This is a genomic window from Natrinema salsiterrestre (assembly GCF_029502005.1).
GTDB lineage: Archaea > Halobacteriota > Halobacteria > Halobacteriales > Natrialbaceae > Natrinema > Natrinema salsiterrestre.
Window position 1 is genome coordinate 1 of record NZ_JAMQOT010000002.1, and the last position, 225,235, is coordinate 225,235.

Consider the following 225,235-nt stretch of genomic DNA (forward strand, 5'->3'; position numbering starts at 1 on the left):
CGTGGGTGGGCAGTCGGGTGAGCGTCAGAGAATGGCTTGAACAGTTCATACACTACTACAACACACAACGACCGCACCAATCACTTAACGAACAGACGCCAGCGGAGGTGCTAAACTAGACAGTGCCTACTTGAGCATACCCACAACACAACTGAAGATGGATTAATCGAAGTAGTCGACCAGGTTGACGGAGAGACCTGGGAATTGGAACCCGGATTGCTCAAACCATTCTTGAAAGGAAACGACGTACACCGATATGATCCATTAGAACCCCGGTACTGGGTCATTTTCCCCTATCATATTGATGGTGAAGATGCTGAATTCGTTGAAGAAGAAGAACTTGAGCAACGGTATCCACGCACCTATGAATATCTTCGACAGCATGAGGATGACCTGAGAAATCGGGAAGGTGGTAAGATGGACCATGAGCGTTGGTACGACTACGTCTATCCAAAAAACCTCACAGATTTCCAAAAAGAGAAAATTATAACTCCAGAAATTAGTTATGGACCTAATTTCACGTATGATTCTGATGGGACATACCACACCACGAAGGTATATGGTCTATTAGTCAATGACTCAGTAGACTTCTCACCTGAGTATTTGCTTTCCGTTCTGAATAGCCCCACTTTGTGGTTCTTCCTGAGCAATACCGGATATACTCTTCGAGGTGGCTATTTCACTTTTAAGACAAACTATCTCAATCCGTTCTCTGTTCCACAGATTCCTACAGACTCAGATGCTGATTCTGTTGAAGAATGTCAAGAGTGGTACGAGAAATTTATCTCACAGTCAACTACTGAAGAGTGCCCCATCTTTACCGAGCAGTTCGACCTCCGTAGTGGGACGACTCATGACTTCCTCGGATTCTTAGCTGAAGAGATTATCCAACTCAAAGCGCAACATGATCAGTTGAATCTGAACATATTGGACTACTTGGGCACATACTCGAACGGTCAACAATTAGGTGAGCTAGCAGAGTATCAGCCACCTCAAGGTGCAGCTGAGTCTATCATCGCTGAAACTTCAGAAACGAGAGATAGCCTCCGAGTTGGAAGCATAGATATTGTTGATTCAGGATCTAAGTTAGAAGTCAAGCTTACTGCTCGGTATAAACCAGATGACCCAGAGGATTTTGAAACCGACCAATGGGGGTATACTGAAACACAGTCCTACTCAGCAATGGAATTCATTGGCCTCTCCGAGGAGATGAAAGCGATTATCAAGGAATTTGTTCCTGTCGCAGTTGAGGAGGCAGGCGGTTTTGCTAACTTCCGAGAAACAGCAACCAAGACGAACTCACTGATTGACCGCCTAAAGAAAACCACACTTCCGGCTCAGGACGACGTTTCTGATGGTATTCAGCGGTACCTCTCGACGAAAAACCGAGCAGAGAACATTCAATACCAGATTGAGAAAACCGATGACCTCATCAATCGGATTGTATACGCTCTCTACGGCTTCGAGGATGACGAGGTGGAGCGTATCGAATCAACACTAGAAGAATGACCGACTTTGAGGTCGGCGAATATGTCAAGTTCGCTGGTGGCCAAGGCGAAATCACGAAAATCGAAGAGAGACCGAATGGAGGCCAACTCCTCCACGTCTACACCACAGAGGGACAGCTTCGAAAACTTCCGAGTGGCCTACCTCATATCGAGAGGATTGACTCCATCGTTGACCGGCTCGCAGCGCGGCAGATTGATTCGCCTATCCACTACGACCTTCGGAAGCGTGCGACTCGCCTTGACCTCGCATACCGGTACGATCGGTTCCTGTCGCTGACGAACAACCGCATCGAGATCGAACCGTATCAGGTTCAGGCTGCTTACGAAATCCTGAACTCCTACGACCACCGCTACCTCATCGGCGACGAGGTCGGTCTCGGGAAGACCATAGAGGCCGGTATCGTCATCGAGGAACTCATCGCTCGCGAACGCGCCGAGCGTGTACTCATCGTCGCACCGGCACCGCTGACCGTCCAGTGGCAAGAGGAGATGCGAGAGAAGTTTGACCGGAACTTCGTCATCTACGACCGCGAGACGGTCGAAACTCATCGACAGTCCCACCCGAACCAGAACGTCTGGAAGCAGGAAGACCTCATCATAACCTCGATCGACTTCGCGAAACAGACGACCGACGATCCTGATTCGGACAAAGTCTCTGTTCTCGATGCGCTCGATAACCTCGACGAGGAGTGGGACGTCGCCGTTTTCGACGAAGCTCACCACCTGACAGCTCGCCGCTCGAGTGACGACTCTATCGAGCGGACGCAACGCTACCTAGTGGGCGAGGCGGTCGCTGAGAACTCTGACTCCCTGTTGCTCCTCACAGGAACGCCACACAAGGGCAAGTCCGACCAGTTCTATTTCCTCGTCAGCCTGCTCGACCCGTACCGCTTCAGCCACGAGTCACAAATTAACCCCGACGCGCTGGAGGACTTGATGATACGGCGGTTGAAAGACGACATGTACGACACCGATGGGACGCGCATGTTCCCCGAGAAGAACATCGAGGCATTGGGTGTCGACATGTCCGAGGCTGAGCGAAAGCTCTACGAGGACGTCACTGAGTACATCCGCGAATACTACAACCTTGCACAGCAAGAGGAGAACCAGGCTGCCGGCTTTACGATGGTCATCTACCAGAAGCGGCTGGTCTCTAGCGTCCATGCCATCAGAAAATCGCTGGAAAACCGCATGCGGGCGATCCAGAACGATGGCATCGCCGAAGAACTTCCCGACGACGTACAGGAGCTTATCCCGCGCTACAGTACGGAACCCGAGACGCTAACCGAGGCCGAACGGTCACGTGTCGAAGAGGCCCTTGAGACGGTCACGATCACCCTGAATCGGTCGCAGATGCAGGAGGAACTGGACCGTGTTAAACAGCTCTGGCAGCAAGCCAAGAACATCGAGACCGACTCGAAGGCACAACTGCTTCGCCAGTTCGTCGACCGCATTCTGCGGGAAGACCCCGATGAGAAGATCCTCATCTTCACTGAGTACACGGACACTCTCGAGTATCTGCGCGATCAGGTGTTCCCCGAACACGACATCGCGCAGGTGTACGGTGACCTCGATCAGGAGCGCCGTCGGCGAGAGATGGAGAAGTTCGAGGAAGAAGCGAATCTGATGCTGGCGACCGACGCGGCACAGGAGGGGCTCAACCTCCAGTTCGCCCACATCATGGTGAACTACGACCTGCCGTGGAACCCGATTCGTATCGACCAGCGCATGGGTCGACTCCATCGCTACGGACAGGAACACACCGTCGAGATTCGCAATCTGTTCTTCAAAGATACCCGCGAGAGCGAGATTCTCAACCTTCTCGTCGAGAAAACCAACCAGATCGAGTCTGACCTCGGAATGCGGTCGGACGTGATGGGTCGTGTTCTGGAGGATGTCGACCTCGACGAGACGATCATGTCTGCTATCGCTGAAGGTCGGCCAACAGACAAGGTGGTGGCAGACATTGAGTCGACCATCGAGGAACGCAAAGACGCCTTACAGACCGTTGAGAACGAGTTCCTCATTCGGGACCGGTTTGACCTCTCCAACGAGGACGAAGAGGTTCTCGATGTTATTGAACGTAGCCAGCACGGGGAGGTGAGCGAAGACGACATCGAAGTTCTCGTTCGCGAGTTCTTCGATGAGTTCAGCGGTACAGTCAAGGGCGTTCGCCCCGGCCCCTCGCGTTCTGGTGGAGACGTCTACCAATTGGACGTTCCGGACGTACTCTCGGGTGACCGAGTTTCTGGGCAGTACGAACGTGCGACCTTTACCAAAGAGGTCGCGATGGACCAGGATGACGTCGACTTCATCGCGCTCGATCACCCGTTAGTCCAGTCGCTTATCGAGTTCTGTCTCAGCTCTGACCGCATCCAAGGCCAGCTCGCCGTCAAAGTCACTGGTGGAAGTGAGCCAGCACCGGGAATACTCTTTACTTACCGACTGGGTTACGTCTCAGGGGCTGGCGATGTCGTCACCGAGAAACTCGTTCCACTGTACGTTACCACGGACGGCGAGGTCTCCACCAGTGCTCCCGAGATAATCGATACGCTCCCTCCCGAAGAGACCTCCTCTAACCAAACTCTCGACCGTTTGGCATCGATGGCTGAAGAACTCCACCAGGAGACACAGATGGAGGCCTGGACGCAGGTCGAGTCGTTCGCCGATGAAGCACGTGAGGAGCGCGAACGCGAGATCGAGATCAAGCGCCAGCACGCAGAGCGGTACTTCGAGGAGGAAATCAATGAGTGGGAAGAGCGCCTCGAAACGTACCAGCAACGAGACGAAGAGGGAAAGGACATGTCCGCTCCGATCGGAAATGCGAAACGGAAGCTCGAATCGCTGCGACGTGAGCGGGACGAAGAGCTGGCTCGTCTTGAGGAAGAGAAACACGTCACGCCAGAAGAGCCAGACTTAGTGTCGGCCGCGTTCGTCATTCCAGATGAAGAGGCTGAGTGATGGTCAGTATCGCCAATGTTGTCGGTTCGGGAAGTCTGAACGTTGAGTTAGACGTTGAGCAACTGGGTGCTGATTTGGATGTGCCGTATACTGAATACGACCCAGAGAACTATCATGGCCTCTACGTCCGTCTGGTGGAGGGCGGGCCATTGATCACGGTCTATCGCAGCGGGAAATACATCATCAGCGGATGTTCGACGTTCGAGGAACTGGAGGATACGAACGAAAAGTTCCTCGAGCACTTGATTGAGTTCGGTATCATCGATTCTGACCTTGATCCAGGATTCACCGTACAGAACGTCGTCTGTACGGCCGATCTGGGGCACAGTGTGAACCTCAACGCGCTCGCAATTGGTCTAGGGCTCGAGGCGGTCGAATATGAGCCAGAACAGTTTCCTGGGTTAGTTTACCGACCTCCCGAATTCCCTACCGTGCTGTTACTCTTTGCAAATGGGAAAGTCGTAGTCACAGGGTCTCCAGACATACAAACAGCAGAAGATGCGTTTTCTAATCTGGAGTCTCAAATAGACGATCTACTCGAGTAAGTGCGGGAGGCTTATTAGATTAGATGGTCCACTCTGGCCGATCTTTGACGAGAGCTAAGAACTTATCAAGTGTGTTCTCGCTGGTTGATTCCTCCGTATCATCTCGAAGGTCTTCTAAGCGCTCGTGGACGTCACCGACTGCCGAGTTGACTGCGAGACCTTGGTGATAGCTGAGCTGAGTTTGTCCTGTCGCGACTGCGACAGAGCTGTAGTTGAGGCCTGCTGCGATCGCAGCTGCATAGAGGACGGGTATAGAGAGCCCTTCGTTCGTCCCGAGATAGTATGGCCACGATGCGAGACCGATGTAGTATTTTGCTTCGACAAAGAGGGTCCCTGAAGGTTTGTATGTGACTCTGATGGTCGTGGCTGGCTCCGATGGATCGGGATACGCTGCTCTTAGATACAGCGGTTCATTCGACTGAGGATCATATTCGTGGTTCGCAGCTGAGAGCCCCGAGAAATGCTCTCTAACTGTCTCTGAAACTGTGAACCAAGTCTCTCCTACAGGTGTTTCCGTTTCGCGTACGTCAGTTGGTGATTCAGTCGTAGTGATTTCCGTCGGTTCTGGAACGTCTTGAGGTAACTCGACCAGGGTCGAGTCAAGCGCCTCCAGTCCTGAATAGAACTCGTCGACCGGTGGAAGATCCGGTGCAGAGTTCTCGACATCTGCTTCCTGTGTCATCAAACGACGATATGGCCTATCAGTAGTTGGCTATTAGTTGGCTTAGATCAGGAGGTCTAGAAATGGGATAGAAGACCGTCTGCTCCTGTATTGAGTTTCGGACTAAGGAACCGACTTAGATTGTCTAAGACCTCTGATCAATACATCCTCAGATCAACGTTGTTGGTTGATTATCGGTTTGTGCATCCGAGCTTGCGCCTAATGTTCTTCAGTCCAAGGTGAGAATGGCAGAATATGACAGGAAAAGAGCGGGGACCAACCGATAGAGAGATTTGGGCGGCATTTGATCGCGTTGATGGATGCGTTCCAAAGACTGCGGAAGCGAAGACAGAAGCAGTAGTTCGTCAAATACTGGCCTTGTGTATCGAGCGAACGAGCCCCGCTGATCCCCGGAAAATCACGACGGCTCAGGAGATCATGTGCAACTGTTCAGGAGTCTCCAATCCCGACACCGGACGAAAGTACATGCATCGGCTCACCGGACGAGTCGACGGCTGGGAGTGCATCCCAGGGTTCAATCTACGCAGGAATCAGAAAGCGTACGACTGGCCCCACGGACGACTCGAACTCCTGTTCAACCGTGAAGCGTACTGTGAGGGACGTACGTTACCTGGTGGCTATACGATTCGATACAAACACCTCAAGGACGTGTAGACCTAGCATCAACTAATTAAACTCACTTGCCATCAAAGAGAGAATTCTCGCTCTTGCAGTTCTGAGACTGGAGTTTAGCTACTGAATGTTGGAACCAGGTAACAAGATCGCGAAAGCGTAGAACGTCCGTAGATTTGCTCCTGGATAGACGACATTGCGGTCGTGGTCGAATCGGACAACATCTTGTCGGTGGAGAGGGTCAAGATGGCTTTGGATGAGCGAGACGTAGACTCGATGCTTCTCTTCTCCGGTGACCTGGCGCGGTTCTTTGCTGACCTCGATTGCTGCAACTCCCTCGGCCAGATCACCGACATCTACTGGTGGTTCGGGAGATTCCTCGAGCAGATAGCGGGCGACATTGACGCGTCGTTGACTACTGAGGATCATACCGAACGGCAGCTCGTAGTCGGTGCTCCCAGCGTCAGTCATCGCTTCCTCCTTCAGGTAGTCTACTTGGAAGACTGTGCATCTGGAACCGAGCGAGACGTTTTTGTCTGATAGCTCGTAATTGCATACGCGGTTGCTCCAACACCGCACCTGGCCCGCGCCCAAACGCGGGCCGTTACTCATACCGGTACGGTGTATGAGATGTTGCGGACCGGACTAGGATAAGTAGTTGCATCTTGCCGTACTGGGATTTGCTTATCGTTGGTCTGACTTGACGATCGGAGTCTAACGAGTCATATGTACTCATCCCGGTTGCTATTACATCTATAGACACGATCCCTCTCTAGATTGGATCTCACGACTGGTCTAGGGATGCATCGGATACACTATCGGCTGACGACAGCGTTACTCTACATGACATTCAATCATCGACGAGATGAGTTTTCGACGACAGCAGGGAGACTATCAATCAGACAGACGGTGAGTTCCCGCTCGAAGAGATCCACTACAAGATGCGAGGAAGAGGGAAAATTGTTGGATTCAACGAAGATGTTCTAGATACGTTTCTCGAAGAGACAACGTCCCGGTCACAGAAGTCGATCCTACTACTGTTGCTTCTCCACTTTGGTGAGACTGTTCGTCCCAGGTCGAAAGACCTAGGTCTGGCTCAAGCTTCGACACACACACCCCGTGTTTCATCTGCAAGTCCTCTTGAGAGGGGGGGAACCCCCTCCGAATCAGCGGTCTTGAAATCATCAACTTAGTGGATCGATGTTTCTTTCGATCCACTGCACTCGCTGAGAAGGTGATGCGCTTGGAGACACACACACCGTACTTCATCTGCAAGTCCACGTGAGAAGGGAGGCCCCCTTCGAAATCAGTGACTTTGGAATCATCCAATTAGCGTAGGACAGAGAATCATCTACCCTGATTCTATCGCAAGTTTCCAAGAGCAGGATTGCCTCGAGATATGATCTTTTACTCATCTCTTGCTGAGAGATCGCCCTATTAACTATAATAAAACTCTTTTGGTATAGGTTATTATTACTGCCATCAAAGAATCTACTCAGCAGATCGTATACCCTCCTCCATCTATGAGAAACGAGCAATATAGGCGCTCTACAGGCAATTCTCTTTTTCAGGGACCGGCGAAAAGCTACCTGACGGGCCTTCTCAGATACATTTGCAGATGAAACACGGGGTGTGTGTGTCTGGAATCTCAGTCTGAGTCTTCGAGAGTTGTGTGTGGTGTGTAAACTCTCCACTCGGTCGTCTTGTTAGTTCTCTCACGTCTACTCACAGAAGCACCCATCCCATCGATTATTCCGAAGGCAAAGTCTCACTGTAGAGTACGCCCAATACTGTGACCGGGCTCTATTTCTGGGGCCCTCCCTCTCTCAGAGGCATTTGCAGATGAAGCACGGTGTGTGTGTCCAACTCTGTATATTGACATTTTCCGCTTCTTAGTAGAGCTCACGTCAAAACAGTACCCTCAGGCCACTGCGATCACCCCATTTTTGGTTTGAAAGTTGGCTGGAAGTTTGTCAGGGAGTGCAGTCGACGACGATCGTCTTGACTGCTTTCCGAATCCCGTTGTACAGTCAAGGGGGCAATCTGCTCGTTAGCTGCTGGATTTGTTAATTATAGACCGGTTTTGAGTTCCTCAGTTCTTTGCTGCAACAACGGCTTTCCGAGCTACGTTGCCCCTCTATTGGGTGATCTTCCCATATTCCTCCTTCAAAGTCGAGTATCTGGAGGGTGCTCAGGCTTATAATGAACCATCCTTGACTGCGTCACGGAACGAATGAGCAACCAAGAGCAGTTAGACAAGCAGGCGCTGACCGAGCTTCGAGACATCGCTAAAAAGGTAGCAATGGGCAACGCTCCACCAAGCGACTTTCTTTCGCCAGCTTTCCACTACCTTGCACGGGCACCCATTCCGTCGGGTCACCTAGCCGTGAGATCGTTAGGCCGAATTTCGTTTGGTCGAGACAACGCCCACAGACCGGGGATCATCCTGTTCGTTCCAGAACAGGACTTGAACAACAGCGACCGACTGCGTGAAGTCAACCGACAGGCTGCGTTAGGGGTCCCAACTCAGAAAGATTATCGCAGTATGACCGACGGGTCGTGGGATTCGCCCGACGCTGCTGCTACGTTCATCTCGAATAATGTCTCTCTCGAGCTCGATGCCGCAGAGCAGGCTGATGTCGAGTACGAGGGGACGATCTATAACCAGCTACTCCCAGCGGTGATCTGTGCGCTCGAGTCTATAGACGATGCATATGTTCGATGGCGTGGTCCTGGATCGGAGGGTCGAGTGCAGATCGACGAGGCCCTCGAAGGCCAAAGTGGATTCGCAGTCTGGGTCCACCCGGACTGTCTGGGCCCAGACCTTCAACCAGAGGACATTGCGAGATTCTGCGACGCAGATGAGGGTCAACCATCCATAATGGAGGGAATCGATCTGTGAGTGCTGATCAACACGACTTACTCGAGTGGTTCCCGACCGCTGATAAGGACCGAACGAGCGTCAGCAATGTCGTAGGTGCGACTCCACTAGGGATGAGCGTCAGGAGGGAAGTCCGCTTCCGCGACTGGGTTGATCCTGTGCTGGTCCGCTGTGAACTCGAAATTCGTCCTACCCATGCTGGAGGACGTATCGGGGTCGTTGAGTGGACGGTGATAGTCCTCGGTGAGGTCTCGACCGTTGCTCTCGAGAGAGCTGAGCGTCTCTACGAAGAGATCGACTACGATCCCACTGTCGATGATTTACGTGACCTCACGGCTGAGTTGATGTCGAAGCAAGCCCATCCGTTTGCAAAGGAAGGTTGGAGCAAAGTTCAGGACTAACTCACCACAGCTTTTGCTTTGCTCAGAACCGACTCTGTGAGTTGCGTCTGAGATGTAGTCAGAAAGGGAAGGCGTCCCACTACCCTGGGGTTCCGGGACATCGGTAATTAGCACTAAGTGTAGTGCTACTCTTAGCACTAACTGCTAATGCCCAAAACAACCGTCACAAAGACCTCCAGCACTATCACGAATTCCGACGGCGAAGAGAGAACCGTCGAACAGTATCGCACAACCGTTCCGAAAGGAATTGCTGAAGCAATGGGACTCGAAGGGGAGCGAGTTGAGTGGGAAGTCAAAAGCGGAAACAAACTCGAAATCACGATCCTTGATGACTGACGATAGCACACACGCGCTCGCGTTCATCCGGCGGTCACAGGGCGACGAGGACGGTGCGAGCCTTCGCCTTCAGCGCGACCAGGTGCCTGAGCTTGCCGACGAACTCGCCGACAGCATCGATACTGTCGACCTCGGCGTTCACACCGGGTTCAGTATCCTCTCGCGCGACGAGGGTGACCCGCGCATCGACGCCAATGACGAGGTCCTCAAGGCGGTTGAACGCGTCCGCAACGGCGAGTACGAGTACGTCGTCTCGTGGGACGACAGCCGACTCGCCCGTGACGACTATTTCGCCGAGTGGCGTCGCGCCGCCGCCGAGGGTGGCGCCGAATTCGCTTTCGTCGCCGATGTCGAGGACGTCGACAGCATGGCCCACGGCGTCCGCCGAACAGTCGAGACTGCGATCAAACGCGAGGAGATTCAGAAGGCGATCGCGGCTGTGCGCGACCGAGAGCAGCGGGAAATGTGGAATACCCGTCCACCGGTCGGCGTTGAGTTCGACAGCGAGCGCGAATACTTAGTTCCGGGTGAGCAATTCGGCGACGTGATCGACGCACTCGAGATGCGCGCCGATGGCGTCCCGTATCGAACGGTCGCCGACGAGACCGGACTCTCCCGCGGAGCGATCGGTCGATGGGTCGACAACGTTGAGATGCGTGCACGGTCATGTCGCGACGACGAGACCGCGCGACAGCTCATTGAGGCGGCGAGCACTAACGACGAACCCGACGGACTCAATGCTTCCACCACCGGAGGTGAGGCAGCGTGACCTACGACGAGACGCTTCCGAAGCTCATGTCAGTGATTGACCGGACCGAACTCGTTAGTGAGGATTCTCGACCGACGCTGTCGCAGGCACGGATAATCGCACCTGCCGGGAGTTCATCAACAGATGTTGCGGTAGTCCTTAATGCAGCTCGCGATGGTGAGAACCGGCAGCTGACCGTGCGGACTGACGCTGACGGGATGCGTGCGCTCGGAGAGTCGCTCATTGAGGCGGCTGACTCAGTCTCTCCCAATGACGGTCGTAGTGACGAGTAGCGTCGCTCATCTCTTGACACAGCACACGAATCTGGCCTATCGAAACCCTCGAGCTGTGATGTGTTTTAACGGCCGTACGAATACTAAGAAAGGACGCAACTTGCTCATTAGCCATTCGTTAGACTGTGTCTCTAGAGGATTTTCGAACGATTGTGATTCCGTATCCACCCATGTTTTGGATGGCATCAAGGAATTCATCTGGATTGAGCGGCTTCTGGATATAAGAGTCCACGTTGATACCAGACGACTTCGCAATATCAACTTCCGAACCGGACCCAGTCATTCCAATCACTGGAATCGACGCTAATTCAGACCGGTTACTGAGGGTATCGAGAACGTCCTCGCTTTTTCTCCCAGGAAGTTTGGGATCCAGAAGAATGATGTCTGGTAGCGGAGCGTCCGTGTACCCCCCGTGTTGATGGATGAAATCGAGGGCTTCGTCGTCGTCGTAGACGACATGAATTTCGTTCGTAATGCCTGCGTCAGCGAACAATTCTTTCATGAGTCTCACGTCACCGTGATTTGCCTCAATTAACAGGATCTCTACGGCACGCCTCTCGGAAGGTTCTGGTGAAGTCATACCCGTTTGATTCGGCCCCCAGAGATTCGAGAACCGCCGATCTGTACACACTATAAAACACGAACGATCAGTAATCCTCAATGACCGTGGCGAAGTCGATAACGGATTGATCATCAGTGATGTCAGTGAATTCGACCATTTTACTGGTTGGTTCGTATCTGATGAGTCCTGCCTCGTCGAGCCTTGGAAGATGCTGATGGTGAAGCGTAAGAGCGATCTCGTCAGTTGTCTCGGAAGTTGCCTTCTCGCGTGCGGCAAGCCGAGAACTCAGGGTGTCGACGAAGACTCGGTCAGTCCGATCGTACCCTCTGAGAACTGCAATTAGATGGCGACGACGGGGATCGGCAAGAATCTCGAACAGCATATCTGGCTCGCAGGATGTGGGTAGGGCGTATTCCATTCTGACTCTCGCCCTTATTAGGTATCCACCGGATATAGCTTAGTAGGGGAGATAGACAGGGTGCTTAAATACTTAGCTTAGAATCATCCTGTCAAGAGGGCGTTTTCGATGAGTTTGGAAGTCCCGCGGTGCAATCGCTCTGAAAACGCCTGCTGGGAGAGGCCAAAGCCATCAGCCAGTTCGGTCGCAGTCGCTTCTCGGGGTGCCTCGTAGTAGCCGCCTTCGTAGGCTGCAACGAGAGCATCACGTTGCTTCGTCGTCAGGTTGAACGCGCCACTGTGTGGCTCAGTTGGTGAAAACAATTGTTCCAAAACGACATCTCCATTAGTTCTGAAATGAGAGTGGAACTCCGCTAACCGCTCACGATCGGCAAACCGAACTTTCAATTGCCACTTCTCTCCTTGTCCAGTCGCCTCCAGAATCACTCCCTCGTGGTCGAGAACCGTGTCTACAGTGCGAGCGACCTCGAGGTTCCATGTCATTTTGTACAACCGCGAGTCAGGGAACCGATCAGTTACGTCGAACCGCTGGACTGATGGATCACTGGCTACCGCTGCGTCGAACTGATCAAACTCGGACTCTGGTCCCGAGACCCAGAGAAATGGCATAATCCACTTGCGGCTGTGAGCTACGAGTCGATCAAGTTCGACAGTCAGTGAGGGCGCTGCTTCGAGGGATTCGGCAAGGCCAAAAGTAGGGGCAGAAACCGTGAAGTCACCTACGACACTCATTGCGGTCAGTAGAGGCGATGAGCGGATGAATCTTCCGCTCACCTTTCTTTCCGTAGAGTACCGCTTGACGCATATCAGTATACCCTATCCGTGGGCAACTCACTAAGAGAGCTAAAGGGGTTCTTCAACAGATGTTAGTTCATCGGCGAGCCTGACTGTTCCATCGCTGTTGACGACGACTGTGTGACCGGCGTACTCGAAGGTTATCTTCCCGTCTGAGCGAGGTGATCTATTTGTCTCTGTGAACAGCGAATCCAACGCATCAGGGTTGATCACTTCATAGAGAGGATCGAGAGCGAGAGGATCAACGTCCTCATTTTCAGCTATGGTTTCCACGATGGCTTGACTGAGTGGCTGGTGTGTTGCTGTTGAACTCATTACCGAACCCAGGTCTCTGACGTTAATAAATGTGTCTGCTCGCTGTTATTTCGAAGAGTGTACTTGAATTAGAGTTCCAAAACCTCTATCGTCGGGTTATATACGGAGAAATTGGAACTAAAAGTAGTTAGTCCTCTGCGACCTCCTTACCGAAGTTATCAGCAGGCTTGTGGAGTTCGCGCTTGAGTAGTTCATTACGAACAATCTCAAGGCCCAACTCAGCCAACTCATTAAGCGTCTCTTCGATTTCCTTCCGTGTGGAGGTCGCAATTTCGAGCTCGATATTCTGATGATGGGTCAGCAGTTCCCGAACCGTGACAACCCCATGAATGTCGAGTGCCTGTTCTGCGAGCTGGCTACGTTTGTCCATCGGAGCTGTCGCGGTGAGGAGGAGGTGATGATCGAGCCCGGCTTTCTCGTAGTCGATCGTCGGCTGGTAGCCGGTGACGATGCCTTTTTCTTCGAGTTTGCTAATGCGGTTGCCGACAGTAGTTGAGGAGACGCCAACCTGCTCGCCAATGCCCGAGGTCGTATTGTTGCGGGCATCTTGCTGGAGTAGATACAGGATACCTTGATCGGTAGGATCGAGGTCAACCATAGGTCTGTGAGCGTACGCGCTCCATCATCAACAAGACTGGGGCTCGCAACTTCGTCTCGCGTTAGCACCCCAAGATGCACTAATTGCATATACCCTCTGGCCATACCAACGTATAATGGGAGACTCTGGGCCTGGGGACGGAATCACCCAAGACGGCGTTATGAAACTTCTCCGGCAACAGGCGTCACCGCTATCGACTGAGGAAGTTTGTAAGTCGTTTGGATGTTCGTGTCAGGCCGCTCAACGGCACTTAGAAACACTTGCCGAGCGTGAACAAATCCAGCGCAAGCAAGTGAGTGAGTCGAACGCCGTCTGGTGGGTGACGGACAGGAATCTCCAGGGCGACAACCAGAATGTGGATGAGAAGTTTAGTGCCTTCGTGAGTGCTGTCGAGGACTACGCTATCTTCGTGCTCCGCCCCGATGGCACGGTCGCAACGTGGAACGAAGGGGCCAAACGGATCAAGGGGTACGAAGAGGATGAGATCGTCGGCGACCACTTCTCGACATTCTACACTGACGAGGACGTTGTTGAGGGCGTACCCGAGCGAAACCTCGAAATTGCTGCAACCGAAGGGCGGGTAGATGACGACGGTTGGCGCGTTCGAAAGGACGGTTCGCGCTTCTGGGCAAACGTGACGATTACCGCTATCCGAGACGAAGACGGCGAACTCCAGGGGTTCACGAAGGTCACCCGTGACATGACTGAGCGCCGCGAGTACGAGCAACAACTCGAGACGCAAAACGAGCAACTCGAACGCCAGCGCGACGAACTCGAAGAAGAACTTGAGGACGTTTTCGAGCGGGTTGACGATGCGTTCTATGCCCTCGACGAGAAGTTTCGGTTCGAGTACGTCAACGAACGCGCAGAAGAGATCCTCGGCAAGTCTGCGGGCGAACTTCTCGGACAGGCTCCCTGGGAAGCGCTCGACGCTGATGAAGACGACCCGCTCTTTGCGAAGTACGAGACGGCACTGGAGTCCCAAGAGTCACGATCCTTCGAACGGTGCTCGGAGCCGCTGGGAATTTGGGAGGAGGTCCGGGTCTACCCCTCTGAGTCCGGCCTCTCGGTGTACTTCCGAGACATTACCGACCAGAAGGAACGCGAACGCGCGCTGCGCGAGAGCGAAGAACGATACCGATCACTCACAGATGATGTCCTCGATACCTCCGAGGTAGGGACGTTCATCCTTGATTCAGAGTTCGAGATCGTATGGGTCAATGAAGCGGTCGAGGAGTATTTTGATCTCGATCGTGAGGCGATTCTCGGACGGGACAAGCGGGAGGTCATCGAGGACCACATCGCCGAACTATTCGAAAAACCGCAGGAGTTCGCCAACCGCGTGACTGCGACATACGATGACAACACCTACACCGAACAGTTCGAGTGCCACATCGTAAAAAATGAAACCCGCGACGAACGGTGGTTGGAACACTGGAGCCAGCCGATCCAGTCCGGGCTTTACGCCGGTGGTCGGATTGAGCACTATACTAACATTACTCAACAAAAACAGAGAGAACGAGAACTTTCGTGGTTTAAGCGAGCGGTCGAAGCATCGGGTCACGCGATCTACATGACCGACGCCAATGGTGAGATTACGTATGTCAATTCAGCGTTCGAGGAAATAACCGGATATTCTGCTGAGGTGGCTATTGGCAAAACCCCCGAGATTCTCCAGTCTGGTGAACACGACGACACATATTACCAGACGCTTTGGGAGACGGTTCAGGATGGAGATGTCTGGGAAGAAGAGATTACTGATCGTCGGAAGAACGGCGAACGTTACTATGCCGAACAAACTATTGCCCCAGTCACCGGCGAGAACGGTGAAATTGATCGATTTGTTGCCGTCCAGAACGACATCACTGAGCGTAAACGACACGAACAACGGCTTGAAGAACTCATCGAACGGCTAGATGCGTCCAATGAGCGCTTAGAACAGTTCGCGTACGCTGTCTCTCACGACCTCCAGGAACCACTGCGGATGGTTTCCTCGTATCTTCAGCTCATCGAGCGCCGGTTTGAAGACGACCTCGACGAGGAGGCGTTGGAGTACCTCGATTTCGCAGTCGATGGGGCCGAGCGAATGACCGAGATGATCGATGATCTCCTGGCGTATTCCCGAATTGAAACCCAGGGGAGTCCAACTGAACTTGTGGATCTGGATGCTGTCCTCGAAGATGCCCGAGCCGATCTTCAGTTTCGGATAGAAGAACACGACGCTGAAATTATGATCGAGGAGCTCCCAGAGGTCAAGGGTGACGAAAGCCAACTTCGCCAGCTCTTCCAGAACCTTCTGGATAACGCGATCGAGTACAGCGGCGAGGAACCGCCGCGAGTCCATATCTCAGCGGCGCAAGAGGGGTCGACGTGGCAAATTTCTGTTCGAGATGAGGGTATCGGTATTGATCCAGGGGATCAAGAACGTATCTTCGAGATTTTCCAGCGACTCCATACACGAGAAGAGCATGAAGGCACAGGAGTCGGCCTCGCACTGTGTGAACGTATCGTTGACCATCATGGCGGCGAAATACAGGTGGAGTCGGAGGCGGGTGCAGGAACCACGTTCACAATTTCGCTACCGGCCGTCGATAGTACCTAAGTAGTCGGTATCTTTCACTATGAACTACTTCTGGATAACGTTATTTTGTGGACGATATGACTCCTGTAATTAGTACGATATAATGGTTCCTATAATTAGGGCGATATATTTTCACACGGAACAGGGCAATAGACGTGCTGAAAAGCAGAGTTACATCGGAACCGCTGGGGTGTGGGTGGGTTTGATAGCGAACGTTGCAAACGTCCCGTTTCCAGACTAACACGAGCAGGAGTATTCTTGAAGACCTCTGCGCTTGCCCACCATCATTACCCTAAATCGTCAGCGATCGCCTCCAGTATCGTTTGCTCTTCCTCGATTGATCTCTTGACGAGCCTGAGACACGGCTCGCAGAACATCAGCTTCCCCTCCCAATTTTTATATTTCAGCGTCGGACCCTAGACGGGTACGTCGCCGCAAATAGACACTGTACTGACTCTCTGCTATCTGTTTGACATGGCGTTGAATGGGTATTACTAGAAGGTCGCTGAGCCATAGGCGTATCCAAGTACCGCCACTCTGGTCGATGTTTGAGTCGCATCGCTACCTCTCTTGCTGGGTCGATCTGTTCGCACACTGTAGGCCGAGGCTATAACAGCACGGAAGCCAACAACCCCCCGTACAAGGATGCTCACAGAGGACCGCGGTGTTGGGATTACCGAGGCGCTTCATGGGTCAGCGCAGGACCCCATTCTCGTGCTTTTCGCACTGCTGACGCAACTCGGTGACGTGTGGTTCCTCTTTCTGGTGGGCGGTGTACTTTACGTTGCTGGGGATGAATTTCCACGGTGGGGGATCGACCGGCGGCGTGCTTTGTTCGTCCTTGGACTCCTGCTCACGTATGTTGCCCTCATCGGGGTACTCAAACAGTTCTTCTTGCTCCCTCGTCCGGTAGGAGCGGGTGAACCGCCCGTCGTTGAGTGGATACCATCGCTCTTCCAGCCAGCGTTCGCAAGTATTTCGACAGGGGACGGGCCGGGATTTCCGAGTGGTCACGCCTTCGGGACGACGATGGTATGGGGTGGATTCGCGCTTGTCGTCGTCGAGGACAAACTATCGCCTCTGTGGCTCGGAGTCGCGGGCGCTGTCGCCGGTATCGTCTCGCTCTCGCGGCTTGTTCTGGGAGTTCATTACCTCGTAGATGTTGTGGTCGGAGCTGTCCTTGGACTGGTAGTATTGGGAGTTCTCTACGTGATTACCGACCGTGGCACCGCTCCCGGTCGGGTGCTGCTTGTTGCCGCCGCCATCGCGGCACTGGGGTTATTACAAGCGGTTTCTTTCGAGAGCGTGGCCGCACTCGGAAGCGCCGTTGGCGCATGGCTCGTCTGGCGTGGCATCGCTGATTCAACGCCAGCCCACCCGTCGAACCGTTGGGAGGTCGGTGCTGGGTTCGCCGTCCTTGGACTCGCGGGCGGTCTCTTTGCACTCCTGTATGCTCTCGAACCGCCACTGCTGGTCACGTTTTCCGGTTCCGCTATCGCGGTCGGTGGTGCTGTTGTCGCCCCACTGGCCGGTGAGAAACTCCTTGATCGGTAAGGCTCTTGATTACCTGACTGGGTGCCAATTAGGGAGGTTGAATCTGCGGATGGGCAATACGCACTTCTCTTTAGTGGATGGAGTAGCGCGTTTTCTCTGAAAATATCGCAACGCCAGTCCGTATATCTAGAAGCAGTGGTTCACAGATACTCGGCAGCTATGCCAGGATCTCTGAGTCTTCGAGGTACTGTTGTTCCCAGTCGCGGCGAGCTTCGAGTTCTCGATGGCCGCGCTGGGTTTCAGCATAGTAGTTGGTCCGCCGATCGAGTTCGCCCTTTTCGACGAGGCCCTTGTTTACCAGATCATCGAGATTCGGGTACAGTCTGCCATGGTGAATCTCCTGGTCGTAGTAATCCTCAAGTTCGGCTTTGATTGCAAGGCCGTGTGGCTGGTCCTGGCCGACGATCACATACAACAGGTCGCGCTGGAATCCGGTCAAGTCGTGCATGCCCTGGCTCACCTGTGTCGAGGTGGCAATACGATCACACTTAATAGCCGAGGGTAATTTGGTCGATTAGTGGAGAACTCGCTGGTGGTGCCGATGTGTACGGCAGTCTGACGGGCCACGGCCAGCAGATATGTATCGGTAGTGGGCCTGCCGCCGGGTAATGCACCCCGAAGCGATCGAGCAATGCGCCTACTGCCACGCGCCAAACCCAGTTACATACTACGAAATCAATGATGGACCGGATGCAGTGCTCACTGCACGAATTCCAATCTGCCAGGGGTGCCTCCACCAGACTGGTCGCTGAGCAGTCACAGAACTGGCTCCGTTGGTCTCTCTGTGGACGATGGATGGGGTCCTCGCCACGTTCGAGATAGTGATACAGTCTTGCCTCCGTTCTAACCCATGGTATTGAACAACAAGGATTTATTCGTGTCTGGAACCACATACTCAGTACGGAACCAGAGCTGCACACTATGTGTCTGCACCCCGTCGTGAAGGGGCGTTTGAACTGGGATCTCCGGGCGAGCAGGCAGTCTCCTTGTTCTCCTCGCGTGGGCGTCACGCGGGACGCATCACAAAGCATCACGCGTTCCGCAACAGCGATCAGCCTCTCATGTCTACGCCACACACCGACGGCCCCAACCGAGATGACCGTCCACCAAGCGACGAGCAACACACTACTGACGACGAGCCGATGGTAGTCTTCGAGTTTGCCGTCCCGACCGAAGAACTCGCCCTGGAGCAAGCCCTGACGGAGTACCCGGACGTGATCGTTGAGTACGAGCGGTTGGTCCCTACGAACGATACCCCCTTGCCGTATCTCTGGACGACCGACGGGCAAACACCGCAGTTCAAGCAGACTGTCGCCGCCGATCCAAAAGTCGATCACCTCAAGAAAGCCGCAACGTTCAACGAGGGGGCGCTGTACCAGATTGAGTGGACGAATGATGGAGAGCAGTTACTCCAGTGGATCTCCAGCACCCACGAGGACGTAGCGCTCCTTCAAGCAGAGGGGCATGACGACGAGTGGGTATTGAAACTGCGCTTTCCGTCGCGATCGGTCCTTTCTGAGTTCCGCGAGTTCGCTGACGAACAAGCGATTGACCTGCGCGTTATCCGCCTCTACGATCTTACCGACCCGAAGCTGGGCCAGTACAACATCACGAAAAAGCAACGCGAGGCGCTCATTCAGGCTCTGGAGATGGGGCATTTCGAGATTCCGCGCGAAGCCACCCTCGAAGAAGTCGCCGCGTCCATCGACATCTCCCAAAAAGCACTGTCAGAGCGCCTCCGCCGGGGCCAGACGAACCTCATCAGTAACTCGTTGACTGTCGGCCAACCAACAGGGGTCGGTGTTGGCGAACAATAACGGACGTCCATACCGAGAGAGTATATAAATCCCTCAAGTTATGGAGGTCGTGGGTTTTCCCTGTCACTCGATTAATCCTCACTAATGACCCCCGACAACCAGCAAGACCTTGACGACGTGTATCAGAGTGTGGCTAATCAGCGCCGTCGAACCGTCCTGACCTATCTCGAAGAAGCGTCGGATGACGCAGCCTCACTCGACCAGCTTGTTGATCACGTGGTGGACCAAGAAACGCACTCACCAGGGCCGGATCGGGAATCAGTCCTCATTGATCTCTATCACTGCCAATTGCCCATGCTCGACGAGGCGGGAGTAATCGATTTTGATAGCCAGACGGAAACGGTCCAGTATAGAGGACACAGAGAAGTCGAGCGGTTATTTTCCCCTCAAAAACCAGATATTCATCAAAGATAGAACAAGATTCAGTAAAAATGCGAAAAAACCACTCCGGATCACCCTGTAAGATGTTCTCCTAGCTGGTTCCCATGCCCATACTATCAGGTTTGGTAAGTTCGCAGACGCGGTCGTCCAGCTGATTCAGTCTTATAACGCTGGAACCATCCCACCGCTGATTCCGTCGATATATCTCGTTCAAAGAAGCGGCTATACTACTTCTGTCCTACTTTTTTAGGCAAAAAATGCACTTTCGAGTGTCCTGTTACCACTGTACGGAGCACCCGAGGACAGGACCTGCATTCGGTTCTCAGGTGGAGGGCCGCTTGGATTGGGACCCGGCAGTCTCCAAATGGAAAGGAACAGGCTACTACTCTGCGTCTAAACAAGACTAACATAGTAGAATAGCACGGGTTAGCCCTGATCCTCGTCATGCGCTCGTTTAAGCCACCGCTCAAGTCGGGCGACGGTGCGTCGGGCCATCCCGGTGCGGCGGACTGAGGCATCGTCCCTACGGTTCGTCTTCCGGCAGGAGTGCGACGTGGAGCTCCCCACGCAAGTACCGCACCCCGCGCCGCGTCAACCGGTACTTTCCCCGCTCAACCTTCTCGACGAGTCCGTGAGTGGCCAACCGACTCAGCCGGCGGTTCACCTCTTCACGGCTGCGATCGATGTTCAGCGCGACGACCGCGGGCGTGAGAATGAGGCCCGAGGAGTGGAACACCTCTAGGATCGCGTCGTCCATCGGCGTCATCCAGCCCGCCGGCCGCCTGATCTGCGCCGGCTCGGAGAGCAACAACCGGGCCCACTCTTCGGTTCGGAGGTCGTTTCGAACCGGGTCGTAGAGGCCGAAGATGACAAGGAGTGCGGCCGCCCCGTGGACCCAGTGGACGAACGACGGGAACAGAAGCTCCGCGAGCGGACCACCGACGACGAACAGGACCAGTCCGCAGACGGTGATGAGCAGCAGCCGCCGGTATCCGGTCAACGACGAATCGAGGTGCAGAAAGTACAGCAGTTCGACACCCACGACGAGACTAATCGCAAGATCGTACGCGAGAAATGGCGTCAACGAGACCATGTCACTCTGGGGGATGTTCCTGCTGTACCGTCTGATGGCTGCGGATCGCCGTCAGAACGAGCACCGCGACGAGAGTGTACGCGCCGCTCCGGAGCACTTCGAGAAGTAGCCGATCAGGGCCGACCGCGAGCAGCACGACGTGATAGATCGTGATCGTCGCCATGAGCAGCGACACTAGGGCGATCACTCGCCCGAACGGTGACGCACTAAGGATCTCCCACAAGAGGACGGCGAGTAGCCCCGCTCCCGTCCCGGTGACGATTGCGAAGGGGACGCTGAGCGCGTGGAGTAGTGAATCCGTCACGAGATCACGTTCGACCCACGCGATAGTTAACCCGGTGGGCAAGCAGGCCTGATCGCGGTTACCCGCAGAGCGGTCCGTTCGCCGGCGATCCTCCGCCCATCATCTCCGGGGTCTGATCGCTTTAACGTGGCCCAAACGTTCCGGGAGGCCGGGTTCTCAGCGGTCGCGTCCCGTTCGCGGCTCTCTCACTAATTGTCCGCGTTCGCTTGCCGGCGTATAACAAACCGAGCGCAAGCCGTCGGCTCACGCGATGGCGCTGACTGAAATCGACCACGTGAGCGAGAACGAAGAGATGGAAGAGTGCATCGACAGCTGCTTCGAGTGCGTCCAAGCCTGCGAATGGTGCGCCGATGAGTGCGCCGACGAGGGCGAGGAGATGGCCAAGTGCGTTCGGCTCTGTCGGGACGTCGCGGACATTGCGAGTCTACACGCCCGCTTCATGGTTCGTAACTCTAGTTACCACGAGGAGCTCGCTGAGATGAACGCCGACCTCTGCGAGGAGTGCGCCGACGAGTGCGAACGACACGACGCGAAGCACTGCCAGGTCTGTGTGGACGTGCTCCGCAAGTGCGCAGAGACCTGCCGGAACATGGCGTCGAGCTGATTCAGACCGTACCCGACACGGGGCGACGACTTGTGGTGCGGTCGGCGCCGGCCGGCCGCTCGCGCGCCGCGATCCGACTCTGCGAAATCTAGTTTGAACGCAGGACGATCCCGACATCCCCTAGCTTGAACACCGGATTCGTGATATGCCACACGTGACGCCGCTCCCCGGCCGCTGGTCTCGTCGTCGACGAGACGACGCCGACGCTATGGCGACCGACCCAATCATGCCCTCACCGAACGTGCAGGACGCCGGTACCGAACAAGAAGAGCGCTCTGGGTACAGACCGATTGACGAGTACGGCGTCGTCGGCAACTTCGAAACCGTCGCACTGATTGGGCGCGATGGCTCGATCGACTGGTGTTGCTTCCCGCATATCGAGTCGACGAGTCTGTTCGCCTGCTTGCTCGACGCCGAGCGTGGCGGCCGCTTCGCCATCAGTCCGACTGGCTCGTTCGAGACGAACCAGCGGTACCTCGATCGGACGAACGTCCTGCGGACACGCTTCGAGACGGCCTCTGGCAGGGCGACCGTGACCGACTTCATGCCCGTACCAGGGGCGATAGACGGCGCCGAGAACGCCCACCGGGCGCTGTACCGAAAGGTCGACTGCGAGGCCGGTCCGGTTGAACTGGATATCCTGTTCGAGCCGCGATTCGACTACGCGCAGACCGAGCCGGATGTCGAGAGATCGAGCCACGGCGTCGTCGCCCGGGGGGACGGCGAGGCGGCGTTTCTCACGAGTCCGGTCGGGTTCGGCGTCGACAAGGGTTGCGCTGGCACCTCGCTGACGCTTGAGGCGGACGAGACGCGCTGGCTCGTTCTTGGATACGACCGCGAAATCCCGGTGCAACCAGACGAAAACCAGCGGATACTCGACGATGTCGTCGCGTACTGGCGAGACTGGGCCCACGAGTGTCCAGACAGGGAGGCGTGTCCTGTCGCTGGGCTGCACCACGATCTGGCGGTCCGGTCGGCGCTAGCGCTCAAGCTATTGATCCACGACGACACGGGGGCGATCTGCGCCGCGCCGACGACCTCGCTGCCCGAGGACATCGGCGGCGTCAGGAACTGGGACTACCGGTACAACTGGATCCGCGACTCGGCCTTTACCGTCCAGGCGCTCGCAGAACTGGGCCACGTCGAGGAGGCGAAGGAATACTTTGAGCTGTGTCTCTCGCACTGCTCGCGTGGCCCGCCGACTGACATCCAGCCTGTCTACGGGCTCCACGGCGACGACGACCTGCCCGAGCGGACGCTCGATCACCTCTCGGGCTATCAGGACTCGGCGCCGGTCCGGGTCGGCAACGCCGCCCACGAGCAGCGACAGCTCGACGTGTACGGCGAGCTGATCGTCGGCGTCCACGAGACGACGCGCTACGGCGCCGAGATCACCGACCGGGCCTGGGCGGCGATCCGCGACATCGTCGACTACGTTTGCGGGGCGTGGGAGGTACCTGACGTCGGGATCTGGGAGGTCCGCGACGATCCGCAGAACTTCGTCTACTCGAAGGTGATGTGCTGGGCAGCGATCGACCGGGCGCTTCGGATCGTCAACCAGACCGACTACGAGGGGCCGGTCGAGCGCTGGCACGACGCTCGGGCGGAGATTGAGGAGACCGTCCTCGAGAAGGGGTACAGCGACGATCTGGGGAGCTTCGTCCGCTCGTTCGAAGCCGACGATCAGCTCGACGCCGCGACGCTGCGCATCCCGATGGTCGACTTTCTCCCGCCCGACGACGAGCGGGTGCGGGGGACGATCGACGCCGTCCGCGACCGGCTGACGACCGACGAGGGGCTGGTCGACCGCTTCGAGGGCGACGACGGGCTCCCGGGCGAGGAGGGGGCGTTCGTCGTCTGCTCGTTCTGGCTGGTCAACGCGCTCGCGCTGGCCGGACGCGACGACGAGGCCCGCGACCTGTTCGAGGACGTTTGCGAGTTCGTCAGCCCGCTCGGCCTGCTCTCGGAGGAGATCGACCGCGAGACGGGCGAGCTGCTGGGGAACTACCCGCAGGCGTTCAGCCAGATTGGGCTGATCAACGGCGCGCTCGCGCTGGGGGATTCGGCAGCGCACGGCGCTTCACGATCGGGGGATAACGATGGCTGACAGCACTCAGGATCAGGAAAGCGACGGACGGGAAGACGGCGGACAGGACGACGGGGGAGACATGCAAGAACCCGGCGAGATGATGCTGAACCACCCGCTGAAGGAGCTGTGGATCCAGTACGGCATCATCTCGCTGGGCATCTGGCTCGTGTTCGCCCCGACGGCCCACGGGTACGAGAGCGCGCTGATGACGTGGAGCGACGTCGTAACGGGGCTGGTGCTCGTCGCGCTGGGCGTCGTGACCGTCTGGCAGAAAAACCCGTGGGCGTCGTACGCCAGCGGCGGCGTCGGCGTCTGGCTGCTGCTGGCGCCGCTGGTGTTCCACGCGCCGACGGCGGCCGCCTACCTCAACGACACGCTCGTGGGCATCCTGGTGATCATGTTCTCGATCATCATCATGATGCGCATGCGGATGGACGGGGCCGCGGTGCCGGATGGCTGGTCGTACAACCCTTCGACGGCGGCCCAGCGGTTCCCGCTGATCGCGCTGGGCATGTTCGGCTTCTTCGCCTCGCAGTACATGGCGGCCTACCAGCTGGGCTACATCGACGCCGTGTGGGACCCCTTCTTCGGTGACGGCACCGAGCAGATTCTCGACTCGCAGGTGTCGGCGGCGTTCCCCGTCTCCGACGCCGGGCTGGGCGCCGTCGCGTACGCGATCGAGGCGCTGATGGGCTTTATGGGCGGCCGGAGCCGCTGGCGGACGATGCCGTGGATGGTGACGTTTTTCGGCATCGTCGTGATCCCGCTGGGGTTCGTCCAGGTGCTGCTGGTAATCTTCCAGCCGGTGCTCGTCGGGACGTGGTGCACCCTCTGTCTGCTGTCGGCCTTTGGAATGTTGTGGATGATCTCGCTCACCTTCGACGAGGTCGTCGCGATGGTCCAGTTGCTCGACCGGCGCACCGACGAGGGCGCGTCGCTGTGGCACGCCTTCTGGATGGGCGGGCACCTCTCCGAGGAAGACGCCGGGCTGGACGGGGACACCAGATCGGAGCGGAACCGGCCCGCGGGGATGTTCTGGGGCATCTCGATCCCGTGGTACCTGCTCGCCTCGATGGCGGTCGGCTTCTGGCTGATGCTCTCGCCGACGGTGTTCGGCACCGGCGGGCTGCTCGCCGACAGCAGTCACCTCGCGGGCGCGCTGATCGTCTCGACCGCCGTGATCGCGACGGCCGAGCCGGCGCGGGCGCTGCGGTTCGTCAACGTCCCGCTCGGCGCGTGGGCGGCGGTGGCGCCGTGGCTGTTCGGCGCGCCGACGCTGGCGACGTGGAGCGGCGTCGTCGCCGGCGTGCTGTTGGTCCTCCTGAGCGTTCCGAGAGGGCAGGTCAGGGATCAGTACGGGTTCTGGCAGGAGTACATCGTGTGAGACACCATGTCTGATACATCGGAAACGGACGATTCGGAGGTCGTCGTGGTCACGGGCGCGTCGGCTGGCGTCGGCCGGGCGACGGCGCGCGCGTTCGCCGAGCAGGGTGCGCAGGTCGGCCTCCTCGCGCGCGGGGAGGCCGGACTCGACGGCGCGTGCGAGGACGTCAAGGACGCCGGCGGCGAGGCGCTGGCGGTGCCGACCGACGTCGCCGACGCCGAGCAGGTCGAGGCCGCCGCCGACGCCGTCGAAGAGGAGTTCGGGCGGATCGACGTCTGGGTGAACGCCGCCATGACGTCGGTGTTCTCGCCCGCGACCGAGATGGACCACGAGGAGTACCGGCGCGTGACCGAAGTGAGTTACCTCGGGTTCGTGTACGGCACCGAGGTCGCGCTCGATCGGATGGACGAAGGTGCGATCGTACAGGTCGGCTCGGCGCTCGCCTACCGCGGCATCCCGCTGCAGTCGGCGTACTGCGGCGCCAAACACGCGATCCAGGGATTTACGGAGTCGGTCCGCAGCGAGCTGATTCACCAGGACAGCGACGTCCAGCTCACGATGGTCCAGATGCCGGCGCTCAACACGCCCCAGTTCGACTGGGTGAAAAGTCGCCTGCCGAAGGCGCCCCAGCCCGTGCCGCCGATCTACCAGCCCGAGGTCGCCGCCGAGGCGATCGTCTGGGCGGTCCGGAACGACCGCAGCGAGCTGTGGGTCGGCCGTTCGACGGTCAAGGCGATCCTCGGAAATCGCGTGATACCGCGCCGACTCGACCGGAAGCTGGCGTCCTCGGGGTGGAGTTCCCAGATGACCGACGAGCCGAGCGACCCCGACCGGGCGCATAACCTCCGAGAGCCGGTCGACGACGAGACGGACTACGGCGCCCACGGCCGGTTCGACGACCGAGCGCGCGAGCGTAGCCTCCAGCTCTGGGCGTTCACCCATCCGGTGGAACTCGCGGCGGCGCTGATCACCGCCGGGATCGCGCTGTTCGCGGCCCTGACGTTCCGGGACCGCGACGAGGGGTGAACACCTCCGGGAGTCGATCCTAGAAACATCCTCTGAAATGGATTCATCCGATTGGGAGTCACGGTCTAGATAAGAGAGACCGCAGGCCGGTAAACCAACCACAGTCACGGTGAAATTAGCGCGATTTTGATTAGACAAAAGCCAGATAGGCCATGAGCAACTGGTCTTCACCGATCTCACTACCACTCTCAGACGAACCGCAGAAAGATGTGCCGATCAGGAACGGCTAGAGAATGTCTGTACTACCAGTCTGATCAAGAATCACTTAACTAGACAGTGCTCTGGATACACTATTTGAGCCACCTAGAAACTCATTAGTCAATTTGCATCTGAAAGAGGATCTCGGTAGAGTCTTCTCTGTGAAGTTCCGTCCACGCAGAGCTACGATTCACCAGCTTGGACGTCAAATGACGTAGTGATCAACTCTCCATCGGGTTTTGCCTGTAGGAAGAGACGGTACCGATCAGCGGTCGGGAACCGAACAGCGAATCGAATAACACCGTCCTTTGGGTCCGTCTCTTCTGGGTGGACGTGGAGATAAGCAAGGTCCCCATCACGGAGCGCTACAAGGTGGCCGAGTGCGCCGAGGTACGGTTCAAGACGGACAATATCTCCGTCTTGGCGTACTTTGAACTCAAGACTGATGGACTCGCCAGCAGGTATCTGTTCTGGAGTGAGTTCGACGCTGTACTCTTCGAACGTGGCCTCACGCGTGGTTTGAGGCGGATCTTCGTACTGGGCTGATCCCGAGGACAATAAGTCCACACCGAGTGTCGTCGGCTGGCCGTCCACGAGGACGTCAACAAATGCCCGGTAAACACCGGGATCTGGAAGAACGACCTCTGCTGACCAAGTACCATCGTCGGCCAGTGTCGGGTGGAGATGCTGGAAGCGGGTGAGGTCTCGACGGACGAGAATCAGGTGAGCCAGCTGATCGTGCGTCTCTTCGAACTCGGTGACTGTGTCCCTGTTTTCAGTACGTATTTTATACGTAAACTCGTGGGCCTCTTCCGGCTCAATCCGTGTATCAGACGGCTCTACTTGGAGACCGTTGGTAGTGACAGTCAGTCCACCTAAATGGGCGTGGCTGCCCGCATCGGTGTACCCCAGTGGAGCTTTGTGGCCGTGGTCATTCATCTCTGGATCCGAATCGTGGTGGTCTTCAGCCATATGCACCGTACGCTCGCCACAGAATACTATCTTACCAGTGTTGGATGGAGATGCTTCCTACAAATTTATGCCGGTAAATATTCTCGGCCGATCCAGAGGGCATAGTGCCATCTCGAAACCAGACTACATGTATGAAGAATCACACTCCTTCGGAACCATCTTAAGTCGGGGATTGACTCGGGGATGAGAGTCACGTCCTCGATGCCCCAGCCTCAGGATGTTCGAGTGGTACGTCTAGAACTTCAGCCCCGAAAGCAACTCGTTCGTCGATTCCAGTTGCCTATGACGATACTAAATAGAAAGGGATTCAATTCGGTTTTTAGTCCGCTGGTTCGGGTCGTCCCGACGGTGAGAGCCCCGTAAGACTCGGTACGGAGAGATCGACCCGGCGGAGTAACTGCGCGTTGATCGCCACGATGACCGTACTGAGTGACATTAGCAAGGCACCGACAGCCGGCGAGAGGAGGATCCCGATAGGCGCAAGCACGCCCGCGGCCAGTGGGATGGCAAAGACGTTGTAGCCCGCGGCCCAGACGATATTCTCCTGCATTTTCCGATAGCTGGCCTTGCTCAGTTTTACGAGTCGGACGACGTCCATCGGGTTGCTCTGCACGAGAATGACGTCCGCCGACTGGACGGCGACGTCCGTCCCGCTTCCGATGGCGATGCCGACATCCGCGCGGGTGAGCGCAGGGGCGTCGTTTACACCGTCACCGACCATTCCGACGAGTTTGCCCTGGTCTTGCAGTTCCTGAACTTTCTTGTCCTTGTCCTCGGGGAGTACCTCGGCAAACACCGTGTCGATCCCCAGTTCGTCTGCGACGGCGTTTGCAACATCGCTCGAATCGCCGGTGAGCATCGCGACCTCGATGTCAAGGTCATGGAGCGCATCGACGGCGGCGTAGCTCTCTTCGCGGATCACGTCCGCCATGGCGAAGGCTGCGGTCAACTCCCCCTCGCGGACGAGATAGACGACCGTCTGTGCATTTTCGCCAGCTTCCTCGGCGAACGTCGCAAGCGCAGACGGAACGCCGGCATCGAGGTGGTCGAGAAGATTCGGCCCTCCGACGTAGACCTCTTCCCCTTCGACAGTGGCCCGGACGCCACGACCTTTCATCGCCTCGAAGTTAGACGCGTCCGGAGCGTCAATGCTACGCTTGTCAGCTGCTTCCCGGATAGCACGAGCGATCATGTGTTCGGAGTCGGACTCGACAGCAGCCGCTAGTTTGAGCGCCTCGTCCTCGTCAACAGCGCCGACGGTTTCAATCCCAACGACCCCGTGTTCCCCTTTGGTGAGCGTCCCCGTCTTGTCGAAGATGATTGAGTCCAGTTCACGGGCCTGCTCCATTGCAATGCGGTCGCGAACGAGCATCCCGTTTTGGGCCGCCAGGGAGGTGTTGATCGCAACGACGAGTGGAATTGCGAGCCCAAGAGCGTGTGGGCAAGCGATGACGAGAACGGTTACAACCCGTTCGATGACGGTCGCATTGAACGTCGTGGCGACAGTCCAAGCGACCGCAGTCACAGCGGCGGCTCCGACGGCGACGTAGAACAACCAGCCGGCCGCCCGATCGGCGAGGGCCTGCGTCCGGGATTTGCTTTGCTGTGCCTCCTCGACGAGCCGCATGATACCCGCGAGGGTCGTCTCCTCACCCGTCGCACCGACTTGAACGCGGAGACTTCCATCACCGTTGACCGTGCCACCAATGACTTCGTCGCCGGGTTCTTTCGAGACGGGTTTTGATTCGCCGGTGATCATCGCCTCGTTTACGTCGGAATCACCTTCCTCGACAACGCCGTCGGCCGGGACGCTCGCCCCAGGCCGTACTAGAACCAGGTCACCCTCCTCGAGCTCGCTCACGGGAACGTTCTCGGTCTCACCGTCGTCGGTGATTCGTTCCGCAGTGTCCGGCATCAGTTTCGCCAGTTCGTCGAGGGCACTGGAGGCCCGGCGGACCGACCGCATCTCGATCCAGTGGCCCAGTAGCATGATGTCGATCAGCGTCACGAGCTCCCAGAAGAATGCTGACTGGGTGGGGAAGACCACGCTCGCCAGGCTGTAGACGAACGCGACTGAGATGGCCATCGAAATGAGCGTCATCATCCCTGGTGAGCGGTCTCGCACTTCGGGGATGGCCATCTGGAGGAACGGGATGCCACCGTACGCGAAGACGATGACCGCAAAGACGGGGTTAATCCATTCGCTGCCAGGGAACGCTGGCACGAAGAATCCCAACCACTCCTGAAGCGTCGGGCTGTAGAGCAGGACGGGAATCGAAAGTAGCGTCGAGACAAAAAACCGACGGCGAAACATCTGTTCGTGCCCCTCGTGCATACCACCGTGGCCATCATGGCCCCCGCCATGCTCGTGGTCCCCCTCTCCGTGGTCCATGTGGTGTTCGTGCTTCTCCGCGATCGCCTGTTCGGCGTTACCGGCGTCTTCGGCCTCGTCCTCAAGCATCGACTGCTCTACTCGGGGGTCATCCGCCTCACCGGCGCTCTTGTCGTCAACTGTCTTTCGGTGTTCGTGGTGAGAATGTTCGTCAGATGCCCCCGCCTCATCGGACGAATGGTCGTGGTTATCCATCGGTAGCTAGTGGGCGAGAGTACGGGACCGAGGATGATGGATGTGTGGGCTTGCGGGGACTTCTTACTGGCTGTCGGTACTTGGCCAGTGTCGCGCGTCTGACTCGACGAGGCCTAACAGATGACGTCGTCGGTCAGTTATCTCCTCAAGCGAGGTAGTAAAGTCTTCATCTGTGACGGTAGGAATCCCATCGTCGCGTACGTGTTTGAGATCCGGGGCAGGTGGTGACTGTGAGGCTGGTTCTACGAATGCACTGCCGAGCGTATCAAGGTAATTCTGAACACTCGACCGAGCTTGTCTGATCGATGGCTCACTTGGACGGTGGTCTGCGGCGACACCAAACCTGAGAAGCGTAAGCGCTTCGTCTAACACCGTAATGTTCGTCGTCGGTGCCTGCGATGTCTGCGGCGTAAAGAAGTAGTGGAGGATTGGATACGCTTTGTGGTTCGATGTGAGCGTGTCGAGCTGGCTTGCAATTGTGTTTAACGGCACCTCCAGTCCCTGAAATGCATCTCCGTCCCAGCTCGTTTCGAGGATTTCAGCACTCTGTGCCCCGAGTCCATTGATGCTACTTGCGAGCGAGCGTTTCTGGGTGACGGCACTGAGAATATTGAGGATGTACGTGACGCTGAGTGTGACGAAGAGCATGCCACTGGCCGTCGTGAGCGCAGTCACGACCTGCCAGATACCGCCGTTCGGTGTGAAATCTCCGTTCCCCATCGTGAACACCGTGTATCCGACAAAGTAGAACCGCTCTGTCCAGGAAATCGGGCCAGTGTTCCGCGTGTCGATTAGACTGCCCTCGCCGCCTGCAAATAGGAATGTCCACCCGGCCCAGAGGAGTGCGATCCACATAGTGAGGCCAAGGATAAGAATCAGTGGCCCAGAAAATGAGAGCACGCGGGGGCGCTCTCCGGACACTATCTTGAGGGTTTTCCAGGTCCTAGACGCCAATCGGGAAGTAAGGGGACCGGCGCCACCCTCAACCCATAGCGTCGTCCAAAGGAGATCGACGACAGTTAACAGGAGTAAGAGTGCGCCGACAGCGAGGTATATCGGATCCATTCTACTGTCCCTGGGCGCAGCAGCCAGTGTACTGGTGTATACTATCAACGGTGGAATTACCGGAGAAACTGGTTCGATTGGGTGGGCGTGAATTTTGGCTACTCACGCCTTTGGGTTAGTCTTCGAGACGGAAAGCCGTCTGTGGTACCTGTTTTAGATACGCTTCTTTGGGGTTAGCTATAGTATCGAAGGGATCCTCCTTTCATAGCCATCTTTCAGTTTGTTCGACTCGACACCGTGCTAAGCAGCGAATTCAAAGGTGAACTGGCTGGCAGAAAGGAGAATAGAAGACACAACCGCATTGAATAGCGAATGCGTACTATTACTCGAGAGCCGAACTCACGGAGGGACTACAATATGCACACAGATACAGACGATACACGAATTGTCACCATCCTCCTCGTTATCATCGGTGTGTTCGTCATCTTTCCGCTATTCTTCATGGGCTTTGGGATGATGGGATCCGGTCCGATGATGGGCGGGATGTGGGGTGGTGGAATGTGGGGCGAAGGGACGGTACGGAGCTGGATGTTCGTCGTCGGCATCGTTATGCAACTCCTGTTCCTAGCAGCCCTCGTCGCCGGTGGCTACCTCATCTACCGAGCAATCACAGGGAGTTCAAGTGACTCGGACCAAGCGCTTGAGGAACTTCGACTCGCCTACGCTCGCGGTGAGCTAACCGACGAGGAATACGAACAGCGACGTGAGGCACTCGAACGAGATACCTAATTACGTTCCGATACAGCTGAGAATGACCGGATACTCCGACCATCACCAACAGACGGCGCGTCCGGTATTCCCCTCGTGGCTTGACCGATACACGACGCTGGGGCTGTATGGACTCTTCGTCGGGACGGGACTCTGTCTGGTGGCGCTACTCACGAATCCAGTTCCTGACCCCTCGTTTCCGTGGGCAACGCTTCCCGAATCATTACGGCTGCCGGTTGCACAGCCCCGAATTGAGCACTGGCCGGTGACTTACACTATCGGCATCTGGCTGTGGGTCTTCTGTTTTCCCGCCCTCTTCCTTGCTGGATACCGGCGATACAACGACGTGAATCGTGGGGCAGCGGTGTGGCTCGTTGGATTGCCGACAGTCGCGATGCTAGGCTGGACAACATATTGCCGGTACTTCTGGCCGAAGCTCCATTCACCGACCTGGAACGCCCCAGCCTACACGTTCGTTTGCTGGCTGTACTGTTCGACCTACGACGTCTTTTGGAGCAACGTAGCGTACCTGATTGCGCTTCTCGGCATCGTAGCCACGATTCTGATATTCCAGCGAGCACGCGGAACCAAGCCTACACTCCTCGGGTTCGGCATACTAGCCCTCCCTCTGGGCCTTCCAGCCTTCTACGAGGGGTGCCGTCAAGCAAGAAGCGAGAGCTGATTTCGGTCGTTCAGCCCTGGGATCGTGGTTCGATTCCCTCAAGGGATTCTGTCAGTACATCTCTGAGTTCACCGGCTTCGATATGCGAGTACCGCTCCCGGCCAATCTCCTCCGAATTGTCGAGATACATGAGGATAGAGTCCCTATGGTCTACTGCGCCGCCCAGACGCACTAGTCGGCTCAGTCGCTCGAAACGGGGCGCCGCTGCGAGGGGTGTCGCTGCTCGCCCCTTAGATACGCCGAGAGCGTTGTCAGGTTCGACTCGTCGTAGCCGAACGCGTCGACGTCGTTGTGGTCGGCGACGTTCGTCATCTTCAGGGCGCGCGCCTGATCGACGCCGAGGGGAATCGAAGGAATCGGATCGACTGCGTGCAGCGCGATCGTCGCCACTCGCATCGGTACCGGAAGGATCTCCACCGATTTCCCGTCGGCCTCGTAGAGCATCCGGGTGACCTCGCCGAACGAGAGCACCTCGGGACCGCCCAGTTCGTACACCTCGCCGTCGTAGGCGTCGTCCTCAATGCCGTCCGCGAAAATGTCGACGCAGTCGCCGATCCAGATCGGCTGAAACTGTGGCCGGTCTCCGCCGTTCGGCAGCACCGTCACGTACGGCGTGGTGTGGCGCCTGACGAACGTGAACGTCTCGCTGTCCTCGCCGAAGATGAACGACGGCCGGAAGACGATCCAGTCGAGCTCCGAGGAGCGGACGACTTTCTCGCCGAGTCCCTGGGTCCGCCAATAGGCGGTGTCGCCGTTCGGATCCGCCCCCAGAGAGCTCATCTCGACGAACTTCGAAACGCCGTGTTGTTCGGCGGCCTCGACGGCGTTGATCGACCCACCGATACAGACGCTGTCGTGGCTGGTCTCTCTGGGCGGTTGGTGCAACGGCGGTAGTGCCGCGAGGTTTACCGCGACATCTTGTCCCTTGAACGCGTCCTCGATCGAGTCGTAGTCGGTTACGTCGCCCTGCCGCAGATCCACTTCGTCCGGTAACACCGACGGGTCGGGCGTCCGCGAGAGCGAGGTGACATCGTGGCCGCGATCAAGGAGTTCAGAACAGAGGTGTCGGCCGACGAAGCCATCGCCGCCCGTTACGAGCACATTCATGTGTAGCAGCTACACCGACCATGGGCGTAAAACACCGGTACGCCCATTGATGAGTCACCGGGACGCGCAGTAGATATTGCACGAGTGGGAACTACCGAGAGATGAGAACCGGAACGCGACATTGCTTGGTGTGATCAGTATAGAGGGTCCGTGTATCACGGCGTAGTTTTTTTGCTCACATGCTGGTACGGATGGATAGAGTGTTCATGTCGATGTCGATGCCACCAGAAGAAGGCGACGTTCACACCTACGAGCGGACGTTTACCACAGAGGACGTGCGCCAGTTCGGTGAGGTCTCGGGCGACCAACAGACGATTCACACTGAACCAGATGAAGATGGTCGCCTCGTCGTGCAGGGGTTGCTGACTGCGACGCTCCCGACGAAAATCGGTGGTGACTTGAGCTATATCGCCCGAACGATGGAATTCAATTTCCACCAACCAGTCTACACGGAAAACGCGATTAGGTGTGAGTGGACGAATGAATCCGTTGAGGAACGCGACGACCGCTACACGGTGACGAGTTCAGTTGTTTGTACCAACGAGGACGACGAGACAGTGATGGAGGCCTCCATCAATGGCCTCATCTGGAAGGAGTAGCCACGAACCGGGCAGCAGTGTTACCGAGGCCTCGCCATCCTACCTGATACACTCGCACGAGCTATCTAACAGCAAATTCGCTGAAGTCCGGTTGAAAACCATTCCTTGAGGACGATCCTATGACAGGGTCATGTTCTTGTAACTATCCCAATTCGAACTCAGCAATCGCTAACAGACGATCAGTTTAGAGACGCCAGTCGGCTATTGTGTCGGGGTCAGTGGAGGAAGGAAGAGGTATCCCAATCCCAGGTGGACCAATTCATCCCTAGTAGTTAACCTCTTCTTCGTCCTGCATGATGCGCTCTATGAGCTCTTTACGAGCTTGCATCTTTTCTTCGTCGTCGTTCTTGTTGTAATACTTTTTTACTGTGCCCGGTTCGGCGTCGACGCGATCGCTCAGGACTCGCGGTGGGACTCCCTCACTACTGACGTGAGTAATGTACCCACGTCGGATGTCGTGTGGCGAGCGAGTCGATGGACAATCCGATGGCTTGTCCCGGTTCTCCGCTGTTTCACAGGAGCTGGGCTGCTTACCGTGAGGGCACGTTTCCCCGAGCTCACAGGGCCGTGTCCATTTGTAGACCATCCCGCGGATGGTCGAAGGATTTGCTCGACCATGGGACGTCCCTATGAGCGGCATGCGACCGTAGTCGTCGGTGACCTTGGGATGATTGTACTGGAGATACTGTTCGATGGCTTCAGCGGTTTCCTCCGTAATGAAGACGCGCCGTTCAGAGTCGTCGCGGTTTTTCAAGTTCGTTCCTTCTTCAGGTCGGTTTCGAAGCTCGATGTGGGGCACCTCTGCATCGAGATGAACGTCAGGTACGTCGATCGAGTGAACGCTGCCGAGTCTCAGACCGCTATCCACGAACAGTCGCCAGACGACCTCCTCTGCTTTTCCACCTTCAGCTTTCGCGATGTGGCTCAGGATCTCCTCTGCACGATCATACTCGAGGATCTCATCACTCGTCTCATCTTCGTCTTCGATTTCCGGCACGTACACGCGATCGGCCATTCCTGGCGTTACGTACTCCATCGACTCCATCGCGCGCATGAATACACGAATCGTCTTCATGTGCTCTTGGAGCGTCTTCGGAGCCAACACATCGACCTTTTCGGTAGCCTCGGTCCGTCGCCATTCGCGGTACTGTTCGATGTCGTGCCCGCGGAGATCGCTGACGTACTCGATTTCCTCGAGTTCGCAGTATTCTACGAGATGGTTCAGGCGCTTTCGATGAGTATCGACGGTTCCTTGCGTCGTATTACTCTCGGTTTTGCGCCGGGTGAGATACGCTTCGACGGCCTCGTCGACGGCGATCTGGATTGGCTCCTGAGGACTTGATGGCTGTCGCTTGTCCAACTTACTCATCTTCCGCCTCCACGTAGTCGACGAACTTGTCGACCGTTTTCATGTGCTCGATGATGGTCGATTCAGCAAGCTCCTCGACTTTCAGAGGCGCTTCAGATCGACGCCAGGTACGATACTTGTCGAGGTCGTGGGATAGCAGCTCACGCGGCGTCTCGATACCCTGCTGTTCGCAATAATCGACAAGGTACCCGAGTCGTCGCTTCTCGACTTCCACCGTGCTTTCCATGAGCTCGGACTCGTTCTTCTGGTGATCGAGGTAGCTATCTACAGCTTCTTCAATCGTCGAGTGGTCGCGGCTACCTCGTTCAAAGGCGTCGAGCCGCTCTTGTTCACTCATCGCCACTCACCTCTTCGTCCTGCCAAAGAGTCGAGGCTTGACGATCAGCAACGGCGTTCAACCTACTGTACGATCCCGAGCTGTGGTTAGTCTCGGTTCGGCTGTGGCGCCGGCCGCTCAACGCGATCTTTGGTTCCCGGGGAAACCGGGCATAGATCGCGCGTATTGAGGCCGTTCCTTTCTGATCTACCATTGCACCTGATCCTCGTTAGTCACATTGACTTAAGGGTCAGCCTAAGAAACTTGATAAGAAATGTCCGGAATAGCTACATAGATGGATCTCACCAGTCTCTACTCTCTGAATTTTGGTCGGATGGTGAAACGCACCAATATTTGTTCGTGATGTGGTATTTCTCACGCACAGTGAGCGTGACTCACTGAGCGTTAGACGAACACGGGGTTTGTCGCACGCTCAGTGAGAACGGCGCACGCTGCGTGCGACAGCGAACCAGTTAGAGTTGGCGCGCGCACCACCACTAGCTCGCGCGCAGGCCTGAGCCGATTCACGAACATTTAACACGGTTCTACACGTTTGAGATCCTGCGAACCGCATGACGGCGTCGACCCGCATCACGGAGCATGATGGAATCTACCTCGGTCGACGGGGGGTTCTTTATAAGCAACCCTCCGCCGTCTGTGGAATCCTAACCATCACGAAAACGGATGGGCGCTGCAGGATTTGAACCCGCGGCAGCTTGGTCCGAAGCCAAGTACTCTGTCCAGGCTGAGCTAAGCGCCCGCGTCGCTACATTTCGGATGGCTCCGTATAAGTCACTCGATTCGAGCCGGTTTCGGTAGACACCGACACCCACCAGGAGTTCTCACCCGGTGACAATCACCTGCGGGGGTCTTTGTTATATAGTTCCATCATCTAGACGTGTCATGACTGACCCCGAGACCTCCACTCCGGACGAGGCCCGATCCAGCACGACGCCCCTCGAGTTACTCTCCGAGGACGATCGGAGCTGGACCGCCGTGCCGGTGGATGCGAGCGGTGACGACCGGGTGAGCAAGTGGCTCGAGATCGAGGACGACGTCCTCTGTGATCTCGAGGAGTGGCGCTGAAACCGCGGCCGATGTGACAGTGATGGCCTCGGTCCGTGCCTCGAGGCCCTGCGATTCTCAGTGATCCCCGCCCGATCGGCGGTGGATCGTACCGTTTAACCAGCCCGCATGAGCACTCCCGCGTATGACAGCCGGGGAGACGGGTCGGGGGTTGCTCGAGTTGACGCGGCCGGTGAACGTGGTCGCGGCGAGCGTGCTGACGTTTATCGGTGCGTTCGTCGCGGGTGGCGTAACCGAGGAACCCGTCGCGGTCGCCGCAGCGGTCGGGGCCACGGCGCTGGCGGTCGGTGCGGGGAACGCGATCAACGACTACTTCGATCGGGAGATCGACCGGATCAACCGGCCCGAGCGGGCGATCCCCCGCGGGGCGGTGAGTCCGCGCGGTGCGCTGGCGTTCAGTATCGTCCTCTTCGCCGGTGCGGTCGTCCTGGCGCTCACGCTGCCCCCGCTGGCGATTGCCATCGCGACCGTCAATCTGCTGGCGCTGATCGCCTACACGGAGTTCTTCAAGGGACTCCCCGGGCTCGGCAACGCGCTCGTCGCCTATCTCGTCGGCAGCACGTTCCTCTTCGGGGCCGCGGCGGTCGAGGAGATCGGCCCTGCGGTCGTGCTCTTCGTCCTCGCGGCGGTCGCGACCCTGACGCGGGAGATCATCAAGGACGTCGAGGACATCGAGGGCGATCGCGAGGAGGGACTGAACACGCTCCCGATCGCGATCGGCGAACGCCGGGCGCTTGTCGTCGCCGCCGTCCTGCTCGTGGTAGCCGTCCTCGCGAGCCCCGTTCCGTTCCTCCGGGGCTACTTCGGCGTCCCGTATCTGCTGGTCGTCGCCCCCGCCGACGCCGTCATGCTTTTCGCCGCCTACGAGAGCTTCGACGATCCGACCGCCAGTCAGTCGCGTCTCAAGTACGGGATGTTTCTCGCCGCGCTGGCGTTCATCGTCGGGCGCGGCGCGCTCGAGGTTCCGGGGCTCTGAGACCTCGTTCGTCCGCCCCAGTTCGAGCACGACCGCCTATGCGTCGTCCTCCCGGTCGATCTCACTGTCCCGAGCGATCTCGCCGGGAATATATGCAGCCGGGTCACGCGGTCAAAGAAGTTAATCTATTCGACGGATAAAATTTGATGAAAACGTTCAACATTTATAATAAAACGCGTCTGGCAGGTCCGGTCGGATGCAACGACGAAAGTTCATGACGGGACTCACCGCCGCCGGCGGGCTGTCGCTCACCGGCGTTACGGAGGGTGCTCTCACGGCAGCGGAGTCGTCGTACTGGCCGCACGGACGAAGAAAGGGATTCGTCACGGCATACGACCACGACGTCGCGATGGCGGACCTCCCGCGGGTCTGGTACACGATCACGGCGGGGGCGATCACCGAGGTCAGGTTCCCGCGGCTCGATCTGGTCAACACGACCGCGATAGAGTTCGTCGTCACCGACGGCGACGGATACGCGGTTCGGACGTACGACGTCGACGGAACGGACGGCGGAACCGACGCGGACCCGGTCGACCGGCGGGCGACGATGGTCGAGGACGACGCGCTCGTGTTCGAGCAGACGATCACGGACGACGTCACCCCCGACCGCGACTGGACGCTCACCGTCGAATACATCGCCGATCGATCCGGTGACGCCCTCCTCGCGGACGTCGCGTTCGACGCCGCGAGCGAGTACGACCTCTACGTGGCGGCGGACCTGGCCCTCGGTCACGGGACGAACGCCGATCGAGCGAACGTCGCGGGATCGGGCGAGTCGAAGCGCATTGTCGCTACCGGCTCGAGCGACGGGTGGATCGCGAAACCGGACGGGAGCGCCTACGACGTCGCGACGGCGCTGACCGCAGCCGGCGGGTTCGACTGGGCGACCGCCGACACCGCCGGCGGCGAGATAGCGTCCCTGCTGTCGGGAACCGTCCCACGGACGAGTTCCAGCGCGAGCGGGAACGTTCAGGTCGCGGGCCGGCTGCTCTCGGGCGGCGGGGAGACGACGCTGGCGATGGGCTTCGCCCAGGACGGGGACACGGAGGCCGCGACCGCGGCGGCCCGGGACGCCCTCTCTCGAGGCTACGAGTCGGTACGGGAGGCGTACGTCTCCGGGTGGCAGTCCTATCTGGACGCCACCGAGACGCCGGCGTCGGTCGCGAGCGATGCGGCCCTCCGCGCCCAGTACAACGCGAGTCTCATGTCGCTGAAGGCCGGCGAGAGCAAACACGAGCAGTTCCGCGGGGCGTCGGTCGCCGCGCCGACGATCCCGTGGGGGCAGATCGAGGCGGCGGACTCTGCCGCGCGGACGGGCTACGGTCACTGCTGGCCGCGAGACCTCTACCACGTGTTCACGGCACTCGAGGCCGCCGGCGACGTGGAGGCCGCGACGCACGCGACGGAGTACCTCTTCGAGTACCAGCAGAAACCCGACGGCTCGGTCAAACAGAACACGACGTTCGACGGGACGGAGCGATGGGGAACCGTCCAGATGGACCAGGTCGCCTCCCCGCTCATCATGGCCTACCAGCTCCTCGAGCGCCACGATATTGCCCCGAGCGACGGCGACGTCTCGTACGACTACCGAAACGTCAGGCTCGGTGCTGACTACGTGGCCGACAACGGACCGCGGACGCCACAGGAACGGTGGGAGGAAAACGGCGGCTTTTCCCCGCAGAGCATAGCCGCCCAGATCGCCGGGCTGGTCTGTGCGGCCGAACTCGCCGACCACGAGGGCCGCGCCGCGGACGCTGACCGCTGGCGACGCGCGGCCGACGACTTCTCGAGCCGGCTCGAGTCGGTGACCGTCTCGGACGACGGCCCGTTCGGGGACCGGTACTTCGTCCGGGTGAGCCCGGACGACGACCCGGACGGCTCGAGCGTCACCCTCGCGAACGGCGGCGGGACCCATCCCGTAAACGAGGTCGTGGATCCGAGCTTCCTCGAGCTGGTTCGGTTCGGCGTCCGATCGGCGGACGATCCGGTCGTTCTGGAGAGTCTGCGCGTGGTCGACGATCGCATCCGGGTCGACACGCCGAACGGGCCGGGCTGGTACAGGTACAGTCACGACGGCTACGGACAGGAAGCCGACGGCAGTCCCTGGGACGGGACCGGTGTCGGTCGGCTGTGGCCGTTCCTCACCGGCGAGCGGGCGGAGTACGAACTCCTCGCGGACGGAACCGGCGACCTCTCGCCGACGGCACTCCTCGAGACGATGGCGAACTTCGCGAACGAGGGCCGAATGGTCTCCGAACAGGTCTGGGACCGGTCGGAGGCGACCGACTACGACTGGGCGTTCGGCGAGGGAACCGGCGCTGCGACGCCGCTCCTGTGGTGCTCGGCGCAGTTCGTCCGCCTCGCCCACTGCATCGACGCCGGTCGACCCGTGGAGACGCCGTCCGCGGTCACCGATCACTTCGACACGTCTCCGGGGGGCTGTCCGTCGCTCTCCGTGGACGCACCGGACGCCGTCGACGCCGACAGCGCGACGATCACCGGCACGACCGAGGCGGATTCGGTCCGGATCGAGACGTCCGCCGGCGACGTCCTCGAGCCGACCGTCGGGGCCGACGGCTCCTTCTCCGCCGACGTCGCGCTTTCGATCGGTGACAACACCGTCACCGTCTCCGTCCCGGACGCGGACGGCGACGGCCGCTGCGAGGAATCGGTCACCGTCGAACGGCGCGAGCGCCTCCTCCACTGGAGTGACCCGGTGGGCGACGACGTCGGCCCCGGCGATTACACCTATCCGACCGGGTCGGTCTTCGAGGACGGCGATTTCGACATCGTCGAGCTCGCGGTTCGGGATCGGGGCTCGAGCTACCGGTTCGCGGTCACGATGGCCACCGAGCCGACGAATCCGTGGGAGTTCGACGCCGGGTTCGCCAAGCAGTACCTGCAGTTCTACGTCCGCGACCCGTCGGCCGCCGGCGGCTCGACCGATGCCGCACCCGGCGTCAACGCGACGCTTGCGAGCCCGTATCACGTCCGGATTCTCGCAGACGGCGAGAACGGCGTCCGCGTGCAGGACGCGACGGGCGACCGACTCGCGACGGGACGGGCGACGGTCGAGGGCTCGGAGATCGGCATCGAGGTCCCGAAAGACGCGATCGGCGACCTCGCGTCGGCGTCGATCGCCGCGCTCGTGGTCGGCTACGACGGGACGAACTCCGATTACACCCGCGCAGTTCGACCCGAGCGGAGCGAGTGGGCCTTCGGCGGCGCGGCCAACGACAACGCGCCGCAGGTGCTCGACGTCATCACCCCACCGGACGTTTCGCAGTCGGCCGCACTGGCGTACACGAGCGAGTCTCGAGCGTCGATTCCGCTCCGACCAGTGTCAGACGGGAGCGGCGACCCGGCGGCCTTCGACGTCTCGAGCCTCGAGCACCCCTCGTCGGCGACGATCGGTGACGAGATTACGGTCACTGCGACCGTGACGAATACCGGCGACGCCGGAGGGACCGCGACGATCGAGTTCGGCGTGGACGGAACGATCGCGGAGTCGACGGACGTGACGCTGTCGCCGTCCTCGAGTTCGTCCGTCTCGTTCGAGTACGACACGAGCGGGCTGAGCGCCGGGTCTCACACGATCACCGTCGGATCCGGCACCGACACCGCGTCCGGATCGATCGAGGTCTCCACCGGGAACGGGTCGGCGAACGCGTTCGAGGTTCGGAACGTCGATAGCCCGTCGTCGGCCGCGGTGGGTGACCGGATCTACGCGAGTGCCGATATCGTGAACACCGGCGACGAACTGACGACGAAGACCGTGGAGTTCCTCGTCGACGGCACCCACCGGGACGAGATGGCAGTGGACCTGCACGAAAACTCCCAGCGGTGGATCCAGTTCGATCTCGACACCGCGGGGATGGCGACGGGCGAGCACGCGGTGACGATCGCAACGCCGGACGATCGCGCGTCGAGAACCGTCACTCTCACCGATAGTCCGTGACACTCCCTGCCGGCAGAGTGGGGAGATTTGTGTCCTCATCGTACATCTACCGAGAGTGTACCGATTCGTCCGTTCGAGAACCGACGCTGAACGCGGTACCGACGATACGAGACTGTCGTACTCGCTCCTGCTGGAATGCCGAGTCGTGCACTACTGATAACCGACAGCAGTTCGTTTTGATCACGTCCGTAACCGAGTTTTGTAATCAAAAGTACTATAAACCGCTTCGCGTATTCTCATACAACACGCCGGACGCCGGAGTGGCCTGTGATACGACCAATAGAGTCGCCACGGCGATGGATGTGAGTATCCCGTATGTATGACCTCGCAGACGTCCTTCCGGACGCCGAACTCGATCCGGGGACGAACGTACTCGTCTCGGGTCCGCCCCTGACGGGAAAGCGACGGATCGCTTTCGATATTCTCGCCAGCGGTGCGAATCGCGGGGACGGTTCGATCGTCGTCACCACGAAAGACAGCGCGGACAAGGTCCTCGAGAGCTTCGACGAGCACGTCGCCGAGGGCGTCGAGCCGAACGTGGGCGTCGTCGACTGCGTGACCAAACAGCGCGGCATCGGGACGATCGACGACGATCCGCGGATCAAGTACGCCTCGTCGCCGGTCGACATGACCGGGATCGGGATCAAGCTCTCGGAGTTCCTTCAGGAGTTCTACGAGACTCGCGGGCTCAGCGAGAACCGCGTCCTCCTGCACTCGGTCTCGACGCTCCTGATGTACTCCGACCTCCAGACCGTCTTCCGGTTCCTCCACGTCTTCACCGGCCGAATCCAGAGCGCCGACGCCCTGGGCGTCTACGTCATCGACTCGACGGCCCACGACGACCAGACGATGAACACGCTCAAACAGCTCTTTGACGCCGTCATCGAACTTGAGGAGTCCGTCGACGGCGAGGACCCCGAAATCCGAACGGCCGGGCTCTCGCCCTGATCCGGCGCTGGTAGTCGCCGCTCTCGAGGCGACTACACGACCGACCGCGCCCCGACCCCGAGACGTTTACTTTTCGAGCACGTACGCTCGCACATGCCAGTCGAAACTACGGCAGAGCTCGAGGCGATCCTCGGCTACGAGACGATCGCGGTCGTCGGCTGTTCGAGCACGCCCGGCAAGGCGGCCCACGACGTGCCGAAGTACCTGCTCGAGCACGGCTACGACGTGATTCCGGTCAACCCCTTCGCGGATGAGATCTTCGGCCGCGAGGTCTACGACTCCCTCGCCGACGTCGAGCTCCGCCTCGACGTCGTCTGTATCTTCCGCCCCAGCGACGAGGTGAGCGAGATCGTCGACGCGGCCCTCGAGCGCGACGACGTGAGAGTCATCTGGACCCAGCAGGGGATCCGCGACGACGAGGCGGCGGCCCGCGCGGAAGACGCGGGCCGAGACGTCGTTCAGGATAAGTGTATGAAGGTCCAACATCGACAGCTCGTCGCCTGAAAACGGGCTGCGACGACGGCTCCGAGGGAGAGTCGAGACGCCGGCGGAGACTACGACGCCCACTCCTCGAACGACCGGTAGATCCCCTTCGAGAGGTAGCGCTCGCTCGAGTCGGGGAAGATCGTCACGACCGTCTCGTGGGGGACGTCGAGCTCCCCGGCGGCGATTTCCCGGGCGACTCGTTTCGCGGCCACGCTCGCAGCGCCCGCGCTCGAGGCGACCAGATGGCCCTCCTCGCGAGCGAGGCGTTCGAGTTCCGCGTGGGCGTCGCGATCCGCGATGGCGTCGACGGCGTCGACCAGTTCCGGTTCGAACAGTTCGTTCGTCGCGGTGTCGTGGGTGCCGATCCCCTCGATCTTGTACTCGCCTTCGTCGCGATCCTCGCCGACGAGATCGCCGTAGACCGATCCCTCCGGTTCGACGGCGACGATGTGCGTGTCGGGGTCCCGCTCGAGGGCGTAGCGGGCGATTCCCATGAGCGTGCCGGCGGTTCCGCAGCCGGCGACGACCGCGCCGACGCGCCCGTCGAGCGCGTCGAAAATCTCGGGTGCGGTCGTCTCGTAGTGGGCCTCGGTGTTGAGCGGGTTCGAGAACTGCTGGGGGACGGCGGCGTCGTCGAGTTCCGCGGCGAGCTCGTGCGCGCGGTCGATCGCTCGCTCCATGCCCTCGTCCGTCGGCGTGTTGATGACCTCGCCGCCCAGCGCCGCCATCAACTGCTGTTTCTCCACGCTGAACCGCTCGGGGACGACGAAGACGGCGTCGAGGCCGAGCTGTTCGGCTGCGATCGCCAACCCGATTCCGGTGTTGCCCGCCGTCGGTTCGATAATCGTCCCGCCCGGCGGCAGGTCGCCGCGCTCGAGCATCCGCTCGAGCATGTAGCGGCCGATCCGATCCTTGATGCTCGCGCCGGGATTGAACGACTCGAGTTTGGCGTAGACGGGGACCGCGTCGGGGCCGTCCTGGAGCCGAACGAGCGGCGTTCGACCGATCGTCTCCAGTACCGAATCCACCGGCTCCTCGTGCGTCGTCATCGTGCTGGCAAATGTTGCCTCCGTTGTTAGCCTTTGCCCTCCCGATCCCGTCCGAGCGGTGATACCAGTAGGCAAAGGCGTGTTTTCGGGTCGCTGCACTCACCGAGAGTGTGAGGTGGGGGGGTTGTAATACGCACTCGCGCTGATACTGACGGGGGAGATCGAGTGTTCCGCTCGGAGCACCAGCAGCCGTCGTGATCCACGGTACGAACGCTCGCGGTGTGCTGCCCGAACGATCGTGGCTATCTGTAGAACCGATCCGTCACTCGGCGGTCGTCTCGCTCGCCTCGGCCGCCGGTTCGGATTCCGCCGTCGTCGTGTCTGCGTTCTCGGCGTCCGTCTCGTCCTCGAGTTCGGCCTCGTCGATCGCCGCCTCCGCCAGGATCTCTTCGCCGTCGATCCCCTGCTCGTCGGCGATCGCGAGCAGGAGCGCCCGCTGCTCGGTGAGCTGATGGTCCAGTCGCGTGACGGTCTCGTGGGTTTCGTCGGCCTTCTCTTCTAACCCCGTAACCCGCTGCTGGAGTTTCTTGACCTGCTTGTACATCGCCTCGGCCCGATCCGAGAGGGTCTGAATCTTCTTTGCAGTGCTGCCGAGTCCCATACGCGAACGATGTGTTGGCGTACTAATGGGCCTTTTCCTCCGCTGTGGTCGGTGGGGCCGGAAATAGTATGCCATGTCTTAACAAGATTCGACAAATTTATTACGAACCGTGGACAATCATCTACTGAACTCGAGGTGAACAGCCATGGTGCGAGCGAGTCCACCGAGCACATGGATGCAAGGCCTCGACCTGCCCTCCCAACTCTTCGGTGACGCTGGTGGCAGCGACTACGAGCTGTACGAAGAGGACGACGAGTTCGTCCTCACGATCGACATGCCGGGCTTCGAGACGGACGAGATCGACCTGGCGTGGGACGACGGCATTCTGAACGTCGCCGCCGAACACGCCGACGAGAGTCGCGGCCGGAAGAAAACCTACCACCGTCGGTTCCGCTTCCCGAAGCTGATCGACGACGAAGAGATCGCCGCCGAGTACACGAACGGCGTCCTCGAAGTCCGGCTGCCGACGTCCGACTCGACCACGCAAGGAAAGGAGATCCCGCTCGAGGGCTGACCCTTCCTGACGCGGGGCTCCCGAATCCCAGCATCGACACCGGAGACGAACCGGTCCCCGGCGCTGCCGGGTGAACTACCTCCCCGTCGACCGTTCGACTCGCGCGCGTCGACCGGTCGGCTCCTGTCCTGAGTTCGTCGTTCGTGCGTTCGAACGCGTCGACGAACGGCATCGATCACGTCCACACGACGCACTACACAGTAGCCATGCGACTCCGAGTGAAACCGCTCAAACGGAAGGACGCAGGCAGCGGCCTGGCCGCGATCGACCGCGAGACGATGGCCGAGCTCGGGGTCTCGAGCGGCGAGTTCGTCGCGATCGAGGGCCCCGAGGGTCGCGTCGTCGCGCGCGTCTGGCCGGGACGGAGCGAGGATACGGGTCGGGGTATCGTCCGCATCGACGGCCAGCTCCGGCAGGCAGCCGGCGTTCGGATCGACGATCCAGTTAGCGTCGAAGCGGCCGACGTCGACCCGGCCGAGCGAGTCACGCTCGTGCTGCCCGAGAACGTTCGCATTCAGGGCGACGTCGGCTCGTACCTCACGGAGAAACTCTCCGAGCGAGCCGTCAGTTCGGGCGACACGTTCTCGCTGTCGCTCGGCTTCGGGCTTCTCTCGACACGCTCCGGTCGGCGGCTGCCGGTCACCGTCGTCGACACCGAACCGAGCGGCTCCGTCGTCGTCAGCGGCGAGACCGAGGTCGAAGTGACCGAACGCGGCGGCGACGAACTCTCGGTCGAAGCGACCGGCCCGCTCGAAGGCGAGGGCGAACCCGACGGCCAGCCGCCGGACGTCACCTACGAGGACGTCGGCGGCTTAGACGACGAGCTCGAGCGGGTCCGCGAGATGATCGAGCTGCCGATGCGCCACCCCGAACTCTTCAGAGCGCTCGGTATCGAGCCGCCGAAGGGCGTCCTGCTGCACGGGCCGCCCGGAACCGGCAAGACGCTGATCGCGCGGGCAGTCGCGAACGAGATCGACGCTCACTTCCAGACGATCTCCGGGCCGGAGATCATGTCGAAGTACTACGGCGAGAGCGAGGAGCAGCTCCGCGACGTCTTCGAGGACGCCGCCGAGCACGAGCCGGCGATCGTCTTCATCGACGAACTCGACTCCATCGCGCCCAAGCGCGAGGACGTCCAGGGCGACGTCGAACGGCGCGTCGTCGCCCAGCTCCTCAGCCTGATGGACGGCCTCGAGCAGCGCGGCGAGATCACCGTCATCGGCACGACCAACCGGGTCGACGCGATCGACCCCGCGCTGCGCCGTCCCGGCCGGTTCGACCGCGAGATCGAGATCGGCGTCCCCGACGCCGCGGGCCGCGAGGAGATCCTGCAGATCCACACCCGCGGCATGCCCCTGGCCGAGGACATCGATCTCGAGCGTTACGCCGAGAACACGCACGGCTTCGTCGGCGCCGACCTCGAGAACCTCGCGAAGGAGGCCGCGATGACCGCGATGCGCCGAGTCCGACCCGAACTCGATCTCGAGGAAGACGAGATCGACGCCGAGGCGCTCGAGGCAATCGAGATCACGGAGGGCGACTTCAAGAGCGCCCTCCGCGGGATCGAACCCTCCGCGATGCGCGAGGTCTTCGTCGAAGTCCCTGACGTGAACTGGGGCGACGTCGGCGGCCTCGAGTCGGCCAAGGAGCGCCTGCGCGAGACCGTCCAGTGGCCCATGGAGCACGCCGACGCCTACCGACGAGTGGCGCTCGAGCCCGCCAAGGGCGTCCTGCTGTACGGGCCGCCGGGCACCGGGAAGACGCTCCTCGCCAAGGCGGTGGCCAACGAGTCCCGGTCGAACTTCATCTCGGTCAAGGGGCCCGAACTCTTCGACAAGTACGTCGGCGAGTCCGAGAAGGGGGTCCGCGAAATCTTCAGCAAGGCCCGCGAGAACGCCCCGACGATCGTCTTCTTCGACGAGATCGACGCCATCGCGAGCGAGCGGGGCAGCGGCGTCGGGGACTCCAACGTCGGGGAGCGCGTCGTGTCCCAGCTCCTGACCGAACTCGACGGCCTCGAGGAACTCGAGGACGTGGTCGTCATCGCAGCCTCAAATCGCCCCGAACTGATCGACGAGGCGCTCCTCCGACCGGGCCGGCTCGACCGCCACGTCGCGGTCGGCGAGCCCGACGAGGACGCCCGTCGCGAGATCTTCGCGATCCATACCGCCGACCGGCCGCTGGCCGACGAGGTCGATCTCGACGAACTCGCGGCCCGAACGGACGGGTACACCGGCGCGGACGTCGAGGCGATCTGCCGCGAGGCCGCGACGATCGCCGTCCGCGAACACGTCCACGCCGAGGCGACCGGTGAGGAACGCGACGTCGAAGCGATCGAACTGACGAGCGAGCACTTCGAACGACCGCTCGAGGAGGTCTCGTCCGACGTCGGCAGCGACTTCGCGGCTGATGAGGTCGGTGATGTGCTCGAGGGTGCCGGCGGCGAAGCGTAGCGACCCGCCGGCGGCGGTCGTCCAGTGACCGCGGCGTTCGACCCCGTGAGGCCGCCGGCTCCATCGTCAGTCCGTCTCGAGGGAGCCAGCTCTCAGGTGTCCGTCGCCGGCGTCACGGGGTAGCGACGCTTGTGCCGGGTTCGATCGCACCACTCGGCGAGTCGCTCGACGGTCGATGGATCGACGCCGGTCCGTTCGGCCGCGGTCGCCGTGTCGACGCCGCGGTCCACGCAGGCGCCGAGGATCCGATCGACGATTTCCGGTGGAACGCCGACCGCCGCCGCCGGCGATTCGCCCGGGTGAAGCGGCGACCCTGACGTCTCGACGGTCAACTCCTCGGGGAGACCGACGGCTCGAGCGAGCGCCTCGACTTCGGTTCGAAAGAGGCTGACGAAGGGGAGACAGTCGGCGCCCGTTTCACCGTGTTTCGTGAACGAGCCGAGGAGGAACTGCGTCCGATTGACCGTTCCCACGACGAGCGCGTTCGTCGTGTTCGCGACGTAGTACGTACACGCCATCCGAAGCCGCGACAGCGCGTTGTTCGTCGCGACCAGATCGTCCGCCGGCCCGTCGGACCCACCGACCGTCTCCTGAAACGCGGCCAGGACCGGCTGGAGTTGCAGGCGTCTGTGTTCGATACCCAGCGACGTCGCGATCGCCTCCGCGTTTCGGGAGATCGCTTCGTGACTCAGGAACGCCGGCATCACGAGCCCCGTCACGCGGTCCCGCCCGACGGCCTCGACGGCGAACGTCGCCGCCAGCGCCGTCTCGACGCCGCCGTCGAGCCCGACGACGAGCCGGTCCGCACCGGCGTTGGCGACCCGTTCCTCGAGGAATCGGGGAAGCCGCTCCCGGAGCCGTGCCAGCGCGTCGTCGGTGGTCGCGAGTCCCTCCGGACCACGAGGGAGCTCCGCGAGGGACCCGTCGAAATCCGCCATCGTCATCGGACTGGCGGGGCGCCGACCGCTCGATCGACGGTCCGCTGTCGGATACCGGAACGGTCACAACGGTCTCTCGACCGGGAGTCGAGAAATGGGCGGTCGACGGCCGTATCGCGGAGTCGGTGTCTCATCGTTCACTCTACGGAGTCCGGTCGAACGATATAATAGTTTTCGCTCGAATGATTACCCAATTGCAAAGGATTAGTGGACTACACTACGATATATATTCGAAAAAAGATTGCAATTCCCAAAATTCACCATCCCGAAGAAAGACGGTGGGGCCCGACGCCGGCCGAGTCGGTTCCGAGACGAAACCGTCTCGCGATGGCGAACGATCCTCGGCCCGATCGGTAGCCGGTGGGACTCGAGGTGACGAGATTCCATCCGGTCGAGCGATGCCCCGCCCTCGAGCGATTCGGCAGACGAAAGGTCCTTAAGCATAACCCGCGTAGGACGGGATGGACTAGGTCGGGCAGTTAGGCCCTGCTCACTACCCGCGCTATGGTCTTTAGCGGGGACCGAACGCCGCGGGCGTCCGGTCAGACCGGCCGGGGCCTCGGGAGCCAACAGAGAAGCCTCGTCCGTCGGGGACAGCGGTCCACGATGGCCGTCCGCAGGGACGACCCATCGTGGTTAGTCGGCGACAGCCCATCAGGCGCGGAAGCGAGCAGTGGACCGCCGAACACCTGTCGCTCGACGGGTCGCGGGGTGGAGAAGGCAACCGAGATTCCCCCGTCCGGAACGCCGGGCAACTGCGGCCGTCCGCATTCATACATAACGAAATTTTGTTCTGCGCGAGCGGCGGCGCTACGCGCCTTGCTCGCTCGACAAAATTTCGATTAAAAGCACCGGAAGACGCGAAGCGTCTTCCGAGCCCTCGTTCATTCCGTTCACGAGGACACTCCTCCTTCCGTTCCGTGACGCTCCGCGTCACTCCACATCAGTCGTCGGCCCGCTCGCTCACCCGGTCTCACGGCCTTCGGCCGTTCGACTTCTCGCGTCGCTACGCGCCGCGCACGGCTTCGCTCGCGGTCGTGACGGGTAATCGCCTACCCTTCCCCGGGTCACACGGCTCTCACTGTCGTTCGAGCCGTGCTCCCGGCCAGAGGTTGCGTGCCGGGTGGCTTCGGATCCATCCACAAAAGTCAGAAGAGAAACTATTACTGTCGGCGCCCGGAATTGGTTCTTCAATGACATCTCGAGGGTCCGCTGCCGTTCTCACCGCACTCGTCGTCTGCGTCCTTCTGAGCGGCTGTGCAGTGTTCGAGCCGTCCGTAACCGATCCCGACCCGGATCGGTCCACCCCCGATCCGGAGGCGGTGTTCGAGGGGGCGTTCGTCCACGCCGAGGATCTCGAGGACGTGCAGGGCGAGCGAACGACCGAGGTAACGAACGGAAGCGAGACGATTACCGAAGTGGATCGGGTCCTCGAGCGACCTTACGTCGACTACCGGAGCGAGGTGCTCGAGTCTTCCGAGCCCGACCGGGTGGGGGATATCTACGGCTCGAACGCCTCGGGGTCGTGGTGGTACGACGCGGCGTCGGGGACGGCGAGCTACTACGAGGCCGAAGAGCGGTTCGACAGCGACGACGTCCGCTCCGCGCGGGCCGACGAGGCCGAGCGACAACTCGAGCTGTACGACCTCGAGTATCGCGGCACCGAACGGATCGCGGACCGCGAGGCCCACGTCCTCGCGGTCGAGGCGAAAAACGAGACCGTCGAGCGGGGGGTTTCGGCGATCGTCGGCGATACCGAGTACGTCTACGCGATCGAGACGAGCGATCCGAGCGACGACCTCGAGGCCGTCGAGCAGACGCTGTGGGTCGATACGGAGTACGAGTACCCGCTCAAGGAGCGGGTCGTCTTCGAGGAGCCCGACGGCGAGCGCATCGTCATGACCGAGCGCTTCGAGTCGGTTCGATTTAATACTGGAGTCGACGACGAGCGGTTCGCGTTCGATCCGCCGGCAAACGCGACGATCGAAAATTCGACTCCCAACGACTAACTGTCCCGGTCGCTCCTGCGAGCCCCCGTTACTCGGCCGGCTGCACGACGCTTTGCCCGCTCTCGAGGTTGAGTCCGCCCTCGAGCGTGCGGACGGGGTAGGGGATGTCGATCCCCTCCTCGTCGAAGCGACGTTTGACCGCGGTGACGTACTCCCCGCGGGTTCGAACGAAGTCGGCGCGGGAGGGGTTTGAGATCCAGAACCGCGACTGGAGGCCGACGTCGGAGTCGCCGAGCTCCGTGAGTCGGACGGAGGGCGCGGGATCGTCCATGATGTCGGTGTGGCGCTCGGCCTCGTCGACGATGATCTCGGTCGCTCGTTCGATGTCGTCGTCGTAGCCGATCCCGAAGACGAACTTCAGCCGGAGCTTGTTCGCGTCGACGGGGTTCTTGAGAACGCCGTCGGTGAGCGACGAGTTCGGCACGGTGAGCAGTTCGTTATCGAACGTTCGGACGCGGGTCACGCGGAGGCTGATGTCCTCGACGGTGCCCGAGTACGTGCCGTCGTCCCACTCGATCCAGTCGCCGATGCGGAACGGCTTGTCGGTGTAGATGAACACGCCCGCGACGAAGTTGGCGATCACGTCCTGCATCGCGAATCCGATCGCGAGCGCGCCCGCCGCTGCGATGCCCGCCATCGACACGAGAAAGTTCCCGTAGCCGGCGAAGCCGAACGCGATGGCGAAGCCGATAAACGCGATGCCGAACCTCGAGAGCATCAACAGCGGGTTCTGTGCGTGTTTGTCCAGCTCGCGCCTGTTCATCGCCCGCGTGAGCAGTGGTAACACGAGGAGCCGGCCGAGCAGCCAGATCGCGACGAGCGCGACGGCGAATTTGATCGCCCCCTCGGCCGTTCCGGCCTGGGTCGCCGTGAGCCCGGCGTCGTCGAGCGCGTTGCCGATCGGTCCGAGTCCGGTGGCCTGTAACGGCGACGAACCAGCCCCGATCGTCATCGGTGGACCACTGCCGTGTGGCCCCGCGTCTCGATCAGTTCCGCGTTGACGCGATCCGCGAGGTCGGCCGCCTTTTCCTCGGTCGAACTCCCCGCCCGCGACGCGCGGAGGAGCTTCACTTTCACGAGGTCCCGATCCGAGAGCTGGTCGTCGAGCTCGTCGACGACCGAGTCGATGCCGCTCTTGCCGACCCAGACCGTGACGTCGAGATCGTGGGCTCGTCGCTTGAGTTCCTGTGTATCCATGGCCCCGATTAACGAATCGAGCGGCTTCAATCTTCGCGATTCGGACGGGAACGACCGACACGGGTGTGCGACGGTGAACTGGGGGCGAAGCTGCGATCACGACTCGTAGGGATACCTGGCGTGGGCACCGCAGTCACAGGTGATTACGACGTGACCGTCCCGTAATCTGACGCGTGCGTTCTTCCCCGGTCGAAGGTACGCGTCACACCGATCGCAACTGAATCGGCGAAACTCGCGCGGGAGCGTCAGTCGGTTTCGCTCCGCGACTCGCCGCGCGAGGCGGACGTAGTAGCGAGCCCGATCGTCAGCACCGTCGGCTGCCGCCGCTCGAGCGAGCTCGTGCAGGCGCTCGATCCGTTCGGCGGCGACGTCCATACGCCTCGTTTCGGCGGTCGACCTATTGATGTTGCGTTCCGGCGACGGGGTCGCCGTCCCCGCGTTCGTCGGTCCCCGGTACGCTCGGGGGATTGGTGATCGAGACGGGTTTACTACCGTTTGAAAACACTTTTCACTCCGCTTGTGACTCGATCGTAGTACGCAATACTGTTATATATCAAATGAGTATTGGGTGTTAGGTAACCGGAATGAATTGGACCCCCTCCCCCGCTGACGATGGCGTCAGCAGACGCTCCTTCCTCGCTGCGACTGCGACCGGCGGTGCGGTCGCGACGAGCGGTTGCATCGACCGCGTCCAGAGCGTCGTCAACACGGTGGACGACGAACAGGTTTCGCTGTCGATCATGGCAATGCCTGCCGACTCGGATCGGCAGAACATCCGGATCGCCCGCCGGCTCGAAGCGAACCTCGAGCGAGTCGGCATCGACGTCTCGCTCGACGTGCGGGCGCGAGCGGAGCTGCTAGAGGCCGTGCTGATCGAGCACGATTTCGATTGCTACGTCGGCCTTCACCCCGCCGACTACGATCCCGACTTCCTCTATGAAGCCCTCCACTCCACGTTCGCCGGCGAAGCCGGATGGCAGAACCCCTTCGGGTTCGCCAACATTTACTTCGACACCCTCCTGGAGAAACAGCGGCGAGCAGACGGCGAGAAACGCAAAGAACGGATCGGAACGGTTCTGAAGGGACTGGCACGCGAGAAACCCTTCGAGCCGATCTGCGTTCCCGACGAGTATCACGTCGCCGGACCCGATCGGTTCACCGGATGGGAAGACGGCCACCTCGCGACGCGCCACGGCTATCTCGGCCTCGAACCGGCCGAGGGAGTAGACGAACTCCGGGCGCTGGTAACCGGCAGCCGGATGACGGAGAACCTGAATCCGCTCTCGGCGACGCTTCGGAAGCGCGGGACGACGATCGATCTCCTGTACGACTCGCTCGGAACGGAACACGACGGCGAGATCCGGCCGTGGCTCGCGCAGTCGTGGGAGTGGACCGACGAGCCGGCGGATTCCGACGCCGGCACGCAGGGCGAGGAGGCGACGCTGACCGCGAGGATCTCCCTGCGCGAGGACTGCGAATTCCACGACGGCGAACCGGTGACCGCCGACGACGTCGCCTTCACGTACCGGTTTCTCGAGGACACGTCGCTGGGACGAGCCGCCGTCAAATCGCCGGCACCGCGGTATCAGGGACACGTCGACCTGATCGATGACGTGGCGATCGAGAACGAGTATCAGCTGACGATCACCGTCGTGGGCGGGCGAGAGACGGGCGAACGAGCGCTTACCGTTCCGATCTTGCCCGAGCACGTGTGGCGCGAGCAGGTCGGCCAGCGGGCCTCAGACGGCGACTTCACCGCATCACAGGGCCGATGGGACGTCGTCGAGACGAACGAGGTGTCGCCTATCGGGAGCGGGCCGTTCCGGGTCGATAGTCGGACGGAAGACGAGTCGCTCGTCCTGGCGCGCTACCGGAACCACTTCACCCGCCGGGACGACGTCGAACTCCCCGAAGCGACGGTCGACGAGTTGCGGTTCACCGTCGCCCCCGGAAGCGTCTCCTCGATCCGGCGGGTCGAGGAGGGCGATGCGGACGTGACGGCGTCGATGCTGAGCGCCCATTCGCTGCCGGCCATTCCCGATTCCTCGGATATTCGACGCCTGCAGTACCCTTCGCGGATGTTCTACCACCTCGGATTCAACGTCCGGAACGCACCCTGTAGCAACCCACACTTCCGGAGAGCGGTCGCACAGTTACTGGACAAGGAAGCGATCGTGGCGGACGTGTTCCACGAGAACGCATCGCCCGTCGCGACACCGGTGACCGGCGAGTGGGTTCCGCAGGCCCTCGAGTGGGACGGGGAGGATCCGGAGACGCCGTTCGTCGGTTCCGACGGCACGCTCAACGTCGACGCTGCGAAAGCGGCGTTCGAACGAGCCGGGTTCCGATACGATGATAACGGGCGACTGCTTGGGGGGTACTAGGACCGATGCTCGTTGAGGTGTTGATACAACTCGTCGTCGTAATCGGGATTCTCCTCCCGCTTTCGATAGCCGTCTTCGTCGGCCGCGAGCGCCTCGCACGAACGCGCTCGGAGTGGCGAACCCGGCTCAGAGCCGCCGGGCCGACCGTCGGGGTCTTGCTCTTGATCTTGCTGATCAATCGACTCGCCAGACAACGAGCACCGCGGCTCTCCCGGGAGATCGGGATCCATCTCACCTCCTGGTTTTACAATATCGAGGGGGAGTTTATCCTGATCTTCCAGTCGATCGCAACGCCCGAGCTGAACACGTACTTCTCGTTGACATACATCTACGGCTATACGTTTCTCCTGATCTTTCCGGTGATCGCCTACTTCACGCTCTCCGACACGCGGATCTTTCGTCGACTGCTGACGGCATACGCGCTCAACTACGCGATCGGGCTCGTACTGTACGTCTTCATAATCGCGTACGGTCCCCGGAACCTGATGCCGGCCGAAGTCACGGAAACCATGCTGTTCGACATCAACCCGCAATACCGGTATATCACCCGCGAGGTCAACAGCAACACCAACGTCTTCCCGTCGCTTCACACGTCGCTTTCGGCGACCGTCGCGGCGTTCGCAGCGATAACCCGCTCGGAGTTTCCGCGGTGGTTCCCCGTCGCGGTCGTACTGGCAGCCAGCGTCGCGATCTCGACGATGTACCTCGGGATCCACTGGGGGATCGACGTCGCGGCGGGATTACTGCTCGCAGCGCTTTGCGTCGAACTCTCGGATCGGCTCGTCGATCGCTGGTCACTCTCCGAGCTCTTCGAAGACCAGTTGCGACAGTACGAGGAGCGCTTACCGTGGGAACGGAGCGATTGAGCGCGGACACGTGCCGGTCGTAGTCGCTGGCGGATCATCGCCGGTCACGTCCCGGCTACGAACCGCTGCAGTGTCCGACGATTGACCCCCCGAAATCGGGATATCGGAGAGCACAATACTGTTATAGCGTGGGTCTTCAACTGTGATAAACGAACGAAATGAACAGGAGACGAACCGCCCAGAATCAGGACGGCCGCGACGGTGGCGGCGGGACCCGCAGTCGTCGGGCGATGCTGGCAGCAACGGCCGGACTGACGGTCTCGAGTAGCGGTTGTCTTCGCGGAGTCCGGAACATCGTCACGCCGGACAACATCGGACAGCTCTCCGTCTCGATTACCACGGTTCCGGCGGATTCCGCCAGACAGAACGTCCGGATCGCTCGTCATCTCGAGGAGCACTTCGAAGCCGTCGGCATCGACGTGTCGCTCGATATCAGGTCCGACATCGACTTCCTGCGAACGGTCCTGTACGATCACGACTTCGACGTCTGCATCGGTCGTCACCCGGGCGGAACCGACCCGGATTTCCTCTACGAAGCGTTGTACTCGCGATACGCCGACGAATCGGGATGGCAAAACCCGTTCGGATACGCCGATCAGGACCTGGATCAACTCCTCGAGAAGCAACGCCGCCTCAGTAGTGACGACCGCAGTACCGTCATCACGGAGATACTCGAGTCGATCGCGACCGAACAGCCGTTCGTGCCGATCTGTGCCCCCGAGGAACACCGCGTCGTCAGGACCGATCGGTTCGACGGCTGGGAGAACGGCCACCTCGCGACGCGACACGGCTATCTCGGTCTCGAGCCCGCCACGGGCGTCGAGGCGCTTCGGGTCAGTCACGCCGACGCCAGACCGACGGAGAATCTCAATCCGCTGGCAGCAGACTACCGCCGCGGGGGGACGATCACGAATCTGTTGTACGATTCGCTCGCGACGCAGAACGGCACCGACGAGATCCGGCCGTGGCTCGCCGAGTCGTGGGACTGGGACGGTCAAACCGTCGCTGTGTCCCTCCGGGAGGGATGTGAATTTCACGACGGCGAGCCGGTGACCGCCGAGGACGTCGCGTTTTCGTATCGACTGTTCAAGGATATCTCGCTCGGAGCCCTCGAAGCGCCCTCGCCCGCCCCCCGGTTTCGGGGACAGGTCGATGCCGTCGAATCGATCGAGATCCGTGACGACCACCACCTCGAGTTCACGGTCGAGACGAACGAGACGGTCGGCGAACGTGCACTGCTCGTGCCGATACTCCCGGCCCACCGCTGGCGCGAACGGGCGGCCGAAGTCCTGGGAACGGGCGATGCGAGCATCGCGCAGGGGACGACGGAAACAGTCGTCACGAACAACGTCCCGGCGATCGGAAGCGGCCCGTTCCAGTTCGTCAGTCGAACCGAGGGCGATCAGGTCGTCCTCGAGCGGTTCGAGGACCACTTCACGAGCCGGACGGCAGTCGATCTCCCGGAACCGACGGTCGACGACTGTACGTTCTTCATCGATCCGGGTAGCGTTTCAGCGTCTCGGGCGGTCGCGGACGACGCTCGAGACGTGACGAGTCTCCCCCTCGATGCCAACGCGATCGGCGGTGTCGAGGAATCCGGCAGCGTCGAACGGATCGAATCGGCGTCGTGGTCGTTTTATTTCCTCGGATTCAACGCGCGTCGCGCACCGTTCAACAATTATCGGTTCCGGCGCGTTATCGCCGGTCTGATCGACAAACAGTGGGTCTGCAACGAGATATTCCACGGGTATGCACGACCCGTCGCGAGTCCCGTTATCGAAGAGTGGATCCCGGAGAGCCTGGAGTGGACCGGAAACGACCCCGAGGTGCCGTTTCTCGGCACGGACGGTGAACTCGACGTCGACGCGGCACGGGCCGCGTTCGAAAACGCCGGGTTCAGATACGACGACCGGGGACGACTTCGAGTGAGGCACTGAGCGCTGTCGAGCAGCGGCGACGTCGCTGTCGGCGTCCCCGATCCAGTCGGGGTGGGTCGTAGTCATCGGAATCGCCCTGTCGGGACCGAAATGTCTCTCACGCTCGACGAGTCGACGGCCGCAAAAACGAGAGGAAGACCGTTACTGGTCCTCGAGCGCGTCGGCGATGCGCTTCAGCGCACGGGTCTGGTCGCGCAGTTCGTCGCGCATCTGTCGGACTTCGCGGACGAGTTCCTCGTTGCTTTCGTCCTGTCCGCCAGCGCCCGGGCCGCCGGGACCGGGACCGCCGGGGCCGCCGGGGCCGCCACCGCCGCCCATCATGCCGCCCATCATCTGAGCGAACGGGTTGCCGCCCATGCCGCCGGGACCGCCGGGGCCGCCACCGCCACCGCCGAACGGGCTCTCGGGCGGTTCGCCCTCACCCTCGCCTTCTTCGGCTCGCTTCTCGCGGATTTCCTCGACTCGTTCGCGGAAGGATTTCTCCTCGGCTTCGTCGCCTGCGTCTCCATCGGGAGATTCGTTTTCGTCCGTCATACCATCGGATTCTGTTCCGTCGGGGAAAAGGGTTGCCATGTTTCAGGTGGTCGCGTGGACTCCCCGTATCCGCCGGCCGCCGCACTGGCGAAAGCGACCAGTCTCGATCGACGGATTCGTCGCTTCGTTTCGGGACGCTGACACCCGACTATGTAGGCCGAACGATTGTTATCGCTGTCCCCGAAGGGAGAGTGATCGAGCCAGTATGGACGAGGGGAAACGACGGCGGCCTCGAACGGGATCGATTCGGGACCTCGAGGACGGATGAGCCGGCTTCCGAGACGAGACGCGATCGCTCGAAGTGGGGTGACGCCGTCGATACCGGACGGAATCGGGGCCGTGACTGAAACGACGAATTCGGCGACCGCTCCGGACGGAGGCCGAGAGTATGACTTCCCGAGCTGTGTCTATCAGCCGGATGGGGAGGGACGGTGGACGGTCACGATGCCGATCAATATGCACGTCACCGTTCCGGGCGATCGGGACGCAGTCGCTGCGATCGAAGCCGAGTTCGCCGGCCTCGAGAGCCTCCGCTGGACGCAGGTGTTCCCGGACACGGCGGTCAGGGCGTGGGACAGCGACAGCCGGGCCCTCGTCGCCCCGGAGTACTCGGTTCGACGCCCGCGGTTCGGTGACGAGTGGACGCACGTCCACGCCTGGCGCGTCGATGCGGACCGCGTCGCAGTTCACGCGCATCTCGACGTCCTCGACCGCGAGTTCGAGTATTACCACCGCGGTGATCACTACGACGCTGCCACGCGACGGGTTCGATCCCATTTCTCCGCGAGCGAGTGGCGGCGAAAAAGGCCGTACAGCATCGACTATCGTACCGGTGCCGAAACCCGAGCGGCGTGGGGTGAGACGGGCGATACGAAACTCGAGTACGTCGGGGACTGATCGACGACGGTTTCGATAGCAGATCCAGTCGAGACGCCCCTACTCGGGAATATCCGCGAGATCGATCGCCGCGAACGGGACGAGCATCTCCTCGGGGTGGAGTCCGCCGTGCATTCCGATTAGTTCGAGCTTCGCGGAATCGCTCCCGTACCAGACCCCCTGGTCGCGGTGACAGACGACGAGATCGCCGAGCCGGCGGCGGAAGGTGTCGCTCTCCTCGCGGTCCCCGAAGAGATCACGTTCCCTGGCCTCCCGGGCGGTGAAGACGCGGGCCTCGAGATCGTCGATCAGTTCGGCTCGCACCGCATCGCGGACATCTGCACCGTCCTGCAGGTGGAGGTGGACGTTGCGCGGACTGCCGGCGTACCGGACCGGGTCACCGTTCGCGTGGCGCTGCAGGTTCTCCATCACGGGGGCCGACGACTCGAGGTCGACGGTTCGGTCGGTGTCGACGTGGCCGTGATCCGCGGTCACGAGGACGAGCGTCTCACCGGGACCGGCCGTCCCCCCATCGTCCGTCGGAAGTCCCGAAAGCGCCCGCTGAACCGTCTCGAGCGTCTCGTCGACGGTCGCGTGATACCGGTCGCTGTCGGTCCCGGCGGCGTGGGCGGCGGCGTCCACGTGCGGGAGATACGCGTACAGGTAGGACGGATCGTCGGCGGCGGCGACGGCTTCTCGGAGCGCGCCCCGAAAGCCCTCGAGCTCGTATCCCGGTGACTCCGTCTCATCCCCGCCGTAGGAGTGGACGGCCGCGCCGTCGTAGGTCTCCGGGAAGGGAACGACGTGGCGGCAGTCGATCCCCGCCGCGGTGAGCGCCGGATAGATCGGGTCGCCCTCGAAGACGTCCTGCAGGTCGCGATCGACCGACTCGTCGCCGGCTTTGATTTCGCCGGTGAACGCCTCGTAGGAGGCGTCGTCGACCGGATCGTAGACGTCCCAGCCCAGGACGCCGTGAGACGCGGGTAGTCGGCCGGTGTGGAAGGTCGTGAGCGCCGCCGCCGTCTCCGAGGGGTAGGTCGCCGTCAGCGGCGAGACGCGTCCGTCGACCTCGAGACGGTCGAGCAACGGATGATCGTGGCGCTGCCAGCCGGCGAGTCCGAAACCGTCGATCAACACGACGATGACCCGGTCGTATTCGTCCTCGATGCCATCGAGGACGTCGTCCGGAAGGGGCCGACCGACGGCCGGCGGTGACGGTCCGTCGACGTCGAGAACGGAGACGGCCGTATCGGGAACGCTGGCGAAACAGTAGCCGCCGTAATCCGGGAAGACGTAGCCGTCTTCGGACAGTCGGCTTCGGAGGCGCGACTCGAGGTCGGAACGCATATCTCGGCCCACGGACGCGGTGGAAAAGTATCTCGGGGGCGGTCGATGCGTTACGAACCGGCGGTGCCGACGACCGTCGCCCACAGCGACACGACGGTGACGACGAAGGTCAGCAGAATGGCTACGGTGTAGCCTCCCGTGTACGAGATGCTCGCAGTTCCGAGCAGCGGCATGATCAACGCGCTGGTCCCGATCGCGATATTGAAAACGCCGACGACAGCGGTGTCCCTCTCGGGGTCGTACACGTTCATGAGCAGTGGGACGTACAGCGTCGCACACCCGCCCAGACCGATGCCGATCAGGAAGATCGAGACCGCGAGCACCGACACCTGGGGCGCGAACAGCAGGCCGATTCCGGCGGCCGAACACGTGAGTGACGCGAGAAACGCCCGTCTCGAGCCGACGATATCCGTGGCGTAGCCGCTTCCGACCCGCGAAATGATACTGACGCCGCCGATCAGTCCGAAGGCGGCGGACGCGTTCGCTTCGGTCAAGCCTCGGTGGGTGAACAGATCGATCGCGTACGCCGCGAGGAGCTGATACCAGGCGAACGCGAGGCCGATACCGACGAACAGCAGCTGGAACGTTCGGGTTCCGGCCAGCTGGCCGACCCAGTCGATGACGGCTCTGGCCGACGCCGCCGACGTATCCGCCCATCGCGGTCGTCGACACGTGACGCCGGCGAGCGCGAACGCGAACGCGGTCACCGACATGACGACGAGAAAGCCTCGACGGACGCCGAACCGAGCGATGACGGACTGCCAGATCGGTGGCAGCAAAAACAGTCCCAGTCCGTTGCCGACGAAAATGAGCCCGGTTGCAGCGCCGCGGCGCTCCTCGAACCAGCGCGGGACGATCGACGCGAGCAGGACGAACACCGTTCCGAGCGCGAGACCCAGAACCGCGAACACGAGCGTCAGTCCGAGATAGGACTCCGTCACGTACAGCGACGGAGCGATCACTCCGGTGGCCCCCGCACACGCCAGAAGGACGGCTCGAGCGGGCAGGCGCGCGGCGAACACGCCGACCGCTCCGGACCCGATAAAGAAGGTAAACAGCATGACCGCGAAGACGGTCGACAGCGTCACTTGCGGAATCCCGAAGGCCTCGCTGAACGGGCGTCCGAAGACGCCGTACGAGAACGGCGTTCCGAAGGTGAACACCATCGCGATAGCGCCGACGAACGCAACGACCCAACTGCGGCGGCTGTCGGCCGTCTCTCCGTGACCAGTACTCACGTAACCGCGTCGACCCCACGGCGTCGAAAACATTCTGATTCGCCACGGTCGGCCGTGGCGTCGGACGCTCGGTCGCACGGTGGTCGCTCGACCGAGTGAATATATCTCCATAACTTACCGATAGCCATGACATAGAGTGTCTAAATATATTTATATACTATGTCGTCGTTCTAGGAAGTAGGAAGGTAGCTTCCCATATCATGACTCCATCCACGATCTCCCGAGACGCGCGCAACACGTTCGAAAGCACCATCGGCGGCTACACGGTCGGCGGCCGCGCCCACAGCCTCTCCGCCTGGTTCGTCCTCTCGCTCCGGCTCATGATGGGCTGGGCGTTCGCCTACTCCGGATTCACGAAGATCGCCGCGGCCGAACCGTTCAGCGCTGGCGGCTACCTCGGCAACGTCGCAGCGACCAACGGAAACCCACTCGCCGACCTCTTCGGCTGGATGGCGACGACGCCGTGGTTCGTCGAGTTCGCGAACGTCGCCGTCCCGTGGGGCGAACTCCTGATCGGCCTCGGGCTCCTCGCGGGCGCGCTGGTCCGCCTCGCGGCGTTCTTCGGCGCGCTCATGATGCTCATGTTCTACTTCGGGAACTGGGACATGGCCCACGGGTTCATCAACGGCGACTTCGCGTACATGCTCGTGTTCCTCGCCGTCGCCGCCTTCGGTGCCGGCCGAATCCTCGGCCTCGACGCCTACATCGAGACCTACGACCTCGGCGGTCAGACGCTCCTCGAGCGCTACCCCCGCCTCGAGTACGTTCTCGGGTAGACGATCTTTTCTCACCTCCTGCCGTCGCTGTACTCGTTTTCACCCAGTGTTCGAGACTGACTTCCGTTCCCTCGCGAGCGAAATAGCCGTCACATCTCTCGCCGGGTCACCGAAAATAGCTGAATCGACCGTCTCAGGGCAGCTCGAACTCGATCGCCGCACCCTGACGCGACCACCTTTTGTCTCGGCCGCTTCGCTCACGTCGTTCGCGAGCGGCCTCGCAAAATCTGGACCAAAAGGGCTAGATTGACCGTCTCAGGGCAGCTCGAACTCGATCGCCGCACCCTGACGCGACCACCTTTTGTCTCGGCCGCTTCGCTCACGTCGTTCGCGAGCGGCCTCGCAAAATCTGGACCAAAAGGGTTAGATTGACCGTCTCAGGGCAGCTCGAACTCGATCGCCGCACCCTGACCGAAGCCGACGCACTCCGTCGCGATGCCGCGGTCGACGCCCTGACGATTCATCTCGTGGACCAGCGTCACCGGCAGTCGCGCGCCGGAACAGCCCAGCGGATGCCCGATCGCGATCGCGCCGCCGTTGACGTTGAGCTGATCGTCCGGAATGCCGAGTTCGCGCTGGGAGTACAGCGTCTGGCTGGCGAAGGCCTCGTTGATCTCGACGAGCCCGTAGTCGTCGATCTCGCGACCAGCGCGCTCGAGTAAGCCTTCGGTCGCCGGGACCGGGCCGACGCCCATGATCGTCGGGTCGACGCCGGCGACGTAGCTGGTGCCGACCTCCGCGAGGACCTCGAGGTCGTTCTGGGAGGCGAAATCCCGACTCGTAAGCAGGACGCCGGCAGCGCCGTCGGCAATCTGCGAGGCGTTACCGGGCGTGACCGTGCCGTCCTCCTTGAACACGGTGGGAAGTTCCGCGAGTGATTCGGGAGTCGTGCCGGGACGCAGTCCCTCGTCCTCGTCGTGGACGCCGTCCTCGGTCTCGATCGGCACGATCTCGTCGTCGAACTTGCCTTCTTCGGTCGCCTCGACCGCGCGCTGCTGGCTCCGAGCGCCGTATTCGTCCTGCTCCTCCCGACTGATGTCGAACTCCTCGGCGACCTTCTCGGCGGTCATCCCCATCTGGAGGTTCCGCATCCCGTACTCCTCGTCGAGCTTGGGGTACATGTCGCCGGCGTCACCGCCGCCCATCTTGACGCGGCTCATGCTCTCGACGCCGCCGGCGATGACCGCGTCGTGCCGGCCCGCGGCGATCGAGTCCGCGGCGCTGATGATCGCCTGCGCGGAGGAGGCACACTGGCGGTCGATCGTCGTCGCGGGCACCGACTCGCCCAGTTCCGAGAAGAGCGCGATCTGGCGCGCGATGTTCGTTCGCTGCTCCGAGCGCTGCTGTGCACAGCCCCACATCAGGTCGTCGACGTCGTCGCCCTCGACGCCCGTCTCGGCGAGCATCTCGTCGACCAGCGGAATCGAGAGATCCTCGCTGCGGATGTCCGCGAGGGCACCGTCTTCTCTCCCCTGTGCAGTTCTAACAGCGCTAACGATTACCGGCGTATTGTCTGCCATTGTATATCATAATTTTTCGAGGGCGTAAAAATCTACTTGCTCCGGAAGGTAACAGGGGAGATCGGCATCGATTGGAAACCGGCGGATACCAGCCACCGGGGCCGGCAGCTATCGGGGCCACTGAACGTCTCAGTACACCGAATCGAACGACGGCGTTGCGATCAGTGTGCGAATCGGTTCAGTGACTGCTCTATTCCCGCCGCTCGAGGTCCGCACCCAGTTCCTCGAGCAGGCCGAAGAAGCCGGGGAAAGAGACGTCGACGTGGTCGGCACCCTCGATAGTCGTCTCGCCGTCGGCGACCAGCCCCGCGAGCGCGAGCGCCATGATGATCCGGTGGTCCGCTCGCCCCCGTACGGTCGCGCCCTCGAGCTCGGACGAACCGCCGTGGACCGTCAGCGAATCCCGTTCTTCGGTCGTCTCGACGCCCATTTTGCCGAGTTCCTCGGCCATCGCGCTCACCCGGTCGGTTTCCTTGTAGCGAACGTGCTCGGCGTTCGTGATGTGAGTATCGCCGTCCGCGACCGCACCGAGGGTCGCGATCGTCGGGAGGAGGTCGGGCGTGTCCTCCACGTCGACCTCGATCCCGGAAAGGAAGGCCCGAGAGACGTCGATCGTCCCCGCCTCTCGATCCCAGTCGACATCGGCACCCATGCGTTCGACGATATCGACGATGGCGCTATCGCCCTGCGCGCTGGGCTGTGCGCCCTCGATGCGGACGCCACCCTCGCCGGCGATCGCACCGGCCGCCAGCGGGTACGAGATCGATGAGAAGTCGCCGGGCACGGCGTACTCGCCGCCGGCGGGAGCGTAGGACTGCCCGCCGTCGACTGCGAACCCGGCGTCCGTCGTCCGCGCTTCGACGCCGAAATCCGCGAGCACCTCGAGCGTGATGTCGACGTACGGGGCGGACTTGAGTTCGGTCTCAAGCTCGATTTCGAGGCCGTCCTCGGTAACCGCACCGGCCATCAGCAGGGCAGTGATGTACTGGGAAGAGACATCGCCGGGGATCGACACATCGCCGCCCGCGAGGGGACCGGTGACCACCAGCGGGGCCTGCCCGTTCCCGCGGGTGCTGTACGCAGTCGCACTGAGGTCGCCGAGCGCCTCGAGCAGCGGCCCCTGTGGCCGCGACCGCAGCGACTCGTCGCCGGTGAGTACCGAGGTACCGTCGGCCAGGGCCGCCGCCGCGGTGACGAGCCGCATCGTCGTGCCGCTGTTCGCGCAGTCGATGACGTCCGCCGGGACCTCGGGGCGGCCGTCGAAGCCCTCGATCTCGAGGGTCCCGTTCTCGCGTCGATCGACGTCGCCGCCGAACAGGTCCACTGCGCGAGCGGTCGCCCGCGTGTCCGCGCTCCAGAGCGCGTCGCGGACGATCGCCTCGTCGGCGTAGCCGGCCGCGAGGATCGCTCGGTGCGTGTAACTCTTCGATGGCGGTGCCCGCGCCGTCCCCGCGACGCTCGAGGGCGCGATCGTGACGTTCATGCTCGACGTGTCGCACGGTCCGCCTATGACGGTACCGATTGTGGACGTTTTCGAGCGCCGGTGTCCGCTCGAGCGTCCGGTGGCGACGGGTCTCAGGGACAGCCGATCGACGACGCGATCTCGAGCAGCGGTTCCCCGTCGATGAGACTCGAGACCTCGTAGTTCAGGTCGTCGCAGGCCCAGAAGACGCTCTGTATGCGCCCGTCGCGGCGGTAGGCCGTGTGGCCGTCGAACTCGATCTCCTCGAGCGCGTCGGGTCTGAACCGCTGGACCTCCCGAACGGCGACAAAGAGCTCTTTCGCGATCACGTTCGGATCGTTGTACCACAGCGTCGCGGTCGTCCCGAATCGTTCGGCCTTCTCGACGACTGTGACCCGATCGAGCACGTAGGGTTCGGGCACGTCCGGCTGGGGGAGCGGATACGGGACGGCGTCTTCGGCGGCCGGCAGCGAGTCGAAGACTCCCTCGGGTTCGGGACCGTCGGTGACGACGGTCGCGTCCGACGGCGGCTCGTACGTAAAGGTTCCCGACTCGAGCGGCTCGTTGATCGAGAGGTTCTCGTACGTGACGGTCAGCTCGTGACGCGTCTCGCCGTCGTCGCTGATCGCGTTCCGCTCTTTGACCGGATACCCGTACGCGTCGTCGATCCAGACGGTTCGGGACACGTCCAGCTCCTCGAGGTCGCCCGTCGCTCGCAGCGGAACGACGTACGTCGTATCCCCGACGACGAGATCGATCGTCGGCCCGATATCGTCGACCGGCGGCCGCGTCTCGATGACGTGTGCCTCCCGGCCGTCGATGCGTTCCGTGCCGTCGTGACTGAGACGGGAGTCCTCGAGGAGCGTCTCGAGGACGAGCCGCGTGCTGTCCGTATCGACCTTGTTCGGATGATACTGCTTGTCGACCGTCTCGGCCGACGGGTTGTACTCCCACGTCGTCGCCCGGTTCGTGACGGTAACGGAGCCAGCCGGAACGTCCGGATCCGTCGACTCGAGGACCTCGATGCGCTGTTTCGCGGGCGGCCGACGAGCGACGCGTTCGACCCGTTCGACGGTTTCGTCCGGGGTTTCGACCGTCATGACCCGACGGGCCTCGAGGGAGGACATGTGACGACGCGTCTCGATCGCATCCTCGACGAGGTCCTCGCTCGAGGGCGGTTCGTCGTTCCGGTCGGTATACCCGACGCACCCCGCGAGCGCGACTGCGGCCCCCGCTGCCAGCATCCCACGACGTTTCATACGGGACTGATAGTTATATCAATTGATAAGAGTGTGGGTTCGCGTCGATCCGCGACGGGCCGGATCCCCGGTATTATGTTCGCTGCTCTCACACATCCGTTCATGAACGTGGACGTCGACCTCTCCCCGCTACGGGACTACCTCGAGGCCGAGGAACTGGACGGCTATCTGATCGATGACGACGCGTCGGACTCGGACCAGCGGTACGTCTCCGGCTTCACCGCGCCGGATCCCTACCAGACGCTCGTCACCCAGGCGGGCGTTCACCTGCTCGTCTCCGGCCTCGAGTACGGTCGCGCGAGTACCGACGCGAGCGCGGACTCGGTCACCCGGCGAGCCGCGTACGATTACCAGCGACTGGTCGCCGAACACGGCCAGTACGAGGGGAAGATCCGGATGCTGGCGGCCTTTCTCGAGGACCACGGCGTCGGGTCCGTCGCCGTCCCGCGAAACTTCCCCACGGGAACCGCGGACGGACTCCGCGAGCACGGCCTCGCGGTGACGGTCGAACGCGAGGGGATCGTGACGGACATCCGCGCGGTGAAGACCGAGTGGGAGGTCGACCAGATTCGAGCGAGCCAGCGGGCCAACGAGGCCGCGATGGCGACCGCGGAGGAGCTGATCGCGACTGCAGACGTGGAAGACGGTATCCTCGTCCGCGACGGCGAGCCGCTCACCAGCGAAGACGTCACAGAGGAGATCGAGATCACCCTGCTCCGTCACGGTTGCGCGCTCGACGAGACTATCGTCGCCTGCGGGGCCGACGGCGCGGATCCCCACGACCGCGGCAGCGGGCCCCTCGAGCCGGACGAGCTAATCGTGGTCGACATCTTCCCGCGGGACAAGGAGACGGGCTACTTCGCGGACATGACCCGGACGTTCGCCCGCGGCGATCCCGGCGACGAGGCCCGACGTCGGTACGATGTCACCCGGAAGGCGTACGAGGCCGCACTCGAGACCGTCGCGGCCGGCGTCACCGGTGCCGAGGTTCACGACGTGGCCTGCGACGTGATCGAAGATGCGGGCTACGCGACGCTCCGGAGCGACCCCGACACCGAGACGGGATTCATCCACAGCACCGGCCACGGCGTCGGCCTCGACATTCACGAGGAACCCAGCGTCTCACCGGCCGGCGGCGAACTCGAGCCGGGTCACGTCATCTCGATCGAACCGGGGATCTACGATCCCGCGGTCGGCGGCGTCCGCATCGAGGATCTGGTCGTCGTTACCGGAGACGGCTACGAGAACCTGACCGACTATCGGATCGGGCTCGAGCCGACGGCCGGCGACAGACAGTAGAGGGAAAGTGGGTTGGCGCGCGCTGTCCCGTGGTGAGCCGACAGCGAACCACGGGACGAAGACGTGCGAGGGATGAGCGAGTGGAACGAGCGAATCGGTTGGGGAGGGCGTGGCCATTCCCTGTTGCCACGATAGCAGGACGGTTGCTGTCGTCTATTCTCCGCTGCAGAACGGAATCCGGATCCCAACGATCAGTTGCCTCAGCGATACCCGCTCTCGTCCGCACCGCGAGCGTCGTCGATGCGCTCGAACTGCTCGTCGCTGAGGTCGACCTCGACCGCGCCGACGTTCTCCTCGAGCTGGTCGGGCGTCCGCGCGCCGACGATCGGGACACACGTAAACCGATCCTGGTCCATCAGCCAGCGCAGCGAGACCTGCGCGGGCGTCGCACCGACTTCCTCGGCGACCGATTCGACGGCCTCGAGGACCTCCCACGCCGTCTCGCTGGTGTAGCGATCTTCGAACAGATCCGTCAGGCTGCCGCGAGCGCCGTCGGGCGCGATCACGGTGCCGTCCTCGGCGCGCTCGTACTTTCCGGTCAAAAATCCGCCGGCCAGCGGCGAGTACGGACAGACGGCGACGTCCTGATCCGCACAGACGTCGAGATAGTCGCCCACGTCGTCGGTATTCGCGGCGTTGAACATCGGCTGGGTGACGTCGAACCGCTCGAGGTCCCCGACGTCGCTGGTCCACAGCGCCTTCGTGAGCTTCCAGGCGGCCATACTCGAGGCACCAAGATAGTGGACCTTCCCCTCGCGGACGAGTTCGGTGAGCGTCCGCATCGTCTCCCGGATCGGCGTGTCGTCGTCCCAGCGGTGGATATAGTAGAGATCGAGGTAGTCGGTGCCGAGTCGCTCGAGGGTGCCCTCGATCTGGGCGCGGACGTGCTTGCGCCCGAGTCCGGAGTCGTTCGGGCCGGGTTCGCCCCGGCCGTCGTAGGGGAAGTAGACCTTCGAGGCGAGGACGACGTCTTCGCGGTGGTGGCCCCGATCCGCGAGCCACTCGCCGATCCAGCGTTCGCTCTTGCCGTTGGGGTCGCCGTAGACGTTCGCGGTATCGATGAAGTTGACCCCGTGCTCCCAGCAGGCGTCGAGGAGGTCGTGGGCCTCCTCGCGGTTCGTCTCGACGGTTCCGTCGCTCTCCTTTCCGAAGCGCCACGTGCCGAAACAGAGCTTCGATACCGTCGTGCCCGTCTCGCCGAGCGTCGTGTACTCCATGGGCAGCGGTTCGCCCGCGGGATGGAAAACGAATGTGGAAGCGGCGAACCGGTATCGGTCAGTCGAATCCGGCTTCGATCCGCGTAACCCGTTCGTGACGGGCCATCGCGCGCCACCGGCGGCGATCGGAAACGATGCGTTCGAGTTCGGCTGCTGTCGCCTCGCTCAATGCGCCGTGGTAGTCCTCGAGATCGGTTGTCGCGTATTCGTGTTCGTATCTCCGTCGGATATGGTTTCGTTGACAAGAACTCACTCGAACGACGGCAGCACCTCTTGCTCGTAGAACTCGATCGCCTTCCGCTGTTCGTCCCCGATCTGGTGGAAATAGACGTGGTCGTAGCCGGCGTCGATCGCCTGTTCGATGCTGTCGATGTGGGCCTGCGGATCGGGTTCGGTAGTCGTACCTGCCTCGGCGATGTCCTCTTTCTCGACCATCGCCGCCGCCTGCTCGAAGTGGGCCGGCGTCGGGAGTTCCTGCCCGAGCTCGCCCGGAATCGAACCGTTGGGCCACTGTTCGTGCACGGTCTCGATCGCTTCGTCCTCGCTGTCGGCGTAGCAGCCGTGTAGCTGGGTGTATTTCGGGCCGTCACCGCCGGCGTCCTCGTAGGCCTCGACCGGTTCGGATTTGGGGCCCGAACACCACAGCCCGTCGGCCGCCTCCGCGACCCACTCTGCCGTCTGCGGGCCGAAGGCGCTCCCGATCGTCGTCGGCCGCTCGTCCGGCACGGTGTAGAGACGCGCGTTCTCCACCGTGTAGTACTCGCCGTGGTGACTCACCGTCTCGCCGGTCCAGAGGGAGCGCATGACGGCCATCGCCTCGTCGAGCATCTCGAGGCGGACGCCGTGCTCGGGCCAGTGCTCGCCGGTGACGTGTTCGTTCAGGTTCTCTCCCGTCCCGACGCCGAACGTGAACCGATCGCCGAGCATCTCGTCGACGGTGGCGACCGCGTGAGCGACGTTGACCGGGTGGATCCGGATCGTCGGACAGGTGACGCCGACGCCCACTTCGATGTCGTCGGTCACCGTCGCGATGCCGCCGAGCGTCGACCAGACGAACGGGGACTCTCCCTGTCGGGAGACCCACGGGTGAAAGTGATCCGAGATCGAGAGGAAGTCGAAGCCGGCGTCCTCGGCGCGGCGGGCGATATCGACGAGCTCGTTCGGGCCGTGTTCCTCGCTCGAGAGGGTGTATCCGAGCTGGGTCATTCCCGACTCCCTACCACGAATCGGGGGGTAACGGTTGAGCCTGCGAGGGCAGGATCCGATACCGGGCCGCCGGTCGCTGCGTCGCGAATACCGTGAGCGCGATCCGTCCCTCGGTGACGGCCGCCGTCTTTATGCCCGCTTGGGAGAGACGTAGGAAGAACGATCTCCGCGCACGCTATGACGTGGCAACTGACGCCGTACACCGTCCCGCTGGTACTCGCGACACTCCTCGGGATCGCCGGCGCGGTCGTCACGTGGCGACACCGATCGGGGCCGGTCGAAACCTGGGGAGCTATCGTTCAGGTCTCGGTCGGGCTGTGGGCGTTGCTGACGGTATGTACCGTCTCGAGCGTCCCGCTGGAGCTGAAGCTGTTCTGGTTTCGGTCCTTCCTGGTGGTGCCACCGTTGCTGACCGTTTCGACACTGTGCTTCGTCATTCACTTTACCGGTCGCGGTGACTGGCTCACCCGCCCTCGTCTCGTCGCTCTCTTCCTCTTTCCCGTCGCAACGCTGGTTCTCGTCGCGACGAACCACGTTCACGGGTACATGTTCGTCGATCCGCGGGTCGCGCACGGCTCGATCTCTCTCCTCGAGTACGATTTGCAGTGGGGGACGTACGCGGTCTTCGGACTGTCGTACGCGCTCGTGGTCGTCCATAGCACCATGCTCTCGCTGAAGATCTTGCGCTCGCGAAACGTCTATCGGCGGATCTCCTTCGTTATCATCGTGGCCACCGTCGGCTCCACGTCGATGACGCTCTTTTCGCTCGCAGAGGTGAGTCCGGCCCCGCCTCACTTCATGCTGTTGCCGCTCGCCTATCTCGCGTTCGGCACGCTGCTCATCGTCGGGACCTCGAGCATCACGGTCGCCAGGAAGGTCCCCGTCGATCGGGTGCTCGCAGTTCTGAGCCTGCAACGCGGAACCGTGGTGCCGCTGGCCAGGGACTTCGTGGTCGAAGCGGTCGACAACGGAATTATCGTTTTCGACCGGAACGATCGCGTCGTCGACGTCAACTCGACTGCAAAGCGGCTGGCCGGGGGCGGCCGGCCGGTCGGCAAACACGTGACGGCGCTCGTTCCGTCCGAGATCGTCCTCCGAGCCGGCGACCTCGAGGCCGTCCTCGACGGCACGGAGCCGGTCCGCGAACTCCGGGAGGAACTGTGGATCCGGCTCGACGACCGAGAGCGGTGTTACGACGTTCGGGTTTCGGCACTCGGCGACGACGACGACGACCCCGTCGGACACGTCGCCCTGATTCACGACATCACGGAACAGAAACGCCGCGAGGACCAACTCCGAGCGCGGGAACAGGAACTCGAACTCCAGACGGAGCAACTCGAGTATCAGAACGAACGGCTCGACCGGTTCGCGGGAATCGTCTCCCACGACCTCCGAAATCCGCTCAACGTCGCTCAGGGCTATCTCGAGACGATGGTCAGTGAGATCGAGGACACCGACGCTGACGACGGGCCGGCGGACGTGACGGTCAGCGTCGAGCACCTCGAGCAAATAGACCGCTCGCACGACCGGATGGGCGATATCATCGAGGACGCCCTCGCGCTCGCCCGGCAGGGCAAGGCGATCACGGAGACCGAAGCCGTCGATCTCTCGGCCGTCGCCGAGGACGCGTGGGCGAACGTCGAGACGCGGAACGCGACGCTGGAACTCGGCGACGACTGGTCGGTCGTGGCCGACCGGGACCGACTGCTGAACGTCTTCGAGAACCTGTTCCGGAACAGTCTGGAACACGGAACGCCCGGCGAGACGGAGGACGGCCGTGCGAGTCCGACCGTTCGCGTCGGTCGACTGGCCGACGGAACCGGGTTCTACGTCGAGGACGACGGCCCCGGGATTCCGGACGACCGGAAGGAGTCGGTGCTGGAAGAGGGATATACGACGGCTACCGACGGGACCGGGTTCGGTCTCGCGATCGTCCGGGACGTCACCAGGGCCCACGGCTGGTCGATCGCGGTGACCGACGCCGCCGACGGCGGTGCGCGATTCGAAATCTCGGGCGTCGATGGGTCCGACGTCGACGACCCCGCCCTGCCGCCGCTCGGCCGGCGGAGCGCCGAGTGAACCCGATCGGTTCGGGGCCGCGAGCCGGGGGCGACCTCGACCGCGGCACGCTGCGAGACGCGGACGGCAACAGCTTTCGCCGTGGAGCCACAGGCTGGGAACGATGGCCACCGAGACGGACGACGATGATCGTGTCTACTACGTGATCAGCGATCTCCACATCGGCGGCGACGAACAGCTCGAGGACGTCGAGTTCCTCGGCGAGTTGCGCGCCTTCCTCGAGCGACTGGCGCGGACCGACGAGAACGCGGAGTTGATAATCAACGGCGACGCGTTCGGGCTCTGGGAGTTCACGACGGTCGACGGGCTCGAGAAGTTCGAGGTCCTGGAAGAGACGTACCCGGAGCTGTTCGAGCAACTTCGAGCGACGGGGGAGAATATCCCCGTCACGCTGTTGCCGGGGAATCACGACCACGAGCTCGCGGCGTACGACGAGTACGTCGATCGGTTCGCGGCGTACAACGTGGACCTGGTCCAGGACCAGTCGATCGTTCGACCGGTCGGCGATCAGGCGATTCACTTCGAGCACGGCCACCAGCAGGACGCCAACAACCGGATCGAGGACTGGGGGAACCCCTACGCGACGCCGCTGGGCTACTACTACAACACGCTCGTGACGAGCCGGGCGGGTCAGCTCTCCGACCGCGGCCGGTACAACTGGCTGAAGGACGTGCAGGCGGTCACCCCGACCGAGCGGATGCCGATCTGGCTCCTCTCGAAGTACTTCTACCGGGAGATGAACCCGCTGATACGCTACTCGCTGGTGCCGTTCCTGTTGCTGTTCAATATCAGCGCCCTCCTCGCGGTGCTGGCGGGACTGCATCTGACGGGGATCTGGTCGCTCCCGGTCACCTGGACGGAGGCGTTCCTCGAGCAGTTCGGCAGGGCCGGCACCGCGGCCTGGTTCCTCCTCACGCTCAACGTCGCCGTTGCCGGGCTGCTCCTGCTCATCGGGATTCCGCTGTACTTCATCCGTCGAGACATCAGGAAGACGATCGATCGCTTCGGCGTGTTCGAGACGGAGCTCACCGTCGATCCGGTCGAATCGTACGAGGAGCGCGCTCGCGAGGTCTTCGCGGCGGAGCCGGAGACGACGATCTTCTGCTTCGGGCACACTCACCGCCCGATGCTGACGGAAGTCGACGGCGGCGTGCTGGTCAACACGGGCACGTGGCTCAAGCGCCTCCACCGTCGCGACGGGATCATCGGCGTCCTCCCGCCGGTGTTCTACCCGTCGTACCAGCTGGCCGCCGTTCGCATCGCGCCCGAGTCGGAGAGCGAGACCGCGTCCGATGCGACGGGCGTCGCCGTCGAGTTCGAACGGTTCACGAAACCGAGCCCCGCGACGGAGGAACTGACGCGCACCGAGCGGTTCTTCACGGTCGGCCGCGAGCCCGTCCCCGACCTGCCGGATCGCCACGTCGTCGAGAATCCGGATCCGGAGACGGTCGACGCGCCGGAAGCGACCGACTGATCGGCTCGAGTCCGCCACCGAGATCTTGCGCTCGTGGAGTCGTGGGCGATGCTCGGTACTCGGGCGCTCGCGCTGTGACTGAATAACCGCCGCGCAAGCGACCCGGATCGGTATCGGCGGAATCGAACCGCTTACCCGCCGCCCGCAGCTACCGACCCGTATGACAGCCGTAGTCGATGCGACGGACCTCGAGAAGCGCTACGGCGAGACGGTGGCGCTGTCGGGGGCGTCGCTGTCCGTCGAGAGCGGCGAGGTGTTCGGACTGATCGGGCCGAACGGGGCCGGCAAGACGACGCTCGTTCGCGCACTGACGGGGACGACCGAGCCCGACACGGGAACGGCGCGGATCCTCGGCGAGTCGCCGGCGGCCGTCGATCGCGACCGGCTGGGCGTCCTGCCACAGGAGTTCTCGCCGCCGGCCCGCCTCAGCGCCCGCGAACTCCTGTCTTACTACGCGGGACTCTACGACGACCCGCGCGATCCCGACGACGTCCTCGCCGACGTCGGTCTCGTCGACGCCGGCGAGACCTGGTACGAGGATCTCTCAGGGGGACAGCAACGGCGGGTCTGCGTCGGCTCCGCGCTGGTCAACGATCCCGACCTCCTCTTTCTCGACGAGCCGACGACCGGCATCGACCCCGCCGGTCGTCGCACCGTCTGGGGACTGATCGAGGACCTCGCCGCCGATGGGACCACTGTCGTCCTCACGACGCACGACATGGCCGAAGCCGAACGCCTCGCCGACCGCGTCGGCCTGCTCGCCGACGGGAGCCTCGTCGCGCAGGGCACGCCCGAAGCCCTCGTCCGCGACCACGGCGGCTCGAGCCGGCTCACGATCGAGACGGCGGCCGATCCGGCCGCCTTCGCCGACCTCGAGTACCCGGTCGAACGCCCGAATCAGGGACGGGGCCGGAGCCCCGACAGCGCGGTCGTCGTTCGGGACGTCGATCCCGCCGCGATCGGAACGGTGGTCGACTACCTCGAGGCGCGCGATATCGAGTACACCGAGCTCTCGTGGGCCGAACCGGACCTCGAGGACGTCTATCTCGAGCTGGCCGACACGACCGAGCGGGAGCGAACGGATCGACTGGGCGGCGGGGACGGCGGAACCGGCGAATCGGATCTCGCACAGGCGGGTGAGACGGCGTGAGTCGGATGGGGCGCGTTCGCGCCGAGACCAGCGCCGGCTGGCGGTCGTTCGTCCGCCGCCGGACGGCGGTCTTCTTCACCTTCTTCTTCCCGGTGATCCTGATCGTCATCTTCGGCGCGCTGATCCGCACCGATCCCGCGGGCGGCGGCCTGTTCACCGAGCCCGCGGCGTTCTACGTGCCGGGCTACCTCGCCGTCGTCGTCCTCTTCACGCCGCTGTCGCGGATGGGCAGCGAGGTCGCGCGCCACCGCGAGGGGAGCCGCTTCGAGAAGCTCGCGACGACGCCGCTGACCCGCGGCGAGTGGTTGCTCGCCCAGACGGTCGTCAACGCGGCGATCATCGGGCTCGCCAGCCTGCTCATCCTCGGACTCGTCATACTGCTGACCGGCGCCGAGATCGTCTTCTCGCCGCTGCTCGTGCCGTACGTCCTCGTCGGCGTCGTCTGCTTTTGCGGCGTCGGCGCGATGCTCGGCAGCTACACCGACTCGCAGGACGGCGCGGTCGCCGCCAGCAACGGGATCGGGCTCCCCTTGCTCTTCCTCTCGGAGACCTTCGTCTCCCTCGAGCAGCTTCCCGGCTGGTTCGAGCCGCTCGTGAACCTCTCGCCGCTGACGTACTTCGCGCGCGGCGTGCGGGCCGCGACCTACTCGGGGTCGGAGACGCCTGCGGTGGCCGGCGTCGACCCCGCGCTCGCGAACCTCGCGATTCTCGCCGTCCTCGCGGTCGTCGCGTTCGCGCTGGGCGCGCGGTCGATCCCGCAGACGGACTGACGGGATCGATCGGAGAGCGCTCGCCCGCGAGAACGAACCGATTTACGCCCGGCACTCGAATCGTCGCCAATCAGTATGCGCTCGGGCCACCCCACGGAGCAGGCTGTCGGTATGGAGTACTACGTCAGCGACGCCGACGGCGTCGGCGGCCGCCTTCGCGAGGACGACGCGGACTTTCGGGTGCGCGAACTCGAGCGCTTCGACACCGAGCCGGTCGACGCGCCGACGGACGCCTACCCGCACCTCGTCTTCCGAGCCACGCTGCAGGGGTGGGACACCAACGACTTCGCCTCGCGGCTGTCGGACGCGCTCGGGACCTCCCGCGAGCAGGTCAACTGGGCGGGGACGAAGGACAAGTACGCGATAACGACGCAGCTGTTCTCGGTCTACGGGGCCGATCCCGTGGATCTCCCCGAGATCGACGGGGTCGAGATCGAGGTCCTGGGGCGAGCCGGCCGAAACCTCGAGTTCGGCGATCTCGCGGGCAACGAGTTCGAACTCGTGGTCACCGATCCCGAGCGCCCGGACAACGCCGCTGCGATCACCGAGGAGTTGAGCGAGTTCGGCGGCCTCGAGGCCGACGACGGCGACGTCGATTCGGACGCCGAAACCGACGCGTCGATCGGCGTCCCCAACTTCTTCGGCCAGCAGCGCTTCGGGAGCCGCCGGCCGGTTACCCACAAAGTGGGCCTCGCGATCGCTCGCGACGACTGGGAGGGGGCAGTGATGGCCTATCTCGGCAACCCGACCGAGGCCGAACCGGAGGGGACGCAGGAAGCCAGAGCGTTCGTCGAAGAGAGTCGCAACTGGCAGGAGGCGCTCGAGCGGGTGCCACACCGCCTCCGCTACGAGCGCTCGATGATCCACGCGCTGGCCGAGTACGACGGCGAGCCCGGTCCCGAACAGTTCCGGGAGGCCCTCGAGCGGGTCCCCTCGAACCTCCAGCGGCTGTTCGTCCACGCGGCACAGTCATACGCGTTCAACCTGATGCTGAGCGAGCGCCTCGAGCGCGGTCTGCCCTTCGATCGCCCGGTCGCGGGCGACGTCGTCTGCTTCGCCGATACCGACGCACCGGACGGACTCGAACTCCCCGACACGGACCGGCTCCAGCGCGTCGACGAGCGCCGCGTCGACTCGGTGACCCGCCACTGCGAGCGCGGCCGGGCGTTCGTCACCGCGCCGCTGGTCGGCACCGAGACGGAACTGGCCGACGGCGAGCAGGGCGAGATCGAACGCGCCGTGCTCGACGAACTGGGCCTCGAGCCGGCGGATTTCGACTTGCCCGGGGAGTTCGACTCGAGCGGAACGCGCCGCGCGATGCTCCTCCGGACGGACCTGCGCCTCGAGACCGAGCCGCTGACCCTCGAGTTCGCGCTCCCGAAGGGATCGTACGCGACGGTCGTCTCGCGGGAGTACCTGAAGGTCGATCCGGTCGATCTCGGGTGACGGGTTCGGCTCGGTACCGTCGCTCCCGACGCGACAGCCGGCGGGTTTTAGGGAGGTATAGCGAGTACCCAACGAGCGTGATTGTCACCGCGACTCAGTGTCCGACGACGAGGGTCGCTCGAGCATGATCGGGACGAGCGAGACCCGCGAAATCGTCGACTGGCGGAAGACGACCGAGGACGGGGAGACGGTGTACGAAATCGAGTACAGCGAACCCGTACCGGAACCGACGGGCAGATCGAAGACGCTGTTCGGCGCGAGCAGCGGCGGGACGGTTCCGGCCGGCGAGCAGTACTTCGAGCTGCCGGACGGCGAGCGGATCCCCGCGTCGGAAGCGGTGTTCGACGCCGAGGGAACGACGCTGCGAGTGCGCCGCCGGTCGTCGCTGGCGGCTCGGCTCCGGCGATACCTGCCGTGGTGACGTGGCTACTGTTCACCCACTCACTCGAGAACGTCCCGGAGAACTGCGCCGAAGCCAGCCGCGCCGATACAGATCGCGAGGATGCCGCCGACGCCGGTCAGTGCGAGCGCGCCGCTCAAGGCGGCGGCGACCAGCAGACGTTTGAACCACTCGTCGTCGTTGCGCCCGACGAGTCGGTCGGCGATCGCGAGGTACGCGATCGCAGCACCGACCGCCCAGATCAGATACGCGGCCAGGGCGAGCGGAATTGCGACGATGGCCCCGATGATGGTGACGAACAGGAGCACGGTCACCAGCACGATCGCTATCAGCGAGACGATCCCGTAGGCGAAGGTCCCCACGGGATCCTCGAGCACGTTCCCCATCATCCGGTCGGTGTACTCGGGACGGATCGCGATCAGGATCGCGCCGACGACCAGCGTGGTCAGAAAAGCACTGATCGCGCCGCCGAGGAGCCCGCCGGTCGCTCCGATATCGACCTCGACGCCGGGATCCGCCTGAGCGATTACCGCGACTGCGAGACTCGCGTCCGTGAACCCGATCATATTCCCTGTATTTCAGTCGCAGATATAAACTGCAGTGGTGGCGATTCCCCGCCTTCGCTGGTAGCCTTTTGTCGGCTCGAGCCCTACCATCCCCATGCGCAGCAAACGCGTACAGCGGGAGGTGGACGAACTCGTCGCGCAGGGGTGGACGATCGAGGAGGAGACGCCGGATCGGGTCGTGATGGTCGATCGGGAGTTCGGCTCGATCCTCTCTCACGTCCTGGTCGCGCTCCTCACGTTCTGGTTCACGATGGGAGTCGGGAACCTCGTCTGGGGCGCGTACAATTACGTCAGCAAGTCCCGACGCCGGGTTCTCTGGGACGACGGTACCAGCTGTCCGTCCTGTGGTGTGGACGTTCCGCCCTCGGCAGACTACTGCCCGGCCTGCGGCGACGACCTCGAGTCGGTCACCGACCCGAACGGCGGGATCGCCTGTCCGGAGTGTGACGCGGTCGCCGCCGAGGGATCGCGGTTCTGCCCGGCCTGCGGGACGAAACTCGCCGCCACGTTCGGTGGATCCGCCGGGAACCGAACTGATACGTAGCTCGCTCGCTACGCAACGACCAGGCAATGGTACTGGACTCGGACCCCCACATTCTGCTGACGAACGACGACGGGATCGACGCGCCCGGCATCCGCGGACTGTACGACGCGCTGTCGACGGTCGGCACGGTCACCGTCGTCGCGCCCGACCGAAATCGGAGCGCGGTCGGCCGATCGCTCTCCTACGGGCGGACGAAATCCTCGGACGACGACGACCTCTCCGTGGATCTGGCCGACAGCGCCTTCACCGTCCCGGTCCCCCACACCGACCACGAACTTGGCTACGCCGTCGACGGCACCCCCTGCGACTGCGCCATCGTCGGCACGAAGGGCCTCGAGCCGTCGCCCGACATCGTGGTCTCGGGCTGTAACTCCGGGGCGAACCTCGGCGCGTACGTCTTCTCCCGGTCCGGGACCGTCAGCGCCGCGATGGAGGCGGCGTTCCTCGGGACGCCGTCGATCGCCGTCTCGCTGGACACGCTGGGCTACGACGAGGAGCTCGAGCCGGCGGACTTCGAGCGAGCGGGCGAGATCACGGCAGCCCTCGTCGACGGGGTCCCCGGAACCGGGCTGTTCGATCGCGTCGATTATCTGAACGTCAACGTCCCCCGTCCCGATCGCGAACCCAACGGCGTCGCACTGACGCGACCGACCGAAATCTACGAGATGGACGCGACGTTCGAGGACGGCGCGTTTCAGCTGACCAACCGACTCTGGCAGCAGATGGCCAACCGAGACATTCCCGACGGGGAGGACACCGACCGTCACGCCGTCCTCGAGGAAGAAGTGTCGATCTCTCCGCTCCGGGTGCCCTACGAGATCGTCGACACGGAACCGGTTCGGCACATCCTCGACGATATCGTGTAACACAACCTATTAATTTCCCGTCACCTCAGAAGCCAGTAACATTTAGACGGTCGGCTCACAACGAGTATCCGACCTATCGATGTCGGACGGCAACCTTCCGGGCGAGAACGACGACAATCGGGGCGAAGTTCCCTCGAGTCCACCGAACGGAGTCGGTCCGGGGGTGGACTCCGAGGGCGACGCCGATCAGGTCGTCGCTCGGACTGCCGACGGGACGACGGAGCCAACCGATACCGAACCGGAGCCGACGTCGGCCATCGCTCCGTCGGACTCGCAATCGACGGACGCGATCAGAAACGCCGTCCTCGCGGACGTGAAGGCCTCCTTCGACGACCAGTCGGACGACGCGTTTCCCGGGCGTCCGTCCGACGCGTTCATCGAGGAGGAGTTCTTCGATTTCGGCTATCTCGACGAGTACGAGGAGGTCGAGCGGTACTGGGTGAATCGGCCGTACGCGTACGTGACGGTGCTGTACGACGAGGCGACCAACACCAACCGGTATCACGTCGTCGAGCCCGACCTCGACGAGTTCGAGGAGTACGTCCGCGAGGACCTGATCCGGTCGCTCCGGAGCGATCTGATGTACAAGGAGTTCGACGGCGAGATCGACAGGGGGGCCGCCTTCGACGAGGAAGTCCCGCGCGTCATGCGCGAGCACGCCGCGACCGTCGGTGACGGCTCCCTGCAGCAGCTCCTCTACTATCTCCGGCGGGACTTCGTGAGCTACGGGAAGATCGACCCCATCATGCGCGACCGCGCCGTCGAGGACATCTCGTGCGACGGCGCCGCCAGACCCGTCTTCGTCTACCACCACGGCTACCGCGACCTCCGGACGAACCTCTCCTTCAGCGACGAGCGACTGAGCGCGTACGTCGTCCGACTCGCCCAGCGAGCCGGCAAACACCTCTCCGTCGCCGATCCGCTGGTGGACGCCTCGTTGCCCGACGGCTCCCGGGTCCAGCTCACTCTCGGCGGCGAGGTGACGACCGGCGGCGCGAACTTCACCGTCCGGAAGTTCGCCGAGGTGCCGTTCACCCCGGTCGACCTCATCAACTGGGGCACGTTCTCGCTCGAGCAGATGGCCTATCTCTGGCTGGCCGTCGAGAACAACGCCTCGCTCATGTTCGCCGGCGGCACCGGCTCGGGGAAGACGACCAGTCTCAACGCGGTATCGATGTTCGTCCCGCCGGAGAGCAAGGTGGTGTCGATCGAGGACACGCCCGAGCTCACGCTCCCCCACGACAACTGGATCCAGAGCGTCACTCGGCGGGGCGTCACCGCCGGCGGGCGCGGCTCGGTCGGGATGTTCGATCTGCTCCAGGCCGCCCTTCGCCAGCGCCCGGAGTACCTCGTCATCGGGGAGATCCGCACCGAAAGCGACGTCGCGCTCACGTTCTTCCAGTCGATCGCGACCGGCCATACGGCGTACACGACGTTCCACGCCGACTCCGTTCGCGGGCTGTTGAGCCGGCTGCAAAACGAGCCGCTGAACGTTCCGGCGGGAATGATCGGCAACCTCGACATCGTCTCGATCCAGCAACAGACCACCCAGAACGGCAAGCGCGTCCGGCGGAACAAACGGCTGGTGGAGTTCGGTCACGACGACGGCAACGGCGACGAGATCGACCCCCACGAGGTGTTCCGGTACGAACCCACCGCCGATCGGTTCGAACAGACGACGGGGTCGCGAGTCCTCGGGAACATCGCCGACGAACGGGGCTGGACGCCCGGCCGCATCGAGCGCGAACTCGAGGACCGCGAAGCCGTCCTCGAGTACCTGCTCGAGGAGGGAATCACCGAATACGAGCGGGTCGCACGCGTCGTCCAGGGGTTCATCCGCGATCCGGACTACGTCCTCGAGGAGGTCCGCGCGGGGGAACTCGATCCCGATCAGATCGCAGTGACGGAGGCTGACGACTGAGCCGTGCCCGACCGCGACCAGTCCAGTACCGACGGTGAATCCGATTCTGTCAGCGGCGATGTCGACCGTCGCCCCCGCGCTGACGCCGATTCGTCGCCGCCCGACGATGCCACACAGCGGTCGGGGGGGATCCCCAACTCTCGAACGACCTCACTCGACGCGGAGACCGCCGCGGCCGTCCTCGAGGACGCGTTCGAGAGCGATCCGGCGGACTCGCTCGAGCGGTCCGACGCGCCGGTCGACGGGAAACGGACTGAGCGACGAGACGTCGACCCGGAGCCGGAGCCCGAGGAGGCGTTGAGCCAGCCGCTCGTCGACGAACGGGAGCTCGACGCGGCGGAACAACGCGAGCTGCGCGAGGCGTACGGTCGGACGCGCACGTTCTTCAAGAGCCGCCCCGAGCGGTACCGCGGGCTCCAGCGGCGGCTCAAGCAGGCGCGGATCCGAGACACGTACGACACCTACCTGACGGACAGCGCCAAAATCGCCGGGGTCGCTGCCGTCGTCGCGGGGATCGTCGGCAACCTCGTCCTCCTCGCGCTGGCGCTCACCGGGACCGTCGGAGCGCTGGAACCGATGTTCGGCCTCTCCGGGCGAGTGCGGGAGGCGTTTCTGACGAGTCCCGTCGTCGTGGCAGCGCTGCTGGTTCCACTGGGGTGTTCGCTCGCCGCGGGCGGCGGCGTCTGGATCGGGCGGAACTACTACTATCCCCGGAGTCTCGTGGCGGCCCGGCGGCGGAGCATCGCGCTCAACTTGCCGTACGCGATCACGTTCATGTACGCGCTGTCGAGCGGCGGGATGAACTTCGTGGAGGTGTGTCGCCGCCTCGGGGACAGCGAGGACGTCTACGGCGAGGTCGCGAACGAGTTCGATCTCATCGTCCGCGAGATCGACCTGTTCGGAAACGACCTGCTGCAGGCGATCGACAACGTCCGACTTCTCACCCCGAGCGACGATCTCCGGCGATTCCTCGACGACCTGCTCGGCGTCCTCGACTCCGGCGGCGACCTCGAGACGTTCTTCGAGGAGGAGTCCGAGGAGGCCCTCGACGACGCGCTCGAGGAGCAGTCGTCGTTCCTCGAGACGCTCGGGATCCTCAGTGAGGTATTCGTCGTCGCGTTCGTCGCGGCACCGCTCTTTCTGATCGTCGTGTTGATGGTGGTGAGTTTCCTCGGGTCGGAGACGGTCGGGCTGATCGCCGTCCTCGTTTACGTCGTGTTTCCCCTGTCGATGGTCGGATTCTTGCTCGCCATCGATCTGCTCTCCCGGCCGTTCGAGGAACCGACGGCCAGCCTCGCCGTCGAAGACGGACGCGAGATCGAGACCGAACGGGTCGCCGACGACCCGCGGTTTCCGGCATATCAGCAATCCAGACGCGAGACCGGCCTCGCGGCGTTTCTCTCCGATCCGTTTCGTGCGATCCGACGCCGCCCCGTCCTCTCGCTGGGAGTGACGGTGCCGGCCGGTATCGTCGTCGTCGGCGTCGGAATCTGGAGCGGAGTCGTCGAGCCGTCCGTTTCGGCGTTTCTCGCGACCCCGCTCCGGACGACCGTCGGGCTCGTCGTCGCCCCGCTCGTGACGGCGAGCGCGCCGCTGATGGTCCTCCACGAGCGCGAACGTCGCCGGACGCAACTCATCACCGAGCGGTTCCCGGACGTGTTGAGCATCCTCGCCAGCGCGAACCAGATGGGCGTCGACATCGTGGACGCCTTCGATCTGGTCACCCGATGGGCGAGCGGAACGCTCGCTGAGGAGCTCTCCCGCGTCCGAAACGACGTCGCCTGGAACCACGACCTGACCGGCGCACTGCTCGGCTTCGCCGATCGGCTGAACGTCCCCCAGTTGACCCGGACGATGACGCTGGTCGCGGAGGGCAGTCGCTCGAGCGGCGATCTCCACGGCCTGCTCGAGATCGCGGCGCAGAACACGCGCGCACAGGCGAAACTCGCCCGTCAGCGCCGACGCGAAATCGGCTCCTACGTCGCCATCGTCGTCGTCGGCTTCCTCGTCTATCTGCTGGTCATCGTCATGGTCAGCGCGAGCTACCTCGCGCCGATCGCCGACCTGGCGGCCGAAACCGAGGCCACGGCGGTCGACGGGCCGGTCTCGCTGGGGTCGATCCCCGTCGAGACCTACGAGCTCCTCTTCCTCCACTCGGCGCTCGTCCAGGGGTTCGGTAGCGGACTGATCGCCGGCAAACTCGCCGAGAACGACGCCCTCAGCGGTCTCAAATACGGACTGGGGCTCGTCGTCCTCACCGTCGTCGCGTTCTACTTCCTGGTGTAATCATGTCCGGACAGACACCCGACGATCCGCGCGAGACCGACGCACGATCGACGACCCGCTCCGACGGCGACGCGACACACTCCGACCGTTTCGGACGGCTCGCGGCGCTCGAGGACAGCGACCGAGCCGTGTCACCGGTCATCGGCGCGATCCTCATGTTCGCGCTGGCGCTCGCACTCCTCGCGATCCTCCAGACGGCGGCGATTCCGGCGCTGAACGAGGGACTCGAGTTCCAGCACAGCGAGCGGGTGCAGACGGACGTGCGCGACGTCGGCGGGGCCGTCGACCGGGTCGCGACGACCGGAGCGACGGAGTCGGTCTCGATCGAAGGCGGACTACGCTACCCGCCCCGGATGTTCTTCATCAATCCGCCACCGGTCGCCGGGACGGTTCGGACGACGGATCCCGCGACGGTCGAAATCGGCAACGCGACCGCGACCGGCGAGACCGGCGACTACTGGACCGGTGGGCCGCGGACCTTCGAGACGCGCTCGCTCGAGTACGTCCCGAGGTACAACGAGTACGGGGGCGCGCCGGTGACGGTGGCCGAGCCGTGGGTCGTCTACGACCGCTTCGACGAGACGGACGTGACGAGGTCCGACCAGGACCTCGTCGACGATCGCCGGATCGACCTGATCGCGCTCGAGGGCGACCGATCGGTCTCACGGGCCGGGGACGTGACGATCGGCGTCGAACCGACCAGCGCGCCGGCCCGGACGGTAACGGTCCGGGACGACGGCGAGCCGGTCACGCTGACGATCCCGACGCGACTCTCCGAGGACACCTGGCGGGAGCTCCTCGCGGACGAACTCGACCCGACGGGCGATACGGAGGACGACCGGTACGTGCAGGAAATCGACTGTGAGGGGGCGCCCCCCGACCCCTGCGGGCAGCTAACGCTGACGCTCGAGCAGGGGGCCACCTACGAACTGCGACTCGGTGCCGTCGGTCTCGGCAGCGGGGTCGAGGAGGAGAACGCGACGTACCTCACCGATATCGAGGGCGACGCGACGGCGATCCCCGAGAGCGGCCGGCAGCGACTCGTGGTCGAGGCTCGCGACCGGTTCGACAACCCCGTCAGCGGCGTTTCCGTGACCGGGATCGTCACCGGCGACGGTACCGTTCGGGCCGTCGATCCCGTCACCGACGCCGAGGGCCGGGCGACGTTCGTCTACGACGCCCCCGACGACGTCGACGGGACGCGAGACGTCGCGGTGACGCTGCGCTTCGGCGAGACGCCGGCCGAACAGGCCACGTTCGATATCCGCGTGATGGACCGCGACGGCGGGGGCTCGAGTCCGACCTCGGAAACCGATCCGAGCGCGACGATCACCGGCGTTGACGCCAACACCGCCGGCAGCCAGGATCGCTACGACGTGACCCTCGAGGCGACCGACCCCGACGGGAACCTCGACCGGGCGGAGTTCGAACTCCGAAACCCCGAGACGGGCGCCGTGATCGACACGGCGACGGCGACCCTGACCGGTGGCAGCGACACCGCGACCGGAAACCTGCGTGCGCAAAGCGGTGACCGGCTCGCGGAGTATCGGATCGTCGCCACCGCTATCGACGCCGACGGAAACGCCGGGAGCGACGAGACGATCGCGAGCGGCGGTGCCTGATTCCGACTGCCGCCGATGCCGCCGTCCGGGGAACGGGCGCGTCTCGAAACGGTCGAGCCTCGAGCCACCGCCGAACGACCGAATCGGGGCGAAAACAGGCCTGTTTTACATCCGCCTCCCCATCCACCGATATGGAGTGTCGTCACTGTGCATCGCCGCTCGAGAAACCCGGCGACTTCTGTCTGGTCTGTCGGGAGGAAAACACCGAGGCGATCGTTCTCGAGGCGGCGCGCGACAGGGCGACCATCACGATGCTGGCCGGCGAGCCGGACGAGTCGGACGCTCGAGGCAGCCATACCGATCCCGAGGAGCAGATACTCGGCGAGACGACGATCACGACGACGCCGGAGGACGGCGAGAACGAGCCCATCGAACTCCGGAACTTCGCGGGACTGATCGGCGACGAGATCCGCCGGAAGCGTCCCGAAGAGGTCTACGCCGGCGGCGCGCGAACGGTGATCCGCGCCGTTCGCGAGGACGTTCACCACCCCTTCTACCGCGTCGACGACGACGATCCCGTCGTTTCGGTGCTCGAGCGACGCGGAAACCGCGCGCTCGACGTGGTCGAGACCCCGCCGTCCGAGAAGATCGGCGGCAGCCACTCGACGCTCATCGGGGGTCGAACCGGGATGCAGGCCATCCAGGCCGTCGCGGGCCATCCCCACGTCAAGAAGGTGATTCCGGGGCCCATCGACGCCGGCGGGAAGGGGTCACAGTCCGGCATGCGCGCGAAAGTGACCCGGGCCGACGACGGCGGCAACGTTCGCATGCTCCTCCGGAACGGCTCGAGCGTGCAGGAAAACCGCGTCGTGACGACCGCCCGCGACCGGGAGATGGGCGAGCGGATCCGCGAGGACCTCAACGACGTGCTCACGGACGCGGAATTCCAGTAGCCGACTCCACACTGGTCGCCTCCACGGACTGCCAGCCGTTGATGTCGGTTTCGGCGGCGAGAGCGTCTCGCGGCAATTATTGTGTCGGCCCGATGGAAGTGTCAGTTCCTGCTGGTTGTCCGACGCTTAATCCGCGGGCTGTAATTAGATATAATTAGCCATGCTCGAGCGACCGGACGCCGTCCTCACCCTGATCCCGCTGTTGGCCGTCAGCGGCCTCCTGATCCGTACGGTGATCGCGACGACGGGTGTCGGGACCGGGTTACTCGCCGCACCGCTCGCGGTAGTCGGATACCTCGCAGCGCTCGCAGTCGTCGTCCTGGAACTGCTCGCGTGGCCGGTCGCCGAGCGGATCGGTGGCCGGTGAACGGGGTCGTCCCGCGGAACGCCGTCTCCGCAGAACCCGTCCGGACTCAACAGGTTTAAGAATCCGCTGGCGATAGAGATGACCACTATGGCCAAGAAAGGACAGGTCGGTAGCGCTGGCCGCTTCGGTGCCCGCTACGGCCGCGTCGCACGACGTCGCGTCAGCGAGATCGAAGACGACATGGAAAACGCCGAAGTCGACGGCGACGACGTCACTCGCGTCGGCACCGGCATCTGGAAGAACGAGGAGACCGGCGAGGTCTTCACCGGCGGCGCGTACCGCCCGGAGACCCCCGCCGGCCGCACCGTCACGCGCTCCATCCGCGCGGCTCTCGCGGAAGACGACGACGAATAACGCTCTCTACCCAGTATGAGTTACAAATGCTCCCGCTGTAAACGCGACGTCCAGCTCGACGAGTACGGCGGCGTCCGCTGTCCCTACTGCGGCCACCGCGTGCTCCTGAAGGAACGCAGCCGCGACGTCAAGGAAGTCGACGTCCAGTAACCGCCGTGTCTTCTCACGACGCGACTCTCGAGTTCGACTACGAGACGCGCTCGCGTGCCGAACTCGTCGCCGAAGCCGTCGCTCGCGAAATCGGCGAGATCGACGACGAACGCTCGCGCACGACTATCGAACGAGAGGAATCGCGTGTGCTCATCGAGATCGACGCCGACGACGTCGTCGCCCTGCGAGCGGCGCTGAACACCTGGTTCTCCCTGATCGACGTCGCGGAGCGAACCGCCGACATCGGTGTCGACGTTCTCGAAGCCCGATAGAGCGCGGGCCACATAGCTAAGCGGCCCTGTACCGGCAGGTACCGCTAACTTCGTCGTCCTCGAGCAATTCCGTCAATGGCCGATCGGACCGAAACGTGGCTCGGACTGCGACGGGACGCGAAGCCGCTGGTGATCGCCGGCCTCGGGCTCGGGCTGGGCGGCTTCTTCGACGGCATCGTCTTCCATCAGACCCGCCAGATTCACCACATGCTGTCGTCCTATCCGGACTCGAGTATCGCCACCCATCTCGAGCTCAACGTGATGGTCGACGGTATCTTTCACCTCGCGACGTACGTGTTCACCATCATCGGCGTCGTGGTTGCTCTCGCGCGCGTGGCGATTCCACTCGGTCCCCGACTCCGGACGGACGCTGCTGGGGGCGGTGATCATGGACTGGGGCGCGTTCAACCTCGTCGGGGGACTCGTCGATCACCGGCTGCTCGGGATTCACCACGTCTGGCCCGCCGGGCCTGATCCGCTCCTCCTCTGGGACGCGCTCATCCCGCTCTGGGGGCGCTCTTCCTCGGTGGGGGTTACCTCGTGATTCGGACCGACAGCGCCGCGACGCCGGAAACCAGCGACGACACGGTCGCGGCGGACGGACGCGGCCGGGACTGAGCCCGGCGGTCGATTCGCCGTCTCCGCTCGAGCGCCCGGCGTGGAAGACAAAGCTGGTCTTTATCAGTGCGGAGGGCGACGGTCGAGACATGCAAGGAAACCTGCCGCCCGAGGCACAGGAGAAAATCGAGCAGCTACAGGACCTTCAGGAGACGGCACAGGAAGTCGCCGTCCAGAAGCAGGAAGCCGAATCGAGCCTCACCGAGGCCCAGAACGCCCTCGAGGAACTCGACAACATCGACGAGGGAACGACGATGTACCGGAACGTCGGCGAACTCCTCGTCGAGACCGACTACGACCAGGCCGAGGAGGACCTCGAGGACAAAGTCGACTCGCTCGAGATCCGCCTCGAGACCCTCGAGAAGCAGGAAGAGCGCGTTCAGGACCAGTTCGAGAGCCTTCAGGAGGAGCTCGAGGACATGCTCGGCGGTGGCGGCATGGGCGGCGGCCCGGCCGGCCCCGGCGGCCCGGGCGCTGGCGGCGCGTAAATGCCGACTGAGGAACCGTCGGACGAGACCGTCGTCCAGACGGCTTCCGACGCCGCGGAAGGCGTCATCTTCTCACACTACAAACAGTCCGACGTGCGCGATTACGACGTGACCGCGATCTTCGAGGACGGCGTCCTCGAGGTCGACGTCTACCTCAACGCGCCGGAAGACGAGGACGAGGCCGACCCCGAACGGGTCGCCGACGACGCCGCGCTCGCCGCGCGACAGGCCGTCGACGAACTGTTCGGCGAATAGCGGACTGAGTGCGTCTCGACCCCTTGTTCCGCTTTCGACACCGAACCGGTCAGCCGCCGGCTCGGGTCCCGACCGCCGTCGCTGGTCGAGAGCGACGCGGCCGTAACGAACTCGCACGTCACCGAACGGAGACTCTCTCACAGGCGACCGCTCCCGACGAGCGCGAGTCCGACACCTCCGGTGACGAGCGACAGGGTCAGCGCGACCTCCGGAAGCGGGACGACGCCCTCGCCGGCGAACCCGATTAGGAGGAGCGCTCCCGCGACAGCAGCCGGGAGCGGCCGTGCGGCCAGTTGCTGTCCGAAGGCTCTGAGCTGCCAGTATAGCATCTCGAGGCTCGCGGTCAGCGTCGCCCCGAGCGGCCGGTTCCCGTCGGGGTTTTCCGCTGGTTCAAAGGCCTCGAATTCTCGGTCGCGGACCGTGACGATCTCGCCGGTGTTGACTCGCCGGCCGTCGGCGTCGCCGACCCGAAGCAGGGTCACGGTGTCGTCGCCCGTGCCGACGACGCGGTAGATTCCGTCGGGATAGTCGCCGGCGATCGGTCGGCAGTGGTCGCGCATGGCGAGCGAATCCATGTGCCGATGTGGAGTCACCGGTCCGACATAAGCGTAGAGGCTCGCGGTCGTCGATCGGTGCTACTTCGCGGTTCCGCACCAGTCGACCGCCGTCAGCGCGAGCGTCTGTGCCGTCTCGACCAGCGACGCCATCTCCACGTACTCGTCGGCACCGTGGATGTTGTCGCCGCGCGGGCCGACCGACGGACAGGGGATGTCGTAGTAGCGGTTGTAAAACCGCTCGTCGTTGCCGGCGCTTCCCCCGCCGAAGGTCGTTTCCCTCCCGGTGACCGTCTCCGCGTTCTCCCGCGCGAGCTGGACGATTTCCGCGTCGGTGTCGAGTTCGTGCGGCGCGGCGTTCCAGCCGAACCACTCGACCTCGGGCGCGTGTTCGGACAGCCACTCGTCGTCCTCGGCGACGTCCCGCACGGCGGCTTCGACCTCGGAACGGACCTCCTCGCGCGTCTCGCCGGGGGGCCAGCCGATCCGCCCCTCCAGTACCGCCGCTGACGGCACCGTCGAGGGCCAGTCGCCGCCGTCGATCGTGCCCACGTTCAGATTGGTCTCGTGCCCGTCGAGTTTCGGGTTCTGCCGAACGGCCGGTTCGTAGGAGATGCGCGCCTTCCGTTCCCGGTCCAGTTCGTCGAGCGCCCGATAAAGTTTCGTCGCCTTTCCGATGGCGTTCACGCCGGCGTAGCCCTGTGCGGCGTGCGCCGACTTCCCCGGCACGCGAACGCGGAAGTACATCACCCCGGCGCTCGCCATCCCGATGTTCGGCAGGCCGGAGGGTTCGGTGATGATCGCCGCGTCCGGCCGATAGCCGCGCTCGAGCGCCGAGAGAACGCCGCCGGGACCGCCGTCTTCCTCTTCGATGGTCGTCTGCAGCGTGAGGTCGCCGGCCAGTTCGACGCCGAGGTCGTCGAGCGCCTCGACCGCGACGAGCATGGACGCGACGCCGCCGAGCATGTCGTTGCTGCCGCGTCCGTAGAGGCGGCCGTCGTCGATAGTGGCGTCCCAGGGATCGTACCGCCACTCGCCTTCGTCGACCGGAACGACGTCGACGTGCCCGCTCAGGGTCAGCGACCGCCCGTCGCCGTCGCCGGTCCGCGTCGCTGCGACGTTCGGGCGGTCCTCGTATCCGTGTGCCGCGTAGGACGACGTCTCGAAGAACCCGGGGTGGTCCCGCAGTTCGTCGGCGTCGGGCTCCCACGAGTCGACCTCGAGCCCGCGGGATTCCAATCGCGACGCGACGACCTCCTGTGCGGGTTTCTCGTTGCCGGTCACGGACTGCTGGGCGATGAGTTCCGCGAGGAGATCGACGATGTCCTCGCGCCGGTCCTCGATCCGGTCACGGAGAGCGGCTCTGTCTATGGAAGCCATGGCTATGGCATGCCACGGCATGACATATACGTTCTCCGGCCGGTCGCCGCTCGCGGCTACCGACGATCGCTGGGACCGGAGCCGCGGCCGGTCATCGGGCCCGAGCGACCGCTACGTTCGATACCCACCGGGTGCGAGCAGCTCGATCGGGTGGGGAACGTCCCGCTCGAGCAGCGTCTCGAGCTGATCGCCACAGGAGGTCCCGGAGGCGACGACGGTCTCCGCGTCCTCGACCTGTCCGGCCAGCCGCTCGCCGACGTCGATACTGAGTTCGTAGTACTCCTGCTTGTAGCCGAACGAGCCCGCCATGCCACAACACTCCGCGTTCGAGGTCTCGGGCGCGTAGCCACAGGACTCGAGGACGGCCACGGTCGGCGCTTCGAGATCGAGCGTCCGCTGCTGACAGTGAGAGTGGTAGGCGACCGGTTGACTCCCGTCACCGGTCGACAGGGCGTCGGGGTCGGCTCCGTTCTCGAGGAGCCCGTAGACGTACTCGCAGATCTCGTAGCTGCCGTCCCGGAGCCGCTCGTAGGACCCCTCGGGCAGCAGGCGCTCGTACTCGCGGTGCATGGCCGCCAGATCGGAGGGTTCGATGACGACCACGTCCCGGCCGGCGTCGAGGTCCTCGGCCAGCGCGGCGTAGAGTCGGCTCGCCTGTCGGTCCGCCGTGGCGATCATTCCCTGGGAGAGCGCCGCGCGCCCGCTCTCGGGCAGGTCGGGGACTCGCACCGGAACGCCGAGCGCCTCGAGCGTGCGGACGGCGGCCTTCCCGCGGTCGACGTCGACGTAGTTCGTGTAGACGTCGGGGTAGAGGACGGCCTCGCGGTCGACGTCGGCCCCGTCATCTCGGGCATCGGCTTGCGCTGCCCGCTCGCTCGAGGCCGCCGCTCGCTTTCTCGAGGCGGCTTCGCCGCCTCGCGTCTCGAACCAGTCGACCAGCGATTCCCGCTGGAACGACGGCAGATCGCGCCGCCGATCGATCCCGAGGGTTCGCTCGAGGACCGCGCGGACGGGGCCGGCGTCGGCCAGCCAGTTCGAAACGGGGGCGGTCGCGCTGGCGGCCTGCGCAACGGTTCCGATGTTGCCGAAGAAGCGCTTTCCGAGGTCCATACCGCCCTCCTCGACGTCCGGGGTCAGCCCGTCGACGAGGAAGTCGTGGGGTTCGGACTCGGCGCTGCGGTTCACTCGATCCCTGACGACGGTGTTGATCCACGGGATGTCGATCTTCACCGGACAGGCGTCGACGCAGTTCGTACAGCCGGTACAGAGGTCGTTGAACTCGGCCGCGGACTCCTGGCCGTGGACGCCGGCCTCCCAGCCGGTGGCGATACCTCCCGAATAGGTCTCGCCGCCGAAGCCGTGGCCGCCGACCGACTGGAAGTTCGCACAGGAGTTCGAACACGCGCCACAGCGGATGCAGTACAGGGTCTCCCGGAGCTGGTCGTCCTCGCGCATGTCCGTTCGGCCGTTGTCCAGCAGGACGAGGTGGAAGTCGCGATCCGGGTCCCCGGTTCCGCTGGCTCCCGTCTCGTCGGCCGCCCCTCCCTCGCCGGCCGTGATCGGCTCGTCCGGCGCGTCGAAGTCCAGCGTCGGCGAGTCGGTCGGCGGGGACAGCATCGTCACGTACTGAGAGATCGGCTGGCCCGTCGCGCTCTTGGCGATGATATCGACGAACGGCTCGAGGTCCGACAGCGTCGGGATCAGCTTCTCTATGCCCGCGACCGCGACGTGGGTATCGGGCGTGACCGCGCACTTGCGGGCGTTGCCCTCGTTCGTGACGAGCGCGATCGTCCCGCTGTCTGCGACGACGAAGTTCGCTCCGGTGATCCCGACGTCGGCACCCGTGATGATTTCGCCGAGGTGATCCCGGGCGAACCGCGTTAGTTCCTCCGCCGTTTCGAAGCGATCGTCGGGATCGAACCGCTCGTTGAACAGGTCGGCGATCTCCGGGCGGGAGATGTGCATCGCCGGCCCGACGATGTGCGAGGGCGTGTCATCTGCAACTTGCAGGACCCACTCGCCGAGATCGGTTTCGGTGACGTCGATTCCCTCGCCCTCGAGCGCGTCGTTCAGATCGATCTCCTCGGTCGTCATCGACTTGGATTTGACGACCGAGGGCTCGGCCGTCTCGTCCGCCGGCCCGTTTTGCTCGACCACGTCGGCCACGTACGCGTTCGCGTCCGCGGCGTCGTCGGCGACGTAGACGGTGCCGCCGTTGGCTTCGACTGCCTCGCGGACCGTCTCGATCAGCTCGGGGAGCCGATCGATGGCGTCCTCCTTGATCGCTCGCGCGTCGGTCCGGAGAGACTCGAGGTCGTCGGTCCCGCCGTAGGTCTCCTTTCGACGGGCGTTCGAGGCGCTCGCGTGGGCATGGATCGCCGGTCCTTCGGTCTCGAGCAAGTGTCGAATTCGGTCGGCCTGCTCGGATCGGGTGCGTTGAGCCATTCTACCTGTCCTCCAGAACGATCACGTCGACGTCGCCGGGGCCGTGCACGCCGTGGACGAGGTCGCCCATGTCCGCCGTCGCGCTCCGGCCCGTTGCGAAGACGACGCTGTCTCGGCCCGCGTCGAAGCCCTCGGCGAGACGGGTGAATCCGGCACTGAGGTCCGGAACGACGTCGCTCTCGGCGACGACCGCGACGTGTCGGTCCGGGTAGAGGCTGATCGGTTCCGCGCCGTCGGCGGTCGACTCGACGGCGACCGTTCCGTACTCCGCGATCGCGAAGGACACCGGCGTGACGCCCGTCCGAGCCGCCTCGAGCTCGGCCGTCGTCGGCTCGGTCGTCACGTCGTCGGGAAGCGACACTCCCTCGAAGGGAAGCGACGCGCCGACGGTTGGTTCCTCGACGATCGTTTCGATCCGCTCGCTCGCCTCGGCGGCCGCGACGCGCTCGAACCCCACCTCGAGTCCCTCGAGCGCGCGTTCGAACCGGCAGAGAGTGTCGACTGTCATCGTTTCTCACATCCGGGCGGACGGTCAAGACACTGATGGTCGGTTCGGTGTCACTTCGAGCGATTAAATCGACCCGGCGGATCGCCGTCGTTGTATTCGACCCGAAGCTATCGGATTCCATTGTGTGAGCTACTTCCAGTCGTTCGGAAAACGTGCGGTGTGGTTTCAATGCCCGAAACAGAACTCGGCACCCACGAGTGGTGGGAGTCGTACAAAGAAACGGTAAACGATGATCCGGAAATGGACGTCAGAGGTCACGACGAGTTCTCCGAGAACTTCTACGTCGAGATCGGAGACGAGCGCGTCCTCCTCGAGATGGACGGCGGCGAGATCGAGGCCCTCGTCCCGAACCCGACGATGAACCACCAGTGGTCGTTCGGCGTGGAGGGCGACCGCGAGACCTGGGAGGAGTTCGTTCGGGAGACGCCGCCCGCGTTCAACCACGAGATCATCGCGTCACATTATCGGAGCGCGGTCCGCAACGAGGACGGCCACCTGCAGTTGACCGGCGACAACAAGCGGATCTTCCAGCACCTGCGCGCGTTCCAGCGAACGCTCGATCTGATGCGGGTCGCCCACAACGACGGAGGGAGCTGAGATGGCCGAATCCTACCAGCCGGGCGACATCGAACCGATCAGCGGGTCGTACGTCCACGTCGAAGTAGAGGGGGTCGACCACCGAATCTATTTCGAGGAGAACGGCCCCGAAGACGGGATCCCCCTGCTCTGCCAGCACACCGCCGGCAACAACTGTCAGGAGTGGCGTCACCTCCTGACCGACGAGGAGATCACCGAGGAGTTCCGCGTCATCGCCCACGATCTGCCCTATCACGGGAAGTCGGTCCCCCCGACCACGCAGGAGTGGTGGACCGAGGATTACACGATGACGGCCGAGAAGTTCACCGAGACGCTCGTCAACCTCGCCGACGCCCTCGAGCTCGAGGACCCGATCTACATGGGCTCGAGCATGGGCGGGAACATCGCGCTCGAGCTGGCCGACTGGTATCCCGAGCGATTTCGGGCGCTGATCGGCCTCGAGTGCGGCGCGTACAGCCCCGGGTTCTACATCGACTGGCTCGACCACCCCGAAGTGAACACGACGGAGGTCAACGCGTACGCCTGTTGGGGGCTGATGGCACCGCAGAGTCCCGAACAGACGCGTCGCGAGACGATGTACCTCTACGAGCAGGGCGCGACGGGCGTCTTCAAGGGCGACCTCTACTACTACTCCGTCGACCACGACTACCGCGACAAACTGGATCAGGTCAACGCCGACGAGTGTCCCCTCTACATCGCTAACGGCGAGTACGACTACTTGACCACGCCCGAAGACGGCCGCCAAACCGCCGAGGGGATCGGCGAGGGTGCGACCGCGATCGAGTTCGCGGAGATCGGCCACTTCCCGATGAGCGAACACCCCGAGCTGTTCAACGCCTACATTCGGGAGGTCCTCGCGGCCGTGACCGGTGATCGGGAGGACGCGCTCCCGGACGTCCTCGAGCCCGACGACGTCGGTATCGAACTGCACCAGCGGGGGCCGGCGCGCGAGAAGACCGCCGAGTAACTGCCGCTCACGGGAATCCCCCGGTCCGATCGAATCGAGTCCCACGTCCGTTCCGTTCTGCCGCCGACTGCACCCCGGTGACCGCTGGGGACGACGTGTCGGTCGCACCGTCACCGTTGCACCAGACACAAAGCTTATATCATGTGTATCTAGTTCTCATCCAACACGCTCCATGTCAGAAACGACATCCGGACCCGACCGATACGTCGAGCAAGAGACGGACGACGGAACCGTTCGGATCTTCGATCCCGAGAACGACGCCGCCTGGATCGAATCCGATACGACGCTTTCGATCGTCTGGCAGACCTGACCGGAACGAGGCCGGATCCCGGCGATTCGTATTCGATCGTCGTCTCGGTCACTGACTCACCGCGAACGGAGTCTCGCGGGCGTCGAGGGTGGCCCTTTCCCGGACGTCGTCTCACCGCTACTCGCGAGCGGCGGCTACCGGTAACCGCGCACTCGGCGAGTCAGTTGCGCCACTGCGAAAAATAGGGTCGATTCGACCGGCAGTTCGACACCGATCGCGTCGGTGTGAACGATACGCGTTGTTCCGATGCGGTCCGCCGAAACGACCGTGACAGAGGGTGTGATCCCCCTCGAGCGTCAGCGTCGTTCGGTCCCGATCAGGACGAGGCGGGCACGGGCCCCTGATCGTCTATCGGAGTCGCGTCGGTCTCGAGTCCGGCCATGTCGCTGAAGCCGGTCAGCCCGTCCCAGACGATGGGGAACTCGTCGGAGTACTCGGGCGCGTCCGACGGCGGCTCCTCGACCTCGCCGTCTTCGGACGCCTCGATGCCGACGGTCGCGCCGTCGTATTCCGCGTCGAGCGGCTGGGTCTTCCACAGGAACACGCGTTCCTCGACGCCGGACGCTCTCGCATCGAACTCGAACGCTGCGTCCTCACCGGCACCGTCGACGGCCCGGAACTCGGCGCTGAAGGCGTCGACGGGCGTGTCGGTCTGTCCCGGCGGGACCCACGCTCGATCGACGACCAGAATGCCCGCGCTCTCGATGTCGACGACCTGCCAGCCGGGGCGGTCGATGCCCGTGAACTCGAGGGCGTCGGAATCGTAGCGCATGACGAGCGTGTACTGGCCGACCTCGATCTCCTCGTCCGTCGCGGACTCGATGTCCGTGTCGACGGTGACCGTCTCGCCGACTGCAACGTTCTCCTCGTCGACGTCCGCGTCGACGATGACGTCGGCGTCGGGTTCGGGTGCCGTTTCGGTGAGCGTCACGTCGACAGTCGTCGTCTCGTCGGCCTCGATCGCGACGTCCTCGCTGGCGTCCTCGTAGCCCTCGGCCGAGACGGTGAGCGTGTACTCGCCGGCCTCGAGCTCGAGGCTATAAGAGCCGTTCTCGTCGGTCGTCGTCTGCTGGTCACCGACGCTAACCGTCGCGTCGGCGATCGGCTCGCCGTCGGCGTCAGTGACGGTCCCGTCGAGCGTTCCGTCGGACGGCTCGGCGTCCAGCGTCACGTCGGCGGTCGTGGTTGCAGCGGCCTCGACCGTGACGGTCTCGCTGGCGTCCTCGTAGCCGTCAGCACTGACCGCGAGCGTGTACTCGCCGGGCTCGAGCTCGAGGCTGTAGGTGCCGTTCTCGTCGGTCGTCGTCTGCCGGTCACCGACGGTAACCGTCGCGTCAGCGATCGGTTCGCCGTCAGCGTCCGTAACGGTACCCTCGACCGTGCCTTGCGACACGTCGTCGAGCTGGTCGGCCGCGCCGTTCAGGTTCGGCTGGACGGTGAACTCGACGAGGTCGGCCGCGTTGTGCAGCGACTCGTTGGCGAGTGCGGCGTCGTCGGAGACGTCGCCGTACTCCTCTTCGATGCGTTCGCCCTCTTCCCGAGCCTCGTCGGGCGTGGTGACGTCGTCGGAGTCGACGATCGGGGAGACGATGTCCGGGGCTCGCGCGTTGATCACCGCGACGACCGTCTCGAAGACGGTCGTCTGCCGGTCGTCGGCGTCGGCGCGCAGGCGGTCGGCTTCGGCGGACGCCTCCTCGGCGTCGCTGGCTTCGACCTCCTCGACCGATTCGACGTCGTCGAACTCCTCGTCGATCTCCGACGTCTGATTGTCGACCTTCTCGTTGAAGTCCTCGAGTTCGTCGTTCGTCTCGGCGATCTCGTTTTCGTTGACGCGCTCGACGGCCTCCGAGATCGGATCGGATTCCTCGCTCTGGAGGGCGACGTCGAGCGTCGTGGTCGCGTCGACGTCGATCGTAACGTTCTGGCTGGCGTCCTCGTAGCCCTCGGCCGAGACGGTGACCGCGTAGTCACCGGCCTCGAGGTCGAGCTCGTAGGTGCCGTTGTCGTCGGTCGTGGTCTGCCGGTCACCGGCGGCGACGGTCGCGTTGGCGATCGCGTCGCCGTCCTCGTCAGTAACGGTGCCCTCGAGCGTACCCTCGGTGGGTTCGACGTCCAGCGTCACGTCGGCGGTCGTGGTCGCGTCGGCCTCGACCGTGACGTTCTGGCTGGCGTCCTCGTAGCCCTCGGCCGAGACGGCGAGCGTGTACTCACCGGGCTCGAGCTCGAGGGCGTAGGTACCGTTCTCGCCGGTCGTCACCGTCTCGTCACCGGCCGTGACGGTCGCGTCGGCGACCGGTTCACCGTCGGCGTCAGTGACGGTTCCTTCGACGGCTCCGGTTGCCTCTTCGAGGGTGACGTCAGCGGTCGTGGTCGTTTCGACCTCGATCGAGACGTTCTGACTGGCGTCCTCGTACCCCTCGGCGCTAACCGCGAGCGCGTACTCGCCGGCCTCGAGCTCGAGGCTGTAGGTGCCGTTGTCGTCGGTCGTCGTCTGCTGGTCACTGACAGCGACGGTCGCGTCGGCGATCGGCTCGCCTTCGGTATCACTGACCGTGCCTTCGAGCGTTCCGTCAGTCGGCACGGGCTCCAGCGTCACGTCGGCGGTCCTGGTCGCGTCGGCTTCGACCGAGACGGTCCGGCTGGCGTCTTCGTAGCCCTCGGCCGAGACGGCGAGCGTGTACTCACCGGGCTCGAGATCGAGGCTATAAGAGCCGTTCTCGTCGGTCGTCGTCTCCTGATCACCGACGGTGACGGTCGCATCGGCGATCGCGTCACCGTCCGTGTCGGTGACAGTACCTTCGAGAGTGCCATCGACCGCTTCCAGCGTCACGTCGGCGGTCGTGGTCGCGTCGGCATCGACCGTCACGTCTTCGCTGACAGTCTCGTAGCCATCGGCACTGACATCGAGCGTGTACTCACCTGGCTCGAGTTCGAGCGTGTAGGTACCGTTCTCGTCGGTCGTCACCGTTTCGTCACCGGCGGTGACGGTCGCGTCGGCGATCGGCTCGTCGTCGGCATCGGTAACGGTCCCTTCGACGGATCCGGTACGTTCCTCGAGAGTGACGTCGGCAGTCGTGGTCGATTCGACCTCGACCGTCACGTCTTCGCTGGCGTCTTCGTAGCCCTCAGCGCTGACCGCGAGGGTGTACTCGCCGGCCTCGAGCTCGAGGCTGTAGGTGCCGTTGTCATCGGTCGTCGTCTGCTGGTCACCGACGGTAACGGTCGCGCCGGCGATCGGCTCGCCGTCCGTGTCAGTAACGGTGCCCTCGAGGGTCCCGTCAGTCGGCACGGGCTCCAGCGTGACGTCGGCGGTCGCGGTTGCACCGGCCTCGACCGTTACGGTTTCACTCGCATCCACGTAGCCCTCGGCCGAGACGGCGAGCGTGTACTCGCCGGGCTCGAGCTCGAGGCTATAGGTGCCGTTCTCGTCGGTCGTCGTCTCCTGATCACCGACGGTGACGCTCGCGCCGGCGATCGGCTCGTCGTCGGCGTCGGTGACGGTCCCTTCGACGGATCCGGCACGTTCCTCGACCGTCACGTCAGCGGTCGTGGTCGTTTCGACCTCGACCGTGACGGTCCGGCTGGCGTCCTCGTAGCCATCGGCCGAGACGGCGAGCGAGTACTCGCCGGCCTCGAGTTCGAGGCTGTAGGTACCGTTCTCGTCGGTCGTCGTCTGCTGGTCGCCGACGGTTACCGTCGCGTCGGCGATCGGTTCGCCGTCCGTGTCGGTGACCGTTCCTTCGAGGGTGCCGTCAGTCGGCACGGGCTCCAGTGTCACGTCGGCGGTCGTGGTTGCACCGGCCTCGACCGCGACCTCTTCGCTCGCGTCCTGATAGCCCTCGGCGCTGATTTCGAGCGTGTATTCACCCGCCTCGAGATCGACGGCGTAGGTGCCGTCCTCGGCGGTCGTCACTGTTTCGTTGCCGACGGTGACGGTGGCTCCGGAGATCGGGTCACCGTCAGCATCGGTGACGGTCCCCTCGACCGTGCCGGTAGCCGGCTCCTCACTTCCGAGTGCATCGAGCTTGTCGGCACCGCCGTTCAGCGGCGGCCTGAGATCGTTTTCGATCAAGTCGGCCGCGTCTCGCAGCGATTCGGCCGCCTGCGTCGCGAGGCCGCCCTCCTCCTCGAGGCGGTCGGCGACTTCGCGTGCGTCAGCGGGCGACTGGATCTCCGAGCGGTTGACGTCGGCGACCCCGCCTTCGTTGATCACGGTCACGATCTTGTCGAAGATCGCCGTCTCTCGGGTATCGAGGTCGGTTCGGAGGCGATCGGCTTCGTCCTGAGCCTCCGGGACGCTCTGGGCTTCGACCGCGTCGACGGAACTGACGTTCTCGACGTCGACGCTGAGGAGAGACGCTTTCTCCTGCAGCTGACTGTTGAACGACGTGAGCGCATCGTTCGCGGCCGGGATTTCGTTGTTGTTGACGCTCTCGACGACTTCACCGACCTCGTCCGAGCCGCCGTCGTCCTCCTGCTGGAGGGTAACGTCGACTGTCGTCGTTGCGTCCGCCTCGACCGAGACGTTCTGACTGGCGTCCTGGTACCCCTCGGCCGAGACGGCGAGCGTGTATTCGCCGGGCTCGAACTCGAGCGTGTAGGTACCGCTCTCGTCAGTGGTCGTCTGCTGATCGCCGGCAGTAACGGTCGCACCGGCAACTGCAGCACCGCTTTCGTCAGTGACAGTGCCCTCGACCGTTCCGGTGGTCGGCTCTTCGCCCTCGAGTGCGTCGAGCTCGTCGGCACCGCCGTTCAGCGGCGGCCTGAGATCGTTTTCGATCAGGTCGGCCGCGTCACGAAGCGACTCGGCCGCCTGCGTCGCGAGGCCGCCTTCCTCCTCGAGACGGTCGGCGACTTCGCGTGCGTCAGCGGGCGACTGGATCTCCGAGCGGTTGACGTCGGCGACCCCGCCTTCGTTGATCACGGTCACGATCTTGTCGAAGATCGCCGTCTCTCGGGCGTCGAGATCGGTCCGGAGACGGTCAGCCTCGTCCTGAGCCTCCGGAACCGTCGTCGCTTCGACCGCGTCGACGGAGCTAACGTTCTCGACGTCGACGCTGAGGAGAGACGCTTTCTCCTGCAGCTGGCTGTTGAACGACGTGAGCCCATCGTTCGCGGCCGGGATCTCGTTGGTATTGACCTCGTCGACGACCTGACCGACCTCGTCCGAGCCGCCGTCATCCGCTTGCTGAAGGGTGACGTCGGTAGTCGCGGTTGCGTCGGCTTCGACCGAAACGTTCTGGCTGGCGTCCTGGTAGCCATCGGCCGAGACGGCGAGCGTGTACTCGCCCGGCTCGAGCTCGAGACCGTAGGAGCCGTTCTCGTCGGTCGTCGTCTCCTGATCGCCGGCGGTAACGGTCGCATTGGCGATCGGTTCGCCGTCAGCATCCGTGACGGTCCCCTCGACCGCACCGGTGGCCGGTTGGACCGAATCCAGCCGGTCGGCAGCGCCATTGAGGGGCGGCCTGAGATCGTTTTCGATCAAGTCGGCCGCGTCTCGCAGCGATTCGGCCGCCTGCGTCGCGAGGCCGCCTTCCTCCTCGAGGCGGTCGGCGATCTCGCGTGCGTCAGCGGGCGACTGGATTTCCGAGCGGTTGACGTCGGCGACCCCGCCTTCGTTGATCACGGTCACGATCTTGTCGAAGATCGCCGTCTCTCGGGTATCGAGGTCGGTTCGGAGGCGATCGGCCTCGCTCTGGGCCTCCGGAACCGTCGTGGCCTCGACCGCGTCGACGGAACTGACGTTCTCGACGTCGACGCTGAGGAGAGACGCTTTCTCCTGCAGCTGGCTGTTGAACGACGTGATCGCGTCGTTCGCGGTCGGAATCTCGTCGTTGTTGACGGTCTCGACGACCTGATTCAGATCGTCGTTCTGTGCGTCGATACGTTCCGTGGTCGGTTCCCCATCACTCATTCCTGCGACTCCGAACGGTGCAGCAACGAGTGACAGAACGACCAGGGCAGCGAGTGTCGTTGCCCGTATCTGTCTCGTTCTCATGACTCTCACAGCGTCTGGCATGTCAACAACAGCCCGAGAGTATTTTTTCCCGGATATGACTGTAACTTTTAAACATGTATATAACTGGGAGCCGCGTTGCTTCCGGGAAACACAGGTTCCGACGTCGTGGCTCTTCGCACGGGATGCAGCGAGACCGCGTCTCGTACGACCGATCCGACGCGTTCGCACTCGTCGCCAGCACGGGTCACGGATGTGGCTCGATGCCCCGATTTACGATCGATCGCGCGAAAATAGGGCCGAAAACAGTCGCCTAACGATCGGTGTTGCGTGCCAGTTGTCGTCTGAACTGCGCGTCACCGGCCGAGTGACGACCTGTCGACGCCGATAACGAGATCAGCATCCTCGGAGACCGACGATCGCCGCTACCTCTCGACGGACTACTGCATCGCCTTGACCCAGCCGGGCGTCGACGCCATTCCCTCCTTGTCTTCCCAGCCGTTTTCGCGGAGGTACTCGGGAAGCCGCGTGAACTCGAATCCGAATCGGTCCTCGAGTCCGCCGATGTCGGCGTCGTAGCCGACCTCGTTGAACCACTCGCACATGACGGTGAACTCCTCGCCGAAGGAGTCGTAGGCGTCCTCGATGGGGACGTGAACCGGGTCGACCTCTCGGCCAGTGACCGTCGAGAGCACCTCGGCGGTTTCAGTGAGAGTCAGTTCGTCCCCCGCGAGTTCGACGCGCTCGCCGACGAACTCGTCGGGGCGTTCGAACGCGACCGCCGCAGCGCGACCGACGTCGTCGACGTCGATCATCTGGAGGGAGACGCCTTCCTCGAGTGGCAGCGCGATCTGTCCGTCCTCGACGACGTCCTCGGCGAACGCCTCGAGGTTCTGGAAGAAGAACACGGGCTGGAGGACGGTCAGCGGCAGGTCGAGGTCCTGCGCGTGCCGGTCGATCTCCCAGGCCGAATCGAAATGAGGGATACCCGTGTCGCGCTCGTGGCTGCCGACGCCGCTCAGCACGAACTGATCGACGCCTTCGTCGGCGGCGACCTCGGCGACGTTCTTCCCCTGCTGAACCTGCGCGTCGTACCCCTGCGTCCAGAAGTTCGTGACGGCGAAGACCGCGTCGACGTCCGCGACGTGGGGTGCGAGCGACTCCTTGTCGTTCATATCGCCCTCGACCATCGTCACGCCCTGCTCGGTCAACTCCCGGGCGCGGTCGCCGGAGGCGTCACGGGTCAGTCCGTATACGTCGAAATCGGCGTCGGACTCGAGCAAGTGAGCGACGACCGCCCCGCCCTGGTTGCCGGTCGCACCGGTGACGAGCACGCTCGTCATATCAGTACACCTCCTCAGTACGCGGGTTGTCGGCGGTATGCGATACGATTGCTGTCGGAGCGACGGTGTCGATCGGGTTCATCACGTATCGGGAGACGAGCCGAACGCAAATATAGTATCTTGGACAGGAAGGATACCAGCTAACGTCGATGTCACCGTCAGGATTTGCGATACGATCGGAGGGCAGGACACTCGCACTGTCCACTCCCAGATAGGATGGCGAGAGCAGCGACGCGTTCGTACCCGGTGTGTGGAACTTTCCGGATAGCCCTCGAACGATCCCGTATGCGCTACTACGACGATATAGCGATCGGTGCGGAGGCGACCTTCGGGGAGCGAACGCTGACGGAGGACGAAATCGTGTCCTTCGCCGAAAAGTGGGATCCACAGCGGTTCCACGTCGATCCCGAGGCCGCAGCGGAGTCGGTCCACGGCGGTCTCATCGCCAGCGGCTTCCACACGGTCGCGGTCGCGATGCGCGTCTGGGTCGACGAATACCTGCGCGACGTCGCCAACATGGGCGCGCGGTACCTCTCCGAACTCGCCTGGCGCGAACCGGTTCGTCCCGGCGACACTCTCGTCATCAGCGGCGAAGTACTGGACAAAACGGCCCCCGAACACACCGACGGCCACGGCTACCTCGACTACGAACTCTCGGCCAGCGTCGACGGCGAGCCGGTGATGACGATGGTAACCGATCTCGTCGTCGAGCGCCGCAGCGACTGATCGCTCGAGGAACGACGAGCGCCGATTCGAGTAACGTCCGGACAGTACAGCGGCTAGCCACTGACAGACACGGTCTCGAAAAAACGGTAGCTGATCGTCGAGTCACTCCGATACTTCCAATTCGCCGTAATCGAACTGCTCGCCCATCTCCGAGAGGGCCTCGAGTTCGTCCTGTTCCTCCCGCAACGTCTCCTCGAGCGTGTCCGCGGCGTCGTCCATCCCGAGCTGGTCCGCCATCGGGATGAGGTTCCCGTAGACGGCGATCTCGTAGTGCTCGGACTTCTGTCCGGCGGCGATGTTGAACCGATCGAGGGCCTCGTCGCTCGGGTCCTTGTCCACGAACTCCTCGTGGGCCTCGATCATCCCCTCGACCACCGGGTCTTCCTCACCCTCCGGAGAGGCGTCGACGTGTTCGAACACCGTCTCGAGGCGGTCGATCTGATTCTTGGTTTCCTCGCGGTGCTCGGCGAACCCCGATTTGAGTTCCTCGCTCGTGGAGGTCCCCTCGAGTTCCTCGAGCGCGTCGACGAGGCGCTGTTCGGTGTAGTACGCGTGCTTCAGCCCGTCTACGAAGAGGTCTTCGGTCGAATCGATGGTCATAAGCGTTCGTCCGAGTGGACAGCACTGATTTGGATAAGGAGACGGCTTGCAGTTGAGATTACCGCGTTCGACCCCCACAGACCGGGAAATAGTCCTTGTATCGGAGCTAGTCGGATTCGCAAATCGTCAAGAAGTTCTCGAAGATCTCGTCGCCCTCCTCGGTGTGGGCGACCTCGGGGTGCCACTGGACGCCGTAGAGGTCCCGATCGGTGTCGCTCATCGCCTCGACGTCGCAGACGTCGCTTTTCGCGGTCAGTTCGAATCCGTCGGGTAGTTCTTTCACCTCGTCGGCGTGGCTCGCCCAGACGCGGGTGTCGGGATGGAGCGACCCGGTGAGGGGATCGTCGTCGTCGACGATGTCGACGGTGACATCGGCGTAGCCGCCGTACTCGCCGCCGCCGACGCGGCCGCCCAGTTCGTCGGCGATCAGTTGCATGCCGAGACAGATCCCCAGCACCGGCACGTCCGCCTGGAGATAGTCGGCCGAACGCCCGATCCGGTCCATGTCCGGGCCGCCCGAGAGGACGACGCCGTCGGCGTCGACCTCTTCCGGCGGTGTGTCGTTGTCGATCAGCTCCGTATCGACGCCGAGGTCGCGAAGCGCCCGGCGCTCGAGGTGGGTGAACTGTCCGTGATTGTCCACCACGACGATCTTCGTCATTGAGTGCTCGTAGCGGGTCACCCGGTAAAAGCGGTCCGAAAACCGATTTCGATTTCGGTGTCGACGACGGTCGGACCTGACGGCCGCGTATAACTACTGCACGGCTTCAGGTCCGAGCTTTTCACCCTCCGCTCCAAGCCGACCGTAGAACCAGTATGGGTCGCCCGAACGTGGACGCAGGCGATATGCGGTGGGGATGGACCTGCCCGCTGTGCGAGACGGACGTCTCGGTCTCGAGAGATCCCGGCTCCGGGACCTTCCGGTGGGAGTGCGACAACGGTGCGTGCGACGCGATCGGATTCGGCTTCAGCTCGCGGCGCAGGGCCCGACTCGCCCTCCGAGAGTATCGCGAACGGTATCGAAACATCTACCGCTAAGTGGGGCTCGAATCGGAGAAACAGCTATTCCAGAGACCGGGTTCCGGTACGTTTATGCGTTCGTCACCGGATGGCAAACACATGCCAGTCGATCTCAGCGAATTCGACCATCCCTCGTGGCTCACTGCGGCGGGAACGGGCATCGGGTACGCACTGATCCTCGCAGTGTTGACGCTGGCCATGTTCATCGTCCCGTGGCTCGTCTTCTCTGCACTGTAACGGACCGTACCGGTTTGAGAGTCGGTCGAGTCCGCGGTCTCGAGTAGCGAACCGTCGCCCGAGAGCGCGTTCGAATCGGACGGTCGCTGCCACAACCTATCTATCGCTGTCAGAACGGAAACCGAAGAGAAGGATCGACGTCGACCTCGAGCGACCGATTCAGGCGAAGGTCTTCGAGACCTCTTCGTCCTCGTCGGATTCGGCCTGGACTTTGTCCCAGGCGCTACGGAAGTCCTCCATCCGGATCTCGGTGCGGTCGTCGCGGATGGCGAACATGCCGGCCTCGGTACAGACGGCCTTGATGTCGGCACCCGACGCCTCCTCGGCGTCGACCGCCAGTTCGGCGAAGTCGACGTCGTCGGCGACGTTCATCCCGCGGGTGTGGATCTCGAAGATGATCTCGCGGCCCTCCGCGTTCGGCTTGGGCACCTCGATGAGGCGGTCGAACCGGCCGGGGCGGAGGATGGCGCGGTCGAGCATGTCGAAGCGGTTGGTGGCGGCGATGATGCGGATCTCGCCGCGCTCCTCGAAGCCGTCCATCTCCGAGAGGAGCTGCATCATGGTCCGCTGGACCTCGGCGTCGCCGGAGGTCTTGGACTCCGTTCGCTTGGCGGCGATGGCGTCGATCTCGTCGATGAAGATGACGGCGGGCTCGTGCTCGCGGGCGACGTCGAAGAGGTCGCGAACGAGCTTGGCACCCTCACCGATGAACTTGTGGACCAGCTCCGAGCCGGCCATCTTGATGAAGGTGGCGTCGGTCTGGTTGGCGACGGCCTTGGCGAGCATCGTCTTCCCGGTCCCCGGCGGCCCGTAGAGCAGGACGCCGCTCGGCGGGTCGATCCCGACGTCGTCGAACATCTCGGGCTTCTCGAGGGGCATCTCGACGGTCTCGCGGACCTCCTGCATCTGCTCTTCGAGTCCGCCGATGTCTTCGTAGCTGACGTCGGGACTCTCGGTGACTTCCATCACGCGAGCCCGGACGTCGGTCTCGTTCGAGAGGGGCTTGACGATGGACAGCGAGTTGTTGACCGCGACCCGGGCGTCGGGCTCGATGTCCTCGCGCATCTCGTCGGTGACTTCGGTCAGCGCCTCCTGATTGTTCCCGTGCTGTTTGATGATGACGCCCTCGTCCGTGACTTCCTGGACGGTGGCGACGAACAGCGGGGACTGCTTGAGCTTCTTGTTCTCGTGTGTGAGTCGCTCGAGTTTCTGCTGGTACTTGTTGTTCTCGGCGTTGGCGTCGAGGAGCTTGTCGCGCATCTCCTCGTTTTGCGCCTCGAGGATCTCCAGCCGTTCCTCGAGCGACTGGATCTTCTCCTGTTGGGACGCCTCGTCCTCGTCGTATGGGAGGTCGACGTCGTCCACGGTGTCGCTCATCACCCGTCCCTTGGGTGTTGGTTCTTAAGAGACTTCGGGTAGGTGCATCACTGTGACGTCCCGCGAATTCCCGACGAACACGACCGAGAGCCGGTTTCGAGGGCGTTCGGACGAGTCGCCGAACGGTGCTCGCTCGGCGCTGCAGTCTGCGACTGACTGCCGATCGATTCCGTCGGTCCCACGGAACGTCGTCGCCCGTCCCCTCACCTGTCGTCTCGAGTGAATGCTGACTCGAGGGGGGTACCGCTGGTTCTCCGGTCGGAAATATAACCAATAAGCATTAAACGGAATAGAAAATATTATCACGCTGTATTCGGAATGGTGGGGTAAGATGAGTGCTTCAGAGTCGATTCGACAGGAGACCGGCGACCGTGGATCGTGGGACGACGTTCGGGACCTGCCCCCGAGCGCGAAACTCGTCGCGAAGGTGCTCGAGTACAACGACACGATGACCCAGCAACAGATCGCCGACGAGACGCTCCTGCCCTCCCGAACGGTCCGGTACGCGCTGAACCGGCTCGACGAGCAGAACGTCATCGATTCCCGGTTCTCCTTCTCCGACGCCCGCAAGCGCCTGTACAGTCTCGATATCCAAACGTAACGAAGGCGACCGTTTTCGGCTACTCGATTCTCAGCGCGTCGATTTCGGTTCGAGAGACGCGAGCCAACGGCTGACCGGAGTACGCATACGAATTCTCGCGCGATGGAGACAGGGAAGTTCCGTCCCATCCCCATCGTGATCGACCCGTTCGGTCGCCGGCCGCCAGTACCGAGGAGTCCTCGTTTGCGGGGATCGTCACGACCAGTATACTTTCACCGTGGTCACGGAACCCCTTTAGGGCCGGCCGGTCTACGAGGGGCCAATGACGCGGGTGATTCATACGGGCGATACCCACATCGGGTACCAGCAGTACAACTCGCCCGACCGACGGCAGGACTTCCTCGAGGCGTTTCGTGCCGTCGTCGAGGACGCGGTCGCCGACGACGTCGACGCGGTGATCCACGCCGGCGACCTCTTCCACGACCGCCGGCCGGGACTGGTCGACCTGCAAGGGACCGTCGACATCCTCCGGACGCTTTCCGACGCCGACATACCCTTTCTCGCCGTCGTCGGCAATCACGAGTCGAAACGGGACGCCCAGTGGCTCGATCTCTTCGCGGATCTCGGGCTGGCGACGCGACTCGGTGCCGAGCCGATCCTCGTCGACGACACCGCGTTCTACGGACTCGACTTCGTTCCCCGCTCGCGCCGGGACGATCTCACCTACGACTTCGACGCGCTGCCGGACCGCGCTGACCACGCCACACTGGTCAGTCACGGCCTCTTCGAACCGTTCGCGCACGCCGACTGGGACACCGAAACCGTCCTCGAGGAGTCGACCGTCGACTTCGACGCCGTTCTGCTGGGCGACAACCACAAACCCGATACCGCGGAGGTACTCGAGACGTGGGTCACCTACTGCGGGTCGACCGAGCGTGCGAGCGCGAGCGAACGCGAGGACCGCGGATACAATCTCGTCGACTTCGAGGACGACGGAACGGTCGGCATCAGCCGCCGCGGCCTCTCCTCGACCCGCGAGTTCGTCTTCGTCGACGTCGAACTCACCGACGACGAGGGAATCGATCGGGTTCAAGAGCGAGTCCGTCAGCACGACCTCGAAGACGCGGTCGTCATCGTCACCATCGAGGGGGAGGGTCGGCCCATCGCCCCGGCGGCCATCGAGGAACTCGCGATCGACCGCGGTGCGCTCGTCGCCCGCGTCAACGACCGCCGAGACCTCCCGGATGCGGACGACGACGTCTCGGTGAGCTTCGCCAACCCGGACGACGCCGTCCGCGAACGGATACGCGAGATGGGGCTCAGCGACGCCGCGCTCGAGATCGACGAGACCGTTCGGAGCGACGAGACCGTCGACTCGAACGTCCGCGAATCCGTCGAACGGCGGGTCCGCGACCTCCTCGAGGACGACGAGTCGGCGTTCGAGCCCGCACCGGAGCGCGAACCCGGTGACGACGACGTGACGACGGTCGCCGACCACCTCGCCGACGAGTCCGCCGCCGCGACCGATACGGCCGATTCGGCCGACGCCGAATCAGCTGACGCCGAGCCGGAGGGTACGGAGGGAGACGCGGAAACGCCGGTCGCGGACCAGCAGGGAGCGACCGAGGCCGACGCCGCCGCGTCGACAACCGATGACGACGGGGTCGAAGACGCCGGCGAAGCCGATGAAACAGCCGACGCCGACACCGCCTCCCTGGGTGATTTCGCGTGAGAGTCGACCGCGTTCGCCTGCTGAACTTCAAGTGTTACGGCGACGCCGACCTCACGCTCGAGCGCGGCGTCACCGTCGTCCACGGCGTCAACGGCAGCGGGAAGTCGACGCTGCTCGAGGCGGTCTTCTTCGCGCTCTACGGTTCGAAAGCACTGGACGACCGCACGCTCGACGACGTCATCACGACCGGCGAGGAGGAGTGCGAGGTCGAACTGTGGTTCACCCACGACGGCCGCGAGTACCGCGCCGAGCGCCATCTCAAACTGCGCGGCGACCGCGCGACGACGACGACCTGCGTCCTCGAGACGCCGACGGCGACGATCGAGGGTGCCCGCGACGTTCGCCGCGAGGTGACCGAACTCCTGCGGATGGACGCCGAAGCGTTCGTCAACTGCGCGTACGTCCGGCAGGGCGAGGTCAACAAGCTCATCCATGCCTCGCCGAGCGATCGCCAGGACATGATCGACGACCTCCTCCAGCTCGGCGCGCTCGAGGAGTACCGGGAACGAGCCAGCGAAGCGCGCCTCGGCGTCAAGAACGTCCTCGACGGCCAGCGGGAGGTCCTCGAAAACGTCCGACGGAAGGTGCAAGAGAAAGAGGAGAAGGACCTCCACGAGCGGCTGAACGGTCTCGAGTCCCGCCGGAGCGATGTCACGGAGGAGATCGACCACTACGAGGCACAGCGCGAGCAGGCCCGGGAGACCCTGGAGGCCGCCGTGGACGTCCTCGAACGTCACGAGGAGACCCGCGAGGAGATCGCGGCGCTCGACGAGGAGATCGAGGATCTCCGCTCGAAGATCAGCGACACCGAGCGCAAGCGCGACGAGGCCGGCGACGAGATCAGCGAGATTCGAGACCGGCGCGAGGAACTCGCTGACGAGCGCGCCGATCTCCTCGAGACCGTCGATCTCGAGAGCGACGATCCCGACGAAGAAGCGGTTCGGGACCGTATCGCCGACCTCGAGGCCCGCGACGAGGAACTCCGGGACGAACTCGAGGACGTTCGCGTGACGATCACCGAGGGGACCAACGAGGTCGAGCGGCTCCGCGAGGAGGCCAACGACCTCGAGGGGGACGCCGAGGAGGCCCGTGCGGACGCCAACTCACTCGAGGAGCAGGTCGAGGCCGACGAGGAAGCGATCGCGGATCGCGAGGCGAAGCTCGACGACCTCGCGGACGACATCGAATCCGCGCGGGCGGCGTTCGACGACGCGCCGGTCGAGTTCGGCGCGGCCGACTCGCACCTCGAGGACCTCGAGACCGAGCGCGAGGAACTGGTGGCGGAGATAAACGACGTCACCGCCGACATCCGGACCGCCGAGAACGCGATCGACGAGGCCGAACGACTGCTCGAGGAGGGGAAGTGTCCCGAGTGCGGCCAGCCGGTCGAGGACTCACCGCACGTGGACGTCCTGAGCGACCGGCGGGAGGAATTCGCCGACCTCGAGACCGAGCGCGAGGAACTCGAGGACCAGCGCGACGAGATCGACGAACGGATCGATCGTGCCGAAGACCTGCGCGAAGCCGAGCGGCGGGTCGACCGCCTCGAGGAGAACCGGAACAACATCGAGCAGCTGCTCACCGAAAAGCGCGAGAGCCTCGCGGATCGGCGCGACCAGCGCGATCGGCTTCGCGACGACGCCGAGGAGTACGAGGCCGAGGCCGAAGCGAAACGGGCGGCAGCCGCGGACCGGGAAGACGAGGTCGCCGACGCGCGGGCGGATCTCGGTGAGATCAACGCCGAGCGAGGGGAGATCACGGAGACGCTCGAGACGCTCGAGCGCATCTCGGAGATCACCGACGAGCGGGCCGCCCTCGAGACCGAGATCGAAAACCTGCGCGAGCGGCGAGCTGACTGGGAGACGATGAACGACGAGCGCCGCGAGACGCTGTCCGAAAAGCGCGACCGCAAGCGCGACCTCGAGTCGGAGTTCGACGAGGACCGCGTCGAAACCGCCCGCGAGGACAGGGACAACGCCGAGCAGTACATCGAGAAGGTCGACGGGAAGCTCGATGAACTCGAGGACCGGCGCGACGAGATACAGAACGCGATCGGTGCCGCCGAGAACGAACTCGAGGAACTCGAGGAGCGACGCGAGGAACTCGAATCCGTCGAAGATCGCTGTGCCCAGCTCGAATCGCTCTACGAGGAAGCCGAGACGTTGCAGACGACGTACGGAGAGCTGCGGACCGAACTGCGCCAGCGCAACGTCGAGACCCTCGAACGGCTCCTCAACGAGACGTTCGATCTGGTCTACCAGAACGACTCCTACGCGGCGATCGACCTCGACGGCGACTACCGGCTGACCGTCTACCAGAAGGACGGCGAGGCCCTCGAGCCCGAGCAGCTGTCCGGCGGCGAGCGGGCGCTGTTCAACCTCAGCCTGCGGTGTGCGATCTACCGACTGCTCGCCGAGGGCGTCGAGGGGACCGCCCCGATGCCGCCGCTGATCCTCGACGAGCCGACGGTCTTCCTCGATTCGGGCCACGTCACGCAACTCGTCTCGCTGGTCGAATCGATGCGCGATCTGGGCGTCGAACAGATCATTGTCGTCAGCCACGACGAGGAACTCGTCGGCGCGGCCGACTCGCTCGTCCGCGTCGAGAAGGACGCGACGTCGAACCGCTCGCGACTCGAGCGCGGCGAGCCGCCGGAGACGGAGTTGCTCGCGTCGGATTAGCGCCGCTCGCCGCCGGACACTGTAGAGAGCAGTCGAACGCGGCCGGGCCGTATTAGCGGCGAAGTGGAACCGATCGATTTCGGTCTCTGCCCCTCTCGGTCAATCGCTTCGAACCGTCTCGAGGGCGTCCTCACACTCTTCGGTGATTCCATAGCCGCGTTCGCCCGCGACCTCGGTTTCCTCGAGCAGTCCGGCGGCCGAGAGGACCGTCAGCCGGCCGTGCAGGTCGCTCTCGCAGAAGTCGTAGCCGTCGAGCAAGCGGCGCACGCCGAGCGGACCCCGCTCGGAAAGTTCGACTAATAGCCCCAGCGTCTCCTCGTCGTGGACGTTCGTCAGCAGCGTCACGACCGGTTGACTGACGGTTCGTGCGGCAGTTTCGAGGGCGGATTCCTCCCCGATAGCCTCGAGGCGGTCGTTCTGGATGTAACACTCGTTACCGTTGTCGGGGTCGCGAACGAGACTCGCGCTGTCCGATCGTTTGAGAAGCAGGTATCGTTTGCCGGTGTCGTCCTCGACTGTTTTCATTGGTTGTCGTTCCGGGTCGGTGCCTGATCTTGGACGGCATCCCCCGAAGAAGTTGTGGCTGCGTCGTCCGGTGAAGCATCGGCCGATTCCGCGTTGGGTGCGTCGCCGTCCCCGTCGCCACTCTCGGTGTCGGTCCGGTCGTCCCGCTGAAACCGCCGATATCGGCGGGTGGCCAGACCGAACAGCAGGACGCCGGTGGCGACGAGAACGCCACCGCGAGCGATGCTGCCCTCGAAGACGACCAGTAGCAGACCGAGCGAGACGAGGAGGACGGCCGCATTGAGGACCAACACGAGCGCCCAGAACGTCTGAAGAACGTCGCCCGGAACGTCCGTCTCGGCAGTGGGAACGGTCGGCGGCTCGATCGCGTTCGCGAGATTCTGCAGGTCGTCGTCCTGCTCGTCGTTCTCGCCCCCTACCTGGGGAATGGTCAACCCGTCGCTCTCGGGATCGTAGAACTCCGCTTCCGGGTCCCACTCTTCGGGCTCGTTCTCGGTCCGGTCGAATACCACGTACGGGGAGATTGACGAGCGGGAGGAAAAACGTTCGCTTCGCGGGTTCAGGCGAGCTCCTCGAGGGACAGCGTTTGCGAGGTCTCCACCCAGGCGAGGGGATTCTCCGCGTCGTAAAAGACGACGCCGTCCTCGGTCTCGTAGGACTCGACCGTCGCGGTCCCCGCAGGTTCGCTACTCGGTTCGCTCCGATCCGTCGCGTCGTCGTTCACATGGGTAGACACATCGATCACCTGATCCTGTGCTATGTGTTACCACGTTATAGGTCTTGTTGCTCCCGCAAACGTCTGCTATCGGAGTGATACTCGTCGAACGGGATGTCCGTCCGACCGACGAACCAGGACGATCGATGGGGCCGCGCTCTCCAGCTGAGACGACGGTCCTCGCGGGCGGGGATTGCAGGGGTTTTTATCCGGCGACTGCGAATCTCGGATCCATGACTGAGGCGGGCCAGACCGGACTCGCGGAGTTCGGCGGCGATTCCGAGGAACGCGACGACCGGCCGGCGGAAGAGGCGGTCGCGATCGCCGGCAACGGCGGGGCCGAGGCCGCAGAGGTGATCGACGTCGTCGAGGAAACCCTCCCCCAACCCGAGGGCGAACTCGAGCTTGCCGTGATGCAGGTCGACTACACCATCGCAGGCTACGGTGACGAGGAACGGCCGATCATGCACGTCTTCGGGCGCACGACCGACGGCACGCTCGAGCACGTCCAGGTCGTCGGCTTCCAGCCGTACTTCTACGCCCCGACGGACACCCTCGAGCGTCCGCCCGAGGAGCAGTACGACCGGCTGACGGGCAGTCGGGAGTACGGCGAGGACGGCGAGCCCTACGAGAGCATTCGGGGCGAGAAGCTGACGAAGATCTTCGGCCAGACGCCGCGCGACGTCGGGCAGGTGCGCGACGACTTCGAGCACTACGAGGCCGACATCCTGTTCCCGAATCGGTTCCTGATCGACAAGGACATCCGCAGCGGTATCCGGGTCCCGGAGCGACGGGCCGACGACGATTCTCTGGTCGTCCCCCACACCGAAGTCGAGGCGACTGACGTCGACGCCGACCCGCGCGTCAACACCTTCGACATCGAGGTCGACGACCGTCAGGGGTTCCCGGAGGACGGCGAGGAACCGATCGTCTGTCTCACCAGCCACGATTCCTACCGCGACGAGTACATCATGTGGCTCTACGAGGCCCCCATCGGTGACGGCGATATCCCCACCGAAATCGACGACTACGACCCGATCGAGGGCGAGATCGAGCACGAAGTACGGAGCTTCGAGGAAGAGGAAGCGATGCTCGAGGCGTTCATCGAGTACATTGACGAGACCGACCCCGACATCCTCACGGGCTGGAACTTCGAGGACTTCGACGCGCCGTACTTCCTCGACCGCCTCGAGGAACTCGCCGGCCCGGACCACGAGTACGACCTCTCGATCGATCAGCTCTCTCGGGTCGACGAGGTCTGGCGCAGCAACTGGGGCGGCCCCGACATCAAGGGCCGGATCGTCTTCGACCTGCTCTACGCCTACCAGCGGACGGTGTTCTCCGAACTCGACTCCTACCGGCTCGACGCCGTCGGCGAGGCCGAACTGGGCGTCGGCAAGGAGCGCTACGCCGGCGACATCGGCGACCTCTGGGAGGGCGATCCGACCAGACTGCTCGAGTACAACCTCCGGGACGTCGAACTCTGCGTCGAGCTCGACCGCCAGCAGGAGATCATCGCGTTCTGGGACGAGGTGCGCTCGTTCGTCGGCTGCAAACTCGAGGACGCGCCGACGCCGGGCGACGCGGTCGACATGTACGTCCTCCACGAGGCCTACGGGCGGTTCGCGCTGCCGTCGAAGGGCCAGCAGGAGGCCGGCGAGGAGTACGAGGGCGGAGCGGTGTTCGAGCCGATCACGGGCGTCAAGGAGAACGTGACCGTGCTCGACCTGAAGTCGCTGTACCCGATGTGTATGGTGACGGTCAACGCCTCACCCGAGACGCGGGTCGATCCGGACGAATACGATGGCGAGACGTTCGTCGCGCCGACGCAACCCGAGCCGACCCACTTCCGAAAGGAACCGGACGGCGTCATGCGGGAGATGATCAACGAACTGCTCGCCGAGCGCGAGGAGAAGAAATCCCAGCGCAACGAGTACGAACCCGGCACCAGGGAATACGAGCAGTACGACCGCCAACAGGGCGCGGTGAAGGTCATCATGAACTCGCTGTACGGCGTCTCGGGGTGGGAGCAGTTCCGACTCTACGACAAGGACGCCGCCTCCGCGATTACCGCCACCGGCCGCGAAGTGATCGAGTTCACGGATACTGCCGCGGGCGAGCTGGATTACACCGTCGCATACGGAGACACGGACAGCGTCATGCTCGAGCTCGGCCCCGACGTGTCGAAGGAGGAAGCGATCGAGCAGTCATTCGAGATTGAGGAGTACATCAACGGCCGCTACGACGACTTCGCGCGCGACGATCTGAACGCCGAGGACCACCGGTTCCAGATCGAGTTCGAGAAGCTCTATCGACGGTTCTTCCAGGCCGGGAAGAAGAAACGCTACGCGGGCCACATCACGTGGAAGGAGGGCAAGGACGTCAACAACGTCGACATCGTCGGCTTCGAATACCAGCGCTCTGACATCGCGCCGATCACCAAGGAGGTCCAACACCGCGTCATCGAGATGATCGTCCGCGAGGGCGACGTCGAAGGCGCGAAGGAGTACGTCAACGGCGTCATCGAGGACGTGCTGGCGGGCGAGATCTCCCTCGAGGACATCGCGATTCCGGGCGGGATCGGCAAGCGACTGGACAACTACGACACCGACACGGCACAGGTCAGGGGCGCGAAGTACGCCAACCTGCTGCTCGGAACCAACTTCCAGCGCGGGAGCAAACCCAAGCGACTCTACCTCGACCGCGTCGACCCGTCGTTCTTCGAACGCCTCGAGGACGAAGAGGGGTTCGACGCCCGAACAGACCCCCTCTACGGCGCGTTCAAGCGCGACCCCGACGTCATCTGCTTCGAGTACGAGGATCAGATTCCCGAGGAGTTCGAGGTCGACTACGACAAGATGCTCGAGAAGACGCTGCAGGGCCCGATCGAGCGGATTCTCGAGGCACTGGACATCTCGTGGGACGAAGTAAAAAGCGGTCAGGAGCAGACTGGGCTGGACAGTTACATGTGAGTCGGTCGCGAGCGCACGCAGGTCTCGATTGATGTCCCCTCGTGTCGTCTCAGACACCGTTTCGAGATAGATATGTCGTACCGACCGTTTCTTCGCACCTTCGTATCGAACTCTAACGGCCGAAAACGACCGCTATACAGGATTCAATAGACCGTCACCGCCCGTCGCAGCGCAGCGAGTATATCGGGCTATCCAAACAGTGGTTTCCAAATACGAAAGTTATTTTTCTAATGCGAGACTGGATCCAATTGGATACGAAACCGTTATCAGTCATACGACCCACCGTTTAGACGACAGAATACTATGGCACGTCTCGAACTACGCAACCTGCATGCGGAAGTCGCGGAGGGCGACGAGAAGATTCTCGAGGGCGTCGATCTCGAAGTCCAGTCGGGCGAGATCCACGCCCTGATGGGGCCCAACGGCTCCGGGAAGTCGACGACGGCGAAGGTCATCGCCGGTCACCCCGCCTACGAAGTCACCGAGGGCGAGGTCCTGCTCCACCTCGAGGACGAGGAGTTCGGCGAGGACATCGAGATCGACGAGGACCAGCGCACCTGGAACCTCCTCGACCTCGAGCCCAACGAGCGCGCCGCGCTCGGCATCTTCCTGGGCTTCCAGTACCCGGCGGAGATCGAGGGCGTCACGATGACGAACTTCCTCCGAACGGCGCTCAACGCCAAGATCGAGGAGCGCGAGGAGCTCTTCGAGGACGAGGAAGGCGAAGAGGCCGAGGAGGAAGACGAAGGCTTCGAGAACTCGCCGATGGAAGGCCCCGCCGACGACGGCGAGGTCGGCGTCGCCGAGTTCCAGGGGATCCTCCAGGAGAAGATGGAACAGCTGGAGATGGACGAGAAGTTCGCCCAGCGCTACCTCAACGCCGGCTTCTCCGGCGGGGAGAAGAAACAGAACGAAGTGCTGCAGGCCGCCATCCTCGAGCCCTCGATCGCCGTCCTCGACGAGATCGACTCGGGGCTCGACATCGACCGACTGCAGGACGTCTCGAACGGGATCAACGCGCTGCGCGACGAGCAGGGCACCGGGATCCTCCAGATCACCCACTACCAGCGCATCCTCGATTACGTCGAGCCCGATCACGTCCACGTGATGCTCGACGGCCAGATCGCCAAGAGCGGCGGTCCGGAGCTCGCCGAGAAGCTCGAGGACAAGGGGTACGACTGGGTCCGCGACGAAGTCTACGGCACCGCGTAACCGAATCCGACTAGAACAACCGTAATAACGCTACAGCCGTAAACACAACTACATCAATATGAGTTCCGATCAAGATCACCTGAAAGAGACAGACACCGAGGCCCGGTTCGAGTTCAAGAAGGAAGAGAACGCCGCGGTCCGATCCGGCAAAGGCCTGACCGAGGAGGTCATCCGCATGATCTCCGAGGACAAGGACGAGCCCGACTGGATGCTCGAGCGACGCCTCCGCGCGCTCGAGCAGTACCACAACATGCCGATGCCGTCCGACTGGCCCGGCATGCCCGATCTCTCCGAGCTCGACGTCGAAGAGATCATTCCCTACATCCGACCGGACGTCGACAAGCGCGAAGGCGTCGACGACTGGACGGAGCTGCCCGACGAGATCAAGGACACGTTCGACAAGCTGGGCATTCCGGAAGCCGAGAAGAACGCCCTCTCGGGCGTCGGCGCCCAGTACGAGTCCGAGGTCGTCTACCAGAACATGCAAGAGCAGTGGGAGGAGAAGGGCGTCATCTTCTGTAACATGGATGAGGCCGTCCGCGAGCATCCCGAGCTCGTCAAAGAGCACTTCATGACGACCTGCGTGCCGCCGAGCGACAACAAGTTCGCCGCGCTGCACGGGGCCGTCTGGTCCGGCGGGTCGTTCGTCTACGTCCCGGAGGACGTCACCGTCGAGATGCCGGTCCAGGCGTACTTCCGAATGAACTCGGAGGGGATGGGCCAGTTCGAGCACACGCTCATCATCGCCGAGGAAGGCTCCGAGGTTCACTACATCGAGGGCTGTTCCGCACCCAAGTACGGGACCCACAACCTCCACTCGGGCGGCGTCGAGGTCTTCGTCGGCGAAGACGCTCACGTTCAGTACTCGACCGTCCAGAACTGGTCGAAGAACACGTTCAACCTGAACACCAAGCGCGCCATCTGCGAGGAGAACGGCACGATGGAGTGGGTCTCGGGCAGCATGGGCTCGAAAGTGACCATGCTCTACCCGTGTACGATCCTCAAGGGTCGCGGCTCGACCGACACCCACATCACCATCGCCCTGGCGGGCGAAGGCCAGGACATCGACACCGGCGCGAAGGTCTACCACAACGCGCCCGAGACGAGTTCGACCATCGAATCCAAGTCGATCTCCAAGGACGGCGGCCGCACCAACTACCGCGGCCTCGTCCACATCGCCGACGGTGCGGAAAACGCGAGCACCGCCGTCGAGTGTGACGCCCTGATGTTCGACAACGAGTCCACCTCGGACACCATGCCGTACATGGAGATCGAGGAGTCGAAGGTCGACGTCGCTCACGAGGCGACCGTCGGCAAGATCGGCGACGAGGACATCTTCTACCTCCAGTCGCGCGGACTGGACGACGACGACGCCAAGAAGATGATCGTCGCCGGCTTCATCGAGCCCATCACGGAGGAACTGCCGATCGAGTACGCGGTCGAACTCAACCGTCTCATCGAACTCGAGATGGAGGGGAGCCTCGGATAATATGAGCGCAGGAACACAGGTACACGCCAATCTGACGGAAGAACAGGTACGCGAGATCAGCGGGGACCTCGAGGAACCCGAGTGGCTCCTCGAGACCCGTCTCGAGGCCCTCGCGGCCCTCGAGGAGCTCGACATGCCCGACGTCATCCGGACGCCGGGTCGGGACTGGACGAACCTCCACGATCTGGACTTCGAGTCCCTCGTCGATCCGCTGAACGCGGCCGAGAACAAGGATCAGGTCGGCCCCGAAGAGGCCGAGGTCCTGTCCTGGAGCGACGCCGTGCAAGAGCACGAGGAGCTCCTGAAGGAGCACTTCGGCAGCATCGTCGATCCCCAGGAGAACTACCTGACGGCGCTCTCGACGGCGCTCTTTAGCACCGGGACGGTCATCTACGTCCCCGAAGGCGTCGACGCCGAGGACGTCGCCATCAGGACCGAGCAGAACTCCCGCTCGCTGTTCAACTACACGCTCGTCGTCACCGAGGAGTCGTCCTCGGTCACGATCCTCGAGCGCCAGTCCACCGGCGAGGAAGCCGAGGAGCAGTACTACAGCGGCGTCGTCGAAATCGCCGCCGGCGAGAACAGCTACGTCCAGTACGGCAGCCTCCAGAACCTCTCGGAGGAGGCCTACAACTTCACCGTCAAGCGCGGCGTCGCCGACACCTACGCCACGATCGACTGGATCGAGGGCAACCTCGGCACCCAGCTGACCAAGACCGAAGTGTCGACGACTCTCAGCGGCGACAGCTCCGAGACGCAGATCGTCGGTGCCTTCTACGGCCACAACGATCAGCACTTCGACCTCGACGCCAAGGTCTGGCACCGCGCCGAGCACACGACCGCCGACCTCGTCACCCGCGGCGTCACCGACGACGTCGCCCGCTCGGTGTACGAGGGCGTCCAGGACGTCGGGTCCGACGCCTGGGACACCAGCTCCTACCAGCGCGAGAACACGCTGATGCTCTCCGACGAGAGCGAGGCCGACGCCTCCCCGAAGCTGATCATCAACAACCACGACACCGAGGCCAGCCACTCCGCGACGGTCGGCCAGATCGACGCGGAGGACCTGTTCTACATGACCTCCCGCGGTGTCGACCCGCGCTCCGCTCGCAACATGCTCGTCGAGGGCTTCTTCGTCCCCGTCCTCGAGGAGATCGACGTCGACGAGCTCCGTGACGACCTCGAGGGGCTGATCGGCGCTCGACTGCGCCAGCGCGACTAGCGAGGGCTCGACTCGCGTTCGGTCCGTTTCGACCAGTTTTCGCCGCCCGTTCTCCGAGACGACTAAGTAACAGCGGCTCTCTTGTCACGATATGAGTCTGGGACAGCGTGTCTCGAGCGACCACCAGCTGACCCGATTGCTCCAGATCGGGGTCGTGCTGGAGGAACTCGTCGAGTCACGCGCCGCCCACCACATCGACTCGCTCCCGCCGGAAGAGCGAGCGGAATTCGACGAAGAGGTGGAAGAGTTGCTCGCCGAAGCCGCCGCGGAGTCGGCCGAACACCGCGAGCGACTCGAGGCGCTGATCGACGATCTCGAGGCTGAGACGGTCGGATACGAAGAGATCAACGCACTGGTCGACGCACAGTACGGCCCGCCGGAGGACACGGACGGCGTGCTCTACGATCAACTGGCGAACGAGGAGACGGCCTACAAGTTCTACGACGACCTGATCGACGCGATCGAGGCCTCCGAGTCAGAGTTCGCGGTGGATCGCGACCGACTCCTCGAGACGCTGTACAGTATCCGCGAGGAAGAAAAAGAAGGGGTCGAGGAAGTGACCGAGATCATGGAGCACAGAGCATGATCGGGGCGAGAGCTACGTCGATCACGGCGGCCGCGATCGGTGGTCGGTCACCGTTCGAGACGCGCATCGACACCCGAATCCGGAACCGCCAGCGAGCGATCGACGCGACGCGCAGTCGCACTGACGGAGGGACGCTATGAACACTGCCGATCAATATCTCAAGGCGATCTACCTGGCACAGCGAATCGAGGACGGCCCCGCATCCACCGGCACGCTCGCGGACTTGCTCGAGGTGAGTCCGGCCAGCGTCAACGAGATGATCGGGAAACTCGAGGAGCGAGAGCTCGTCGACCACGAGAAGTACAAGGGGGCGAGTCTGACCGACGAGGGACTCGAGCGCGCCCACAACGCCCTCCAGACGTACTGCATCATCGAGCGGTTCCTCGCGAACGTCCTCGAGGTCGACGAGTTTCGCGACGAAGCCCGCGCACTGGAGAGCGTCATCGACGATACCGTCGCGGAGCGACTCGACACGATCATCGATCGGCCCGACCAGTGTCCCGACTGTTTCGACGCCGAGCAGGACTGCTGTGAGCTACTCGAACTCGAGGCCGGCGGTCACGCGGACTGAGTTCTCGGCTCGTTTTCACGTGTGATCGGACGGTGACCGATCACCGAACCGAACGTATCGCCGTCCAACGACCGCAGCGGCCGCGAGGGCGACGACGACCGCGACGCTGAGACCGACCGGGAACGACCACGAGTCGCCCGACCAGTCCGACTCGAACACGTCGGCGTAGTAGGTCCCGACCGCTTCGCCGTGGAGCGCGAGGAGCACCTCGCGGTTGTTGTGTAACGAGTTCGAGTTCCAGTTCGCGCTCCCGACGATCGCCGTCTCTCGATCGATCACGACGCCCTTGGCGTGTATCTTCTCGAACCGGTCGGTGTCTTCGACGAGTCGAACCTCGAGCGGGAGGTCCTCGCGCTCGGCCGCCCGCTCGAGGCCGGTCGCGAGATTCTCGTTCTCCTCGGCGTTGTACTCCGCCGATCCGAGCAGGATCCGAACGTCGACGCCGCGGCGGGCCGCCTCGACGGTCGCTTCGAGCAGCGACACGTCGGCCGCGATACTGGGTTGGATCACGAGGAGTTCGTCCTCCGCGCTCGCGATCAACTCCATCAGTCGTCCCTCGGCGTTGTCCGGTGCGAGCAGGAGTTCGGCCGACTCGACGGGAACCGTCGACGGCTCGTGGGTCGTCGGGAACTCGGTTTCGGAGTCCGACGACAGGAATTCCGGTTCGCCGTCGACGAACGAGGTGTTTCGTCGATACGCTGGGCCGGAGGTCGTGTCCCGCCCCTCGAAGTCCGCACGGAAGACGGCCGCGAGATCGCTCGCGAGGGTTTCGTCCTCGAGTCGGACGCCCCACCCGCGGCTGCTCTCGCCGCCGACGCCCGCCGGCTTCCAGTTTTCGCTCGTGACCAGAACGCGATCGTCGGCGACGGCGTATTTAGGGTGGTGAAACCGGTAGCGTGCGTCTTCGCCGCCGATCACTCGGACATCGACGCCGCCGTCCGCGAGCGTCTCGAGGACGTCCGCGGTCGGTGCCGGCGTGCCGCCGACCGGGCTCGCCTCGAGGAGTACCGAGACGTCGACGCCGCGTTCGGCCGCGTCGACGAGATCGGCGGCGATGGGCTCGGAAGTGACGGTGTAGCCGGCAAGTAGGAGCCGGTTATCGGCGGTTCGAATCGTCTCTCTGGGGACGCGGGGGGAATCGGGGAGGACGAACGCCGTCGCCTCGTCGACCGCGGCGCTCGAGACGGGGAAGCAGGTCGCGTCGGCGGGCCACCACTGGCCGTTGACGGTGTCGTCGTTCCGACTGGTGGTTGCCCCCGTCAGTTCCGTCCGATACCACCGCTCCGCGGTCGGCGCGCGGTCGTAGGAGACCGAATCGATCGCGGCCGTCGCGTTTCGGAGTCGAAGCTCGTCACCGCCGTTCGCGAGTTGCAGATGGCCCTCGAGCCCGAGAACCGGCGTGTCGGTGAGCCGTGTCGTGGCGTTCGGAGACGTACTCAGCGCGGTACGACCGGAGACCGTCTCGTTCGGGAGTCGCGCCGTCGTGTGGCCGTCCGTGAGGGTCCAATTCTCGAGTCGGGTGTCGGGCGGCGTCTCGAGGACGGCGAACTCGCCGGCGTTTTCCTCGGTCGGCGGGTTCGGCGCGAGTTCGACGATGCGCGGCCGCGTCGGCGTGTCCGTCGCGGTCGGCCTCGTCGTGTCGCTCGCCCGTTGCGGACAGGCACGGGCGGACGCGTCGGGTTCGCTATCAGGGGTGGCTCGAGCCGTGGGCTGCCCGGTCGTCACTGTGCCGGTGGCAACTGCGAACCCAGCGAGTATCGTGGTACTGGTGACGAGACAACAGGCGAAGACGGCAACGAGGGCGGCTCGCCGGATATCCATCGCTCCGTCTGGTCGTCCTTTCGGATTTAAAATGTCGGATCCAATCCGGTCGGGTAGGGAGACGGTTAGTCGACTCTTTCGAGAAGGGTACGGATAGTCAATCGAGGGAACGAGTCCGCTCGTGCTGGCAACACTGAACGGCCACGCCCTCCCCAGCCGACTCACTCGCTCACTTCGTTCGCTCGTTCGTCCCTCGCACGGCTTCGTGCCGCGGTGAACCGCGGCACAGCGTGCGCCACCGTATATCGTACCATCGTGGAACAATAGAGCGTTCGACGCCGTTCGTCACGTCAGTTTCTCATCGATCGGTTGAATCGAGTTCACTGAGCGGTTCGCTGCGGCCCGAGCGTCAGGCTGCGGGCTCGAGGTCCGCGTTCTCGGCTTCGGCCTGCACGAGGTAGGCGCGGTCGTCGTCGTAGTCGGCGACGATCTCGAGGGCGTCTTCGGTGCCGATGCGGTTGAGCGCCCACGCGGCGCTGGCTCGGACGCGGTCGGACTCGTCGTCTTCGAGGACGTCCGCGAGCGGGTCGATGGCGCGGGTGTCGCCGATCAGCCCGAGGGCGCGGGCGGCCCAGCTGCGGACGTCGGCCTCGTCTGCGACGAGTTGCTGAGCGATCGGTTCGACCGCGTCTTCGGCACCGATCTCGCCGAGTGCGCGGAACGCGGGCCGCTGGAGGTTCGGGTTGGAATCGACGTAGTCGACGAGCGTGTCGACGACCTCCTCGTCGGCGACGCCGATCTTGCCGAGGATGGACATCGCGGCCTGATCGCGGCGGTTGGCCTTCTGGAGCATCGGGTCGATGGCCTCCTCGGGCCCCATCCGCTCTAAGGCCTCCATGCAGTGGTCCTCCATGAAGTCGGAGTCGAACGTCTCCAGCGCGAGGAGGATCATGTCGACGTTGCCCTGCTTCTCGTGGACCTTGAGCGCGTGCCACTCCGGCGGGAAGTCCTTGACGTGATCGAGGACGTCGTAGTACCCCTCCCGACGGAGCTGTTCGCGGATCTCGAGGTCGGTCCACTCCGTCGCGTCGTCGATATCGCTTTGCAGATCGTCGGTCGCCTCGAGCAGACCGGCGATCGTCTCGGCGTCGTCGTCCGCGTCGAGGTCGGCGGTTTCGACGGCTTCGACCGCGTCGTCGAGGGTCGCATCGAGCTGGTCGGGGACGGTTTCGCCCTGGTTTACCAGCGTGACCGACGTGTCCAGCAGATCGTTGAACTCGTCGAGGAAGTCGTCGACCGCCTCGATCAGTTCCGCGTTGCCTTCCTCGGTCCAGCGGGTGTCCGTGATCGTCCCGCTTGCGTCGGTTATCTCGCTTACGACGTCCTCGCCGTAGGGACCGCGCTGGTCCTCTAGATCCGACTCGAGGTCCGAGAGGTCGCTCTCGATCTCGTCGTACCGCTCCTGTAGCTCTTCTTCCGGCGCGGGTTCCGCGTCTTCGTCTTCCTCGTCCTCGTCGGTCTCGGGCGGCTCCGGCACCTCGACGCTCTCGAGTTCCGTTCGGAACGACTCGAGGTCGGCCTCGACGACGTCGAGGTCGTCCTCGGTCTCGGCGGCCTCGAGGTTCGAGTCGAGTCCCTCGAGGTCGGCCGCGAGTGCGTCGAGGCGCTCTCGAACGGCCGCGAGATCGGCAGCCCCCTCGTTCTCGCCCGCTTCCTCCTCCTCGGCGGCCCCGTCGTCACCGTTCGCCTCGTCCTCGCTCATCGTACCACCCGGGGACGACGCCGACGCGTGACACTGTACATACTTGACGGTCGTGTCAGCACGGCCCTAAGCGTTTCCATGCACGTCGACCGACGGCGACCGTTCCCGCTCGCCCCAGTACAACCAGGGGCTGAGCGTCATGTACGCCAGCCCGAGCGTCAGGAGGGCGTACGGAAACGTCCGGCCGGCGAAATTCGGAACGAGGATCGCGAGGGCGTGGACGATACCCATGATCGCGGCGTCTCGAGCCAGGAGGTCGGGGTACTGGATCCGCGAGACCATCAGGTAACAGAACGCGCCGGTGACGGCGAGCACGAGCCACGGCCGCGTCTCGCCGGCGAGGATCGCCGCGCCGAGTATCGTGGCGGCGAGGGTCGTCTGGACGCCCTCGGTGTAACTGCCGGAGATGTCGTAGGCGGTGTACATTCCCAGCCGGGTGACGGCCATCGCGACGAACAGCGCACAGACGCCCGTCACGAGCAGGAGGTCGGCGGTGATCGCGCCGAAATCGATTCCGAGCCCCTCAGTGACGACGACGAACGACAGGACGGCGGGAGCGACGGCGAAGGAGGCGACGTCGGCGAGCGAGTCGAGGTAGGGACCGGCGTCGGTACCGCCGTAGCGGCGCGCGAGGATGCCGTCGAGTCCGTCCGCGATCGCCGCGAGGAGGATGAGCCGGGCGGCGAGGTCGATGTCGACGGTCGCCACGACGACCGCGACGAACCCCAGGGCGGCGTTCGCGATCGTCACCGCGTCGGCGACACCCAGCCGACCGACGAACCGGGGGAGCATATGCCCGGATTCGACGGGGAGCTACCTTACGTGTTTTCGTTTCCGGAGACCGCCGTTTTCGAGAACCGAACCGGGGCGGTTATACCGCAACTCTCCCAAGGATCGCGTATGCAACGGCGTGGCTATCTCGCCGCCGTCGGAACTGCGACAGCTGCGACGCTGGCCGGGTGTTCGTCGCTCCTCAGTTCGTTCGACGATAATCCCTGCGCCGGCGAGGACTGTCACATCGGAATGAGTCGCACCGAGTTCCACCCCGAGGTCTACGAGGTTTCGGTCGGTGACACTGTCGTCTGGCAGAACACGAGCGAGGCCGATCACACCGTCACGGCCTACGAGGACCTGATCCCCGAAGACGCCGAGTACTTCGCGTCCGGGGGCTACGAAAGCCAGACGGCGGCGTACGAGGCCTGGGACGACCGCGGCGGTCGACTCGGAACGCGCGACACGTACGAACACACCTTCGAAGTGCCGGGTTCCTACGAGTACTTCTGCATTCCCCACGAGGGTGCCGAAATGATCGGCGAGATCGTCGTCACCGAGTAACGCCTCGACCGGTACGGCTCGTGACCTGACGGCCCACCGCGGCCTCGGCGTCGGTCTCCGGTGGGACCAGCTTTATTTCCCGACGGACGAATCATCTTCCCGTAATGATCGTCATACACGCGAGTTTTCCGATCGACTCCGACAGCCGCGACGAAGCCCTCGACCTGATCGAGGATCTGGTGTCCGAATCGCAACAGGAAGACGGCATCATCGACTATCGGGCGGCGACGGACGTCACTGACCCGAACGTCGTGCGCTTCTTCGAACAGTACGAGGACGAGGAGGCCTTCGTCGCACACACGCAGACCGATCACTTTCAGGAACTCGAGGCCGCGCTCCCGGAACTCCTCGCCGGCGAGCCCGAGGTCACCAAGTTCGACGTCGACTCGGCCGAAGAACTCGAACTCTGAGCGGTTTCCGCACCGATCTGCACCCCACTGTACCACTGACAATCAATACATACGACCGCATGCCGGCGGTATGATCCGTTTGTGAATCCGTTCTGTGGCTATTGTAGGCCCCGACAGCGTCCGCACAGAAGCGGTCACCGAGACTCGTCTTCACGGTCGTCTCCCGCGTCTTCCAGTGACGCTTCTACCGAGTTCCGCCACAGGGTCATATCGGCCGCGTGCGTCTCGAGCGCACCGACGTCGTCCTCCAGGGATTCGATCGACGACCGGAGTTCGTCGTCGAGGTCGTCGAGGTCCGACTGAACCGCCGACAGCTCCGATTTCGTTCGCTCCTGGAGGATCGCGACCGCCTCCTCGATCGTGGCGTCGGTGTCATCGATCTGCCCCTCGAGGGTCGCCGCTCGCTCGTCGAGTCGGTCCTCGAGGTCGTCGATCCGATCCTCCACCTGTTCGATATCCCGTATCCGGGAGGCCAGCGCGGTCGTTCGCGTGTTGAGGTTCTTCTCGACGTGTCGAATCCGTCTGGCGACGTCGTCCTCGACTCGGTCCGTCGAGACGTCGGACGCCTCCCCGCTCCCGGAAACGTCGTCGAGGTCGAGCGTATCGCGTTTCGCGGCGGAGTCCGAACCGTCCTCGGGCGTCGATTCCTCGAGGCTCGCGAAGCGATCGGCCAGTTCGGTAACTGCCGTTTCGAGGTCGTCGAGCCGGCTCTCGAAGGCACTGTCAATCGACTCGAGGGATTCGATCGCCGTTCGGAGCGTCGTCAGTTCGTCGATGACCGCGTCGAGGTCGGATCGAACGGCTCCGAGGGCGTCCCCGTCGCACTCCCCGGAATCCGTGTCGATATCGTCCGACAATTGCGCCACCGTCGATTCGAGCTCCGCGATCCGCTGGGGGTCCACACCGGCGGAGCGAGGCTCGTCGTCGAGTGCCCGCTTGAGGGCCTCCGTTCGGGCACCGCCCTGATCCGACCTGAGGGCCTCGAGCAGTGCGTCGAGGACGTTCGCTACCGACTGGTCGCCGGAATCCCCGGAGGACGAAGCCGATCGTTTGCCACTGTCATGTTTATTCATACCACTTTCAGCGACGGGACGTGCCCCCGAACGTTCGATCGGTATCGCTTCGGAAGGGCGGTGGGGCCTCGTACAGCGAGTCGAGATCGCACAACCCACCGCCTCTCGCTCGAGTACCGCCCTCGTCGGTTTTTATCGCAAGCACACCCCGATACTCCGATCCGCCGTTTGCGCTGTCGATATCGGTTAGCACGATTAATTCTACACGGTGAGATTTATTTAAATAAGTTACGGCCGTTCATCACTGTTCAATTCCCGTTCAGTCCCGAGAGCCGCGAACAGGCCGTCTCAGGCCATTATATCTGGTATTCATACGACCGGAAAAATGTACTTATAACAATCATCTAGTTTTAAATAAAAGGTGGCGAAATCGCCATCGATGTCCGAATCAGACAGCGATCAGGACATGGAGGACAGCGCGACGACCGACGGACTGCTCGACCGAATCAAGCGACTGGTCACTCGAAGCTAACTGCGGCGACGCGGCGCACAGTTTTCGGATTCCAGTGAGATAGCCGACCCTGCCCGCTCGCGGCAGGGGTCGTTCGCGAGTTGGGCAGCGAACCGGCTTACCGATCGCGTGGCTCCTGCGGATGGTCTAGGCGCAAACAGACGGGTCTCTGGCGACTTGTCCGGTAAAATAACGGCGTTAGCGAATCGACTGCGCCCGCCGATCGGAATCAGTCCGCGGAGACGTCTTCTTCGTCGACGTCGACCGCCGTCGCTTCCTCTTCGGCGACTTCCTCGGGGTGGGCCTCGAGGGTCGTCTTCTGGATCTCGACGCGGCGCAGCGGGTAGATCGTCTTGGCCTCGCCGTAGATGGCGGAGGAGAGACGACCTTCGACGACGCTGTCGGTGAGCTCCTCGAAGGAGCGCTCCTCGGCGGCCTCCTCGATCATCCGGACCATCTGCTCGCGGATGGCCTTCTCCTGGCTCGCGTCGGCCTTCTTGGTCGTGAAGGCGACGGGCTGGATCTGGACGCGGTAGTCGTCCGTCGTGAGGACGGTGACGTAGGCCTCGATCTTCGAGGCACCGCGGCGGACCAGCGAGCGCAGGTAGTCCCGCGTCAGGGAGTGTTCGACGAACTCCGTGTACGCGCTGTCGCTGCCCACGTCGTTGATCTTGAAGGTGAGCTTCGTGTTGTTCTCGCTCGCGTTGTTGTTGAGTTCGCCGAGCGTCGTCTCGAGCGTTCGGCCGTAGACTTTCTCCGGTTCGTCAGCGGGGGTTTCGCCGAGTTCCTGGCGGTCGAACTGCTCGGGTGCCAGGACGGTGTACCACCGCTTTTCCTGTTTCGCACGTGAAACTGATCGTTCACTCATTGTGTGTTGTGTTGGTATCGTGATCGGACACAGGTCCCGTGTCCGTCGGTTGATCGCACTGTGCGGTTCGCGTCTGCGACGCGACGTCGATCGCGACCTCGAGGTTGACGACGTAGTCGTCGACCGTCGACTGCAGGCCGCTCGTCGTCTCGCGGTCGATCCGCGTGACGATCGTCCCGGCGCGCTCGTCGCCCGCCGCGTCTGCAGCGTCGTCGCGTTCGACGGTCGTCGTCATCTCGTCGGTATTGTCCGGGCTGAGTGCCCGCGCGATGAGGGCCGCGTCGTCGTGTGCCGTCCGAATCGTCGCTCGCCGACTCATCGGAACTCCCTCACTGCCGCGATGATCGTCGAATTGTCCAAATCCGGGTCGTATCGCAGATAGCTACGCCGGTGGCCGACGTCGTACTCGACGCCGATCTCGGAGCCGTCTTCGAAAGCCGGTTCCGTCTCAGGCTCCGCACCAGCGAGTTCGCGAGCGACACCATCGACGGTCGCGCCGAGGGAGTCGGCCTCGCGCGTCGCGAGCGCCGCCTCGGCGTGTCCGATAGCGAGGACGACTGGCTCCGGTGACCGGGAGGCCGCCACGATCGTCGCGATCGTTTCGACGGGACCGTCGTCGACGTCGACGACGAACAGTCCGTCGTAGCGACCGGTCGACGCGCTCGAGAGCGCAGCGTGAGCGCGGCGGCCGTGTTCGCGCCAGGCCTCGAGTGCGGTCTCGCGGACGTCGTGTCCCATCGCGAGCGCCGTGCCGGTGCCGGGTTCGGTCCGTGCCAGCGCCTCGAGCACGTCCGCGAAGCCGCCGAGCGTCGCGAACGCGTGGTCGGGCGTGGCGTACGGGCGAAGGAGCCGGCCGATCGACTCCGCCGTGGCGTCGGTCGCCTCGTCGGCACCGACGGCGTCGAGCGCGACGAGCGAACCGATCGCCCGATGGTCGTCCGCGTCGAGCGCGTCGGAATCGCCGTCGACGGCGTCCGAGAGCGCCTCGCGGGTCGCGTCGAGGTCTCCAGACCACGGCGCGCGCAGGCGCGTCGAGTGCGCGACGCCGTCGATCGGATCCGAAGTCGGTACCGCGACGCCGGGTCGCTGCTCGAGCAGTCCGCGTTCGATCGCGGTCTCGAGGAGCCACTCGCTCTCGCCCGCACCGGGTTCGCTGCCGCCGGCGACGACGCCGGCCAGTGCGAGCACCGGATCCGGCGTCCCGCCGATCTCGCGGACGAGATCGACGGCCTCGAGCGTGGCGGGTCGGTCGGTCGCTGGGAGTCGAATCACGTCGTCGGTATCGGCGGCCGCGTCGGCGGCCCCGACGACGATCGTCCGATCGTCCTCGTTCGTCGGTGGGTCGACGCGTGCGGATCGCTCCGCGATCGTCCGACCGACGGTCACCTGAAACGGCGTCTCCAGCTCTGCGAGGGCGCTCGCGATGAGGCCGCTCGCGGCGAGCCCGTCGCCGTCGGCGCGGGCGACGAGGCGGACGAAGCCGGCGCTCTCGAGCGCGCTCGTGGCGGACACCGGCTCGGCGGATCGACCCTCGGTGGACATGTGACGTTACTCGGCGTCTTCGATGAGTTCCGTCGCGAACTCGGGCGTGTACGTGAAGTCCGGCTCGAGTTCGTCGCCGCGGTAGTACTTGACCAGGCGGCGAACCTTCGCTTCGGTGTTCTGCAGGGCGCGCTTGTTCTGGTAGTCCTGCTGGTTCCGCTGGACGTGCTCGCGCAGGCGCACGGCGCGCTCCATCAGGTTCCAGAGATCCTCGGGGATGTCCGCTCGCGCGTCGTTCTCCTCGAGGATTTCGGTGATCTTCTTCCCGGTCGCCAGCTTGACGTCGGGAACGGGCGTGCCGGTGACGCCTTCGTCACGCAGCTTCATCCCGATCTGGCTGGGGTCGTGGCCCTGCTCGGCTAGTTCGACGACCCGGTCTTCGATGTCTGCTGGGTCGACGTCGCTCCACTCCGGCGGTTCGTCTGCCGACGGCTTGTCCGAACCGGACGAGCCGCGACGGCGTGTGTGCATTCGTGCCATTGTTGAGGATAGGAATCGCACTGACCGCGCGTGTCCACTGTCAGACGACAGTGGCGGCTCTCGCCGTGCACTTCCGCAATCCCAAGTCACCCGAAAGAGTGAGTGACACAGTCGGATTTGCGGCCGTGCGCTTCCCACCGGTGATTCTCCCGTTGCGGTCAAAAGGGTTTCTACATCGGAGCGGGGCGAATCCGTTGCACGTGCGGTCCCCGTTCACACGAGGAGCGCGAAGAGGAGCACCGAGAGTCCGATCATGACGGCCGCGTGTTTCGCGCCCGCTCTGATGTCGCCCGTGCTTAGCTGGCCGGCGATCAGTCCCGAGAGCGAGCCCTGCACGAGCGCCGCGTGATAGAACAGCGTCGCGTAGGCGTCGGCGTCCGCGTCGGAGAGTCCGCCGAGTTCGTCGACGCCGGAGCCGGCTGCCAGTTCCGCCCCGCCGGTCGGAAGGTTCGGAAGCAGGTAGCCCGCGAGCACCCCGATAATGAAGAGGAAGACCAGAAACGAGACGTAGACGACGACCATGTACTCGAGCATCGCCTGTCTGCGCTCGCGCTCGAGCCGGCGATCGGCCGCCGCCTGTCGCGCGGCGATCCGGAGCGTGGTCGCGAGGTTGCCGCTGGCGTTCATCGACTCGGTGAGCAGCGTGACCACGCGGGCGATCGATCGTGTCCCCACGCGCGCCTCGAACCGCCGGAGCGCCGTCTGGAGATCCGCACCCCACTGGACGTCGGCCCAGACCCGGTCGAGCTCGGCGCTGAGCGGCCCCAGATCCGAGTCGCGGACGCGATCGACCGCCGAGACGATCGACAGGCCGGCCTCGTTGACGCTGGCGAGGCGATCGAGCAGGTCCGGCACCGCGGCCTCGATCGCCTCGAGCCGCCGCCGATGGAGTTCGTACGCGATCGCGAAAACGGAGAGCGCTCCGAACGCACCGACGGCGACGGTGTCGTCGAGGGCAGTGACGTCGAATCCCCCCTCGAGCGCGGCGGGAACTCGGCCCGCGATCGCCGCGAGGACGATCGGGAGGGTTACGACGAGCGTGAGCGACGGGTGCTCGACGAGCGTCCGAATCGGGTGGCCGAATCGCTCGCGGACGCCCTGCAGCCGGCGGTAGTACCGGACTCGTTCGACGTTCGGATGCGGCCGCGGTCCCGGTCCGTTGCTGGCGGCGGCCGCGGTTCGGTCCGGTCGATCCGCGGCGGGCGGGTCGATCGCGTCCGGTTCCCCGTCGACCCCGTTACTGGGATCGAGCTTGTCCGTCACCATGCTCAGGTACACCATGAACCCGACGTTCGCGACTGGCAAGAGCACGTAGACGATGACCTGTAACTGCCCGAACGTGTCGCCCGCGGCGATGCCGATCACGACGAGGATGGTGATGAGAAAGAGCGGGCCCGCGACCAGCACCGTGACGTAGGCTTCGGCCAGCGTCGCGAGCAGGTCGAGGATGCTCTGCTGTTGGGACTCGGCTTCCTCGCGGTAATCCTGGTACTGGCGCTCGAGGAACTCGGAGAGCCCCTGTCCGCTCTGGAGGACGCTGACCAGGTTCTCGGTGAACTCGCGGAACTGCGGGCTCGGCGAGCGACGCCCCATCGTCTGGAGGGCAGTGATGACGTCGGTCCCGAAGGTGTCCATCTGACGGACCGCGACGGAGAACTCCGCGGCGGCCTCGCCGTAGGTGTCTTCCTGCGCGGCGACGATCCTGACGACCGTCGGGAACGCCATGCCGCTCTTCGAGAGCGCGTAGACGAACGCGACCGTCGCGGGCAACCCAGCTTCGATTCGGCGGGCTCGGCCGTCGGCGACGTAGCTCGGGTACCACCATCGAAGCCAGTAGGTCCCACCGCCGGCCACGGCCCCCACCGTGAGCGAGGACCCGAGCAACAGGACGACGAGTTCGCCGAGCGACAGCGTCGGCACGCCTCCGAGACCGGCGAGGAACGCGAGGAACCCCGGCAGCGCCTCGCGCATCGTCTCGGGGTCGACCGAGAGCAGTTCCAGGAGCCCCCAGATCGCGTAGAGTCCGAACACTGCCCCGACGAGGACGGCGACGACGGTGTAGAGCAACGTCACCGATCCGTACTCGCGAACCGTCGTCGGCGCGTGTGCGGCCCGCAACGCCGCCTTCTTTCCGGACCACTCGCCTCGGAGCGCATCGACGTAGCTTCCGAAGGTCCGGATCGATATTCGGCACAGGACCCGCTCGAGCCGAGCCGAGTATCTCGCGAGGAGGAGGGGGAGACAGAGCAGCGCCGCACCGAGCAGCGGAACGACGGTAACGAGCCTCATCGCTCCCGAGGTGCGTCGTCTCCGGTCTCGAGTTCGGTCGTCGCGCCGTTCCTCCGTTCGACCGCCCCTTCGTGCTCGCGTTCGACCGTCTCTCCGCGTTCGCGTTCGACTCGCGTCCCGGTCTCGTCGTCCGCGATCGTCTCGAGGACGCGGTCCGGATCGCTGTAGTACTCGTTGACCATCGCGGTGAACCGCTGGTAGTCGTCGATCCCGTTCGCGCGGAGGTACTCGAGGAACCGTTCGCGGTTCTCGACTTCGGTCAGCAACTCCTTCTGGCTCCAGCCGCGTTCGTCGCGGATCTCCGTGAGGACCTGACTACCCGAACTCCGGAAGCTGTCGGTCTCGCCGTCCCAGGTGTAGGCGGTCGAGTAATCGAGTTCGCCGGTCCGCTGGTCGACGCCCTCGATTTCGGCGAGAACCTTGTTCCGGCGCACGCGCTGATCGCCCGACCGCGTCAGCGTCTGGACCGAGAGGATGTCGAGGCTCTGGACCATCGACCGGGGCACGTTGATCGGCTCGTTCTCGAGCCGGTTGATCGCCGTCTGCACCGAATCGGCGTGCATCGTCGAATAGGTGGTGTGACCGGTGTTCATCGCCTGAAAGAGGGTCATCGCCTCCTCGCCGCGGACCTCCCCGACGACGATGTACTCCGGTCGATGGCGAAGCGCGGAGCGAAGCAGGTCGTACATCGTCACGTCCGTGCCCTCGTGGAGGCGCTCGCGCGTGATCGAGGAGAGCCAGTTGTCGTGGGAGAGCTGGAGCTCGCGAGTGTCCTCGATCGTGACCACCTTCGACCGCGGCGGGATGAACATCGAGATGGCGTTCATGCTCGTGGTCTTCCCCGACGCGGTCCCGCCCGCGAAGAGCAGGCTCTTGTTGTGCTCGATCGCGAGCCAGAGGTAGGCCAGCTGCTCGACGCTGAACGTGCCGTACTCGAGCAGGTCGATCGGCGTGAACGGGTCCTCGGCGTACTTCCGGATCGTGAAGGCCGATCCCCGGGGCGTCACCTCTTCGCCCAGCGCGAGTTCGGCGCGCGAGCCGTCGGGGAGGGTCGTCTCGACCATCGGGTCGCCGATGGAGATGTGCCGACCGGAGTGTTGCGCGAGGCGGACGACGAACCGGTCGAGATCGGTCTTCCCGAAGGACACCGACGTCTCGATGTCGGTGTACTCGTCGTGGTAGACGAAGATCGGCAGGTCGTAGCCGTCACAGGAGACGTCCTCGACGTGCGGGTCGCGCATGATCGGATCGAGCGGTCCGTATCCCCGGAAATCCCGGTAGATGTAATAGAAGAGGCGGTAGAACGTCGACGTCTCGATCTCGGCCCCGTATCGCTCGAGCGCATCGCGGATCGTCTCCCGCAGAAGGGTCTCGATGTCGGTCCCCTCGTCCTCGCGGTACAGCAGGGGATCCCGGACGTCTTCGAACAGCGTCTCGAGCAGGATCGCTTCGTCCTCGCTGAGGGTCGGTTCGACGGTGTGATACCGGTGTTCGTTGGCGTCGTGATCGTAGCCGATCGAGACGAACGAAAACGGGGCGTCGACCCAGTAGCGATCGACTTCCTCGAGACCGTCCGGGCCGTCGAACGCGACTAGCGGCCCGTGAGCGTCCGGATCGTAGTCGTCGATATCGACGGTCGAGCCGCGGACCGTCTCGACGAGGCGACGAACGGCGCGTCGAACGGCGGCGATCGTCGACTCGCCGCGCGGACCACCGGACGCGGCCGAGTTCGACTCGACGTCGGCGGGTGCCGTCGGATCGCCGTCGGAGACCGGTTCCGACTCGGCATCGGCTGCGGGGCCCGACTCGTCTCGAGCGGGCCCGTCGGCTCCGCTACCGCGTCCGAGGGCACCGTCCCGATCCGCGTCCGACTCGGTGGATGTTGGTGGTTCCATTGCGGACAGGTTTCGTGACACGTCCGGACGCAATCGGCATAAATGGGATGGCCGACCGGCGACCGGGCGCGGTCGTCTGGTTCGATGACGTCCCTCTCGGGCGGTATCCGTCGTGCGTTACGTTCATACTGCGGGAGTCCGAAGGGCGACGTACGGAATGAGGCGCGAGCACTTCACGTTAGACGTTACCAATATCGACTGGGTCGAAACCGGCGGCGAACCCCAGAAACCCGCTGTATCGATCGATTTCACCGGCCCAGCAACGCTGCTCCGCGAGCGCCTGACTGGTCCCGACGGGAACGTTCTCGACGCGAGCGAAACGGACGTCGCCCTTCGTCTCCAGGGGCCGCTCGGGAACGAGACCACGGGAGTAGTGAGCGTGACCAACCGCGTCACCGGCGAGTTCATCCTCGAACTCAACGAGGACGCCGAGGACGTCCTCCAGTTCATCCGAGCGGCTCGGGGCTACGGTGAGGACGCCGGCGAGGACGACGGCCGGTACGAGGTGGCACTCACGCTCGACGGCGACTCGTTCGTCACTTACGACAAAGGGACCTTTCTCGTCTACGACGAGGAGGGGAGTCTCCTCCGACAGCACAGTCTGATTCCGAGCGGCGTCGAACTGTAACCCCCGACGAGTCCTCGTTTCCTCCCGGCCGCTGGGACCGGACCGGCAATTATAAGTGTTTTAGGCACGCCTAAAGGGAATAGACGGCGGCAGACGCCGGAGTCGATTCATGTCGAACGAACAACTACTCACGACGACGGCCGAAGGAAGGGATCGAGAACCGGCGACCGCAGATCCCGTTCTCGAACTCGACGGAATCGCGAAAGGCTTCGGCAGTGAAGACGTCATCGGGGACCTGTCACTGTCCGTCCGCGACGGCGAGATCCTCACGCTACTCGGTCCGTCGGGCTGTGGCAAGACCACGACGCTCCGGCTGATCGCCGGGCTGGAGAAACCCGATACCGGACGAGTCCGGCTCCAGGACGAGACCGTCGCCGGTGAGGGGCGCTTCGTGCCGCCAGAGAAACGCGGCGTCGGCGTCGTTTTTCAGGATTTCGCGCTCTTTCCCCACCTGACTGCCCGCGAGAACATCGCCTTCGGGCTGCAAGACTGGAACGAGGCCGACCGGGACGAGCGCGTCGACGACCTCCTCGAGCTCGTCGGCCTCGCGGATCACGGCGAGGACTACCCCGACGAACTCTCGGGCGGGCAACAACAGCGGATCGCCCTCGCGCGGTCGCTGGCACCCGAACCGGAGATGCTGTTGCTCGACGAGCCGTTCTCGAACCTGGACGTCGATCTGCGGGTCGAAATGCGCGAGGAGGTCCGGCGGATCATCAAGGAGACCGGCGTCACCGCCGTCTCCGTCACGCACGATCAGGAGGAAGCGCTGTCGATCTCCGATCGAGTCGCCGTAATGAGCGACGGCGACATCGAACAGATCGATACCCCACAGCAGGTGTTCCAGCAACCGGAATCCCGGTTCGTCGCCGGCTTCCTCGGCCATGCCAGTTTCCTCTCCGGCGACGTCCGCGGCGACCACGTCGACACCGCGCTCGGGCGCGTGCTCCGCGACGACGTCAACGGGCTCGCCCACCAGTACGACGGCACCGCCGTCGACCTGCTCGTGCGCCCGGACGACGTGACGGCCTCCCCCGCCGAGGGATCGGAAGCCGACGGGCGGGTCGTCTACCGACGATACCTCGGTCCGACCGTCCTCTACCGCGTCGAGCTCGACGGCGGCGAAACCATCGAGTGCATGCACAACCACTCCGACCGGATCGACCTCGACGAGCGCGTCGGCGTGCGCGTCACCGCCGACCACGACCTCGCGTGGTTCCCCGCGGATCACCGCGAGGAGATCGACGAGGGCGCCGACGCGACCGCTGCCGGAGCTGACTGAGCGGCCCCGTTCCCCCTCGAGAGCTGGCTTTTGCCCTCGTAACGCGCCGATCAGGTCAGTACGCAAAACAGTCACTTTGATACACAAGCACACTCGAACCAGTGACATGGCTAATCAGAAACGGATTGCGACGTACCGGGGAACCGCTACTCGGAAGCGGATCGCGACGTACTGTGGAATCGCCGCGGCGCTCGTCTCGCTGGGAGCGATCCTCCTCGCGACGCTCGTCGCACCACCCGAGACGTTCACCTGGCAGGGGAAGGCGCTCTCGGACATGGGTCGATACGGCGCCCCGACGTTCCCGATATTCAACGGCGGACTGATTCTCAGCGGACTCCTCGGAGCCCCCTTCATCTGGCTGGTCTGGATCACGAGCCGAAACGCCCTCGAGCGCCTCGGCGTCGCCTTGCTCGCACTGGCGGTCGTCGGGATGATCGGTGTCGGGGTTTTCTTCCTCGATCACACGGCGGTTTACCTCGAGTCGAGCCTGCACGGGCTCGCCGCGCTGGCCGTATTCGGGATCGCACCGTTCGCGAGCTGGGTCTACGGAACCGGCGCCGCACTGGCCGGTGACGGTCGCCTCGCGATCGCATCGTTCTGGTTCGGAAACGTCCACCCACTCGCCTGGCTGGGATGGCTCTTCTCGGTCGGCGGCGCGTCCTCAAGCAGCGCGTGGTTCGCCGTCCCCGAGTTCGTCGTCTCCGTCGCCTTCTCCGGGTGGATCCTCTCGCTGGCGTTCACCATCCGCCGACGGGATGACGGGGAACTGGACGTACCGAACCGCTGAGCGCTTCAGGTCGGTTTTGCGACCCGTGGCCACACAACGCTTAAATCGAAACCGTTCGTAACGATGCGTATGCATAAAGACGAACTCCTCGAGCTCCACGAAGAACTCGTCGTCATTATGGAGTACTTCTCGGATCGCGAGGAGGTCGACGAAACGCTGTTCGACCACTACCGCCAGCTCGACGTCGATCCCTCCCACGTCCACAAGTCCAAGAGCGAACACAAACACGCCGTCTTCGTCCTCGGCAACGCCCTCGCGAGCGCGATGAGCGAAGACGAGTTCTCGAGCGCCGGTCGGATCGGCAAGCGCATGAAGGAACTCGCCGAGGACGCCGAATCGAAGATATAGAAAATATAGATCGTTTCTAGGCGAAACGTATTTGGTGTGGTTCCCGCTTGTTGACGTATGGACTCGCGCACGCAAGAGCGCGTCGAGGAGTGGGACTCTCGCCCCTTCGACGGCGGTTTCGACGGACTCTCCGATCTCGCTGCGGCCGATTTCTCGGGTGCCGTCACCGCAGTCGGCACGTGGCTCTTTATGCTCAACGGCCGGATAATCGGCGTCGTAGACGGCGACATCGAGGATTTCGAAACAGCTTCTGGCACGCAGTACCAGGCGCCCCATCCGTCGCTTCCCTTGCTCTGTGCGATGGAGGAACGCGGCGGCGAGACGCGGGCGAACTACTACACCAACGAAACGCCGCTTCGCGAAGTCGACACCACCCTCCAGAGCGGCTCGTTTACGGGCTACATCGAACTGAGCGAGAACGTGCTCAGCGGCGACTACTACGCCGTCTACTACGGCGGTCGCCGGATGGCCGCGGCCTACATCGGCAACGCCGAACGCCTGCTCACCGGCGACGAAGCCTTCGAGCGAGCGGCCGACGAGGTCGGCATCTACGAAGTTATCGACGTCGACATCACCGTCACCGACGTTCCGGGAACGGCGGGGGGCGCACCCGGTACCGATACCGATTCCGGGGTCGACTCGAGCCCGGACTCGGGGTCCTCGGTGGGAACCGGACCCGGCGGGTCCGAGCCCGCCGTGTCCGGTCGGGACGCCGCGGGGACCGAACCGACCGCCGATCCGACGGACGCCGCGATCGATCCGATCGACGTCTCGAGTACCGATCCGGCCGACAGCGACCCGGTCGAGGACGTTACCGTGGACGACGAGTCGGCGCTCACGTCGGACATCGACCTCACGGGCGAGCATTCGGGCATCACCGCGCCGGACGACGACGACGGGCCCGAACCGGAGCCGGCCTCGACCGGAATCACCGAGTCGGAGTCCGCCGCCGATCCCGATCCGACCCTCGATGCCGATCCCGGATCGATCGCGTCGGGCGAGGAGGCCGAATCGACGGTCGAAAGCCCGACCGAACCGGCGGACGACGGGGCGGGCGCGTCCGGTGTCGACGATTCGTCGGCTCTGATCGACGAGCCCGCAGTCGGCGACTCGCCGGCAGACGAGTCTGCCGACTTCGACGTCGAATCAGCGACCGACGGTGCAAACGACCCGGCGTCCGCGACGACCTCGAGCGACGAAGCCGGAGCCGAAGCGGACACCGACACCGCTGGCTCGGACGAGACGACCGCCGGAACCGACACCGAACTCGTTTCGGGTTCGAACCCCGATTTCGAGGAAGTCAAGGCGGCGGCCGAGGAACTGGAGCGAAACGACATCTCCTGGGTCGACGACGAAGACGAGGACGACGTCACCGACGAACCGGCTGACGACGCCGCTCCGTCGTCCGACGACGCAGCACCGGAGGACGAAGAGGGAGATCTCGAAGAGCAGTTCGAACGCGAGGAAGCGTGGCGAGAGACGCGACGCATTCCGTCGATCGATCCCGACAACAGTGACTCGTCGGACGCGGCGGACGCCAGCGCGAGCGGCCCTGACGAACGATCGAGTCAGTCGTCGCCGTCGACGGCGAGCGCGGAGTCCGTCGACTCCCCTCCATCGGGCGGCGCGGGGACCGACTCGAACGCCGCAGGGCGAACCGAATCGACCGCGTCGTCGGGTACACGGGAGACTCGATCCCGGACCCAGTCGAGCCAACGGAACGCGGAACGAACCCAGAGCGGAGAACCGGCCGCCGAACAGGGTCACGGCCAGGATCAAAAGCGCGTCGCGGCTCTCTCGGAAAAAGTCGAAACCCTTCAGGAGCAACGCGACGCCCTCGTGGCAAAAGCCGAGGAGCTCGAGGCCGAACGCGATCGGCTGCGGTCGGAGAACGACGAGTTATCGTCGACGGTCGAGCGACTCCGGTCTCGAATCGACGAACTCGAAACGGAGCTAGAGCGCGCCCGCACGGGAGATACCGACGCGACGGGGACCGGCACGACCGCCGGAACCCAGCTCTCGCCCGAACAGGCGCTTTCGGGGACGAACCTCTTCGTCCGGTACGCCTCGAAGAGTCGGCCGACCCTCGAGACCGCCCACGACGGCGACGCCGATCGCAGCGAGGTCGCATCGAACATCCAGCTCGAACACCACACGCAGTTCGACGCGGCCGACGCTGCGGTCGACGGAACGCCGTACGAGGACTTTCTCCCGTCGTCGATGGAACACCGGTTCGTCGACTGGCTCACCGAGATGCTCCTCTATGAAATCCGCGACACCGGCAACGCGGACGGTCTGGGGGACCTCTACGACGCCATTCCGCGGATCGACCGGGCCGAGATCGGCGCGACCATCTCGCTCGAGGACGACGACACCGAGGACGTCCCCGATCAGGTGACGTTCGACATCGTCGCGTACGACAAGATGGGGAACCCGTTAGTCCTCGTCACGCTCAACGACTCGCGAGAGCCGGCGACGGAGGGGATGCTCGAGCAACTGGAGGAAGCCGCCTCCGCGGTGAAGGCGAACTATCCGGACCTCGCGGCGGCGATCGCCGTCACGTCGAGTTACTTCGAACCCGGCGCGCTCGAGGTGGCCGAGCAGGCGACGAGCGGCGGTCTCCTCAGTCGCGGCTCGAAGCTGAGTTACGTCAACCTCTCGCGCAAGGAGGGGTACCACCTCTGTCTGGTCGAGTCACGCTCCGAAGGGTTCCACATGAACGTGCCCGAGTTGTAAGCCGTCGAACGGCCGTCTCCGATTTTTCGGACACCAGTCAACGGGAACAGCCCACTGCCCTCATCTACCGAGCGCTCGGCTCGCGCGAATCGACCCGCTCGTCGAGAGACACTTCTCGGAGTCGGAGCGGGACGCTCGAGCGCGCAAAAACGGCAAGAAGACACCTAACAGTCCGCCAGACATCGGCCGCTGGTCGCGGGGACGGGCGATAGCGTCCGAACCGGACGAGAGACTATCCTTCGATCTCCGCGACGTCTTCGATCTTCATGCCGTCGAGCTTGTCGACGATGTCGTCGATCTTGCCGTCGAGTTCGTCGACGAACTCGGCGGTGCGCTCGGTCTTGATTGCGCCCTGGCTCGAGGGCTCGATCAGGTTCTCTTCCTCGAGGACCCGAAGCGAGTAGCGAACCTTGTGGTGTGGGTAGCCGGTCTCGTTAGACATTTTGACGATCCCGATCGGTTCGTTCTCGATGACCATCTTCAGGACCTGGAGATGACGTTCCAGCATATCGACTTCCTTCTCAAGTCTATCTATCATGGCATTTGTTAACTTGTCGTTGGACCCTTTAAAAGTTACCCTCGGCGATTGAATGGTCCACTCTCAACTAGATGTTCGTTCCTGTCAGTAGTTAACGTTTCCGATCTCGGCGATCGACGGGGCAGCAGAGGCGTCGGGTTCGGACGGTAACGCGAACCTGGCGTCGACCCGAGAGAGGAGGGTCGTCGATCGGCTCCCGGTCCGGACTCGGAAGCGGGGCGTCGGAGCCGTCTTCGTTGACCGTTCTCCCTGCTCGTATAAATATTGGTAGCCATGCCCCCCGCCGTTCCGCGGTGAATCGATTCCCCGCGTTCGACGCCGAGCCCCGGAGCCGGAGAAGCGGTAGCCCGTCGAGAGGGAACATTCGATCGCTGTCCGCCGACCCTGTCGGTGGTGGCGTCCACCCGTATACCGAAATCTGTTTATCGGCCCGGCAAGAATCCGCCGCTGTTATGACCGTCACCATCGTCGGGTCGCAACTCGGCGACGAAGGCAAGGGTGGTGTCGTCGACCTCTACGGCGACGCCGCCGACGTCGTCGCCCGGTATCAGGGCGGGGACAACGCCGGACATACCGTCGTCCACGACGGTACGAAGTACAAACTGTCGCTCGTCCCGTCGGGTGCCGTCCGAGGAAAAGTCGGCGTGCTCGGGAACGGCTGCGTCGTCAACCCCGAGACGCTGTTCGACGAGATCGACCAGCTCCGCGAACGCGGCCTCGAGCCCGACGTCCGCGTCGCCGAGCGCGCCCACGTCATTCTCCCCTATCACCGCGCGCTCGACGGCATCGAAGAGGAAAAGAAGGAGGATCTCGCCGCCGGCACGACCAAGCGCGGCATCGGACCGACGTACGAGGACAAGGCCGGCCGACGCGGCGTTCGGGTCGGCGACCTGCTCGACCCCGACGTGCTCCGCGAGCGCCTCGAGTACGTCGTTCCCCAGAAGCGAGTCCTCGCCGAGGAGGTTTTCGACAAGGAAACCGGCGAGGAGTTCGATATCGATCACCTCTACGACACCTACCGCGAGTACGGCGAGCGGCTCGCGGAAGAGGACATGACCGTCGACTGCGGGACCTTCCTCCAGGAGCGGATCGACGCCGGCGACAACGTCATGCTCGAGGGCGCGCAGGGAACGTCCCTCGACATCGACCACGGCGTCTACCCCTATGTCACGTCCTCGAACCCGACCGCGGGCGGCGCGACCGTCGGCACCGGCCTCGGTCCGACCGTTATCGGCGACGGCGAGGTCATCGGTATCGTCAAGGCCTACCTCTCCCGAGTCGGAACCGGCCCGCTGCCGACCGAACTGGGCGGTGTCGAGGATCAGACGCCCGGCTACGACGCCGACCGGCCCGAAAGCGACGACGAGGAGGAACTCGCCACGTACATCCGCGACGAGGGCGGGGAGTACGGCACCGTCACCGGCCGCCCGCGACGGGTCGGCTGGCTCGACATGCCCATGTTGCGCCACGCGGCCCGCGCGAACGGCTTTACGGGCCTCGCAGTCAATCACATCGACGTGCTGGCCGGCCTCGAGACGGTCGAGGTCGGACACAGCTACGAGTTCGATGGTGAGGAGATCCACACCATGCCCCCGACGACCGAACAGTGGGGCCGGTGCGAAGCGACGTTCAAATCGTTCGACGGCTGGCCCGAGGTCGACTGGGCCGCAGTCGCCGAGGACGGCTACGAGGCGATCCCCGAGAACGCCCGGACCTACCTCGAGTACGTCAGCGACGAACTCGACGCGCCGATCTACGCCGTCGGCGTCGGTCCCGGCCGCGAGGAAACCGTCGTCGTCGAGAACCCCTACGAATAGCCGCCGCGCGCGATCGCGGGCGATCCGCTCGCGACGTTCCCGAAACCTTTTGCTGCAGGCGGCAAGCCTACGTAGTATGAAGGAGTCGTTGCTGGACATTCTCTGCTGCCCGCTCGACAAACACGATCTGGAACTCGAGGACGCCGAGTACGACGACGAGGAAGTCGTCGGCGGCGAACTCGTCTGTACCGAGTGCGGGGAAGCGTACCCGATCGAGGACGGGATTCCGAACCTGCTGCCGCCGGATATGCGCGAGGAGACACCGGCCTAATCGGCCTGACAGACCGTGCCCGGGACAGAGGTTACCGTCCACGTCAATCGCGGGACAGCCACGCCACTCGAGGCGACGAGCGACGCCCTCGAGACGAGCGACTCGTTCGCACTCCTCCTGGAGGGTCACGAAACGCCCGCGCACGTTCACTGTCGCCTCGCCGGCGATCTCGAGGGGGTCGCATCGATCGGGGAGACCAACTACTACGTCGAACCGGACAGCGTCACCGCCGTTCCGGTCACCGTCACGACCGACGGTCTCGACCGCCCCGTCGACGGCGACCTCGAGGTCGTCACCGGCTACGGGTCCGAATCGATCTCGATCGCCGTCACTGCCGTCCCCGGGCCGCCGAACGTCGACGTCGACGAGTCGCTCGCCGAACCGGCTCGGTCGGAGCCCGACCCGACGACGCTCGAACGACTGATCGGCCCGGTGGCCACAGCGGGCGGGTTCGATCCGGGGACGCTCGTGGTCCTCGCGCTCGGACTGGTGGCGATCGGTATCGCGACGGTGACGACGGCGACGATCGGCGGCCCGATCGCCACGGCCGGGTTAGGAGTCGTCGCCGGCGGCGTTCTCGTCGCGCTGGTTCTGCTGCTCCGGTAGCGCACCGTCGCCGGCGGCGTTCTCGTCGGAAATTGGACGACGTCGCCCGCACTCAGGCGACGTCGACGACCGCCCGATAACGGCGGCCGTCGTACCGGCTCGGCGTTTCGAACGACGTTTCGCTGTCGACCTGCGGATCGCGATCGACGTGGCGGGCGATCAGCTGGATGACCATTCGGAACGCCATCGTGATTCCCTGTTGCCCCGGAAGGGAGTCCCAGGTGACGTTCTCTTCGCTGTAGGATCCGGTTCGAGCCGCTTCTGCGACGATGTCTTCCTGAGTGGGTGCCAGTCCCAGCCTGTCGAAATCGAGTCGGTCAGCCACCGGTTCGTCGCGCCCATCGGAGAAGGTGAGCGTGTAGGTGTCGCCCCTCGTCTCGTCTTCGTCGCTCGAGCACCCGGCGATCGCCGGGAGAGACGTCGTCGCCGTCGCGGTCGTGAGAAATGCGCGACGCTTCACGAACCGAACACGCGTCTACCGGACTACCAAGGTTGTGGCCGGCGGGCGAATCCTCGTGTGGTCGGCCTGTCGACGGAGACCGACGTGACGACCGCTACTCGTCGACCTGCCTCGCTCCGAGATTCCCGTCGTCGTCGAACCGCTTGGCTCGGAGGTAGCGCGCGCGATAGCGGTTCGCGCCGTCGTACACGTCGGCCTCGCGGATCTCGTCGGTGCGACCGTCCGCGACCGCGTCGATCAGCTCCTCGAGCTGATTCAGCTCGCTGGTGGTCAACTCGAGTTCGTACGTGTGTTCCGTCTCGGACTCGAGGGTCGTCCACTTGCGAGCGGCGGCGACCACGAGCGAGCACGGCTCGCGACAGGGGAAGGGACCGTCACCGCCGTCGGCGTCGAGCTCGTCGCCCTCCTCGTACTGCCACTCCCGGCGGCGGAGACACTGCGAGTCGACGCAGCAGGCTTCGGCCATCCACTCGACCGCCTCCCGCGGGAGTTCGTCGATCACGTCGTAGATCCCCGTCTGTCGCTCGGCCGTCTCGAGCCAGTGGTCGACGTCGAGGTTCCCCCGCAGCTCGCGGTGCCAGTTGGCGACCGTCGCGGGATAGAAGAACTCGACCGTCTCGACGAGGTCGGCTCCCGACAGTCCCGTAAACGCCCAGCCGGCGGGGAGCGTCGGCGCAGTCTTCAGCGGCCGATACCGGCCGTCGTCGTCGTAGGTCGCGAGCTCGCGCGCATCGCGGGGGTCGTCGTAGACCTCCAACTCCGCGATGTCGCTGTCGGCGTCGTCGACGTGCCACAGGTCGTAGACGCGTTCGCCGTCCGGATCCTCGACGTCGACGAAGCGGGCCGTGACGGACAACTGCCCCCACTCGCGGTCGATGCCGTCGCGGAGCGCGTCGTAGCGCTCGGGCACGGCGAGGGAGTCTTGGCCGGCGTTCGCATCGCCCTCCCCGCTCTCGCTCCATGGCCCGGTCGTCGCGTCGTCGGACTCGGCGTCCGCGAGCGGCGCTCGCTCGCACCAGCGGAGGAACGCGCGGCGAGCCGTCCCCTCCCCGCCGACTCGCTCCTGCCAGTAGCGCCAGTTCGTCACGTACTCGTCGGCCGCGTCGAGCGCGCGCCGCAGTTCGTCCTCGTCGAGACCGGTCCATTCGTTCGCGGGCGTCTCGAGGCTGTAGCCGTCGTCCGATTCCTCGATACACAGGCCGTCGAACGCGATACCCGAGGCTGCGCGGTCGAGCAGCGTCTCGAGATCGTCCGTCGCCACCGTCACGCGTTAGTCCCCCGCACCCGCTCCCGCGCTCGGTTCCGGATCGGCGACCGAGGCGGCCAGTTCGCGAACCGCCTCGCGGGCGTCGCCGATGTCGGCCCCGGCGTCGGCCGCCCGCTCGAGGACGACGTCCGCCATCAGGTCCTCGGTGCCGACCGCGCCGGTGTACCAGACCCGGTGGCCGTCGACGTCGGCCGGCACGTCCCACCCGAGCCGGTAGTCCTCGGTCAGGCCCATGTCTTCGGGGATGTCCTCCTGCGTGTGGTAGCCGTCGGCGATGAAGAGCGGAACGACGACGATGTCCTCGCTCTCGAAGTAGTCCGTCACGTCGTCGACTTCCGGCTCCTCGTCCATGAACAGCGCCTTCACCTCGTCGAAGCGGTCTCGCTCGGCGATTCGGTCGCTGTGGTACTCGATGGCCTTCGCGGAGTTCTCGTTTCGGTCGGTGCCGTGGCCGACGACGGACAGGCCAAAGCCCTCGCCGACGTCCGGATCCTCCGTCGCGGTCTCGGCGCGCTGGACGATCACGTCGGTCATCGCGTCGTGGGTCCCGACCGGCCCGCAGTAGTGGATCGTCTTCCCCACGTCCTCGGCCTCGACGGTGGCCTGTGACGCGCTGGTGCCGTCGGACTCCCACTTGTCGGGATCCCAGTCCTCGAAGCGGAGTTCCCGGGGAATGACCTCCTCGGTGAAGTAGCCCTCGCTGATGAAGAGCGGGACGACGAACACTTCGTCGGACTCGAGGGTGCGGATCACCTCGCGGAAGTGCGGTTCTTCCTTCCAGAACGCCTCGCGGACCTCGTCGAACGCGCCCGTCTCGCGGATCGTATCCGCGTGGGCGTAGGTCGGATCCGAGGCGTCCGGATTCAGGTGCGATCCGTGTGCCGCGATGACCAGCGCTTGCATGGACGCCGCTTAGGATGGAGACGGTATATGGACTTCGCTGCCGGTTCGCGTCGCCGGGTCCGGTGAGCGCGGGGCGAGCTGATCGAGGCCGATCAGGGGGGGACCGACACGTCGGTTCGGGCGTCGCAGGTCGCGTCCTGCGCCCGCAACTCCGCGATCGCGGTGTACTCGCCGGGGTCCGGATCGGACCACTCGGCTTCGTACGTCGCCGCTTCTCCGGAACCGAGCGTCTCCGAACTGAGCACCTGGGCGAACATGCGGCCCTCGGTAAATCGCCAGACCTCCTCCGCGTCGTCTTCGACCACGAACTCCGCCTTGCACGAGTCCGAAAACTGGAGGTCGACCGGCTCGTCGCTCGTATTGGTGACGGTGAACACGAACATCACCGCGTCTCTGCCGCCGTCCGCCGCCGTCTCGAGTGCTCCCTCGAGGCTCATGGGCCCGTGGTTCGACCCGCTCGCTGATAGGTCTTTTCCGTCCGCTGGCGACGAAAGAATCGGTTCGGTACTCGCACCCGATTCGGACTGAGAGACGCGTCGGGGGCGAGCGACCGGTCGCTCGCTCGGAATCCGAGAGCGCTACGCCTATTTGCGCCCGACTCGAAGCCCGAGTCGTGCAACTGGTCGGCTACCACCCGAGCGGACGGGGGTCGGCGCTGCTCGTGAGCGACGGCGGCGACGTCGAGGCGCGCCCGCTCGAGTCCGGCGACGAGCTCGCCTACTCGCTGGGCGACCGCCACTGTGCCGGCACCGTCGACGACGGCGAGCACGTCCCCTGCGACCGGGAGTCGACGCCGTACTGCGATTTCCACACCAGTACGTGGGTGTGCGCGCGCTGTACCGGCACCTGCCTGAAAGACGAGATGGACTGCCACGAGGAGCACGCCGTCTACGTCGCCGCCTTCGCCCCCGATACGTTCAAAGTCGGCGTCACGAAGCGCCGGCGACTCGAGACCCGACTGCGCGAGCAGGGAGCCGACCGCGGCGCGCACGTCCACACCGTCTCGAACGGCAGGATCGCCCGCGAACTCGAGGCCGAGATCGCGACCCGACTGGTCGACCGCGTTCGAACCGGCCCCAAGGTCGCGTCCCTCGCGGCCGCGGTCGACGGCGACGCCTGGGAGTCCGCCCTCGCGGAGTTCGACGTCATCGACCGCTACGAGTTCGACTACGGGATCGATCTCGAGGCCCGACCGGTCCGAGAGACGATGGCATCGGGAACCGTCGTCGGCGTGAAGGGGAGACTCCTCGTCCTCGCGAACGGCGGGACGATCTACGCCGTCGACATGCGCGACCTGGTCGGCTACGATCTCGAGACGGGAGCGACGAGCCGAACCCTCCAGTCGTCGCTCGGGTCGTTCGGATAGCGCTCTTCTCGTCGGTACCGTCGGCCGATGCTAGGTAGGGCGGGATCGCTCGAGCGACGGGCGGCCCGGCGCTCGCGGGTCTCCCGCGAATCCTGCACCGCTAAGTGTCCGCGTCCCAGAGGACGTGGTAATGAACGGCAACCGCTTCGGTCGCCTCTTTCAGGTGACCACGTTCGGCGAGAGCCACGGGGAGGCGATGGGCTGTACGGTCTCGGGCTGTCCCGCCGGCCTCGAGCTCACCGAGGAGGACATTCAGGCGGATCTCGACCGGCGAAAGCCGGGCCAGTCGATGATCACGACCAGCCGCGGCGAACCCGACGCCGTCTCGATCAAGTCGGGGATTCAGGACGGCTACACGACGGGAACGCCGATCGGGCTGGTCATCCAGAACAAGGACGCGCGCTCGGGCAAGTACGAGCCCTTCATCACCGCGCCCCGGCCCAGCCACGGCGACTTCACCTACTCCGCCAAGTTCGGCACGCGTAACTGGGGCGGCGGCGGCCGCTCCTCGGCCCGCGAGACGGTCAACTGGGTCGCGGCCGGCGCGATCGCGAAGAAGATCCTCGCTCGAGAGGGAGTCGAACTCAAGGCCCACGTCAACCAGATCGGCGACATCGAAGCGCCGGACGTGAGCTTCGAGGAGATCAAGGAACACAGCGAGGAAAACGACGTCCGCTGTGCGCATCCCGAGACCGCCGAGCGGATGCAAGACCGGATCGCGGAGTACCAGGAGGAAGGCGACTCGATCGGCGGCAGCATCTACTTCGAGGCGCAGGGCGTCCCCGTCGGCCTCGGCGCGCCTCGGTTCGATTCGCTGTCGTCCCGGCTGGGACAGGCGATGATGTCGGTGCCGGCGACGACGGCCTTCGAGTTCGGCCTCGGGACCGACGCCGCCGAGTGGACCGGCAAGGAGCGAAACGACGACTGGGAGTTCGACGACGATGGCAACCCGGTTCCCGTCGAGAACGACCACGGCGGCATCCAGGGCGGGATCAGCTCCGGCGAGCCGATCTACGGCGAAGTGACGCTCCACGCGCCGACGTCGATCCCCAAGTCCCAGCAGACCGCCGACTGGGAGACCGGCGAACTCAAAGAGGAACAGGTCATCGGTCGCCACGACCCCGTCCTCCCGCCCCGCGGCGTCCCCGTCGTCGAGGCGATGCTCGCGCTGACGCTGGTCGACTTCATGCTCCTGTCGGGCCGGATCAACCCCGACCGCGTCGACGACCGGCCCGGCGAGTACGACACGGACTACCACCCGAGCAGCCCGCGAAACGAGTAGCTCGCCGGTCAGGACGCTCTCTCGTCCGTTCGGTTCTCGGACATCTGCGGTAGGCGGTACTAGAAGTGTTGAAACGGACCGAATCGTCTCGAGTGCCGTCCCTGTACTGCAGAGACCCGCGTCCCGAGCGCGACCGAGTTAGTATCCCAGCTGCTCGCGGATCAGAACGACGGTCGTGCGACCCTCTTCGAGTTCCCGTCGGAAGATGAGTTGCTTGGCGATCGCGGAATCGACGCCGTAGGCCTCCTGCGCTCGTTCGTTCTCGAGGGGATAGGCGACCGACTCGAGGCGCTCGAGCGCGTCGTCGAGCGTCGGTACGATCTTGTTGACGCCGCTGACGATGACGAGGTTGCCCGCGGCGAAGGGATACGCGCCGATTCGACTGCCGGAGCGATCGGCCGCGACGAGTTCGCCGGTCTGAGCGATCGCGTTGATGCCGCCGAGGAAGTAGTCGGCGGTCTGTGACTCGCGGCGAGCGGTCTGGCGCTCTGCATCGTCGTCGATACTCCAGATCTCGTCCGCCAGGCTCTCCCACTCGTGGTCGCCCTCGGAGAGGTAGTCGGCGAAGCCGATCTCCTCGAGCGTCGTGGAGTGGCCGTTCATCACCGACGCGCCGGCGGGGATGTGCGACTGAACCGTTTCGAGGGCCTCCTCGGCGGAGTCGGCGACGACGACCTCGAAACCGTTGGCCTCGAGGTTTTCGACGGTCTCCTCGATGGCCGCATCGGTCGGGAGGTCGTCGAGCTGTGCGTCGATTTCCGTATCGGCGACGTAATCTGATTTCTGTTGTGACATTTCGGATGTGTCTGTACGTTCGTCTCGGGGAGAGACCGACTTAAGCGCTCGCGGATACCGGGGTTAGCTGATTACTACGGTGTTACTCCGTCCGTTCAGCGAGCTATCCGCATCGTCTGACGGGAACCGAAAACGCCGTCTCACCGCCCGCGGATCTCAGGATTCGGACGCGTTCCGCGAGCAAAACGACTAACACGCCGCCCGTGGTCGAGAGCGTATGCGGGATTTTCACGTCCACTCGAACTACTCGGACGGGGACTTTCTCAGATCGATGGTTCGGGCCGCGGAATCGGCCGGTCTCGAGGGGGTCGGCTTCGCGGACCACTGCAACGTCGCCCGACGCGAGCGCCCGGAATCGATGCGGAGCGTCTACGGGTTCAACCTCGACCTCACCTACGAACGGCGCCGACGGGGAATCGAACGGCTGCGGGACGACTCCGAGATCGAGATCTACGACGCCGTCGAGATGGACTACGATCCCCGCGACGAACCGGCCATCGACGGCTTTCTCTCGGAAGCGGATTTCGACTACGCGATCGGGAGCGTGCACGACGTCGACGGACACAACGTACAGATCGCCTCGCACTTCGAAGACATGTCCGACGCCGAACGCGATGCGGTCGTCGACGGGTACTTCGACCGACTCGTCGCGCTCGTCGAGTCGGAACTGTTCGATATCGCGGCTCACGTGGACTTGCTCGAGCGGACGCCGCCGTTACGGGGGCGGGCGACCGAGGACCACTACCGGCGAGTGGCACAGGCAGTTGCCGACTCGCGGACGGTTCCGGAGGTCAACGCCGGACGAGCGCTGGCCGACGCCGCCGTCGTCCATCCGTCCGAGTCGTTCCTGACCGTCCTCCGCGAACACGACGTCGCCGTGACCGTCGGCACGGACTCACACCACCCGGCCGAAATCCCCGACCGCGTCGACTTTCTCACCGACTTCTTCGACGAAACCGGCCTCGAGCCGGCCGTGCCGGACGGTCTCGAGTGATACTATGACACGGCGTCGCGCGCGTCACGTTCAACCGGCGGAAACGCGACAGCAGTTCCCCACAGTTGTAGACAATTATGAACGCGTTTCCCTCCAATAGTAATGATCTTTCATACATATTCTTCAATGGATGTCCATTCTTCACGAAAGATCCTTGGTAATCTATAGCAAAGGCTTTAGGCACGGTAGTGCGAAATTCCGGGTACGGTTGGCCCATCGGCCACTGATCCATCTATGAGCGACGAACTCATCTGGCGAATCGCGGGCGGTTCCGGCGACGGAATCGACTCGACGAGCCAGAACTTCGCCAAGGCGCTGATGCGCTCGGGGCTGGACGTATTCACACACCGCCACTATCCGTCGCGGATCCGCGGTGGCCACACGTACGTCGAGATCCGAGCCGCAGACCGCGAGGTACAGTCACGCGGTGACGGCTACAACTTCCTGCTCTCGCTGGGCGACTCGTTCGCCCGCAATCCCCAGGAAGAGGCCTACTACGGGAACGAAGAGATCAAACCCCTGTCGGAGAACCTCGACGACCTCCGAGAGGGCGGGATCATCGTCTACGACGAGGGTCTCGTCAGCGAGGAGGACGTCGAAGCGATCGATCTCGAGGCCCGCGCCGAGGAGAACGACTGGCACGTCTTCCCGATGGACCTCCGCGGGCTCGCCCGGGAACACGGCCGCGAGGTCATGCGCAACACCGCCGGCGTCGGCGTGACGGCGGCGCTGCTCGACATGGACCTCGAGCACATCGAGGACCTGATGTCGGACGCCATGGGCGGCGACGTCCTCGAGGCGAACCTCGAGATCCTCCACGAGGCCTACGAGACGACCAGGGAGGAGTACGAGTTCGAACACGAACTGCGCGCCCCCGAAGGCTCTCACGAGACCGAACAGGCGCTCCTGTCGGGCTCGAACGCGATCGCCTACGGCGCGATCGACGCCGGCTGCCGGTTCATCGCCGGCTACCCGATGACGCCGTGGACGGACGTGTTCACCATCCTCGCCCAGAACTTCCCCGACATGGGCGGCGTCTCCGAGCAGGTCGAAGACGAGATCGCCGCTGCCGCGCTCGCACTCGGCGCGAGCCACGCTGGTGCGAAAGCCATGTCCGGTTCCTCCGGCGGTGGCTTCGCGCTCATGTCCGAACCGCTCGGACTCGCGGAGATGACCGAGACCCCGCTCGTCCTCGTCGAATCGATGCGGGCCGGCCCCTCGACCGGGATGCCGACGAAACCCGAACAGGGCGACCTCGAGTTCGTCCTCTACACGAGTCAGGGCGACTCGTCTCGAGTCGTCTTCGCTCCCAGCAGCATCGAGGAGGCCTACGAGCAGACCAGACTCGCCTTCGAGATCGCGTGGGACTACCAGCTGCCGGCGATCGTCATCTACGACCAGAAGCTCTCCGGCGAGAACAAGAACGTCGACGTCGAGTTCTTCGACCGCGAACCCGAGCCGGATCTGGGCGCGACGCTGACCGAAGACGAACTCGCGGAGGCCGCCCACGACGCGAGCGGCAAGTTCAAGCGGTTCAATTACGAGGACGCCGAGAACAACGTCGCGCCGCGGTCGCTGCCCGGCCAGAAGGGCGGGCGCTACCTCGCGACCGGGAACGAGCACTCGCCCGTCGGCCACATCAGCGAGGACCCCGACAACCGCGTCGCACAGATGACGCGGCGCATCGAGAAGCTCGACTCCATCCGGGCGGAGCTCGACGAGGAACACGACTCCAACCAGACGTACTTCGGCGACGAGACGGCCGATTACGGCATCATCACGTGGGGCTCGTCCCATGGTGCCGTCAACGAAGCCGTCGAGCGGCTCAACGAGAACGGCCACTCCGTCAAGGGAGTCAGCGTCTCCGACATGATGCCGTTCCCCGAGGCCGAGATGACCGAGTTCCTCGAGAGCGTCGACGAGGCGATGGTCGTCGAGATGAACGCCACCGCGCAGTTCCGCGGCCTGATCCAGAAGGAACTGGGCCGGTACGGCGAGAAGATGACCAGCCTGCTGAAGTACAACGGCAACCCCTTCGAGCCCGCCGAGATCGTCGAGGGCTACGAGGTCAACGTCGCCGACGAGGACCGCCAGCCGACCGCACAGGTACGAATCGAACCCGCTGCAGGTGACTGAACTATGAGTGCATTCAACGCCATCGGAGAGGAACGCGAGATCGACCGGGACGAGTTCACCCCCGGCGTCGAACCGCAGCCGACCTGGTGTCCGGGCTGTGGCGACTTCGGCGTCCTGAAGTCGCTCAAACAGGCCCTGCCGGAAGTCGGCAAGACGCCCGAAGAAGTGCTGACCGTCACCGGGATCGGCTGTTCCGGCAAGCTGAACAGCTATCTCGACACGTACGGCTTCCACACGATCCACGGCCGCTCGCTGCCCGTGGCCCGCGCCGCCAAACTGGCGAACACGGACCTCGAGGTCATCGCCGCCGGCGGTGACGGCGACGGCTACGGGATCGGTGGAAACCACTTCATCCACACGGCCCGGGAGAACCACGACATGACCTACATCGTGTTCAACAACGAGATCTTCGGCCTGACGAAGGGCCAGACCTCGCCCACGAGCCCGAAGGGTCACAAGTCCAAGACCCAGCCCTCGGGCAGCGCGAAGACGCCGCTGCGGCCGCTCTCGCTGTCGCTGAACGCCGGCGCGAGCTACATCGCCCGCACCGCCGCCGTCAATCCGAACCAGGCCAAGGAGATCATCGCCGAGGCAATCGAACACGACGGCTTCGCCCACGTCGACTTCCTGACCCAGTGTCCGACCTGGAACAAGGACGCGCGGCAGTACGTCCCCTACATCGACGTTCAGGAGTCCGACGACTACGACTTCGACGTGACGGACCGGCGCGAGGCCGCCGAGATGATGTACGAGACCGAGGACGTGCTCAACGAGGGCACCGTCCTGACCGGCCGCTACTACGTCGACGAGGACCGCCCGTCCTATCAGGAAGAGAAGGCCGCCGTCGGCGAGCTGCCGGAACAGCCACTCGCCGAGCGCTACTTCGACGAGGACGCCGAGTGGGAGCGCAGTTACGACCTGCTCGAGCGTCACACCTGAGCGCGCCGACTCGCGACCCGTCCGTCCCATAGCCGACGGTCGGCGGCCCGGCCCCGACCGTCATCTGCAGTTCGGATTTCGTTTTCGATACACCGTTTCGTCGGTCTGAGCGGTGAATTCGGCCCCGTGAGCGCGTCGCTCCGTCAGCGTCCCGCGAGGAGCGAACTGGCCCGATCACTCACCGGCACCCAATCCGCCGGCGAACAGCTTCGAGAGATAACTCAGAACGAGCAAGGCGACGATCAACCCGGCGAGCAGACGGGGCTGGAACCCGTAAATCGTCTCGCGGACGCCGTAGGCGACGACGAGCAGTCCCATGAGGAGGGCCGTGCCGCCGGCCCACCGCGAAACGTGTGCCGGGTCGACCGACTCGTCGTAGTTCGCGTGCAGGTCCGCCCGCCCGCGAAACGCGATCAGGTAGCCCAGACCCAGAATCGCGAGCCCACAGACGATCCAGACGGTACCGCTGACGAGGTTCGGATCGACCATTTCGATGCCGAACGTCGGCCCAGCGGGAGAATAAGTCCGGCGGTCGCGCGATCCGAGTTACGGATTCTCGAACCCGGCAGTCGGCCGTCTTCCGTTCGGATATCCGTCGTTTTCGTATACAAAAGATATTTTTCCGCCCGAGCAAAACATACTCTCATGAGTACCCAGGCGACGGAAGATCGCATTCTCGATGTTCTCGAAGAGGACGCACAGGCGTCCTATGCGGAGATCGCGGAGCGGGCGAACGTGTCGAAACCGACCGTCCGAAAGTACATCAATCAGCTCGAGGAGGAGGGCGTCATCGTCGGCTATTCGGCCGACGTCGACCCCAAGAAGCTCTCGAGCCAGACGATCGCGCTGGTCGGGATCGACGTGGCGAGCGAGCGCTACGTCAAGGCGACGAAGGCGCTGAAGGATCTCGAGGAGGTCGAGGCGCTGTACAGCTCCAGCGGCGACCACATGCTGATGGCAGAAGTACGCGCCGAGGACGGCGACGCCCTCGGCGAAACGATCTCCGAGGCGATCCTCGAGATCGAGGGCGTCACCGCCGCCCATCCCTCTTTCCTGCAAGAGCGGCTGAAGTAACCCCGCGGAATCGACCCGTCGTCACCCATCGTTGGGATTCACGTTTTCCGGCTGGCCCTCGTACGGAGAGCTACAGATGCAGACGTACGAACGCGAAACGACCGTCGACTCCCCGTTCGAGGAGGTCTGGGCGTTCAACTCGCGAATTTCCGGACTCGAGGCGGTGACCCCCGACTGGATGAACCTGCGCGTCGAACGCGTGATCGGGCCGGACGGCGCGCCGGACCCGGACGTGCTCGAGCCCGGATCGGAGATCGCGCTGTCGATGCGGCCGTTCGGCGTGGGACCGCGCCAGCACTGGACCTCGGTGATCACGGCTCGCGAGCGCGAGGACGGCTCGGCGTACTTCCGCGACGAGATGGTCCACGGCCCGTTCGATCACTGGGAGCACACCCACACCTTCCACGCCGACGGCGATCGGACGAGGCTCCGGGACCGCGTCGAGTACGAACTCCCGCTGGGTGAGCTCGGCGATGCGGTCGCACCCGTTTCGAAGATCGGGTTCGAAGCCATGTTCCGAGCGCGCCACCGGCTGGCGAAAGCGAAGTTAGAGTGACCGAACAGTCACACTGCCGAACCGAACGGCGGCCGTCGGATTCGAGAGGCGTACCACGATCGTTTTGATAGCTGGGCCGCTAACGGAGAGTATGACCGAACGCGAGGGACTCGAGCGGCGGGGGCTGCTGGGCACGCTGGGCGCGGGGATCGCCACCGGTATCGCGGGCTGTCTCGGCGGTACCCAGCCCGAACGCGACGAGGACGACACTGACGACGAACCCCCGGCACAGGTGTACGAACCCTCGCTCGAGGACGTCACTGAGGGCCCCTTCGAGATCCCCGACGGACATCGCTGTGCGGTCTGTGGCATGACTGCGAACGATTACTTCGGGAAGGGCCAGCTCGTCCACGAGAACGGGCTGGCAGCGGTCTTCGACTCGCCGGGGTGTCTGTTCGCGTACACGGTCTCGTCGACGCCCGATTCGCCGGTCGCCGGTGCCTGGATAACCGACTATGGAACGGGCGACCTCATCGACGCCACCGGTGCTCACTTCGTTCTCATCACCGACGAGGAGGCCGCCGAGGACCCCATGGGAATCGATCCGCGCCCGTACGCCGACCGCGAGGCTGCGGTCTCGTTTCTCGAGGAGTGGGCGGCCGAGGACCTCTCCCCGGAGGAGGACATCATCATCGGACTCGACGAGGTCGACCTCGAGCTCGCCTCGATCTACCGGGGAACGCGCCTGCCGGACGAATAGGGAGCGATTCGAACCGCTATTGCGGCCGGCGGGCTCGACCACGGCGAAGTCAGCCACTGCGGACCCCTCTTGCGCCGGTTTCGGAACCCGTTTGACCGCGCAGACGAGTGCGATAGCACGTGAACGTCGACCTCGAGGTCACGCCGGCGCTCGCGCTCGCGTTCGCGGTCTTCGCGGCGAGCACCAGCGCGATCCTCGTGCGCTGGAGCGCGGCGCCGAGTTCGGTGGCGGCCTTCTACCGCGTGCTCTTCACGACGGTACTGGTCGCTCCGATCGCCCTGACTCGTCATCGCGCGGCCTTCGCGCGGCTGTCGCGACGCGACCTCGCCGGTGCCGTCGTCGCCGGCGTCGCGCTGGCGATCCACTTCGCCGCCTGGTTCGAGAGCCTCTCGCACACCAGCGTCGCCGCGAGCGTCACGATCGTTCAGGTCCAGCCGGTTTTCGTGGCCCTCGGTGCGGGCCTCTTCCTGGGCGAACGGATCAACCGCGCGACGGTGGTCGGCATCGTCGTCTCGATCGCCGGGGCCGCCGCGATGTCGCTGGGCGGTGCGGACCACGCGGCCCTCTCCGGTGCGACGGTGTACGGCAATTCGCTCGCGTTGCTGGGCGCGGTGACCGTCGCCTGCTACACCCTCGCCGGCCGCTCGATCCGCCAGCGCGTTCCGGTGTTTCCCTACGTGACCGTCGTCTACGGCGCCTGCGTGCTCACCCTGTTCCTCCTCGTGGGCGTGCAAGGTCACTCCTACGTCGGCTACCCCCCTCGAGAGTGGCTCCTCTTCCTCGGGCTGGCCGTCGGTCCGGGGGTCCTCGGCCACACGGTGAGCAACTGGGCGCTGGAGCACCTCGAGTCGGTCGTCGTCAGCGTCGCCTGGCTCGGCGAACCGGTGGGCGCGACCCTGCTCGCGCTCCTCTTGCTCGCGGAGGTCCCCGACGCGATCACGGTCGGCGGCGGCGTCGTCGTGATCGCGGGGGTCGCCGTGACGACGCTCGAGCGCGAGAGCCGCGGCGAGCCGGCGGACTGACGCAGTCGGTCCGAAATCGTTCGATCCGTTCGTGACGGGGGGCGGTAGTCGTTCGTCCCACTTTCATTACCGTGGGACTCAAACACGTGGGTGGTGGAACTAATGTCCAACCGGGAGTTGACCGACTTCCTGATACTGCGATCGCTCGACGAACCGATCACTGAGGACGAACTCGAGGCCGCGGGCGAACAGTCCGGACGGGCGCTGGAAGAACTCCGGGACGAGGGGACGGAGATCCGCTGGGTCGAATCAGAGGTGATGACGAACGAGGACGGACGGGTCACCGGCACGTTCTGCCACTACCAAGCCGAGGGTGAGGATGCGATCCGCGAACACGCCGATCGAGCCGGCCTCCCCGCGACGCGAATCGATCGGCGAGGGGAGCCCCTCGAGGGTGAATAAACGGAAAAGCGATCCCCGGAGCGGTCGCGACCGCCCGTTTCGGTTTCGCTTCGACTACCCTGTCTCGTTACCGCTCGTCTCGTTGCCGTCCGCCGCGATCGTCTCGTTGCCACCGATTCCATCCGTCTCGTTGCCACTGACTCCGTCCGTCTCGTTGCCACCGATTCCATCCGTCTCGTTGCCACCGATTCCGTCCGTCTCGTTGCCACTGACTCCGTCCGTCTCGTTGCCACTGACTCCGTCCGTCTCGTTGCCGTCCGTAGCGTCCGTTTCGACCGTCACGTCGCCCGCGTCGGTCGTCGACTCCCCGCTGACGGAGAGGTCGCCAACGGCGTCGAGTTGCGACTGATCCAGATAGACGCCCATTTCCTCTTTCGCGACGAATTTGACCGTCTGTGTCTCGCCCACGGCGTCGGTGAAGTCCGATCGGACGTACGTGTTCCACTCGTTGGTGTCGCCGTCGCTGGCGATCACGAAGTTGTGACCGGGGAGCGGTTCGTAGAACCTGTTTTCTCCCTCCGGATCGAGGCGACCGATCGCGTTCTCCCACTCGACGGTGTAGGATTCGCCCGCCTCGAGTTCGAGCGTCGGATTCGTCTCGTCGGCGATCGCGTCGGGGTGCTGACCGACCCACTGGCCCTCCTCGAGGCGCATCGAGTAGGTGGCGGCCGGTTCGCTCGGATCGGTGGTCGGCACCGTGACGGTGACTTCCTGATCGCCGCCGTCGATCGTTACCGTGTCCGTAACCCGTTCGTGGCCGTACGTCCAGACTTCGAGTTCGTACTCGCCGTCCTCGAGCATGTCGAAGCGGGCGACCGCCATCTCGTCTTCCGCCTGCTCCGTCGGGTCCGGTCGAGCGGCGATGTTCGAGAACGAGTGCGTCCCATCGATGAACACTTCCGCCCCGAGGGGCTCGCCCGCTTCGTTCTCGACGTGGACCACCAGTTCGTGGACGTCGCCGGGCTGAATCAGTTCGACCGGGCCGCGCATCTGGGCCGGATGAGGCGCACAGAAGTACTCCTCCATCTCCTCGCTCGCGGTGAACTCGAGCGACGTCGTCTCGCCCTGTTCGGTCAGCGACTCGGTGGCCTCGAGTACCTCGGCGTCGTCGTCGAGCGCGCTGCCGGCGGTGATGTTGAAGTTGTGCGTCGAGCCGTCGCCGTTCGTCCAGACGACCTCGTGTCGTTCGCCCTCGATCAGCCGGAGCGTCGGGTTGGACTTGGCGTCGATCTCGTGGGGTGCGACGCCGACCCAGCCGCCGACGATGCCGAGTATCTGGAACGTCCGCCCCTCGCCGTCGTTCTGCGTCGCCGGGAGCAGGAAGTCGATCTCGTCGCGGTACGCGCTCGCCGACCCGACGGCAGCCGTTCCGGCGAGCGCCGCCGTCCCTTGCAATAGCCTGCGGCGCGAGACGTCGTCGCGTGAACGTTGTTCGTTCGTCATGGTTGTGTCGTATATTCGCTTGGTCGTCAGTCAGTTCCCCATCGAGAACACGGCGAGGGTGTCGCCGCGCGGTCCCTGTCGGAGCCAGCCGCTGCCGCCGACCTGAACGGCGACGTACTGCTTCTCCTCGCCGGGGTCGTACCAGCTCATCGGCGAGGCGCTGATCGGCACGTCGAACCCGTGCTCCCAGAGGCGCTCGCCGCTCTCGCCGTCGTAGGCGACGAGGTTGCCGTTCTGGGTGCCGTTGAACACGAGTCCCGTCGCGGTCGACAGCGATCCGCCCCACATGTAAAGGTCGTCCTCGCTCTCGATCCAGTCGCGCCAGACGCGTTCGCCCGTCGCCGGATCGACCGCTGCGAAGGCGGTGATCGCGCCGTTCCACTCGTCCGGGAACTCGCTGGCCGGATCGTCCAGCCCGCCGCCCCAGTAGGGATTCCCCTGATCGAACTCCTCGTAGCGCCAGTAGAGGTCCTGCGGGTAGTTCTGGTGGACGACGTACACGAGCCCCGTCGCCGGGTTGTACGACGGCGGCTGCCAGTCGTTGCCCCCCGGCGCGCCGGGAACGAACGGCGTCCGTTCGTCCTGGCTAATGTGGGGAATCATCTCCCACATATTGATGTGCTGGCAGATCTCCTGACTGCGCTCGTGGAGCTGACCCGACTCGGCGTCCATCATGTAGACCCATCCGGTCTTGTCGGAGCCGGCGACGATGTCCATCGAGTCGCCCTCGACCTCCACGTCGCGAACTAGCACGCGCGGCGCGACCGAGTCGTAGTCCCAGACGTCGTGAGGACTGCTCTGGAAGCCCCACTGGAACTCCCCGCTCTCGAGGTCCAGCGAGATCGTGCCGCACGTGGGGAAGTTCGGTCCCGGACGGACCGTGCCGTCGAAGTCCGGCCCGGGATTCGCGACCGCCGTGTAGAGGACCTCCCGGTCCTCGTCGATCGTCGGCGTCATCCAGGTCGTGCCGCAGCCGTGCTCCCGGCTCGCGCCGACCCACTCGTCCTCCGGCAGCGTATCGGTCTGCCACTGTATCTCGCCGCTCTCGGCGTCGAGGGCGGCGACGAACCCGAGCACGCCGTACTCACCGCCGGCGCTGCCCGTGTACAGCGTCCCGTCGCGGATCACCGGTGCCCACGTCGCGGAGTACCCTTCCGTGTGATCTGCGGTGCTCGTGTGCCAGACTTCCTCACCGGTGTAGCGGTCCAGCGCGACGACCCCCGAATCGAGCGTCGTCATGTACACCGTGTCGCCGAGAACGGCCGCCCCGCGGTTGTTGTCGTCACAACAGAGTTCGACGCCGATCGGGGGCGCGTACGTGTAACTCCAGAGGACCTCCCCCTCGCGGGGATCGATCGCCTTCATGTGGTTCGGCCCGTTCGTCTGGTACATGACCGGCGGGTCGCCCGGAACGACGATGGGCGTCCCCTCCATGCTCGAGCCCGTCCCGACCGACAGCTCGTACTCGAGCTCGAGGTCACCGACGTTCTCGGGCGTGATGGTGTCGGCGGTCGTCGCGCGGTGTTGTTCGTAGTTCCCGCCGTACATGAGCCACGACTCGGGATCGTCGCCCGTGTCGCTCAGCATCTCCTGATCGACGTCGACCTCCGGAATGCGGTCGGTGTCGTGTTGTTGGGTAACCGATTCCTCTGGCCCCCCAACCAGCGTGTAGCCGTCGTCGATCTCTCTCAGTTCGATGTCGCGTGCGGCCTGAACGGCCCTGTCGTTGCGTAGTGCCATGGAGGATCACCTCAGTTCGCTCGGCGCGCGCATGTCGTCGGTGATGTAGAAGACGTCGTGCAGCAGGTCTTCCTGACTGACGATCTGAACGGCCGCGCCAGCGGTGAACGCGGCGGTCAACTGTTCGTCCGTGAACCGGCCGTCCCCGGCGAGATCGCACGCGGCTGTCGCCGAGACGAACAGTCCGCCCAGCATCGCCTTCACGTAGCCGACCGCGTCATCGAGGATCTCGTCGGTAATCATCACCTCGTTCTGCCAGAGGTGTCTGTCGAGTCCGCGGATCCACAGCAGCGTCCCGCCCATCGCGCGCTGATGGAGCGGCGGGACGGTTTCGGTCTCGAACTCGACCCCCTCTGGAATCTGGTTCGACGGCACCCAACGGGCGAGTCGCTCGTCGTTGTTCGCGACCGCCGTCAGCAGCGCCGTCTTCTCCGCTTCGTCGAACCCGACGTCGTCGAGCGCCGACGACAGGGGGTCCGCGAGGATCAGTTCGCGCGTCGTGGTCTCGATCTGGTCCGCCGCGAACCGCGGCAGGTTCTCGTCGAGACTCTCGAAGAACCCGACCTCGAGCAGGTGGTCGTAGAGACGCCACCCCGGTTCGGCAACCGTCGTATACGGCCCGTCCGGTCCGTCGGGCACGCCGACATCGCGAACGGCCGGCAAGCGACCGATTTCGTTCGCGATGGTCTCTCGTTCCCGCTCGAGTACGTCGCGATCGAGTCGGCCGGCCAGATCGGTCCGAATCGCCTCGCCCCGCGAGCCGAACGCCGAATCGCCCCGCGGTTGGACCTGCCCCGCGAGCAGGTCCCACGTTACGTCCCCGCTTTCGGGCGCATCGACGCCGAGCGTCGTCGCCAGATCACGGTGGTCCGCGCTCGTCGCGTCTGGTATGGTGTATTCTACCATGGTATAGGACCACGTGCTACTCCAGTGGCAGATTTGATAATACTTACCAATGATACCCGCATTTAGGCACGATATCTAAACCGATATGCTTGAAACAGAAATGAATCTCAGTGAAGATGTGCTATAGACACTATATTTCAAATTTATCTGTAGATGCGATCCGTCGAACGACGGTTGCGTCAGCCGGCCGCTCCGACGCGAACCCGCCGCCGCGGAGTCAGTCGTCGCCCGATGCAGTCACACCACCCTCACTGCTGACGCCGGTTCCGGGTCCGACCTCGATCCCGAGCTCGTCGAGTTTCTCGTCGGGAACGACGCCGTCGACCCAGCCGCGGTAGTCGTAGTACTCCTCTTTCATCTCCGCGAGTTCGCAGTACTCGCCCTCGCTTGCACCCTGGCCGCGGATGCCGTCCTCGAGGAAGCGCTCTGGCAGCGAGTCGTCGCTGCCGTCGAAGCCGACGAGGTTGTTGTAGTAGCGCTCGAGGTTGTAGACGCGTTCGCCGGCCTCGAGGAGTTCGTCCTCGGAGACGTCCCGGCCGGTCATCCCGTTGTACTGGGTGACGTACTCCTCGATGCCCTCCGCGAAGGCGTTGAACTTGCAGATGTCGAAGGAGTCGCTGATGGCGTGGAGGTCCTGGAACTGGGCGGTGAGCTCGCCCTTGCCCTCCCACTCGTACGGGTCGACCTTCTCCGGAATGCCGAGGATCTCCGCGGCGGGGGTGTATCCTCGCAGGTGGCAGGCCCCGCGGTTCGAGGTCGCGTAACCGATGCCCATGCCCTTCATACAGCGGGGATCGTAGGCAGCGATGGTCTCGCCTTTGACGTCCAGTCGGGAGTCGTGCGCGTCGAACGCCTCGCCGATCCGTTCTGCACCCTCACCCAGCGTGTGCGCGAGGTCGTCCTCGCGGTGGGCGATCCGCTCGATCATGTCGATCATCTGCTCGGGGTCGCCCCAGTCGATGTCCTCGTCGATGTATCCCTTCTCGCTCATCTCCATGGCCATCGCGAGGATGTTGCCCGTATCGATGGTGTCCATCCCGAAGTCGTTACACCGGTCGATCATGACGGCGATCTTGTCTCGGTCGTCGTTCGCCGAGTTGGTCCCGAGCGCCCACGCGGACTCGTACTCGTAGGACTCCATCCGGACGTTCATCTCCTCGCCCTTGTGCATCACGTCGACCTCGACCTCCTTCTTGCAGGCGACGGGACAGGAGTGACAGGTCGGCTCGTCCACGAGGATGTTCTCGCGGACGTTCTCGCCGCTGATGCGCTCCGCGTCGAGGTCGTGCGGTCGGTCCGCTTCGCCCTCGTTGTAAGAATCGCCGGAGGTGTAGACGCCGTTCTTCGTCGGATGCCCGTCCATCTCCTCGGTGATGTTCATGAGGACGTTCGTCCCGTACATCGAGAGGCCGCCCTCGTTGGGCGCGGTGACCTCCGACTCCTGAATGGCCTGCATCGCCTGCATGTGCCCCTCCTTGAACGTCTCCTGATCCGCCGGTTTGGGCATTCTCGTGCCCGATTTGACGACGACCGCTTTGAGCTTCTTCGACCCGGCGACACAGCCCGTGCCGCCGCGTCCCGAAGCGCGGTCGTCCTCGTTCATGATGTTGCCGTATCGGACCAGGTTCTCGCCCGCGGTCCCGATCCCCATGATGCTCAGGTTCTTGCCGTATGAGCCCTCTACCTCCTCTTCGATCGCATCGCGGGTCTCGTGGAACCCCTTCCCCCAGAGGTGGGAGGCGTCTCGCAGTTCCACTTCGCCGTCCTCGACGTAGGCGTAGACCGGCTCGTCGGCCTGCCCTTCGAACAACAATCCGTCGAAGCCGGCCCACTTGAGCCGGGCACCGGACCAGCCGCCGTGGTGGCTGTCGGTGACCGTGCCGGTCAGCGGCGACTTCGTACAGATGGCGATCCGACCGCTCATCGTCACCTGCGTCCCCGACAACGGCCCGTTCATGAAGGCGAGCAGGTTGTCCGGCCCGAGCGGATCGACGTCCGGTCCCTGATCGAAGACGTACTTCACCCCGAGTCCCCGTGCCCCGATATACTTCTTCGCGTCCTCGTCCGGGATCGACTCGTAGGCGACGTCCCCGTCCGAGAGATCGATTCGTGCGACGCGGTCCTGGAAACCGCCGAGTTCAGTCATGGTTCCTCTGACTCGGACACTTGATTCCGTACTATGTTAATTGTTACCACAAACCAATAATAACCTACCGTTTCGTTCACTAATACTACACTGTTTGAGACATTCGTGTGGCCATATCGCGTTATAAAGTAACGACGAGGTTCGGAATCCCGTCGTGAGCGGCGCGGGACTCGAGTCAGCGGGAGCATACCGGGCGTTCGGACCCGGTTCTGCGGGCGCACTCGGGCGAAGGCGTTTTTTGGTCCATCTCCACGTACCGTACTGCAGTGATCGCCGGTGATCGACATCCCGGATACGCTCGCGCATCTCGAGCAACCCGAGTACACCGGTGAAAATCGGTGTTTGCCGTGTACGGCGGTTAACGTCGTCCTCGGGCTCGCCCTGGCGGTCGGCCTCGGCGTTGCGGTCTCCGTCCCCGTCGGCGCTCTCGCGTTCGCAGCGGCGCTCCTCCTCATCCGCGTTCGGGGCTATCTGGTCCCGGGGACGCCGACGCTCACCCGGCGCTATCTTCCCGAGCGCGCGCTCGAGTTATTCGACAAGTCGCCGCGGACGGGTCCGACGATCGAGACGGTGTCGCCCGACGAACTGGCAGCGGTTCTCACCGCCGCCGACGTCGCGACCGCTCGAGGCGAATCCATCCGGCTGAGCGCCGGCTTCGAGACCCGATGGGACGAACGACTCTCGAGCGGAGGCGCAGCGGAACCGGGTTCCGATGAGTTGCAATCGATGCTCGGTGCGGAGGAGGTCGACCGCCTCGACGACGTAGCCTTCGTTCTCGACGGCATCAGGCGGATCCGGTGGGAATCGACGGCAGCGCTCGCGGCGGACACGGCCGCAGCGCCCGAGCTCCGTTCTCGAATCGACGGCTGGGACGACCTCGGGGTCGACGAGCGCCGCGACCTCCTGACGGGGCTGCGACTGCTCCGCGAGCGCTGCCCGGGCTGTGGGAGCGAGGTGAGGACGACGGCGGAGCGCCTCGAGCACTGCTGTCGACGGCCCCGGATCGGGATCAGCTCGGTCTGTGCGGGGTGTAACGAACCGGTTGTCGAACTCGTCGCGTCCGAATCGAGCGCCGACCCGTGGCTCGAGCTGGCCGGTGTATCGGACGGCCCGTGAAACGGAGGCGCGACGAGGCGTCAGTCGTCCTCGGCCGCGGGATCGGCGGTCTCGTCGAGCGGTTCGATATCGACGTCGATCTCCGCGGCGGCGGCCTTGTACTCGGGGATCTTCGCCCGGTCGTCGAGCACGTGGTTCGTGAGCTTGTTCGCCGACGCGGCGGCGAAGTGCGGCGTCGTCCAGACGACGCCCTCCTTGGTGTCCTCGGTGACCTGTGCCTCGAGCGTGATCTCCCCCCGCCGCGAGCGGAGCCGGATGTACTCGCCGTCCTCGATGCCGTAGCGCTCGGCGTCGGCAGGGTGGACGTCGACGAAGTTCTCCGGCGTCTGCTTGTTGAGCGTCGGCGAGCGCGTGCTCATCGTGCCGGTGTTGTAGTGTTCCTCGAGCCGGGCCGTCGTGAGGATCAGCGGGTACTCGTCGTCCGGCGTCTCGGCGGGCGGCTGGTGATCGACGCCCTCGATATGGCCGCGGCCGCTCTCCGTGTCGAACTCGTGTTCGTAGAGGAACGGATCGCCCTCGTCGCCGGGTTCGTAGCAGGGCCAGTGCAGCCCCTCCTCGCCCAGCAGCTCGTAGGTCATTCCGTGGTAGCTCGGGCAGACCTGCCGGAGCTCCTCGAAGATCTCCTCCGGATCCTCGAAGTCGAATTTCCCGCCGGACTCCGTCCGGCTCTCCGAGGAGCTTCGCTCCTCGCTGCCGAACAGACGCGTCCCGATCTCGCTCAGGATCTCGCGGTCGTGCTTCGTGTTCTCGTGGACTTTCCCCACGCCGCGCATCCGCTGGACCCGGCGGTCGGTGTTGGTGACGGTGCCGCCGCGTTCGGCCCAGGTCGTCGCGGGCAGAATGACGTCCGCGTACTCCGCCGTCTCGGTCATGAAGATGTCCTGGACGACCGTGAACTCGAGTTCTTTCAGGCGTTCGGCGACGGCGTTGGCGTCGGGCTCGCTCATCACGGGGTTCTCGCCCATGACGTAGAGTCCCTTGATCGAGTCGCCGGCCTCGTAGGAGATCTCGACGTTCGTCAGGCCGGGCTCGTCCGGAATGTCGAAGCCCCAGACCTCCTCGACCGACTCGCGGGCCTCGTCGTCGTCGACCAGCTGATAGCCCGGCAGCACGTTCGGCATCGCACCGACGTCGCAGGTCCCCTGAACGTTGTTCTGGCCCCGCAGCGGGTTCACGCCCGTTCCGGGTCGCCCGAGGTTGCCCGTGATCAGCGCGAGGTTGATCTCGTTTTGGACGTTGTCGACGCCGCAGGCGTGCTGGCTCATTCCCATCCCGGTGAAGATGGCCGCGTTGTCCGCCGTCGCGTACTTCTCTGCCGCCAGTTCGATCTCCTCGAGCGGGACGCCACACTCCTCGGCCGCCGCTCGCTTGTCGAAGTCCTCGAGCGTCTCTTTCAGGTGATCGAACCCCTCCGTCCGTTCCTCGATGAACTCCTCGTCGATCCAGCCGTCCTCGGGGTTCTCCTCGTGGTGCTCGAGGATCGTTTTGAGGACGATATTGAGCAGCGGGATGTCCGTTCCCGGGTTCAACTGCAGGTGCTGGTGGCGGTCGGTGTCGTCGATCTGGAACGACCGCGTCGTCTTGTTCGCGTGGGGATCGACCTGAATGACGGTCGCGCCCTCCAGCACCGCCTGCCGGAAGTACTGGCTGTTGGCGATGGGGTGTTGCTCGCCGGGATTCGCCCCCTGAATCCAGAACACGTCGGCCTCCTCGCGGAGGTCCCGCATGCTGTTCGTCATCGCCCCCGCGCCGAGGCTCGTGCGCAGCGCCCAGACCGTCGAGGCGTGGCACATCCGCGTGCAGTTGTCGACGTTGTTCGTGCCGTAGCGACGGGCCAGCTTCTGGAGGAGGTAGTTCTCCTCGTTCATCACCTTCGAGGAACCGAAAAAGCCCATCGCGTCCGGGCCGTACTCGTCGCGAATCCGCTCGAGTTCGCCCACGATGTACTCGTAGACCTCCTCCCAGGACGCCTCGCGGAACTCGCCGTCTTCCTCGATCAGCGGGTCGGTCAGTCGATCCTCGTGGTCGACCACCTCCGTCGCCGCCCCGCCTTTGATACAGATCCGTCCCTCGTTGACCGGGGCGTCGCCCCAGGGCATGAACTGGACGTCGCCTGGTTCGTCACCGGGCTGTACTTTGATTCCGCACCCGACACCGCAGTACGGACAGATCGTCTTGACCGGCTCTCGTTGATCGCTGGACATGGTGTGGTACCTCTAGGTGCCGCACCCGTTAGGCTAACCCCACGACCTGTGCGTGCATGAGGTTTTCTACCATACAAACGGTAAGTAGTATCGAGCGAGGGATCGAGCGCCGGCGCGTGTCCGCGGGCCGACCCCCGTGAACCCATGCGGGTCGTCCCCTATCGACAGGGAAACGCTGACGAGCTCGCGTGTGAAACACCCACACGATGGAGCTCACGCGTTCGCTCGTGGACTCTCGGGCCCGCGAGTATCGGGAGGAAGAACCCCTGTACGCGGTCGAAGAGGAGCAACTCGAGACCCTTCCGGCCGCGTTCACGTCGGGCGAGTACGGCCGACGGGACGCGGCCTGGGTCGTCAGGTGGTACTACCGCCGGTTCCTGGGTGATTATCCGGACAGGGACCGACGGGACGCGGAGGACCGCTTCTGGGGCAACGACTTCGAAGCTGTCCGGGACGCCATCGCCGGGGCCGTCGACGCGACCGACGCCGCCGACGGAATCGACTCGCTGACCGCCCTCGAGGCGGTCGACGTTCCCGTCGCATCGGCGTTTCTCATGTTCGTCGACCCCGAGGAGTACGTCGTCGTCGGCCCCCGCGAGTGGGCGGCGCTCCGGGAGGCCGGGGAACTCTCCCGGCGGTATCCCGATCCGCTGTCGGTCTCGGAGTACGAGACCTACCTCGAGCGCTGCCGGTCGCTCGCCGGCCGTCTCGAGTGCGACCTGTGGACGCTCTACCGAGCGCTCTGGCGGCTGTCGAAATAGGCAGCCGCCGTCGATCCCGCCGGGAACTCGCCCGGGTACTTTTCCCGCCGGTCGACGAACGATCGATCATGTCCCAGGAGAGCGGCGGAGACGAGCGCGCGGGCGTAGTCCTCGCGGGCGGCCACTCGACCCGCTTCGGCGCAGAGGACAAGGCCGTCGTCGACCTCGCCGGGACGCCCATGATCCGTCGCGTCGTCGACCGGATCGAGTCAGTCGTCGACGAGCTCGTCGTCAACTGCCGGGAAGAGCAGGTGCCGGCGATCCGCAACGCGCTCGAGGGCGGGCCGACCGCGTCCTTCGCAGTCGATCCGGTTCCCGACCGCGGGCCGATGGCGGGGATCATGACCGGACTCCGAGCGGGCGACGGTGAGTACGCGTTCGTCGTCGCCTGCGACATGCCGTTCGTCGATCCCGCCCTCGTCGATCACCTCTTCGACCGAGCGGCGGGCCACGAGGCCGCGGTCCCGCGGCTGGACGATCAGTGGTTCCAGACGACTCAGGCGGTCTATCGAGCCGGACCGATGATCGAGGCCTGCGAACGCGCCCTCGAGCGGGACGAGCGGCGAGTCGTCGAACCGCTGTTCGACCTCGACTACGTCGTCGTCGACGAGGACGAAATCCGCGACCACGCCGCGCTCGAGACCTTCGAGAACGTCAACACCCGCGAGGAGTTCGAGGACGCGACCGAGCGGCTCGAAGGGGAGCGATCCGGCTATAGTAGTCGTTGAAAGTCATTGCACTCCCGCTCGCACTCGAGCGGTGAGTAAATCGTTTCAACGACTACCAGAGGGTTCGAGCACGTCGACGATCGGTTCGTCGGCGACCATCCGCGCTAACACGACTCGCTTCACGGCGGGCGCGCGCTCGAGGAGGCCCGTCGCGATCTCCTCGGCGACGGCCCGCCGACCGGCGTCGTCGACCTTGTTGAGCAGCGGGACGACGGTCGCGCCGTCGGGAACGCCTTTCAACCCGCCTCGCTCGCTCGCGAGCACGCGAGCCACGTCCTCGGGCCGGATCGTCTCGCCGCGTTCGCGGCCGGTGATCGCCCCCACTCGCTCCGGTCGGTGGACGTGCTCGGCCGAGAGCGGTTTTCCGACGGCTCGGACGCTCGCGATCGGAACCACTGTATCGGCAGTTCGGGGCAGCTGCGGTTCGTGATCCCCCGGCGCTTTGAATTCGCGCGTCCGCGCACCGTCGGCCTTTACCAGCACGAGGTCGGCGACGTCGGCCGCCGCGATGTCGTCGATCACCGCCGGTTCGTATCCCGCGTATCGATCCTCGCCCTCACGCGCCGGGACGACGCCGAGCGGCCACTCCGCCGCTCGCTCGAGCGTCGTCACCGGGTCGTCGGTCACGACGACCTCGCTCACGCGCCGATCGAAGACGGGAATCCGGACCGTCGCCGTCACGACCGCTCGACGGCCCGCATCGGAGGCGGCGCGCTCGGCGAGGGTATAGAGCGTCGTCTTTTTCCCACCGGCACCGACCACTGCGACGACGCCCGAATCCGCACGAAGCGCCTCGAAAAGGTCCATACCGGCGCTACCACGGGAACGCGCTAATCGTTTGGGTACGACACCGTCCCTCGGCCGAGCGACCGTGTACTCTCGACCCCCCGAAACGCTGCTCGTCTCGATTTCGGGGTCATCCCCCGTTTCGGTCGCCGCCGTTGCACACCTCGAGCCGGGACCGTCGTGGCCTCGATCCGCTCGGCGGGACGGTGGTAACCCGCGCGTCTCCCGGTGACGCGAACGCGAGCAAACGATTCAAGGGGTGGCTCCCTAGAACGGCCATGTCACTGCACACGCCCGGACTCCATCACGTCACCGCGATCGCCGGCGACCCGCAGGCGAACGCCGACTTCTACGTCGGCACGCTCGGACTCCGATTCGTGAAGAAAACGGTCAACCACGACGACACGGGCACCTATCACTTCTACTTCGGCGACGGGGAGGGCGCTCCCGGGACGAACATCACCTTCTTCCCGTGGACGGATCAGGGCCGGGAGGGCCGATTCGGTGCCGGCCAGACGCAGACGACCGCCTACGCGATTCCGCCCGAATCGGTCGAGTACTGGTGCGACCGCCTCGAGTCCGAGGGAGTCGACGTCGAGTCGGAAACGCGATTCGACGAGACCGTCCTCCGATTCGCGGATCCGGACGGGATCGAACTCGAGCTGGTCGCGGCCGACGATGCCGAACTCGACGCCACGCCATGGGAGGACGGGCCGGTTCCGACCGACCACCAGCTGCGCGGGTTCTACAACGTCACGCTGGCCGTCGACGAGGTCGGTCCCACCGAGACGATCCTGACCGACGTGCTCGGGTACGACCTCGAGGGGGAGACCGACGGCCGGCGTCGCTACCGGAGCGCGACCGGCGGTCCCGGCTCGATCGTCGATCTGGTCGAAACCGACGCCGGACGCGGGCGAATGGGCGTCGGAACGGTCCACCACGTCGCGTTCGTCGCCGAGAGCGTCGAGGAACAGGAACAGTGGCGCGAGGCCTACGCCGATGCGGGACTGTCCCCCTCGGAGGTCATCGACCGGACGTACTTCCAGTCGATCTACACCCGCGAACCCGGCGGGATCCTCTTCGAGATGGCGACGACCGGTCCCGGCTTTACCGAAGACGAGGCCCTCGACGAACTGGGCGAGCGGCTCGCGCTTCCGGAGTGGCTCGAGGACGAGCGCGAACAGATCGAAGCGAAACTACCGGCGTTCGACGGCCCGCGGATCGACTCGAGCGCCGACTGACCCGTCCCGCCGGAAATCGGCCCCACAACCTCTTTGAGCGCCCTATCCGTACGACGCGTATGAAATTCGCTGTCTTCGGTGCCGGCGGCGTCGGCGGCTATCTCGGTGCGCGACTCGCCGACGCGGGCCACGAGGTCCACCTCGTGGCGAGGGGCGACCACCTCGCCGCGCTCGAGGCCGACGGGATGCGCGTCGAGAGCGTCCACGGGGATACGGCGGTCGATCTGCCCGCGACCGACGACCCGGCCGACATCGGTCCCTGTGACTACGTCCTGTTCTGCGTGAAGGCTCACGATACGAGAGACGCAGCGGCGGATCTCGAGCCCCTGCTCGGCGACGACACGGCCGTCGTCTCGTTCCAGAACGGCGTGGACAACGAACGGTGGCTCGCCGAGGAGATCGGCGACGAACACGTCGTCGGCGGCGTGGCCTACATCTTCTCGACCATCGGCGACCCCGGCGTCGTCGAACACACCGGCGGCCCGGCCAGATTCCTCTACGGCGAACTCGACGGCGAACGGACGGATCGGATCGAAGCGCTCGACGACGCGCTGTCCGCAAGCGAGGGAATCGACGCGGTGCTCGCGGCGGACATCGCCGTCGAGCTCTGGCGGAAGTTCGCGTTCATCTGCGCGCAGGCCGGGATGACCGCCGCGAGCCGGCTTCCGATCGGAGAGCTCCGCGAGACCGACGCGTCGTGGGCGATGTACCGCCGGATCATCGAGGAGGTCTGTACCGTCGGCAGCGCGGAAGGGATCGACCTCCCCGGCAACACCGTCGACGAGTGGCTCGCGTTCGCGCGCGATCTCGATCCGGAGATGTACTCGTCGCTGCACTACGACCTGACCCACGACAAGCGACTGGAACTCGAGGCCCTCCACGGCTCCGTCGTTCGACACGCGGACGACGTCGGCGTCGACGTGCCGATGAACGAGGCCGTCAACGCGATTCTGCGTCCGTGGGCCGACCGAAGCGAGCGGTAGACACGCGCCGGTGAATCGGCGCCGGCGGGAACGACCGCGAGCGAATCGCCGGAGATCACGCCTTTAACACGCGGCGATCCGTACGGGAGTCCATGACACGATCCGAGTCGAGCGACCGCGACCGCGCGTTCCGATTCGAGTACGAGCCCGCGACAATCCGATTCGGTACCGGCTCTGTCGCCGATCTCGAGGCCGAACTCGCGAAACGGGGCCTCGAGCGCGCGCTGGTCGTTTGTGGCTCGACCGTCGGCAACACGCCCGCGGTGATCGACCCGGTCAGGACGGGACTGGGCGATCGGCTGGTCGGCGTGTTCGACGAGACGACGCCGAAAAAGCGACTCGCGACGGCGATCGACGGGCGCGAGCGGCTGCGGATGGACGACGCCGACGTACTCGTCAGTCTCGGCGGCGGCAGCAGCCTCGACGTCGCGAAAATCATCAGCACCCTCGCGGCGAGCGACCGCACGGCTCGGGAGGTGGCCGCCGAGTTCGCCGAAACGGGGACGATTTCGGTCCCCGAGGAGGGGCTGGTTCCGATCGTCGCGATCCCGACGACGCTCGCCGGTGCCGACCTCTCGACAGTCGCCGGGGTCACCGCCGCGCCCGAGTCGGGAGTGGTCGACGAGGAAATCGGTGGCGGCGTCTCCGACCCGGGACTGATGCCCGAAGCCGCGGTCTACGATCCGGACCTGGTCGCGACGACGCCCGAATCGGTGCTCGCGGGCTCGGCCATGAACGGCTTCGACAAGGGCCTCGAGACCGTCTACGCGAGCAACGCGACGCCCGTTACCGACGCGACGGCGAGACACGGCCTCGAGAAGCTCGAGGACGGACTCCGAGCCTTCGGCGACGGCGACCGCGATACCGAGACCTTCGAGACGATCCTCGAGGGAATCGTGCTCGTCCAGTACGGCATCTCGCGACCCGGCGAGACGACGCTCTCGATCGTCCACGCGTTCGGCCACGGTCTGACGCGGACGTACGACGTCCAGCAGGGGGCCGCCCACGGCGTCGTCGTCCCCCACGTCCTCGAGTATCTCTTCGAGCAGGAGGACGTGGACGCGCGGTCGGGGCTGCTCGCGAACGCGCTCGGCGTCGACGACGCCGCGGATCACGAGGCCGCGGTCGTCGAGGCGGTGGCCGAGATCCGGGACGGGCTCGGGCTCCCGTCGCGCCTGCGGGACGTCGAGGGACCGAAACCCGAGGCGTTCACGGCGGTCGCGGAAGCGATCCTCGCCGATCCGTTCATGGCGAACGCCCCGCCGGGGCTGGATCCCACCGTCGACGAACTCGAGGGCGTCCTCGAGGCGGCGTGGTAGCCCGGTAGCTCAGCCGTCGCCCCCGCCGGTCGGTGGTTCGGTCTCGACGGCCGTCGGCGGGTCGGCCCCGCGCCGCGGCGGCTCGAGACCGGGGTGAAGCGGCGAGCAGAGCCTGACGAGGTAGATCAGCAGGACCGTTCCGCCGGCGGTGAGGACGAACAGGACCGTTTGATCGGCGACGTGAATGGCCCTGAGAACGGTGAAACCGAACCCGCCGGCCAGGAGGGAGACGACCTGCCCGATGGAGACCCACTCGGGAATCCGCTCGACGACCGCGGTTCGATAGGAGGTCGCGTAGAGGAAGCCACACTAGACGCCGAGGATCGCCGCCGGCCGGTTCTCGGCGACCCGGGGAAGCCCCGCATCGAAATGGACGTATACGGCGAGCGCCGGGAGGCAGATACCCAGCGCGACGAGTTCGCCGCGGCGTCCCTCCGGTGACTGCCAGCCTCCGTCCTCGTCTCGAAACCACTCGAGCAGCCGATGCCGGCGGGCCATCGAAATTCGATTCACTCCTCGGAAACGTGAATCTTTTTATCGGATTCCGACTGCTTCCGAGTCAGGACGGCGCTCGAGGGTCACCGCGACGGCGCGTCGAGATCGAAGCGTTCGGCGACGGCCCGAGCAGCCTCGTCCTCACTGTTCGCGGGCCGTTCGAACGCCGCTTCCGTCGATTCGAGGAGGTCGTCGATGATGTCGTCGGCCAGTCGCTCGAGTCGGTCGCGGTCGGCGGCCGTGAGGTCGCGCTGGGAATCGATCCGCGAGAGCGCCTCCTCGAGTTCGTCGCGTTTGACGGCCTCTGCTCGCCGGCGGAGCCGACACTCCACGGTCCGGGCATCGAGCTCGGACGCCGTCGGCGGCCCGTCCCGCTCGGTGAACACGTTCGGCGATGTGAGCGATACCGACGAAGGGGCGCTTCCGAATCGGTTCGCCCCTCGGGGTCTCGAGCCTCGAGGTACTGCGAGTCGGCCGCGAAGGAACCGGCGTTTGGACGCGAAAACCGATCCCTCGGGGCGCGACTCGCTACGCGTCGTCGACGTACGACGGCCGCTCGGCGTACTCGATCGGATCGCGGACGCCGATGTTCTGGAACGCCTGCAGGCGGAACGCACAGGCGTCGCAGGTGCCACAGGCGGGCTCGTTCTCGCGGTAGCAACTCCAGGTGTGTTCGTAGGGGACTTCGAGGTCCACCCCGCGGTCGGCGATGTCGGTCTTCGACCATTCGACGAAGGGCGCTTCGATCGCGATCTCGGTCTCGGGCTTCGTCCCGACGTCGACCACTCGTTCGAAGGCGTCGAAGAATTCGGGACGGCAGTCGGGATATCCCGAGAAGTCCTCGCTGTGTGCGCCGATGAAGACGGCCTCGCAGTCGTTGGCCTCGGCGTAGGAGACCGCCATCGAGAGCAGGTTCGCGTTCCGGAACGGGACGTAGGAGGTGGGAATCTCGTCGCTCTCCATGTCGGCGTCGGCGACGGCCATCTCGTCGTCGGTCAGGCTCGAGGCACCGATCGCCGAGAGGTGTCCCGTCTCGATTCGCAGGAAATCGGCGGCGTCGAAGTGATCGGCGAGGCGGCGGGCGCACTCGAGTTCGCGGTCCTCGGTGCGCTGGCCGTAGGAGGTGTGAAGGCAATAGAGCTCGTAGCCCCGGTCGCGGGCCTCGGCGGCGGCGGTGGCGCTGTCCATCCCCCCCGACAGGAGGACGACGGCGCGCTTGGAAGTCGATGCGTCGGTCGCGGAATCGGTGGTCGTGGTGGTTTCGGTCATCGTGGATCGAGCGGTGATTACGTCTCGGGCGCGTCGTTCCAGAGGTCGACGTGGAGCCGCGGCGTGTACCGGAAGCCGTACTCCATCGCCAGCTCGGCGACGCGGGTGCGCGTCTCCGCGAGGCGCTCCCGGGTCGCTCCCTCGGGCATCAACAGGACGTCGTCGTCCCTGACCGGACCGTCGGCGGCGTCGCGGAGGTCCGCGAGCAGGTCGAGGATCTCCGGCATGTCTCCGTCGTCGGTCACGACGAACTTCAGCTGGAACTCGTAGTCCTCGACCAGCCGAGCGAGCGAGTCCGTGTCGATTCGGTCGCGCTCGTGGCGTTCTTCCCACTCGCCCTCGCCCGTCGGATCTCGGTCCGGCGTCGGCGTGCTGCTCGCTAACTTCGGGCTCACGGAGGCGAGATCGATGGGCGCGTCCCGGTAGATCGTGCCGTTGGTCTCGACGGTCGTGTGATACCCGCGGTCGTCGAGGGCCTCGAGCAGGCCGACGCTCTCCTCGTGGAGCAGCGGCTCCCCGCCGGTGAGGACCACGTGATCGGCGTCGTGGGACTCGATCTCGGCGAGGATGTCCTCGAGGTCCAGCCAGGCGTGGGTCGGTTCCCAGGAGGTGTGATACGAGTCGCAGAACCAACACCGGAGGTTGCAGCCGCTCGTGCGGACGAACACCGACGGCACGCCGGCGAGGGTTCCCTCGCCCTGCAGGGAGTAGAACAGTTCGTTGATCGGTAGTCCGTCCGTCGGTTCCGCACCCTCGTCTTCGGTTCCGGCGGTCTCGGAAGCGGCTCCGGGCCCGCGATCGACCGAATCGGAGACGGGCATCTCAGACCTCGCTCCCGCCGCAGAGTTCGCTCGTCTCGCTGACCTGGACTGCGACGTCGGTGACCGTCTCGGGGAGGGCCGCCTCGAGTTTCCGCTCCAGGAGCACGCTCATCACTTCGGCCGTCGGCGGGTGCTCGAGGACGACCACGCCGTCGTCGTCACCGGCCGCTTCGAAGGCGTCGACGAGGGGATCGGTGTCCTCGAGCAGGAACATGTGGTCCCACTCGGAGATCACGTCAGTAATATCTCCTTTGTCCGCGATCCACCCTTCCTCCGTCAGTTCGCCCGCGACGGTGACGGCGATCTCGTAGTTGTGACCGTGGGGGCGCGAACACTTGCCGTCGTGGTGCTGGATCCGATGGCCAGCGCTGATCCGTATCGGTCGGTCGCGTCCGACGTGGAGGACGCGCCGGGTTCCGACCACCGAGTCGTCGACGGAACCGCCGTCGACTGCCTCTTCGGTCGCTCGGCTTCCGATGGGTTGAGTCATACTCGAGTATTCTTTCGAGAATACTTAAAACTGGAGGATCGAGCACGGGGATGTCCGGGCCGAGTCGATCAGTCCTGCCGGGTCGGGTCGATGGCGTTTCGGTTCGTGCGGGGGCATCTCGCGCCAGAATCAGCTGGGTGGTGCAGTTCGTTCGAACACGACTTCGACCGACGACGACCGTATGGAAGAGCGGCCACGCGGGGCTCGGATTCGGACTCAATCCTCGAGTTGATCCTGTAGCCTGTTCTTGGCCTCGGTGCGGCGTTTCCGCGAGAACGTGGGGACCTCGTCTGAAAAGTCGATTTCGATCTTATCGAGCGTTCGTCGATAGATATTCGTTCGTCGGCCCTCGTCGGAGAGCTGGCGACCTTCGCAGGTCAACAGGCCGGCGTCGACGAGTTCTTCGATCCGGCGATAGCAGGTCGCGATCGGGATCTCGATATCGTCGCTCAGCGCCTGTGCCGACTTCGGCGTTCCAGCCGCACAGAGGATCTCTGCGCTGTATTTACTGCCCAATGCAGAGAGAACCGTCGCCGAATCCGCGTCGTCGTTTTCTGTCCGACTCCGAGACATACTGTCTCCGTTACCAATTATCAGAATTGAATCTTATGGTTACCGAGAGTACTACTTTATATGATAGTCCGGCAAAAATGATAATATATCTGATGGATAGATCGGCGGCCGGAGACTGTGACGGAATCGGAGCGACACCACCGATGGCGAGACGCATTTGAGGTCCCGGCTCGAACGAATCGGTATGAACGTCGCGGTCGTGACTGTCGGGGACGAACTGCTCGCCGGGCGAACCACGGATACGAACGCCACGTGGCTCTGCGAACGGCTCGCCGATCGCGGCGTCACCGTCGAACGCGTGACCACCGTCCCGGATCGAGTCGCCGACATCGCTCGCGTCGTCAACGAGTACCGCGCCGAGTACGACGCCGTCATCGTCACCGGCGGGCTCGGGCCGACCCACGACGACGTCACCATGGACGGCGTCGCGGCCGCACTCGGTCGATCAGTCGAAGAACACGACGCTGCCCTCGCCTGGCTCGAGGAGGACGGCTACACCCGCGACGACCTCGCATCGGGGACGGCGGACCTGCCGGCGGGCGCGCGAGCGTTGCACAACGAGGCGGGCGTCGCGCCCGGTGCGGCCCTCGAGGGCGTCTACGTGCTCCCCGGCGTCCCCTCGGAGATGAAAGCGATGTTCGAGTCGATCGCCGCGGAGTTCACCGGCACCGCGACCTATCGGGACGCGGTCGTCGCCGACGAGCCCGAAAGTGCGCTGCTCGATCGGATCGCCGAACTCCGCGAGCGGTTCGACGTCTCGGTCGGAAGCTATCCGGGCGAGTCGGTCCGGATCGAACTCGAGGGACCCGACGAGGCGACCGTCGCGGAGGCGGCCGTCTGGCTCCGAGAGCGAGTCGAATCTCCGTGACGAAGGTCGCTCAGCGGTAGAGCGAGGCCGCCCAGGCCGTCGTCACCGCCACCGCGAGGAGGAGCGTCCCCCAGCCGACGGCGCTCATCGGCAACTCCGTTTCCGTCGCGAGAACCGCAGCGTCGATCAATTCGTTCATACCCGGCGATCGGTTCGCGTCCCTCTTAATCTTTCAGAAACCGAGCGAGTCGCCTGCAGACCCGACCCCGGTCGACGACGAGTCGATCGCGCGTTCGGGAGCCGAGACCCGCGAACGCGCTGCGATACGGCTTTGCCACTGGCGTCCCCATATCGCGCCATGGAGTCCATCGGTGTCGTCGTGAACCCGATCGCGGGGATGGGGGGTCGGGTCGGATTGAAAGGGACCGACGGAAAACTCGAGGAGGCTCGCCGGCGCGGTGCCGAACCGCGAGCACCGGATCGAGCGCGCGAGGCGTTGCGATCGCTGCACCGTCGCGCACCCGACGTCACCGTCTACGCGGCTGCGGGCGTCATGGGCGAACGCGCGGCTCGAGACGCCGGCTACGAGCCGACCGTCGTCTACGATCCCGCGGATCGAACCGACCGGTCATCCCCGACCGCCAGCGACCCCGCGGCCGCGGACACGACGGCAGCCGATACGCGGGCGGCCGTCGAGGCGCTGCTCGAGTGCGACGTCGACCTCGTCCTCTTCGTCGGCGGCGACGGGACCGCGGTCGACGTCGCCGCGGTCATCGAGGAGGGCGACGGCGACACCCCGATGCTCGGCGTCCCGGCGGGCGTCAAGATCTACTCGTCTGTGTTCGGCGTGACGCCGGCGGACACCGGCCGAATCGCCGCCGAGTTCGATCGCGTCGAACCCCGCGAAGTCAACGATATCGACGAAGACGCGTATCGCGAGGGGGAGGTCAGGACGGAGCTTCGGGCGGTCGTCACCGTCCCCGTCGCGCCGGCGGTCCAGTCGGGCAAACAGGTCTCGAGCGGCAGCGTCGACTCGCTGGCCGCGGGGTTCGCACGCGAGGTCGAACCCGGTCGAACCTACGTCTTCGGACCCGGCAGTACGGTCGGCGCGATCGAGCGGGAACTGGGACTCGATCCGTCGCCGCTCGGTGTGGACGTCTGGCGCGCGGGCCCCGAACCGGACGACGGCGGGGCAGCGGGGCGCGGAGAACTGCTCGCTCGCGACGCCGCCGAATCGGATATTCTCGAGGTACTCACTGACCCGGTGACGATCGTCGTCTCGCCGATCGGCGGGCAGGGGTTCATCTTCGGCCGCGGCAATCACCAGATTTCGCCCGCAGTGATCCGGCAAGCGGACGAGATCGCGGTCGTCGCCGCCGGCGAGAAACTCGACGACATCGATTCGTTGCGCGTCGATACCGACGACGAAGACGTCGACGACCGACTCCGGGGCTGGCTACAGGTCAGGACGGGCCGCTTTACTACCCGACTCGTCAACGTCGTCTGAGGCGGTCCGGACGATCTAGGGACTACCCCAGAGACCCCATTATTTAAGGAGCGGTCCGAGACCGTCACTGAAATCAATCATATAACGATTCGTTCTTTGATAATGAGCATATAGTCAAGATTAAGGTCGGGTCGATCCTAGAGCCTCGTATGGAAACGCGGAAAGTGCAACGACTCGGTCCGTCGACGCTCGCGATGACCCTCCCCGCGGAATGGGCGTCCGAACACGGCGTCGAGAAAGGTGACGAGGTCTCGCTCCGAACCAGCGGGAAGGGGACCCTGACCGTCATGCCCGAGTCCGCGAGCTCGGAGGAGACCGAAGCGATCATTCACACCGACGATCTCGACGCCGACGCCGTCGAGCGCGCGATCGTCGCCCAGTACGTCCTCGGGCGACGCATCATCCGCATCGAGCGCGAGGACGGCGCGCTCGAGTCCGATCACATCAACGCGGTCTACCAGGCCGAAACGCAACTGATGGGACTGGGCGTCATCGAGGAGACGCCCGAGAGCATCTCGATCCGCTGTTCGGTCGATCCCGAGGACTTCACGCTCGACAACCTGCTCGAGCGCCTCGAGCGAACCGGGCAGACGATGCGCGGCGAGGGGATCAAGGCGCTGGCCCACGGCAACCCCGATCTGGCCCAGCGCGCCCTGAACCGCGAACGGCAGGCGAACAAGATCTTCGTCCTCCTCCTGCGGCTGATCTTCACGGCCTACCAGAACCCGAACCTCGCGCGAGCCGTCGGCCTCAACACCGGCTTCCCGCTGATCGGCTACCGCTCGATCGCGAAGAACCTCGAGTTGACCGCCGACAACGGCGAGGACATCGCCGACATCGTCATCGAGACCGAGGGCCACAGCCTCAACGTCGACAGCTCGGTCATGCGCCAGATCCGAGAGCTGAACGAACTGGTCGACGAGATCACGTCTCGAGCCGTCGAGGCGGCCGTCGAACGCGATTACGACAAGTCCAACGAGGTCCGGGCGCTGTTCCACGAGATCTCCGACCTCGAGCAGGAGATCCTCTCGGGGCTCCCGGAGATGGACAACGAGGACCTGCTGCGGGTCCGGGAAGTGCTCGTCAGCCTCCAGCAGACCGCACAGTACGCGATGCGAAACGCCGAAATCGCGGCGAACCTGGCGCTCAACGAGGAGTCCGAGCACACGACGATCAAGTGATCTCCTCGCGAGGGATCGTCGGGCGGTTCTCCGCGGCCCGATCGAGCCGTCAAAGATCCGGGGTTGCCGGCCGCTCGATGTGACTGTTCCTCGGAATGAGTGAAGTTAAGAGACCCCACACACAAGCCTCGGGCATGGCTACGGAATCCGAGACGACGGACAAGGGCGTCGGACTGACGCTCGCACTGAGCGCGCTCGCGGTGATCGGCGCACTGTTGATGCTAACTGGCGCACCGGAGGTGACGGCGGCGTGGGGTTTCGCCGCGGCCGTTCTCTTTAGCTCGCTGGCGGTTGTCGGCATCCACCTCTACTGGGAGTGACGTCCGACGCGATGGATCGCACTGGCGGCACCGAGCAGTGCCGTATCCGCCGTCAAGAGTTAAGACCACTGACCACCTAGGCCGACGCACGGACGATGACCGACTACTCCGACGAAGAGCAGCGAATTCTCTCGTATCTCCGCGAGAGTGCCGCCCGCGGCGAGCAGTACTTCCGGTCGAAAAACATCGCGGACGCGATCGGACTCTCGTCGAAACAGGTCGGCGTTCGCCTCCCCCACCTCGCGGAGAAAGCAGACGAAGTCGACATCGAAAAATGGGGCCGAGCTCGGTCGACGACCTGGAAAGTGACGATCAGTTAATCGAGGTCGACGAAGCGACCGCCCACGTCTTCCCCCGCCCGGTCGGTGCGCCGATCAGCACCGCTCGGACGGGAGCGGGCTATCGCCCGCGGTCCACGGTCTTTTTATCCGACAATCGCTCACGTACGGGCATGACTGTACGGGTCGACCGGTCGTTCGACGTGGCGGCGCCGCCCGAGCGGGTCTGGGAGTTCATCGCCGATCCGGAAAACCGCGCCCGGGCGATCAGTGTCGTTCAGGAGTTCTCGGTGGACGATCCGGAGGGGCGGCGCGTCACCTGGCAGGTGAAACTCCCGATTCCGCTCGTCCGAAAGACGGTGACCGTAAACACCGAAGACGTCACGCGGCGACCGCCGGAGTACGTCAAATTCGTCGGGAAATCCAAAGTCATGACCGTCACCGGCGAACACGAGATCGTCGAGACCGACGACGGGACCCGCCTCGAGAATCACTTCGTCGTCGACGGCAAGCTGCCGGGCGTCGAGAAGTTCTTCAAACGCAATCTCGATTCGGAACTCGAGAACCTCCAGCGCGCGCTCGAGCGGGACGTGCAGACGACACAGTAACGGTGGTTGGGTGGCCACAGTGTGAACATGGCAGACGACGCGGATACCGACGGCGACGCCGGTGACTCACTCACGCTCGCGCTCGCACAGATTCAGGTCGAAGCCGGCGAGATCGAGGCGAACGTCGACCGGGCGCTCGAGGCGATATCCCGGGCCGCCGACCGCGGCGCGGACCTGGTCGCGCTGCCGGAACTGTTCAACGTGGGCTACTTCGCGTTCGACCTCTACGCGCGCAACGCGGAGCCGTTCGCCGGCGAGACCTTCACGAGGCTCCGAGCGGCGGCGGCCGACCACGATATCGCCGTCCTCGCGGGCAGCATCGTCGAGGACCTCGCGGCGACCGAAACGGTCGCGACGCCCGGGGACGAGGGGCTCGCGAACACCGCCGCGCTGTTCGACGCCGAGGGCGAGTGTCGCCTCGTCTATCGCAAACGGCACCTGTTCGGCTACGAATCGGCCGAGTCCCAGCTGCTCGTTCCCGGCGAACGGCTCGAGACGGCGACGATCGGCGACTTCACCGTCGGCGTGACGACCTGCTACGACCTTCGATTCCCCGAACTCTACCGACGATTGGTCGACGACGGCGTCGAACTGGTCCTCGTCCCGAGCGCGTGGCCCTACCCGCGCATCGAACACTGGAAGACGCTCTCGCGAGCCCGCGCGATCGAGAACCAGGCGTACGTGGCGACGATCAACGGCTCCGGTGAGTTCGACGACGCCACGCTACTCGGTCGCTCGAGCGTCTACGACCCGTGGGGCGTCTCGCTGGCCTCGAGCGGCGACGAGCCGGCGCTGGTCACGGCCGAACTCGAGCCGGACGCGGTCGCGGACGTTCGGGAGGAGTTTCCGGCGCTGCGAGATCGTCGGCTGTAACGGCCACGGTATCGCGGTCACGTTCCGGACGCCGACCGCTGACTTTTTACTTCGCCATGTCTTTGTTACCGATGCCGGCACAGGCGCTTTTCACGTCTACCCGGCATAGCGCGTCGCTCCGGCCCGTCGCGCGCTCGGTTCCCGGGAACCGAGCGACCACACCCGCGCCCGTCTCCTCGCCTCGTCCCACCTTTCGTCTCGATTTCAGTGATGGTCGCTCGAGAGAGCGCCGCTCGGCGATCTCCCTCGCCGCTAGAACGGGAAGCCGCCGTAGCGGAGGTAGACCATATCGAGGATCAAGAGCAACTGGAAGAACCCCTGCACGCCGCCGAGCATCGCGTTCTGTTTGCCGATCGCGGCGATGACCGAGTGATCCGGGTTCGCCGACCGCATTTCCCTGTACATTCGGAGTTCGCCGGGCAGCAGGAAGCCGAAGCCTTGCACGGAGAGGATCGTCACGATGCCGAGCGCGACGGCGACCGTCGGTTCGGTCATCGCGAACTCGCCCGCGGTGGACGCGACCCAGACCAGCGAACCGACGGTCGCGAGGGCGAAGGGGGCCTGCCAGCGCCGATCGCGCCACGCGTTCAATCGCCACCCGAGGAGCAGGAGGATCGGAATCAGGTTCGCCGCGGTAAACAGCGCCAACCACGGTTCAGCGTGCGGGAAAATCTCGATCCGCTGGGCGAGCGTGATGCCGCCCGCGATGGTGACGAACGCCAGCGACGGGAGCAGAAACGCCGTCTTCGGCGTGAGACGCTGGAAGACGGCCGAACTCTGCTCGTCGTCGAGCCCGCCGATGACCGGCCCGAGTACGGCCCCAATGAAGATGTCGATGCCCGTCCAGAGGACCCCGGCCATCACGTGGACGTACGTGTGTTGCTCGACCGTTGCGATCGTCAGCGCGTAGCCGAGTGCGGCCACCGGAAGCAACACGACGGCCGCGGCGAAGGCCGGATTCGCCCGCTCACCCATTCCCCTGATCGTTCCGCGAACGGTCGCCGTCGACATGTATGCTTGTTAGATTTTACCACTGACAAATAGATGATGGCCGTCGATCACCTGCGACCTGATGCACCTCAGTGTCCCAGTATCGAATTACACCAGTGCTCGAGGGAGGTCACCGTTCCGCTCGAACCCTTACCGATCCCGCTCGACGGTTTCGCCGGGGCGGGTAGTCACACCGGACTCGAGTTTCAGGCCGGGCGTCAGACTCGTGTTGATACCGGTCTTCGCCCCGTCACCGGCGACGACCCCGAACTTCCGGCGCCCCGTCGTGACGCGCTCGCCCTTGACGGTGAATTTGATATCCGCATCGTCGTGTCTGAGGTTCGCGACGTTCGTCCCCGCACCGAGGTTGACGTCTCGCCCGAGAACGCTGTCGCCGACGTAGGAGAGGTGACTGACCGACGTCCCGCGCGAAACCACGCTGTTCTTGATCTCGACGGCGTGACCGACCTCCGCATCAGGTCCGACCAGCGTCGCGCCCCGCACGTAGGCGTTCGGCCCGACGTCCGCACCCTCGCGGATCAGCGCCGGTCCCTCGATCACGACGCCCGGCTCGACCGTCGCGCCGTCCTCGACGACGACGTCGCCCTCGAGCGTCGCGTCCTCGCTCACGTCGCCGTCGATTCGCCGGTCGAGGTCCGCGAGTTTCCACTCGTTGGCTTCGAGTAACTCCCAGGGGCGGCCGACGTCGAGCCACCGCTCGAGGGTGACGGGCGTCATCTCGTAGGCCTCGATGACCCGCGCGACGACGTCGGTGATCTCGTGTTCGCCGCGCTCGCTCGCGGGCACCTCGAGCCACTCGCGGGCCTCGGCCGGGAATGCGTACGCGCCGGCGTTGGCGAGGTTCGTCGGCGGCTCGGCGGGTTTCTCGACGATTCCCGTTACGTAGTCGCCGCCGCTCTCGTCGGTGCTGAGAACGCCGTAATTGCTCGGCTCGTCGACCTCGATCGCGCAGACGGCCGGGCACGCCTCGAACAGCCGATCGATAGCGGCCTGATCGTAGAGATTGTCGCCGTTGAGGACGGCGAAGGGGCCGTCGAGGTGGGCTCGAGCGGCGTTGACGGCGTCGGCGGTTCCGGTCTGTTCGTCCTGAACGGCGTAGGAGACCGGAGTACCACGGTATTCGGAACCGAAGTAGTCGCGAACCGTCTCGCCTTCGTAGCCGATCACGAGGACGATTTCGTCGGCGCCTGCGGTGATCGCCGCGTCGACGGTGTGTGCCACGAGCGGCCGATCGGCGACCGGGAGCATCGGCTTCGGAACCGACTCCGACAGTGGTCGCATCCGTGTCCCCTGGCCCGCCGCGAGAACGACTGCCTTCATGTACTCGCCCCTTCCACGAATCGCCGGATAAGCGATTCGTTCGCGAGTAGAAACTGAGACTCGAGCGGGAACGAGACAGCGGCGTCGTCGCTCGCCCGACGGGACCGATCAGTCGTCGCCGTCGCTCGAGGTCTTGATGTCCGCCGACAGCCCCTGTGCCATCTCGATCTCTGTCGAGTTGTTCAGCGTCCAGGCGGTGCGCTCGGTGACGGCCTCGATGGCCTCGCGCGCGCTCGGGTAGCCGTTGCCGGACTTCTTGACGCCGCCGAAGGGAAGCTGGACCTCGGCACCGATACACGGCAGGTTCGCGTACGCGAGGCCGAGGTCGGCGCGGTCGCGGAAGTAGTTGATCTGGCGGTAGTCTTCGGAGATGATCGCCCCGGCGAGGCCGTACGGCGTGTCGTTGTGAATGTCGACCGCGTCCTCGATATCGCCCGAGTACTCGAGCAGGGCGACGTGCGGGCCGAAACACTCCTCGTTCAGACAGCGCAGATCGGACTCGTAGTCGATCTCGTAGACGAACGGGCCGACCCAGTGGCCGTCTCCGTGACCGTCTGGGATCTCGCTGTCCTCGAGTTCGAACCGATCGACGAGGACGGTCGCGCCTTCCTCGCGGGCGAGGTCGTTATGCCGGCTGATCTTCTCGACGTGCTCGGCCTCGATGGCCGGCCCCATGAACGTGTCCTCCTCGAGCGGATCGCCGACGGCGATGTCCTCGGCGATGTCGACGAATCGCTCTTTGAACTCGTCGTAGACGTCTTCGTGGACGATCAGGCGCTCGCTCGAGACGCAGCGCTGGCCGGTCGTCTTGAAGCTCGACATCACCGCCGAGTGGACGGCGAGGTCCAGATCGGCTTCCTCGGTGATGACGATCCCGTTCTTGCCGCCCATCTCGCAGGCCGCGAGCTTGCCGGGTTCGCCGCCGACCTTGCTTGCGATCTCGTGGCCGACCTCCGCGGAGCCGGTGAAGAGGACGGTGTCGACGCGTCCGTCGTCCGAGAGCGCCGCACCGGCGTCGCCGAAGCCCTGGACCATGTTGAAGACGCCGTCCGGGATGCCGGCGTCTTCGAACATCTCGGCGATGATCTGCCCGCACCACGGCGTCTGCTCGGCCGGCTTCCAGACGACGGTATTCCCCTCGACGAGGGCGATCGCCATGTGCCAGAAGGGGATCGCGACCGGGAAGTTCCAGGGCGTGATACAGCCGACGACGCCCCGCGGTTTGCGCCGCATGTACGCGTCCTTGCCCGCGACCTCGGAGGGGACCAGATCGCCGTGGGGATGTCGTGCGTTGCCCGCCGCCCACTCGACCATGTGCCAGGCCTCGGTGACGTCGGCTTTCCCCTCCGAAATCTCCTTGCCGCACTCCTTCGAGACGATCTCCCCGAGTTCCTCGTGTCGCTCCCGCAGCTCGTGATAGATGTCCCAGAGGTACTCCGCGCGGTCGATGTACGACAGGGAGCGCCACTCGTCGAAGGCGTCCTCGGCCGCCTCGAGCGCCGCGTCGACGTCGGCCGCCGTCCCGCGCTGGAAGGTCGCCAGCGTCTCACCCGTCGCGGGGTTCTCGCTCTCGAACGTCTCTTCCGCAGTGTCAGTCCACTCGCCGCCGATGTAGTGGCCGTGTACCTGTTCGGTGATTTGCTGACTCATACTCGGACGGACGACGGGAACTGTGAAAAATCATACTGGTCGTTTACAGATTTCGAGTGAATTACCGAGTTTGTGACACTGTACCAGTCGATTCGTCCATCGACACCGCTGGCAGGTCGACGTATGTATGAACGCGAAAGTGAGCCGCGCCGTCCTATCGGTCCTCCTCCTCACCGCGATCTTTCGTCACGGTTCGGTCGCCCTCCGGCGGGGCCTGCTCGGTATCCGGGTGCCGCTCCCCACCTGACTCGGTCATCCCTTCCTCCGACGGCTCGAGACCCTCTCCCGTCCGGCCCTCCGCATCCGCCGCCGGTTCGTCCGGCGTCCCGGAGGGCGGTCCCATGGTCCGCTGCTCGTCGCCGTCGTCCTGCTGTTCCGTGCTCTCGGTTCGCTCGATGACGGGATCGGTACCCGCCTCGGCCGGTTCGTCCGGCGACGATCGGTCGTCTTCGAGCCGTATCGTCGTCTCGGTGATCTCGCTCACGGCGCTCGCGCCCATCGGGACGATATCCTCGTCGGTCTCCCACTCGAGGATCGCTCGTATCGTATCCCTCGCGTCGTCGTTCGCGTCGACGTACGCCGTGTCCGGCTCGGTCAGTTTGACGGTGCCGAGCGGGTCGCCGCTCGCGGTTTCGACCCGCTTGCCGACGTCGTCGTCGGTGAACGGTGGGCACATGCGCGGCCGTAGCGCTCCCTCGCGAAAGCGCGTGGTGCCTGCACTGGCCTGTCGGACGGCGACCGATCGCCGTCCGATTCCGGTTACCCTCCGCCCAGATCGGCCGCCTTCTCGAGTTCGCTGCGCAAGGTCGTCGAATCGAACTCGTGATCCGGCCGGAGTCGGACGAAGTCCAGGAACTCCCGCGCGGAGAGCAACGCGTCAGGTTCGTAGGCCGTCGCAGCCGCGTTGACGGCCTCCCGCGGGCCGATGCGGGGCTCGAGGACGGCCAGCGCACAGGCCAGGTCGTAGGCCGTCGTCTCGTCGGCGCGGTCGTCGTGAACGCTGGTCGCGTCGATGAAGTAGAACTCGCCGTCACAGAGTAAGATGTTCTCCGCCCGCAGATCGCCGTGGGCGAGCCCGTGGTCGTGAAGGGTCGCGAGCATCGAGAAGAGCTCCGGCGCTCGCTCCGTCACGACGTCGTCGGAGACGTCGCCGAGGGACCGGAACTCCGGCAGGTACTCGAGGACGAGGACGCCGAGCCCGTTGACCTCGAAGGCGTCGATCGGCCGCGGGGCGTTGATGCCGATCTCCTGCATCCGCTCGGTCGCCTCGTACTCGTGTTCGACCATCTCACGGGGGGTGTCGAACCGATCGAAGAAGCCCTCGGTTCCCGAGGAGAACGCGCCGACGTTCCGGCCGGTCGTCAGTACGGCGTGTACCAGGGCGTTCTGCCGGGAGACGATCTTGACGAACCACTCGTCGTCGATGACGCAGGGCGTCGAGAGCCAGTTGTCCGCCTCGAGAAACTCGACCCGGACCTCCTCGCGGTCGTAGCGATCCGCCAGCGTGCGGACGACACGCTCGATGCGGCTCCACTCGATGGATCCTCGTGCGAGCCGGCGGATGTCCATACGGAACGTATCTCCGGTCGGCGTTAAATGCTCCTCGAAGTGTTATCGGGGAGAGAGATCGCGTTCGGCGAGTTTCGTATCCACGTATTCGCTCCGTTAGTAGTAGCTAATACCGGTATATCTGAAACGCCCCGATACGTAAATGGATAATATTAACACGGAACGTTGAATATCCGAAAACATGTACGCGACAAAAGACCTGAGTGACGCGATCGACGTGACCCGGGCGTTTCTGGCGGGGGCCAGTTTCTGGACGTGGATCAAACTGGCAGTCATCGTCTTTTTCGTGGGCGGCGTCATGTCCGGGACTCCACCGACGCCCGGCGGCGGTGGCGGCGAGTTCGGCGGCGAGCCGACGCCCGGTACCGGTACTGACCCCGGAGCAGCAGTCGGCTTCGGCGAAATGCTGCCGGTACTCATCGGCATCGCGGCCATCGGCCTCGCGATCTATCTCGTGTTCGCCTTCATCGGCTCGCTCCTCGAGTTCGCGCTGCTCGAGTCGCTGCGCTCCGGCGAGGTTCACGTCCGTCGGTACACGAAGCGTAATCTCGAGCTCGGCGTTCGACTCTTCGGATTCCGGCTCGCACTGATACTGATCGCACTCGTCGTGTTCGGCGTCCCCGCGTACGCCTTGTATACGACGATGGAACCGAATTCGGCGGCGTTTCTGGGGGCGATCGCACTGCTCGCGATTCCGGTATTTCTCGTCTACGCCGTCGTCAACCGGTTCACGACCGTCTTCGTCGCGCCGACCATGCTCCAGGAGGACCTGGGAGTCGTCGCCGCCTGGAAGCGGTTCCGACGGACGCTGGCCGCGAACTGGAAGGAATATCTGGTCTACCTCCTGCTGGTCTGGATCGTCCAGCTGGGACTCGCCTTCGCGCTCGGCATCGTGTTTTTCATCGGATTCATCATCCTCGCCATTCCGCTCATCTTGATCGCCTTCATTCCGATCATCGGCATCCTCATCGTTTTCCTCGCCATTCCGTTCCTTCTCCTGCTCTCTTCACTGGTCCAGGTCCCGGTGGTCGTCTATCTGCGGTACTACGCGCTCCTGGTACTCGGCGATACGGACGCGGAACTCGATCTCGTCCCCGACCAGCGAGCGAGGGTCCGCGGCGACGTCACGACGGAGTCCGGCGAGTCCGACGGGTGGGATTCGAACGGCGACCACCCCGACGACGGCTGGGATTCCGACGACGATCGACCCGACGACCGCCCCGCCGACGAGGACGGTGACGACGGGACGGATTCCTGGAGCGGCCCCGATCACTGGGACTCGAGCGATGAGGGCGACTCGGGGAAGGACACCGATTCACCGGACAGCACCGACCGGTGGGACGATTCCGACACCGACCGCGACGACGACCGGTCCGGCTGGTAACGACGCGACCGCCCTCCGATCGATGCAGTTCTCCGGTGCGTTTATTTCGCGCCTCGGCAAGTATTGCGTATGCCCCTCGAGCTATCCGACGAACACCGGATGATTCGGAAGACCGTCAGGGACTTCTGCGAAACCGAGATCGAACCGATCGCGCAGGAAATCGAAGACGAACATCGCTTCCCCGCGGAGATCTTCGACCAGCTCGCGGATCTCGATATGATGGGCGTCCCGATCACCGAGGAGTACGGCGGCCTGGGCGGCGATACCCTCATGTACGCGCTCGTCGCCGAGGAACTCGGCCGCGTCTCCGGCGCGATCGGGCTCTCCTACGTGGCACACACGTCGCTCGCGTCGAAGCCGATCGAGCTGTTCGGCAGCGAAGCCCAGAAAGAACGCTGGCTCCGTCCCCTCGCGGAGGGCGAGTATCTCGGCGGCTGGGCGCTGACCGAGCCGAGCAGCGGCTCCGACGCCTCCGATATGGATACCACCGCGGAGCGAGACGGCGACGAGTGGGTTCTCAACGGGACCAAACAGTTCATCACGAACGCCTCCGAGGCCGGCTCGATACTCGTAAAGGCCGTCACCGACCCCGAGGCGGGCTACGACGGCATCTCGACGTTCATCGTCGACCCGGACGAAGACGACGGCTTCGAGGTGACGACGATCTGGGACAAGATGGGGCTCAATGCGTCGCCGACCTGTGAGATTTCCCTCGAGAACGTGCGCCTGTCCGAGGACCGCCTGCTGGGCGCGGCGGGCGACGGCTGGGACCAGACGAAGAAGACGCTCGACGGCGGTCGCATCTCGATCGCCGCGCTCTCGACGGGGCTCGCACAGGGGGCCTACGAGCACGCGAAGCAGTACAGTACGGAGCGCGAACAGTTCGGGCAGCCGATCTGCGAGTTCGACGCGATCCGGGACACGATCGTCGACATGCACCGAAAGACCGAGCGGGCGCGACTGCTCACCCGCGACGCCGCGCGGAAATACGACCGCGGCGACCCCGTCACGAGGGAGTCCGCCCTCGCGAAGCTCGACGCCAGCGAGGCCGCCCGCGAGGTCGCCGAAGACGCCGTACAGGTGCTCGGCGGCTACGGGTATACGACCGACTTCGCGCCGCAGCGGTTCTATCGCGACGCGAAGCTCATGGAGATCGGCGAGGGAACGAGCGAAATTCAACACCTGGTCATCGGCCGCGAACTCGGACTCTAACGTTCGCGGCCGCGTTCGGAGACGGTTCGGAGTTGAAAACTGTTCGAATCCGAGCGACGAAGTAACTCTCCGCGAATTCGGTCGGCCTCAGCCGAGGACGCCGTCGTCACTCTCGTTGTCGTCGGTTTCGTTGTCACTGCTTCCGTCGGTTTCGTTATCACTACTTTCGTTTCCGCCGTCGTCGGACCCGGAATCGCCGGTCGAGGCGTCCTCATCAACCTCCGTCGTCACCGCCTCCGTGACCGTCTCGATGTTCGGCTCCTCCTGATCTCTCGCGTACTGCGGATAGACGCCGATGGTCACGAGCAGGTCCTCGTCGGCCTCGACGGCCTCGGTGATGTGGATGTCGACGTCGACACTCTGTCCGTCGAACTCCGCGTCCGCGGTGAACTGCGTCTTCGTCGTGGTTTGCTCGAGGATCGTGATGTCGGAGTCCTCCACGCGGGAGATGTTGCTGATTCCGTCGTAGTTGCTCCTGACGAGGTCCATGAGCTCCTGCGTCGACATCTCCCCGACGGGGTTGAGCTCCCTGCCGACGATGCTCACCTGCGGCGTCGTCAACACGTTGAAGATGGCGCCGCGGCGGCTACCGAGCAGCCCCATGTCGATCGACTTCTCGTGTTTGGTCATGTGATTGGTGACGGTGACCGTCTCGTCCGTCGGTCCGACGTCCCGTTCGATCGGGAGCGCTTCGATAGCGGTCTGCTCGTAACCCGTCTCCTCGCGAGCGGCGGCTTCGACGCCGGCGGGGGACGACTCGTGTTCGGCCAGCCCGAGCATACCCAGACAACCCGACAGCCCGGCGAGACCGGCAGCACCGACGCCTGCGATGAGGGTTCGTCGTTTCATCTCCCTGCAAATGGCGGGGCAGTTGGTAAGTGTTTGTTGGAACGGCGACTGTCTGTCAGACGAGAAGGAAATCGTCGGTGCCGTCGGTGCGAAACGGAATCGCCGGGAGAAACAACGGCTCGAGAGATGCCGTCCGTCGGGTCGTCCGAACCGATCGCTCCCCGAGTCAGGGCCAGCTGCCGGCTTCCTCGAACGAGTCAGCGACGCGCTGGATCGCGACGACGTACGCTGCGGTTCGCGGGTTCTCGAGATCGTGTTCCTCGTAGGTCTCGACGAGAGCGTCGAAGGCGTCGACGATGACCCCTTCGAGTTCCTCGTTGACGCGTTCCTCCGACCAGGAGAACCGCTGCCGGTTCTGGACCCACTCGAAGTAGGAGACCGTGACGCCGCCCGCGTTCGCGAGGATGTCCGGAATGACGAAGACGTCCTTGTCCTCGAGCACCGCGTCGGCGGTCGGCGTCAGCGGCCCGTTCGCGGCCTCCGAGATGACGTCAGCCTCGACGTCCTCGGCGAGGTCAGCGTCGATCGCGTTCTCGAGCGCCGCCGGGATCAGCAGGTCGACGTCGAGGGTGAGGACGTCCTCATTGGTGAGCTCCTCCTCGCTGCCCTCGAAGCCGACGACGCTGCCCGTCTCGTTCTTGTGGTCTTTCGCCGCCACCGGATCGAACCCGTCGGGGTTGTAGACGCCCCCGCTCGAGTCGCTGGCGGCGACGACGGTCGCGCCCATCTCGTCGATCAGTTTGGCGGCGATCCAGCCGGCGTTCCCGTACCCCTGCACGGCGACGGTCGCGCCCTCGAGGTCCTTGTCGAGGTAGTCGAACGCCTCGCGCGCGGCGAGGACCGTCGAGCGGCCGGTCGCCTCGACGCGGCCCTCGCTGCCGCCGGAGTCGAGCGCCTTGCCCGTGATGACCCCCGGCTCGGTCGTGTTCTCGAGGGTCTCGTAGGTGTCTTTGATCCAGTTCATCTCCCGCTGGCCCGTGTTCACGTCGGGCGCGGGGACGTCTCGATCCTCGCCGATCAGCGGGCGGATCTCTTTCGCGAACGAGCGCGTGAGTCGCTCGAGTTCGCTCTCGGAGTAGTCGTCCGGATCGAGGACGATCCCCCCCTTGCCGCCGCCGAGCGGAATGTCGACGATGGCGGTCTTGTAGGTCATCCAGCCGGACAGCGCCTTGACCTCGTCGCGGGAGACCTGCGGGTGGTAGCGGATACCGCCCTTGTACGGCCCGCGATCGCCGTTGAACTGCGAGCGGAACGCTTTGAACCGCTCGAGGTCGCCGTCGTCGCGTTCGATCGTGAGGTTCGCCTCGAGGACTCGCTCGGGGTGTTTGAGTCGCTCGATGACGTCGCCGCCGATGTCGAGGTACTGTGCGGCCTCGTCGATCTGTGACTGGAGGCTCTCGAACGGGTTGGTATCCTCGCTCATACTCGGTTGGTTCCGCCACCCGGGGCATAAGCGTAGCGAATATCTATCATGGGAGGGGATGTGCGTTCACTTTAATTATGATATTTACCTTGTATACTGGGCATTCGGTCAGCTTTCGTCGGCGGCCGCGGCCCGTTCCCGAATCCGTTCGGCGCGTGCGATCAGCGGCGCGTCGATCATCTCCCCGTCGACCGCGAAGACCCCCCGTCCCGCCGCGTCGGCCTCGCGTTTGGCTTCGAGGACGCGATCGGCCCACTCGCGTTCCTCGGCGGAGGGCGTGAACGCCTCGTTGATCGGCCCGATCTGCGCGGGGTGGATCGCCAGCTTTCCGTCGTATCCGAGTTGGATCGCGAAGTCGACGTCCTCCCGCAGTGCGGCCTCGTCCTCGAAGTCGGTGACGAGTGTATCGATCGCCGCGCAATCGTTCGCCGCCGCCGCGAGCACGACGCGTTCCCGCGCGTAGAGTACCTCCGTCCCCTTGGCGGTCCGCGTCGCTCCGATGTCCGCCGAGAGGTCCTCCGCGCCGAACGCCAGCGCGTCGGTTTCCGGGACGGCCGCGATCTCGGGCGCCTCGAGGACGCCGTCGGCGCTCTCGAGCAAGGCCAGGACGGGCAGGGACGCGTCGTAGCTGCCCAGTTCGTCGGCGAGCGTGCGAACGTCGTCCGCCGAACCGACTTTCGGCAGCATGAGGCTCTCGAGGGACTCGCTGTGGTCATCGGCGAACAGCGCGTCGAGATCGTCCGCTCGAGTCGCGTCCGTCGCGTTGACGCGAACGCACACCTCGCAGTCGGGATCGAATTCGGGATCGGAAAGCACGTCTCGCACCGCCTCGCGGGCCTCCGACTTCCGCCGCGGGGCGACGGCGTCCTCGAGATCGAAGACGATCACGTCGGCTCCCGCGTCGGGCGCTTTCCGGCACATCTCTGGTCGGTCACCGGGCGTGAAGAGTACGCTTCTGCGGACCATGCTGGTCGTTCCGACAGCCAGGGTCAAAACCGTCGGTGTGGCGGCGAACCGGTACCGATCGCTCGATCGGCCCGTTTTCGACCGGCGCTACTGGGAGGCCGACACTGTCGGACGGATCGACCTCGAGGCAGGTGCGATGGCGTGGGACGGACACCACACTCAGAGTGAAACGCGGTCGAACGAACCCGGGGACGGAGAATCGGATGGGACGGGTCCGGACCGATCCGTCCGGGAACCGTAGAGTATGCGGCTCGTTGGAGGCGATTTCGGGAGTCTGCGTCGGACGATTCGCGATTAATTCACCGACGACACATTGCTGCCCAGATCAGGAATTCAGTAATCGACTCCGTATTCGATTTTGATCGAGAGAACGACACTATCCGCCTGACAGGTAAGACACCATCAGTATGGTACTATTCGTCTGAGTCGCGGTTGTCCTGTTCGTCTGACTGATCGCGGTGTAGCCCATAGAGTCTGGCCACTATGGGAATCATTGCGACCACGACGAATAGAATAGTTACGAAGATTTCGACCATCGATCTGTTATTATTTATCTAAGAGAGCTGTCCTACTATTTTCGATGTGAGTGGGATATACTCACTGTACCGAACGCGAGTTTCACAGCGAGGACTGAATACAGAATCCGTGCTCTCGATCGGTATCCGCGGCCTCAATTTTGGTCGACTCCATTCGCGACGAGTGAAAACCGCCTACGAGGACGCGTTCCACTCCCGCAACTCGCCGTCGACGACGACCTCGCTACCGACAGCCTCGAACGTGACTCCACCGTAGGCGACGCTGCTACCGGGCCCCGCGTAGACGCCCGCGTCGCCACAGTCCGCCGCTCGAGCGGTCGTCAGCGTCGCATCGACGTTCTCTCGGAAGCGGAACGCCTGATCCGACGCTCCCTTGGCCGTCACGGTACTCAGTTTCAGGTCGTCCATGTCGTCGAAGAGGATCGAGTTCGTGAACGCTCCGTCGACGATGGTGTTCGATATTTCGGCACCGTCGAATCCGGCCGCGTAGATTCCCGATCCAGCGGCCAGTCCCCGGTTGTCGGTCCTGATCGTGACGTTGGTTATCGTCAGCTCTCGTCGGCCGCTCTCGAGCTGTCCGAGCGAGATCCCCCTCGCGTTCTCGATACACGAGACGCGGTCGATCGTCAGATCAGCGATCTCGTCACCGGTGTCACCCCTGATCGCCGCGTACAGGCAGCCGGTGATGTAGCCGTCTCTGATCGTGATCGACTCGTTGCCGTTCCGGTGCATGTGGACGCCGTACTCGGGGCCGTTCTCCGGATCGATCTCGAAGTTCTCGAGCGTACAGTTCTGCGTCCGCGTCCCGTCGCTTCCGGTCAACGACTCGTCGGTGCCGTCCCAGATGCTGTTCGACGCGATCTCCGACGTCTGATTGTCGAACTGTATCGGCGCGTTCGACCCGGCGTCGCCCCCTCGAGTCGCCCAGTAGCCGTCGATAGTGACGTTCGTGGACGACACGACGTCGATGTGATGGTAGTAGATGCGGTCGCCGTAGACGTTTTCCAGTCGAACGTTTTCCGCGTGTGCGAGCATGATGCCGTTCGTTTCCGGCGAATCGATTCGGACGTTACGGATCCCCCAGTTCGATGCGCCACCGTACTCGACCCCGTCGTAGCCCCTGTTGGAGACGAGGGCCCGTCCCTCCTCGCCGTCGGGGCGCGATCCCTCGAAGACCGTCGCGCGACCCGCGCCCAGCAGGATCGTATCGTCGCCGATCAGCGGCGTCCGCTCGAGGACGTACCGTCCGGGCGGGAAGTAGACGATCCCGCCGCCAGCTGACTCGACTTCCGCGAGAAGGTCGTGGACGTCCCGACCGACCTCGGTTTCGCCGTCGCCCTCGATCCCGTGGGCTTCGACGTTCCAGACGGGCGTTTCCGCGGTACGCGCGTCGACGAACTCCGCCGCTTCGAAGTGGCTCGTTCCCGGAACCGGCTGTTCAGAACTCCCCCGTCCGCCGAAGTACACCCAGTCCTCGTCTGCGGCGTCCCAGCGCCACGTGATTCCCTGATCGGTCGCGTGGTAGAGTTCGTCGTCGTACTCGCCCTCGGCGGGGCGGTCGCTAATCGGTCCCCGAACGATCGCGTGTTCGTCGACGGCCTCGACCGTGTCGGTGTGGTCCCACTCCTCGCCTTCCTCGAACGTGCCCAGGTCGAGTCGCGGCGTTCGCTCGCCCACGGTTACTCACTCCCGGCTCCGTATTCGCGCCCGTATGCGGCCCCATAGTCGGTAGTGACCGACGAATCACTTTCCGTACAGCCTGCCAGCAGGAGGGAGGTTCCCGAGACCGCGACGAGGACGTCCCGTCGGCGGGGTCCTACATCAGTCATACGAAACGACTCTACTATAATATTATAAATATGCTGTCTTGAGAGCGGCTCGGAGCGCCCAGAACTCGAAGTGCGGACCGCTGTAGAAACCGCAACCACGGCCGAAAGTCCGGGAGAGAGCGACTATCGGCTAGAGCCGGAACGGCAGATGAGATCGGCTCTTCCATGTCGCGTAATGAAAGCGCGACAGTGAATGTTGCCAGCACAACGGGTAGCGAACAGGCGTTTCCGGGCATCATCGGGTTCGGAAAGACCGGCAGCAGGCGGTCACGGGGGAGCCCCCCGCCTCCACCACCTCGTCACCGATCCGAACCACATCGGCGAGGCCGTTCGGCGCGACTCCTCGCTCGAGGACCTCCCGACGTCCGATCGACTCCGGGAACCGAGTCCGTCGACGGGGAACCGCGACGTCCCGTCTCAGTCACTGAATCGACGAAAACGGGCCTCTGGAGGGGCGATCTCACGCTGAATCGGGGAGGAGATCCCCTGAAAACGAGTGGTGAGTGAGAAGTGTCTGGTCCGCGATTCGACCGACTCGGAACCGCGATTTTCGGGTCACGCGATTTCGACGAGTTCGGAGCGGCGTCGCGATCGTCGGTCGACGACCGACCCGCAGTCGGTACAGACGAGCAGTCGATCGCCGTCAGCCATCGTGATCTCCCAGTCGTCGGTGAGCGGGCTTTCGTGGCCACACTCCGGACAGAAGAGGACGGTCTTCCGTCGTTCGGACGGCGGATGCGAGTCGTCCGTTCCCCGCTCGGGCGGCGGCTGCGAATCGTCGTGATACGTGCGGATTGCCATTGCCGCTGTTATGAACTCGACGGGGATAGGGGTTGTGCGGCACGAATTATCGTGACGGACCGGGACACGCCATTGGTAGGCAGCCCCGCGTACTAAGCAGTTCGTCGTGGTCGGTCACTGCATGTCCATCGAGAGTACCAATCCGGCGACGGGGGACGTCGTCGACAGCTTCGAGGAAACCTCCGACGAGGAGCGAGACGACCATCTCGAGCGGGCGACCGAGACCTTCGAGGAGTGGAGCGAGACGCCGATCGAGACGCGCCAGCGGCTGCTGGCGAGGGCGGCCGACGTCCTCCGGGAGAGCGAGGACGAGTACGCGGAACTGATGACCGAAGAGATGGGGAAACCCATCGGACAGGCACACGCTGAAGTCGAGAAGTGCGCGTGGGTCTGTGACTACTACGCCGAAACTGCGGCCGAGCACCTGCAGGACGAGGTCGTCGCGAGCGACGAGCGCGCGAGGACCGTCGTCGCCCACCAGCCGATCGGCCCGGTGCTCGCGATCATGCCGTGGAACTTCCCCTTCTGGCAGGTGTTCCGCTTTGCGGCCCCGAACCTCGCCGCGGGCAACGTCGGCCTGCTGAAACACGCTTCGAACGTCCCCGGCTGCGCCCGGGCCATCGAAGACGTCTTCGAGCGGGCGGGCTTCCCGGAGGGGGCGTTTACCTCGCTGCTAATCAGCTCCGGCGAGATCGACGCGGTGATCGAGGACGACCGGGTTCGGGCCGTCACGCTCACTGGGAGCGACGGCGCGGGGAGAGCGGTCGCGGAGTCCGCCGGGAGTCAGCTCAAGAAGACCGTCCTCGAGCTCGGCGGGAGCGATCCCTTCGTCGTGCTCGAGGACGCGCCGATGGAGGAGACCGTCGAGACGGCGGTCCAGGCCCGGCTCATCAACAACGGTCAGTCCTGTATCGCGGCGAAGCGCTTTATCGTGGTCGACGACGTCTACGACGAGTTCGTCGACCGGTTCGTCGACGAGATGGACGCACAGACCGTCGGCGATCCGATGGACGACGAGACCGACATCGGCCCGCAAGCCCGTGAGGACCTCATGGCAGACCTCCACGAGCAGGTCGAAGAGACGATCGAGCAGGGCGGCGAGCTGGAACTGGGCGGCGAGCCGATGGACCGCGACGGCGCGTTCTACCCGCCGACAGTGATCACGGACGTCCCCGAAAACGCGCCCGCGGATCAGGAGGAACTGTTCGGTCCGGTCGCGACGGTGTTCCGAGTGCCCGACGAGGACGCCGCGATCGAGAAAGCCAACGACACCCGCTTCGGACTCGGCGCGAGCGTCTGGACAGAGGATCTCGAGCGCGGCGAGCGGGTCGCCCGCGAGTTCGAGTCGGGACTGGCGTTCGTCAACGAACTCGTCAAGTCCGATCCCCGACTCCCCTTCGGCGGCGTGAAGGACTCGGGCTACGGCCGGGAACTCTCGCGACAGGGAATCCGAGAGTTCGTGAACACGAAGACGATCTGGGTCCAGCGGGACGCCGGCGACGAGCCCGACATGGTCGAATAACCTCCGATCGGTCACCCGAGAGCGCGTCTGCGGCGGTGTTATAGTCGGCGTTGAAAGTCATTGTGCTCCCGCTCGAGTGCGAGCGGTGAGTAAATCGTTTCAACGACGACTATAGCTCTCGAGCACCGAACGAGCGCCGACCCCTCCCGCACACCTTTCGAAGAGACGACACGTTTTTGTGCGTACTGCGCGACTCCGAACTTATGACCGGACTGTACTACGAGGAGTTCGAGGTCGGCGAGACCATCGAGCACGACCGCCGGCGGACGATCTCCGAGAGCGACAACCAGCGCTTTTGCGACATGACGATGAACCAGCAGCCGCTCCACCTCGATAGCGAGTTCGCGGCCGACACGGAGTTCGGCGAGCGGCTGGTCAACGGACTCTACACGATGTCCCTCGCCGTCGGCGTCTCGATTCCGGAGACGACCGACGGCACCATCGTCGCGAACCTCTCGTACGACAACGTCGAACACCCGACCCCGGTCTTCCACGGGGACACGATTCGCGTCCAGTCGACGGTCACGGACAAGCGCGAGACCAGCGACGGCGAGCGCGGAATCGTCACCATGCACGTCGAGGCGTTCAAGGTGAACGATTCGGACGAACCGCTCGTCTGCGAGTTCGACCGAACCGCACTCTCGCTGAAACGAGAGCACGCTGAGACCGACGGAAACGGGGAGTGACGACGATGAGCACCGAACCCACGGACGAAGACGTCGGCGTCGACCTCGAGTGGCTATCGCTGGACGACGGCGAAGACGTGATCTGGGCCGGCGGTCCGGATCGGCGGACGCTCATTCCGGCGTTCGCGATCGGGATTCCGCTCTCGATCGTGCTGATCGGGCTCGTCATCATCGCCAGCGAGTACCTCCGCGTGACGAACACCCACTACGTCGTGACGACCCGCGCGCTGTACAAGAAGACCGGCGTGCTCTCGCGGGACGTCAAGCGGATCGAACACGCGAAGGTCCAGGACATCTCCTACAGCCAGAGCGCGCTGGGAACCCACTTCGGCTACGGCTCCGTCGAGGTCAGTACCGCCGGCGGCTCCGGCGTCGAGATGGCCTTCAAGTCGGTCCCCGACCCGAAGGCCGTCCAGCAACGGATCAGCGAGCGGATCAAACGCGAACGGGGCGAGTCCGGGGACGAGCACACGAAAGACGACGTCCTCGAGGAGATCCTCACCGAACTCCGGGCGATTCGGACCGCCGTCGAGGAGGACGCCCCGGGTCGCTCGAGCGCCGAGAACCGTGCCGCTGACCGACAGGGTGACGGCCACCAGTCCTACGAGTATGACGAAGACCGATCCGTCTGACCGTGACCGGGAGCGGACCGAGGGTGAGAACGGGCCGATTCCGGGCGGTGAGTCAGCCGCGGTAACCCAGTGGCTCCCCCTGAAGGAGGGGGAACGGATCCGCTGGCAGGGCGGCCCGCGGATCCAGACCGTCTTGCCGTGGGTCGCGTTCGCCCTCGTCGGGACGGCGGTCCTGCTGGCAGCGATCGCTCTCGACGTCGTGCCGACCGTCGCCGTCGTCGGCGTGGCGCTTTTGGTCATTCCGGCACTCTGGCAGTACGCCCGCGTCTCGCGGACGGCGTTCGTCGTCACGAACACGGTCGTCGCGACCCGACACGGCGTTCTCGGGCGGACCGTTCGGACCGTCTCGCTCGAGCGAATCCAGAACACGACGGTCGAACAGGATCCCATCGGCCGGCTCGTCGGTCACGGGACCGTCACGATCGAAGCCGCCAGCGGCTCGGAACTCGCCTTCTGGAACGTCGACGATCCGGGGGCAATTCGGGACCGTCTCGAGGCCGAACGCGAGCGCCTGACCGGCCGGGACGTTCCGGGCCGACGCGACCAGTGGGAAGCGGTCCTCGCCGAGGTTCGGGAGTGGCGGCGGGCGCTCGAGTAGAGTCAGTCGGTCGGACTCGAGGCGAGACCGACAGTTCCCGCCGGCGCCTCAAACCACGGTCGAGATCGTGTACACGTTGAGAATCGCCGCTGCCAGCCACGGGACCGCGAGCCCCGCCGGGACGATCGCCCGATACTCCCGCTCGAGCAGCGGCCGACAGACGAGCCCGACGCCGATCGCGCCCGCCTTCAGCGCGACCATTCCGCCGAGACCGTAGCTCTCGATCGCCCCGCGGGCGGCCGGGTTCGACTCGGAGAGCCCGAGGTGGAGGCCGACGAACGTCGTGACGATATCGGCGACGAGGGAGAGGAGTACGATCCCCCAGAGCAGTCGCTCGAGATCGACGGGCGTCACGTCGCCGGGGAGCCGATGGTGAAGGGTCGCGCCCTCGGAACTCATAGGCTCCCCGCCGGAGTCGAACCGGATCGCCGTGCCACCGGGAGCACGCGCCGCTTCCACTATGCGGGGTTTTGTTATGGGAGGCGTAGCCGCTGCTCCGACGGTGGTAAGGAATGATAACCGGTCGGGACGAGCGGCCTCTCGACCGCTCGAGCACACGGGTTCTCGGACGGATCGACCGAGCCGGTGGGACGACCGCCGGTAGAAGGAGGCCGATCAGAGGATCGTCCCGTGTTTCTTGTCCGGCAGCGATTTTTCGATGTCTTCGTAGAAGTCGAAGCGGGCGGCTAACTCCTCGCGCAGCGTGCTCGGCGGGACGATCTCGTCGATGACGACCTCGCTGGCCATCCGGTGGACGTCGATGTCCTCGCGGTACTCCTCTCGGAGCTCCCGTTCCATCCGTTCGCGTTCCTCGGGATCGTCGATCTCGGAGAGCTTGCGCGCGTAGACGGCGTTGATCGCCGCCTCGGGCCCCATGATGGCGATCTCGCCCGAGGGAAGCCCGATGACGCTCTCGGGGTCGTAGGCGGGGCCGCCCATCGCGTAGATGCCCGCGCCGTAGGCCTTGCGGACGACGACGGTCTGTTTGGGGACCGTCGCCGAGGAGGTCGCGTAGATCATCTTCTTCCCTTGCTCCAAGATGCCGTCTTTCTCGACCTGCGAGCCGGCCATGAAGCCGGGCGTGTCACAGAGGTAGAGTAAGGGGATGTTGAACGCGTCCGATTTCCAGATGAACTCCGCGGCCTTCTCCGCCGCGTCCGGGAAGATCGCGCCGGCGCGGTGGGCGGGCTGGTTGGCGACGATACCGACCGGGCGGCCGTCGATCCGGGCGTACGCCGTGAGTATCTCCGGGCCGTAATCGGGGCGTAACTCGAAGTACGACCCCGCGTCGACGATTCGATCGATGACGTCGGTCATATCGTACCCCTTGTTCGGCTCCTGAGGAACGATGGCGTCGATTCCGTCCGGAGACTTCGCGGGCGACTTCGGTTCCCGTTTCGGCGGGTCCTCGTCGGCGTTGTCCGGCAGGTAGGTGATCAACTGCGCGACCAGCTCGCGGGCGTGTTCCTCGTCGGACGCGATCAAGTCGGCCGATCCCGACTCCCGCATGTGGACGTCCGGTCCGCCGAGTTCCTCGAGACTGATATCCTCGCCGGTGACCATCTGCACCATCCGCGGGGACGCGATCGCCATCGCCGACATCCCCTCGACCATGATCGTGAAGTCCGCGAAGACCGGCGTGTAGGCCGCACCGGCGATGGACGGGCCGTAGAGGACGCAGATCTGGGGCACCCGCCCGGAGAGCATCGAGTGATTGTAGTAGTACTTGCCGATGCCCTCTCGATTGGCGAAGAACCCGGTCTGCTGGTCGATGCGACCGCCCGAGGAGTCCATCAGGTAGAACACCGGGTTCCCCGTCTTGAGCGCGCGCTGTTGCATCCGGAGGAACTTCTCGACGCCCTTGGCGGCCATGCTGCCTCGTTTGACCGTGTAGTCGTTGGCCATGACGTGGACGTCCCGCCCCTCGAAGGTGGCCGCCGCCGTGATGAGTCCGTCCGCCGGCAGTCGATCGTCATCGTCCTCGTCGGTGTTCGCGCCGTCGGGATGCCAGTCGTCGAACGCGGCGAACTTGCCGTCCTCGAAGTGCAACTCGCTGTCCTCGCCGGAAAACCACAGCTCGAGTCGATCCCGGACGAACAGCTTCCCGTCCTCCGAGAGCTGGGCCCGGTACTTCTCGGGGCCGCCCTCGAGGATGTCAGCGATCTCGTCCCGCAGTCGTCGCTCGCGCTCCGTCGGTCCGAGGTCGGCGGCGGACTCGCCGTCCCCCTCGTTACCGCCGGTGGACGATTCTCCACCGGCCGAGCTGCCACTTTCCTGCTCGACATCCTGAACTACCGCCGGGTCCGTCTGGTCGCCGAGATACACTTCGACCGTCTCGCCGACGTGGTCGGCGAGCGCGGCGCCGATCGCCGCCGCTTCGTCGTCGTCGGCACCAGCCGTAATACGAACGCGCATGCTGTTGCCTGCGACGGGGGATCAAATACCGTTTTCGACGAGTCGCGATCTCTCGAGCGGGGCCGTCTTTCGCGATAAATCCCGCCTCAGGAGTGCCTATACGGGGCGTTCGGAGACAGAGAGGGTGGAAGAGGAGAGATCGGATCCCACCGGACCGGATCACCGGGGCTCGCCGGAGGCGAGGAGGAGGGCAGTGTCGCGGCCGGGGGGATCCGATCGAGAGGGGATCGTCGCCTCCGTGGTCACCAGCACGGAGACAGTGCGTACTGAACGGGTGTTCGATACGAACGCTCGCGTTCAGTCGTGCAGCTATTATAGCGAGGGCGATTCCTCGAGGAACGCTGCCGGATCGCGTCGGGTTCGCCGATCCTCGCGAAAGCTGTCGGAGCGATCGATCCGGCTGCGAACCCATTGGCGGCACCTGCAGGCAGAACCGCTTTTATCGAATTCGTCGTCCGTCCCAACGGTTATCGAGCCCGTGTCCGTGAATAGACGGCTCGGCGGAACGGGAAGCACAGCGGTCGAACAGCTCTGTCGCGGTATGTCGGGAAGACACATCGAAGGTCTCGTCCAGCGGCTCGCGACGCTTCGCGACCGACTCGAGACGGGAATGGATCGGCGAGAGTTCGTGCGAACCGTCGCTAGCGGCGGCTTCGCCATCGGGATGGCTCGGTGGCTCGGCGTCGACGACTTCCTCGCCGCCGACGACGGAGAGGTCCCCATCGTCACGGCGCTCGTCAGGGACGATCCGGACGACCCGTGGACCGTCCGCGAACGAACGCGGTACGTCCCCGCGGAGTGGTACGCCGCCGTCGAGAAGGCCTTCGAGGTGAACAGGCGGTTGGCTCGGTTCGCTTTCACGGGCTATCTGGGCAGCGCAGTCATCCCCGGCGACTACGGGAGCGGGACCGCCACCGTCTCCGTCGGCCTCTCGAGCGACGGTCACTCCGTCGGCGAGCTGCTCGGGGAGTTCGCCGAGGGTATCGACATCGATCCGGAGACGATCATCGATGTCGAAGAGATCCAGGACGGTCCCGAAGCCTACGAGCCCCGCTTCGCCGACAGTCTCGCGGACGGCTCGGTCCCGAGCGGCGTCGCCTGCGAGACCCCCTCGAGCATGGCGACGCTCGGCCCGACGCTGTACCACCCCGACAGTAAGCAGCGGTTCTTCGTGACGGCAGATCACGCGTTCGGCGGGGATCGCGATTCGACCGAGGACGCGCTGTCGTTGCCGCGGCCGGACGACGACGCCATCGAACTCGGGGACGTCGTTCACTATCACCCCGTCGAAGACGTCGCCGCCGTCGAACCGAACGGCTGGCTCGAGCCCGCGAGCAGGATCGACGCGCAGTCTCGGCCCCGCGTCCGCGGCCAGTTCACCAAGTTCGGGCTCGCCGACCTCGTCGCTCGAGACCGGGAACTCGAGAAGGTCGGGGCCATGACCGGCCATACGACGGGAGAGATACAGGGCGTCGATGCCGTCACGTGTTTCACCGACGAGTTCTGTCGCCGCGGGCAGATCCGCTGGGGCGGCGAAATGGACCTGACCGACGGCGACAGCGGCTCGGTGAGCTACCACCCCGACCCCGAGGGCGAGGACGGCGACGTCCTCGTCGCGGGGTTCAACAACGCCCGGACCTGGTGGCCCGGACAGAGCTACGTCTGGGGCGTCGGCGCCTATCGATTGACCGAGAAGCACGGCTATCACTTCTGAGACGAATGAGCAACGATACGACGCGCGCCACGGAAACGGAATCCGGCCGGACACCCAGCGCCGCCAGCGCCGCCGTCAGCGGTATCCTCCGACTGCTTCTTGACCTGCTCGCCGTCTCGCTGTGGGTCCTCCTCCTGACGCTGCTGTTCCTCGAGACCGCCTGGCCGCGGTGGGCGTTCTACGCCCTCCTCGTCGCCGGCGTCGGGGTCTACGTCACCGTAACTGCGGCCTGGATACGACCTGACGAGAACTGATTCGACTCCGCTACGCGAGCGCCGCCTCGAGTCGCTCGATCAGGTCGTCGTTCCCGACGTGGAGCGGCGTCCGGTCGTGTAGATCGTCGGGTTCGACGGAAAGCAGCGACTGAGAGCCGTTCGAGGAGCGACCGCCGGCGCGCTCGACGACGTAGCCGATCGGGTTCCCCTCGAACTGGAGCCGGAGCTTTCCCTCGGGACGGGACTCGAGTGCGGGGTAGCCGAAGGTACCGCCGTACGTGAGCACCTGATTGACGTCGCCGATCAGCGCGCCGCCGTAGCGGAGTTTGAGCTCCGATTCGATCTCGCGGGCGTACTCGCGGAAGTCTGCGGGCCAGTCGGGGACGCGACCGCCGAAGCCGTAGACCACCGGCTCCGCGGGGAGGGTGACGTCGCGTTCGATGAGCGTTCGCTCGCCGCCGGTGAGTTCGTACTCCGAGACGGTCTCGTCGGTGGCGAGCACCATCGTCGTGATCGGGCCGTAGAGGACGTACCCCGCGGCGACGAGGGAGTCGCCGCGAGCCGGCAACGCGGCGTCGTAGACGCCGAAGATCGTCCCCATCGCGTTGTTGGACTGCAGGTTCGACGACCCGTCGAGCGGGTCGACCGCGACGGCGTAGGCCGACGACGCGGCGGGATCGTCGCCGCAGTCGACGACGGCGGCTCGTTCCTCGCTGGCGTACTGGCCGACGCCGTCGATTCCGGCGATCCGATCGCTGAGCAACTCGTCGGCCCAGACGTCGGCTTCCGCCTGCGTCTCGCCGCTCGGATTCTGCTCGTCGACCGTCCCGCGCCGGCCGATCAGTCCCTGTCGAATCTCCGTCGCCGATCGGCTGATCGTCGCCACGACGTCTTCGACGACTGGATCGGACACCGTCATCCTATTCGGTCGCCTCGAGCGCCGCGTCGGCGGTCGCTTCCTCGTAGATGACCTCCTCGAGGGCGTCCAGGATCCGGGTCGGATTCTCGCGCTGCCACACGTTGCGGCCGACCGCGAGCCCGCTCGCACCGGCGCTGACGGCGGACTCGACCGTCGAGAGGAAGTCGTAGTCGGAGGTCTTCGACCCGCCGCTCATGACGACCTTCATGTCGCCCGCCGCCTTGCAGGCGTGCTCCATGGCGTCGGAACTGCCGGGATACTTGACTTTCGCGATGTCGGCACCGACCTCGAGGGCGATGCGAGTCGCGTAGGAGATCGTGCCGGGTTTGGTGTCGTTCTTGAGTCCCTGGCCGCGCGGATAGGACCACATGACGACGGGGAGGCCGTACTCCCGGGCTTTCTCGTGGATCTCTCGGAACTCCTCGTACATCTCGACTTCGTGGTTGGAACCGCTGTAGACCGTAAAGCCGACGGCATCGGCCCCGATCTCGGCCGCGTAGTCGACCGAGCAGTTGATCGCGGAGTCGGGTTCGCCCATCCACATGTTCGACGTGCCGTTGAGCTTCAGGAGGAGATTGACGTCGTCCTCGTAACTGGGGTAGTACCCCTCCGCGATCCCCTTCTGGACGGCCATCGACGTGACGGCGTCGTGCGTCGCCGTCTCGAATACCGTCGCCGGATCGAGTTTCTCCGGAACCTCATCGAAGTCGACGGGGCCGTGCTCGAGCCCGTGGTCCATCGCCAGAATCAGTGACTTGCCGTCGCGAACGATCGGAGAGTCGTCGATCGGGATCATCTGATAGACGGTCCAACAGGCCGCTATAAATCTCTAATGATCCGGGTTATCGAAATTGAGTATAAGAGTAGTAACACTCCCGAATTTCGGAGGACGGCGATCCGACCGGGCGACGCGTCAGTGGCCCGTTCGAGTACCGAAGCGGGTCGCTTTCCGTCTGAATCGGTGGCCGAGAGTCACAGCACGTCACGTGAACGGCCAGAGTCGAGCGGTTACTCGACGAGTTCGCGCGCGTTGTGCCGCCACGTCCGGACGTGCAGCACGTTCAGTTCGAGCACGTTCGCGACGCCCATCGCGTCCACCGTCGCCAGTCGCTCCGCCGAGCGGATCCCGGCCTCGGCCAGTACCTCGGCGTCGTCGGGTCCGACACCCGTGACGGCGGTGATCGGCGTGGGTCTCGGATACGGCCGCTCCGACGGTCGCTCCCGTTCGACCGCGATGGGTTCGGAATGTTCGTACTCGAAGGTCTGCCACTCCTCGTCGTCGCTGACGGCGATCCACTCGCGTTCGGCGTCGCCGAGCCCGCGGACTTCGCTCGAGCGCCGGTCGAGGTCCCCCTCGCTCTCGAACGACCACGGTAGCGAAAACCGCCGGCGAAGCGCGGCCGCGACCGTTTCGTCGACGCCCTCGTCCAGTAGCATCCGATAGGAGTACTCTTTGTTCGGGACCACGCCCGGATCGATACCCGCCGCCTCGAGATCTGCGCGCTCGTCGGCATCGATCCCCGCGTCGACCGCCCGAGCGGACCCGCGGTCCGTCGTATCGTCCTCCGTCGCCGCCTCGAGCGGGTCCGCTTCGTCGAACCCGAGCTGGACATCGTCATCGGCGGCGTCGACCGGATGGCTGATGTCGCTGACGTCGACAGTGATACCGATGTCGACGACGGTGTTCTCTTCGCCGTCGACGTCGCTAGCGTTCCCCGAACCTATCTTCCCACCAACGTGTTTCTTGCTCACGCGATTCACCGAGTCTGTCTTGAACTCACATCCATCGCCCTTGAAGGTTTCTCCGATTCGTTACCGTCGGGGAAGAATCTGTCGCGGTCGAGGCGGACTGCCGCGAGCGACCGGCCCGCACAGAGATCCCGGCGATTCACGGAACAACGACGGCGAGAATCAGGAGAACGCCACCGAAACCGAGACTCGCGATTCGCCACGGTTCCCGCATCCAGGCGGCCCACGCCCCGACGGCCAGTGGCGATTCCACGGCGTCCCGACCGTCCCCGCGACGGCCCTTCTCTGTACGCGAGGCTGACGACGACCGCACGCCGTTCTCGAGCGTTCGGGCGACCGTCAGACACCCCTGACAGCAAAAGGTACCCTCGAGCGCCGGATCGGTAATCGATCGCGGGGCCGGGAGCGAACACAGCGAACAGTTCGAACTCGAGTCAGACGGGCGGTCGCCGTGGCAGCTGTCGCGGCTCATCGCGTGTTTCGAGGCCCGCTCGCTCCCGTGGTCCGAGCGCCCCACTCGATGCGATCCCACAGCCGCTCATAGCCGTAATAGGTCCCCGTCTTCACCAGATTCGCGGCGATCCCGATGTTGAGCGCGTCGCCGACGTCGCCGACGAACAGCCAGGCGATCGTGACCGTGATACAGAGCATGACGAACCGATAACAGACGGTCTTCACGATCACCCGTGACCGGCCCTGAAGCGGCTGGCCGGCGAGGACCGAACTACTGCGGAGCGACATCGCCCTCCGACTCGACGGTCACGCGGTCGTGAATGTGCCCCTCTCGGGTTCGCAGGTGGCGCGGCGTCCGATCGTTGGAGACCGCCAGTACCTCCGCGACGATACTGTGTGCGATCTGGTAAGGGGACCCGCCCCCGAGGTCGAGCCCGATCGGCGTGTACAGCGACGACAGCGTCGCCTCGTCGAACGTCCGCCCTTCGTCTTTGAACGCCGCGAGCATCTCCTGAAACCGCTTTTCCGGCCCCATCAGGCCGACGTACGGAACGGGCGAGTCCAGTAACCCCTCGATCGCCAACCGATCGTCGACGAAGTTGTGCGACATGACGACCGCGTACGTGCGCTCGTCGAGATCGATCGCGTCGGCGACGGCTCCCGGCGAGGTCGTCAGCGTCTCGTCGGCGTCCGGAAACCGCTCCTCGAGGTCGACGCTCCCGCGGAAGCCGACCACGGTGACCCGGAAATCGTTCTTCGCGGCCAGTTCCGTGACCGGCCCGACGTCGTGACCCGACCCGAACACGACGAGATCCGTCGGCGCGGCGATCCCGTCGGTGAAGACCGCGAGCGATCCCCGCTCCGACTCGAGTTCGACGACGTCGGCGCGGCCGCGCTCGGCCAGCTCGCCCGCCGGCCCCGAGAGTTCGGCGGGCCACTCCGACGCCGGCGCTCCCGTCGGCGTCGTGAGCCCCTTCTCCTCCGAATGGTAGTACGCGCGGTCGCCCTCCTCGAGCCGGCCGCTCCGGCCCTCGAGAACGGTGAGGACGGCGACGTTCCGCCCGTCCGCGAAGGCCTCGACGGCCGGCCGGTAGGCCTCGGTCAGCGGCTCCAGCAGGACGTCGATGATCCCGTTGCAGCCGACGCCGAGCCCCCAGACGTCCTCGTCGCCCTCCATCAGATCGTAGGTCACCAGCTCCGGGCGGCCGCGTTCGCGGACGGACTCCGCCGCCGCGAGCAGTTCGTCCTCGAGGCAGCCGGCCGTAATGCTCCCGACGCCCTCGCCGGCGTCGTCGAGGAGCATCTTTGCGCCCGGCCGTCGGTACGCGTTCCCCTCGACGTCGATGATCGTCGCCAGGACGTCCGTCCCCGCCGCGTCGAGTCGCTCGTGAACCCGCTGTACTACCTCGGTCTCCGGAACGCTCCAGTTGCTTCGTGTCATTGTCTGGTCTGTAACGAGTCGATATCCCGGTCGTTCACCGCGTACACTTTGCGGACGCCGATATCGTGCAAGTCCGTCCCGCACGCGCCGGCCTCGACGGCCTCACGAACCCGGTCGCGGTCGGTCACCGACGCCCCGGCGACGACGTCGACGCCGGCGTCGAACGCCGGTGCAGGAAGCACCGACGCCGTCGCTCCGATCAAGACCACCGTCGACGTCGCCGGTGCGGCCTCGAGATACGCCTCGAGCCCGCCGTAAATGAACGCGGAACCCGTGACGAAGATCACGTCGGCGTCCGCCATCGCCGCGCTCGCTTCTGTCGGCGGGAACGTCGTGACGCGGACGCTCTCGGGTACCGAGATCGTGCCGACGTCCCGCCGTTCGATGACCCGAACGTCGACGTCGGCGAATTTCCGGAACGCCGGGCGAAAGAGGCCGACCGTCGCGATCACGTCGACGTCCGGGTCCAGGAGGGCCATCGGATCGCCCGGCTCCCAGTCGACGAACGGCGCCGACAGCGCGTTGACCGCCGCGACGCCGAGCGCGGTCTCGACCGACGGTTCCGCCTCCCCGTCGCCGGAACCGTCGGTGGCCTCGCCCGACGAGTCGCTCCGCGGCCGCGTCGCCCACTCGAGGAGCGTGTCGAGGTCGACGCCGTCGGCGGGCTCCTCGAACGCGATCGTGGTCCCCGCGCCCCCGGACGGGCGGTGAGCGAGGCCCGCACTCCGTCGGCCCTCGGGTGTCCCCTCGGCGCCGGCCGCGTCCTCGTCCGCGGGACCGACGCTCGCTTCGACCATGACCGCCGCCGTCCCGACCGTGACGCGCTCGCTGCACGCTCCGTCGAGCGCGCTCATCGACCGGAGACGGTCGACGACGGCCGGAAGGATCGGCTCGATCATCCGGCATCGCCTCCGTCGGGTTCGGCTCCGATCCGCCGCGGATCGTGTTCGTATCCGATCGGCCCGTCGGTCCCGCGGCGCTCGAGCTGTCGCGCGGCCTCGGCGAGATCGGACGGTCCGGCGAAGCCGAACAGCCCGTCGACGTACGGGAGACAGGTCGCCATGCCCCGCGAGCTGGGTTCGTAGGCCGGCGAGACCGCCAGCGGATTGAGCCAGACGACCGCGTCGGCCCGGCGGGCCAGCCAAGTGACGCCGTCCTCGAGGGCTTCCGGGTCTCCGACGTCGAGGCCGTCGCTGACCACGACGACGACGGTTCGGCGATCAACCGCGTGGGGGTGGCGTCGCCGGAGCGTCTCGAACGCGCCGCCGATCCGCGTCCCGCCGCCCCACTCGATCTCGGCCTCTCGGAGCGCGGTGGCGGGATCGCCGTCCGCACGCTCGAACTCCCTGGTCGCGTCGATCAGGTCGGTATCGAACAGGAAGACTGAGCCCCTGCGAGCGGTGTCCTGTAACCGTTCCGCGACGGCGAGTAGCGTGTCTCGGTCGATGGTATCGAGGACGGAGCCGCTGACGTCGATCAACAGGCAACAGCGGAGTTCGCTCGGGACCGGTTCGCGCGTCGGGAGTTCCATCGCGGTCCCGCCGGTCCCGAGGCTCTCCCGGAGGGCCCGCCGTGCGTCGACGCGGTCGCCGCGCTCGGCCCGCCGGGTGCGCCGTCCCGAGATCGTCGCGAGCGCGGCGACGAACCGGTCGATCGCCGCGCCCTCGCTATCGGACAGCGAGGCGCCGTCGGCGGCTACGGGCTCGCGGTCGCCGACGGCGCTATACCGACGCGCGGCGCCGTCGGCGGCGTCGACCGCCGTTTCGCCGGTGGCGTGCCGGCGCCCGGTCGAAATCCTGACGTCGACGCTCTCGGTCCCCTCGCTCGCGTCGGGCGTCGACGCTTCGGCGTCGGACAGGAACTCGGACTCGGCGTCCGACTCGAGGTCGGCCGCCGGCTCCGTCTCGGACTCGTCGCCGTCGGTCGCGGGAGTCCCCTCGTGGGTCGCGATTCGGTCGATTCCGGTCCGCAACCGGTGCCAGAACGTCGGAAACTCCTCGTCGAAGACCGCACCGTCGTCCGCGCCGGTCAGCAGCGTCGCTCGCAGCGCGTCCGCGGCGGGCTCCCGGTCGGCGAGACCGACCACGGAGAGCGCGCGCGCTGCCTCGAGCGTTCCGTCCGCCGCCACCGTCGCGCCCTCGCGGCGGAGCCGCCCCACGAACCGAACGAGTTCCGTCAGGACGTGCTTCCGGGCGCCCTCGAAGTCCGGCACGGCGTCCCCGCTCGCTCGGTCGAGGCCCCGCACCACGCGCCGCTCGGCGTCGGCTCGGGAGCCGTCGTCGACGGGGTTCGAGGGGGTCCGATTTGGAGACATCAGTCGGTCGGTTCGATTCGGTCGTCGGCGGCGGCCGCGGCCGCCTGCAGGCGCTCCAGCAGTTCGGTATCGACGCGCGTGACGTCCTCGACCTCCTTGAGGAGGCAGCCGATCGTCCGTTCGATTTCGTCCGTCGAGAGCGATTCGGCCTCGCCGTCGGCCCGAAGCGAGGCGACCGCTCGCGCCCAGTCGAGCGTCTCCGCCACGCCCGGCCGTTTGAGGAACGATTCCTCCCGGAGCCGTTCGACGACGGCACAGACTTCGGCCGCGATCGCCCCGTCGAGTTCCGGCACCTTGCGGGAGACGATCTCATACTCCGTCTCGAACGACGGCGGGTCCACGTGCAGGTACAGACACCGCCGCTTGAGCGCGTCGCTGAGTCCCCGCGTTCGGTTCGACGTGAGGACGACGATCGGCGGATTCTCGGCGCTGACCGTCCCCAGTTCCGGAATCGACACCTGATAGTCCGAGAGGAGCTCGAGCAGGAAGGCCTCGAAGGCCTCGTCGGCGCGGTCGATCTCGTCGATCAACAGAACCGGGGACCGGTCCCCGCCGGCGGTCAGCGCGCGCAGGAGCGGCCGCTCGAGCAGGAACTCGTCGTCGAAAACGGACTGGGGGCGCTCCCCCTCGGCGGCGGCTCCGGAGCCGGAATGGGATGCCGCGCCGCTCGCGTCATCGATTGCGTCCATCGATTCAGGTCCGGTCCCGCCGGCGACCGTTCCCTCGTTCGACTGCACCGCGAGCAGCTGTTTCGTGTAATTCCACTCGTAGAGCGCGTTCTCGGCGGTGAGTCCCTCGTAACACTGGAGCCGGATCAGTTCGGTGTCGAACCCCTCGGCGAGGACCTTGCCGAGTTCGGTCTTCCCGCTGCCCGGTGGCCCCTCGACGAGCAGGGGCCGCCCGAGCTGGAGGGCGAGCTGGACCGTCGTGACCACGCGGTCGTCGGCGACGTAGTTCTGGCGCTCGAACCGCTCGCGAATAACGGACTCGGACAGCGTCTCGGCGGGCGTTCGGGGCGTCTCTCCCGTCATGCCGATTCCATCGCCTCCTCGTCGGTCGCGAGATACTCGTCGGGATCGGTTCGGAAGGAGTCCGCACAGCCGTGACAACAGAAGTAGTAGGTCGTCCCGTCGTGGGCGACGCTCGCGGAGTCGGCCGGATCGACCGCCATCCCGCAGACGGGATCGGTGACCCGCTCGTCGGCCGATGTCGAGTCGTCGGTCGCGTCAGTACCGCCGGAATCGGGGGCTTCGGCCGTCGCGTCGGCGTCACCGGCATCGGTCGACTCGCCGTCGGCCGATCCGCCGCTCGAGCCGCTCCCGGACGCGACGGTCGTCTCGCTGTCGGCCCGGACGTCGATCAGTTCGGCGAGCAGGCTCGTCGCGATCTCCGGCCCGGTGGTCGCCGAGATGTCGACGCCGGCCGGGTTCGTGACCGCCTCCCGAACGGCGTCGGGATCGCGATCCAGGAGGCCGGCGGCCCGCTCGACGACCTCGTCCGCGCGGCTATCGCTCGCGACGAGGCCGACGTACGGCGCGTCCGCGAGCACGCCGGCGGCGACGCCGCGGGCATCGTACTCGCCCATCGAGGCGACGACGACGAACGGTCCCGCACCGACCGCGTCGGCGATCTCGTCCGGCTCGAGGGTGGAGATCACGGTTGCTCTGTCGGGAAGGTCGGCCGCGGCCGCGTCCGGGTCGACGACCGCGATCTCCACGTCGAGTTCGGTCGCCAGCGTGACCAGGGACCGCGCGATCGGCGAGTCGCCTACGACGAGGAGCCGCGTCGCCGGAATCATCGGTTCGACGAATATCTCGAGGGTGCCCTCGCTGTGACACATCATGGGAAAGGCCGCGAGGCCGGGGCGATCGACGTCGTCGGGATCGGGTGCGAGGCCGATCAGTCGGGGTTCGCCCTCGGCGATCGCCGCTCTGGCCTCGCTGGCGACGCGGGACTGCGCGCAGGCCGCACCGCCGACCCACCCGTGGAGGTCGCCGTTCGCCGTGACGAGCGCGCGATCGCCGACGTTCGCGGAGACCGGCGGCTCGCGGCGGACGACCGTCGCCCGGGCGTAGGGCTCCTCGCGGTCCCGCAGGGCGTGCTCTCGCTCCGCGAGGTCGCCGTCGGTCGCGACGGCTGTTCGATCGCTGGTCGTCTCGTCGTCGGCGTCTGGTGTATCTGCCGTCATTTCGGTGGTATCATATCTGCGTCGGCACCCGCAACGCGGGTGGGAAGGCTGCTGGTTTCGACCGATTTCGGGGGTCGGTCCCCGGACCAAATCGGGATAGCGGCTGTCCGCGATTCGGGCTTCGCTCGAGTCAGTCGTCGGCCGTGCCGCCGCTTTGCTGGTCGTCGAACTCGAGGCTGACGTTGTCGGCGGGATCCATCGACAGCCCCGCTTCGTCGAGTTTCTCCCAGACGGTGTCGGGCGTCATGGGCATCTCGACGTGGCTGATCCCGCCGTGAGACATCGCGTCGACGACGGCGTTGACGATCGCCGGCGGCGAGCCGACGGTCGGCGATTCGCCGACGCCCTTCGCCCCGATCGGGTGGTGGGGCGACGGCGTGACGGTGTGTCCCGTCTCGAACTCGGGGATCTCCATGGACGTCGGCAGCAGGTAGTTCATGAAGTCGCCGCCGGTGACGTTACCGTTGTCGTCGAAGGTGACGTGCTCGAGCATCGCCGTCCCGATTCCCTGGGCGAGACCCCCGTGGATCTGGCCCTCGATGATCATCGGGTTGATTCGGTTCCCGCAGTCGTCGACCGCGACGAACTTCTCGAACTCGACCTCGCCGGTCTCGCGGTCGACCTCGACGACCACGATGTACGAGCCGAAGGGGTAGGTCATCTCCGGCGGGTCGTAGTAGTTGATCGCCTCGAGGCCGGGCTCCTCGCTCTTCGGGTGGTTCATGTACGCGCCGGCGGCGATCTCGGTGATCGAGATCGACCGGTCGGGCGCGCCGGTGACGTGGAACTGGCCGCTCTCGCGGTCCCAGTCGATGTCCTCCTCGGCGGCCTCGAGTTCGTTGGCCGCGATGGCTTTCGCCTTCTCGCGTACTTTCCGGGAGGCGACGGCGGCCGCCGCGCCCGCGACCGGCGTACTTCGGGAGCCGTAGGTGCCGAGGCCGTAGGGGTCGGTGTCGGTGTCGCCGTGTTCGACGGTGATGTCGTCGACGTCCATCCCGAGCTCCTCGGCCACGATCTGCGCGAACGTTGTCTCGTGGCCCTGACCCTGGGTCTGGACCCCGACCCGCACCGTCGCGTTGCCGGTCGGGTGGACCCGGATCTCGGCGGAGTCGAACATCTCGACGCCCGCGATGTCACAGGACTGGCCGGGACCCGCCCCGACCACTTCGGTGAACGAGGAGACGCCGATGCCGAGGAGCTTGTCGGCGTCCTCCTCGATCCGGCGCTGTTGCTCCTCGCGGTAGTGATCGTAGTCGGCCATCTCGAGGGCCTTGTCCAGCGCCTTCTCGTAGTCGCCGGAGTCGTAGTTCCACCCGGTCGCGCTCTCGTAGGGGAACTGCTCGGGCTGGATGAAGTTCTTCCGCCGGACCTCGGCGGGGTCCATGTCGAGTTCGTCCGCGAGCACCTTCACCATCCGCTCGATGAGGTAGACCGCCTCCGTCACGCGGAACGAACACCGATAGGCCACCCCGCCCGGCGCGGTGTTGGTGTAGGCCGCCGTCAGCGTCCCGTAGGCCGTGTCGATGTCGTACGACCCGGTGAAGATGTTGAAGAACCCGGCGGGGAACTTCGAGGGCTGGGCGACGGCGTTGAACGCGCCGTGGTCGGCCAGCACGTCGGTTCGGACCGCCTGGATCTCGCCGTCCTCGGTCGCGGCGATCTCGCCGGTCATGTCGTAGTCGCGGGCGAACCCGGTCGACTGGATGTTCTCCGAGCGCTCCTCGACCCACTTGACCGGCTCCTCTAAGACGTACGACGCCGCGGCGGCGACGACGTAGCCCGGGTAGATCGGCACCTTGTTGCCGAACCCGCCCCCGACGTCCGGGCTGACGATCCGGATTTTGTGCTCGGGGATCCCCGAGACCTGCGCGAACAGCGTCCGGTGGATGTGGGGCGCCTGCGAGGTCATGTGGACCGTCAGCTTGTCCTTGCCGGGATCGTAGTCCCCGACCGCTCCGCAGGTCTCGATCGGCGCGGGGTGGAGCCGCTGGTAGAGCATGTCCTCCTTGACCGTGACGTCGGCCTCCTCGAAGGCCTTCGCGGTGGCCTCCTCGTCGCCGGTCTCCCAGTCGAGGCAGTGGTTGTCCTCCTTGCCCTCGATGTCGTCCCTGATCACCGGCGCGTCGTCCTCGAGCGCCTTGTCCGCGCCGATAACGGGATCGAGCACGTCGTAGTCGACGACGACCTTCTGGGCCCCGTCTTTGGCCGTGTACCGGTCGGTCGCGATGACCGCCGCGACCTCCTGGGACTGGAACTTGACCTTGTCGTTGACCAGAACGTCCTGCGTGTCGTCCATCAGCGTCGGCATCGTCGCGAGGTCGTGCTCGAGCAGGTCCTCGGCCGTGAGGACGGCGACGACGCCGTCGACCTTCAGCGCCCGCGACTTGTCGATGTTCTCGATCCGGGCGTGTGCGTGCGGACTGCGAACGATCTCGCAGTGGAGCATCCCCGGTTTCTTGATGTCGTCGACGTAGTTGCCCCGGCCGGTGATGAAGCGCTGGTCTTCCTTTCGTTTTACCTCCTCGCCCATCCCGCCGCGGCCGTGCCCGCAGTGTTTCTCGGGCTGTGGCCCGCCGTCTTCGGCCTCCGCGAATCGTTCGGAATCGCTGCTCATTCGCTCTCACCTCCGGAAATCGAATCGTGGTCGCGATCGGTCGTCGGCCCACCACAGCAGTTCTCGACGCCGCAGTCGAACTCGTCGTCCTCGTCGGTCAGCCCGGCCGGCGTGACCGTCGAGCCGTCGGCGTCCGTGACGACACCGCCGTCCGCGGCTGCGATCTCTCCCTCCTCGAGTTCGTCCGCGGCGTACTCGATCGAGCGGACGATGTTCTGGTAGCCGGTGCACCGACAGAGGTTGCCGCTGATCGCCTCGCGGATCTCCTCCTCGTCCGGGTCCGGATTGTTATCGAGCAGTGCCTTACCGGACATGATCATCCCGGGCGTACAGTAGCCACACTGCAGGCCGTGTTCCTCGCGGAACCCCTCCTGCAGCGGGTGCAGGTCCTCGCCGGCCTCGGGGAGGTCCTCCATGCCCTCGACGGTCATCAGTTCGCTCCCGTCCGCCTGCGTGGCGAACATGAGACAGGACTTGATCGGCTTCCCGTCCTTGAGGACGGTACACGCCCCGCAGTTGCCGGTGTCACAGCCGATGTGCGTGCCGGTCAGGTCCAGTTCCTCCCTGATCGCGTGGACGAGCAGCTGCCGCGGTTCGACGTCGATCGTGTGTTCGGTGCCGTTGACCGTCAGCGTGATTTCTCGCGTGTCTGTCACTGTGATACCCTCCGTTTGACCAGTCCCGCGCGTTCGGCTGCGTCGCCGAGCGCGCGCTGGGTGAGGACGTTTACCATGCGTTCCTTGTAGCCGGCGTCGCCGTGCTCGTCCGATTCGGGGTTGGACTGCTCGGCCGCCAGCTCGCCGGCGCGTTTGAACACCTCGCTGCCGGGCCGCTCGCCCTCGAGGTGGTCCTCGGCGTCGGTCGCCCGGACGTTCGTGATGTCGACGGCCGTGAGACCGACGTCGGCGGTCTCGATCCGGCCGTCCTCGTCGAGGACGAGCCGCGCGGCCGAACCGGCCATCGCGTAGTCGCCGACCTTCCGTTTGAGCTTGTGGTAGGCACTACCCTCGCGTGGGGCCGGTGTCGGGACTCGGATCTCGGTGATGAGCTCGTTCTCGTCGAGGGTCGTGTCGTACGGCAACAGGAAGAAGTCCTCGGCGGGGATGACCCGCTCGCCGTCCGGGCCCTGCGCGACGATTTCGCCCTCGTGGGCGAGCAGGACGCTCCCCCAGTCGCCTTTCGGATCCGCCTGCGCGATCGCGCCGGCGACCGTGCCGCGGTTCCTGATCTGGGGGTCTGCAACCAGCGGGGCTGTATCCGCGAAACTGCCGTACTGCTCGTCGATCAGATCGGACTCCTCGACGTCGGCGTGGCGCGCGAGCGCGCCGATCCTGAGCCAGCCGTCGTCCTCCTCGAGGTAGTCCAGCCCGTCGATGGCGTTGATGTCGATCACGGTCTCCGGAACGGCGAGCCGAAACCGGAGCATCGGTACCATGCTCTGCCCGCCGGCCAGGATCGCCCGATCGTCGAGGCTCTCGAGCAGACTCACGGCCTCCTCGACGGTATTCGGCTCGTGGGTCTCGAACTGTGCCGGTTTCATAGCATCCCGCGGATCCGGTCCGTGATGCCCGAATCCGTCTCGTCGACGTCGCTCATCTGTGTCTCGATGTCGCTGAAGAAGTTGTTCACGATCTTGTTGGCGACCGGGTTGATGACCCGCGAGCCGAGCTGGGCGATGCGTCCCGAGATGTCTGCCTCGGTCCACCACTCGATTCGCGATCCCTCGCCGTCCTCGAGCGGGTGGATCTGCATTCCCGACTCCATGCTGAAGCTACTGCCGCTGGCGGTTCCCGTTCCCGTCGCGGTCATGATGAAGTTCTCCTCGTCGCGTTCCTCGATCGTCACCGACGTCTCGAAGCGGGGCTTGACGCTCCCGACGCCGACCTGCATCAGCGCGGCGTACTCCTGGCCCTCGACGAACGCCCGCGCGGCGACGGCCTCCGGATCGGCCTCGGGGAGCGTCTCCGCGTCCTCGTCGGCCTCGTAGTCGTCGTAGCTGAAGTCGTCGTCCATCGGGGTGATGTACTGACACCCCTTCAGCGAATTTCGGACGGCGATCGGGTCCGAGAGGACGACCCACGCTTTCTCCGGCGGAACGTCCTCGAGTTCGAACTCCCCGTCGAACTCCATTATGACCACCCGCGCCGGAGCCGCGATGGTCGTGTGTCGGTCGCCGTCATCTTTTATAACCCTGCACTATGTGCATACTATTTACCACAGTACATGATATCCCCTACCACACAGATAAACATGAGTGTTTCCCGACAAACACGTTTAGTCGTTTATTTAGGTTTATGACGAGAGACAAACCCCATGCCGGCGACGATCTGATCGAACTGGACGCGGCCGTTGACCGGGTTCGAGCGCTCCGAACGGAGTGGCTGCCGTCCCTCGAGACGGAACGCGTCTCCCTCGACGGCGTCGCCGGACGGACGCTCGCGGAGCCGATCCGCGCCCCGGTCGACGTGCCGGCCCAGAGTCACGCGACGATGGACGGCTTCGCGTTCGACGCGACCGACGAGTATCCGCTGACGGTGGTCGACGACCCGGTATACCCGGAGGACGAACCCCCGGCGCTCGAGTCCGGCACGGCGATCCGGATCGCGACCGGCGCGCCGCTGCCCCGGTCGGCGAACGCGGTGCTCAAGCGCGAGGAAGCGACCGTCGACGACGGCCGGCTTACGGGGACGCCGATCGAGCCCGGCCAGTACGTCTACCAGCGCGGGAGCAACGTCAGCGAGGGGGAGAGACTGTTCGAGGCGGGGGAGCGGCTCGGTGCGAAGGACGCGCTGTTGCTCGGCGATCTCGATATCGACGACGTCGCCGTCCGCGAGCGCACGTCGGTCGGACTGCTCGCGACCGGTACGGAGATCCACGAGGGGCGCCACCGGGATCTCGACTCGCCGATGCTGGCCGGTCTCGTCCGCTCGTGGGGCCACGAGGCGACGTACGAAGGCTCGGTCCCCGACGAGAACGACCGAGTCGAGTCGCGAATCGACGAGCTGGCCCGCGAGTACGACGTCGTCGTCACGACGGGCGGCACGAGCGTCGGCGACAAGGACTACGTGATCCGCACCCTCGCCGAGCTCGGCGACGTGCTGTTCCACCGGGTCCGACTCCGACCGGGCAAACCGATCGCCGTCGCGCGGCTTCCCGACCACGACGCAGTGGCGATCGCGGTCCCCGGAAAGCCGGTCGGTGCCTATCTGGTGACGGCGCTCGTCGCTCGCCCGTTCTTTACGGGCGACGCGTCGCTGCCGACGGTGTCCGCGCGGATGGCCCGCGACGTCGGAATCGCCACCCCAGGCTTCACCTACGCGATTCCCGTCACGCTAGCGGACGGCACTGCGATGCCGCTGGGTCACGCCGACTCCGCACTGCCGATCTACGAGGAGACCTTCGACCCGAGCGTGCTCTCCTCGAGCACGCGCGCCAGCCGCGCCGACGGGTTCGTCCTGACGACCGAGGCCGTCGCCGCCGACGAGACGGTCGCCGTCGTTCCCTCTCCCGTCCTGGAACGATGACGGGAGAGCCCTCCGCGGGGGACTCGGAACGGCCCGCGACCGGCGACCTCCCGATCCTCGAGCCGGCGGCGCTATCCGGTGAGTCCGGGTCGCCGACGGTCGCCGGCGTGTTGCTCGCCGCCGGGACGAGCACCCGCTTCGGTGCGGCGAACAAGCTGCTGGCGACGGTCGACGGTGAGCCGGTGGTCCGCCACGCCGCGCGAACCCTCCTCGAGAGCGACGTCGACCCGGTCGTCGTCGTCCTCGGCCACGAGGCCGATCGGGTTCGGGCCGCGCTCGAGGGACTGTCGGTCGAGACGGTCGTCAACGAGGCCTACGATACCGGACAGGCGTCCTCGCTCCGGGCCGGTGTCCGAGCGGTTCGGCGGCACGATGTCGACCCCGACGCCGCCCTCGTCGCGCTCGGCGACATGCCCTTCGTTTCGCCGACGACGATCGACGCGCTGGTGACCGCTTACGCCGCGGACGCCGGGGACGCGATCGCGGCGGCGTTCGACGGAAGCCGCGGCAACCCCGTCCTGTTCGACGAGCGGTTCTTCGACGTGCTCGCCGACGTCGACGGCGATATCGGCGGTCGAGAGATACTGCTCGAGGACGATGCGAGCGTGCTCCTATCTGTCGACGACCCCGGCGTGCGCCGCGATATCGACGTGCCCGAGGACCTCTGAGCGGCGTGCTCGAGGACGTGTGGATGGCACTCGAGTGCGCATCGGTCACAGAGGGGAGCGCGAACGGGCGCTGACCGATGCGCTACTCGGACTCGACCTTTTTAACGACGATCTTCCCGTCTTCGACGTGCCACTCGATGCGATCTCCTTCGCCGACGTCGAGGAAATTACGAACCGGTTTCGGGACCGTCGTCAGGTTCTTTTCCGAGACTTTCGTATCCGTGAGATTGCCCATTATCGGCACGTACACGCCTAGTCGATACATAGTTTACGCTATGGCGAGAGCGGTGGATCAGCCGCTCGAGCGCCATCGGTGAGCGCCCCCGTCGGACGCCTTGCTGAAGTCCAGATCGTATCGATCGGACTCGACGAGCACCGGGCCCGGGACGTACCGGTCGTCGGCCCCGTCGACGGGTTCGAGGAGGTTTCGGTCCGCCATCGTCGAGAGGACGTCTCGAACCGTCCCCTCGCGGCCGGGTATCAGATTCGCCTCTTCCATCACGCCGTCGACGTCGACCTGCCCGCGAAGGAACGCCAGCCGGATGGCGGACACCCACGCCGGCTCGCGCTTCGTTTCCCGACACATGAGGGGTACCTCGAGGGCGACGTTGTTATAGTTTCTGACGGAAACGTGCAAGCGGTCTCTCAACATCGCCGATCCCACGGTGGACGGCACCGGCGTCCACCGCCAGCCTTACGCCGGTCTTCGGTATACGTGGCGTATGGTTCGCGAGCAGATCGATCGGATCGGCGTCGTCGGCGCGGGAACGATGGGCAGCGGCATCGCACAGGTCGCGGCGACAGACGGCTACGACGTCGTCATGCGCGACATCGAACGGGAGTTCGTCGAGAACGGATTCGACACCATCGACGACAGCCTCGGACGACTCGCAAATCGTGGCGATCTCGAGGAGGAACCCGCGACGATCCGCGATCGAATCGAGGGAACGACCCACCTCGATGACCTCGGGGACTGCGACCTCGTCGTCGAGGCCGCCCTCGAAGAACTGGACGTCAAACAGAGCATCTTCGCCGACCTCGAGCGGGTCTGCGAGCCGGACGTCCTGCTGGCGACGAACACGAGCACGCTCTCGATCACCTCGATCGCGAGCGACCTCGAGCATCCCGAGCGGGTGATCGGACTGCACTTCATGAACCCCGTCCCGATCATGGAGGGGGTCGAGGTCGTCGTCGGCGAGAAGACGACCGACGACGCGACCGAGCTGGCCCACCGGCTCGCCGAAGACCTCGGGAAGACGACCTGGGAGGCCGACGACAAGCCCGGCTTCGTCACCAACCGCATCCTGATGCCCTGGATCAACGAGGGGATTCGCGCGTACGACGAGGACGTCGCCTCGAAGGAGGACATCGACACGGGAATGGAACTCGGGACGAACGTCCCGATGGGGCCGCTGACGCTGGCTGATCACATCGGGCTCGACGTCTGCCTCCACGCCTCGGAGACACTCTACGAGGAGCTGGGCGACCGATACAAGCCCGCCTACCTCCTCAAACGAAAGGTCGAGGCCGGCGACCTCGGAAAGAAGACCGGGACGGGGTTCTACGAGTACGAATGACTCGCGTCTCGACGGCTCTCTCCGGCTGAAACGTCGGGGCCACGGGTTTCACGGACCGCTCGAACGGAGTAAATTATTTGTTTTTGATACTCGAGTGTCGAGACGATGCGAACGACCCGCCTCGTGGTTGCCCTCTGTTGTTGTGCCGCCCTCGGAGTGGCCGGCGTCACCGCCGTCGCCGCACCACCACCATCGCAACTCTGTGGCGTCTGCGGCCCTGGGACCGCGAACGACGCCGAAATCAGCGGCGCGACGGGTCAGGGTACGCTCGATATCTACGTCGACGAGGCCGGCGACTCGCGATGGCACGCTCGCGTGCCCGTCACCGAATCGGCTGCCGAACGATATCGGACGAACGCGACCGCACTCGAGGCCGCGGTCGACGACGCCTGGGCGCGATACCACGCGGCAGCGGGTGACGTTCGGGACGTCGAGCCGACGCTCGAGGGAGACGCGGTCGTCGTGAACTACACCGTAGACGACGTGGCCGAACGGGGCGTCGGAGACACCTGGCTCCTCGACTACTTTAAGACCGGAACCTCGCTCACGCGCTACGAGATAGTGGCCGAGCGAGTGACGATCCACACACCCGACGGGACGACGATCACGAATCGCGTCTCCGACGCCGACGTCGACGGGAACGCCGCCACGTGGACCGGCGACGAATTCGACGATCAGACGTACGTCACCTACGGTAGCGGCGGCGTCCTCGACACCGCGAGGGGGTACGCGACGATCGGTCTCGAGATCGGTCCGACGGCGCTCTATCACGGCGTGAGCGGTGGAATCGTCCCCGGACTGTTGATCGCGGGTACCGGCATCGCGATCGGTCGTCTCGACTGGGGGAGCGCGGCGTTCGACGCGAGGGAACTCGAACGGATGATCGTCGCAGTCGGGGCTGTCGGTGCCGGTGGTTTTCTCGTCGTCGGCGCGGCCTCGAGCGGTGGCGGTTTCGCACCGGGTGCCGTCGCGCTGGCCTCGCTCGGAGTCGGGTACGCCCTTTTCGGAAGTGCAGCGCGACGTCTCGGAGACCGATTCGGGACTCGGGAGTTCGCCGGGCTCTCCGTACTCGCGACGATGGCCGCCGTGGGGCTCACACTCCTGCTCGTCGGTCCGCCAGTGTACCCGTTCCCGCCCCTTTTCGGTCTGGCCACCGCACTCTGCCTCCCGATCGGTCACGCGACCGAGCGCGGCCGGACGCCGATCGGTCTCGTCGTCGTCGCCGCGCTCACGCCGATCGCTGCGGTCGCAACCGTCGCCCCCGTTTCCGTGTTCGGATTCGGACCGGCCGTGTTCGGTCTCTTGCTGTTGCCGTGGGTCGTCAGCGTCGCCATCTTCGGCTACCCGCTCGCGCTACTGGGTCGACGCCTCGCTGTCGACGACGAGTAACCACACGCATTGCGGATCAGTACGCCGTCACTCGAGGAACCGAGCGTTGACGTCGACGTCGGCCGGCGGCATCGCACACTGGTCTTTCTTGCCGAACCAGCGATAGCGGCGGGCGGCGACGAAGTCGTAGCAAAAGTCCCGAAACCGACGCGGCAGGAACCGGGACGGTCCGAGGAGCGCGTAGACGCCGCCGAGGCGTCTCGCGATTCGAATGACCGCGTCCGACTTCACGTAGCAGTCGTCCTCCTCGATCAGGACGATCGACTCGAGTTCGTCGGTCGGGAGACCGTGCTCGGCGAGCAACTCGGTTCCCACGTCGGACTGCAACGAGGCGAAGCGAAAGACCCCATCCGTATCCCGCGGGAGGATGAACTGGACGAACCCGTTACAGAGGTTGCAGACGCCGTCGAACAGGACGATCGGGTTGTCGTCGGGGATCTCCTCGCTCATCGGTTACGGTGATTCGGGGCCGGCCCCAATTCAGCGTTCCGGTCATCGGTGGCAACCGCTGTCGGACACGACCGCTCGAGGACAGTCTCCGTCGTCGGCGCTTCGCCCTCGCCCTCGAGGCGGATCAGGCCTTGCGTACAGCCGGTATCGATCGAGAGGACCGGACACCCCCGATCGAGTTCGAGGTACTGAACTCGAGCGGAAGCAGCGTAACTGAAAGAAACAACAGCAGGGGACACAGCGCGACGCCGCACCGGTATCGGCTCTGGGTGGCCGCTCGGGCTCGCCGGACGGACTCCCCGTGTCAGCACCGATCGGTCACTGATGGAGCGGCCGTTCCGACATCGTGCGCCGGAGCTCCTCGAGTCGCGAGCGAGAGACGCCCTCTTCGAACTGCTGGAGGAGGGCGAACACTTCCGCGCGAGACACCTTGACGTCGCCCTCGCGGACGACGTCCTCGGGGCGTTCGCGAAGTTCACGGAGGGTCCCGACCGCGAGCAGGTACGGAATCGCCCACGCGGAGAGTCGGTTGCCGTGCTGTTCCGGGACGACTTCGAGGTAGCGCTGGGCGTCGTCGAGGTAGCGTTCGGCGCGGCCTGTCACCCGGTTGATGACGTTCGTGACGCCACCGTGGTGGGCCTCGTCGGTGACCGCCTCGACGTCGACGTCCTCCGCCGCGAGCCACTCGGCGGGGAGATAGACGTTGTTTTCCTCGTGATAATCGTCCTGGACGTCCTTCGCGATGTTGACCAGCTGGAGGAGCAGCGCGAACGAACGGGCGTTCTCCCGCATCTCCGTCGCTCGCTCCTGTGAGGTCCCGCGGGCGACCAGCCCCGTGATCAGGGTGCCGACGGTCCCGGCGGCGTACCAGCAGTACTCCTCGAGTTCCTCGATCGTCTGCAGGCGCAGGCCGCCCTCGGTGGCGTACCGATCCGTGAACATCGCCATTCCGTCGACGAGTTCGCGGACCGGTTCCCGCATGATTTCCCGGGGCTCCTCGTCGAGCGATTCGAACGTTCGCAACACCCGGGGCGTCTCCGCGACGACCTCCCAGTCGTCGTTTCGATCCTCGGGAATCCACGGCTCGACATCCTCCATGAAGGCTCCGACCGAACCCGCCGACTCCGGATCGAGCAACCGATCGTACTCCGCGAGCAGTTCGGTCTGCGTCTCCGGCGGGATGTGTCCCGCGTCCTCGATCGTGTCGGCGATTCGACAGAGGAGGTAGCCGAT

General features: G+C 64.5%; 217 protein-coding genes, 1 tRNA gene, 1 other RNA gene and 1 pseudogene (1 of these 220 cut by a window edge). 115 read left to right on the forward strand and 105 right to left on the reverse strand.

Annotated features, from left to right (window positions below; genetic code table 11):
- The 4 genes from NDI89_RS05460 to NDI89_RS05475 all read left to right on the forward strand — a co-directional run.
- Positions 1–119, forward strand: a 119-nt coding sequence (locus NDI89_RS05460) for an integrase core domain-containing protein (RefSeq protein WP_277521295.1), incomplete at its 5' end; no start/stop codon positions are given.
- Between the two features lie 85 nt (positions 120–204).
- A complete protein-coding gene (locus tag NDI89_RS05465) occupies positions 205–1,509 on the forward strand; it encodes a TaqI-like C-terminal specificity domain-containing protein (protein ID WP_277520510.1) in 1,305 nt (434 codons plus the stop codon).
- Complete coding sequence (locus NDI89_RS05470) at positions 1,506–4,469, forward strand: DEAD/DEAH box helicase (protein ID WP_277520511.1); 2,964 nt, start codon at positions 1,506–1,508, stop codon at positions 4,467–4,469. The genes NDI89_RS05465 and NDI89_RS05470 overlap by 4 nt, the downstream gene beginning before the upstream one ends.
- Positions 4,469–5,014, forward strand: a complete 546-nt coding sequence (locus NDI89_RS05475) for a TATA-box-binding protein (protein ID WP_277520512.1) — start codon at positions 4,469–4,471, stop codon at positions 5,012–5,014. Before NDI89_RS05470 ends, NDI89_RS05475 begins: the two co-directional genes overlap by 1 nt.
- A 19-nt stretch (positions 5,015–5,033) precedes the next feature.
- Here NDI89_RS05475 and NDI89_RS05480 read toward each other — a convergent pair whose 3' ends face one another.
- Positions 5,034–5,696 (reverse strand): hypothetical protein, encoded by a 663-nt coding sequence (locus NDI89_RS05480; protein ID WP_277520513.1) that lies wholly within the window; start codon positions 5,694–5,696, stop codon positions 5,034–5,036.
- A gap of 465 nt (positions 5,697–6,161) precedes the next feature.
- On the opposite strand from NDI89_RS05480, the gene NDI89_RS05485 reads away from it, so the two are divergent.
- Positions 6,162–6,350 carry a hypothetical protein gene (locus NDI89_RS05485; RefSeq protein ID WP_277520514.1) on the forward strand — a complete coding sequence of 63 codons (189 nt, stop codon included), beginning with the start codon at positions 6,162–6,164 and terminating at the stop codon, positions 6,348–6,350.
- A 78-nt stretch (positions 6,351–6,428) separates the two neighbouring features.
- On the opposite strand, the gene NDI89_RS24050 is transcribed toward NDI89_RS05485, so the two are convergent.
- Positions 6,429–6,920 (reverse strand): DUF7344 domain-containing protein, encoded by a 492-nt coding sequence (locus NDI89_RS24050; protein ID WP_425607750.1) that lies wholly within the window; start codon positions 6,918–6,920, stop codon positions 6,429–6,431.
- Between the two features lie 1,621 nt (positions 6,921–8,541).
- On the opposite strand from NDI89_RS24050, the gene NDI89_RS05495 reads away from it, so the two are divergent.
- The 5 genes from NDI89_RS05495 (at position 8,542) to NDI89_RS05515 (ending at position 10,967) form a co-directional block, all read left to right on the forward strand.
- Positions 8,542–9,210 carry a hypothetical protein gene (locus NDI89_RS05495; protein ID WP_277520516.1) on the forward strand — a complete coding sequence of 223 codons (669 nt, stop codon included), beginning with the start codon at positions 8,542–8,544 and terminating at the stop codon, positions 9,208–9,210.
- A complete protein-coding gene (locus NDI89_RS05500; RefSeq protein WP_277520517.1) occupies positions 9,207–9,590 on the forward strand; it encodes a hypothetical protein in 384 nt (127 codons plus the stop codon). The genes NDI89_RS05495 and NDI89_RS05500 overlap by 4 nt, the downstream gene beginning before the upstream one ends.
- 147 nt (positions 9,591–9,737) lie before the next feature.
- Positions 9,738–9,926 (forward strand): AbrB/MazE/SpoVT family DNA-binding domain-containing protein, encoded by a 189-nt coding sequence (locus NDI89_RS05505; protein ID WP_277520518.1) that lies wholly within the window; start codon positions 9,738–9,740, stop codon positions 9,924–9,926.
- Positions 9,919–10,695 (forward strand): serine integrase family protein, encoded by a 777-nt coding sequence (locus tag NDI89_RS05510; protein ID WP_277520519.1) that lies wholly within the window; start codon positions 9,919–9,921, stop codon positions 10,693–10,695. Before NDI89_RS05505 ends, NDI89_RS05510 begins: the two co-directional genes overlap by 8 nt.
- Positions 10,692–10,967, forward strand: coding sequence for a hypothetical protein (locus NDI89_RS05515; RefSeq protein WP_143095883.1), 276 nt, complete (start codon positions 10,692–10,694; stop codon positions 10,965–10,967). The genes NDI89_RS05510 and NDI89_RS05515 overlap by 4 nt, the downstream gene beginning before the upstream one ends.
- A gap of 118 nt (positions 10,968–11,085) precedes the next feature.
- Here NDI89_RS05515 and NDI89_RS05520 read toward each other — a convergent pair whose 3' ends face one another.
- The 5 genes from NDI89_RS05520 to NDI89_RS05540 form a co-directional block, all read right to left on the reverse strand.
- The gene (locus tag NDI89_RS05520; RefSeq protein ID WP_277520520.1) at positions 11,086–11,547 is read right to left on the reverse strand and encodes a response regulator; all 462 of its coding nucleotides are present in this window, start codon (positions 11,545–11,547) and stop codon (positions 11,086–11,088) included.
- A gap of 67 nt (positions 11,548–11,614) precedes the next feature.
- Positions 11,615–11,947, reverse strand: coding sequence for a DUF7344 domain-containing protein (locus tag NDI89_RS05525; protein WP_277520521.1), 333 nt, complete (start codon positions 11,945–11,947; stop codon positions 11,615–11,617).
- Between the two features lie 83 nt (positions 11,948–12,030).
- Positions 12,031–12,678 (reverse strand): helix-turn-helix domain-containing protein, encoded by a 648-nt coding sequence (locus tag NDI89_RS05530; RefSeq protein ID WP_277520522.1) that lies wholly within the window; start codon positions 12,676–12,678, stop codon positions 12,031–12,033.
- 111 nt (positions 12,679–12,789) lie between these two features.
- The gene (ddfA, locus tag NDI89_RS05535; protein WP_277520523.1) at positions 12,790–13,056 is read right to left on the reverse strand and encodes a DdfA family disk-determining factor; all 267 of its coding nucleotides are present in this window, start codon (positions 13,054–13,056) and stop codon (positions 12,790–12,792) included.
- Positions 13,057–13,183: 127 nt separating this feature from the next.
- Complete coding sequence (locus tag NDI89_RS05540) at positions 13,184–13,654, reverse strand: Lrp/AsnC family transcriptional regulator (RefSeq protein WP_277520524.1); 471 nt, start codon at positions 13,652–13,654, stop codon at positions 13,184–13,186.
- 115 nt (positions 13,655–13,769) lie between these two features.
- On the opposite strand from NDI89_RS05540, the gene NDI89_RS05545 reads away from it, so the two are divergent.
- Positions 13,770–16,256 (forward strand): PAS domain-containing sensor histidine kinase, encoded by a 2,487-nt coding sequence (locus NDI89_RS05545; RefSeq protein ID WP_425607751.1) that lies wholly within the window; start codon positions 13,770–13,772, stop codon positions 16,254–16,256.
- Positions 16,257–16,880: 624 nt separating this feature from the next.
- On the forward strand, positions 16,881–17,789 hold the full coding sequence (locus NDI89_RS05550) for a phosphatase PAP2 family protein (RefSeq protein ID WP_277520526.1): 909 nt from the start codon (positions 16,881–16,883) through the stop codon (positions 17,787–17,789).
- A 157-nt stretch (positions 17,790–17,946) separates the two neighbouring features.
- Here the strand turns inward: NDI89_RS05550 and NDI89_RS05555 are convergent, their stop codons facing one another.
- A complete protein-coding gene (locus tag NDI89_RS05555; protein WP_277520527.1) occupies positions 17,947–18,237 on the reverse strand; it encodes a PadR family transcriptional regulator in 291 nt (96 codons plus the stop codon).
- Between the two features lie 694 nt (positions 18,238–18,931).
- Between NDI89_RS05555 and NDI89_RS05560 the strand changes: the two genes are divergently transcribed.
- A complete protein-coding gene (locus NDI89_RS05560) occupies positions 18,932–19,606 on the forward strand; it encodes a helix-turn-helix domain-containing protein (protein WP_277520528.1) in 675 nt (224 codons plus the stop codon).
- 84 nt (positions 19,607–19,690) lie between these two features.
- Positions 19,691–20,020 carry a DUF7344 domain-containing protein gene (locus NDI89_RS05565; RefSeq protein WP_277520529.1) on the forward strand — a complete coding sequence of 110 codons (330 nt, stop codon included), beginning with the start codon at positions 19,691–19,693 and terminating at the stop codon, positions 20,018–20,020.
- 490 nt (positions 20,021–20,510) lie between these two features.
- Here the strand turns inward: NDI89_RS05565 and NDI89_RS05570 are convergent, their stop codons facing one another.
- Positions 20,511–21,080 (reverse strand): helix-turn-helix domain-containing protein, encoded by a 570-nt coding sequence (locus tag NDI89_RS05570; RefSeq protein WP_277520530.1) that lies wholly within the window; start codon positions 21,078–21,080, stop codon positions 20,511–20,513.
- Position 21,081: 1 nt separating this feature from the next.
- On the reverse strand, positions 21,082–21,384 hold the full coding sequence (locus NDI89_RS05575; RefSeq protein WP_277520531.1) for a hypothetical protein: 303 nt from the start codon (positions 21,382–21,384) through the stop codon (positions 21,082–21,084).
- 250 nt (positions 21,385–21,634) lie between these two features.
- Here NDI89_RS05575 and NDI89_RS05580 point away from each other — a divergent pair, with 250 nt between their 5' ends.
- From NDI89_RS05580 to NDI89_RS05595, 4 genes are all read left to right on the forward strand, one after another.
- The gene (locus NDI89_RS05580) at positions 21,635–21,988 is read left to right on the forward strand and encodes a four-helix bundle copper-binding protein (RefSeq protein WP_277520532.1); all 354 of its coding nucleotides are present in this window, start codon (positions 21,635–21,637) and stop codon (positions 21,986–21,988) included.
- A 208-nt stretch (positions 21,989–22,196) separates the two neighbouring features.
- A complete protein-coding gene (locus NDI89_RS05585) occupies positions 22,197–24,095 on the forward strand; it encodes a glycoside hydrolase family 15 protein (RefSeq protein ID WP_277520533.1) in 1,899 nt (632 codons plus the stop codon).
- Positions 24,088–25,461, forward strand: coding sequence for a vitamin K epoxide reductase family protein (locus NDI89_RS05590; RefSeq protein ID WP_277520534.1), 1,374 nt, complete (start codon positions 24,088–24,090; stop codon positions 25,459–25,461). The genes NDI89_RS05585 and NDI89_RS05590 overlap by 8 nt, the downstream gene beginning before the upstream one ends.
- Positions 25,462–25,467: 6 nt before the next feature.
- Positions 25,468–26,487, forward strand: a complete 1,020-nt coding sequence (locus NDI89_RS05595; RefSeq protein WP_277520535.1) for an SDR family oxidoreductase — start codon at positions 25,468–25,470, stop codon at positions 26,485–26,487.
- A gap of 381 nt (positions 26,488–26,868) precedes the next feature.
- Here the strand turns inward: NDI89_RS05595 and NDI89_RS05600 are convergent, their stop codons facing one another.
- From NDI89_RS05600 to NDI89_RS05610, 3 genes are all read right to left on the reverse strand, one after another.
- Positions 26,869–27,657, reverse strand: coding sequence for a hypothetical protein (locus tag NDI89_RS05600; RefSeq protein ID WP_277520536.1), 789 nt, complete (start codon positions 27,655–27,657; stop codon positions 26,869–26,871).
- A 319-nt stretch (positions 27,658–27,976) separates the two neighbouring features.
- Positions 27,977–29,992 (reverse strand): copper-translocating P-type ATPase, encoded by a 2,016-nt coding sequence (locus tag NDI89_RS05605; RefSeq protein ID WP_425607756.1) that lies wholly within the window; start codon positions 29,990–29,992, stop codon positions 27,977–27,979.
- A gap of 315 nt (positions 29,993–30,307) precedes the next feature.
- A complete protein-coding gene (locus NDI89_RS05610; protein WP_277520538.1) occupies positions 30,308–31,309 on the reverse strand; it encodes a potassium channel family protein in 1,002 nt (333 codons plus the stop codon).
- A gap of 357 nt (positions 31,310–31,666) precedes the next feature.
- Between NDI89_RS05610 and NDI89_RS05615 the strand changes: the two genes are divergently transcribed.
- Both NDI89_RS05615 and NDI89_RS05620 read left to right on the forward strand, forming a co-directional pair.
- Positions 31,667–32,038 carry an SHOCT domain-containing protein gene (locus tag NDI89_RS05615; protein ID WP_277520539.1) on the forward strand — a complete coding sequence of 124 codons (372 nt, stop codon included), beginning with the start codon at positions 31,667–31,669 and terminating at the stop codon, positions 32,036–32,038.
- Between the two features lie 22 nt (positions 32,039–32,060).
- Positions 32,061–32,699 (forward strand): hypothetical protein, encoded by a 639-nt coding sequence (locus tag NDI89_RS05620; protein WP_277520540.1) that lies wholly within the window; start codon positions 32,061–32,063, stop codon positions 32,697–32,699.
- Positions 32,700–32,879: 180 nt separating this feature from the next.
- Here NDI89_RS05620 and NDI89_RS05625 read toward each other — a convergent pair whose 3' ends face one another.
- Positions 32,880–33,806 (reverse strand): complex I NDUFA9 subunit family protein, encoded by a 927-nt coding sequence (locus tag NDI89_RS05625; protein WP_277520541.1) that lies wholly within the window; start codon positions 33,804–33,806, stop codon positions 32,880–32,882.
- A gap of 206 nt (positions 33,807–34,012) precedes the next feature.
- Here NDI89_RS05625 and NDI89_RS05630 point away from each other — a divergent pair, with 206 nt between their 5' ends.
- The gene (locus NDI89_RS05630) at positions 34,013–34,405 is read left to right on the forward strand and encodes a hotdog family protein (RefSeq protein WP_277521296.1); all 393 of its coding nucleotides are present in this window, start codon (positions 34,013–34,015) and stop codon (positions 34,403–34,405) included.
- Positions 34,406–34,670: 265 nt separating this feature from the next.
- Here NDI89_RS05630 and NDI89_RS05635 read toward each other — a convergent pair whose 3' ends face one another.
- From NDI89_RS05635 to NDI89_RS05645, 3 genes are all read right to left on the reverse strand, one after another.
- Positions 34,671–35,774 carry a tyrosine-type recombinase/integrase gene (locus NDI89_RS05635; protein WP_277520542.1) on the reverse strand — a complete coding sequence of 368 codons (1,104 nt, stop codon included), beginning with the start codon at positions 35,772–35,774 and terminating at the stop codon, positions 34,671–34,673.
- A complete protein-coding gene (locus tag NDI89_RS05640; protein WP_277520543.1) occupies positions 35,767–36,111 on the reverse strand; it encodes a hypothetical protein in 345 nt (114 codons plus the stop codon). Before NDI89_RS05640 ends, NDI89_RS05635 begins: the two co-directional genes overlap by 8 nt.
- Before the next feature lie 664 nt (positions 36,112–36,775).
- Positions 36,776–36,850, reverse strand: a tRNA-Arg gene (locus NDI89_RS05645).
- A gap of 143 nt (positions 36,851–36,993) precedes the next feature.
- On the opposite strand from NDI89_RS05645, the gene NDI89_RS05650 reads away from it, so the two are divergent.
- From NDI89_RS05650 to NDI89_RS05670, 5 genes are all read left to right on the forward strand, one after another.
- Positions 36,994–37,176 carry a DUF7511 domain-containing protein gene (locus tag NDI89_RS05650; RefSeq protein WP_226005936.1) on the forward strand — a complete coding sequence of 61 codons (183 nt, stop codon included), beginning with the start codon at positions 36,994–36,996 and terminating at the stop codon, positions 37,174–37,176.
- A 124-nt stretch (positions 37,177–37,300) separates the two neighbouring features.
- Positions 37,301–38,152 carry a geranylgeranylglycerol-phosphate geranylgeranyltransferase gene (locus NDI89_RS05655; protein WP_277520544.1) on the forward strand — a complete coding sequence of 284 codons (852 nt, stop codon included), beginning with the start codon at positions 37,301–37,303 and terminating at the stop codon, positions 38,150–38,152.
- A 196-nt stretch (positions 38,153–38,348) separates the two neighbouring features.
- Complete coding sequence (locus tag NDI89_RS05660; protein ID WP_277520545.1) at positions 38,349–42,110, forward strand: glucodextranase DOMON-like domain-containing protein; 3,762 nt, start codon at positions 38,349–38,351, stop codon at positions 42,108–42,110.
- A gap of 315 nt (positions 42,111–42,425) precedes the next feature.
- On the forward strand, positions 42,426–43,058 hold the full coding sequence (locus tag NDI89_RS05665) for an RAD55 family ATPase (protein ID WP_277520546.1): 633 nt from the start codon (positions 42,426–42,428) through the stop codon (positions 43,056–43,058).
- Between the two features lie 93 nt (positions 43,059–43,151).
- Positions 43,152–43,562, forward strand: coding sequence for a CoA-binding protein (locus NDI89_RS05670; protein WP_277520547.1), 411 nt, complete (start codon positions 43,152–43,154; stop codon positions 43,560–43,562).
- A gap of 50 nt (positions 43,563–43,612) precedes the next feature.
- Here NDI89_RS05670 and NDI89_RS05675 read toward each other — a convergent pair whose 3' ends face one another.
- On the reverse strand, positions 43,613–44,593 hold the full coding sequence (locus NDI89_RS05675; protein ID WP_277520548.1) for a PLP-dependent cysteine synthase family protein: 981 nt from the start codon (positions 44,591–44,593) through the stop codon (positions 43,613–43,615).
- Between the two features lie 262 nt (positions 44,594–44,855).
- Positions 44,856–45,194 (reverse strand): DUF5798 family protein, encoded by a 339-nt coding sequence (locus NDI89_RS05680; protein WP_277520549.1) that lies wholly within the window; start codon positions 45,192–45,194, stop codon positions 44,856–44,858.
- A 145-nt stretch (positions 45,195–45,339) separates the two neighbouring features.
- On the opposite strand from NDI89_RS05680, the gene NDI89_RS05685 reads away from it, so the two are divergent.
- Together NDI89_RS05685 and NDI89_RS05690 are read left to right on the forward strand one after the other, a co-directional pair.
- Positions 45,340–45,708 carry an Hsp20/alpha crystallin family protein gene (locus NDI89_RS05685; protein WP_345781966.1) on the forward strand — a complete coding sequence of 123 codons (369 nt, stop codon included), beginning with the start codon at positions 45,340–45,342 and terminating at the stop codon, positions 45,706–45,708.
- Positions 45,709–45,914: 206 nt separating this feature from the next.
- Positions 45,915–48,161 (forward strand): CDC48 family AAA ATPase, encoded by a 2,247-nt coding sequence (locus tag NDI89_RS05690; protein WP_277521297.1) that lies wholly within the window; start codon positions 45,915–45,917, stop codon positions 48,159–48,161.
- 92 nt (positions 48,162–48,253) lie between these two features.
- Here NDI89_RS05690 and nadE read toward each other — a convergent pair whose 3' ends face one another.
- Entirely contained in the window at positions 48,254–49,105 is an 852-nt protein-coding gene (nadE, locus tag NDI89_RS05695) for an NAD(+) synthase (RefSeq protein WP_277520551.1), read from the reverse strand.
- Positions 49,106–49,558: 453 nt separating this feature from the next.
- On the opposite strand from nadE, the gene ffs reads away from it, so the two are divergent.
- Together ffs and NDI89_RS05705 are read left to right on the forward strand one after the other, a co-directional pair.
- Positions 49,559–49,870: signal recognition particle sRNA (gene ffs, locus NDI89_RS05700), an RNA gene on the forward strand.
- 422 nt (positions 49,871–50,292) lie between these two features.
- Positions 50,293–51,108, forward strand: a complete 816-nt coding sequence (locus NDI89_RS05705) for a LolA family protein (protein ID WP_277520552.1) — start codon at positions 50,293–50,295, stop codon at positions 51,106–51,108.
- 28 nt (positions 51,109–51,136) lie between these two features.
- Here the strand turns inward: NDI89_RS05705 and NDI89_RS05710 are convergent, their stop codons facing one another.
- From NDI89_RS05710 to NDI89_RS05720, 3 genes are all read right to left on the reverse strand, one after another.
- Positions 51,137–52,060: a mechanosensitive ion channel family protein gene (locus NDI89_RS05710; protein ID WP_277520553.1), complete on the reverse strand. Its 924-nt coding sequence runs from the start codon at positions 52,058–52,060 to the stop codon at positions 51,137–51,139.
- Positions 52,057–52,305, reverse strand: a complete 249-nt coding sequence (locus tag NDI89_RS05715) for a YhbY family RNA-binding protein (protein WP_277520554.1) — start codon at positions 52,303–52,305, stop codon at positions 52,057–52,059. Before NDI89_RS05715 ends, NDI89_RS05710 begins: the two co-directional genes overlap by 4 nt.
- 96 nt (positions 52,306–52,401) lie before the next feature.
- Positions 52,402–52,680 (reverse strand): ribonuclease P protein component 4, encoded by a 279-nt coding sequence (locus NDI89_RS05720; protein WP_277520555.1) that lies wholly within the window; start codon positions 52,678–52,680, stop codon positions 52,402–52,404.
- A gap of 209 nt (positions 52,681–52,889) precedes the next feature.
- On the opposite strand from NDI89_RS05720, the gene NDI89_RS05725 reads away from it, so the two are divergent.
- From NDI89_RS05725 to NDI89_RS05735, 3 genes are all read left to right on the forward strand, one after another.
- Entirely contained in the window at positions 52,890–54,689 is a 1,800-nt protein-coding gene (locus tag NDI89_RS05725) for an ABC transporter substrate-binding protein (protein WP_277520556.1), read from the forward strand.
- Positions 54,690–54,694: 5 nt separating this feature from the next.
- Entirely contained in the window at positions 54,695–55,555 is an 861-nt protein-coding gene (locus NDI89_RS05730) for a phosphatase PAP2 family protein (protein WP_277520557.1), read from the forward strand.
- A gap of 230 nt (positions 55,556–55,785) precedes the next feature.
- Entirely contained in the window at positions 55,786–57,492 is a 1,707-nt protein-coding gene (locus NDI89_RS05735; RefSeq protein ID WP_277521299.1) for an ABC transporter substrate-binding protein, read from the forward strand.
- Between the two features lie 141 nt (positions 57,493–57,633).
- Here the strand turns inward: NDI89_RS05735 and NDI89_RS05740 are convergent, their stop codons facing one another.
- The gene (locus NDI89_RS05740) at positions 57,634–58,026 is read right to left on the reverse strand and encodes a hypothetical protein (RefSeq protein WP_277520558.1); all 393 of its coding nucleotides are present in this window, start codon (positions 58,024–58,026) and stop codon (positions 57,634–57,636) included.
- 444 nt (positions 58,027–58,470) lie between these two features.
- Between NDI89_RS05740 and NDI89_RS05745 the strand changes: the two genes are divergently transcribed.
- Complete coding sequence (locus NDI89_RS05745; RefSeq protein ID WP_277520560.1) at positions 58,471–58,923, forward strand: hypothetical protein; 453 nt, start codon at positions 58,471–58,473, stop codon at positions 58,921–58,923.
- A gap of 39 nt (positions 58,924–58,962) precedes the next feature.
- Here the strand turns inward: NDI89_RS05745 and NDI89_RS05750 are convergent, their stop codons facing one another.
- Both NDI89_RS05750 and NDI89_RS05755 read right to left on the reverse strand, forming a co-directional pair.
- Positions 58,963–60,249 (reverse strand): alkaline phosphatase family protein, encoded by a 1,287-nt coding sequence (locus tag NDI89_RS05750; protein WP_277520561.1) that lies wholly within the window; start codon positions 60,247–60,249, stop codon positions 58,963–58,965.
- 50 nt (positions 60,250–60,299) lie between these two features.
- Entirely contained in the window at positions 60,300–61,415 is a 1,116-nt protein-coding gene (locus NDI89_RS05755) for an MFS transporter (RefSeq protein WP_307729314.1), read from the reverse strand.
- A gap of 272 nt (positions 61,416–61,687) precedes the next feature.
- On the opposite strand from NDI89_RS05755, the gene NDI89_RS05760 reads away from it, so the two are divergent.
- A complete protein-coding gene (locus NDI89_RS05760; protein WP_277520563.1) occupies positions 61,688–62,263 on the forward strand; it encodes a DoxX family membrane protein in 576 nt (191 codons plus the stop codon).
- A 377-nt stretch (positions 62,264–62,640) separates the two neighbouring features.
- Here the strand turns inward: NDI89_RS05760 and NDI89_RS05765 are convergent, their stop codons facing one another.
- From NDI89_RS05765 to NDI89_RS05775, 3 genes are all read right to left on the reverse strand, one after another.
- On the reverse strand, positions 62,641–63,783 hold the full coding sequence (locus NDI89_RS05765) for a thiolase family protein (RefSeq protein ID WP_277520564.1): 1,143 nt from the start codon (positions 63,781–63,783) through the stop codon (positions 62,641–62,643).
- Positions 63,784–63,973: 190 nt separating this feature from the next.
- On the reverse strand, positions 63,974–65,266 hold the full coding sequence (gene aroA, locus NDI89_RS05770; protein ID WP_277520565.1) for a 3-phosphoshikimate 1-carboxyvinyltransferase: 1,293 nt from the start codon (positions 65,264–65,266) through the stop codon (positions 63,974–63,976).
- Positions 65,267–65,358: 92 nt separating this feature from the next.
- Entirely contained in the window at positions 65,359–66,504 is a 1,146-nt protein-coding gene (locus tag NDI89_RS05775; protein ID WP_277520566.1) for a LolA family protein, read from the reverse strand.
- Positions 66,505–66,606: 102 nt separating this feature from the next.
- Here NDI89_RS05775 and NDI89_RS05780 point away from each other — a divergent pair, with 102 nt between their 5' ends.
- Positions 66,607–67,803: a M24 family metallopeptidase gene (locus NDI89_RS05780; protein WP_277520567.1), complete on the forward strand. Its 1,197-nt coding sequence runs from the start codon at positions 66,607–66,609 to the stop codon at positions 67,801–67,803.
- A gap of 200 nt (positions 67,804–68,003) precedes the next feature.
- Here the strand turns inward: NDI89_RS05780 and NDI89_RS05785 are convergent, their stop codons facing one another.
- Entirely contained in the window at positions 68,004–69,020 is a 1,017-nt protein-coding gene (locus NDI89_RS05785) for an aldo/keto reductase (RefSeq protein ID WP_277520568.1), read from the reverse strand.
- Positions 69,021–69,269: 249 nt separating this feature from the next.
- Positions 69,270–70,226 (reverse strand): TIGR03557 family F420-dependent LLM class oxidoreductase, encoded by a 957-nt coding sequence (locus tag NDI89_RS05790; protein WP_277520569.1) that lies wholly within the window; start codon positions 70,224–70,226, stop codon positions 69,270–69,272.
- A 177-nt stretch (positions 70,227–70,403) separates the two neighbouring features.
- Between NDI89_RS05790 and NDI89_RS05795 the strand changes: the two genes are divergently transcribed.
- The 6 genes from NDI89_RS05795 (at position 70,404) to NDI89_RS05820 (ending at position 77,566) form a co-directional block, all read left to right on the forward strand.
- Positions 70,404–72,305: a histidine kinase N-terminal 7TM domain-containing protein gene (locus tag NDI89_RS05795; protein ID WP_277520570.1), complete on the forward strand. Its 1,902-nt coding sequence runs from the start codon at positions 70,404–70,406 to the stop codon at positions 72,303–72,305.
- A gap of 103 nt (positions 72,306–72,408) precedes the next feature.
- The gene (locus NDI89_RS05800; RefSeq protein ID WP_277520571.1) at positions 72,409–73,779 is read left to right on the forward strand and encodes a metallophosphoesterase; all 1,371 of its coding nucleotides are present in this window, start codon (positions 72,409–72,411) and stop codon (positions 73,777–73,779) included.
- 160 nt (positions 73,780–73,939) lie between these two features.
- Positions 73,940–74,929 carry an ABC transporter ATP-binding protein gene (locus tag NDI89_RS05805; protein ID WP_277520572.1) on the forward strand — a complete coding sequence of 330 codons (990 nt, stop codon included), beginning with the start codon at positions 73,940–73,942 and terminating at the stop codon, positions 74,927–74,929.
- On the forward strand, positions 74,926–75,699 hold the full coding sequence (locus tag NDI89_RS05810) for an ABC transporter permease (protein ID WP_277520573.1): 774 nt from the start codon (positions 74,926–74,928) through the stop codon (positions 75,697–75,699). Before NDI89_RS05805 ends, NDI89_RS05810 begins: the two co-directional genes overlap by 4 nt.
- A gap of 75 nt (positions 75,700–75,774) precedes the next feature.
- Complete coding sequence (gene truD / locus NDI89_RS05815) at positions 75,775–77,145, forward strand: tRNA pseudouridine(13) synthase TruD (RefSeq protein ID WP_277520574.1); 1,371 nt, start codon at positions 75,775–75,777, stop codon at positions 77,143–77,145.
- Between the two features lie 124 nt (positions 77,146–77,269).
- Positions 77,270–77,566, forward strand: coding sequence for a hypothetical protein (locus NDI89_RS05820; protein WP_277521300.1), 297 nt, complete (start codon positions 77,270–77,272; stop codon positions 77,564–77,566).
- A gap of 20 nt (positions 77,567–77,586) precedes the next feature.
- Here NDI89_RS05820 and NDI89_RS05825 read toward each other — a convergent pair whose 3' ends face one another.
- Positions 77,587–78,111, reverse strand: a complete 525-nt coding sequence (locus NDI89_RS05825) for a DUF8173 domain-containing protein (RefSeq protein WP_277520575.1) — start codon at positions 78,109–78,111, stop codon at positions 77,587–77,589.
- Between the two features lie 94 nt (positions 78,112–78,205).
- On the opposite strand from NDI89_RS05825, the gene NDI89_RS05830 reads away from it, so the two are divergent.
- The 13 genes and pseudogenes from NDI89_RS05830 to NDI89_RS05890 all read left to right on the forward strand — a co-directional run bounded on the left by NDI89_RS05830 (position 78,206) and on the right by NDI89_RS05890 (position 88,747).
- The gene (locus NDI89_RS05830; RefSeq protein WP_277520576.1) at positions 78,206–78,655 is read left to right on the forward strand and encodes a zinc ribbon domain-containing protein; all 450 of its coding nucleotides are present in this window, start codon (positions 78,206–78,208) and stop codon (positions 78,653–78,655) included.
- Between the two features lie 26 nt (positions 78,656–78,681).
- Positions 78,682–79,521, forward strand: a complete 840-nt coding sequence (gene surE, locus NDI89_RS05835) for a 5'/3'-nucleotidase SurE (protein WP_277520577.1) — start codon at positions 78,682–78,684, stop codon at positions 79,519–79,521.
- Positions 79,522–79,600: 79 nt separating this feature from the next.
- Positions 79,601–81,442 carry a type II/IV secretion system ATPase subunit gene (locus NDI89_RS05840; RefSeq protein ID WP_277520578.1) on the forward strand — a complete coding sequence of 614 codons (1,842 nt, stop codon included), beginning with the start codon at positions 79,601–79,603 and terminating at the stop codon, positions 81,440–81,442.
- A 3-nt stretch (positions 81,443–81,445) separates the two neighbouring features.
- A complete protein-coding gene (locus NDI89_RS05845) occupies positions 81,446–83,728 on the forward strand; it encodes a type II secretion system F family protein (RefSeq protein ID WP_277520579.1) in 2,283 nt (760 codons plus the stop codon).
- Positions 83,729–83,730: 2 nt separating this feature from the next.
- Entirely contained in the window at positions 83,731–85,350 is a 1,620-nt protein-coding gene (locus NDI89_RS05850; protein ID WP_277520581.1) for a hypothetical protein, read from the forward strand.
- A 131-nt stretch (positions 85,351–85,481) separates the two neighbouring features.
- Positions 85,482–86,243, forward strand: coding sequence for a DUF2103 domain-containing protein (locus NDI89_RS05855; protein WP_277520582.1), 762 nt, complete (start codon positions 85,482–85,484; stop codon positions 86,241–86,243).
- Positions 86,244–86,403: 160 nt separating this feature from the next.
- Positions 86,404–86,610: a hypothetical protein gene (locus tag NDI89_RS05860; protein ID WP_277520583.1), complete on the forward strand. Its 207-nt coding sequence runs from the start codon at positions 86,404–86,406 to the stop codon at positions 86,608–86,610.
- 87 nt (positions 86,611–86,697) lie between these two features.
- On the forward strand, positions 86,698–86,964 hold the full coding sequence (locus tag NDI89_RS05865) for an eL43 family ribosomal protein (RefSeq protein ID WP_226005897.1): 267 nt from the start codon (positions 86,698–86,700) through the stop codon (positions 86,962–86,964).
- Between the two features lie 15 nt (positions 86,965–86,979).
- The gene (locus NDI89_RS05870) at positions 86,980–87,114 is read left to right on the forward strand and encodes a DNA-directed RNA polymerase subunit P (RefSeq protein WP_006181151.1); all 135 of its coding nucleotides are present in this window, start codon (positions 86,980–86,982) and stop codon (positions 87,112–87,114) included.
- A gap of 5 nt (positions 87,115–87,119) precedes the next feature.
- Positions 87,120–87,386, forward strand: a complete 267-nt coding sequence (locus NDI89_RS05875) for a KEOPS complex subunit Pcc1 (RefSeq protein ID WP_277520584.1) — start codon at positions 87,120–87,122, stop codon at positions 87,384–87,386.
- A 75-nt stretch (positions 87,387–87,461) separates the two neighbouring features.
- A pseudogene (locus NDI89_RS05880) lies at positions 87,462–88,004 on the forward strand (DUF2243 domain-containing protein).
- 89 nt (positions 88,005–88,093) lie between these two features.
- Entirely contained in the window at positions 88,094–88,492 is a 399-nt protein-coding gene (locus NDI89_RS05885) for a prefoldin subunit beta (RefSeq protein WP_277520585.1), read from the forward strand.
- Positions 88,493–88,747 (forward strand): DUF3194 domain-containing protein, encoded by a 255-nt coding sequence (locus NDI89_RS05890; RefSeq protein ID WP_277520586.1) that lies wholly within the window; start codon positions 88,493–88,495, stop codon positions 88,745–88,747. It abuts the gene before it with no gap.
- 137 nt (positions 88,748–88,884) lie between these two features.
- Here the strand turns inward: NDI89_RS05890 and NDI89_RS05895 are convergent, their stop codons facing one another.
- From NDI89_RS05895 to NDI89_RS05910, 4 genes are all read right to left on the reverse strand, one after another.
- Positions 88,885–89,322, reverse strand: coding sequence for a hypothetical protein (locus NDI89_RS05895; protein WP_277520587.1), 438 nt, complete (start codon positions 89,320–89,322; stop codon positions 88,885–88,887).
- 60 nt (positions 89,323–89,382) lie between these two features.
- Complete coding sequence (locus tag NDI89_RS05900; RefSeq protein WP_277520588.1) at positions 89,383–90,681, reverse strand: ArgE/DapE family deacylase; 1,299 nt, start codon at positions 90,679–90,681, stop codon at positions 89,383–89,385.
- 111 nt (positions 90,682–90,792) lie between these two features.
- The gene (locus NDI89_RS05905) at positions 90,793–93,126 is read right to left on the reverse strand and encodes an LUD domain-containing protein (RefSeq protein ID WP_277520589.1); all 2,334 of its coding nucleotides are present in this window, start codon (positions 93,124–93,126) and stop codon (positions 90,793–90,795) included.
- Between the two features lies 1 nt (position 93,127).
- The gene (locus tag NDI89_RS05910; RefSeq protein ID WP_277520590.1) at positions 93,128–93,634 is read right to left on the reverse strand and encodes an LUD domain-containing protein; all 507 of its coding nucleotides are present in this window, start codon (positions 93,632–93,634) and stop codon (positions 93,128–93,130) included.
- A 168-nt stretch (positions 93,635–93,802) separates the two neighbouring features.
- Between NDI89_RS05910 and NDI89_RS05915 the strand changes: the two genes are divergently transcribed.
- The 3 genes from NDI89_RS05915 (at position 93,803) to NDI89_RS05925 (ending at position 95,508) form a co-directional block, all read left to right on the forward strand.
- Positions 93,803–94,231 carry a hypothetical protein gene (locus NDI89_RS05915; protein WP_277520591.1) on the forward strand — a complete coding sequence of 143 codons (429 nt, stop codon included), beginning with the start codon at positions 93,803–93,805 and terminating at the stop codon, positions 94,229–94,231.
- Position 94,232: 1 nt separating this feature from the next.
- Positions 94,233–95,198, forward strand: a complete 966-nt coding sequence (locus NDI89_RS05920; RefSeq protein ID WP_277520592.1) for an alpha/beta fold hydrolase — start codon at positions 94,233–94,235, stop codon at positions 95,196–95,198.
- Between the two features lie 172 nt (positions 95,199–95,370).
- Positions 95,371–95,508, forward strand: a complete 138-nt coding sequence (locus NDI89_RS05925; RefSeq protein ID WP_277520593.1) for a DUF7331 family protein — start codon at positions 95,371–95,373, stop codon at positions 95,506–95,508.
- 316 nt (positions 95,509–95,824) lie between these two features.
- On the opposite strand, the gene NDI89_RS05930 is transcribed toward NDI89_RS05925, so the two are convergent.
- Positions 95,825–101,422 carry a carboxypeptidase regulatory-like domain-containing protein gene (locus NDI89_RS05930; RefSeq protein ID WP_277520594.1) on the reverse strand — a complete coding sequence of 1,866 codons (5,598 nt, stop codon included), beginning with the start codon at positions 101,420–101,422 and terminating at the stop codon, positions 95,825–95,827.
- 482 nt (positions 101,423–101,904) lie between these two features.
- Positions 101,905–102,807 (reverse strand): NmrA/HSCARG family protein, encoded by a 903-nt coding sequence (locus NDI89_RS05935; RefSeq protein WP_277520595.1) that lies wholly within the window; start codon positions 102,805–102,807, stop codon positions 101,905–101,907.
- Between the two features lie 285 nt (positions 102,808–103,092).
- On the opposite strand from NDI89_RS05935, the gene NDI89_RS05940 reads away from it, so the two are divergent.
- A complete protein-coding gene (locus tag NDI89_RS05940; RefSeq protein ID WP_277520596.1) occupies positions 103,093–103,533 on the forward strand; it encodes a MaoC/PaaZ C-terminal domain-containing protein in 441 nt (146 codons plus the stop codon).
- 102 nt (positions 103,534–103,635) lie between these two features.
- Here the strand turns inward: NDI89_RS05940 and NDI89_RS05945 are convergent, their stop codons facing one another.
- Both NDI89_RS05945 and NDI89_RS05950 read right to left on the reverse strand, forming a co-directional pair.
- Complete coding sequence (locus NDI89_RS05945) at positions 103,636–104,133, reverse strand: YciE/YciF ferroxidase family protein (protein WP_277520597.1); 498 nt, start codon at positions 104,131–104,133, stop codon at positions 103,636–103,638.
- 106 nt (positions 104,134–104,239) lie between these two features.
- A complete protein-coding gene (locus tag NDI89_RS05950; RefSeq protein WP_277520598.1) occupies positions 104,240–104,794 on the reverse strand; it encodes a GMP synthase subunit A in 555 nt (184 codons plus the stop codon).
- A 155-nt stretch (positions 104,795–104,949) separates the two neighbouring features.
- Here NDI89_RS05950 and NDI89_RS05955 point away from each other — a divergent pair, with 155 nt between their 5' ends.
- Both NDI89_RS05955 and NDI89_RS05960 read left to right on the forward strand, forming a co-directional pair.
- Positions 104,950–105,171, forward strand: coding sequence for an FYVE zinc finger domain-containing protein (locus NDI89_RS05955; RefSeq protein ID WP_277520599.1), 222 nt, complete (start codon positions 104,950–104,952; stop codon positions 105,169–105,171).
- 81 nt (positions 105,172–105,252) lie between these two features.
- Positions 105,253–105,390, forward strand: coding sequence for a hypothetical protein (locus tag NDI89_RS05960; RefSeq protein WP_226481661.1), 138 nt, complete (start codon positions 105,253–105,255; stop codon positions 105,388–105,390).
- Positions 105,391–105,549: 159 nt separating this feature from the next.
- Here the strand turns inward: NDI89_RS05960 and pan1 are convergent, their stop codons facing one another.
- Positions 105,550–106,767, reverse strand: coding sequence for a proteasome-activating nucleotidase Pan1 (gene pan1, locus NDI89_RS05965; protein ID WP_277520600.1), 1,218 nt, complete (start codon positions 106,765–106,767; stop codon positions 105,550–105,552).
- 331 nt (positions 106,768–107,098) lie between these two features.
- Here pan1 and NDI89_RS05970 point away from each other — a divergent pair, with 331 nt between their 5' ends.
- The 3 genes from NDI89_RS05970 (at position 107,099) to rad50 (ending at position 111,721) form a co-directional block, all read left to right on the forward strand.
- Positions 107,099–107,368 (forward strand): MarR family transcriptional regulator, encoded by a 270-nt coding sequence (locus tag NDI89_RS05970; protein WP_226005876.1) that lies wholly within the window; start codon positions 107,099–107,101, stop codon positions 107,366–107,368.
- A 262-nt stretch (positions 107,369–107,630) separates the two neighbouring features.
- Positions 107,631–109,040, forward strand: coding sequence for a DNA double-strand break repair protein Mre11 (mre11, locus tag NDI89_RS05975; protein ID WP_277520601.1), 1,410 nt, complete (start codon positions 107,631–107,633; stop codon positions 109,038–109,040).
- Positions 109,037–111,721, forward strand: a complete 2,685-nt coding sequence (gene rad50 / locus NDI89_RS05980; RefSeq protein WP_277520602.1) for a DNA double-strand break repair ATPase Rad50 — start codon at positions 109,037–109,039, stop codon at positions 111,719–111,721. The genes mre11 and rad50 overlap by 4 nt, the downstream gene beginning before the upstream one ends.
- A 99-nt stretch (positions 111,722–111,820) precedes the next feature.
- Here the strand turns inward: rad50 and NDI89_RS05985 are convergent, their stop codons facing one another.
- Genes NDI89_RS05985 through NDI89_RS05995 form a run of 3 tightly spaced genes read right to left on the reverse strand, consistent with a single transcriptional unit; the run spans position 111,821 to position 112,991 of the window.
- Positions 111,821–112,246, reverse strand: coding sequence for a DUF7346 family protein (locus NDI89_RS05985; protein WP_277520603.1), 426 nt, complete (start codon positions 112,244–112,246; stop codon positions 111,821–111,823).
- A complete protein-coding gene (locus NDI89_RS05990; RefSeq protein ID WP_277520604.1) occupies positions 112,243–112,758 on the reverse strand; it encodes a DUF7322 domain-containing protein in 516 nt (171 codons plus the stop codon). The genes NDI89_RS05985 and NDI89_RS05990 overlap by 4 nt, the downstream gene beginning before the upstream one ends.
- A 47-nt stretch (positions 112,759–112,805) precedes the next feature.
- Complete coding sequence (locus NDI89_RS05995; protein WP_277520605.1) at positions 112,806–112,991, reverse strand: DUF7331 family protein; 186 nt, start codon at positions 112,989–112,991, stop codon at positions 112,806–112,808.
- Positions 112,992–113,194: 203 nt separating this feature from the next.
- Here NDI89_RS05995 and NDI89_RS06000 point away from each other — a divergent pair, with 203 nt between their 5' ends.
- From NDI89_RS06000 to NDI89_RS06025, 6 genes are all read left to right on the forward strand, one after another.
- Positions 113,195–115,933, forward strand: coding sequence for a DNA-directed DNA polymerase (locus tag NDI89_RS06000; RefSeq protein ID WP_277520606.1), 2,739 nt, complete (start codon positions 113,195–113,197; stop codon positions 115,931–115,933).
- A gap of 303 nt (positions 115,934–116,236) precedes the next feature.
- Positions 116,237–117,145, forward strand: coding sequence for an ABC transporter ATP-binding protein (locus NDI89_RS06005; protein WP_277520607.1), 909 nt, complete (start codon positions 116,237–116,239; stop codon positions 117,143–117,145).
- A 58-nt stretch (positions 117,146–117,203) separates the two neighbouring features.
- On the forward strand, positions 117,204–118,634 hold the full coding sequence (sufB, locus tag NDI89_RS06010) for a Fe-S cluster assembly protein SufB (protein ID WP_277520608.1): 1,431 nt from the start codon (positions 117,204–117,206) through the stop codon (positions 118,632–118,634).
- 1 nt (position 118,635) lies between these two features.
- Positions 118,636–119,856 (forward strand): Fe-S cluster assembly protein SufD, encoded by a 1,221-nt coding sequence (gene sufD, locus NDI89_RS06015; RefSeq protein ID WP_277520609.1) that lies wholly within the window; start codon positions 118,636–118,638, stop codon positions 119,854–119,856.
- A 91-nt stretch (positions 119,857–119,947) separates the two neighbouring features.
- Positions 119,948–120,442: a ferritin-like domain-containing protein gene (locus NDI89_RS06020; RefSeq protein WP_277520611.1), complete on the forward strand. Its 495-nt coding sequence runs from the start codon at positions 119,948–119,950 to the stop codon at positions 120,440–120,442.
- 136 nt (positions 120,443–120,578) lie between these two features.
- A complete protein-coding gene (locus NDI89_RS06025) occupies positions 120,579–121,013 on the forward strand; it encodes a metal-dependent transcriptional regulator (protein WP_226005865.1) in 435 nt (144 codons plus the stop codon).
- Between the two features lie 15 nt (positions 121,014–121,028).
- On the opposite strand, the gene NDI89_RS06030 is transcribed toward NDI89_RS06025, so the two are convergent.
- The 3 genes from NDI89_RS06030 to NDI89_RS06040 form a co-directional block, all read right to left on the reverse strand.
- Positions 121,029–122,834: a phospholipase D-like domain-containing protein gene (locus tag NDI89_RS06030; protein ID WP_277520612.1), complete on the reverse strand. Its 1,806-nt coding sequence runs from the start codon at positions 122,832–122,834 to the stop codon at positions 121,029–121,031.
- A 349-nt stretch (positions 122,835–123,183) separates the two neighbouring features.
- Positions 123,184–124,536 carry a HEAT repeat domain-containing protein gene (locus NDI89_RS06035; protein WP_277520613.1) on the reverse strand — a complete coding sequence of 451 codons (1,353 nt, stop codon included), beginning with the start codon at positions 124,534–124,536 and terminating at the stop codon, positions 123,184–123,186.
- A 66-nt stretch (positions 124,537–124,602) separates the two neighbouring features.
- Positions 124,603–125,328: a protein sorting system archaetidylserine synthase gene (locus NDI89_RS06040; protein ID WP_277520614.1), complete on the reverse strand. Its 726-nt coding sequence runs from the start codon at positions 125,326–125,328 to the stop codon at positions 124,603–124,605.
- 108 nt (positions 125,329–125,436) lie between these two features.
- On the opposite strand from NDI89_RS06040, the gene NDI89_RS06045 reads away from it, so the two are divergent.
- Both NDI89_RS06045 and NDI89_RS06050 read left to right on the forward strand, forming a co-directional pair.
- A complete protein-coding gene (locus tag NDI89_RS06045) occupies positions 125,437–125,871 on the forward strand; it encodes a cupredoxin domain-containing protein (protein ID WP_277520615.1) in 435 nt (144 codons plus the stop codon).
- A 104-nt stretch (positions 125,872–125,975) separates the two neighbouring features.
- Positions 125,976–126,281, forward strand: a complete 306-nt coding sequence (locus NDI89_RS06050) for a putative quinol monooxygenase (RefSeq protein ID WP_277520617.1) — start codon at positions 125,976–125,978, stop codon at positions 126,279–126,281.
- A gap of 134 nt (positions 126,282–126,415) precedes the next feature.
- On the opposite strand, the gene NDI89_RS06055 is transcribed toward NDI89_RS06050, so the two are convergent.
- From NDI89_RS06055 to NDI89_RS06085, 7 genes are all read right to left on the reverse strand, one after another.
- Positions 126,416–127,354: a hypothetical protein gene (locus NDI89_RS06055; protein ID WP_277520618.1), complete on the reverse strand. Its 939-nt coding sequence runs from the start codon at positions 127,352–127,354 to the stop codon at positions 126,416–126,418.
- 680 nt (positions 127,355–128,034) lie between these two features.
- Complete coding sequence (locus NDI89_RS06060) at positions 128,035–128,673, reverse strand: 30S ribosomal protein S3ae (protein WP_226005858.1); 639 nt, start codon at positions 128,671–128,673, stop codon at positions 128,035–128,037.
- The gene (locus NDI89_RS06065) at positions 128,666–128,992 is read right to left on the reverse strand and encodes a KEOPS complex subunit Pcc1 (protein WP_277520619.1); all 327 of its coding nucleotides are present in this window, start codon (positions 128,990–128,992) and stop codon (positions 128,666–128,668) included. Before NDI89_RS06065 ends, NDI89_RS06060 begins: the two co-directional genes overlap by 8 nt.
- Positions 128,989–130,215 carry an exonuclease gene (locus tag NDI89_RS06070; protein WP_277520620.1) on the reverse strand — a complete coding sequence of 409 codons (1,227 nt, stop codon included), beginning with the start codon at positions 130,213–130,215 and terminating at the stop codon, positions 128,989–128,991. The genes NDI89_RS06065 and NDI89_RS06070 overlap by 4 nt, the downstream gene beginning before the upstream one ends.
- A gap of 6 nt (positions 130,216–130,221) precedes the next feature.
- Positions 130,222–130,695: a 30S ribosomal protein S15 gene (locus tag NDI89_RS06075; protein WP_277520621.1), complete on the reverse strand. Its 474-nt coding sequence runs from the start codon at positions 130,693–130,695 to the stop codon at positions 130,222–130,224.
- A gap of 213 nt (positions 130,696–130,908) precedes the next feature.
- Positions 130,909–132,984, reverse strand: coding sequence for a type II secretion system F family protein (locus NDI89_RS06080; RefSeq protein WP_277520622.1), 2,076 nt, complete (start codon positions 132,982–132,984; stop codon positions 130,909–130,911).
- Complete coding sequence (locus NDI89_RS06085; RefSeq protein ID WP_277520623.1) at positions 132,981–134,879, reverse strand: type II/IV secretion system ATPase subunit; 1,899 nt, start codon at positions 134,877–134,879, stop codon at positions 132,981–132,983. Before NDI89_RS06085 ends, NDI89_RS06080 begins: the two co-directional genes overlap by 4 nt.
- A gap of 157 nt (positions 134,880–135,036) precedes the next feature.
- Here NDI89_RS06085 and NDI89_RS06090 point away from each other — a divergent pair, with 157 nt between their 5' ends.
- The 5 genes from NDI89_RS06090 to NDI89_RS06110 all read left to right on the forward strand — a co-directional run bounded on the left by NDI89_RS06090 (position 135,037) and on the right by NDI89_RS06110 (position 140,660).
- Positions 135,037–135,507, forward strand: coding sequence for a DUF5793 family protein (locus NDI89_RS06090; RefSeq protein ID WP_277520624.1), 471 nt, complete (start codon positions 135,037–135,039; stop codon positions 135,505–135,507).
- Between the two features lie 109 nt (positions 135,508–135,616).
- A complete protein-coding gene (locus NDI89_RS06095) occupies positions 135,617–136,789 on the forward strand; it encodes an ABC transporter ATP-binding protein (protein ID WP_277520625.1) in 1,173 nt (390 codons plus the stop codon).
- 106 nt (positions 136,790–136,895) lie between these two features.
- Entirely contained in the window at positions 136,896–137,576 is a 681-nt protein-coding gene (locus NDI89_RS06100; protein ID WP_277520626.1) for a DUF998 domain-containing protein, read from the forward strand.
- 69 nt (positions 137,577–137,645) lie between these two features.
- Positions 137,646–137,924: a UPF0058 family protein gene (locus NDI89_RS06105; protein WP_006429684.1), complete on the forward strand. Its 279-nt coding sequence runs from the start codon at positions 137,646–137,648 to the stop codon at positions 137,922–137,924.
- Positions 137,925–137,981: 57 nt separating this feature from the next.
- On the forward strand, positions 137,982–140,660 hold the full coding sequence (locus NDI89_RS06110) for a DUF7527 domain-containing protein (protein WP_277520627.1): 2,679 nt from the start codon (positions 137,982–137,984) through the stop codon (positions 140,658–140,660).
- A gap of 232 nt (positions 140,661–140,892) precedes the next feature.
- On the opposite strand, the gene NDI89_RS06115 is transcribed toward NDI89_RS06110, so the two are convergent.
- On the reverse strand, positions 140,893–141,198 hold the full coding sequence (locus NDI89_RS06115; RefSeq protein WP_006429686.1) for a hypothetical protein: 306 nt from the start codon (positions 141,196–141,198) through the stop codon (positions 140,893–140,895).
- A gap of 452 nt (positions 141,199–141,650) precedes the next feature.
- Here NDI89_RS06115 and NDI89_RS06120 point away from each other — a divergent pair, with 452 nt between their 5' ends.
- From NDI89_RS06120 to NDI89_RS06130, 3 genes are all read left to right on the forward strand, one after another.
- The gene (locus NDI89_RS06120; protein WP_277520628.1) at positions 141,651–143,015 is read left to right on the forward strand and encodes an adenylosuccinate synthase; all 1,365 of its coding nucleotides are present in this window, start codon (positions 141,651–141,653) and stop codon (positions 143,013–143,015) included.
- Between the two features lie 76 nt (positions 143,016–143,091).
- Entirely contained in the window at positions 143,092–143,286 is a 195-nt protein-coding gene (locus NDI89_RS06125; protein WP_277520629.1) for a methytransferase partner Trm112, read from the forward strand.
- A gap of 15 nt (positions 143,287–143,301) precedes the next feature.
- A complete protein-coding gene (locus NDI89_RS06130) occupies positions 143,302–143,892 on the forward strand; it encodes a DUF7524 family protein (protein ID WP_277520630.1) in 591 nt (196 codons plus the stop codon).
- 52 nt (positions 143,893–143,944) lie between these two features.
- Here NDI89_RS06130 and NDI89_RS06135 read toward each other — a convergent pair whose 3' ends face one another.
- From NDI89_RS06135 to NDI89_RS06150, 4 genes are all read right to left on the reverse strand, one after another.
- Positions 143,945–144,352, reverse strand: coding sequence for a hypothetical protein (locus NDI89_RS06135; RefSeq protein WP_277520631.1), 408 nt, complete (start codon positions 144,350–144,352; stop codon positions 143,945–143,947).
- Between the two features lie 94 nt (positions 144,353–144,446).
- On the reverse strand, positions 144,447–145,619 hold the full coding sequence (locus NDI89_RS06140) for a DR2241 family protein (protein WP_277520632.1): 1,173 nt from the start codon (positions 145,617–145,619) through the stop codon (positions 144,447–144,449).
- A gap of 3 nt (positions 145,620–145,622) precedes the next feature.
- Positions 145,623–146,522 (reverse strand): CbiX/SirB N-terminal domain-containing protein, encoded by a 900-nt coding sequence (locus NDI89_RS06145; protein ID WP_277520633.1) that lies wholly within the window; start codon positions 146,520–146,522, stop codon positions 145,623–145,625.
- Positions 146,523–146,614: 92 nt separating this feature from the next.
- Positions 146,615–146,959, reverse strand: a complete 345-nt coding sequence (locus tag NDI89_RS06150) for a BsuPI-related putative proteinase inhibitor (protein ID WP_277520634.1) — start codon at positions 146,957–146,959, stop codon at positions 146,615–146,617.
- A gap of 176 nt (positions 146,960–147,135) precedes the next feature.
- Between NDI89_RS06150 and NDI89_RS06155 the strand changes: the two genes are divergently transcribed.
- Positions 147,136–147,888, forward strand: coding sequence for a DUF2797 domain-containing protein (locus NDI89_RS06155; protein ID WP_277520635.1), 753 nt, complete (start codon positions 147,136–147,138; stop codon positions 147,886–147,888).
- Between the two features lie 130 nt (positions 147,889–148,018).
- Complete coding sequence (gene aroC / locus NDI89_RS06160; protein WP_277520636.1) at positions 148,019–149,170, forward strand: chorismate synthase; 1,152 nt, start codon at positions 148,019–148,021, stop codon at positions 149,168–149,170.
- 138 nt (positions 149,171–149,308) lie between these two features.
- On the opposite strand, the gene NDI89_RS06165 is transcribed toward aroC, so the two are convergent.
- The gene (locus NDI89_RS06165; protein WP_277520637.1) at positions 149,309–149,965 is read right to left on the reverse strand and encodes a lactate utilization protein; all 657 of its coding nucleotides are present in this window, start codon (positions 149,963–149,965) and stop codon (positions 149,309–149,311) included.
- A 217-nt stretch (positions 149,966–150,182) separates the two neighbouring features.
- Here NDI89_RS06165 and NDI89_RS06170 point away from each other — a divergent pair, with 217 nt between their 5' ends.
- From NDI89_RS06170 to NDI89_RS06180, 3 genes are all read left to right on the forward strand, one after another.
- Positions 150,183–150,959 (forward strand): PHP domain-containing protein, encoded by a 777-nt coding sequence (locus NDI89_RS06170; protein WP_277520638.1) that lies wholly within the window; start codon positions 150,183–150,185, stop codon positions 150,957–150,959.
- A gap of 234 nt (positions 150,960–151,193) precedes the next feature.
- Positions 151,194–153,095: a 2-oxoacid:acceptor oxidoreductase subunit alpha gene (locus NDI89_RS06175; RefSeq protein ID WP_277520639.1), complete on the forward strand. Its 1,902-nt coding sequence runs from the start codon at positions 151,194–151,196 to the stop codon at positions 153,093–153,095.
- Between the two features lie 3 nt (positions 153,096–153,098).
- The gene (locus NDI89_RS06180; RefSeq protein WP_277520640.1) at positions 153,099–154,034 is read left to right on the forward strand and encodes a thiamine pyrophosphate-dependent enzyme; all 936 of its coding nucleotides are present in this window, start codon (positions 153,099–153,101) and stop codon (positions 154,032–154,034) included.
- Between the two features lie 174 nt (positions 154,035–154,208).
- On the opposite strand, the gene NDI89_RS06185 is transcribed toward NDI89_RS06180, so the two are convergent.
- Positions 154,209–154,523, reverse strand: coding sequence for a hypothetical protein (locus tag NDI89_RS06185; RefSeq protein WP_277520641.1), 315 nt, complete (start codon positions 154,521–154,523; stop codon positions 154,209–154,211).
- 156 nt (positions 154,524–154,679) lie between these two features.
- Here NDI89_RS06185 and lrpA1 point away from each other — a divergent pair, with 156 nt between their 5' ends.
- From lrpA1 to NDI89_RS06210, 5 genes are all read left to right on the forward strand, one after another.
- On the forward strand, positions 154,680–155,108 hold the full coding sequence (lrpA1, locus tag NDI89_RS06190) for an HTH-type transcriptional regulator LrpA1 (RefSeq protein ID WP_277520642.1): 429 nt from the start codon (positions 154,680–154,682) through the stop codon (positions 155,106–155,108).
- A gap of 76 nt (positions 155,109–155,184) precedes the next feature.
- A complete protein-coding gene (locus NDI89_RS06195) occupies positions 155,185–155,664 on the forward strand; it encodes an SRPBCC family protein (RefSeq protein WP_277520643.1) in 480 nt (159 codons plus the stop codon).
- A 91-nt stretch (positions 155,665–155,755) separates the two neighbouring features.
- Positions 155,756–156,364 carry a nitrous oxide reductase accessory protein NosL gene (locus tag NDI89_RS06200; protein WP_277520644.1) on the forward strand — a complete coding sequence of 203 codons (609 nt, stop codon included), beginning with the start codon at positions 155,756–155,758 and terminating at the stop codon, positions 156,362–156,364.
- Between the two features lie 119 nt (positions 156,365–156,483).
- Positions 156,484–157,386 (forward strand): DMT family transporter, encoded by a 903-nt coding sequence (locus tag NDI89_RS06205; RefSeq protein ID WP_277520645.1) that lies wholly within the window; start codon positions 156,484–156,486, stop codon positions 157,384–157,386.
- A gap of 102 nt (positions 157,387–157,488) precedes the next feature.
- Complete coding sequence (locus tag NDI89_RS06210; protein ID WP_277520646.1) at positions 157,489–157,788, forward strand: DUF4242 domain-containing protein; 300 nt, start codon at positions 157,489–157,491, stop codon at positions 157,786–157,788.
- Between the two features lie 54 nt (positions 157,789–157,842).
- Here NDI89_RS06210 and NDI89_RS06215 read toward each other — a convergent pair whose 3' ends face one another.
- The 4 genes from NDI89_RS06215 to NDI89_RS06230 all read right to left on the reverse strand — a co-directional run bounded on the left by NDI89_RS06215 (position 157,843) and on the right by NDI89_RS06230 (position 164,023).
- The gene (locus tag NDI89_RS06215; RefSeq protein WP_277520647.1) at positions 157,843–159,231 is read right to left on the reverse strand and encodes a cupredoxin domain-containing protein; all 1,389 of its coding nucleotides are present in this window, start codon (positions 159,229–159,231) and stop codon (positions 157,843–157,845) included.
- A gap of 30 nt (positions 159,232–159,261) precedes the next feature.
- Complete coding sequence (locus NDI89_RS06220) at positions 159,262–160,971, reverse strand: pyrroloquinoline quinone-dependent dehydrogenase (protein ID WP_277520648.1); 1,710 nt, start codon at positions 160,969–160,971, stop codon at positions 159,262–159,264.
- Positions 160,972–160,977: 6 nt separating this feature from the next.
- Positions 160,978–161,877, reverse strand: coding sequence for a hypothetical protein (locus NDI89_RS06225; protein WP_277520649.1), 900 nt, complete (start codon positions 161,875–161,877; stop codon positions 160,978–160,980).
- A 217-nt stretch (positions 161,878–162,094) separates the two neighbouring features.
- Positions 162,095–164,023 carry an aldehyde ferredoxin oxidoreductase family protein gene (locus NDI89_RS06230; protein WP_277520650.1) on the reverse strand — a complete coding sequence of 643 codons (1,929 nt, stop codon included), beginning with the start codon at positions 164,021–164,023 and terminating at the stop codon, positions 162,095–162,097.
- A gap of 276 nt (positions 164,024–164,299) precedes the next feature.
- On the opposite strand from NDI89_RS06230, the gene NDI89_RS06235 reads away from it, so the two are divergent.
- Positions 164,300–165,139 carry a DUF8054 domain-containing protein gene (locus tag NDI89_RS06235; RefSeq protein WP_277520651.1) on the forward strand — a complete coding sequence of 280 codons (840 nt, stop codon included), beginning with the start codon at positions 164,300–164,302 and terminating at the stop codon, positions 165,137–165,139.
- 20 nt (positions 165,140–165,159) lie between these two features.
- On the opposite strand, the gene fdhF is transcribed toward NDI89_RS06235, so the two are convergent.
- Entirely contained in the window at positions 165,160–167,343 is a 2,184-nt protein-coding gene (gene fdhF / locus NDI89_RS06240; RefSeq protein WP_277520652.1) for a formate dehydrogenase subunit alpha, read from the reverse strand.
- Between the two features lie 206 nt (positions 167,344–167,549).
- Here fdhF and NDI89_RS06245 point away from each other — a divergent pair, with 206 nt between their 5' ends.
- Both NDI89_RS06245 and NDI89_RS06250 read left to right on the forward strand, forming a co-directional pair.
- A complete protein-coding gene (locus tag NDI89_RS06245; RefSeq protein WP_277520653.1) occupies positions 167,550–168,104 on the forward strand; it encodes a hypothetical protein in 555 nt (184 codons plus the stop codon).
- Positions 168,105–168,172: 68 nt separating this feature from the next.
- Positions 168,173–168,832 (forward strand): molybdenum cofactor guanylyltransferase, encoded by a 660-nt coding sequence (locus NDI89_RS06250; RefSeq protein WP_277520654.1) that lies wholly within the window; start codon positions 168,173–168,175, stop codon positions 168,830–168,832.
- Between the two features lie 45 nt (positions 168,833–168,877).
- Here NDI89_RS06250 and yqeC read toward each other — a convergent pair whose 3' ends face one another.
- Positions 168,878–169,639: a selenium cofactor biosynthesis protein YqeC gene (gene yqeC / locus NDI89_RS06255; RefSeq protein WP_277520655.1), complete on the reverse strand. Its 762-nt coding sequence runs from the start codon at positions 169,637–169,639 to the stop codon at positions 168,878–168,880.
- 257 nt (positions 169,640–169,896) lie between these two features.
- Here yqeC and NDI89_RS06260 point away from each other — a divergent pair, with 257 nt between their 5' ends.
- The 3 genes from NDI89_RS06260 (at position 169,897) to NDI89_RS06270 (ending at position 173,161) form a co-directional block, all read left to right on the forward strand.
- Positions 169,897–170,859 (forward strand): ring-cleaving dioxygenase, encoded by a 963-nt coding sequence (locus NDI89_RS06260; protein WP_277520656.1) that lies wholly within the window; start codon positions 169,897–169,899, stop codon positions 170,857–170,859.
- Between the two features lie 59 nt (positions 170,860–170,918).
- A complete protein-coding gene (locus NDI89_RS06265) occupies positions 170,919–171,842 on the forward strand; it encodes a 2-dehydropantoate 2-reductase (RefSeq protein ID WP_277520657.1) in 924 nt (307 codons plus the stop codon).
- 92 nt (positions 171,843–171,934) lie between these two features.
- On the forward strand, positions 171,935–173,161 hold the full coding sequence (locus NDI89_RS06270; protein WP_277520658.1) for an iron-containing alcohol dehydrogenase family protein: 1,227 nt from the start codon (positions 171,935–171,937) through the stop codon (positions 173,159–173,161).
- 309 nt (positions 173,162–173,470) lie between these two features.
- Here NDI89_RS06270 and NDI89_RS06275 read toward each other — a convergent pair whose 3' ends face one another.
- The 6 genes from NDI89_RS06275 to NDI89_RS06300 all read right to left on the reverse strand — a co-directional run bounded on the left by NDI89_RS06275 (position 173,471) and on the right by NDI89_RS06300 (position 176,809).
- Complete coding sequence (locus tag NDI89_RS06275; RefSeq protein ID WP_277520659.1) at positions 173,471–173,659, reverse strand: hypothetical protein; 189 nt, start codon at positions 173,657–173,659, stop codon at positions 173,471–173,473.
- Positions 173,660–173,739: 80 nt separating this feature from the next.
- Positions 173,740–174,042, reverse strand: coding sequence for a hypothetical protein (locus NDI89_RS06280; protein WP_277520660.1), 303 nt, complete (start codon positions 174,040–174,042; stop codon positions 173,740–173,742).
- A gap of 142 nt (positions 174,043–174,184) precedes the next feature.
- Positions 174,185–174,925: a 7-cyano-7-deazaguanine synthase QueC gene (gene queC, locus NDI89_RS06285; RefSeq protein WP_277520661.1), complete on the reverse strand. Its 741-nt coding sequence runs from the start codon at positions 174,923–174,925 to the stop codon at positions 174,185–174,187.
- 17 nt (positions 174,926–174,942) lie between these two features.
- Positions 174,943–175,746: a 7-carboxy-7-deazaguanine synthase QueE gene (locus tag NDI89_RS06290; RefSeq protein ID WP_277520662.1), complete on the reverse strand. Its 804-nt coding sequence runs from the start codon at positions 175,744–175,746 to the stop codon at positions 174,943–174,945.
- A 1-nt stretch (position 175,747) separates the two neighbouring features.
- Positions 175,748–176,236: a 6-pyruvoyl trahydropterin synthase family protein gene (locus NDI89_RS06295; RefSeq protein ID WP_277520663.1), complete on the reverse strand. Its 489-nt coding sequence runs from the start codon at positions 176,234–176,236 to the stop codon at positions 175,748–175,750.
- Positions 176,237–176,452: 216 nt separating this feature from the next.
- Positions 176,453–176,809: a winged helix-turn-helix domain-containing protein gene (locus tag NDI89_RS06300; RefSeq protein ID WP_277520664.1), complete on the reverse strand. Its 357-nt coding sequence runs from the start codon at positions 176,807–176,809 to the stop codon at positions 176,453–176,455.
- Between the two features lie 184 nt (positions 176,810–176,993).
- Here NDI89_RS06300 and NDI89_RS06305 point away from each other — a divergent pair, with 184 nt between their 5' ends.
- Positions 176,994–177,677 (forward strand): competence/damage-inducible protein A, encoded by a 684-nt coding sequence (locus NDI89_RS06305; RefSeq protein WP_277520665.1) that lies wholly within the window; start codon positions 176,994–176,996, stop codon positions 177,675–177,677.
- A gap of 10 nt (positions 177,678–177,687) precedes the next feature.
- Here NDI89_RS06305 and NDI89_RS06310 read toward each other — a convergent pair whose 3' ends face one another.
- Positions 177,688–177,816, reverse strand: a complete 129-nt coding sequence (locus tag NDI89_RS06310) for a hypothetical protein (protein ID WP_277520666.1) — start codon at positions 177,814–177,816, stop codon at positions 177,688–177,690.
- Positions 177,817–177,975: 159 nt separating this feature from the next.
- Here NDI89_RS06310 and NDI89_RS06315 point away from each other — a divergent pair, with 159 nt between their 5' ends.
- The 6 genes from NDI89_RS06315 to NDI89_RS06340 all read left to right on the forward strand — a co-directional run bounded on the left by NDI89_RS06315 (position 177,976) and on the right by NDI89_RS06340 (position 182,384).
- The gene (locus tag NDI89_RS06315; RefSeq protein WP_277520667.1) at positions 177,976–179,124 is read left to right on the forward strand and encodes an ATP-NAD kinase family protein; all 1,149 of its coding nucleotides are present in this window, start codon (positions 177,976–177,978) and stop codon (positions 179,122–179,124) included.
- Between the two features lie 149 nt (positions 179,125–179,273).
- Positions 179,274–180,305, forward strand: coding sequence for a phosphate signaling complex PhoU family protein (locus tag NDI89_RS06320; RefSeq protein ID WP_226005804.1), 1,032 nt, complete (start codon positions 179,274–179,276; stop codon positions 180,303–180,305).
- A 134-nt stretch (positions 180,306–180,439) separates the two neighbouring features.
- Positions 180,440–180,625 (forward strand): DUF7525 family protein, encoded by a 186-nt coding sequence (locus tag NDI89_RS06325; RefSeq protein WP_277520668.1) that lies wholly within the window; start codon positions 180,440–180,442, stop codon positions 180,623–180,625.
- Positions 180,626–180,720: 95 nt separating this feature from the next.
- On the forward strand, positions 180,721–180,945 hold the full coding sequence (locus NDI89_RS06330; RefSeq protein ID WP_277520669.1) for a DUF7123 family protein: 225 nt from the start codon (positions 180,721–180,723) through the stop codon (positions 180,943–180,945).
- Positions 180,946–181,076: 131 nt separating this feature from the next.
- Positions 181,077–181,511 (forward strand): SRPBCC family protein, encoded by a 435-nt coding sequence (locus tag NDI89_RS06335; RefSeq protein WP_277520670.1) that lies wholly within the window; start codon positions 181,077–181,079, stop codon positions 181,509–181,511.
- Between the two features lie 27 nt (positions 181,512–181,538).
- Complete coding sequence (locus NDI89_RS06340; RefSeq protein WP_277520671.1) at positions 181,539–182,384, forward strand: carbon-nitrogen family hydrolase; 846 nt, start codon at positions 181,539–181,541, stop codon at positions 182,382–182,384.
- A 252-nt stretch (positions 182,385–182,636) separates the two neighbouring features.
- On the opposite strand, the gene NDI89_RS06345 is transcribed toward NDI89_RS06340, so the two are convergent.
- The 5 genes from NDI89_RS06345 to NDI89_RS06365 form a co-directional block, all read right to left on the reverse strand.
- Positions 182,637–183,359, reverse strand: a complete 723-nt coding sequence (locus NDI89_RS06345; RefSeq protein ID WP_345781969.1) for a hypothetical protein — start codon at positions 183,357–183,359, stop codon at positions 182,637–182,639.
- Positions 183,360–183,524: 165 nt separating this feature from the next.
- Positions 183,525–184,715 carry a bifunctional sugar-1-phosphate nucleotidylyltransferase/acetyltransferase gene (gene glmU / locus NDI89_RS06350; RefSeq protein ID WP_277520673.1) on the reverse strand — a complete coding sequence of 397 codons (1,191 nt, stop codon included), beginning with the start codon at positions 184,713–184,715 and terminating at the stop codon, positions 183,525–183,527.
- 108 nt (positions 184,716–184,823) lie between these two features.
- A complete protein-coding gene (locus NDI89_RS06355; protein WP_277520674.1) occupies positions 184,824–186,365 on the reverse strand; it encodes an aldehyde dehydrogenase family protein in 1,542 nt (513 codons plus the stop codon).
- Positions 186,366–186,519: 154 nt separating this feature from the next.
- Entirely contained in the window at positions 186,520–187,041 is a 522-nt protein-coding gene (locus NDI89_RS06360) for a hypothetical protein (protein ID WP_277520675.1), read from the reverse strand.
- Between the two features lie 83 nt (positions 187,042–187,124).
- On the reverse strand, positions 187,125–187,934 hold the full coding sequence (locus NDI89_RS06365) for an RIO1 family regulatory kinase/ATPase domain-containing protein (RefSeq protein WP_277520676.1): 810 nt from the start codon (positions 187,932–187,934) through the stop codon (positions 187,125–187,127).
- Between the two features lie 181 nt (positions 187,935–188,115).
- Between NDI89_RS06365 and NDI89_RS06370 the strand changes: the two genes are divergently transcribed.
- Both NDI89_RS06370 and NDI89_RS06375 read left to right on the forward strand, forming a co-directional pair.
- Entirely contained in the window at positions 188,116–189,318 is a 1,203-nt protein-coding gene (locus NDI89_RS06370; RefSeq protein WP_277520677.1) for a DUF7544 domain-containing protein, read from the forward strand.
- Between the two features lie 69 nt (positions 189,319–189,387).
- Positions 189,388–190,530, forward strand: coding sequence for an acyl-CoA dehydrogenase family protein (locus NDI89_RS06375; RefSeq protein WP_277520678.1), 1,143 nt, complete (start codon positions 189,388–189,390; stop codon positions 190,528–190,530).
- Between the two features lie 87 nt (positions 190,531–190,617).
- Here the strand turns inward: NDI89_RS06375 and NDI89_RS06380 are convergent, their stop codons facing one another.
- The 6 genes from NDI89_RS06380 to NDI89_RS06410 form a co-directional block, all read right to left on the reverse strand.
- Positions 190,618–191,379, reverse strand: coding sequence for a DUF6517 family protein (locus tag NDI89_RS06380; protein WP_277520679.1), 762 nt, complete (start codon positions 191,377–191,379; stop codon positions 190,618–190,620).
- 166 nt (positions 191,380–191,545) lie between these two features.
- Positions 191,546–192,802 carry a Glu/Leu/Phe/Val family dehydrogenase gene (locus NDI89_RS06385; RefSeq protein WP_277520680.1) on the reverse strand — a complete coding sequence of 419 codons (1,257 nt, stop codon included), beginning with the start codon at positions 192,800–192,802 and terminating at the stop codon, positions 191,546–191,548.
- A 108-nt stretch (positions 192,803–192,910) separates the two neighbouring features.
- Positions 192,911–193,768 carry an HpcH/HpaI aldolase/citrate lyase family protein gene (locus NDI89_RS06390; RefSeq protein WP_277520681.1) on the reverse strand — a complete coding sequence of 286 codons (858 nt, stop codon included), beginning with the start codon at positions 193,766–193,768 and terminating at the stop codon, positions 192,911–192,913.
- Between the two features lie 710 nt (positions 193,769–194,478).
- A complete protein-coding gene (locus tag NDI89_RS06395; RefSeq protein WP_277520682.1) occupies positions 194,479–195,981 on the reverse strand; it encodes a right-handed parallel beta-helix repeat-containing protein in 1,503 nt (500 codons plus the stop codon).
- 2 nt (positions 195,982–195,983) lie between these two features.
- Positions 195,984–196,133: a hypothetical protein gene (locus tag NDI89_RS06400; protein WP_277520683.1), complete on the reverse strand. Its 150-nt coding sequence runs from the start codon at positions 196,131–196,133 to the stop codon at positions 195,984–195,986.
- A 555-nt stretch (positions 196,134–196,688) separates the two neighbouring features.
- On the reverse strand, positions 196,689–196,934 hold the full coding sequence (locus tag NDI89_RS06410; protein ID WP_277520684.1) for a DUF8106 domain-containing protein: 246 nt from the start codon (positions 196,932–196,934) through the stop codon (positions 196,689–196,691).
- Positions 196,935–197,055: 121 nt separating this feature from the next.
- Between NDI89_RS06410 and NDI89_RS06415 the strand changes: the two genes are divergently transcribed.
- The 4 genes from NDI89_RS06415 to NDI89_RS06430 all read left to right on the forward strand — a co-directional run bounded on the left by NDI89_RS06415 (position 197,056) and on the right by NDI89_RS06430 (position 200,372).
- A complete protein-coding gene (locus tag NDI89_RS06415; protein ID WP_277520685.1) occupies positions 197,056–198,456 on the forward strand; it encodes an NAD-dependent succinate-semialdehyde dehydrogenase in 1,401 nt (466 codons plus the stop codon).
- A gap of 176 nt (positions 198,457–198,632) precedes the next feature.
- On the forward strand, positions 198,633–199,142 hold the full coding sequence (locus NDI89_RS06420) for a MaoC family dehydratase (protein WP_425607752.1): 510 nt from the start codon (positions 198,633–198,635) through the stop codon (positions 199,140–199,142).
- Between the two features lie 5 nt (positions 199,143–199,147).
- Complete coding sequence (locus tag NDI89_RS06425) at positions 199,148–199,774, forward strand: PH domain-containing protein (RefSeq protein WP_277520687.1); 627 nt, start codon at positions 199,148–199,150, stop codon at positions 199,772–199,774.
- The gene (locus NDI89_RS06430; RefSeq protein WP_277520688.1) at positions 199,752–200,372 is read left to right on the forward strand and encodes a PH domain-containing protein; all 621 of its coding nucleotides are present in this window, start codon (positions 199,752–199,754) and stop codon (positions 200,370–200,372) included. The genes NDI89_RS06425 and NDI89_RS06430 overlap by 23 nt, the downstream gene beginning before the upstream one ends.
- A gap of 48 nt (positions 200,373–200,420) precedes the next feature.
- Here NDI89_RS06430 and NDI89_RS06435 read toward each other — a convergent pair whose 3' ends face one another.
- Positions 200,421–200,771, reverse strand: coding sequence for a DUF5658 family protein (locus NDI89_RS06435; protein WP_277520689.1), 351 nt, complete (start codon positions 200,769–200,771; stop codon positions 200,421–200,423).
- Positions 200,772–200,987: 216 nt separating this feature from the next.
- Complete coding sequence (locus NDI89_RS06440; protein WP_277520690.1) at positions 200,988–202,787, reverse strand: acyl-CoA carboxylase subunit beta; 1,800 nt, start codon at positions 202,785–202,787, stop codon at positions 200,988–200,990.
- Positions 202,788–203,328: 541 nt separating this feature from the next.
- Between NDI89_RS06440 and NDI89_RS06445 the strand changes: the two genes are divergently transcribed.
- Together NDI89_RS06445 and NDI89_RS06450 are read left to right on the forward strand one after the other, a co-directional pair.
- Positions 203,329–204,501 (forward strand): hypothetical protein, encoded by a 1,173-nt coding sequence (locus NDI89_RS06445; protein ID WP_277520691.1) that lies wholly within the window; start codon positions 203,329–203,331, stop codon positions 204,499–204,501.
- 5 nt (positions 204,502–204,506) lie between these two features.
- Positions 204,507–204,755, forward strand: a complete 249-nt coding sequence (locus NDI89_RS06450) for a DUF8119 family protein (protein WP_277520692.1) — start codon at positions 204,507–204,509, stop codon at positions 204,753–204,755.
- A 10-nt stretch (positions 204,756–204,765) separates the two neighbouring features.
- Here the strand turns inward: NDI89_RS06450 and NDI89_RS06455 are convergent, their stop codons facing one another.
- The 14 genes from NDI89_RS06455 to NDI89_RS06520 form a co-directional block, all read right to left on the reverse strand.
- A complete protein-coding gene (locus tag NDI89_RS06455; RefSeq protein WP_277520693.1) occupies positions 204,766–205,635 on the reverse strand; it encodes a class 1 fructose-bisphosphatase in 870 nt (289 codons plus the stop codon).
- A 1-nt stretch (position 205,636) separates the two neighbouring features.
- The gene (locus NDI89_RS06460) at positions 205,637–206,431 is read right to left on the reverse strand and encodes a class I fructose-bisphosphate aldolase (RefSeq protein WP_277520694.1); all 795 of its coding nucleotides are present in this window, start codon (positions 206,429–206,431) and stop codon (positions 205,637–205,639) included.
- 212 nt (positions 206,432–206,643) lie between these two features.
- Positions 206,644–207,387: a hypothetical protein gene (locus tag NDI89_RS06465; protein ID WP_277520695.1), complete on the reverse strand. Its 744-nt coding sequence runs from the start codon at positions 207,385–207,387 to the stop codon at positions 206,644–206,646.
- A 136-nt stretch (positions 207,388–207,523) separates the two neighbouring features.
- A complete protein-coding gene (locus NDI89_RS06470) occupies positions 207,524–207,856 on the reverse strand; it encodes a hypothetical protein (protein WP_277520696.1) in 333 nt (110 codons plus the stop codon).
- Positions 207,853–208,125 carry a DUF2061 domain-containing protein gene (locus NDI89_RS06475; RefSeq protein WP_277520697.1) on the reverse strand — a complete coding sequence of 91 codons (273 nt, stop codon included), beginning with the start codon at positions 208,123–208,125 and terminating at the stop codon, positions 207,853–207,855. The genes NDI89_RS06470 and NDI89_RS06475 overlap by 4 nt, the downstream gene beginning before the upstream one ends.
- Positions 208,109–209,278, reverse strand: a complete 1,170-nt coding sequence (locus NDI89_RS06480; RefSeq protein WP_277520698.1) for an XdhC family protein — start codon at positions 209,276–209,278, stop codon at positions 208,109–208,111. The genes NDI89_RS06475 and NDI89_RS06480 overlap by 17 nt, the downstream gene beginning before the upstream one ends.
- Positions 209,275–210,177: a Rossmann-like domain-containing protein gene (locus NDI89_RS06485; RefSeq protein WP_277520699.1), complete on the reverse strand. Its 903-nt coding sequence runs from the start codon at positions 210,175–210,177 to the stop codon at positions 209,275–209,277. The genes NDI89_RS06480 and NDI89_RS06485 overlap by 4 nt, the downstream gene beginning before the upstream one ends.
- Positions 210,174–211,592: a VWA domain-containing protein gene (locus NDI89_RS06490; protein ID WP_277520700.1), complete on the reverse strand. Its 1,419-nt coding sequence runs from the start codon at positions 211,590–211,592 to the stop codon at positions 210,174–210,176. Before NDI89_RS06490 ends, NDI89_RS06485 begins: the two co-directional genes overlap by 4 nt.
- The gene (locus tag NDI89_RS06495; protein WP_277520701.1) at positions 211,592–212,623 is read right to left on the reverse strand and encodes an AAA family ATPase; all 1,032 of its coding nucleotides are present in this window, start codon (positions 212,621–212,623) and stop codon (positions 211,592–211,594) included. Before NDI89_RS06495 ends, NDI89_RS06490 begins: the two co-directional genes overlap by 1 nt.
- On the reverse strand, positions 212,620–213,780 hold the full coding sequence (locus NDI89_RS06500) for an XdhC family protein (protein ID WP_277520702.1): 1,161 nt from the start codon (positions 213,778–213,780) through the stop codon (positions 212,620–212,622). Before NDI89_RS06500 ends, NDI89_RS06495 begins: the two co-directional genes overlap by 4 nt.
- A gap of 130 nt (positions 213,781–213,910) precedes the next feature.
- Positions 213,911–216,394, reverse strand: coding sequence for an aerobic carbon-monoxide dehydrogenase large subunit (locus tag NDI89_RS06505; protein WP_277520703.1), 2,484 nt, complete (start codon positions 216,392–216,394; stop codon positions 213,911–213,913).
- The gene (locus NDI89_RS06510; protein ID WP_277520704.1) at positions 216,391–217,050 is read right to left on the reverse strand and encodes a (2Fe-2S)-binding protein; all 660 of its coding nucleotides are present in this window, start codon (positions 217,048–217,050) and stop codon (positions 216,391–216,393) included. Before NDI89_RS06510 ends, NDI89_RS06505 begins: the two co-directional genes overlap by 4 nt.
- Complete coding sequence (locus tag NDI89_RS06515) at positions 217,047–217,934, reverse strand: FAD binding domain-containing protein (RefSeq protein ID WP_277520705.1); 888 nt, start codon at positions 217,932–217,934, stop codon at positions 217,047–217,049. The genes NDI89_RS06510 and NDI89_RS06515 overlap by 4 nt, the downstream gene beginning before the upstream one ends.
- Positions 217,931–218,524 (reverse strand): SRPBCC family protein, encoded by a 594-nt coding sequence (locus tag NDI89_RS06520; RefSeq protein WP_277520706.1) that lies wholly within the window; start codon positions 218,522–218,524, stop codon positions 217,931–217,933. Before NDI89_RS06520 ends, NDI89_RS06515 begins: the two co-directional genes overlap by 4 nt.
- Before the next feature lie 164 nt (positions 218,525–218,688).
- On the opposite strand from NDI89_RS06520, the gene NDI89_RS06525 reads away from it, so the two are divergent.
- Positions 218,689–219,918, forward strand: coding sequence for a molybdopterin molybdotransferase MoeA (locus tag NDI89_RS06525; protein WP_277520707.1), 1,230 nt, complete (start codon positions 218,689–218,691; stop codon positions 219,916–219,918).
- Entirely contained in the window at positions 219,915–220,586 is a 672-nt protein-coding gene (locus tag NDI89_RS06530) for a nucleotidyltransferase family protein (protein WP_277520708.1), read from the forward strand. The genes NDI89_RS06525 and NDI89_RS06530 overlap by 4 nt, the downstream gene beginning before the upstream one ends.
- An 82-nt stretch (positions 220,587–220,668) precedes the next feature.
- Here the strand turns inward: NDI89_RS06530 and NDI89_RS06535 are convergent, their stop codons facing one another.
- On the reverse strand, positions 220,669–220,821 hold the full coding sequence (locus NDI89_RS06535; protein WP_226005764.1) for an AbrB/MazE/SpoVT family DNA-binding domain-containing protein: 153 nt from the start codon (positions 220,819–220,821) through the stop codon (positions 220,669–220,671).
- A gap of 57 nt (positions 220,822–220,878) precedes the next feature.
- Entirely contained in the window at positions 220,879–221,172 is a 294-nt protein-coding gene (locus NDI89_RS06540) for a hypothetical protein (protein ID WP_277520710.1), read from the reverse strand.
- A 136-nt stretch (positions 221,173–221,308) separates the two neighbouring features.
- On the opposite strand from NDI89_RS06540, the gene NDI89_RS06545 reads away from it, so the two are divergent.
- Together NDI89_RS06545 and NDI89_RS06550 are read left to right on the forward strand one after the other, a co-directional pair.
- Positions 221,309–222,163, forward strand: a complete 855-nt coding sequence (locus NDI89_RS06545) for a 3-hydroxyacyl-CoA dehydrogenase family protein (RefSeq protein WP_277520712.1) — start codon at positions 221,309–221,311, stop codon at positions 222,161–222,163.
- A gap of 105 nt (positions 222,164–222,268) precedes the next feature.
- Positions 222,269–223,552: a hypothetical protein gene (locus tag NDI89_RS06550; RefSeq protein ID WP_277520714.1), complete on the forward strand. Its 1,284-nt coding sequence runs from the start codon at positions 222,269–222,271 to the stop codon at positions 223,550–223,552.
- A 27-nt stretch (positions 223,553–223,579) separates the two neighbouring features.
- Here the strand turns inward: NDI89_RS06550 and NDI89_RS06555 are convergent, their stop codons facing one another.
- Positions 223,580–224,002, reverse strand: a complete 423-nt coding sequence (locus tag NDI89_RS06555; protein ID WP_277520715.1) for a thiol-disulfide oxidoreductase DCC family protein — start codon at positions 224,000–224,002, stop codon at positions 223,580–223,582.
- Positions 224,003–224,320: 318 nt separating this feature from the next.
- Positions 224,321–225,235, reverse strand: the 3' portion of a protein-coding gene (locus NDI89_RS06560; RefSeq protein ID WP_277520716.1) for a phytoene/squalene synthase family protein. Its footprint extends 132 nt past the window's final position; 915 of the gene's 1,047 nt are visible here — the last part of the coding sequence; the start codon falls outside the window, past its right edge — the gene reads right to left on this strand; the stop codon is at positions 224,321–224,323.

Bases quoted from the DNA above. Each gene is read 5' to 3' on its own strand.
- NDI89_RS05470 (WP_277520511.1), top strand. From the start codon at position 1,506: ATGACCGACTTTGAGGTCGGCGAATATGTCAAGTTCGCTGGTGGCCAA.
- NDI89_RS05475 (WP_277520512.1), top strand. From the start codon at position 4,469: ATGGTCAGTATCGCCAATGTTGTCGGTTCGGGAAGTCTGAACGTTGAG.
- NDI89_RS05480 (WP_277520513.1), bottom strand. From the start codon at position 5,696: ATGACACAGGAAGCAGATGTCGAGAACTCTGCACCGGATCTTCCACCG.
- NDI89_RS05485 (WP_277520514.1), top strand. From the start codon at position 6,162: ATGCATCGGCTCACCGGACGAGTCGACGGCTGGGAGTGCATCCCAGGG.
- NDI89_RS24050 (WP_425607750.1), bottom strand. From the start codon at position 6,920: ATGAGTAACGGCCCGCGTTTGGGCGCGGGCCAGGTGCGGTGTTGGAGC.
- NDI89_RS05495 (WP_277520516.1), top strand. From the start codon at position 8,542: ATGAGCAACCAAGAGCAGTTAGACAAGCAGGCGCTGACCGAGCTTCGA.
- NDI89_RS05505 (WP_277520518.1), top strand. From the start codon at position 9,738: ATGCCCAAAACAACCGTCACAAAGACCTCCAGCACTATCACGAATTCC.
- NDI89_RS05510 (WP_277520519.1), top strand. From the start codon at position 9,919: ATGACTGACGATAGCACACACGCGCTCGCGTTCATCCGGCGGTCACAG.
- NDI89_RS05520 (WP_277520520.1), bottom strand. From the start codon at position 11,547: ATGACTTCACCAGAACCTTCCGAGAGGCGTGCCGTAGAGATCCTGTTA.
- NDI89_RS05525 (WP_277520521.1), bottom strand. From the start codon at position 11,947: ATGGAATACGCCCTACCCACATCCTGCGAGCCAGATATGCTGTTCGAG.
- NDI89_RS05530 (WP_277520522.1), bottom strand. From the start codon at position 12,678: ATGAGTGTCGTAGGTGACTTCACGGTTTCTGCCCCTACTTTTGGCCTT.
- ddfA (WP_277520523.1), bottom strand. From the start codon at position 13,056: ATGAGTTCAACAGCAACACACCAGCCACTCAGTCAAGCCATCGTGGAA.
- NDI89_RS05540 (WP_277520524.1), bottom strand. From the start codon at position 13,654: ATGGTTGACCTCGATCCTACCGATCAAGGTATCCTGTATCTACTCCAG.
- NDI89_RS05545 (WP_425607751.1), top strand. From the start codon at position 13,770: ATGGGAGACTCTGGGCCTGGGGACGGAATCACCCAAGACGGCGTTATG.
- NDI89_RS05550 (WP_277520526.1), top strand. From the start codon at position 16,881: ATGCTCACAGAGGACCGCGGTGTTGGGATTACCGAGGCGCTTCATGGG.
- NDI89_RS05555 (WP_277520527.1), bottom strand. From the start codon at position 18,237: ATGCACGACTTGACCGGATTCCAGCGCGACCTGTTGTATGTGATCGTC.
- NDI89_RS05560 (WP_277520528.1), top strand. From the start codon at position 18,932: ATGGTAGTCTTCGAGTTTGCCGTCCCGACCGAAGAACTCGCCCTGGAG.
- NDI89_RS05565 (WP_277520529.1), top strand. From the start codon at position 19,691: ATGACCCCCGACAACCAGCAAGACCTTGACGACGTGTATCAGAGTGTG.
- NDI89_RS05570 (WP_277520530.1), bottom strand. From the start codon at position 21,080: ATGGTCTCGTTGACGCCATTTCTCGCGTACGATCTTGCGATTAGTCTC.
- NDI89_RS05580 (WP_277520532.1), top strand. From the start codon at position 21,635: ATGGCGCTGACTGAAATCGACCACGTGAGCGAGAACGAAGAGATGGAA.
- NDI89_RS05585 (WP_277520533.1), top strand. From the start codon at position 22,197: ATGGCGACCGACCCAATCATGCCCTCACCGAACGTGCAGGACGCCGGT.
- NDI89_RS05590 (WP_277520534.1), top strand. From the start codon at position 24,088: ATGGCTGACAGCACTCAGGATCAGGAAAGCGACGGACGGGAAGACGGC.
- NDI89_RS05595 (WP_277520535.1), top strand. From the start codon at position 25,468: ATGTCTGATACATCGGAAACGGACGATTCGGAGGTCGTCGTGGTCACG.
- NDI89_RS05600 (WP_277520536.1), bottom strand. From the start codon at position 27,657: ATGGCTGAAGACCACCACGATTCGGATCCAGAGATGAATGACCACGGC.
- NDI89_RS05605 (WP_425607756.1), bottom strand. From the start codon at position 29,992: ATGCACGAGGGGCACGAACAGATGTTTCGCCGTCGGTTTTTTGTCTCG.
- NDI89_RS05610 (WP_277520538.1), bottom strand. From the start codon at position 31,309: ATGGATCCGATATACCTCGCTGTCGGCGCACTCTTACTCCTGTTAACT.
- NDI89_RS05615 (WP_277520539.1), top strand. From the start codon at position 31,667: ATGCACACAGATACAGACGATACACGAATTGTCACCATCCTCCTCGTT.
- NDI89_RS05620 (WP_277520540.1), top strand. From the start codon at position 32,061: ATGACCGGATACTCCGACCATCACCAACAGACGGCGCGTCCGGTATTC.
- NDI89_RS05625 (WP_277520541.1), bottom strand. From the start codon at position 33,806: ATGAATGTGCTCGTAACGGGCGGCGATGGCTTCGTCGGCCGACACCTC.
- NDI89_RS05630 (WP_277521296.1), top strand. From the start codon at position 34,013: ATGTCGATGTCGATGCCACCAGAAGAAGGCGACGTTCACACCTACGAG.
- NDI89_RS05635 (WP_277520542.1), bottom strand. From the start codon at position 35,774: ATGAGTAAGTTGGACAAGCGACAGCCATCAAGTCCTCAGGAGCCAATC.
- NDI89_RS05640 (WP_277520543.1), bottom strand. From the start codon at position 36,111: ATGAGTGAACAAGAGCGGCTCGACGCCTTTGAACGAGGTAGCCGCGAC.
- NDI89_RS05650 (WP_226005936.1), top strand. From the start codon at position 36,994: ATGACTGACCCCGAGACCTCCACTCCGGACGAGGCCCGATCCAGCACG.
- NDI89_RS05655 (WP_277520544.1), top strand. From the start codon at position 37,301: ATGACAGCCGGGGAGACGGGTCGGGGGTTGCTCGAGTTGACGCGGCCG.
- NDI89_RS05660 (WP_277520545.1), top strand. From the start codon at position 38,349: ATGCAACGACGAAAGTTCATGACGGGACTCACCGCCGCCGGCGGGCTG.
- NDI89_RS05665 (WP_277520546.1), top strand. From the start codon at position 42,426: ATGTATGACCTCGCAGACGTCCTTCCGGACGCCGAACTCGATCCGGGG.
- NDI89_RS05670 (WP_277520547.1), top strand. From the start codon at position 43,152: ATGCCAGTCGAAACTACGGCAGAGCTCGAGGCGATCCTCGGCTACGAG.
- NDI89_RS05675 (WP_277520548.1), bottom strand. From the start codon at position 44,593: ATGACGACGCACGAGGAGCCGGTGGATTCGGTACTGGAGACGATCGGT.
- NDI89_RS05680 (WP_277520549.1), bottom strand. From the start codon at position 45,194: ATGGGACTCGGCAGCACTGCAAAGAAGATTCAGACCCTCTCGGATCGG.
- NDI89_RS05685 (WP_345781966.1), top strand. From the start codon at position 45,340: ATGGTGCGAGCGAGTCCACCGAGCACATGGATGCAAGGCCTCGACCTG.
- NDI89_RS05690 (WP_277521297.1), top strand. From the start codon at position 45,915: ATGCGACTCCGAGTGAAACCGCTCAAACGGAAGGACGCAGGCAGCGGC.
- nadE (WP_277520551.1), bottom strand. From the start codon at position 49,105: ATGACGATGGCGGATTTCGACGGGTCCCTCGCGGAGCTCCCTCGTGGT.
- NDI89_RS05705 (WP_277520552.1), top strand. From the start codon at position 50,293: ATGACATCTCGAGGGTCCGCTGCCGTTCTCACCGCACTCGTCGTCTGC.
- NDI89_RS05710 (WP_277520553.1), bottom strand. From the start codon at position 52,060: ATGACGATCGGGGCTGGTTCGTCGCCGTTACAGGCCACCGGACTCGGA.
- NDI89_RS05715 (WP_277520554.1), bottom strand. From the start codon at position 52,305: ATGGATACACAGGAACTCAAGCGACGAGCCCACGATCTCGACGTCACG.
- NDI89_RS05720 (WP_277520555.1), bottom strand. From the start codon at position 52,680: ATGGACGTCGCCGCCGAACGGATCGAGCGCCTGCACGAGCTCGCTCGA.
- NDI89_RS05725 (WP_277520556.1), top strand. From the start codon at position 52,890: ATGAATTGGACCCCCTCCCCCGCTGACGATGGCGTCAGCAGACGCTCC.
- NDI89_RS05730 (WP_277520557.1), top strand. From the start codon at position 54,695: ATGCTCGTTGAGGTGTTGATACAACTCGTCGTCGTAATCGGGATTCTC.
- NDI89_RS05735 (WP_277521299.1), top strand. From the start codon at position 55,786: ATGCTGGCAGCAACGGCCGGACTGACGGTCTCGAGTAGCGGTTGTCTT.
- NDI89_RS05740 (WP_277520558.1), bottom strand. From the start codon at position 58,026: ATGACGGACGAAAACGAATCTCCCGATGGAGACGCAGGCGACGAAGCC.
- NDI89_RS05745 (WP_277520560.1), top strand. From the start codon at position 58,471: ATGCCGATCAATATGCACGTCACCGTTCCGGGCGATCGGGACGCAGTC.
- NDI89_RS05750 (WP_277520561.1), bottom strand. From the start codon at position 60,249: ATGCGTTCCGACCTCGAGTCGCGCCTCCGAAGCCGACTGTCCGAAGAC.
- NDI89_RS05755 (WP_307729314.1), bottom strand. From the start codon at position 61,415: ATGGTGTTCACCTTCGGAACGCCGTTCTCGTACGGCGTCTTCGGACGC.
- NDI89_RS05760 (WP_277520563.1), top strand. From the start codon at position 61,688: ATGACTCCATCCACGATCTCCCGAGACGCGCGCAACACGTTCGAAAGC.
- NDI89_RS05765 (WP_277520564.1), bottom strand. From the start codon at position 63,783: ATGGCAGACAATACGCCGGTAATCGTTAGCGCTGTTAGAACTGCACAG.
- aroA (WP_277520565.1), bottom strand. From the start codon at position 65,266: ATGAACGTCACGATCGCGCCCTCGAGCGTCGCGGGGACGGCGCGGGCA.
- NDI89_RS05775 (WP_277520566.1), bottom strand. From the start codon at position 66,504: ATGAAACGTCGTGGGATGCTGGCAGCGGGGGCCGCAGTCGCGCTCGCG.
- NDI89_RS05780 (WP_277520567.1), top strand. From the start codon at position 66,607: ATGAACGTGGACGTCGACCTCTCCCCGCTACGGGACTACCTCGAGGCC.
- NDI89_RS05785 (WP_277520568.1), bottom strand. From the start codon at position 69,020: ATGGAGTACACGACGCTCGGCGAGACGGGCACGACGGTATCGAAGCTC.
- NDI89_RS05790 (WP_277520569.1), bottom strand. From the start codon at position 70,226: ATGACCCAGCTCGGATACACCCTCTCGAGCGAGGAACACGGCCCGAAC.
- NDI89_RS05795 (WP_277520570.1), top strand. From the start codon at position 70,404: ATGACGTGGCAACTGACGCCGTACACCGTCCCGCTGGTACTCGCGACA.
- NDI89_RS05800 (WP_277520571.1), top strand. From the start codon at position 72,409: ATGGCCACCGAGACGGACGACGATGATCGTGTCTACTACGTGATCAGC.
- NDI89_RS05805 (WP_277520572.1), top strand. From the start codon at position 73,940: ATGACAGCCGTAGTCGATGCGACGGACCTCGAGAAGCGCTACGGCGAG.
- truD (WP_277520574.1), top strand. From the start codon at position 75,775: ATGCGCTCGGGCCACCCCACGGAGCAGGCTGTCGGTATGGAGTACTAC.
- NDI89_RS05820 (WP_277521300.1), top strand. From the start codon at position 77,270: ATGATCGGGACGAGCGAGACCCGCGAAATCGTCGACTGGCGGAAGACG.
- NDI89_RS05825 (WP_277520575.1), bottom strand. From the start codon at position 78,111: ATGATCGGGTTCACGGACGCGAGTCTCGCAGTCGCGGTAATCGCTCAG.
- NDI89_RS05830 (WP_277520576.1), top strand. From the start codon at position 78,206: ATGCGCAGCAAACGCGTACAGCGGGAGGTGGACGAACTCGTCGCGCAG.
- surE (WP_277520577.1), top strand. From the start codon at position 78,682: ATGGTACTGGACTCGGACCCCCACATTCTGCTGACGAACGACGACGGG.
- NDI89_RS05840 (WP_277520578.1), top strand. From the start codon at position 79,601: ATGTCGGACGGCAACCTTCCGGGCGAGAACGACGACAATCGGGGCGAA.
- NDI89_RS05850 (WP_277520581.1), top strand. From the start codon at position 83,731: ATGTCCGGACAGACACCCGACGATCCGCGCGAGACCGACGCACGATCG.
- NDI89_RS05855 (WP_277520582.1), top strand. From the start codon at position 85,482: ATGGAGTGTCGTCACTGTGCATCGCCGCTCGAGAAACCCGGCGACTTC.
- NDI89_RS05860 (WP_277520583.1), top strand. From the start codon at position 86,404: ATGCTCGAGCGACCGGACGCCGTCCTCACCCTGATCCCGCTGTTGGCC.
- NDI89_RS05865 (WP_226005897.1), top strand. From the start codon at position 86,698: ATGGCCAAGAAAGGACAGGTCGGTAGCGCTGGCCGCTTCGGTGCCCGC.
- NDI89_RS05870 (WP_006181151.1), top strand. From the start codon at position 86,980: ATGAGTTACAAATGCTCCCGCTGTAAACGCGACGTCCAGCTCGACGAG.
- NDI89_RS05885 (WP_277520585.1), top strand. From the start codon at position 88,094: ATGCAAGGAAACCTGCCGCCCGAGGCACAGGAGAAAATCGAGCAGCTA.
- NDI89_RS05890 (WP_277520586.1), top strand. From the start codon at position 88,493: ATGCCGACTGAGGAACCGTCGGACGAGACCGTCGTCCAGACGGCTTCC.
- NDI89_RS05895 (WP_277520587.1), bottom strand. From the start codon at position 89,322: ATGGATTCGCTCGCCATGCGCGACCACTGCCGACCGATCGCCGGCGAC.
- NDI89_RS05900 (WP_277520588.1), bottom strand. From the start codon at position 90,681: ATGGCTTCCATAGACAGAGCCGCTCTCCGTGACCGGATCGAGGACCGG.
- NDI89_RS05905 (WP_277520589.1), bottom strand. From the start codon at position 93,126: ATGGCTCAACGCACCCGATCCGAGCAGGCCGACCGAATTCGACACTTG.
- NDI89_RS05910 (WP_277520590.1), bottom strand. From the start codon at position 93,634: ATGACAGTCGACACTCTCTGCCGGTTCGAACGCGCGCTCGAGGGACTC.
- NDI89_RS05915 (WP_277520591.1), top strand. From the start codon at position 93,803: ATGCCCGAAACAGAACTCGGCACCCACGAGTGGTGGGAGTCGTACAAA.
- NDI89_RS05920 (WP_277520592.1), top strand. From the start codon at position 94,233: ATGGCCGAATCCTACCAGCCGGGCGACATCGAACCGATCAGCGGGTCG.
- NDI89_RS05925 (WP_277520593.1), top strand. From the start codon at position 95,371: ATGTCAGAAACGACATCCGGACCCGACCGATACGTCGAGCAAGAGACG.
- NDI89_RS05930 (WP_277520594.1), bottom strand. From the start codon at position 101,422: ATGAGTGATGGGGAACCGACCACGGAACGTATCGACGCACAGAACGAC.
- NDI89_RS05935 (WP_277520595.1), bottom strand. From the start codon at position 102,807: ATGACGAGCGTGCTCGTCACCGGTGCGACCGGCAACCAGGGCGGGGCG.
- NDI89_RS05940 (WP_277520596.1), top strand. From the start codon at position 103,093: ATGCGCTACTACGACGATATAGCGATCGGTGCGGAGGCGACCTTCGGG.
- NDI89_RS05945 (WP_277520597.1), bottom strand. From the start codon at position 104,133: ATGACCATCGATTCGACCGAAGACCTCTTCGTAGACGGGCTGAAGCAC.
- NDI89_RS05950 (WP_277520598.1), bottom strand. From the start codon at position 104,794: ATGACGAAGATCGTCGTGGTGGACAATCACGGACAGTTCACCCACCTC.
- NDI89_RS05955 (WP_277520599.1), top strand. From the start codon at position 104,950: ATGGGTCGCCCGAACGTGGACGCAGGCGATATGCGGTGGGGATGGACC.
- NDI89_RS05960 (WP_226481661.1), top strand. From the start codon at position 105,253: ATGCCAGTCGATCTCAGCGAATTCGACCATCCCTCGTGGCTCACTGCG.
- pan1 (WP_277520600.1), bottom strand. From the start codon at position 106,767: ATGAGCGACACCGTGGACGACGTCGACCTCCCATACGACGAGGACGAG.
- NDI89_RS05970 (WP_226005876.1), top strand. From the start codon at position 107,099: ATGAGTGCTTCAGAGTCGATTCGACAGGAGACCGGCGACCGTGGATCG.
- mre11 (WP_277520601.1), top strand. From the start codon at position 107,631: ATGACGCGGGTGATTCATACGGGCGATACCCACATCGGGTACCAGCAG.
- NDI89_RS05985 (WP_277520603.1), bottom strand. From the start codon at position 112,246: ATGAAAACAGTCGAGGACGACACCGGCAAACGATACCTGCTTCTCAAA.
- NDI89_RS06000 (WP_277520606.1), top strand. From the start codon at position 113,195: ATGACTGAGGCGGGCCAGACCGGACTCGCGGAGTTCGGCGGCGATTCC.
- NDI89_RS06005 (WP_277520607.1), top strand. From the start codon at position 116,237: ATGGCACGTCTCGAACTACGCAACCTGCATGCGGAAGTCGCGGAGGGC.
- sufB (WP_277520608.1), top strand. From the start codon at position 117,204: ATGAGTTCCGATCAAGATCACCTGAAAGAGACAGACACCGAGGCCCGG.
- sufD (WP_277520609.1), top strand. From the start codon at position 118,636: ATGAGCGCAGGAACACAGGTACACGCCAATCTGACGGAAGAACAGGTA.
- NDI89_RS06020 (WP_277520611.1), top strand. From the start codon at position 119,948: ATGAGTCTGGGACAGCGTGTCTCGAGCGACCACCAGCTGACCCGATTG.
- NDI89_RS06025 (WP_226005865.1), top strand. From the start codon at position 120,579: ATGAACACTGCCGATCAATATCTCAAGGCGATCTACCTGGCACAGCGA.
- NDI89_RS06030 (WP_277520612.1), bottom strand. From the start codon at position 122,834: ATGGATATCCGGCGAGCCGCCCTCGTTGCCGTCTTCGCCTGTTGTCTC.
- NDI89_RS06035 (WP_277520613.1), bottom strand. From the start codon at position 124,536: ATGAGCGAGGACGAGGCGAACGGTGACGACGGGGCCGCCGAGGAGGAG.
- NDI89_RS06040 (WP_277520614.1), bottom strand. From the start codon at position 125,328: ATGCTCCCCCGGTTCGTCGGTCGGCTGGGTGTCGCCGACGCGGTGACG.
- NDI89_RS06045 (WP_277520615.1), top strand. From the start codon at position 125,437: ATGCAACGGCGTGGCTATCTCGCCGCCGTCGGAACTGCGACAGCTGCG.
- NDI89_RS06050 (WP_277520617.1), top strand. From the start codon at position 125,976: ATGATCGTCATACACGCGAGTTTTCCGATCGACTCCGACAGCCGCGAC.
- NDI89_RS06055 (WP_277520618.1), bottom strand. From the start codon at position 127,354: ATGAATAAACATGACAGTGGCAAACGATCGGCTTCGTCCTCCGGGGAT.
- NDI89_RS06060 (WP_226005858.1), bottom strand. From the start codon at position 128,673: ATGAGTGAACGATCAGTTTCACGTGCGAAACAGGAAAAGCGGTGGTAC.
- NDI89_RS06065 (WP_277520619.1), bottom strand. From the start codon at position 128,992: ATGAGTCGGCGAGCGACGATTCGGACGGCACACGACGACGCGGCCCTC.
- NDI89_RS06070 (WP_277520620.1), bottom strand. From the start codon at position 130,215: ATGTCCACCGAGGGTCGATCCGCCGAGCCGGTGTCCGCCACGAGCGCG.
- NDI89_RS06075 (WP_277520621.1), bottom strand. From the start codon at position 130,695: ATGGCACGAATGCACACACGCCGTCGCGGCTCGTCCGGTTCGGACAAG.
- NDI89_RS06080 (WP_277520622.1), bottom strand. From the start codon at position 132,984: ATGAGGCTCGTTACCGTCGTTCCGCTGCTCGGTGCGGCGCTGCTCTGT.
- NDI89_RS06085 (WP_277520623.1), bottom strand. From the start codon at position 134,879: ATGGAACCACCAACATCCACCGAGTCGGACGCGGATCGGGACGGTGCC.
- NDI89_RS06090 (WP_277520624.1), top strand. From the start codon at position 135,037: ATGAGGCGCGAGCACTTCACGTTAGACGTTACCAATATCGACTGGGTC.
- NDI89_RS06095 (WP_277520625.1), top strand. From the start codon at position 135,617: ATGTCGAACGAACAACTACTCACGACGACGGCCGAAGGAAGGGATCGA.
- NDI89_RS06100 (WP_277520626.1), top strand. From the start codon at position 136,896: ATGGCTAATCAGAAACGGATTGCGACGTACCGGGGAACCGCTACTCGG.
- NDI89_RS06105 (WP_006429684.1), top strand. From the start codon at position 137,646: ATGCATAAAGACGAACTCCTCGAGCTCCACGAAGAACTCGTCGTCATT.
- NDI89_RS06110 (WP_277520627.1), top strand. From the start codon at position 137,982: ATGGACTCGCGCACGCAAGAGCGCGTCGAGGAGTGGGACTCTCGCCCC.
- NDI89_RS06115 (WP_006429686.1), bottom strand. From the start codon at position 141,198: ATGATAGATAGACTTGAGAAGGAAGTCGATATGCTGGAACGTCATCTC.
- NDI89_RS06120 (WP_277520628.1), top strand. From the start codon at position 141,651: ATGACCGTCACCATCGTCGGGTCGCAACTCGGCGACGAAGGCAAGGGT.
- NDI89_RS06125 (WP_277520629.1), top strand. From the start codon at position 143,092: ATGAAGGAGTCGTTGCTGGACATTCTCTGCTGCCCGCTCGACAAACAC.
- NDI89_RS06145 (WP_277520633.1), bottom strand. From the start codon at position 146,522: ATGCAAGCGCTGGTCATCGCGGCACACGGATCGCACCTGAATCCGGAC.
- NDI89_RS06150 (WP_277520634.1), bottom strand. From the start codon at position 146,959: ATGAGCCTCGAGGGAGCACTCGAGACGGCGGCGGACGGCGGCAGAGAC.
- aroC (WP_277520636.1), top strand. From the start codon at position 148,019: ATGAACGGCAACCGCTTCGGTCGCCTCTTTCAGGTGACCACGTTCGGC.
- NDI89_RS06165 (WP_277520637.1), bottom strand. From the start codon at position 149,965: ATGTCACAACAGAAATCAGATTACGTCGCCGATACGGAAATCGACGCA.
- NDI89_RS06170 (WP_277520638.1), top strand. From the start codon at position 150,183: ATGCGGGATTTTCACGTCCACTCGAACTACTCGGACGGGGACTTTCTC.
- NDI89_RS06175 (WP_277520639.1), top strand. From the start codon at position 151,194: ATGAGCGACGAACTCATCTGGCGAATCGCGGGCGGTTCCGGCGACGGA.
- NDI89_RS06180 (WP_277520640.1), top strand. From the start codon at position 153,099: ATGAGTGCATTCAACGCCATCGGAGAGGAACGCGAGATCGACCGGGAC.
- NDI89_RS06185 (WP_277520641.1), bottom strand. From the start codon at position 154,523: ATGGTCGATCCGAACCTCGTCAGCGGTACCGTCTGGATCGTCTGTGGG.
- lrpA1 (WP_277520642.1), top strand. From the start codon at position 154,680: ATGAGTACCCAGGCGACGGAAGATCGCATTCTCGATGTTCTCGAAGAG.
- NDI89_RS06195 (WP_277520643.1), top strand. From the start codon at position 155,185: ATGCAGACGTACGAACGCGAAACGACCGTCGACTCCCCGTTCGAGGAG.
- NDI89_RS06200 (WP_277520644.1), top strand. From the start codon at position 155,756: ATGACCGAACGCGAGGGACTCGAGCGGCGGGGGCTGCTGGGCACGCTG.
- NDI89_RS06210 (WP_277520646.1), top strand. From the start codon at position 157,489: ATGTCCAACCGGGAGTTGACCGACTTCCTGATACTGCGATCGCTCGAC.
- NDI89_RS06215 (WP_277520647.1), bottom strand. From the start codon at position 159,231: ATGACGAACGAACAACGTTCACGCGACGACGTCTCGCGCCGCAGGCTA.
- NDI89_RS06220 (WP_277520648.1), bottom strand. From the start codon at position 160,971: ATGGCACTACGCAACGACAGGGCCGTTCAGGCCGCACGCGACATCGAA.
- NDI89_RS06225 (WP_277520649.1), bottom strand. From the start codon at position 161,877: ATGGTAGAATACACCATACCAGACGCGACGAGCGCGGACCACCGTGAT.
- NDI89_RS06230 (WP_277520650.1), bottom strand. From the start codon at position 164,023: ATGACTGAACTCGGCGGTTTCCAGGACCGCGTCGCACGAATCGATCTC.
- fdhF (WP_277520652.1), bottom strand. From the start codon at position 167,343: ATGTCCAGCGATCAACGAGAGCCGGTCAAGACGATCTGTCCGTACTGC.
- NDI89_RS06245 (WP_277520653.1), top strand. From the start codon at position 167,550: ATGGAGCTCACGCGTTCGCTCGTGGACTCTCGGGCCCGCGAGTATCGG.
- NDI89_RS06250 (WP_277520654.1), top strand. From the start codon at position 168,173: ATGTCCCAGGAGAGCGGCGGAGACGAGCGCGCGGGCGTAGTCCTCGCG.
- yqeC (WP_277520655.1), bottom strand. From the start codon at position 169,639: ATGGACCTTTTCGAGGCGCTTCGTGCGGATTCGGGCGTCGTCGCAGTG.
- NDI89_RS06260 (WP_277520656.1), top strand. From the start codon at position 169,897: ATGTCACTGCACACGCCCGGACTCCATCACGTCACCGCGATCGCCGGC.
- NDI89_RS06265 (WP_277520657.1), top strand. From the start codon at position 170,919: ATGAAATTCGCTGTCTTCGGTGCCGGCGGCGTCGGCGGCTATCTCGGT.
- NDI89_RS06270 (WP_277520658.1), top strand. From the start codon at position 171,935: ATGACACGATCCGAGTCGAGCGACCGCGACCGCGCGTTCCGATTCGAG.
- NDI89_RS06275 (WP_277520659.1), bottom strand. From the start codon at position 173,659: ATGGCCCGCCGGCATCGGCTGCTCGAGTGGTTTCGAGACGAGGACGGA.
- queC (WP_277520661.1), bottom strand. From the start codon at position 174,925: ATGACCGAAACCACCACGACCACCGATTCCGCGACCGACGCATCGACT.
- NDI89_RS06290 (WP_277520662.1), bottom strand. From the start codon at position 175,746: ATGCCCGTCTCCGATTCGGTCGATCGCGGGCCCGGAGCCGCTTCCGAG.
- NDI89_RS06295 (WP_277520663.1), bottom strand. From the start codon at position 176,236: ATGACTCAACCCATCGGAAGCCGAGCGACCGAAGAGGCAGTCGACGGC.
- NDI89_RS06300 (WP_277520664.1), bottom strand. From the start codon at position 176,809: ATGTCTCGGAGTCGGACAGAAAACGACGACGCGGATTCGGCGACGGTT.
- NDI89_RS06305 (WP_277520665.1), top strand. From the start codon at position 176,994: ATGAACGTCGCGGTCGTGACTGTCGGGGACGAACTGCTCGCCGGGCGA.
- NDI89_RS06310 (WP_277520666.1), bottom strand. From the start codon at position 177,816: ATGAACGAATTGATCGACGCTGCGGTTCTCGCGACGGAAACGGAGTTG.
- NDI89_RS06315 (WP_277520667.1), top strand. From the start codon at position 177,976: ATGGAGTCCATCGGTGTCGTCGTGAACCCGATCGCGGGGATGGGGGGT.
- NDI89_RS06320 (WP_226005804.1), top strand. From the start codon at position 179,274: ATGGAAACGCGGAAAGTGCAACGACTCGGTCCGTCGACGCTCGCGATG.
- NDI89_RS06325 (WP_277520668.1), top strand. From the start codon at position 180,440: ATGGCTACGGAATCCGAGACGACGGACAAGGGCGTCGGACTGACGCTC.
- NDI89_RS06330 (WP_277520669.1), top strand. From the start codon at position 180,721: ATGACCGACTACTCCGACGAAGAGCAGCGAATTCTCTCGTATCTCCGC.
- NDI89_RS06335 (WP_277520670.1), top strand. From the start codon at position 181,077: ATGACTGTACGGGTCGACCGGTCGTTCGACGTGGCGGCGCCGCCCGAG.
- NDI89_RS06340 (WP_277520671.1), top strand. From the start codon at position 181,539: ATGGCAGACGACGCGGATACCGACGGCGACGCCGGTGACTCACTCACG.
- NDI89_RS06345 (WP_345781969.1), bottom strand. From the start codon at position 183,359: ATGGGTGAGCGGGCGAATCCGGCCTTCGCCGCGGCCGTCGTGTTGCTT.
- glmU (WP_277520673.1), bottom strand. From the start codon at position 184,715: ATGAAGGCAGTCGTTCTCGCGGCGGGCCAGGGGACACGGATGCGACCA.
- NDI89_RS06355 (WP_277520674.1), bottom strand. From the start codon at position 186,365: ATGAGTCAGCAAATCACCGAACAGGTACACGGCCACTACATCGGCGGC.
- NDI89_RS06360 (WP_277520675.1), bottom strand. From the start codon at position 187,041: ATGTGCCCACCGTTCACCGACGACGACGTCGGCAAGCGGGTCGAAACC.
- NDI89_RS06365 (WP_277520676.1), bottom strand. From the start codon at position 187,934: ATGGACATCCGCCGGCTCGCACGAGGATCCATCGAGTGGAGCCGCATC.
- NDI89_RS06370 (WP_277520677.1), top strand. From the start codon at position 188,116: ATGTACGCGACAAAAGACCTGAGTGACGCGATCGACGTGACCCGGGCG.
- NDI89_RS06375 (WP_277520678.1), top strand. From the start codon at position 189,388: ATGCCCCTCGAGCTATCCGACGAACACCGGATGATTCGGAAGACCGTC.
- NDI89_RS06380 (WP_277520679.1), bottom strand. From the start codon at position 191,379: ATGAAACGACGAACCCTCATCGCAGGCGTCGGTGCTGCCGGTCTCGCC.
- NDI89_RS06385 (WP_277520680.1), bottom strand. From the start codon at position 192,802: ATGAGCGAGGATACCAACCCGTTCGAGAGCCTCCAGTCACAGATCGAC.
- NDI89_RS06390 (WP_277520681.1), bottom strand. From the start codon at position 193,768: ATGGTCCGCAGAAGCGTACTCTTCACGCCCGGTGACCGACCAGAGATG.
- NDI89_RS06400 (WP_277520683.1), bottom strand. From the start codon at position 196,133: ATGACTGATGTAGGACCCCGCCGACGGGACGTCCTCGTCGCGGTCTCG.
- NDI89_RS06410 (WP_277520684.1), bottom strand. From the start codon at position 196,934: ATGGCAATCCGCACGTATCACGACGATTCGCAGCCGCCGCCCGAGCGG.
- NDI89_RS06415 (WP_277520685.1), top strand. From the start codon at position 197,056: ATGTCCATCGAGAGTACCAATCCGGCGACGGGGGACGTCGTCGACAGC.
- NDI89_RS06425 (WP_277520687.1), top strand. From the start codon at position 199,148: ATGAGCACCGAACCCACGGACGAAGACGTCGGCGTCGACCTCGAGTGG.
- NDI89_RS06430 (WP_277520688.1), top strand. From the start codon at position 199,752: ATGACGAAGACCGATCCGTCTGACCGTGACCGGGAGCGGACCGAGGGT.
- NDI89_RS06435 (WP_277520689.1), bottom strand. From the start codon at position 200,771: ATGAGTTCCGAGGGCGCGACCCTTCACCATCGGCTCCCCGGCGACGTG.
- NDI89_RS06440 (WP_277520690.1), bottom strand. From the start codon at position 202,787: ATGCGCGTTCGTATTACGGCTGGTGCCGACGACGACGAAGCGGCGGCG.
- NDI89_RS06445 (WP_277520691.1), top strand. From the start codon at position 203,329: ATGTCGGGAAGACACATCGAAGGTCTCGTCCAGCGGCTCGCGACGCTT.
- NDI89_RS06450 (WP_277520692.1), top strand. From the start codon at position 204,507: ATGAGCAACGATACGACGCGCGCCACGGAAACGGAATCCGGCCGGACA.
- NDI89_RS06455 (WP_277520693.1), bottom strand. From the start codon at position 205,635: ATGACGGTGTCCGATCCAGTCGTCGAAGACGTCGTGGCGACGATCAGC.
- NDI89_RS06460 (WP_277520694.1), bottom strand. From the start codon at position 206,431: ATGATCCCGATCGACGACTCTCCGATCGTTCGCGACGGCAAGTCACTG.
- NDI89_RS06470 (WP_277520696.1), bottom strand. From the start codon at position 207,856: ATGAGCCGCGACAGCTGCCACGGCGACCGCCCGTCTGACTCGAGTTCG.
- NDI89_RS06475 (WP_277520697.1), bottom strand. From the start codon at position 208,125: ATGTCGCTCCGCAGTAGTTCGGTCCTCGCCGGCCAGCCGCTTCAGGGC.
- NDI89_RS06480 (WP_277520698.1), bottom strand. From the start codon at position 209,278: ATGACACGAAGCAACTGGAGCGTTCCGGAGACCGAGGTAGTACAGCGG.
- NDI89_RS06485 (WP_277520699.1), bottom strand. From the start codon at position 210,177: ATGATCGAGCCGATCCTTCCGGCCGTCGTCGACCGTCTCCGGTCGATG.
- NDI89_RS06490 (WP_277520700.1), bottom strand. From the start codon at position 211,592: ATGTCTCCAAATCGGACCCCCTCGAACCCCGTCGACGACGGCTCCCGA.
- NDI89_RS06495 (WP_277520701.1), bottom strand. From the start codon at position 212,623: ATGACGGGAGAGACGCCCCGAACGCCCGCCGAGACGCTGTCCGAGTCC.
- NDI89_RS06500 (WP_277520702.1), bottom strand. From the start codon at position 213,780: ATGACGGCAGATACACCAGACGCCGACGACGAGACGACCAGCGATCGA.
- NDI89_RS06505 (WP_277520703.1), bottom strand. From the start codon at position 216,394: ATGAGCAGCGATTCCGAACGATTCGCGGAGGCCGAAGACGGCGGGCCA.
- NDI89_RS06515 (WP_277520705.1), bottom strand. From the start codon at position 217,934: ATGAAACCGGCACAGTTCGAGACCCACGAGCCGAATACCGTCGAGGAG.
- NDI89_RS06520 (WP_277520706.1), bottom strand. From the start codon at position 218,524: ATGGAGTTCGACGGGGAGTTCGAACTCGAGGACGTTCCGCCGGAGAAA.
- NDI89_RS06525 (WP_277520707.1), top strand. From the start codon at position 218,689: ATGACGAGAGACAAACCCCATGCCGGCGACGATCTGATCGAACTGGAC.
- NDI89_RS06530 (WP_277520708.1), top strand. From the start codon at position 219,915: ATGACGGGAGAGCCCTCCGCGGGGGACTCGGAACGGCCCGCGACCGGC.
- NDI89_RS06535 (WP_226005764.1), bottom strand. From the start codon at position 220,821: ATGGGCAATCTCACGGATACGAAAGTCTCGGAAAAGAACCTGACGACG.
- NDI89_RS06540 (WP_277520710.1), bottom strand. From the start codon at position 221,172: ATGTGTCGGGAAACGAAGCGCGAGCCGGCGTGGGTGTCCGCCATCCGG.
- NDI89_RS06545 (WP_277520712.1), top strand. From the start codon at position 221,309: ATGGTTCGCGAGCAGATCGATCGGATCGGCGTCGTCGGCGCGGGAACG.
- NDI89_RS06550 (WP_277520714.1), top strand. From the start codon at position 222,269: ATGCGAACGACCCGCCTCGTGGTTGCCCTCTGTTGTTGTGCCGCCCTC.
- NDI89_RS06555 (WP_277520715.1), bottom strand. From the start codon at position 224,002: ATGAGCGAGGAGATCCCCGACGACAACCCGATCGTCCTGTTCGACGGC.